Raw genomic sequence first — 230,686 nt, forward strand, 5'->3', positions numbered from 1 at the left:
CGGCGCACGGGCCTCAATGCGGGCCCACTCTACCGCCGGCGCTGATGCGTCCTGCATAGGGCTGCATCAGCGGGGCGATAGCGCTGGCGATCGTCAACCGATCGCGAGCATCTCTTCCTTCAGTTTGAGTTTCCGCTTTTTGAGCAGCGCGACCAGTCCGGTATCGGGGGCGGGACGGCGCTCTTCATTCGCAAGTTTCGCATCGATGTCCGCGTGGCGGGACTTCAAGGTGGAAAGGTGCGACGTGCTCATTGGCATTCTCCTTTTCGACTCGATGGGCAGCACGAATTAAATCACGAAATCGCTCCCATGTCGTGCCGATTCGGCCAAGCGGTCGCCGTTGCGGACCAGTGGTGAACGTGGCAGGGAGGCGATGTGAGCCCCGAAGAAATTACCCAACGCCTGGAACTGCTTCGTATCGAGCATCGCGACCTCGATGCGGCGATCATTGCGCTTGGCACCGCGGCGATCCCCGACCAGCTGCAGCTGGCACGGCTCAAGAAGCGCAAGCTGCGGCTGCGCGACGAGATCGCCTGGTGCGAGGACCAGCTGGTTCCCGATATCATCGCTTGAGCGCCCAGTTAACCGCCTGAATTAAAACGGGACGGGGCATCGCCGAAATTTCATGGTTACCACCATTGCGGACCTCGCCGAAGGCGTGGCATCTCGCATTCATGGTCGGTGGGCGAACGAACATGATGGCAATCGATGTGCCGGTGCAGCGCGCACAGGTCGAAAATCTCTATGTCGAGGCGATGCTGCTCGCCGATGAGGCGCATGCCGCCTTTTCCGCGCAGCGCGATCTGGGCAAATCGCATGGCGACGCGATGGCGCAGATCGGCCTGGCGTGCGAATCGCTGAAGACGACGACGCGCCTGATGCACATCATCGCCTGGCTGCTCCACCGGCGCGCGATGTTCGCGGGCGATCCGGGGGCGGGGCCACGCGACAGCGCAGCGCGGATCGGCGAGGCGGTAGCTGCCGACTGGGATGCGTGTGCAGGGTTCGACGCGTCGGTTCGCCGGATCATATCGGCGAGCGAGCGCCTGTTCGAACGGATCGCGGCGATCGAGGCGGGGTGGGACGCTCCGCCCGCAGTCACCCCGGTGCGGGCGCTGCTCGCGCAGCTGGAAGCGCGACTCTAGCTAGGCCAGCCACTCGATCCACGCGCCATGCGCATGGGCATGCGCCAGCTTGTGCGGTTCGCCGCCGTCCGGCCAATAGCGCACGACCAGTTCATGATGATGGACCGTCCGGTTCGCCTCCAGCGCGATCCATGCCAGCGGGCGGTCGGCGGTCGCCCGCTTACCGGCTTCCTCCATCGCCGCGGTGACGCGGGCCTGTTGGTCGGCGGGGACATATTGCCAGACGATCGAGTGCATCAGTGCGCGCGTCGTGCCTGCGGCTTGCGGTTTCGCCAGCTCGGCCTCGATGAAATCGGCGGCATTGGCGCGGACGAGGTTCGGCCCTGCCTCGTGCGCTTCGGCGATAGCCGCTTCCATTCGGGCAAAGCGGATCATGTGTTCGGGCCAGATATAGGCTTTGAGCCGCAGCGCCTGCGCCGGGTCGGTCAGATCGACCGGCGCGACGTCGCAGCCCTTCAGTCCGACGAATTCGATTCCATGTTGCGGCGGGTGCGCGCCGCGCCAGTCGGGGGTGAACGCCATCGCGCCGGGCTGCGGCCCGACATGCACGCCGCCAAGGTCGTAGTGATAGCGGTCGAGCATCAAATTGATCCCGGCGCTCGATCCGATCTCAAGGCAGTCGAAGCGGGGAGGAAGGCCCTGGTCGGCAAGCCACAGCATCGCCGCGATAAAATTCGACGAGCGGCCCGCCTCGTTGGTTTGCGGCGGGCCATCGAGCCACGGCAACAGCGTCGTCTCGTGCCGGGCAACGACCCCGGCGACAATCGCCGTATCGTTAATATCTTCGGCGTCGGCATAGATTGGTGCAAGTTCATGCGCGGTGCCGGACAGGTGCAGGGCGTGGACGCCTCCGGCGGCGCGGAGGGGCAAGGCATCGGACAGCGGGGCACCCTGCCAGTCGGCGATGCGGCGGGCGAATTCGCTCGCCGGCTTGTCGAGAAGCGCGTTCAGGGCCGCGACGACGCGCGCGGTGACGCGGGCATCATTGGCGCGGCAATAGGCGACCTGATTGGCAAAAGCGGTGCGCACGGCCTTGGGCCCGGTCTCGGCCATGTCGACCATTTGGTAGCGCTCGCTCATTGCCCTTTTTCCCTTCAATGCTTATGGGCGCGAGCTTATGCCCGAACCGATCATCTTTGCTATCCCGAAAGGGCGCATCCTCGACGAGGCGCTGCCGCTGCTGGCGCGCGTCGGGATCGAGCCGGCAGCGGATTTTTTCGACAAGAAGAGCCGCGCGCTGGTGTTCGGGACGAACCAGCCGCATATCTCGCTGATCCGGGTGCGCGCGTTCGACGTCGCGACCTTTGTCGCGCATGGCGCGGCGCAGCTCGGCATCGTCGGATCGGATGTCGTCGACGAGTTCGATTACAGCGAGCTCTACGCCCCCGTTGACCTTGGCATCGGCCATTGCCGCCTGTCGCTGGCCGGACCGGAGGGCAGTGCGCCGCCGGGACTGGGCGAAAGCCATATCCGCGTCGCGACCAAATATCCCGGGACGACGCGCCGCTGGTTCGAGGCGCAGGGCATCCAGGCCGAATGCATCAAGCTGAACGGCGCCATGGAAATCGCGCCGAAGCTGGGCCTCGCCTCGCACATCGTCGATCTGGTTTCGACCGGGCGTACGCTCGTCGAAAATGCACTCGCCGAACAGACGATCATCAGCGAAGTGTCGGCGCGGCTGATCGTCAATCGCGCGGCGTTCAAGCTGCGTTCGGCCGAAGTCCCCGCGCTGGTCGAGCGATTCCGTCAGGCTGTAGGGCAGGGCGATGCGGCGGCTTGATGCTTCCGAACCCGGCTTCGCGGCCGAGTTCGACGCGCTGGTCAATGATCGGCGCGAGAGCGATTCCGATGTTTCCACCGACGTTGCGGCTATCATCGCGCGGGTGAAGGCCGATGGCGACGCGGCGCTCGCCGATTATACCGCGAAGTTCGACCGCTTCGATCTCGACGCGAGCGGGTGGAGCATCTCGAAAGAAGAGTGCGCCGCGGCCTATGCAGCGCTGGAGCCCGATCTTCGCGATGCGCTCAATCTCGCCGCCGACCGCATCCGCGCCTATCACGCCGCGCAGTTGCCGGAGAACCGCGACTATCGCGACGCCACGGGCGCCCGGCTCGGCGCGCGCTGGAATGCCGTCGATGCCGCAGGGGTCTATGTTCCGGGTGGCCGTGCCGCTTATCCCTCGTCAGTCTTGATGAACATCCTGCCCGCGAAGGTCGCGGGGGTCGAACGCATCGTGATGATGACCCCGACGCCCGGCGGCGAGACGAACCCTGTCGTGATGGCCGCGGCGCATATCGGCGGGGTCGACGAAATCTGGCGCATCGGCGGCGCGCAGGCGGTGGCCGCGTTGGCTTATGGCACCGACCGCATCGCCCCGGTCGATGTCGTCACCGGCCCGGGCAACGCATGGGTCGCCGAGGCGAAGCGGCAGGTCTATGGCGTCGTCGGGATCGACATGGTCGCGGGGCCGAGCGAGATCGTCGTTGTCGCCGATGCGAAGAACGCGCCGCACGTCATCGCCGCCGACCTCCTCAGCCAGGCTGAGCATGACCCGACGAGCCAGTCGATCCTGTTCACCGACGATATCGCCTTTGCCGACGCCGTCGCACAAGCGGTCGACGCCATCATCCCGACGCTGACCACCGCCGCAACGATGCGCGAAAGCTGGGACGCCAATGGCGCCATCGTCATCGTTCCCACGCTCGCCGATGCGATCCCCCTTTGCGACCGGCTCGCGCCCGAACATCTCGAACTCGCGGTCGATGCCGCGGATGCCGATGCGCTCTTTGCCAAGGTGCGCCACGCCGGGTCGGTGTTCCTCGGCCGCCAGACTCCCGAGGCGATCGGTGATTATGTTGCCGGTCCCAACCATGTGCTGCCGACCGGCCGCCGCGCCCGTTTTTCGAGCGGGCTGTCGGTCAGCGACTTCATGAAACGCACCAGTTTCCTCGCGCTCGACGAAGCCAGCCTTGCCGCGATCGGTCCGGCCGCGGTCGCGCTGGCGGGGGCGGAAGGGCTTCCCGCCCACGCGCTTTCGGTCAGCCAGCGTCTCAGATAAGAAAAGAACCATGAACAAACGCTCCCAGTCCCGCTCCGCCGCCCGTCTCGCCGCCGTCCAGGCGCTCTATCAGCACGAGATGGAGGGAACGCCCGTGCCCAAGCTGATCCACGAATTCCATCAGCACCGCATCGGCGCGACGATCGAAGACGAGGAATATGCCGATGCCGACACCGAATTTTTCGACGATATCGTGAAGGGAACGCTCGCGCGTCTGCCCGAAATCGACGCGGCGATCATCGGGCGGCTCGCTAGCGGTTGGTCGATGGAACGGCTCGACCGCACGATGAAGGCGATCCTGCGTGCGGGCTCTTATGAATTGATGGCGCGCGGCGATGTGCCGGTGGGCGCGGTTGTCAGCGAATATGTAGACGTCGCAAAAGCGTTCTTCGACGCGCGCGAGGCTGGTTTCGCCAACGGCCTGCTCGACGCGATCGGCAAGGATGCGCGGGCGAAGTAACGAGAAATCCTCCCTGTGGCGCAGCCATGGGGAGGGGCGCTCGCTGAAAGCGAGTAGTGGAGGGGCGACGACGTCGCGCTATGGCCCCTACGTCAGCGCTTTGCGCTGCCACCTCCCCATCGCTTCGCGACAGGGAGGATCCTTGGGTATCTTTTATACCGGAACGGTATCCTCTAGGCTTCATCGATGTCCGAAGCCGATTTCATAACCCGCTTGCGCGCCATCGCGACCGATCCGGCCGCACGCGGGCTCGTCGACGATGCGGCCGAGTGGGAGGGTCTGATCCTGACCCACGACATGATCGTCGAGGGCATCCACTTCCTGCCCGACGACACGCCGCAGGACATCGCGTGGAAACTTGTCGCAGTGAATCTGTCGGATCTCGCCGCGAAAGGCGCGGCGCCGATCGGCGTGCTCGTCGGTTACAGCCTGGGCGACGAGGCGTGGGATGCCGCGTTCGTCGAAGGGCTCGATCTTGCGCTGCGCCGATTCGGCGCCATCCTGCTCGGCGGCGACACGGTGCGCGTGCCGGCGGGCGCACCGCGCAGTTTCGGGCTGACCGCGATCGGGCGCGCGCCGCCCGGCGGGGCGCCTTCGCGCAGCGGCGCCCGGCCGGGCGACCAGATCTGGGTCACCGGATCGATCGGCAACGCCGGGCTCGGCCTCGCGATGCGGCTGGGGCACGAGGATGCGAACGAGACCTGCCTTGCCGCCTATAAGCGGCCGCAACCACAACTGACCTTTGGCCAGGCGGTTGTGCCGCACGTTCATGCGATGATGGATGTGTCCGACGGATTGCTGATCGACGCACAGCGCATGGCGCAGGCGAGCGGATGCGAGTTTGGTATCATGCTCGAATCGATCCCGCTGTCGGCCGCGCTGCTCGCGGTGCGGCCGGATGTGCTCGACACCCGGCTCGCGGCGGCAACCGCGGGCGACGATTATCAACTGCTGTTTGCTGCCGATCCGGGCGCCGCTGCGGCAATTCGCGATATCGCCGCGGGACTGAACATCATGGTCACGCCGATCGGCCATGCCGGGGTGGGCGAGGGGCTTATGCTCACCCACCGGGCGCAGCGCATCGCGTTGCCCGCCAGCCTTGGCTTCATGCACTAGCCGATCCTGCACGTCCGCAGTTCGAGAATTTCTCTTTGAAATCTGATCGATGGCGGGGCACAAGGCCTCAATAGCGGCTTTCCGCTTGGCAATTCCGGCGAAGCAGAAGGACGCACACATGATCGACCGAACAGGCGCGAGCGGCGGCGTTGCTCGCGTGATATGGGCGATTTGTCTGGCGTCGCTTTGCTGCATGTCACCACCCGCTCAGGCGGCCAGCGAACCCGAGGCGCCCGCCGAAACGATCCCGGAGGTGACGATCGATCTCGACCAATCGCCCGAAGATCGCACCGCAGTCCTCGCTGCCGAATGCGAGGCGGACGACGCCGATGCGTGCACGCGGCTCGGGTCCATCTATAATGAAGGCGACGGCGTTCCCGTGGACGATACACGCGCGACCCCTCTTTTCGCGCGCGCCTGCCATTTGGGCGATATGTCGGGCTGCACGATGGCGGGATATGCTTATGGCGAGGGAAGGGGTGTCGCGCGTTCGGCCGAGCGGGCGGCGTCCTATTATGCGTTTGCATGTCAGGCGGCAGAGGCGACGGCCTGCTCGAACCTCGGCCTCTCCTATATTGGCGGCGACGGGGTTCCGAAGGACGCAAAGCGATCCGCGCGACTGTTCAAACAGGCCTGCGATCTGGGCAGCATGTCGGGATGCGCGAACCTTGGCGCCTCCTATTCGCTCGGGAAGGGCGTTGCCCCGAACCAGCGACAGGCGGCGCGACTTTTCAGGCGCGCCTGCGACGCCGACGATCAACATGCCTGCTATAATCTGGGCGTGCTCCACCGCGACGGCCTGGGCATGCCGCGGGATTATAAACGCGCTTTTGCGCTGTTCCAGCAAAGCTGCGGGGTCGACGAGCCGGCCGCGTGCGGAAATCTTGCGATGCTGGTGAACGACGGACGCGGTGTTCGCAAGGATCGCCAACGGGCACTCGAATTGTTCGACCGGGCGTGTCAATTTGGCGAGTCCGAAAGCTGCTTCACGCTCGGTCGGGCCTATCAGACAGGCAATGGCATCGACCCTGACAATGCGCGAGCGATCGAACTGCTTGAGCGGGCGCTCGCGCTCGATCCAGAGACCGAATCCGCGGACGAAGCGCGAAAGGCGCTGGACGCGGCGCGCGGCATGAACGCCGGGCCCCCATCTCCGGACGCAGGGCAGAAATCACAGGAAGCCGCCGAATAACCGGGCTTGCCCTTGGCTTTCTTTCTTCCCATAACTCGGCGTCCAAATTTGGGGCGGTCGCATCAGGGGAGAGAGCGAGCCGGCAACAATAAGTCGGACGTTCGACTGTTATCTCTGCGTTCGCCCTTCTCAATGGGGAAGGAATAGACACGCATGAATCCGGTTTTGATCGCGATAGCGTGCGGCCTGGTGGCCGTACTCTATGGGTTCATTACCTCGCGGCAGGTGCTCAGCGCATCGGCGGGTAATGAAAAAATGCAAGAAATCGCCGCCGCCATTCAGGAAGGCGCCAAGGCCTATCTCGGCCGTCAATATCGCACCATCGCCATCGTTGGCGTCGTCGTCGCCGTTCTGGTCGGGTTTTTCCTCGGCCCGATTTCGGCAACGGGCTTTGTCATCGGCGCCGTTCTGTCGGGGGTCGCCGGCTTTGTCGGCATGAACATCTCGGTGAAGGCGAACGTCCGCACCGCGGCGGCGGCCCAGACCAGCCTTCAGGCCGGCCTGACCATGGCATTCCGCGCCGGCGCAATCACCGGGCTGCTCGTGGCGGGGCTTGCGCTGCTCGCGATCTCGGTCTTCTTCTGGTATCTGATCGGCCCCGGTGGTTTCACCGTTGGCGGTGATGACCGTACCGTCGTCGACGCGCTCGTCGCGCTCGCTTTCGGCGCCTCGCTGATCTCGATCTTCGCGCGTCTCGGCGGCGGCATCTTCACCAAGGCCGCCGACGTCGGTGCCGACCTTGTCGGCAAGGTCGAGGCCGGAATTCCCGAAGATGACCCACGCAACCCCGCAGTGATCGCCGATAACGTCGGCGATAACGTGGGCGACTGCGCTGGCATGGCGGCCGATCTGTTCGAAACCTATGTCGTTACCGTCGGCGCCACGATGGTGCTGTTGGCGCTGCTGCTGAAAAGCTCGGGCGACCAGCTTCTTCCGCTGATGAGCCTGCCGCTGTTGATGGGCGGCGTCTGCATCATCACCTCGATCATCGGCACTTACTTTGTCCGTCTTGGTGGCGGCAAGAATGTCATGGGCGCGATGTACAAGGGCTTCCTTGTCACCGCGGTCCTGTCGGTTCCGGCGATCTGGTTCTCGACCAGCTATGTCCTGAAAGGCGACATGGCGACCGACATCACGGGTCAGACATTCAATGGCTGGGACCTCTTCTATTGCTCGCTGCTCGGCCTGATCATCACCGGGCTGATCATCTGGATCACCGAATATTACACCGGCACCAATTATCGCCCGGTGCGCTCGATCGCCAAGGCTTCGGAAACGGGCCACGGCACCAACGTCATCCAGGGTCTCGCTATCAGCCTTGAATCGACCGCGGCACCCACGCTGGTGATCTGCGCCGGTATCATCGCCGCGTTCCAGATCGCTGGCATCGTTGGCATCGCCTTTGCGGCGACCGCAATGCTCGCGCTCGCGGGCATGGTTGTCGCTCTCGACGCTTATGGTCCGGTCACCGACAACGCCGGCGGCATTGCCGAAATGGCGGGCCTCGATGACAGCGTTCGCGAGAAGACCGATCTGCTCGACGCCGTGGGCAACACGACCAAAGCGGTGACCAAGGGCTATGCGATCGGGTCTGCGGGTCTCGCGGCGCTGGTGCTGTTCGGTACCTATACCGCCGACATCACAGAATATTCGGCCAAGCTCGGGTTGACCGAGCCACTGACTTTCTCGTTGTCGTCGCCTTATGTCATCGTCGGGCTGCTGCTCGGCGCGCTCTTGCCGTACCTCTTCGGTGCGTTTGGCATGACCGCAGTCGGCCGCGCGGCGGGTGAGGTCGTCAAGGATGTTCGCGACCAGTTCAAGAACAACCCGGGAATCATGACCTATGAGTCGAAGCCTGACTATGCGCGTACGGTCGATCTGGTGACCAAGGCGGCGATCAAGGAAATGATCATCCCGTCGCTGCTCCCCGTGCTCGCACCGATCGTCGTGTTCTTCGTGATCCGCGGCGTGGCTGGCCCCGCGGCGGCGCTCGAAGCGCTCGGCGCACTCCTGCTCGGCGTCATCGTCAGTGGCCTGTTCGTCGCGATCTCGATGACCTCGGGCGGCGGCGCATGGGATAACGCCAAGAAATATATCGAAGACGGCAACCACGGCGGCAAAGGCAGCGAGGCCCACAAGGCCGCGGTGACCGGCGACACCGTCGGCGATCCGTACAAGGATACCGCGGGTCCGGCGGTGAACCCGATGATCAAGATCACCAACATCGTGGCGATCCTGCTCCTCGCGGCACTGGCGCACGGCGCGGTCTAAATCCGCACCGCCTGCGGGCAAAAGACAAGCCCCGCCGGAGCGATCCGGCGGGGCTTTTTCTATCCGCGTTGTAACAGCTTAGCGCTGCGCCTTCATCTGCGCCGCATAACCCGCCTGAACCATCGCGCTCATCCGGTCGAACAGCGCGTCGGGGTCGCTGCGGCGCAGGCCGGCAATCATCGCTTCGGCGCCCTCGGCGAGGATCAGTTCACGCGTTCCGGCATCGACTGCCGAGAGCATCTGCGCCGCGGCCTCATCGGGCGACAGGCCGTTTTCGATTGCGGCATCGCTTTCCCCGCGCGTGCTGCCGTCGGCGTTCAGCGCGTTGCGGCTGACATTGGTGCGAACCGATCCGGGCGCGACCACCAGCACCTTGAGCCCCAGATGCTCATTTTCGGCGCGGACGCTGTCATGGTACCCGATGATGCCATGCTTCGCCGCCGAATAGGCGCTGCGCAGCGGGACGCCCGCGATGCCCGCGACGCTCGATATCGCAATGATCTGTCCACCGCCGGCGCCGACGATGCGCGGCAGCAAGGCCTGCGTCAGCGCGATGGGGGCGAGCAGGTCGACGGCGATAATCCGTTGATAGACCGCAAAATCGGTCTCGATCGCGAGGCTGCGCTGCGAGATGCCCGCGTTGTTGACCAGCCCTTCGATGCGCCCCTGCCACGCCCAGGCTTGATCGGCGATGGCGGGAATCGCATCATAGTCGGTCGCCTCGAACGGCAGGATCAACGTCTCTGTGCCGCAGTCGGCGGCGACGGCTTCCAGAGCCGCGACATTCCGGGCCGACAGGATCAGCTTCGCCCCGCGCGCGCCGAGCGCACGCGCCAACGCTGCACCGATCCCCGAAGAGGCGCCCGTAATCCACCAGACTTGATCGCTCATATCTTCATTCCCATCCGCCTCTTTGTCCCAGCGTGAAACGGCTGTCAGACGGCGTCAAGGCGCCATCCCGCGGATTTCCGCGCAGGGGTGGCAATTTTGTTGCGAATCTGTTATAATAAATATCAACGCGCCGACACTCTGCCTCTTCCCGTCGCTGGGCTGGGGCGCTTTCCGGCGTTCCGATGGAGCCATATCCCTTGTCACTCTGAACTGGCTAGTGCCGCCCGAATGTAGATCCCCCTCCACGAGAGGGCGGGATGCACGGGTGTTGTCGCACTTTCAGATCGGGGTCAAGGCACAACAAAAGGAATTTGCATGTCCGTAAGCACGCTCTTGTTCGAAGTCGGTGATTATGTCGTTTATCCGAAACATGGCGTGGGGCGCGTCATCGAATTGCAGCGGTCGGAAATCGCCGGCATGCAGCTCGAACTCTATGTCCTGCGCTTCGAAAAGGAAAAAATGACGCTTCGCGTGCCGACGAACAAGGCCGAAGGCGTGGGCATGCGCAAGCTGTCGTCGGACAAGACGCTGAAGGAAGCACTTCAGGTCCTGACGACCAAGCCGAAGGTCAAGCGCACCATGTGGTCGCGCCGCGCGCAGGAATATGAAGCGAAGATCAATTCGGGCGACCTCGTGTCAATCGCCGAAGTGACCCGCGACCTGTTCCGGGCCGACGACCAGCCCGAGCAGAGCTATTCGGAACGCCAGATCTTCGAAGCGGCATCGAGCCGCCTCGCGCGCGAACTGGGCGCGATGGAAGAAAGCGACGAAAAGACCGCGCAGGCGAAGATCCTCCAGATTCTCAACGAGCATGCGCCGCTTTATTACGCCGAAAAGGTGTAAGCGCGTCGGTCAGCGATAAAGGGAAGGGCGGTCCGAAAGGGCCGCCCTTTTTCGTTCGTCCCTCTCCCTCTAGGGGAGAGGGAGTTCAGGGATAGGTCGCGCTCACGAAATACAGCCCGTCGGGTGGGGCATTCAGCCCCAGCGCGTTACGATCCGCCGCGTCCAGCGCGGCCTTCAGGTCGCGCGCCGACCATTTACCATAGCCGACCATCGCGAGGCATCCGACCATTGAGCGCACCTGATGATGCAGGAAGCTGCGCGCGGCCGCCTCGATAATCAGCTCGTCGCCGTGGCGGCTGACGGTCAGCTTGTCGAGCGTCTTGACCGGACTTTGCGACTGGCAATGCGCCGAGCGAAACGTCGTGAAGTCATGAAGTCCGATCAACTGCTGCGCTGCGGCATGCATTGCGTCGGCGTCCAGCGGGCGGGCGACCTGCCACGACAGCCCCTTGTCCCACGTCAGCGGCGCGCGGCGGTTGACGATGCGATATTCATAGGCGCGCCCGACGCAGGCAAAGCGCGCGTGCCAGTCGTCGGGGACGATCTCGCAGCCGACCACGGCAATCGGCGCGGGGCGAAGCTGGGCGTTCAGCGCCTCGGTCAGCTTGAACGGCGTCAGCGGCTTTTCGATATCGACATGCGCGCGCATCGCGATGGCGTGCACCCCGGCGTCGGTGCGCCCCGCGCTGAACACCGAAACGGTTTCGGCGGTAAAGCGATGGATCGCTTCCTCGATCGCCTGCTGGACGCTGGGGCCATGCACCTGCCGCTGCCAGCCCATATAGGGCCGGCCGTCATATTCGATGGTGAGCGCGAAACGCGTCATGCGAGGCGAGTGCCCGCTGCGATAGGACGTCCGCGAAGCAGTTCCGCCGCCTCCATCGCGGGCTTGCCGGCGCGCTGGACGCGCACCGCGCGGATCGCGCCGGGATTGCAGGCGATGGCAAAGCTGTCGTCGAGCGTTACGCCGGGGGTAGCGCCCGCAATGGTCTCGGCGGGATGAACGACCTCGGCTGCGAGGATCTTGTAACGCTCGCCTTCGAGTTCGAAGAAGGCGCCCGGCATCGGATTGAATGCGCGAATTTGCCGCTCGACCTGCACCGCACTGGTCAGGAAATCGAGCCGCGCTTCGCTCTTGTCGATCTTCGCGGCATAGGTGACGCCTTCGCCCGGCTGGGCTTCGGGCGCAAAGGCGGGAAGATCGCTCAGCACCTTCACCATCATCAACGCGCCCATTTCGGCGAGTTCTTCGGTAAGCTGTCCGGCGGTCTTGGTCGCAATCGGCGTTGTTTCAATCAGCCGCATCGCGCCGGTGTCGAGTCCGACGTCCATCTGCATGATCGTCACGCCGGTCTCGGCATCGCCCGACAGGATCGCGCGCTGCACCGGCGCCGCGCCGCGCCAGCGCGGCAGGATCGAGCCATGGACGTTGAGACAGCCTTCGCGCGGGGCATCGAGGATCGCGGAGGGAAGGATCAGGCCATAGGCCGCGACCACCGCGATATCGAGGTCGAGCGCGGCGAATTCGGCCTGTTCGTCGGCGCCTCTCAGGCTCTTTGGCGTACGCACGGGCAGGCCATGTTCTTCGGCCCAGACATGCACCGCGCTCTGCTGCACTTTCTTGCCGCGCTGCGCCGGGCGCGGCGGCTGCGTGTAAACGGCCACGATTTCATGCCCCGCCGCGTGGAGCGCGGCAAGCGTCGGTACCGCAAAGGGCGGTGTTCCCATAAAGGCGATGCGCATTGTCATTTCTTGCGCGCCGCTTAAGACCATCCGTCATGGCATCGCAAGAGATAGAGGCACTCGTCCAGCAACTCGCCCGCCTGCCGGGCCTCGGTCCGCGCTCGGCGCGGCGCGCCGTGTTGCACCTGATGAAGAAGCGCGAGAGTGCATTCGTGCCGTTGCTCGCGGCGCTGCAGACGGTGTCCGAGCGGCTCGTGACCTGCGGCATTTGCGGCAATGTCGACACGCACGATCCCTGCGCGATTTGCGCCGACCCCCGCCGCGATTCCCGCAGCCTGTGTGTCGTCGAGGAAGTGTCGGACCTGTGGGCGCTCGATAAATCGCGGCTCTTTCCCGGCAAATATCATGTCCTCGGCGGCCGGTTGTCGGCGCTGGAAGGCATTCGCCCGCAGGATCTTGCGATCGATGCGCTGGTCGCGCGCGTCGCCGCAGGCGGCATCGACGAGGTGGTCCTCGCGATGAACGCAACGCTGGAGGGCCAGACGACCGCGCATTATCTCGCCGAGCGGCTCGAGGGTTATCCGGTGCGGCTGACGCAGCTGGCGCATGGTTTGCCGGTCGGCGGCGAACTCGATTATCTCGACGAGGGAACGCTGGCGCAGGCTTTGAGGGCACGGCGGCCGGTGGGTTGACGGCGGGCGTTTGAATTCATACCTGAGCCCTCATGGCCATCCTACCTATCATAGAGACCCCGGATCCCCGGCTGCGCGTCATTTCGAAGCCCGTCGAAACCTTCGACGCCGAGCTCAAGACGCTGATCGCCGACATGTTCGAGACGATGTACGACGCCCCCGGTATCGGGCTGGCGGCGATTCAGGTCGGGGTGGCGAAGCGTATCCTCGTCATCGACCTGCAGGAACTCGATCCCGAGGATGAGGAGGGCAAAAGGTTGATCCGCGAGCCGCGGGTGTTCATCAACCCTGTCTTTTCGGACGAGAGCGAAGAACATAGTGTCTATTCCGAAGGCTGTTTGTCGGTCCCCGAGCAATATGCCGATGTGACACGCCCCGCCGAAGTCACCGTCGACTGGCAGGATGAAGACGGAAAGCCGCATCGGGAACGCATGACCGGGCTGATGGCGACGTGCATCCAGCACGAGCATGACCATCTGGAAGGCATTCTCTTCATCGACCATCTGTCGCGGATGAAGCGCGACATGGTGCTGAAAAAGCTGCTGAAGATGCGCAAGGCGGCGTAATCGGTAATCGCAGACAAAAAGAAACCCCGGCTTTCACCGGGGTTTCTTTTTGTCTGCGATTTGCGGTCGGATTACCCCGCCTTCGCCACCGCCACCATCGCGGGGCGCAGAAGGCGGTCCTTCAGCATATAGCCCGCCTGCATTTCCTGCACGATCGTGCCCGGTGTCTGATCGCTCGGGATTTCGAGCATCGCCTGGTGCTGGTTGGGGTCGAGCGGCAGGCCGATCGCGGCGATGCGGGTAATGCCGTTGCGTTCGAAGACGCTGAGCAACTCGCGCTCGGTAGCTTCGAGGCCGGTGATCAACGGTTTGATCGCATCGTCGGCGCGCTGTTCTTCACTGAGCGCGGCGAGCGCGCGGCCAAGATTGTCGGCGACCGACAGGATGTCGCGCGCAAATTTGGTCGCAGCATAGGCGTGCGCGTCGGCGATTTCCTTGTCCTTGCGGCGCGTGACATTCTGCGTCTCGGCGCGGGCATAGAGCAGATCCTGCTGGAGCGCCGCGACTTGGTCGGCGAGCTGTGCCAGCTCCTCATTCTCGCTGGTTGCGGGGGCTGCTGCCTCGGCAGCTTCGGGGTTCGCGCCGTCGTCGACCGGCGTGTCGTTTTCAATGTTCGTCATAAACCTATCGTATCAGTCTGGAGAGCGATTGTGCGGTGAAATCCACCATGGGAACGATCCGGGCATAGTTCAAGCGCGTCGGGCCGATGACCCCGACAACGCCGACCACGCGCCCGTCCGATCCGCGATAGGGTGCCGCTATCACGGACGAGCCCGAAAGCGAGAATAATTTATTCTCCGAGCCGATGAAAATCCGGGTGGCTGCGCCGTCGCGCGCGCTGTCGAGCAGCTGCGCGATATCCTGTTTCGTTTCGAGCTCGTCGAGCAGCTGGCGCACGCGGTCGAGGTCGCCGACCGCGCTCTCGTCGAGCAGATTCGCCTGTCCGCGCACGATCAGCACCGGGCGGTCGGTACCGTCGGACGACCATATGGCAAGCCCGCGGCTGACGAGGTCCTGCGCTGCGCGGTCGATCGCGATCCGCTCGGCCTCGATCTCGTGCCGTACCCGCGCCATCGCTTCGGCGAGCGTCAACCCGCTGAGGGTCGCCGAGATATAATTGCCCGCCTCGACCAGCGCCGAGGGATTGAGCCCCGGAGGAATATCTATAACGCGATTCTCGACCGCGCCATCGCCGGCGACAAGGATGACGAGCGACTGACTGGCGGACAGCGGCACGAAGGCGAGCTGTTTCAGCACGCGCTCATGCTTCGGAACAAGAACGAGACCGGCGCATGCCGATAGCCCCGACAGCGCCGATGTCGCCTGCGCCAGCGCGCTTTCGATCGGGCCGGCGTCGGACAGGCTCGCCTCGATCTGCGCGCGATCCTCGGCGCTGGGTTCGGCGACCTGCATCATCCCGTCGACGAAAAGGCGCAGGCCCTGTTCGGTGGGAAGCCGGCCAGCGCTGGTGTGCGGGCTGGCGAGCAGGCCATATTCCTCGAGATCCTGCATGACGTTGCGGATCGACGCGGGCGAGAGATTGAGCGCCGCGAGCTTTGACAGGGTGCGCGATCCGACCGGTTGGCCGGTTTCCAGATAAGCGTCGACCACCATGCGGAACACGTCGCGCGCGCGCGTGGTCAATTCGGTGATCGGGGGTGTCGTCATAATGGGGATTTAGGGACGGGGAGGGGTCTGGGCAAGCTTTGCTGGCCAGTGCGCGCAAGTCGCGTTAGCCTTTGGCGGGGGAGACCATCATGACGACACCGCCACTCGACCGCGACGATCCGCTCGACGATTTCGACCATCGCGAGATCGCACTGCTAGGCCGCAAGCATCTGGTCTACACGATGGGCAGCGGCCCCGCAGTGATCGTGATGACCGAAATGCCCGGTATCAGCCCGCATGTCGCGCGGTTCGCGCGTTGGGTCCGCGATGCCGGCTTCACCGTCTATATGCCGCATATTTTCGGCAAGGACGGCGCGGTGCCGCGGGCGCCTCGCATGTTGTTCACGATGATCGGTGGATGCATCAGCCGCCAGTTCCGCGCCTTTCAGGCGAACGAAAGCTCCCCCGCGACGCAGTGGCTCCGCGCACTCGCGGCGCTGGCGCACAAGGAATGCGGCGGCAAGGGCGTCGGGGCGATCGGCATGTGCTTCACCGGCAATTTTGCGCTGTCGATGATGCTCGAGCCTTCGGTGATCGCGCCGGTGCTGGCGCAGCCGTCACTGCCGCTGAACGATCCGGCGGGGATGCACATCGCGCCGGACGAACTCGCGACCGTCAAGGCGCGGATGGAGGCAGAGGATCTGACCGTGCTCGCCTACCGCTTCGAGGGCGACAAATATTGCAAGGCGGCACGCTTTGCCGCCTATGAAGATGCGCTCGGCGACCGTTTTATCGGCAAGGTGTTGCCCGACGTGGCGGCGAATCCCGACAGCCCGATGAAGAACCCGCACAGTGTCGTCACCATCCACCTGATCGACGAAGCCGGGCAACCGACCGTCCAGGCGCGCGACGAAATCCTCGAATTCTTCAAGATGCGGTTGAGCGAATGAGGGCAGCGGCCTAAGGGCCACCGCAATCACCAATCGAAAGGACATTCTATGCGCCCCTCAGGCCGCGCGCCCGATCAGATGCGCCCCATCGCGATCGAAACCGAATTCACCATCCATGCCGAGGGCAGCGTCCTCGTCAGCTTTGGCAACACCAAGGTGCTGGTCACGGCCAGTGTCGATGAAAAGGTGCCGCCATGGATGCGCGGCAAGGGCGCGGGTTGGGTCACGGCCGAATATGGCATGCTGCCCCGCGCAACGCATACGCGCGGCAGCCGCGAAGCGGCGAAAGGCAAGCAGTCGGGAAGGACGCAGGAAATTCAGCGGCTTATCGGGCGTAGCTTGCGCGCCGTCGTCGACATGAAGAAGCTCGGCGAGCGCCAGATCATCATCGATTGCGACGTCATCCAGGCCGACGGCGGTACCCGCACCGCATCGATTTCGGGCGCGTGGGTCGCGCTGCGCATCGCGATCGACAAGCTGCTCGCGGCGAAGACGATTGCCGAAGATCCGATCGTCGACAAGGTCGGCGCGATCTCGTGCGGCATCTATAATGGAACGCCGGTGCTCGACCTCGATTATGACGAGGATTCGGTCGCCGAAGCCGACGGCAATTTCGTGCTGACCGCGAAGGGCCAGATCGTCGAAGTGCAGGCGAGCGCCGAGGGCGCGACCTATGACGAAGAAGGCCTGCTGCGCCTGCTGCGCCTCGCGCGCATCGGCTGCGCCGAGATTTTCGCGGCGCAGGACAAGGCGACGGGTCGCTGAGATGACGCGGAGGCTCGCCCCCGGCCGGCTGGTGATCGCCAGCCATAATGCAGGCAAGGTGCGCGAGATTCGCGCGCTGCTCGAACCTTTCGGGATCGAGCCGGTGTCGGCGGGCGACCTCGGGCTACCCGAGCCCGAGGAGACGGGCACGACCTTTCGCGAGAATGCACTGCTGAAGGCGCATGCAAGCGCTTCGGCGGCGGGGCTTCCCGCGCTGGCCGACGACAGCGGCCTCGAGGTCGCGGCGCTCGGCGGACGTCCCGGCGTCTACACCGCCGACTGGGCCGAACGACAGGCGTTCGAGGGCGATCCCGGCCGCGACTGGTATATGGCGATGGGCAAGGTCGAAGGCCTGCTCGCCGAGCGGGGACCGGATGTCGACCGCAGCGCCTGCTTCGTCTGCACCCTCGCGCTCGCCTGGCCCGACGGCCATGCCGAAGTGTTCGAGGGTCGCGCGCAGGGCAGTCTGACCTGGCCGCCGCGCGGGCGGCTCGGTTTCGGTTATGACCCGGTATTTGTGCCGGTCGGTAACACACTGACTTATGCGGAAATCGATCCGGCGGAGAAGCATGCGATCAGCCACCGGGCCGATGCGTTTGCCAAGCTGGTCGCCGGGTCACTGGCGAACTGAAGTTCAGTGGGGCGTACGGTCCAACAGCCAGATCCGCTGCTTACCATAATCGACGGCAAAGCCTTCCGACTGCAGCCAGTCGATCCCCAGGATCATCAGATGATCGCCCGCTGCGGATAGGCGGCCAAAGACGGGCAGGGCGCCGACCCGGACGCGGCGGTCGTCCCAATGCCACGGGCCGATTGCCACTGACCGGATGTCGCCCTCCATCAGCGGCATTTCGCGGCCATCGATGCCCGTGATTGTTCCGCTCGGGCGCAGTCGCGTTCCGGTCAGTCCGATCGCATCGGCAAAAGCCGGATTGAGCACGCTATGTTGTGCGCCGGTGTCTAGCAGTCCCCAACCCGCCACGCCGCCGATCCGTACGGGAAGCATGATTTTCCAAGGTTGCAGCCAGTTCGCCTCAATGGGCCGCCATGCGCCGGCATCGGGCAACGTCCCGCTCGGCGCCACACGGACACAGGAACTTGTCGAATTCCACATTGTCAGTCGGTCGCCGAACAGATCGACGCCGGCAAGTCCGGCGATATCGTGGCTTTCGAATGCGGGGGCTGGCAGCGATGGTATGGTGAAGTCGCGAAGCGTCAGCGGACCCGCGGTGATCGACCGTACGCGATGGAAATGGACCGTAATTTCGCCCCCCATGCCGTGCGCCTGCTCCGTCGCCGGATCGATCGGCAGGGCCAGTTTCTCGGTCCGCTCGGGATCGAGCGTCGTCCCGCTGGCGGCGGTGTCGAGCACAAAGGCGAACGGGCCTTGACCGTTGACCTTCGCGCGGATGACGGGCGTGCCTCGGTCGCCGGCTTCGATCGGTAGGCAGTCAAATGGTGAAGAATCCTCAGCGGCCGCGGGCGCGATGATCGAAAAGGCCAGAAACAGGCCTGACAGTTTGATTGTCGTGGCTGGCATCTTACGCTAGTGAAGCGGCAACGGCGGGACGTCAACTGGCGGACGGCATGCCGGCGCTACTGACATCCTCGGCGCGGGCCTTATATGGCGTCATGGCCGAACCGCTCGCCCTTTATGTCCATTGGCCGTTTTGCGTGTCGAAATGCCCCTATTGCGACTTCAACAGCCATGTGCGTGAGAGCGTCGATCAGGCGATGTGGCGCGACGCGTTGCTTGCCGATCTGCGGCATGAGGCGGGTTTGCTGCCCGATCGCCGCGTCGGGTCGATTTTCTTCGGTGGCGGTACGCCCAGCCTGATGCCGCCCGAAACCGTTGCGGCGGTGATCGCGGCGACCGAAGCCCAATGGGGGCTGACCGACGACGTCGAGATCACGCTGGAGGCCAATCCCAATTCGGTCGAGGTCGCCAATTTCGCCGATCTTGCCGCAGCGGGCGTGAACCGCGTTTCGATAGGTGTTCAGAGCTTCGATTCCGAAGTGCTTGAATTTCTTGGCCGCGCACACAGCGAGGATGAGGCGCGGCGCGCCATCGCGATGGCGCAGGAGCATTTTGCGCGCGTCAGTTTCGACCTGATCTATGCGCGCCCCGGCCAGTCGATGACAGCGTGGGAAAGCGAACTGGCCGCCGCGCTTGCCTTTGGCACCGATCATCTTTCGCTCTACCAGCTTACGATCGAGCCGGGCACGCGCTTTGCGACGCTCGCCGCGAAGGGCGATCTCACTATTCCTGACGGGGATGCTGCCGCCGACCTGTTCGACACGACGCAAGCGATGACGCAGTCTGCGGGCCTGCCGCGCTATGAGGTGTCGAACCATGCGCGCATCGGGCAGGAAAGCCGCCACAATCTCGCTTACTGGCGCTATGCCGATTACGCCGGCGTCGGCCCCGGCGCGCACGGCCGGCGTCTGGGGCAAGCGACCGAGCGGCACAAAAAACCCGAGAATTTCATTTCGGCGGTGGAGCGCAATGGCCATGGGTTGAAGGTCGAAAGCGACCTTCCCGCGCACGAACGCGCGACCGAGGCAATGCTGATGGGATTGCGGCTGACCGAAGGGATCGACCTGGCGCGGATCGAGACGCGCAGCGGGCTGGCGCGCGCGGCGTTCGTCGATACGGGCGCAGTGGCGCGGCTCGCGGGGCAGGGGCTGATGCGGCAGGACGGCGACCGGCTCCTGGTGACCGATGACGGCATCCTCTTGCTCGACAGCATACTTTCCGAGGTGGTCAAAACCAACTAGGGTTGCGGTTCTTCGTTCGCTGCGCGAGCCAATTAAATAGGGACAGTCCCTATTTAATTCGACGGGCATTTGCCGGCGTGAGACAGGTGCCAATTAAATAGGGACAGTCCCTATTTAATGGCGGTGGGATCGACGTTTGGCACAGGATCTGATCCGCGACTGGGATGCCCATCTGGCGCATGAGAAGCGCCGGTCGGAGCATACGCGCCGCGCCTATATCGCGACCGCCGAGCGTTTCTGCGCCTTTCTGTCGCGGCATCGTGGCGGGGCGGTCGATGCAGGCATGTTGAAGGCGCTGACCCCCAACGATCTGCGCTCCTATCTCGCGACGCGCCGCGCCGAAGGCCTCGGCAATGCGTCGGCCGCACGCGAGCTTTCGGCGTTACGGGGTTTCCTGCGTTTCGTGGGCGGGTCAAACGCCAGCGTGCCGCAAATGCGCGGCCCTCGCGTCAAGAAGGGCCTGCCGCGGCCGGTCTCGCCCGCCGAAGCGATCGCACTGGCGCAGGATGTCGAGGACAATGCGCGGCAGGGATGGGTCGGTGCGCGTGATTTTGCGCTGCTGCTGCTGCTCTATGGCGCGGGGCTGCGTATTGGCGAAGCCCTGTCGCTGACTGGTGCGGCGCTGCCGCTCGGCGAGACGCTACGCGTGACCGGCAAGCGCAACAAGACGCGGATCGTGCCGATCCTGCCCGCGGTACAGAAGGCCGTAGCGCGATATGTCGATGCCTGCCCTTATCCGATCGCGAAGGATCGGGCGTTGTTTGTAGGCGCGCGCGGAGGACCGCTCGCGCCCGGGGTGATCCGCGCGAGCGTGAGGTCGGCGCGGCGCGCTTTGGGGCTTCCCGAACGGACGACGCCGCATGCGCTGCGACATAGTTTTGCGACGCATCTGCTCGCGGGTGGGGCGGATCTGCGCAGCCTGCAGGAATTGCTCGGTCACGCGAGCCTCGCCTCGACGCAGGTCTATACCGCGGTCGATGCTGCGCATTTGCTCGACATCTATCGCAGCGCGCATCCGCGGGCCTAGCCGGTCTGCCTCGGCTTCCAGGTAATCACGCGGTAGATATAAACGACCACGAGCGATCCGATCGCGACCAGCGCGACGGGGCCGACAAAGGCGTCCAGATTGGCGAACTTCCCGCCGAACCAGTTGCCCGCGCCCGCAAGCGCCGCAATCCAGATCGTCGAACCGGCGGCGGTCCAGAGCAGGAACTTCGCCTGGTTCATCTTCACCATGCCCGCGGGCAGCGACACCATCGTCCGCGCGACGGGCATGAAGCGTGCGACGAAAACGATCGCGGGGCCATATTTCAGGAAGAAGGCGTGCAGCCGCTCGACCTCGCCCCAATCGAGCGTCAGCCAGCGCCCATGGCGATCGATGAAGGGTTTCAGCCGTTCATAACCGATCCAGCGGCCGATGCCGTACCAGATCCAGTTGCCCGCGGTCGTCCCCGCGACCGCGACCGCGACGAGCGTCCAGAAATCGAAATGGCCCTTGGACACTGCGATGCCGCCGAGCCCCATGATCACCTCGGACGGAATCGGCGGGAACACATTTTCGAGGAACATGAGGATGAAAATCCCCATATAGCCCCAGCTCTGGATCAGGTTCAGGATGAAGTCGGTCATGGCAGAAGAACGCGCGGAGGCGTCAGCCGATCCGCCGTGTTATCGCATCCCAGATCATTCCCGCGGTATCGCTGTTGTTGAAGCGGTCGATCGCGACAATTCCAGTCGGGGACGTGACGTTGATTTCGGTCAGCCACTCGCCGCCGATCACGTCGATGCCGACGAACACGAGCCCGCGTTCGCGCAGCTGCGGCCCCAAGACGTCACAAATCTCCTGCTCGCGCGGCGTGAGCTCGGCCGCCTCGGCATAGCCGCCGACCGCGAGGTTCGAACGAAACTCGCCTTCGCCGGGCTTGCGGTTGATCGCGCCCGCGACCTCGCCGTCGACCAGCACGATGCGCTTGTCGCCCTTCGACACGCTCGGCAGGAACTGCTGGACCATGAAGGGTTCGGGCCACACCTGCCCGAACAGCTCGACCAGCGCGCCGAGATTGCCGCCATCGGCATCGATCTTGAACACGGCCTTGCCGCCATTGCCGTGGAGCGGCTTGATCACCAGCGCGCCGTGGCGCGCCTGAAAATCCTTCACCGCGTCGAGGCTGCGCGTCACCATCGTCGGCGGCATGAACTCGGGGAAATCGAGCACGAACACCTTTTCGGGCGCGTTGCGCACCGAAACCGGGTCGTTCACGACGAGCGTCTCGTTCGCGATGCGCTCGAGCAGCCAGGTACCGGTGAGATAGCCAAGGTCGAAGGGCGGATCCTGCCGCATCAGCACGACGTCGATGTCGCGGCCGAGATCGAGCAGTATTTCATCGCCAAATTTATAGTGGGCGCCCGGATCGCGTTGCGCCGCGAGAATGCGGTTCGCCTTCGTCGTCAGCCGCCCGGCCTCCCACGTCAGGCCCCGCACGTCGTAATGGTACAGTTCGTAGCCGCGCTCGAGTGCCTTCAGGATCAGGTGGAAACTGCTGTCGCCCCCGATGTTGATATCATCCATCGGGTCCATTTGTACCGCGGCGCGCAGGGTCATTCTATCTTCCTCAGGGTTGCCAGACGTGGACCAGATGGCGTGGCAGGCGCCTTGGCGCAAGGAGCATCACGTCGATCCTGATGTCATCGCGCGGCCCGGCGAAGCGTGGGCGCAGCATTTCGGCCGCGGCGGCGACGCGGCGCAGGCGATAATGGTCAATCGCGAGGTCGAGGTCGGCGGCGCGGTCGCGCCATTTGACCTCGATGAAGGCGACAGTGCGGCCGCGCCGCGCGACAAGATCGACCTCGCCGACGGGAACGCGCAGCCGTTCGCCGAGGATGCGCCAGCCGTGGAGGCGCAGCCACCAGGCGGCGCGGCGTTCGGCGCGGCGCCCGCGCGCTTCGGCGGCGGCGCGCTTCAAGCCTGCTCTTTCAGCGTGAGCGCGCGCGCGTAGACGTCATGGCGGTCGAGCCCGAAGCGCTTGGCGACGGCCTTGGCCGCCTGTGCGACGGGCTTGTCTGCCATCGCCTCGCGCAGCGCCGCATCGAGCGTATCGTCGTCGGCTTCCTCGGTAGCCGCTTCGCCGGGCGGGCCGACGATGACGACAATCTCGCCCTTCGGCGGCGCATCGGCGTAGCGCACAGAAAGGTCGGTGAGCGTGCCCGTCACGCATTCCTCGAACATCTTGCTGATCTCGCGCGCGACCGCTGCCTCGCGATTACCCAGCCCTTCAGCCATGGCCGCGAGCGACGCCGATAGCCGCGGCCCGCTTTCGTAGAATACCAATGTCGCGCGCAGCCCGGCGAATTCTGCCAGCGTGTCGGCGCGCGCCTTGGCCTTGTTCGGCAGAAACCCCGCGAACAGAAAGCGGTCGCTCGGCAATCCCGACAGCGTGATCGCGGCGATCGCGGCGCACGGGCCGGGCAGGGTGGTGACATGCCGGCCCGCCGCTCTTGCATCGCGAACGAGCTTATAGCCGGGGTCCGAAATCAGCGGGGTTCCCGCATCCGACACCAAAACGACAATTTCGCCCTCCATGCGCGCAACCAGCGCGGCGCGGGTGCGTTCGTCGCTATGATCATGATAGGGGGTCATCGGCACACGCAAACCCAGATGCGACAGCAATTTCGCGGTCACGCGCGTATCCTCTGCGGCAATCACGCCGGCGGAGGCGAGCGCCGTCGCGGCGCGCGCACTGATGTCGCCAAGGTTGCCGATGGGCGTTGCAACGATATAGAGACCGGGCAAGGGAGAATCTGAGATGTTCGAATCTGGCATGACGCCGAAAATGGCAGAAACTGCCGTCCAGCGCCAAGTTAATGCATCGCCGCGTCGGCAAATCTTGCGCGGTCTCGGTGCGGTGGCGATGGCAGGGGTGCTCGCGGCGTGTCAGGTGGTGCCAAAGTCGAACGGCCCCGCAACCCCGCCGCCGCCGACCAGGCCCGACGACAATGTCGGCCCCGGCCTTCCGACCGATACCGATCGTCACCGCGTCGCGCTGCTCGTCCCGCAGACGGGCCCCAACGCCGACGTCGGCATGGCGATCGCCAATGCGACGACGCTCGCATTGCTCGATTCGCGCACCGAGCGCGTCCGCATCACAACCTATGATACCGCGCTTGGCGCGGCAGCGGCGGCGCGGCAGGCGGTCGCCGACGGCAACAAGCTGATCCTCGGCCCGCTGCTGAGCGAAGACGTCACCGCCGTCGCGCCGATCGCGCGCGATGCGAAGGTGCCCGTGCTCAGCTTCTCGAACGACAGCGGCGTCGCCGGCAACGGCGTCTTCATCATGGGTTTTGTCCCCGGCCAGTCGGTCGAGCGCGTGGTCGCTTTCTCGCGCGCGAAGGGGCATCAGCGTTTCGGCGCTCTGGTGCCGAAGAATGTCTATGGCGACCGCTCGGCCGCTGCTTTTCGTGCCGCCGTGGCCGAGGCGGGCGGCACGCTCGTCGCGGTCGAAAGCTATGACCGCAGCGCGACAGCGCTGACCGGTGCGGCGCGGCGGATCGCCAACGCCGGTGCAATCGACGCGGTGCTAGTTGCCGACAGCGGTGGCAACGCCATCCGCGCGGTGCCCGTCATCAAGAGCGCGGGCGCGCGGCAAATCCTGGGCACCGAACTTTGGAACACCGACGCGGCGCTCGGCGGCAACGCGGTGATGCGCGGGTCGTGGTTCGCCAGCGTGTCCGACGGTCTCTATGGTCAGCTCGCGACCAAATATCGTACCCGTTTCGGCAAGGCGCCGTACCGGCTGGCTAGCCTGGGGTATGATTCGGTGTTGCTGACGGTGCGCATTGCGCGCGACTGGAAACCCGGGACCAATTTCCCTGCGGCGCGGCTGCTCGCGGCCGACGGTTTCGGCGGCATCGACGGCATCTTTCGCTTCAACAACCGCGGCATCGCGGTTCGCGCCCTCGAGGTCAGCGAGATTGGCGCGGGTGGTTTCCGCGTCGTCGATCCCGCACCGACCAAATGGTAGTGGCAGACTAGCCACAGTTGAGCCGAAAATCGGTGCCGAATGCGCGGGGCGGCCTTTACGACGGCGCCGCGATCACTATATGACCACCACGCGTGTTTTTGCGTCGATGCTGCACGTCCATTTTTGACGAACGCCTATGTGTAAATGATTCAGGAGATACAGCTATACCACCGCCCATGACCCGTCGCCCAATGGCACCGATGCCGCCTAAAAACGGCCCGCGTTACAATGAATTTATCGCCTCCCCCAAAGTCCGCGTGATCGACGAGGAAGGCGAAAATCTGGGCGTGATGCTGACGGCCGAAGCGATTGAGCAGGCGGCTTCCGTCGGCATGGATCTGGTGGAAGTATCTCCCAACGCCGATCCGCCGGTGTGCAAATTCCTCGACGTCGGCAAGTTCAAGTACGAGGCGCAGAAAAAGGCGAACCTCGCACGCAAGAGCCAGAAGACGCAGGAAATCAAAGAGATCAAGATGCGTCCGAATATCGACGATCATGATTTCGACACCAAGATGAAGAAGGTCTTCGATTTCCTCGGCGAAGGCGACAAGGTCAAGATGACCATGCGCTTCCGCGGCCGCGAAATGAGCCACACCCAGCTCGGCCTCAACGTGCTCCAGCGCGTCGCCGAACTGACCTCGGAAATCGCGAAGGTCGAGGCGCATCCGCGCACCGAAGGCCGTCAGATGCTGATGGTGATCGCGCCGAAATAAGGCGCGCCCGGCTCAGCCGATCCGAAATTCGAGGGCGGTCGTTCCGATGGAGCGGCCGCCCGCTTCGTATCGGCGTTCGGTCATCTGTACAATGCCGTCGGCGGACACCGTCACGAGTGTCGAAGCGCGGGTGCCATAGACATCGCCGCGCAGGAACAGCGCAGGGCCGTCCTCGGCCATCAGCATGTCGAGCAGGGCTTCGGGAGCCGCGTCGGCCGTCACAACAGCCGTAAGGGCTGCACGCAGCCGTTCGGCGCGCGGGCACGGCTCGCCCACGGGTTCATTGGCGAGCGCATGGACGCCGGGCGCGAGCGCGGCGATCAGCGGTTCGGGCCGGTTGGTCAGCAATCGCGCGCCATCGTCGCCTACAGCGAACAGGTTGAACGCGTTGAACCGATCAAGATCGGCGGCCGCCGGATTTGCAAAGCGGCCGTCGCCGCGCAGCATGTCGACGACGAGCGCACCGCGCGATTCCTTTGCGGGATCGGGCGCCGCGCCGCGGACGTTGGTCACCACCACGATCCGTCCGCTGGGCCGGTGACCCCCAAGCCAGGTGCCGCCCGCCTGCAGGTCGCGTCCGGCCACAATGCCGCTGTTGTCATCCCATTCCGCGAGGGGCGCTGCTGGGCGCGCGTGAAACTCGTCGCGATTTCCGATCAGGATGAGCGGCCAGCGGGGATGAACCTGCCAGGCAAGAGCGACGACACACATGGCCGTGCGTATCGCGATTTGGCGGCGGCTTGCCAAGCGTCTTCGCCGGTCCGCGGCGTCATCCGCGGTTCAGCCCGCGCAATCGGTGTGTTATATTTCTATGTCACCTGGCTTGCCGCAGCGGTAAAAACTGGTAATCTTGTGCGATCTTTCTGGAGGGGGAGACGAATATGACCGAAGCCGTGAAAACGCCGTGGCACCTTTGGGTCGTCGGCATCGCATCGTTTCTGTGGCATTGCATTCCGGTCTCCGACTATGTCGGTTTCAAAACCAAAGCGGCCTGGTATCTCGAAGGCGCAGCGCTGAAACCCGAGCAGATCGCCTGGGTCGATGCCTATCCGCTGTGGGCCGATACGGGCTGGGCGCTTGGCGTATGGGGGGCGATGGCGGGATCACTGTTGCTGCTGCTTCGCAGCCGGTATGCCGTTTCCGCTTTTGCCCTGTCGCTGGTCGGCCTCGCGATCATGAGCCTTTATCAGGTCGGCATGCAGGCGAAAGAATATCAGGCGCTGTTCGGTGAAGGCGTGCTGATGTTCCTCGGTGTCATCTGGATCGTGGCCATCGCGCTCTTCTTCTATGCGCGCGCAATGAAGGCGAGGGGCGTTCTGCGCTGAAAAACAAAAGGGGCGCCCCGTAGGCGCCCCTGACCCCGTTACCGCGAACGAATGAAGGCGCGGATGTCGGCGGACAATTTGTGGCGATCCTCGTCGCGGATATACATCATGTGGCCCGCGCCATAATAGGTATAGCTGATGCGATCCTGCGGAATACCGGTGCGTGACAGCGCATATTCGGCCGCGAAAAAGGGCGTCGCAAAATCATAATAGCCTTGCGCGACCAGCACTTTCAGCCCCGAATTCTCGCGCAGCGCCTGCCCGATATAGGGCGCGACGTTCAGATAAGAGTTGGTGTCGCGGTCGCCGATCCGCCAGTCCCACTGCCCGCCGATCCGGCCGATCGACTGATATTCGCGGTCGGTCTTGAACCCCAGCCCGTCGCGGCTCCAGCTGTTGATCGCGGCGGTATAGCTCGCGTCGATGCCATAGAAGCTGGGGTCGTTGTCGGGGCCTTCGCCCGCGCTGTCATAATCCTTGCCGGTATAACGGCTGTCGAGCCGCCCGACGGTCAACCCGCGGTCGCGGAGCAGTTCCTTGTAGAAACGGTTCGGCGTGACGCGCAGGTCGGCACTGTCGAGATAGGTTTCGCTGAGCCCGGTGAAGCGCGCGAGCTCGCGGCGGATGGCGGCGCGCTCTTCGCCCTGCAACTTCTGACCCTTGAGCAGCGCCGTCGCATAAGGCCCGATCGCCCATTGCCGCGCTTCCTCGACGAACGCCTCCACCGACGGCGCGCTTGCCTTGCCATGATAAAGTGCGGTCGCCGCCATCGACGGCAGGTTGGTGATCTGCGAGAGCTCGTTGCCGGGCGTGTCTGCGCCTGCGGCAAAATCGAGGACGGTCGAGATCAGGATGATGCCGTTCAAGGCAACGTCGTTGTACGTCTCGTTCATCAACTGGTTCGCGACTGCGGCGGAGCGCGTCGTGCCATAGCTTTCGCCGCCCAGATATTTGGGGCTGTTCCAGCGACCATTGTCGTTGAGCCAGCGGCGGATCACCTCGGCGACCAGCTTCGCGTCCTGCGTGACGCCGTAATAATCCTTGGGGTCGGCCTTGCCGATCAGGTGCGAGAAACCGGTGCCCGGCGGATCGATGAAGACGACATCGGTGACGTCCATCAACGCATCGGGATTGTCGACGATCGGATAGGGCGGGGCGCCATCGTCGACGCCGGTGCCGGGGATTGCGACGCGCTTCGGCCCGAACGCGCCCATCATCAGCCACACGGTGCCCGACCCCGGGCCGCCGTTGAACAGGAAAGTAATCGGCCGGCCGGGGTCGCGCGGTTCCTTGATGTAGGAAGTCGTGACGACAGCGACTTCGGGTACGCCATCCTTGTTCTTGATGATCGTCTCGCCGATCGTCGCGGCATAGTTGATCCGCTGGCCGCCAAAGGTTCCCGACAGCCTGGTGGTGCGGACTTGGGGTTCGTAATCGGCGGGCTTTTCGGCCTTCGCCTTGTCGTCAGGCTTGTCCTGCGCGTGCAGCGCAGCAGGCGCGGTAGCGGCAAGCGCCAAGGCGATGAGCGACAGACCCGATTTCATGCATATATCTCCCCGATTGCGGCGCAACCCTATGCAGCGCGCGGCGAGGCGGCAAGGCTACTTGTCGGTTACAAAGGGGCTTTTGTCGAAGGGCCGGCTAACGCCCCCACTTCGTCTTGCTCTGCTTGCCAAACCGCCCCTTGCGCGTCCCGGGCTTGCCCTCGTTCGATCTCCCAACCCGCGGCGCGACCTGTTCGCCCGCCGGCAGCCCAAGCTCGTCCGCCTCCAGCTTGCGGATTTCGTCGCGGAGCCGCCCCGCTTCCTCGAACTCCAGGTCGGCGGCGGCATCGCGCATCTTCTTTTCGAGGTCCTGAATGTACGCGCGCAGATTGTGCCCGACCATATGCGCGGGCTTGTCGTCGCCGATGTCGATCGTCACCTGATCCTTCGACGCAACATGCGCAATGATGTCGCCGATGTTGCGCTTGATCGTCGTCGGGGTGATGCCATGCTCGACATTATATTCGGTCTGCTTTTCGCGGCGGCGATCGGTTTCGCGCATCGCGCGTTCCATGCTGCCGGTAATGCGGTCGGCGTAGAGGATAACGCGGCCGTCGACGTTGCGTGCAGCGCGGCCGATCGTCTGGACGAGGCTGGTCTCGCTGCGCAGAAAGCCCTCCTTGTCGGCGTCGAGGATCGCGACGAGCCCGCATTCGGGAATGTCGAGCCCTTCGCGCAGCAGGTTGATCCCGATGAGCACGTCGAACACCCCGAGCCGGAGGTCGCGGATGATCTCGATGCGCTCCAGCGTCTCGACGTCCGAGTGCATGTAGCGGACCTTGAGTCCCGCCTCGTGGAGGAACTCGGTCAGATCCTCGGCCATCCGCTTGGTGAGCGTCGTGACGAGCGTGCGATATCCCGCCGCGGCGGTCTTTTTCGCCTCGACGATCAGGTCGTCGACCTGCTCTTCGACGGGCTTGATCTCGACCGGCGGATCGATCAGCCCGGTGGGACGGATCACCTGTTCGGCGAAGACGCCCTGCGTGCGGTCCATCTCCCACGTTCCGGGCGTCGCCGACACGCTGACCGTTTGCGGGCGCATCATGTCCCATTCGGCGAAACGCAGCGGCCGGTTGTCGATGCAGCTCGGCAGGCGGAAGCCATATTCGGCCAACGTGATCTTGCGGCGGTGATCGCCCTTCGACATCGCGCCGATCTGCGGGATCGTCTGGTGGCTTTCGTCGACGAACAGGAGCGCGTTGTCGGGCAGATATTCGAACAGGGTCGGCGGCGGTTCGCCGGGAAGGCGGCCGGTCAGGAAGCGGCTGTAATTCTCGATCCCGGCGCAGCTTCCCGTCGCCGCGATCATCTCGAGGTCGAAATTGGTGCGCTGTTCGAGCCGCTGCGCCTCGAGCAGGCGGCCTTCGGCTTCGAGTTCCTTTAGCCGCTCGGTCAACTCGTGCCGGATCGCTTCGCTCGCCTGCTTCAGCGTCGGACCGGGAGTCACATAGTGGCTGTTCGCATAGACGCGGACATAGTTGAGATTGGCGATCTTCTTGCCCGTCAGCGGGTCGAATTCGGTGATCTCCTCGATCTCGTCGCCAAAGAAGCTGATCCGCCACGCCATATCTTCATAGTGCGACGGGAAGATTTCCAGGCTGTCGCCGCGCACCCGGAAATTGCCGCGCGCAAACGCCTGATCGTTGCGCTTATATTGCAGCGCGACGAGCTTGCGGATGATTTCGCGATTGTCGGCGACCTGACCCTTTTTCAGATCAAAGATCATCGCCGAATAGGTCTCGACCGACCCGATGCCGTAAAGGCACGACACCGAAGCGACGATGATCACATCGTCGCGTTCCAGCAACGCGCGCGTCGCCGAGTGCCGCATGCGGTCGATCGCTTCGTTTACCGAGCTTTCCTTCTCGATATAGGTGTCCGACCGCGGCACATAGGCCTCGGGCTGGTAATAGTCGTAATAGCTGACGAAATATTCGACCGCATTGTTCGGGAAAAAGCTCTTGAACTCGCCATAGAGCTGCGCCGCGAGGATCTTGTTCGGGGCGAGGATCAGCGCAGGGCGCTGCAGCTCGTCGATCACCTTCGCCATCGTGAAGGTCTTGCCCGATCCGGTCACCCCCAACAGCACCTGATCGCGCTCGCCATCGAGCGCGGTCGAGACGAGTTCCTTGATCGCCGTCGGCTGATCGCCCGCGGGCTCATATTCGCTAACTAGTTCGAATCGCTTGCCGCCTTCGATCTTGTCGGGGCGGGCGGGACGGTGGGGGACATAGCCCTCCGCCGTGTCGATTTCATCGAGCGATGTACGAATCTGAATTGCCATTGCTGCCAATATGGTATCGATGGGGCGGGTCCACAATCGCAATGAATCAAAACAGAACCCCCAAATGAATAGTCACAGGAGACAGGGTATGAAGAAATTTCTGACGGTCGCCGCCATCGGCGCCCTCATCGCAGTATCGGGTTGCGGAAAGAGCGAAAACGCCAGCGGCCCGGTGAAGCGCGAAGCCGGCAACTGGAAAACCGACGTCAAGCTGGTGAAGTTCGAAGTTCCCGGCATGCCCGCCGAAATGAAGGACGGCATGGCCAAGATGATGGAAGGCGCCAGCGGCATGGAGCAGTGCTTCACGCAGGAGCAGGTCGACAAGGAAGACATCGCGGCCGAACTCGCCAAGGGTCCCGGCAATGGTGGCGAGTGCACCTGGTCGAAAAAGGACATCGCGGGCGGCAAGATCGATATCGCCGGAACCTGCAAAGCCAACGGCCAGACGGTCGATATGAAGATGGCAGGCACGATGGAAGCCAAGAAGAGCGACGTCACCATCACCACCAAGGGCAAGGTCCCGACCGGCGGTGACATGGAAATGGTCATGCAGATGACCAGCAGCCACACCGGTCCGTGCAAGGCACCGGCGGCGACCTGAGCCTTCGCGCTTTTCGAAAAATGGCGAGGGGCGTCAGTGAAAACTGGCGCCCCTTTTTATATGTGCGGCGCAGACGGATGCGATGCGCGGCTATGTCGCCGCACGGCAATGCCCCCTGAGCGGGAGCGTCGTTCTGCATGATGGGAAGGTCGACTTGCCGGGCGACAAAACAGGTGGGGCTGTCTGGCCGCCCGGCGAAGTCTAAAAATGAAGCCTGAGGGGGATCGAAGGGTGCCAGGGACCAGCTCGCACCTTTCGCCTTTTGGCTTCACGCCGCGCCATCGTAGGAATGCCGCGACGCTTGAAAGAATGACAGAGTTTCGTCGGCGGGGCAGTTACAAGGGGTCACATGGCCAAATGTTGCCGTTTGATAACCAATCCTTAACCGGATTTCGCCTTTTTCCTTGCGGATTGGCGAGGCGCTTTTCTTCTGATATGGTCTAAGGCTTCCTTGTTACCGTTACGTCAAAGTAACAATGGGTGGCCGTGCTGGCTGATTGGCGTATCTACCGCACCGCCCGTCAGGGGTATTTGAGGGTAGCATGGACCAGGCGAAAGCGAACGAGACACAGGACCCCGGCGAGATCGACCGGATCATTGCCGGGGAGCTTGGATCGCTGCTCGATTCGCCGATGTTCATCCGGTCGCCGGTGCTGTCGCGCCTGCTGCAATTCCTTGTGGAGCATCGCCTTCGCGGGGGCCGCAGCTCACCCAAGGCCTATGCGATCGCAACCGAGGCGCTGGGCCGCAGCGAAGATTTCGACCCCGCGGTGGACAGCTATCCGCGCGTCATGGTGGGGCGGCTGCGCAGCCTGCTCGATCGCTATTATGCCGATACGCCATGGGTGCATCGCCTCCGTGTCCCGCAGGGCAGCTATGAAGTCGTCGTCCAATATCGCTCCGCGCCGCCTGCGGCGCGATCGGTCGACGACGCGGCGGGCGATGGTGACGTCAAGGCCGCAACCGTGGCGGCGGGCGCCGGCCACCCGCCAGCGCCCGGCGGCGCGCGACGGCCGCGCGATCGCGGGCCCCGCTTTGGCCGATGGGTGGTCGTGCTCGTCCTCCTTGCGGTTGCGCTTTTTACCCTCTGGACGCTTCGTGGCGGTTCAGGCCAATTGTTCGGCGGTGATCCGGTGCCGGTCCCGCTGGTCGAGGTCAGTGCGCCCGTTGCCGGTAATTTGCCTGAGTCGCGTGCTCTTGCGCGCGCGCTCGACGGCAAGCTGCGCGACGGGCTGCGGCGCTTCGATCTCGTCGACCTGTTGAGTTCGAAGGCACCCGGCAGCGCGGCCATCGGCACCAGCGACTATCGGCTCGACACCTCGCTGGTCCGGACGGTCGAGGGCAATACAGACGTCACGCTTGTCCTCAACCGCGTCGCCGACCAGCGCGCCATCTGGTCGCAGCAGCTCCGCCTGACCAGCGAAGAAACACCGGAGTTTGCGGCGATCGAGCCGCTGATCGCCCAGCTGGCCGGGGATTATGGTGTGATCGTGCGCGATCAGGTCCAGCGCCAGCCGGACAATTTTTCACCGGGTTTCCCGTGCCTCGCGCAGTTCAACCGGATGCGGCAGATGCGCAGCACGGCGACGGCAAAACAGGTCGACACATGTCTTCGCGCGACGATCAAGGCCAATCCGCGCGATCCCGTCGCACTCACGGCGCTGTCGCTCGTCCGCTTTGGCGACTGGCAACCGCAGCGTATGACCCCGGCGGGCCGCGAGGCGCTGGGCGAAGCGCGCGCCTTGGCGCAGCGCTCCTATGAAAGCAGCCCGAATTCGGCGGCTGGCCTGTTCGCGATGGCGCGTTCCAATTTCTATGCGGGCAATTGTGCGGGCGGCAGCGCGATGGGCGACGCCGCGATTGCGCTCAATCCCTATGACCCCGACATGTCGGGCTTTCTCGGACTGTTCAAACTGACGTGCGGAAAGGGGCCCGAGGGAGAGGTTTTGCTCCGCCGGTCGCTGCAGCTCGATTCGTCCTACCCCGGCGTTCCCGCGGTTACGCTGGCGTTCACCCTGTCGCAGCGCGGCGAACAGGAAGAAGCGCTGGGGATTCTCGACCGCATGCCGTCGCCGAGCAATATGGAACCGCAATATATGATGGTGCGCGCGATCGTGCTGGCGCGGCAGGGGCAGGTCGCCGAAGGGCGCGCGCAGTGGCAGCGCTTGCTCGCTTATACGCGGCAGCCCGCCGATGCGACGCCCGAAAGGGTGCTCGGCCGTTTCATCATCACGCCGGTGGTGATCCAGCGCGCCTCGGCGGCGCTCCGCGATTCCGGGGTTATTCCGGTCAAACCTGCGCCCTGAGTGCCTCGACATGTCGCAATCCGGGCCGTTCGACCTTGAACCGGGCGATTGCATTGCCTATCTCCGCGATCAGGTGCCGGAGGGGCAGAAAGGGACGCATTCAGCCTATATCGCTGCGGAAGACGGACTGGCCGATGCCAGCCCTCTTGCCAGTCCCGCCCACGGGCACTAGGGCAATTTTCAACATTCACGACATAGTCAGAAAAAGGAACTGTGCATGAGCGATTCGGCCGAAAAGGTAAAAAAGATCGTCGTCGAACATCTGGGCGTCGAAGCCGACAAGGTGACCGAGGAAGCAAGCTTCATCGATGATCTGGGCGCCGACAGCCTCGACATCGTCGAACTGGTGATGGCGTTCGAAGAAGAGTTCGGCGTCGAAATCCCCGACGATGCGGCGGAAAAGATCGCCACCGTCAAGGATGCGATCGACTATATCGAAGCGAACAAGGGCTAATTGGGCCCGGTCCGGCATAGCCGGACGCGGCGGCGACGCCGCCCACGCGTTTCCGGCTTCCCGGTCCCGAGCGTTCGCGCGCAGTGGCCGGGAAGCTTTTTTTATGGCCCGGGCTTCTCTAGAAGCGCGCCGACTGATGTGATGCAGGTCCCCGGTGGGGGCCGACGAAAGGAACGACTATGCGCCGGGTTGTGGTGACGGGTTTGGGTTTGGTGACGCCGCTGGGCGCCGATGTGGAAACCGTTTGGGCCAACCTGCTCGCCAGTAAATCGGGCGCGGGTCCGATCACTCATTTCGATGCGTCCGACCAGAAATGCACGATCGCGTGCGAGGTCAAGGGCCCCGACCATGAATATGGTTTCGACCCCGGCAAGCGTGTCGACCACAAGGTGCAGCGCCAGGTCGATCCCTTCATCATCTATGGCATCGACGCGGCCGGTCAGGCGATCGAAGACGCGGGTCTCGAGGATATGTCCGACGAGATGAAGTTGCGCGCGGGCTGCTCGATCGGTTCGGGCATCGGCGGCCTGCCGGGCATCGAAAGCGAAAGCCTGCTGCTCGCCGAAAAGGGCCCGGGCCGCGTGTCGCCGCATTTCGTCCACGGCCGCCTGATCAACCTGATCTCGGGCCAGGTCAGCATCAAATATGGCTTGCAAGGCCCTAACCACGCCGTCGTGACCGCCTGCTCGACCGGTGCACATTCGATCGGAGACGCGGCGCGGATGATCCGCGACGACGATGCCGACATCATGCTCGCGGGCGGCGCCGAGGCGACGATCTGCCCGATCGGCATCGCCGGCTTCGCGCAGGCGCGCGCGCTGAACATGAGCTATAACGACCGTCCCGAGCAGGCCAGCCGCCCCTATGACAAGGATCGCGACGGCTTTGTGATGGGCGAGGGCGCCGGTGTCGTCGTGCTCGAGGAATACGAACATGCCAAGGCGCGCGGCGCCAAGATTTACGCCGAAGTCGTCGGCTATGGCCTGTCGGGCGACGCCTATCACGTCACCGCGCCGCATCCCGATGGTTCGGGCGCTTTCCGCTCGATGGAAATGGCGCTGAAAAAGGCAGGGATGACCCCCGCCGACATCGACTATATCAACGCCCACGGCACCTCGACGATGGCTGACACGATCGAACTCGGCGCTGTGAAGCGCCTGTTCGGCGATGCGATCAGCACTGTGTCGATGAGCTCGACGAAGTCCGCCATCGGCCATCTGCTCGGCGGCGCGGGCGCGGTCGAGACGATTTTCTGCATCCTCGCGATCCGCGACCAGATCGTCCCGCCGACGCTCAACCTCGACAATCCCGACGAGGGCACAGAGGGTGTCGACCTCGTCCCGCACACGGCAAAGAAGCGCAAGGTCAAGGCCGCGCTTAACAACAGCTTCGGCTTCGGCGGCACCAACGCCAGCGTCATCGTCAAGGCGATCGACTGATATCCAGATCCTCCCTGTGCCGATGGCATGGGGGGGACCGCCCGCAAAGCGGGTGGTGGAGGGGCTGCGACGCTGCGTCATAATGTCCTCCGTCAGCGCTTTGCGCTGCCACCTCCCTATGACTGTGCCACAGGGAGGATGAAAACCTCTTTCCTACATTTCAACGTCATGCTCTATCACCCTGTCGCCGGGCACCGGCCTAAAGCGACAAAAGAGACATTCCGGGCGCGTATATGCGTATCTTTTGTCTCCTTACGGGCGAGTTTGGGAGAAACTGGTGCATCCGTTCCGCTGGCTAACGATCACAATCATGGCTTTGCTGCTAGCCGCCTGTTCGGGCGGCTCGCCGAAGGAGGCCGAAATCGTCGTGCCGCCGGGCGCGAGCATCGCGAAGGCAGGGGACATCCTCGAAAAGGCTGGCCTCGTTTCGGCGTCGAGCTTCCGTAACGAAGCGCGCTTCTTCGGCTCGGATGATCCGATCAAGCCCGGCGAATACAAGATCGAAAAGGGGATGGACGCAGGCGACATTCTCGAGTTGTTCCAGTCGGGCAAGACGATCCAGCGCCTGGTCATGATCCCGGAGGGCATGCCCTCGATCATGGTGTGGGAAAGGCTGATGGCGGAAAAGCGGCTGAAGGGTGAAATTCCCGTGCCGGCCGAGGGCAGTATCCTTCCCGACAGCTACGCCTTCACCACAGGCGAAAACCGCGCTGCGGTGGTGAAACGCATGCAGTCCGCGATGGACAAGGCGTTCAACGAGCTTTGGGCCAAGCGTACGCCGCGGACCGCGGTAAAGGATCGCAATCAGGCGATGACGCTCGCCTCGATCGTCGAAAAGGAAACCGGCGTCGCCGCCGAGCGCCGCACCGTTGCGGGCGTGTACACCAACCGGCTGGGCGTCGGTATGCGGCTTCAGGCTGATCCGACGATCATCTATCCGATCACCAAGGGCAAGCCGCTCGGGCGCCGTATCTTGCGCAGCGAGATTCAGGCGGTGAACGGATACAATACCTACAGCATGATCGGGCTTCCCAAGGGGCCCATTGCCAACCCCGGCAAAGCGTCGATTGCCGCGGTGCTCGACCCGGAAGCCAATGATTATCTGTTTTTCGTTGCCAAGGGCGATGGCGGTCACATCTTCGCGCGCACCCTCGCCGAACATAATGCGAATGTGCAGAAATGGTATCAGCTGCGGCGCGATCGTGGGGAGATGGAATGACGACTGCCAAACTCTTCCTCCACGGCGTTCCCGACAGCCCAGCTATCTGGCGTCCGTTGCTCGCCGCGCTCGACCTCGGTGATACGCCCGTCGCCGTTCCCGCACTCCCCGGCTTTACCGCGCCATTACCGACCGGCTTTCCTGCAACAAAGGAGGCCTATGCCGACTGGGCGGTGGGGCAGGCGGAGGCGCTGTTTGCGCTGCATGGCCCCATCGATATTATCGGCCACGACTGGGGCGCGTTGATTGCGCAGCGCGTAGCGATGCTGCGCCCCGATCTGCTCCGCAGCTGGGCGATTTCGAACGCGGTGATCGATCCGCATTATCGCGGTCACCGGGTCGCGCGAATCTGGAACACCCCCGTGCTCGGCGAGATCTTCATGGCGCTGAGCAAACCGGCAAAGCTGGCCGAAGGTCTTGCCGCGCAAGGCATGCCCGCCGACATCGCGCGCGAAGAAGCGGCGCAGTGGGCGAATAAGGACAAGCGCCGCGCGATCCTGCGCCTGTACCGTTCGGCAAAGGGGCTGAGCTTCGAGCATGACTGGGCGCGCGATATTCCCAAATTGCCCGCGAATGGTGCGCTGATCTGGGGCGAGGGCGACCCCTATGTCGATCTCTCCGTCGCGCAGCGCTATGCCACCAGCACGGGCACGCCACTGACGGTGATCGAAGGGGCAGGGCATTGGGCGATTGCCCAGCGGCCCGTCGAAGTCGCCGCAGCGCTGAAGGCTTTCTGGAAACATTTGTAATCATGATGGTTTTGACCTGATCGCTATTGCCGATCATTCTAAGCCAATTAATCGATTGGATCGCATGGGCGATTTCGACCATTGCTCGCGCATCGAGAAAGGGCGTCCCATGGACGACGGCAAGACTCCCCCGAAACTGCCTCGCCCATCCCCTCTCGGATCAGCCGGGCCGGGCTTTCCCCCTCCCTACCGGGCCGCTGGCGCCGTACCCATTATCGTGACCGCGACGATGGGTGCGGCGGACCAGCATTATTTCAACAATCTACGCGCGGCGCACTTCCCGCCCGACCGCAATCATCTGACGGCGCATATCACCTTGTTCCACCAGTTGCCGCCGTCGTGTCTCGATGAACTCGATCGGCTGATTCGCCGCATCGTCGCCGACACCCCGCCGCCCGTCGCCAGCCTGCGCGAAATCTATTCGCTTGGCGGCGGCGTTGCCTTTCGTATCGACAGCCCTGACCTGATTGAGGTCCGCGAGCGCATCGCCGATCACTTTACCGGTATGCTGACCTCGCAGGACCAGGGGCAGCCGCGGCTCCATATCACCGTCCAGAACAAGGTGGCGCCATCCGAGGCGCGGGCGCTGCTCGCCGAACTGGTCGCCAACTTCCGGCCGCGTGCGCTCACCATCTCGGGTGTGGCGGCGCATCATTATCTCGGCGGGCCGTGGCAATCGGCATTTGCGCGCAATTTTCGCGGAGTGCGTGCATGATATTGACCAAGGGCGACGCCCTGCCTATAGGCGCTGCTCGCCCGTCGCGGCGACCCTTCGGGGCGGAGTAGCTCAGCTGGTTAGAGCAGCGGAATCATAATCCGCGTGTCGGGGGTTCGAGTCCCTCCTCCGCTACCAAATGTTCAATCGTATCAAAGATATGGTGGCGAGACTTAAAGTTTCGTCGAGCGTGAATTTGTCGGCAAAATCGGGCTTTTGGCAGCGTTTTTTCTGATCCTGATCCCATGGCCTTTTGAAAAAACTCAGTATCTTCATATGGTTATCTGAAATCAACATTTGACCCGACACGCGGAGTGTGAATCCGCGTGTCGGAAATGGCGATTTATGGCGCAATTTTGGCTGCAATCCGCGGTTTTTCGAGAGTCTCATAACGGCGGTGAACTGGGAGATTTGCGCGTAATTTGAGACGGCGTCTCGCGGTTATTGGTCAAACCTGGACACAATTGGACTCGTTTGGACGTGAAAAACGCGAGTATTTTCGCGAGTATTTTGGCCTCATATTTGCGGAAGAAAGGGCATCCTGTCGCGGCGTAAATCGCGATGATTCGAGTTCGGTGTGACGTATTCGGCTACGCTGATTTGCGCTCGGGTCATGGAGTTAATTTGCATGATCGAGCTTAAGCTCCCCAAGCTTCCCGACCGTACGTCGACCAATATGACGATTGAGATGCTTCCCGAACTCGCTAGCGCACTGCAGCAATATGCCAATGCCTATGAGGAGGTTTATGGTACCCGCGAGGCGGTTAGCGACCTCATCCCATATATGCTGTCCGCTTTTATCAAGAGCGATGGCGGCTTCGCGCAAATGGCGAAAGGTGCGACGCTGACGCGATCGGTCGATGCGGCGACGCCGAGTGATCGGGAGTTCCTTACCGTCGAGGAATTCGCGCGAATCGCGCGCGTGTCTCGACGCACAATCGACCGCTACCGTCGTGACCGAGCAGTCGGTTTTCCGAAAGAATATGATCTGAGCCGGGGCAGGGCGCCCAGGCCTCGTTTTAAGATTAACGATGTGCTCCGATGGATGGAAACGCGCGCGCTCTGGTGAACTCAATCATTTCAGTGAACGACCTTGGTGAGGCGCTCCTGCGATATCTTTGGCATCGCGCGTGCTGCTGGTTTTCAAGGATAGTGCTTTGGCCTGTTCGTGCCGCCCACGGTTTCATCATCTGCTCTTCATCCCCACTGACGTCCGCTTTGCGCCTCAGACCGGTCAAACGGCCTTGTCTCCGGGTGCTTCAAAGCAGACTCTCAATTCGCGCGGACTTTCCGGATACGCCTTGCTGCCTTTCGCAAGGGATCAGCGGTCCGAAGGTGCCCCTCATCCACACTAACGCATCGATCGACACCTATTTGTCACAATGAATTCCTAGGGCGCGACCGCAACCAGAACATAACTCTCCCCCGTCGAGATCCAAGGAGCATTCATGAAAAGCCTTACCGCCTGCGCGCTTGTCGCGCTGCAATTTGCTGCGCCCGCGGTGGCCGCGGCCCAAGAGATGACTCCGGCCGGCTCTGAAGGCGTCGAGGGCGACATGATCATCGTCACCGGCACGCGCGACGCACGGCGAACCCAGTTCGACACGCTGGCCCCGATCGACGTCCTGTCGGGCAGGGCGATCGACAACAGCGTGTCGAACGATCTGTCGGACACGCTCGCGCAGCTCCTGCCGTCGTTCAACGTCCAGCGCCTGCCGGCGGCTGACGGGCAGGCGTTCGTCCGCCCCGCGACGCTCCGCGGCCTCTCGCCCGACCAGACGCTCGTCCTCGTCAACGGCAAGCGTTATCATCGCTCGGCCTTACTCGGCACGCGCGGCGCGCAGGCCGCCGATCTCGCTACCATTCCAAACCTTGCGATCAAACGGATCGAAGTGCTGCGAGACGGCGCATCGGCGCAATATGGGTCGGACGCGATCGCGGGCGTGATCAATATCATCCTCGACGACCAGCCCGGCATGACCGCGTTCGGCCAATATTCGAGCTATTATGAAGGCGACGGCGAAAGCTACCAGACCGGTGGACAGGGCGGCGTCGCGCTCGGCGATCGCGGCACTTTGGTCTTCACCGGCGAATTTTCAAAGTCCGACGCGACCTCGCGCACGCGGCAGCGGCCCGATGCCGAAGCGTTCCAGGCGGCGAACCCCAACCTCGACGTCCCGAACCCGGTGCAGCGCTGGGGCCAGCCCGACCTGAGGTCGGTGCGCGGCGCGGTGAATGCCGATTACGAGATTGTCGATGGCGCGACTGTCTATGCCTTTGGCACCGTCGGCAACGGCGAGGGGGTGACCGATTTCAACTGGCGCAACCCCGTGGGTACCGGAAACGTCTACAATCCGAGTACGGCATTCCCCGGTTTCAGTTTCTCAACCCTCTATCCCGCCGGTTTCACACCGCGCTTTGGGACGAAATACGACGATTTCCAGACTGCCGGTGGCGTGCGCGGCGAGGCTGGGGATGCGTTCACCTATGACCTCAGCGCGGCGCTGGGGCGCAGCCGCATCAATTATAATATGAGCGAGTCGCTCAATGCCTCGCTGGGCCCCGACAGCCCGACCAGCTTCTATCTCGGGCGGTTGATGCAGCGCGAATTCAACCTGAACGCCGATTTCGTCTATCGCCTGTCGCTCGGCATGGCCGAACCCGCGAACATCGCGTTCGGTGCCGAACGGCGCAAGGAAACCTACGCCATCCGGCCCGGCGATCCCGCATCCTATGCCATTGGTCCCGGCGCGGCGACGGGGCTCGCCCCGAACAGCAACGGCTTTCCGGGCTTCAGCCCGCTCAGCGCGGGCGAATGGTCGCAGACCAGCTATGCCGGCTATGTCGATGTCGAAGTCCGGCCGGTCGAGATGCTGACGCTCGGCGCGGCGGGGCGTTATGAGGATTTCTCGGCCTTTGGCGACACGTTCAACTACAAGCTGTCTGCGCGCCTTGAGCCCGTGACGGGCGTGGCGCTGCGCGGGACCTATTCGACGGGTTTCCGTGCGCCGACCCCGGCGCAGCTCAACGCGCTCACCACCAGTCAGGGACTCGACACGACAACGTTGCAGATTTTCAACACCGGGCGGCTCTCGCCGAACGATCCGATCGCGATCGCGCTCGGTGCCAAGCCTCTGACCCCAGAAAAATCGCGCACGCTGACCGCGGGGCTGACCTTCCAGTCCGGTTTCGGGCTGACGGGCAGCATCGACGTCTATCAGATCAAGCTGCGCGACCGTTTCGGCCAGTCGAGGACGTTTGCGGTACCGGCCAATCTGCCCAATCCGCAGCGGTTCACGGCGGTCACCTATTTCACCAATGATTTCGACACGCGCACGCGCGGGATCGACGTCGTGCTCGCCTATGCGCGCGACGTCGGGCCGGGCAAGGCCGACATCAGCCTGGCCTACAACTATAACCAGACACGGGTAACGAGCGGCACGAGCGCGTCGATCGGGAATGAAACGCAGCGGGTGCTGTTCGAAGACCGCTTGCCCAAGCATAATGGCACCGCTTCGCTCGGCTATACGATCGGCCGTTTCGGATTGCAGGGCCGCGCGCGCTATTATGGCGCGTGGACCGACGTCAGTGGCAACGCGACGGGCGAGGTCTTCCAGCGTTTTGGATCGATGGTGATGTTCGATCTGTCGGCGAGCGTGCAACTGAACGATCATCTGTCGATCCGCGCCGGGGCCGAGAATATCTTCGACACCTATCCCGACGAAGCGACCAATCAGGCGGTGCGTGGACTCATCTATTCGCGCAATGCCCCCTATGACACCGACGGCGGTCAATATTATGTCCGCCTCGGGATCACCTTCTGACGCAAAGGGGATGGGCGTGGAGCTGAATCGGAGGCAGATGCTGATGGCCGCCGCGGCGGCGCCGGTGGCGGGGCGGCCCGAAGCCGCGCCGCTGCCGGTGGGCGCCCCGCCCGACGACGAGGCTCATTGGGCAAAGGTCGCGGCGCAGTACGACGTGATCGAGGACATCATCCAGCTTGAGAACGGCAATTGGGGGATGATGGCGCGGCCCGTGCTCGATCAATATGAAGCCGCCGTCCGGCGGGTGAACCGCGCGACGAGCTATTATGCGCGCCGCGGGCTTGTCCCCGACCTCATCGCGGTTCGCGCGCGCGTCGCGGCGAAGCTGGGTGTGGCGCCCGAGGAAATCGCCTTCACCCGCAACGCGACCGAGGCACTCAAGGCGCTGATCGGCGGCTATAACCGGCTGCGCCCCGGTGACGCCGTACTCTATGCGGATCTCGATTACGACAGCATGCAGGCGTGCTGCGACTCGCTCAAGAAGAGCCGCGGCGTCGATGTCGTGCGGATGGCGCTTCCCGAACCTGCAACGCATCAAGGGCTGATCGACAGTTACGAAGCGGCACTCAAGGCCAACCCCCGCGTCCGCCTGATCCTGCTCACCCACCTCAGCCACCGGACGGGCCTTGTCGTTCCAATTCGCGAAATCGTGGAGATGGCGCGCGCCCGCGGCGTCGATGCGATCGTCGACGCCGCGCACAGTTGGGGCCAGCTCGACTTTTCGCTTCCCGATCTCGACGCCGACTTCGTTGGGCTCAACCTGCACAAGTGGATGGGCGCGCCGCTGGGCGTCGGTGCGCTATATATCCGCAAGACGAAGGTCGACCTGATCGACCCCGATATCGCCAACGACCCGCCGTTCGCTGCGACAACCCAAGCGCGTGTGCATACGGGCACGGTCGATTTCGCGGCCCAGCTCACCGTACCCGCTGCGCTCGATTTCCAGGACGGCATCGGCGATGCGCCGCGCGCGGCGCGCCTGCGCTATTTGCGCGATCGCTGGGCGGAGCCGCTGCGCGGAACGCCGGGGATTGAGATATTGACCCCGGCCGATCCGCGCCTCCACGGCGGCATCACATCCTTCCGCCTCGCGGGCCGCACCAGCGAGGCCGACAATAAGGCTGTCGCGAAGCGCCTGCTCGATGAACACCGGATATTCTCAGTACACCGTACCGGTCCTGCGCGCGGCGCGTGTGTCCGGATCACGCCAGCCTTGTTCAACAAGGCGAGCGATATGGACATGCTCGCGAATGCGATAAGGACTTTGGTTCGATATCCGCGTTGACCCTTGGGCGTGTCGGCAATGCGCCTCATCTCAGCCGTTCCTGATGCGATCTCATGATGCCCGAAAGCGGTCATTCGACAAACGACGGCATATACAGGGTTGTGGTGCCTGAAATCCGCGCCGGGGTTGCACCCTCGCGACCGCGCGTCCACATGGATCTATGCCCGCCAAGCCGACTCGTCCGCGCTGGCTGCGCCTCTGGCAGCTGCGTCTTAACCGCCGTGCGAAAACCGAAGTGGTTGATATTCACCGCCGCGTCGCGATGATCAGCGGAGCGGTGTTGCTCGGTCTTGTCGCGCTGGCATTCGCCGCGGCTGGCGATCGCGCCCAACGGCTGATCTTCATGGCGACCGACCGGATATGGTGGATTCCGCTCCTGATCACGCCCGCCGGCTTCGCGCTGATCGTGTGGATCGCGAACCGCTATTTTCCGGCCTCGCGTGGGTCGGGCATCCCCCAGATTATTGCGGCGAGCCGTCGCCCCGAGCAGGAAGCAAAGGGACCGCTTGTCTCGCTTCGCACCGCCTTTGCCAAGCTGGGTCTCACGCTCGCGACGCTCGCGGTGGGCGGATCGGTCGGCCGCGAGGGACCGACGGTCCAGGTGAGCGCGGCGATCATGGTGGCCGTGCACCGCTTGCTGCGCGTGCGCATCACCGCCGGCGTCTTCATCGCAGGCGGCGCGGCCGGTGTCGCCGCCGCCTTCAACACGCCGCTGGGCGGCATCGCTTTTGCGATTGAAGAACTCGCCGCGGCCTATGAGCAGCGCGTTGCCGTCCTGACGATGGGCGCGGTGATGATCTCGGGTCTCGTCAGCCTCTCGATCGCTGGCGATTATATCTATTTCGGCGTGATGCGCGAGACGCTGCCCGTATCGGATGTCCTGCTGGTCGCGCCCGTCGTCGGCCTCGGTGGCGGTCTGCTCGGGGGTCTGTTTTCGCGCATCGTCCTCGCCGCGAGCGAACGGGCGTCGCCTTGGGCGCGCCGCGCCGCGTCCCGACCTGTCCTGTTCGCGGCCGGCTGCGGCTTGGTCGTCGCGATCGTCGGCATTGCGTCAGGCGGTGCAACCTGGGGCACGGGCTATGACATCACGAAATTCCTCGTTGAGGGCCATCGGGGCGACCTCTGGCTCTTCCCCGCCAAATTCACCGCGGCGCTGGCTTCGACCTTGAGCGGCGTGCCCGGCGGCATCTTCGCGCCGTCGCTCGCGGTGGGGGCGGGCTTCGGAAATCTCCTGACGCCGATTTTTCCCGGTAGCTCCGCGGGCGTTGTCGTGATGATGGGCATGGTCGCCTATTTCGTCGGCGTTGTTCGCGCGCCGTTGACGGCGGTCATCATCCTGATCGAGGCGACCGCCGCGCGCGGCGTCATCCTGCCTCTGTTCGCGACCGCGCTCATCGCCGACTGGGCGAGCGCGCAAATTTGTCCGACGCGCCTCTATCACGGATTATCGCGGGGGATGGTCTCCGCGGCGCGGTCCGGCGACGCTTAGCGGCGGGATGCAATCGGTGCAGAAATGAAAGGTTACTGGGTAACCGCTGGCCTCCGCGGCTGCGGTTCTTCTGGCGGGATGAAGGTCCAGACGATATCGCCGATATCGACCGACGGGCGGTGCTCTGCCGAGAAAATGGCGAGTTCGCCCGAGGGACGCGCCACGGCGAGGCTGTCGCCGCCATTCGCCCGCATGCGCGCGACAAAGGCCGAATAGGGAAATTTCTCGGTGATCCGCGTGCGGCCGAACGTCCAGCCCGATTGCAGGCGGTCGAGCAATTCCTCGATCGGCGTGCCCTCGAGGGTGAAGACGCGCCCACGCCGACGGCTGCCGGCGCCCGATTCCCCGATGATGCGGCTGATGCGATCCGATCCCACCTCGGGAGCGAGCTCGCTGCAGACGAGCGCGTTATAGCTGTCGTTGTCGGTCGCCGCGATCAATTGCTGATATTGCCCCATGTCGATCTCATCGTCATGCGCCTCGTCGACTATATCGCCTTGGTAAACAGGAATGCCGGCACGTCTTGCGCGGCGCAGGGCGAGCTTGCTGGCGTCGGCGATCAGCACCTCGCGGCCTTGCCCCTTGATGAAGTCGGCAAATCCGATCGTCCAGCTGTTGGCGCCGACGAGGAGCACCCCATTGCCCTTGCCGCGGTCGAGCCCGAGCCAGCGGGCGAAGCGCGCCGCGGTGAAGCCATGCGCAAAGATCGTGACGATCACGACGCCGAACCCCAGCGGCACCAGCGCCTCGGCGCCGGCGATGCCAAGGTCCGAGAGGCGCAGGGCAAAAAGGCCCGTCACCGCGACGGCGACAATGCCGCGCGGCGCGATCCACGCCACGAACAATCGCTCCTTGAACGGCACGCGAGTGAAAAGCAGCGCGGTCATGATCGTAAGCGGCCGCACGACGAAGAGCAGCAACAGCAGGAAAATGACGAAGCGAAGCTCGAAGTTGCGCACCACCTCCCAATTGAGCGTCGCGGACAGGATGATGAAGACACCCGAGACGAGCAGGATCGTCAGATCCTCCTTGAAGCGAAGCAGGTGGTGGCTCGAATAGGTCTCGCGGTTGGCCATCACGACGCCCATGATCGTGACCGTAATCAGCCCCGTTTCATGCATCACCAGATCGGAGAGGACGAAGACGGCGACGACCGTCGTGAGGAGGACGGGGGCCTTCAGATACTCGGGCACCCAGCCGCGCGGGAAAGCCCAGGTCAGCGCAAAGCCAGCCGCGCCGCCGATCACCATGGCCAGGATGCTGGCCGCACCGACGTCGATGAGAATGGAGGCGCTATTGGTGCCCGCCCCGCCATGCGTGATATAGCTGAAGACGCCGACGGCGAGCAGCGCGCCGATCGGGTCATTCACGATCGCTTCCCATTTGAGCATATTCTTGACGCGCGGCGCGATGTTGAGCGAGCGCAGCAGGGGGACGATCACCGTGGGGCCCGTCACCACCATGATGCCGCCAAACAGCGCCGCGAGCTCGAACGGCAGCCCGGCGCCATAATAAGCGGCCGCGGTGCCGAGCGCCCAGCCCACCGGAACGCCGACGAAGACGAGCATGAACACGGCCACGCCGGCGTTGCGCAACTCCCGAAACTTGAGGCTCAATCCGCCTTCGAACAGGATGATCGCGACGGCGAGCTTGATCACCGGCTCGCGCAGCGCGCCGAAATCGCGCTCGGGATCGATAAGGCCGAGTATCGGACCGGCGACAATCCCCGCGATCAGCATCAGCGCGATCGCGGGGCGGCCGGTCCGCCACGCGATCCACTGTGCGCCAATGCCGATAACCCCGATCAGGGCAATTTTGACGAGCAGGGATTCAATCGCGAACATATCGCCAGCCTATGCGGCACGGCAGCAATTGGTTCCAGCGCCGATAGCAAAGCTGTCCGAAGCCCCTTGCGCTTGCACACCGACCATTACGCCGCGGCGATTCTATTTATTTGCGAGCGATCGGGTAGCGAATGGGTTTTCCCGCAGCGAGCGCCCGGCCGTTTCGGGCATGAAGCGGAGGGCGACGAGCCCAACGAGGCAGGCGAGCATCATATAATAAGCCGGCATGAGCGGGTCGCCGGTCAGGCTGATCAGGCCGCTCGCGACGATCGGCGCCGTGCCGCCGAAGATCGACGTCGATATATTATAGGCCATCGCGAAGCCTGCAAAACGCACCGCGGTCGGGAACATCGCGGGAAAGGTCGCCGAAATCGTCGCGAGCTGCGGGACATAGAGCAGGCCGAGCGCCATAAAGCCGATGATCGCGCCCGCGAACCCCGTTCCGATCAGCATGTAGAGCGGCACGACGAAAACGAGCAGTCCGATCAGCGACCAGCGCCACATCGGCTTGCGGCCGACCCGGTCGGACAGCGCGCCGGCGAAGGGTAGGAAGAGCATCATGAAGACCATGCCGATGATCGGCACGAGCAGCGCTTCCTCGCTCGACAGGCCGATGCGGCGCTGGAGATAGGTCGGCATATAGCTCAGCAGCGAATAGTTGACGACGTTGAGCGCGACGACCAGACCGCCGACGACGAGCAACGGACGCCAGTGATTGCGCATCAGCGAGCCGAGGCCCGGCGGCTTGCGCTCTTCTGCCGCCGCCATTTCTTCGCGGAAGATCGGCGTGTCTTCCATCTTGGACCGCAGATACATGCCGACGAGACCGATCGGCCCCGCGATCAGAAACGGAACGCGCCAGCCCCATTCGTGCATCGCCTCGTCGCCGAGGTGAAGCGAATAACCGAGCATGAGCGCCGCGCCGAGCGAGAAGCCCGCCAGCGTCCCGAATTCGAGGAAGCTGCCATAAAAGCCGCGGCGGTCGTCGGGCGCATATTCGGCCATGAAGGTCGCGGCGCCGCCATATTCACCGCCGGTCGAGAAGCCCTGGAGCATCCGAAGGAGGACGAGCGCGGTCGGAGCCCAGAAACCCACCGTGTCATAGGATGGAATGAGGCCGACGGCGAAGGTCGCGCCTGCCATGAGGAGGATCGTCATCGCGAGCACCGACTTGCGCCCGATGCGATCGCCGAGCGGTCCCCAGAAGAGCCCGCCAAGCGGACGGATGAGGAAGGATATCGCAAAGGTCGCGAGCGCGAACAGCACCGCCTCTTCGGTATCGCCCGGGAAAAGGGCGGCCGAGATATAGGTCAGGCCATAGGCATAAATGCCATAGTCGAACCATTCGACCGCATTGCCGAGCGCCGAGGCGCCGACAGCGCGGTGGAGCGGCGAAGGGTCGGGGAAGGGCGGCGGATGCCCCGGAGCGTGGAGCGTCATCTCATTGTCCATTGGTCACCTATGGTGTTCGGTTCGGTTGATAAGGCTGGTTTATCGGGGCCAGCGGGGTCGAGCAGCGCGGCGACCGGGGTCGTGCGCGGCAGGATCTGGAAGTCCTGCTGCTGGTCCCCCGGGACCGGATCGCTGGTCGCGACGCGCCACATCCCGAAGCCAAGCATCGCCGCGGCGGCGAAGGCGATGAAGAGGAATAGCCCGCCGGCATTTGTAAGCGTCATCGACGTCGCCGCCCCGAGCGGGCCGAGCGCCGCGCCGGTCGAATAGAGAAGCACGAGTTGACCGCTTGCCGTCACGCGCTCGGAGGGGAGCAGGCGGTCGTTCGCATAGGCGACGCACAGCGGATAGAGCGCGAAGCTCAATCCGCCAAAGGCGGCACCGAGACCGAAGAGAAGGAGTCCCTGCGGCTGCGTCGCCAGCGCGATGCTCGTCACCCAGGTGGCGGCGAAGCAGATGAGGATGATGCGGCGGCGGTCATAGCGATCCGACAACCGGCCGAGCGGCCATTGCAGCGCGACGCCGCCGAGGATCACGGTCATCATGAAGGTCGCGGTCTCGCCGAGGTCGAGCCCAATCCGGCGCGCGTAAATGGCTGCGAGGCCATAGAAGGCGCCAAGCAAGAGCCCGGTGACGCCCGCTCCCACGACACCGAGAGGCGAGGCCTCGAACAGGCGCCGCAGCGGCAGCGAAGCGGCATCCTCGAGAACCGGCGCGCTACTCCGGGTCAGACAGACCGGGATGATCGCGAGCGAAATCAGGATCGCGGCGATTTGGAACGGGACCTGCGGGGCGGTGTTGCCCGAGCGCAGGATCAACTGGCCGAACGCCTGGCCCGAATAGAGCGCGACCATATACCATGCGAGTATGGTGCCGCGCGTGCCCGTTTCGGCGCGGTCGTTGAGCCAGCTTTCGACACAAACGAAGACGCCCGCAACGCAAAGTCCGTCGATCAGCCGCAGCGCGCCCCACAGCAGCGGCTGAGCGAACAGCGCATAAGCGAGCGTGCTCGCGGACAACAGCGCGACAAAGGCGGCGAAGGCGCGGATATGGCCGACGCGGCGGACGATATCGCCTGCCTTGAGCGCACCGATTATAAGCCCGGCAAAATAAGCGGTCGCGACGAGCCCGATGACCATCGTGCCGCTGCCGGCGCGTTCGAGCCGGAGCCCGATCAGGGTCGACAGAAAGCCGCTGCCCGCCATCATCACGAAGATGGCAATCAGCAGGCTGCGGACCGGCAGGATGGTTGCAAGCATCAGAGATTGTCGGCGGCCGCGTCAGGCGGCGCGCCGGCCCTCGGCCGCTTGCCCCTCATCTTCGACCAGCGCTCGATGCAGGGCTCGCACCGCCGCGTCGAAGTCGCGGCATTCGATGATGAACTGGATATCGACGTTGCGGATCTGGTGCTGCATCGCGATCATCAAAATCCCTGCGTCATCGAGCGCGCGCAGCGCATCGGGAACAAGCCCGGGACGCGAAATGTCGCTGCCGATCGCCGACACCATCGCCACCGGCTGCGCCGAAATGGCGGCGTCGGGATAATCTTTCTGCAGATCGGCGATCACCTTTTTCACGGCTTCGGGAGTGGCCGAGAGATAATGGGTGATCGTGTTGGCGTTCGACGATTTGCTGACGATCCACACGCCGTGACGGGCCAGCACCTCGAGGATCGCGCTGTCATAGCCTTTGATCCCGACCATATCCTGCTCGAAGAATTGCAGCGCCTGCATCTGGCGTATGCCGGTGACGATCTCGACCCGCGGGACGTCCGAGACATAGTCCCCGGTTACCAGCGTGCCCTCGTCCTCGCGATCGAAGGTGTTGCGGACGCGCAGCGGAATATCGGTCTGGCGCAGGCCGCGGCCGGCACCCGGATGGATCGCCTCCATGCCGAGATTGGCGAGCTGGTCGGCGACGTCATAATTGGTGCGGCCGATCTTGCGCGCCTTGTCCGCGCCGACCAGCTTCGGGTCGGCGCTCGACAGGTGAAACTCCTTGTGGATGATCGCCTCGCGCGCGCCGGTCAGGACCGCGAGCCGCGAAAAGGTCATCTCGGTGTAGCCGCGCGCATAGCGCCGTACCATGCCGCCTTCGCACCCGGCGTATCCGGTGACGATGGGCAGGGTGGTCGACAGGTTGATCCCCGCGAACGCTTCCTCGATCCTCTGGTCGAGGCTGCGCAGATCGTCCTGGTCCCACAAGGTGAGGTCGACGAACCGCGCATTCACACCGCGATCGCGCAGCAGCAGCGCCGTGCTATGCGCGCTATGCGCTTCGCCGATCCCCGCGAGAAGCTCGCGAAGCGTCAGCAACTGCTCCTTGACGCAGAAACGGCCGTGGCTGCGCAGCCGCGCGAGATCCTCGAGACAGGCTGACACCGCGCGGATCCGTTGCTCGATAAAGGCATCTGCCTCGGCGCGGCTCTTCGTCCGCGCGAACATCGCGGCGTTGCGATCGCGCACCGCCTCGCGAACGAGGCCGATCGCGTTGCGCCAGCCTTCGGCGCTATCGTCGGCCACAAAACGCCCATAGACGCCGGGCGTGCCGCTTTTCTTGTTCTCGAGGAGCAGGTCGGTCATTCCGGCAAAGGCCGATACGACGAAGATGCGCTGGTAGAGTTCGGCACCCGTGCGACCGGCGATGAGGACATTGTCGAGCAACGTCTCGGTCGCCGCCATCGAGGTGCCGCCGATCTTCTCGACGCTATGGGCGCCCGTCATGCCGGCACCAGCGCGTCGAGCCGCCCCTGTTCGCTCCGCAAGGGCGTCGGATCGCCGCGATGGGCGAGAAACCAGGGTCGGGGCTTCGGCGCGCCGAAGGGTTCTTCGAGCTGGTTGCTGACGGCATTATAGACAAGGAACGCATTGGCGCGCGGGAAGGGCGTGATGTTGCCGTTCGAGCCATGCATGAGATTGCAGTCGAACAGGATCACGGTCCCCGGCTTGCCGGTCGGTGCGACGATGCCGTGCCGGTGCGCCAGCTCGGCGAGGCTGTCTTCGTCAGGGACGCCATATTCCTGGCGTTTCAGCGAGCTCAGATAATGATCTTCGGGCGTTTCGCCGATGCAGGTGAGATAGGTGCGATGCGATCCCGGCAGGACCATCAGCGGTCCATTGTGCGGGGTGTTCTCGGCGAGCAGGATCGACATCGACAGCGCGCGCATCCGCGGCATGCCATCCTCGACATGCCAGGTTTCGAAATCGCTGTGCCAGTAGAATTCTTTGCCGGTGAAACCCGGTTTATAGTTGAGCCGCGACTGATGGATATAGACCTCGTCGCCGAGCAGGAACCGCGCAACGTCGGCGAGACGCGCATCGGCGGCGAGGCGCGCCATCACCGCATTCTGCCGGTGAATTTCGAAGATCGACCGGATTTCCTTTCCCTGCGGCTCGGTAACGATCGTATCGTCATCGAGCGCGGCGGGATCGGCGAGCAACGCGCCCGCGGCCTTTTGCAGGAAGGCCACTTCATCGGCCGAGAAGATATCCTCGAGCACGATATAGCCGTCGCGGTCGAACTGCGCGGCCTGCGCCGGGCTGATCGGCGCGTCGTTGCTCCATTCGTTATGGACGACGGGATCCTGTCGCGGACGCATCTCTGCTGTCGCGGCATGGCGCGAGGGGTAGAGGTCAATCATGGGTTATCCCTGTTTTTCTTCTATTACTCGGCAAGAACGGTCGCGCGCAGACCGTCCGGATCAGCCGGATAGGCGCCTGTCTCGTCATGCACTTCCTTGCCGGTGACCGGCGGGTTGAAGGCGCAGGCGGTCAGGATATCGGTCTCGGGGCGCACGATATGGCGGTCATTGTCGTTGAGCGCATACATCACGCCGGGCTCGAGCTTGTGAATCTCGCCGGTGGCGAGATCTTCGATGGTCCCCTTGCCCTTCAGCACGAAGACCGATTCCAGATGGTTCTGGTAATGCATCTTCAATTCGGTGCCCGCGAACATGGTGGTGATATGGAAGGAAAAGCCCATTCCATCATCCTTGAGCAGCATGCGGGCGCTGGCCCAGCCGTCCGAGCGGACATTGCGGTCGGTCTTGCGGATGTCGTTGAGGTTGCGAATGATCATATCTGTCTCCTGAGTTATTCGGCGGCGACGGCGTAATCTGCGGCCATCGCATCGCGGATCCGGGTTTCGAGAATGTCGAGGCCGACGCCGAGCGTCGCATCGTCGATGACAAGCGGCGCGAGCACCTTGATCACCTCGTCATGCGCGCCGCTGGTCTCGATGATCAGGCCGGCGTCGAAACAGGCGGCGGTGACCGTGCCGGCCAGCTCTCCCGATCCCGTGCTGATGCCGCGCATCATCCCGCGCCCGCGGGTCTCGAACCCATAGTCGGCAGCAATGCGCGCGAGGCGCGCCTCGAGCTGCGCGCCGCGGCGACGCACGTCCGCCTGAAAGGCGTCGTCGCTCCAGAAGTGGCGGAGCGCCGCGGTCGCAGTAACAAAGGCATGGTTGTTGCCGCGGAAGGTGCCATTATGCTCGCCGGGCGAGAATTGGTCGAACTCGGGGCGAAAGAGGGTGAGCGCAAAGGGCAGGCCCATGCCCGACAGCGATTTGGCCATCGTGATGATGTCAGGAGTGAACCCCATCTCCTCGAAGCTGAAAAAGCCACCGGTCCGGCCGCAGCCGGCCTGAATGTCGTCGACGATCAGCAGCGCGCCATGCGCCTTGGCGATATCGGCGATCCGGCGCAGCCACTCGGGCGACGCGGCATTGAGCCCGCCTTCGCCCTGGACGGTTTCAACAAGGATCGCCGCCGGCGCGTCGAGCCCGCTCGAGGGATCCGACAATCGCTGTTCGAGCAGGTCGGCGGTGTCGACCTCGGGTCCATAATAGCCGTCATAGGGCTCATGCGCGACATGGCTGAGCGGCACCCCGGCACCGCCGCGCTTGGCGGCGTTGCCGGTGCAGGCGAGCGCGCCAAGCGTCATGCCGTGAAAGCCGTTGGTGAAGGCGATGACCATTTCGCGGCCGGTGATCTTGCGCGCCAGCTTGATCGCGGCCTCAACCGCATTGGTCCCGGTTGGGCCAGTGAACATGATGCGATAATCGAGCCCGCGCGGGGTCAGGATGACATCCTCGAACGTCCGCAGGAACGCTTCCTTGGCGTCGGTGTGGAGGTCGAGGCCATGGGCGATGCCGTCGGCGGCGATATAATCGAGCAGCGCCTGCTTGAGCAGCGGATGGTTATGACCATAGTTAAGGGTCGAGCAGCCCGACAGGAAGTCGAGATAGCGCCCGCCTTCGCTGTCGTACATCCAGACGCCCTCGGCCTTGCCGAACTGGCGCGGCATCGAGCGGGCATAGCTTCGCACGCCGGACTCGCGGCGCTCATATATAGTCCTGTCCGGGATCGCACCGGACGGCTTCGGTTCCATAATCATCGATTTACCCCTGCGTTTTTTGAATCTTGTTGAGATCGAATGGCCCGATGCAGGCCTGATATTCGGTCGGATAAGCCCCGGCGAAATGCGCTTCGCGCTCGAACAGCGCGGTGCGTTCGAGCGGCGAATCCCAGTCGCGGGCGAGCGAGTGAAACAGCGCCCAGGACGCTTTATTGTGGTCGGTTACCGTGGTGGTCAGGCAGGTGACTCCCTGCTGCGCGCGACGGGCGAGCAGCGACTGGATCATCCGCTTCGCAAGACCCTTGCCGCGCCCCTCGGCCGCGACGGCGACCTGCCAGACGAAAAAACATGTCGGGTCGGACGGGGGACGATGTCCCGAGACCCAACCCACGATCCGGTCTCCCTGCTGCGCGACGACGCAATGGTCGGCGAAATGGGTCGACTGGATGAGATTGCAGTAGGCGGAATTGCGATCGAGCGGCGGACAACGTGAAATCAGCGCCGTGATGGCGGGACCGTCGGTCGCGACAGGCTGTCTGAACGCGATTCCGGTGGAGGAAGGTGGGGCGCCCGCTTCTTTTTCTGAAGGCAATGACTCTTCGTCCTGTTGCCGGTCAAATATTGTTCATCTCCTGAAGGATATTTTGGAGCGACCGCGTTACGACTCGCCGCTGGATGCCGTAAAATATAGCATCCGCGGCGATACATTCAACCCATGCGACGAATATACTTCGGATAATGAAATATAATTAAATGGATTGAAATGAAAAAACGGGTTTGTGCGGGCCCGCTGTGCGGCTAACAAATCCGGATGGAATCCGAGATTGCCAACGCCACTTTGAAAGCGCTTCGGCGCGTCCTGCGGGCGACCGAAGGCGGCAGCCGCAAGCTCGCCGTGGCAACCGGTCTCACGCCTTCGCAAATGCTCGTCCTTCGCGAAATCGACGCACAGTCCGAGGGCACGCCCGGCGCCATCGCGCGGCAGCTGCAGTTCAGCCAGGCGACGATCACCGCCATCGTCGATCGTCTCGTTGCCCTGAACCTCGCGGCGCGAACGCGCAGCGATCGCGACAAGCGTCAAATCCTCCTGAGCACGACCGCCGAGGGCAGCCGGCGGGTCGCCGAGGCGCCCGATATGCTGCAGGAAATCTTTACGGGTCGCTTTGGCGCCTTGCGGCCCTGGGAGCAGGCAATGATCCTCGCCAGCACCGAACGTCTGGCAGCCTTGTTGGGCGCCGGAGAGATGGACGCCGCTCCGTTACTCGACAGCGGGGCCATCGACCGGGCCGCCCATGATTGAATACCGCCCCGCGGCGGAACTGGGCGAGACCCATCTCGCTTGGCTGCAGGCGCGGCACCACTTCTGCTTTGCCGGCTATCAGGATGTCGAGCGCCTCGAATGGGGGCGGACGCGCTATATCAATCACGATCGTCTCGCCGCAGACGCCGAACTGCAGCCAAGCTCCCACTTCGCAACTGAAATGCTGGTGATTGTCGAAGATGGCGAGATTTGGATCACGAGGCATTCAGGCCGCGACTTTGCCATCGGACGGGATCGGTTTGCCTATATAGCCGCCGGCACCGGCGCTGAATTTGGGATCTCCAACCGGTCGATAAGGCCAGCGTCCTTTACCACGATCGCCTTATCGAGTGGGGCGGACGAGCGTGCTGTCTTTCGTGAGGCAGCCGCACTGTCCGCCGTGCCAGATTGGCTGGCCAGTGGCACCGGCGACGATGTCGCGCATGTCCGTCTTCGCGCCGCCGCGCGTGTCAAATGGTTGAAGTTGTCGGGCGGGCAGGCCACTGATCTGCACCTCGCCAGCGAGTTCGCCTATATCGTAGTGATGTCGGGAACGATCGACATCGCACATCATCGCATGTCGCGCCACGACGGGCTGGCGATCCGAAACGAGGCCTGTCTAACGATCACAGCGAAGACTTTGGCGAGGGTGGTGCTGATCGAAGGGTAGCACGCCGGTCTGTCCGCGATTTATCGCCTCCTCGGTTTAGAGATGATGCGATCTCTAGCAGAAGTTATTGATGTTTACGCTGAGAGAGCGCGCGCGAATCTAATGCCTCGCCGATGTCAGCTTTCCAAGTTTCTCTACCGAAAGGGGATCGTCAGCAAACGGCCAGAACCCACATCAATGATCGTGTGACGGCCCAGTCGCGGTTGTTTTCGTCAAGTCTGGGACGATGAAGGAAATGGATCTGCCGGTCAGAACCTTGTGCTCGGGGGTTGCCAGTTCGATCGTTATTTTATGGGGTCCGACCGGAAGGCCGTTCACGACGACAGCGCCATTGTCGCCGGCGTCTGCCCATCGCCAAGGCAAATCGTCAACGCTGACATGAAGATGACCTGCACGCGGCGAGACATCGACGGCGCTCGCTCCAAAAATCGGCAGGATCCGAAAATGCTTCGTGCGATAGGGGATGATGACCGCGCCCCGTGCAAGTGGACCAGCAAGCGGCGGGTCGACGAACAGCTCGGCAGGCGGTTCGTTGATTATTGGTACGAATTGCGAGGCTTCCCGCCCGGCATCCATCGATTGCGCGGCGGCGGTCGTGGCCAAGACCGAACCAAGTGCGGCAAGGAGCATGGTGCGGCTCATTGCGATTTCTCCTGCGTTCCCGTTTCGCTTGTTGATACCACCGCAGGAACGAGCAGCGGCTTGCCCTTCTCGACGATGTACGTCGCGAGTTCAGCGCCATTCGTGGCGGTGCGATTGCGCGCCATATGGCCGACACCCGCGGGAACGAAGAGAACCTGACCGGCGGTGACGGTGACCGGCGGTTGACCTTCGAGCTGATATTCGAGCGTCCCTTCGATGACGTAAATGACTTCCTCGCCGGGATGTCGATGCCATGGGGCCACCGCACCCGGGGCAATGTCGATGCGCGCCTGGACGGTTTCGCGGCCCGCGATCGACAGGTCGTGCCGCTGCAGGTCAGTACGCGTTACGCCTGAGGGTGTCGGGGTCGCAGCGGATGCCGCGCCAGCCGTGAACAGGATGGCGGCAAATAGATTTGAGATTGCGTGCTTCACCTTAAGCCTCCTTGCCGATGACCTGGTCGATTCTGGCCTGCAAACGCGGCCCGATCAGAAGGATCGCGGGAATGACGATGACATAAGCGATCGCCCAGGAACGCAGCCATGTCCCGACAAAGCCGGTCGCAAAACCGAGATTGAGCGCGAGGAGCGTGAAGGAAATAATCCCGGTTGTCACGACTCCCATCAGGAGGGCGAAGGCGATTTTCCGTTTCATTTGGATGTTCATGGTCCAGATCCTTATTCATCCGCAGCTTGGCGGCAAAAACCGCCGCGCCATGTCGTGGCGACAGGCGCGACGGTTTTGGGGTGGGTCAGACGATGTTGATGTCGACCGCGATATTGCCGCGCGTCGCCTTCGAATAGGGGCAGATCTCGTGCGCGCGGGCGGTCAGCGTTTCGGCGGTTTCGTGATCAATGCCGGGCAGGCTGACGTTGAGGCGCGCGATCAGCGAAAAGCCCCCATCGTCCAGCGCAAGATCGACTTCGGCGTCGATGGCGGCGTCAGCAGGCAGCCGCAATTTGTGTTCGGTGGCAGCCTTGCCAATCGCGCCGAGGAAGCAGGCCGACCAGCCGGCCGCGAACAGCTGTTCTGGGTTGGTGCCGGTGCGGTTCGATCCGGGCGGCGACAGCGCGATATCGAGTTCGCCGTCCGAGCTGCGCGACGCGCCGTCGCGGCCGCCGGTGGTGTGGGTTTTTCCGGTATATACGATATTCTGTGACATGATTTTACTCCTGCTAGGCTTCGGGGATCAAGCGGCCAGATATCGGGCCGCGGAGGTGCTGGTGGACAATTCGCCCGCCATGGCCTGCCGGGCCGCCTCGAAGGCGTCCCAGTGGGATTCGTCGTGAAGACTGGGGATCGTCGCAAATTCGCCGCGCGCGAGGCCGGTCAGCGCGGCATCGACGAGCTGGTCGGCCCGCATGACAATCTCGCCGGGAAGATGCTCGACGGGCGTGCCCGCGATGTCCCAGAAGTCGGTCGCCGTTGCGCCGGGCAGGACGACCTGTACATGGACCCCGGTGCCGTCGAGTTCGTGACGCAGGTTCTGGCTGAAGGCGAGGACGAAGGCCTTGGAGCCGCCATAAACGCCGTTCAGTACCTCGGGGGCGACCGCGACGATCGAGGCGATGTTGACGATCGTGCCGCGGCCGCGCGCAACAAAGGCAGGCACGACCGCATAGGTCAGGCGCATCAGCGCCTCGACATTGAGCGATACCATCGCGCTCATTGTATCGACGTCGGCGTCAAGGGCGCGAGCGGTCGAGCCGATCCCGGCATTGTTGACCAGCAAGGCGATGCTGCGGTCGTTCGCGAGCCGGGCTTCGACGAGACGAAGATCGGCGGTGTTCGTCAGGTCGGCGGGCAGCGTGTCGATCTGGCGGCCGGTGGCTTCGCGGATCGCTTGTGCCACGCGCTCGAGTTTGGTGGCGTTGCGCGCGACAAGGATCAGGTCATAGCCTTGGCGAGCCAGGCGATCGGCGTAAAGCGCGCCAATTCCACTCGACGCTCCGGTAATGAGGGCAGTGCCCTTTGCTTCGTTCATCGTTCTTCCTTTCCAACAAGGGATGGACGCCGACCGGCCGTGATGGACGGGGCGGACCAGAACGATTTAGTCGTGCGGGAAAATGCCGGTAGCGGGCGAAAGCGAGAGCGAGCCTCTCAATCGCGGCAAGGGTCGGGTCAGGGGCAGTCAAAACCCTTGCAGGCGGCGCGCAGCTGGGGCGTTGCCCAGTCGATAAAGGCGCGCACCTTAAGCGGCAGCAGCCCCTGGCGCGGATAGACGATATGCACCGGGCGCGGCTCGCTATCGCCGTCGGTAAGCACGTGGACGAGCGCTCCCGATTGGATCTGCCCCGATAGCTGATAATCGAAGAGACGCGCGACCCCGACGCCGCGAAGTGCCGCCGCGAGATTGCCCGCGGCGCTATTGACGGCAATCCGCGTCCGCGGCGCGCAGATCATGTCCTCGCCGTCGATGCGATAGGTCCAGAACATCTGCTGGGTCCCGAAGAGGATGCCATCGTGCGCGGACAATTCGCGCGGATCGGTCGGTGTGCCACGCCGCTCGAGATAGTCGGGACTGGCGCATGTGATCAGGCGAAAGTCGCCTGTCTTAACCGCATAGAGGGCACTGTCGGCCAGATGGCCGAGGCGGATGGCGACGTCGATATGTTCATCGACCATATCGGTGCGCCGGTCGGAGGCGATGAGGTTCAGGGTGACTTCGGGATATTCGGCCATAAACGACAGCGCGATCGGCATCACATGGCGCGCGCCGAATTCGACCGGCATGGTGACCGTCAGTTCGCCGCGCGGAGTGCTATATTCGCCCGATGCGCGCCGTTCCGCCGCGTCCAGGTCGGCAACGATCCGCCGCGCCGCCTCGACATAATCGCGCCCCGCATCAGTGAGCTGGATATTGCGGCTGGTGCGGACGAGGAGATTGGTCCCGAGGTGTCGTTCGAGTTCGGCGACCTTGCGGCTGACGCTGGGGAGCGGCGCATTCAGCTTACGGCTCCCCGCGGACAGGCTACCCGCGTCCACGACCGCCAGAATGACCCGCATGGCATCGAGCCTATCCATCTGCCTCCCTTTCTTGCCCGCACGCTGAATAGCGGAATTTGTCCGGCCGTCACAGCGGCAAGCGCTTGCCGCGTACGTCTCAAACAAACACCCGCCATCGGCGATCGATGACGGGTGTTTGGAGGTATCCTTGACGAAACTCAGCCCGGGGGACCAGCTAGCTTCTTGCGATATTCGGCGACGGGCATTCCGCCCCAGCCCCAATCTTCCATCTCGACTTCCTGGAAGATGACCCACGTCCATTCGGGCGGCTTTTTGAGCACGTCGAACAGAACCTGGCTCATTGCCTTATAGATAGCGGCTTTCTGCTCGGGCGTCACATGATCGACACCGGCTTCGGTGCCCTCCTTGGTGACTTGTACGGTTACGATCGGCATGATCTGTCTCCTCGCTCTCGCCGGATCAGTGGCCGGCTGACTGGCCGCCATCGACATGGAGGATTTCGCCCGTCACGAAACCGGCGCTTTCAAGATACAGCACGGCCTCGACGATGTCCGAAATATCGCCCATGCGCCCGACGGGGTGCAGCGCGGACAGGAAGTCATGGGTTTCGGGGGTGTGCATCGGCGTCTTGATCACACCCGGCGATACGGCATTCACGCGGATACCACGCGTCGCATATTCGATGGCGAGGCTTTTGCTCGCGGCGTTGATGCCACCCTTCGACAGCGAAGCGAGGACCGACGGCACCTGCGAAAGCGCATGATCGACGAGGCTCGTCGTAATGCTGACGATGTGACCGCGGCCGAGCTTTTCCATCGCCGCAATCGCAGCCTGGGTGATGTAATAGAACCCGTTGATGTTGGTCGAAACGACATCGGCATATTTCTGTGCGCTGTAATCGGTGAACGGACCGGCGAGGAAGATGCCGGCGTTATTGACCAGCGTGTCGACGCGACCGAATGTTTCGATCGCTGCGGCGATCACGCGCGGCCCGGTTTCGGGATCGCCGATGTCGCCGGCAATCGTCAGGACGTCGGGATTGTTCGAGGGCTGGATCGACCGCGACGTCGCGACGACGCGATAGTTGCGATCAAGATAGGCGCTGACGAGGGCCGCGCCGATCCCCTGTGATGCGCCGGTGATGACGACGACTTTCTTTCCATTGCTCATGATATTTGACCTTTCTTCGAATGAATGCGGGCCAAATTTCATTGGTCCGGCCGACGCATTCCGCGTCGACAGGGCCTATCTAGGGCAGGTCGTTTTCCGTGATAATCTAGATAGATTGACAGACATTATGCCGATTAACGGCATAATGACCTAGAGCTTGCTAGCGTCGAGAGCTAACCGGTTGAACGCGGCACGCAGCCGCGGCGCCGCGAAATCGATGAAGGCACGGACCTTCGGTACGGACCGGCGCCCGGCCGGAGTCAGCAGGTGCGCTGGCTGGACCGGTGGTTCGGCGTCGGCAAGCACGACCTGCAGCCGTCCCGCCTTCACTTCGTGCGCGACATGATAGGAATAGACGCGCGTCAATCCGCCACCCGCCACCGCCGACGCCACCGCTGCGCGCACGCTGTTGACGATGAGGCGGGGCGCGAAGTGAACGGTCCGTGCGGCGCCGGATTTTCCGGCGGTCGCGAAGGCCCAGGATTCCAGCCCGAAATGGGTCAGCGATATAATCTGGTGCCCGACGATATCGGCGGGCGCTTTGATCGGTGGGTGCTGCGCCAGATAATGCGGCGCCGCAACGATGACCCGGCGTACCCCGTCTCCGACCCGCGTTGCGAGCAGCGACGAGTCAGGGAGCTCCGCGACCCGCAGCGCGATATCGACCCCTTCGTCGATCAGGTTGACCGACCGGTCGACCAGAAGCAGGCGCGCCGTGACCAGCGGATAGGCATCGAGGAACTCATCGAGGATGGGGCGCAATATTTCCTCACCGCTGATTGGCGGCGCGGTGAGCGTCAGCAGCCCGCGCGGTGCCGCACGCTCGCCCCCGGCGAGCAGATCCGCCTCCTCCAGCTCGGCTAGAATGCGGCGGCACGATGCCGCATAGTGCTGGCCTGTGTCGCTAAGGCGGATGCTGCGCGTCGTGCGGTGGAGCAGTTCCGCGCCGACATGCGCCTCCAGCGACGCGATCGCGCGGCTGATCGCCGTCGGCGAACGGCGAAGGCGACGCGCTGCGCCCGCGAGGCTGCCCTCGTCGACCGCCGTCACAAATATCTTCATCGCGTCGATGCGATCCATCGCCCATCCGAATGCTGGTTTAATGTGGGGATGCTACAGGCGGCGAGTGGATCGGTCGAGCGTTGACCGTCACCCGTATAAGATCTGGCAGGCGACTGCTGTCCGACCTGTGAGTTTGAAGCGTTTCTTCCTCGGCTGTGTTGGCCGCAGGAGAACGATCATGGGAAGGTCAGAATTTGACTATTCGATACCACGTCCGGCGTGGAATGCCGGCAGGAAGGTTGGAACAAAGCGCCCACTGAAACCACGTCAGATTTGGGCCATTCGCTTTCATCTCGATCGCGAGCACCGACTTCGAGACCGGGCGCTGTTCGATCTTGCGATCGACAGCAAACTGCGGGGCTGTGATCTGGTGAAGATCAAGATCGGCGACTTGGTGACAGGTGGAGAGTTGCGAACGCGGGCAATCGTAGTTCAGCAGAAGAAGGGCCGACCAGTTCAATTCGAAATAATGTCCGACGCGCGCGGAAGCCTCTTGGCATGGCTCGAGCGGCGCGGCGGAGCGATCGAGGACTATGCGTTCCCCAGCCGTATCGACCACTCTGCCCATATGAGCACGCGGCAATATGCGCGGCTTGTTGATGAGTGGGTCACCGCGGTCGGCCTACGAAGCGAAGACTATGGAACACATTCGCTCCGGAGAACGAAGGCGTCGATTATCTACAAGGCGACTGGGAATTTGCGCGCCGTACAAATTCTTCTAGGCCACACCAAAATCGAAAACACGGTGCGATACCTCGGCGTTGATGTGGAAGATGCCCTGACGTTGGCGGAAGGCATCGAAGTCTAACGTGAAAATCTGAACATCCTGAGAGCGAGCGCTCTGAAATCCCGCGGAACGTCCGCTCTCTTTGTTTGGCCGCCAAAAGCCGCCAGTCCGCAAGCGGCCACAAGCATCCAGTCGAGCGGCCGAGGCTAAGAAGAGGCAGGTGCGCGTGGCTGCTCCACGATGAGGTTGGAACAGTCGATCATGCGGTCTGTCATTTCGTCAGTAGTGCAGCATTCTTCGCCACCGAGCCAGCTTCGAAGCATCGCGATCTGCGCCGCGGCGACGCCGGTGGCTATGATCAGTGGAGCGCCTCCTCGTGTCGACCTTTCGGCGTGCGGCAAGATCAGTTTTGCGAGCCGGCGCTGAACCACTGAGCCGGCGGTCGAACCCAATATGCCGCGCGCGGTCGCACGCCGGTCCCAGAGATGAGCGACCACCCCTTTGACATAAGATCGCGCCGCGCGGCCCGATGCGGCCGTGGAAAGAGCCAACAGGATCGGTTCCATTGCAGCAAGCAGCACATCGTGTTTGCCTCGATAATGCTCGTAGAAGGTTGCCTTGCCGACGCGGGCGGCGGCGACGAGATCGGCCACGGTGACCGCGTCGTACCGGCGTTCGGCGAGCAGCCGGACGAAAGCTTCGAGGATGGCCGCTTGTGTCCTTCTTGAGCGCGGATCTCGATGAAAGGCCAGCTGCATCATGGCAGCCTAGTGGAACACCGTTCGATGCGCCACCCTCGGGCGGATGCACATTCCGGACACTTGGCGGCATTAGTTCCGCAACCCGAATTTTTGTGTGTTTCGGACTGGCCAGCGGGGTTGGGATGCGCGAGGTTCGCCGAATAAACCCATGAACCGGAGCCATCATGTCTCAAGATCATCACGCGGTCGCGATCATTCCGACGAGCAATCTGGATCTCAGCGAAACCTTCTATCGCCGGCTCGGCTTCGAGGTGACAAGCGATTACGGATATTATCGCATTCTTGCCGATGATCGGGGATGGCGCCTGCATCTGACACATGCGCCGGGCTGGCCGCGGAACATCGAAGACAACCCGTTCGGTCTTTATCTGTACGTCGATGATGTCGATGCAGTTGCCGATCGGGTGCGCGACCTGATTATCGAGAAAGGAAGCCCAAATGCGAAGCCTTGGGGGACCTACGAGTTCGCCGTCAGCGATCCCAGCGGCCTCCTCGTAAGGATCGGACGGGTGATCGACGATCGTTGAGAATTACCGTGTTTCGATAGCCGCGATATGGAGAAAGTTTGATCAGTTGGAGGCCATGCTGATGGCGGCAGGACATCAGCTTGCATCAGTTCCCGCATCGCGGTGGCTGTTGCACAACGGATAACTGTTTCCAGATTGCGGCGCGCCATGGGTACCGGCCTTGCTCTCTGCGCGCAACTAGATCATGTCTCGCCGACACAACTGCAACCGTCGCGATTGCTAGTTCTCGTCGTCGCGCCCCTGTCGATATTAAGGTCTGCTTCTTTCGGTTTCCGTCCAAGAGCTGTCGGTCCGGAACCGGCCAGAAACAGATTGTCGCTCATCGGTTTGTTGGTTCACAAGGGTACGCCAGCGTAGTGGGGAGGGCGCAGGACTACGCTGCTAAACCCACAAATGCGCCTGAAAGCGCTGTAACTTATATTTCTACGCCTGGGTACGCGAAGGCGATTTTGCCATTGCGGTGTCGAGATCACCTACGGTATTTTACTCTGCGATAGGATTTTTGGCTCTTTTCATCGCTGCTCCGGAGTAGGGGCGCGAAGGCTGGCGAATACCGTACAAAGCTAGGGTGCTTTGGCGTAGGCTTTCGTGCGTCTGGAAAAGAATGGCTCCCCGGCGACGGTGGTGACGAGCACCTGTGGTCGGAAGACCTTGAAAAACCACAGAAACATAGGCGTACTCCAGCGAAAGTTGGTTTGGAGAGCTCCAAGCGCCCGGAACCGCAACCCCGATTATCATTGCGGGAGCGTGCAATCGATCTGGCCAAACGGAGTGGAACTGTCCGGACCAAAGATTTGGAGGCCGTCGGCGTTCCCCGGCAATATCCTCCCATGATGTGCAGGGAAGGGCTTCTTATTCGAGTTGGCTATGGTGTCTACAGAGCCGCTGCCGAGGGCAGCAGGGTGAAGGAATCACGCACCTCGCAAATGACAGGACACGACAAACCGTCCGATTTTTACTCCGAATGAGGGCTACCCGTTTTCGAAGACGTCGCTTCCCTACGCCCCCATGCTCTTCATCTCTCTCATTGGTCCGAAGCCCTCAGTCGACAATGCCGTTGCGTTTTCTATGCTGATGCCATGGAGCGGAAATTTCAGATCATTCATGGACGTGCTGTGCGGACCGACATCGCCGTGACGGAATATGACCTGCTCGACTATTATAGCCCTGCGCGGAGACGGCGGTAATGCCAATGAATGGACCATTGTTGACGACCTTCCGGACATCATGCCGATCGACGCTCAGCTTCTCGACATTCTCGAAGTATGCTTTGGTGACATATTGGACGACCTCTTGGCCGAAGGCTCGAGCCGTGAGCATGGTGACCATGCTCACGGGAAGTAGATGTTATCAGTCAGACCCGGGATCGGACGAGCAGGTGCGGATATCCTGATCCGCCCATTCTTGCAGATCCGGAATGGAGTACACCACGCGGCCTCCAAGCTTTCGATACCGCGGGCCGGTGCCGTAAAGGCGGTGCTTTTCCATGGTTCGCGGTGAGAGGCTAAGGAAACGCGCAGCCTCGGACGTCCGCAAATATCGGAATGGTGGGGTTTTCAAGGTCATCGTAAGCATCCTTCAAGCAAGCGCCGGATTGGCGCGCCTGACTCAACTCACGTGCGCTGGGAGCAAATTCCGATGGCTGATTTCACCCAAATGCAGACATTGTGAAATTATGGAGAGGCGCTTGAAAGCGGCCATTTGACGCCAGAACGATGCGACCGCTTCCGGCCTGATTTAGCGGGAACGGTGGCCGGCAAGTTTCCGGATGCGGGAACGGCTGGAATGGGGTGGAAAGTAGACCACTACTCTAGCATCAAGCAGACCCTTTACTCGTCTAGCGCGGCTATCAATGGTTTCAGCCAAGGCAGATAATCACGAGATCGGTCTTTATCGCGATGAATGGGAGCTCGAACTTGCTGGGCACTAGGCGTGTAAATGGCTCGCGAATTTTCTTCGGGTTTCAGGCAAGACGGCGAGAAGGGAACCTCTAAAAAGCCAAGCAGGGCTCGAATCTCCCGCTCTGTGTTCGAGATAAGCTGCGCATGATCGACGACGTGCAATCTGTCTGGCGCCAACTTTCGTACCGTTTCCAACATTCCAATATAAAGTCGATAATATCGACCGAGATCTTCGAGCGTGTTGGGAAAGTCGGTGTGGCGGTTGAAATAGGTCGTGTAGGCTGAAAAACAGCAGGCCAGCGGGTCGCGGCGTACATCGATGATCCGCGCGCCGGGCAGGATTCGGTGAATGAGCGCGACAAAGCGCCAGTTGGCTGGCAGTTTATCAGTGAAATAGGGCCGATCGGTTCGGCGGTAGCGCCCCGATTTTTCCATGTAGCGCGCGCCGAGTTGGGTCGCCTCGGTTGCCGTCAATGCCCGCAAACGGTGGACAAAGTTATCGGGCGCATCGAAAGCGCCGATAGACGCGGCAACGTCAGGAAGCGCGAACAATTCGCCTACGCCTTCGACGTCCGGATGGCTGGCGAGGATTTGTTCGACGAGCGTGGTTCCCGAGCGTGGCATTCCGACGATGAAGATCGCGCCATTCGTCGGCGCTGGGCCTTCTGGTGCCGCCGCGAAAAAGGTTGTGCGCAGCTTCCTGTGGGTCTCAACCAGGGCGGCGAGTCCTGCCCCCTGGTGAGGAACGACCGTTTCGCGGAGGGTGTTGGCTTCGCTAAATTTCTCGAATGACCCGTCGAACACCCCGAGGGCACCATACGCGCGGCCGAGCGCGAAGAGGAGCTGGATCTTTTGATAGGGATCGCGCGAACGAGCGACCCCTTTTTCCATCGCCACGAGATCGGCGTCGTTAAGCGACACGCCGGGTAAATTGGCAAGACCCAGCCATGCGGTCCCGTGATCGGGAGCGCGCTCGACCGCCGCGCGAAAGGCGGCGGCGGCCTCCTCCACGTCGCCGACGGCTACAAGGTCGCTCCCGAAATTCGCCCATAAGAGTGGCACGTCAGGGGCCATCGCAACAAGTAGCCGGTGGACGTCGAGCGCCTCGTTCGCGCGCCGTTCGCTGGAAAATATGCCGGCCTTGATCGACAGCGGCCAGACTTTCGACGGGTGGCGGTCTGTCTCGCGATCGATATGCGCCAATGCGTCGTCCGCACGACCGGCAGCGCAGAGATAGGATGTGAGCGCGGCATGCGCGCGGGCGTCGTCGGGATGGTTCGCGATGGCATGGCGCAGCGCTTGCTCGCTGTCGGTGGAAGGGGCGCGCAGGTTTGTCGATGGCATACGGAGGGTCTAGAGACGCAACTGCCATCGGGGCAAGCTTTGCGGAACCGCGACGGGTTGCGTTACGACCTGGCGAGAAATGTTACGCGGTATCAGCTCCCCGTGTCGATACCGTAACATACGTGATTATCCGTGATTTAGTAATAAGTTAATAACCAGTGTTTTGTAGCGGGCGAAGAATGTCATCTTTCGGACGCTCCGATGGATTGATCTGGTCTGCTCTCCATGACCAGCCGCTTCGGCGGAGGATGGGCACGACGATGGGGCAGATTGCGTGAGCCTTACAAGGCTCGCGAGGCAATCAGGGAAGGCGCTGCTCGTCCGATGGGAGACGGCGCTGAAGCCAGGGGGTCGTCGAATGCGCAGATATCACGGGTTCCGTTGCGGCATAACCGGTCGTTGCATCCCTATCGCTGTGCGCCGTTCGATATTGCCTCCGGACCTTGTTCAATAATCAAACCGCTCATTGCCTTGCTCGTCCGTCCGGACGGGCTTTTTTGCGTTCAAGGATGCGTCATGACCGAGAAGAAAATGCCTCGCCTTAACGACCGGACCGCAAAGGATCGATCGCGGCGCCTTCTCTGCGGGGCCTCGCTGGCGGCCGTGCTGGCGTGCGTGCCGATGTCCGCGCATGCCGAGGATCGGTATTGGGATGCCAACGGCACCGCGGTCGGCTCGGGCGGAACGGGCACGTGGAATCTCGCCAACCTCAACTGGAGCCCCAATGGCGACGGCGTGAGCGGTCCCTTTGCCGAGCCGTGGAACAATGGCGATCTCGATAATGCAATCTTCGGCAGCACTGCGGGGACGGTAACTGTTGGCGTGCCGGTGACGGTTGGCAACATCACCTTCAGTTCGGCAGGTTATGTTTTGAGCGGCAGCAGGATTACCCTGGGCGCTGCCAATTCGACGATCACGACGGCGACCGGGAACAGTACGATCAATTCGGTCGTTGCGGGGGCGAACGGATTGATCAAGTCCGGCGGCGGCGGGTTGATCCTCAATGGCGTGAACAGCTTTGCCGGCGATATCAACATCAATGCGGGCAGCCTCTATGCCGCTACCGACAGCGCACTGGGCGCCGCGGGCAACAATATCTTTACGGCGGGCGGGATTACCACCCGCCTGTCTATCGGGGGTGCAGGCACCGCGCGCACGGTTACCATCGGCAACGGCGGCAACCTGATCCTCGAAGGCGCGGCCGCCGGCTCGGCGCGGATCCGGGGCAACGGATCGGTGCAACTTGCCGCCGGCGGCATCACGATGAGCAACGACCTCAGCGATTATACCGGTCGCACCGTTTTTACCGCTTGCAATGGCGTCTGTTCGACCCGCTTCACCTCCATCGGCAATCTTGGAGAAGCAAGTTCGCTCGGCGCGCCCGTGACGGTGGCCGATGGTACGATCCTCTTCAACCAGCAGAGCCAGTACAGCGACAGCATCATCTATCTCGGCGACGGCGACACTTCGAACCGAAACTGGGACATCAACGGCAACGGCGCGCTGATCCGCAATCAGGGAAACGGAACGCTCGAGATCACGGGCAACGTCGATATTTCGGTCAATGGTGGCTTTTATGCCGACACGGCCGACGTTCGCCTGCTCGGCGTGCTTAGCGGCGGCAGCTTTGGTTTCAGCGCCTTGGCAGGCCGTCACGTCCTTCTTGGCGACGCGAATATCTTCACCGGCCAGGCAACGCTCGTGGGCGACGTCCGCGTTGGCAAGCTGGCCGATATCGGCAACGCCAGCTCGCTCGGCGCGGGCACGACGATCGGCCTTGCCAACGGGACGCTCAGCTACACAGGCGCTGGCGACGCGAGCAACCGCGAATGGCTGATCAATGGCGCAACCAACATCATCAGCAACGACGGCACGGGCGCGCTCAATCTGTCGGGGGCGCTTCTCTTCAACCCGGGCACCCCCAACCCGGACACGCTGACGCTCGGCGGCAACTTTGCCGGCACCAATATCTTTTCTGGCGTCATGTCTGGCAACGGCAACCTGGTCGCCGACAGCGCCGGGACCTGGGTGCTCGGCGGGGCGAATGTCCAGCGCGGCACGGTGACGGTGGCCAATGGTACGCTGCGCGCAGGTGTCGAAGGGGCTTTCGGCGTCACAACGGGTTTCATCGTCAACGGCGGTACGCTCGACCTTGGCGGCTTCGATCTCGTCGCGCCGTCGCTCACCGGCAGCGGCGGAACGGTTGCACTTGGCGCGCAAACGCTCACCGTCGATGCCAAGACCGCACAGGTCTTTGGCGGAAGCATCACCGGAAGCGGCGGCCTCAGGAAAACGAGCGCGGGCTCGCTGACCTTGACCGGTGCGAACAGCTACACTGGCGCGACGACGATTGGCGGCGGTACGCTCAAGCTCGATTTCGTCGGCGTCGGCGGTCCTGCCGACAACATCATTTCGGCATCGTCGGCGCTCGCCCTGTCGGGCGGCACGATGGAGGTCGTCGGCGCGGCGGGCGAGACCAACAATCAGTCGTTCAACGGCCTGACGATCAATGCCGGCAGCAGCACTGTGCGAGCGATCAATGGCGCCGGCGGCATCATCAACCTCAATCTCGGTGCGATTACCCGCGCTGGCGGGCTGGTCAACTTCGTGCTGCCGACCAGCGGCGCGATCACGACGAGCAACGCCGATGGGGTTCTCGGCGGCTGGGCAACGATTAACGGGTCGGACTATGCCAAAGTCGTCGGCGGGGGCATTATTGCTTTCGACGCCAGCGATTATACCATCAAGGATGATGCGGGCGCCTGGGCGAACGGCGATATCATCAGCGATACCGCGGGTGCCGCAAATACGCCTTTCTTTGGCACGGTGAATGGTAACGTCCAGCTGGGCGGTCTGCGCTACACGGCCGCGGCAAACTCGGTTGTCGCGGTCGGCGCCGGCAATACGCTCGGGATCGACGGCACGATCATCGTCGCGCCGAGTACGCTCGCCACCAACCAGGCCATCAACGGCGGCTTCCTGACTGGCAGCAGCGGCGGCGGGACGCTCGGGGTCCAGCATAATGGTACGGGGATTCTCACGGTCGGCTCGACGATCGTGGACAATGGCGGCTCGACGAGCTTTGCCAAGAGCGGCGGCGGCACGGTCCGCTTGAACGCGGCCAACAGCTATACCGGGGGCACGACGCTGAGCGGCGGCCGATTGGAAGTTATGCAGCTCGCCAACGGCGGTGTCGCAAGCAGCATTGGCGCGTCGAGCGCCGACGCAGCGAACATGGTCCTCGAAAGCGGCACGCTTGCCTATACGGGCGGCGTCGATGCCGTCACCGATCGCGGGATCACGCTCGTTAACGGTGGCGCCGAGCGCGCGATCCAGGTCGATTCCGGGCGCACGGTCGAGTTTTCGGGCCTGGTTACAAGCCCTGACGATGCGGGCCTGACCAAGACCGGCTGGGGCACGCTTGTCCTGTCGAACGCCGCGAACGATTATGTCGGCGTCACGACGATCACCCAAAATCCGGGCGCCGGATCCAGTACGCTCTCGGTGGGCACGCTGTCGGACGGCGGCGTGGCAAGCGGCATTGGCGCGGCGAGCAGCGATTCCGCCAATCTTGTGATCAGCAACAGCGCCCGGCTGCAATATACCGGTGGCACGGTCGCGATCGATCGCGGCTTTACCCTGGCGGGTGGTCAGGGTGGTATCGACGTGGCCAATGCGGGCACAACGCTGACGATCAGCGGCGTTGCAGCGGGTGCGGGATCGCTCTTCAAGGATGGCGCGGGCACGCTCATCCTTAGCGGTGCCAACACCTACACAGGCGATACGAGCGTCAATGGCGGCATTTTGCGTGCGGGTTCGGCGCAGGCATTCGGCCCGACCGGCCGCATGACCGTCAATAGCGGCGCAAAGCTGGAGCTCGGCGGTTTCAATGCCAGCTTCTTGTCCGTGATTGGTGACGGCCTGATCGACCTCGGCGGGCGTACCCTGACGACGGGCGGCGCGGGCGGCATCTTCACGGGCCGCATTACCGGCACTGGCGGCTACACGCGTACCGGCGGTTTCACGCAGACGTTGAGCGGTTGCAACAACGACTACACCGGCGTCACGACGATGGGCGGGACACTTTCGGTCGACTGCATCGCCAATGGCGGGCAAGCGAGCGGAATTGGCGCGTCGTCGTCGGCGGCGTCGAACCTTTCCTTCGCCGGCGGCACGCTCGTCTATACCGGCGCCAGCGTTTCAACCGATCGCGGCTTCGCGATGACGGGCAACGGCAACCTCAACGTCTTCAACGCAGGCACGACGCTCGAATTTTCGGGAATCCTCACCGGCGCCGGACAGCTCAACAAAGATGGCGCGGGAACGCTGCTGCTGTCGGGGGTGAACAACACAACCAACTTGTTGCGCGTGATAAACGGCACGGTGCGCGCCGGATCGACAACGGCTTTGGGCAGCGGCGGGGTATCGCTCGACAACACCGCCGGGGTCCTGCTCGATCTCGATGGCTACAATAACAACGCTCTCTATCTGATAGGGGGCGGCACGACCGGCGGCAATATCAACCTCGATACGGCGACGCTGACGATCACCAACGGCGGCAGCCTTGCCGCCAATTACGGCGGTGCAATTTCGGGAAGCGGCGGTCTGATCAAGAACGGCGGCAGCTTCCAACAGCTGTCTGGCTGTTCGAGCAGCTACGGTGGGACGACCGTCATCAACGGCGGTACGCTCGCGGTCGCCTGTCTCGGCAATGGCGGTGAGAACAGTTCGATCGGCTCCTCCTCCTCGGCGGCGAGCAATCTCGTCCTGAGCGGCGGCACGCTGCAATATGTCGGCACGGGCGGAAGCACGGATCGTCAGTTCACGCTCGGCGCCTCGGCGACGAGCAAGCTCGACGCGTCGGGTTCGGGCGCGATCGCCTTCACCCACGCCGGCCCGCTGACCTTCGCGGGCGCGAATACAGCGCAGACGCTGTCGCTGGGCGGCACCAACACCGGCAACAATATCCTCGCCGCGCAGATCACGAACAACGGAACCGGCGTCACGAGGTTGACCAAGACCGACGCGGGCACGTGGATTCTGACCAATGCGGGCAGCACCTACACCGGCATCACGACGATCAGCGGCGGCGTGCTGGGGGTCGACAAGCTGGCCGACGGCGGTCTTGCGAGCAGCATCGGTGCCTCGTCGGCGGCTGCGGCCAACCTCGTCATCGGTAATGGCTCGACGCTGCGTTATACGGGCGCCGGAGATACGACGAACCGCCTGTTCACCCTGTCGGCGGGCGTGACCTTCATCGAATCGTCGGGCACGGGCGCGATCGTCTTCACCGATACCGGCCCTGTCACGCTCGCGAGCAACAATCAGGCCCGCACCATTGCGCTCGGCGGGACCAACGGCGGCAACAACACGCTGGCGGGGTCGATCGGCAATGCCGGGACCGGCGTGACCACGCTCGCCAAGAACGACAGCGGCACATGGGTGCTGACGGGCAATCACAGCTATACCGGATCGACCAACGTCAACGGCGGCACGCTGTTCATCGGCGGCGGGGGCACCACGGGGTCAATCGCGAGCGCGACCGTCAATAATTTCGGCACCCTCGGTTTCAATCGCAGCGACCTCCTGTCCTATGGCGGGCAGATCGTCGGCACCGGTTCGCTGCGGCAGGCCGGAACCGGCACGACCGTGCTGACCGGCACCAATCTTTATACCGGCGGCACGACGATCGATGCAGGCACGCTGCAGCTCGGCAATGGCGGCACGACGGGCAGCATCGTCGGCGATGTGGTCGACAACGGCGTGCTGGTCTTCAACCGTTCGAATCTCTTCACCCTTGCCGGCCTTGTCTCGGGCAGCGGCGCCGTGCAGCAGATCGGCAGCGGCACGACGATCCTCTCGGGCGTCAACAGCTATACCGGCGGCACGTCGATTCTTGCCGGCACCCTTCAGGTTTCGGCCGACGCCAATCTGGGCGCGGCGGCAGGCGGTCTCGTCTTCTCGAACGGTACGCTGCGCACCACGGCGTCTTTTTCGAGCGCGCGGAGCAGCAGCATGACCGGGGCGGGCACGATCCTGACCGACGCCGGGACGACCCTTTCGCTGAGCGGCCTGATTTCGGGGGTGGGCGGGCTCACCAAATCGGGCGCGGGCATTTTGGCTTTGAGCGGAAACAACAGCTATGCGGGCGCGACCAATGTGAACGCGGGTACGCTGCGGATCAACGGCGACCAGTCGGCGGCGACGGGTCTCGTGACGGTTGCATCCGGCGCGACACTGGCAGGCAGCGGGACGATCGGCGGCAGCGTCAATGTGCTGAACGGCGGCATCCTTGCGCCGGGCAACAGCCCCGGCACGCTCAACATCAACGGCGACCTGGCGCTGTCCGGCGGTTCGATTCTGAATTTCGAGTTCGGCGAAGCGGGCGTTGCGGGCGGCGCGCTCAACGATCTGGTCAACGTCGACGGCAATCTGACGCTCGATGGCACGATCAACGTCACCACGTCGAGCGGAGGCTATTTCGGCGGCGGCATCTACCGCGTGTTCAACTATGACGGGACGCTCACCGACAACGGGCTGGCGCTGGGATCGATGCCGGCCGGGAGCAACGTCACCGTCCAGACGTCGGTGGAGGGTCAGGTCAACCTGATCAACAGCGAGGGCCTTGCGCTCAGCTTCTGGGATGGCGGCGCCGGACCCAAGTTCGACGATCTGGTCAACGGCGGCGACGGCAGCTGGCATCTCGGCGGCGTCGACAACAACTGGACTGGCGCCGACGGCGCGGTCAACGCGGCCTATGCCGACGCGACCTTCGCCATCTTCGCGGGCGCGCCGGGCACGGTTACGGTCGACAACAGCGGCGGCGCGGTCACCGTGACGGGAATGCAGTTCGCGACCGACGGCTATCTGATCGACGGCGCGCCGCTGACGCTGGTCGGCCCCGAATCGATCATCCGCATTGGCGACGGCACCGCAGCTGGCGCGGGCTTCACCGCGACGATCAGCGCCGACCTCACTGGCGCGTCGCAACTGGTCAAGACCGATGCCGGCACGCTCGTGCTGACGGGCGCCAACAGCTACACCGGCGGCACGCGGATCGAGGGCGGGGTGCTTTCGGTCGAGAATGACAGCTTCCTCGGCGATGCTGCGGGCGCGATCACGCTCGACGGCGGCACCTTACGGATGACGGGCACCAACTCGGTCAACGCGCACGCCTATATTCTGGGCGCGAACGGCGGCGCGATCGACATTGCCAATGCCGCGACGTCGAACGGCGTCCTCGATGCCATGACAGGAAGCGGCGGATTTACGAAACTCGGCGCCGGTTCGCTCGCGCTCGCTGGCGAGAACAGCTATACCGGCGGCACGACGATCGAGGCCGGGACGCTGCAGATCGGCGGCTTTGGCGGCGCGACCGGCTCGATCACTGGCGACGTGGTCAACAATGCCCGCCTCGTCTTCAACCGCTCGAATGCCTACGCCTATGCCGGTTCGATCACCGGCACTGGCAGCGTTCAGGTAGCCAGCACTGGCGTGACCACGCTGACCGGCAACAGCAATTATGGCGCCGGGACGATCATCAACGGTGTGGGGGGCGAGCTTCGTATCGTCGGCGGGGCCAATGTCATTTCCGGGGGCGGCACGGCGATGGGGCGCTCGACGCTGAGCGTCGATGGCGCGAATTCGGTTTTCAGCACGACCGCCATTGGCGGGAATATTACCGGCACCGGTTCGGCCACCGTGAACGTGACGGACGGTGGTACGCTCCGGATCAGGGCGGGCGACCTGGATATGCGGGGCACTCTCAACGTCGCGACCCGGATCAACATCACCGGCACGAACTCGCTGGCCGATGTGTCGGGCGGCATTCGCGGAAGCGCGACCTTCAACGCTCCCTTCAGCCTGACGGTCGGCGCGGGCGGGACGCTGCGCACCGCGGGCGCGAGCCAGATCGGCACCGCGACCAGCAACAGCAACGCCATCGCCGTCGCGGTCACCGGCGCGGGTTCCAACTGGACGAGCACCGATGCGCTATTGATGACCGCGGGCGATTTCATCGTCGATCAGGGCGGTGCAGCGAGCTTCGCGGCGGCAACCTTCGGCGCGGCGCCGCAGGCCGCAAACCTGACAGTATCGGGCGCGGGCTCCAGCTTCGCTACGACGGGCGACCTGATTATCGGAAACGGCACCGGAACCGCCGTCCTGACGGTCGCCGATGGCGGCCGGGCCATTGCCGGATCCGGGCTCCAGATTGCCGCGCAGGCCGGTGCGACCGGCACTGTCAATATCGGCGGCGTTGAAGGCGCCGCCGCTGCCACCGCCGGATTCATCGACGGCAACATCGTTTTTGGCCTCGGCGCGAGCGAGCTGAATTTCAATCACACCGATACTGATTATATCTTCGCCAACAGCATGGCGGGCCTTGGAACGGTCAACCAAATGGCGGGAACCACGCGCCTGACCGGAGACAGCTCGTCTCTCATCAGCACGACCTCGGTGGCGGGCGGCACGCTGCTCGTCGATGGCGTTCTTGGCGCCGGAGTGAGCCTCGTGAGCGTGGCGACAGGTGGCACGCTGGGCGGCACCGGAACGATCGGCGGCAATGTCGATATCTTTGACGGCAACCTCAATCCCGGCGATGTCGGTGGGGTTCCGGGCCGACTGACCATCGCCGGTCACCTCTTCCTCGCGCCGGCCGCGACGCTCAATGTCGATTTCGGTCAGGCGAATGTCGTCGGTGGCGCGCTCAACGATCTGATCGAGGTCGGCGGCGACCTGACGCTCGACGGCACGCTCAATGTCGCGGTGCCCCCGGGCGGCAGCTTCGATCCGGGCCTCTATCGCATCATCAACTATGGCGGGACGCTGACCGACAACGGGCTGACGGCCGATTCGGGTTATTTCGTCCAGACCTCGGTCGCGAACCAGGTCAATCTGGTCAACACGACCGGCCTCACCATGCGGTTCTGGGACGGCGTCAGCGGTGGGAAAAATGACGGGACGATCACCGGCGGCGACGGCCTGTGGCAGGCGAGCGGCGGCAACGACAACTGGACCGAATATGACGGTTCGGCCAACGCCCCCTTCACCGACGATGCCTTTGCGGTCTTCTCGGGCGTCGGCGGCACGGTGACCATCGACGACACGCTTGGCGCCGTCACGGCGTCGGGGATGCAGTTCGCCAGCGACGGCTATGCCATCTCGGGCGACGATCTCGCATTCGTCGATCCGGCGGCGATCATTCGCGTCGGCGATGGCTCGATTGGCGGTGCAGCCTATATCGCGACGATCACGTCGAACCTGACCGGCGTCGGTGGTGTCATCAAGTCCGACCTCGGCACGCTGGTACTGACCGGGACGAACAGTTTCGCGGGCGAAACCAACGTCCGCGACGGCGAACTGCGGCTTGCGAACGGCGGCACGCTGACCAATACGGAGGGCATGATCGGCCGCGAAAGCGGCGAGCAGGGCACGCTGACCGTGATCGGCACGGACGGCAGCGGCAATGCCTCGACATGGACCAATACGGGCATCCTCCGCGTCGGTCGCTTGGGCACCGGTACGCTGAACATTCTCGACGGCGGTCTCGTGACCGTCGCGGACATCGTCTATATCGGCGACGATGTGGGCGGCAGCGGGACGGTCACCGTTTCGGGACAGGACGCGAGCGGCAATGCCTCGACGTGGACCGGGGCGAGCGACATCGTCATCGGCGAGCTCGGCAACGGCACGCTGAACATCGCTGCGGGCGGTCAGGTCAGCAACCAGACGGGCTGGATCGGGTCGAACGCCGGTGCACAGGGCATTGTCAACGTCTCGGGTATCGGCACAAACGGCGTCGCGTCGACCTGGACGAACAATGGCGATGTGCAGGTCGGATATTCCGGCAATGGGACATTGAACATCACCGATGGCGGCAAGGTCGTCGGCGTCGGAGGCGATATCGGCGGGAACAGCGATGGCATTGGCGAGGTCCTCGTCAGCGGCGCAGGCTCGTCGTGGGAAAACAGCGGACGGATCAACGTCGGGCTGTTCGGGGCCGGAACGCTGCGCATCGGAAATGGCGCCACGGTCACCAGCAATGACGGGATCGTCGGCACCTCCTCCCAAGGCGACGCGATCATTTCGGGTGCGGGCACCTCATGGGTGAACACTCAGCAATTTACCGTCGGCAGTTTCGGCACCGGCTCGCTGCGCATCGAAAATGGCGCGAACGTCACGAGCAATCAGGGCTATATCGGTGCCAATGCCACCGGCAGCGTCGTGGTGACGGGTGCCGGGTCGAACTGGCTGGTCACCGATTTCTCGATGACCATCGGCAATGAAGGAACGGGCTCGCTGTTGATCGAAAACGGCGGGCTTGTCCGTGCCGGTGGGGGCTTCGTGCTCGCTAATACAGGCGGGGCGAGTGCAACAGTAGCGGTGCGAGGCACCACGGGAAATCGCGGCGTTCTGGAGACCCGACGGATCAGCGGCGGCCTCGGGACTGTCGACTTCTCGCTCGACGGCGGTGTGCTGCGCGCGACCGCCGACAATAACAGCTTCTTCGCGGGTTTCGGCACGCGCGACATCGCACTCGGCGCAAACGGCGGCTTTATCGACACTAATGACCACAACATCGGCATCGCGCCGCGCTTCACCGGCGCTGGCGGGCTGACCAAGGACGGCCTCGGCACGCTGACGCTGACCGGCCCCAACAGCTATGCGGGGGCGACGCTCGTCAACGCGGGCACCTTGATCGTCAACGGCGACCAGTCGGCGGCGACCGGGCTGACGACGGTCTTCTCCGGCGCGACGCTGGGCGGCACCGGGACGATTGGCGGCAACGTCGCCATGCTGGACGGCGCGATCCTGGCACCGGGCCAAAGTGCCGGTACGCTGACGATCAACGGCGATCTGTCGCTCGCCGGCGGTTCGATCCTTAACTATGAGTTTGGACAGGCCAATGTGGCGGGCGGCGCGCTCAACGATCTGGTCCATGTCGGCGGCGACCTGACGCTCGACGGCACGATCAATGTGACGGTCCCGGCGGGGGGCAGCTTTGGCCCCGGCATCTACCGCGTGTTCGACTATGACGGCGCGCTGATCGACAATGGGCTGACGCTGGGAACGATCCCCGGCGGCCCCGGCGGAGTTCTGGTCCAGACGGGGATCGCGGGCCAGGTGAACCTCGTCAATTCGCAGGGCCTCACGCTCAATTTCTGGGACGGCGCGGCCGGACCCAAAAATGATGATGCGCTGAATGGCGGCGACGGCGTGTGGCGCGCCGCGGGCGGCCAGAACAACTGGACCGATGCCAATGGATCGATCAACGCCGATTATGCGCAGGACAGCTTCGCGATCTTCGCGGGTGCGTCCGGCACGGTCACGATTGATAACAGCGACGGCAATGTCCTTGCCTCTGGCATGCAATTCGCCAGCGACGGCTATGTCCTGACGGGCGACACGCTGACGCTGACCGGCGCGCAGGCGATCGTGCAGGTCGGCGACAGCAGTGCCGCAGGCGCGGGCTATACCGCGGCGATCGGCAGCGACCTGACCGGAACGGCGATGCTGGTCAAGACCGACGGAGGGACGCTCGTCCTGTCGGGCGCCAACAGCTACACGGGCGGCACGGCGATCAATGGCGGCACGCTCCGCATTTCGTCCGACGCCCATCTTGGGGATGCGGCGGGCGGACTGGCGTTCGGCGGCGGCACGCTGCACACGACCGCCGATATCGTGTCGGGCCGTGCGGTCGACCTTGCCGGCAGCGCGACGTTCCTGACCGACGCAGGCCTCACCCTTTCGGGTGTGATTTCGGGCGCGGGCGACCTGACGAAGGACGGTGCGGGGACGCTCGTCCTGACGGCGGACAATGATTATGCCGGCGGCACGACGATCCTCGCCGGGCGGCTGGAGATCGGTGCCGGCGGAACAAGCGGCGCGATCGCGGGCGATGTCGTCAACGATGGCGTGCTTGCGTTCAACCGTTCTGACGACATGGTGTTTGCCGGCCTGATCACGGGCGGCGGTTCGCTTGAGCAGACGGGTTCGGGAAGGACGATCCTGACCGGCGATCATCTCTCCACCGGCGGCACGACGATTTCGGCGGGCACGCTGCAACTTGGCGATGGCGGCACCTCGGGCTCGATCATCGGTGACGTCGTCAACAATGGCCTGCTCGTCTTCAGCCGCGCGGACACACAGACCTTCGCGGGCGTGATTTCGGGCAGCGGTGCGGTCGATCAGAACGGCCCGGGTATCGCGACCCTTACCGGCAGCAACAGCTATGCCGGGACGACCAGCGTTAGTTCGGGCACTCTGCTCGTAAATGGGGACCAGTCGGCCGCGACGGGCGTGACCAATGTTGGTGCAGGCGCGACGTTAGGCGGGTCGGGCATCATCGGCGGCAATGTGTTCGTCGACACCGGCGCGACGCTTGCCCCCGGCGTGAATGCTCCCGGCACGCTCACGATCAACGGCAATCTCTCGCTTGCGGCGGGTGCGACGCTTGGCTTCGAATTCGGCCGCGCGAACGATGTCGGGGGCCCGCTCAACGATGTCATTAACATCGGTGGCGACCTTCTCCTCGACGGCACCCTCGACATATCGGTGCCGGTGGGGGGCAGCTTCGATATCGGCCTTTATCGCGTCGCCAACTATGCCGGTACGCTCACCGACAACGGTCTGGCCCTCGGCACGCTGCCGACGGGCGCCAATGCGCAGGTGCAGACGTCGATTGCGGGCGAAGTGAATCTGATCAACACCGGGGCTGCAACGCTCAACTTCTGGGACGGCGCCGCCGGGCCGAAGTTCGACAATGCGGTGAACGGCGGCGACGGCGTCTGGCAGAACAGCACCGGCAATGACAATTGGGCCGACATCAGCGGCGCGGTAAACGCGGGCTATGACGATGGCGCCTTTGCCATCTTCTCGGGCACCGCGGGAACCGTGACGATCGACAACAGCCTTGGCGCGGTGTCCTCGTCGGGGATGCAGTTCGCGGTCGGCGGCTACCGGATCACCGGCGACATGCTGACGCTGGACGGCGCACAGGCCGTGATCCGCGTTGGCGACGGCACCGCTGCGGGTGCGGCCTATGTCGCGACGATCGACGCCGAACTCACGGGTGCGGCTGCGCTGGTCAAGGCCGACGCGGGCACGCTCGTCCTGACAGGCAGCAACAGCTACACTGGCGGAACGTCGATCAACGGCGGTACATTGCAGATCGAAGCCGACGGCAATCTGGGCGACGCGGGCGGCGCGGTCCGCTTCGACGGCGGCACGCTGCAAACGACGGCGACCTTCACCTCGGCGCGCGATGTCGAGCTGATCGGCGCTGGCGGTTTCCGTACCGATGGCGGTACGACGCTGACGCTTACCGGCGCGCTGTCGGGTGCGGGCAGCTTCACCAAGAATGGCGCCGGCACGCTGGTTCTGGGCGGCGGCGGCACCTTTGGCGGCGCAACGGTTGCGGGCGGCACGATGTTCGTCAACGGCAATTATGCTGCGGCGAGCGGCTCCACCAGTGTCCTTTCCGGCGCGACGCTGGGCGGCACCGGCACGATCGGCGGCAATGTCGATTTCGCCAGCGGGGCCACGCTGGCGCCGGGCGCGGGCGGCACGGGTACGCTGACCGTCGGCGGCAATCTGTCGCTGGCTGCCGGGACGCAGCTCGATTTCGAATTCGGGCAGGCGGGCGTCGCGGGCGGCGCGCTCAACGACCTTGTCAACGTCGGCGGCGATCTGATCCTCGACGGTGTGCTGAATGTCAGCGTGCCGACGGGCGGCGCGTTCGACGCCGGCATCTATCGCATGTTCAACTATGGCGGTGCGCTGACGTACAATGGCGTCACCTTCGGCACCATGCCGACGGGCGCGAACACCGCCATCCAGACCTCGGTCGCGGGGCAGGTCAATCTGGTCAATTCGGGTGGCCTGACGCTGAACTTCTGGGACGGCGCGGCGGGGCCCAAGGTCGACGGCGTGATCAACGGCGGCGACGGCGTCTGGCAGAGCAGCGCGGGCAACAACAACTGGACCGACGCGACGGGCAATCTCAGCGCGCCCTATGCCGATGGAGCCTTTGCGATCTTCGGCGGCACTGCGGGTACGGTCACGGTCGATAATGCGCCGGGCGCGGTGTCGGTCACCGGCATGCAGTTCGCGGCGAACGGCTATGTCATCACCGGCGACGCCGTCACGCTCGACGGGGCGCAGGCGGTGATCCGCGTCGGCGACGGCAGCACGGCGGGCGCGAGCTTCACCGCGACGATCGCTTCGGCGCTCACCGGAACGGCGCAGCTGGTCAAGACCGACGCGGGGACGCTCGTCCTCGGCGGCACGAACAGCTACACCGGCGGCACGCAGATCGTCGGCGGCACGCTCCGCATTTCGAGCGATGCCAACCTCGGCGCGGCGAGCGGCGACGTGACGTTCGATGGCGGGACGCTGGAGGCGAGCGCGAACATCACCAGCGCGCGCGGCTTTGTCGTAGCCGGCGGCGGTACGATAGCGACCGCGGCCGACACGGTCTTTACCTACAACGGCCTCTTCTCTGGAACGGGCGGGCTGACCAAAAATGGCGCGGGCACGCTGCTCGTCACGGCCGAAAACGGCGGCTTCGGCGGCAGCACGACGGTCGCCGGCGGCACGCTGGCCGTGCAGGGAAGCCTGGGCGGCGCAGCCAGCGTCGGCGCGGCGGGCCGCGTCGAAGGCGTGGGCCGCGTCGGCAGCCTTGCCAATGCCGGCGTCGTCGCGCCGGGCAGCGGCATCGGTTCGCTGACCGTCGCGGGCGATTATGTCGGCAATAGCGGCGTGCTCGAGATCGAGGCCGCACTTGGCGGCGATGCCTCGGCAGCCGATCGCCTGATCGTGAACGGCGCCACATCGGGCAATACGCGGGTCGCGGTGATCAACCGCGGCGGCCTCGGCGCGCAGACGGTCGAGGGAATCAAGATCGTCGACGTCGCGGGCGCATCGAACGGCAATTTCGCGCTTGAGGGCGACTATCTGTTCGACGGCGAGCAGGCGGTGGTCGTGGGGGCTTATGGCTATCGCCTCTACAAGAATGGCATATCGACGCCGCAGGACGGCGACTGGTATCTCCGCTCTGCGCTTCTCGACGGCGAGAATCCGGAAGTCCCGCTCTATCAGCCGGGTGTTCCGGTCTATGAGGCCTATGTCGGCGCCTTGCAGTCGCTGAACCGTCTGCCGACCCTGCAACAGCGTGTCGGCAACCGTTCGTGGGCCGCTTCGCCGATCGCCGGTGCGGGCCTGTGGGGCCGTTTCGAATCCGAACGCCAGCGTCCCGACGCACTCGTCTCGACGACCGGTGCCGACCGCAAGGTCGACCATTGGCAGGCGCAGATCGGGCTCGACGCGGTTGTGGCGGAGCGTAGCGACGGCGCCGCGCTCGTCGGCGGGCTGACCGCGCATTATGGCAAGGCGGACAGCAATGTCGCGTCGATCTTCGGCAACGGCACAATCGACACGCAGGGCTATGGCGTGGGCGCGACGATGACCTGGTACGGGCCGAAGGGCTTTTACGTCGACGGACAGGTCAAGCTCAGCTGGTTCGACAGCGACCTTGAATCGAACATCCTTGGACCGCTGGCCCGCGGCAACAAGGGCGACGGCCAGGCCTTCAGCTTCGAAGTTGGCAAACAAACGTCGATCGGCCGTAACCTCAGCATCACGCCGCAGGTCCAGATGAGCTACGCCAAGGTTGATTTCGATCGCTTCGCCGATCCGTCGGCGACCGCGGTTTCGGTTGGGAAGGGCGAAAGACTGAAGACCCGCTGGGGTCTGGCGATCGATCATCAGACAAGCTGGAAGGGCCGTGCGGGCGACATCCGCCGCACGCGCCTCTATACGGTGATGAACCTCAGCTACGAATGGCTCGACGGTGCGGTTGCCGATGTGTCGGGAACGCCGATCGCAAATCGCGATCATCGCCTGTGGGGCGAACTGGGTCTGGGCGGCAGCTACAGCTGGGGCGACGATCGTTTCACCCTATACACCGAAATGTCGGGCGATACCGCCATCGCCGACTTCGGCGCCGGTTATAATCTCAAAGGAACGGCAGGGGTCCGAGTGCGGTTCTAGACCCCAGTTCTGGCTAATAGAGAGAGAGAGAGCGTTTCATCCCGGGAACGTCCGCTCTCTCACTTGATTTGATAAAAGCCGACAGACCGCAATCGGCCAAAGCTAGTATTCTGCATCGGCTATCTCGAGCCAGTCATATGCGTGGGCAGGGGTTGATAACCACGCGTTGGTCAGTCGCGGATCTCTTCGATGCATGCGTAAGCGGCATTTATCAGTGCCACGTCCCGCGGATCGTCGCGAAGCATCATTCCCATCCTGTTCATTGTGTAGCTCATCGCGAGCTTTGCATGGGGATCGGCGAAGGCAAAGGATCCGCCCCATCCCGAATGACCGAAGGCCGCCTTGTTCGGACCATAGATTCCATCCGAATTGACGAGGAAGCCGGCGGCCCATTGGGCCGGCATCCCGAGAACGAGGTCGACGCCTTCGATGCGCGGCTGGGTTGCGGCCGCGAGCGTCGCGGTACTCACCAGTCGGTCGGTGAAACGGGCGTAAAGCCGCGCGAGCGCGGCCGCATTCGCATGACCGTTTGCCGAGACGAGATCGGCGGCACGCCAAGCCGGTTCGTTTGGGAGCAGCGGGTCGAGGGGCGGATTGGCGAGCGCGGCGATTTGTGCCGGCGTGAGTTGTCCGATGTCGGCCGAACTCATCTCCGGCGGGGCGATGATTTCTGCGCGGCGCGTCTCGTGTTCGCTCGCAAGACCTATCGAAATATCGAGATCCAGCTCGCCCGCGAGTTCATCCTGCACGAAGGCCTTGAGCGATCGGTCGTCGATCCGGCGGAACAATTCGGTCGCAAGGATGCCGATGCTTATAGCATGATAGCCCGACCCGCTGCCCGGCTGCCAGAACGGGGCCTGCGCGGCGAGCCTGGCGGAGGCTTCTTCGCCGGCGAACAAGTCGGCGACGGTAGCGGGCGATGCAAAGCCGCTGAGTCCCGCCTGGTGCGAGAGCAGCATGCCGATCGTCACGCTCTCCTTGCCTTCGGCGCCGAACTCGGGCCAATGGCGCGCGACGGGATCGTCGTAGGATAGAAGACCCCGATCAGCGAGCAAGGCGAAGCAGATCGCGCCGACGCCCTTGGTCGTTGACCAAAGATTGACGAGCGTGTCGGCCGTCCATTCCTGCGTCCGCGCATTGTCGCGCCATCCGCCATGCAGGTCGACGACGGGATTGCCGTCCACGATGAGGCAAAGCGACGCGCCCACGTCTCCGCGCTCGGCGAAATTCTCTTCGAACGCGTCTTTCACCGCCTCGAAGCGAGGGTCACAATGGCCGGAAATCGTTACGTGCATGGTCATTTTCTGTTCCTCAGTAGCGGAAGCTGAGTTCGACGCCGTAGGTCCGCGGCGCGTTGTAGTTACGGTTGACGATGCCCAGCGAGGCGAGGTTGACGCCCGAGACGACATAGCGCTCCTTGGTGAGATTGCGGCCCCAGAGGGCAACTTCCCAGCCGTCCTTCTCGCCAGCCAGCGACAGGCGGGCGTTGAAGAGCCAGTAGGGCTTCGAGGAAATGAGCGGGTCGTTCGACGCTTCTTTGAATGCCGAGGACGCATAGCGCGTGTCGCCCTGGATCGCCGCGGTAAGGCCCGGACCGAGGTCGAACTCGTAACGGGCCTTGCCCGAGAAGGAGGTGGCGGGCGCGTTGGGCAGCCGATTGCCCGCCGGGATCACGCCCGCTGCGGTCGCGAACGACGACAGCCTGGTATCGAGCAGGCCGAAGCCGCCCGACACGGTCAGGCCGCGGGTCGGCCTCAGGATGAGGTCGATGTCGGCACCGAAATCGCGCGCGCTGTCGACATTGCCGACCTTCTGGACGGAAAGGCCGGTCGCGGGATCGATGAAGCGCACAAAGGTCTGGGGATCTTTGTAATCGTAATAGAAGCCCGAGACGTTCAGCGTCACGGCGCGCCCGAACTCGCTTTTGACCCCGATCTCATAAGCGGTAAGGGTTTCGGGGCGATAGGGCAGGAGCTGGCTGTCGTTGTTTGTAAAGCCGCTGAAAAAGCCACCGCTTTTGCGCCCGCGGGAAACCGAGGCGAACAGGAGCAGTCCATCGCGGGGGCGGACGTTGAGGCCGATGCGTCCGGTCACATTGCTGTCGCGGATCGTGTCGTCGATGAAGGTGTCGTTCACGCCGACAAGTGGGGAGGCCGTGATGAAGCTCGTACCTCCCGCATAGTGCCGCTTCTCGCGCGTGAAGCGGAGCCCGGTGATCAGGTCCACCCTGTCGGCGATATGCCAGGTTGCATCGGCATAGAGCGCCGCCGAACGGGTCACCTGGTCATAGTTGGTCTTTCCCGAACCACTCGCGGCGCCAAGAAATACCAGCGGCCAGTCGTCGCCATAGTTGGTGTTGTCGCCGAGCACGCGGTCTCATGAGTAGAAGGCGCCGCCCACAAGATCGACGAGGTCGTTGCGATAGCCGATGCGCAGTTCCTGTGTGAACTGCCGGACATCCTCATTCTCGTCATAATCGAACTGCCGGAGGGGCGTCGCGTCGACGTCGATATGATAAAGGCGCGAGAAGTCGATGTAGCCCGTGATCGAGGTGATATCGACGGCGCCGAGGCTGTAGTTGATCTTGCCCGTGAGGCTGACCTGATCGACATTATAGGGGAAGCGGCCCTGGGCGGTCGGCGCGCCTATCGAGACACGATTGCGGCGGTGGAAGCGGGATGACCATCGCTGCGGCAGCCACGGCCGCCGCGCCCATCATCGCTCTGCCACAGGCAATGCGCACCTCAACGAAGGATGACCCCCACATGAAATGCTCTCTCTCCGTCACGCTCACGCTTCGTGGTCTCAACGCGAAGTGCGCGGTAGCCCCCGCATGACCACTCGCGAAATACTCGAAAGCAGCTTTGCGACGCTCTCCGACTTGGTCCGGGGGCATCCGGCCGAGAGACCGGACGTTGTCGCAGCCGCCGATCCGGACCATCGTCTCTCTTGATCGGAGCTCGACAGGCTTCTCGACCGTATCGCCGCGCGCCTGCAACAGGATGGGCTGGCCAAGGGTGGACGAGCACGGGATTATTTTAGGGCATGTTCATGCTGTGATATGAACCTGCCCGCTCTTTCGCTGAGTGGCGTGACGGCTTATTGGTCAACAGCCGCCCTTTAATTCCGAGCCGCGAACGTCGTGAGTTGGTCGATTCACGTCATCACCGCGGGATCGTGCGGAATGTCGGCTACCTTGAATCCACGCCTAAAAGCGACCGGTCCGGTGTCGGCCAGGTCCAGCGGCGAACGCCGCTTGCGGATCGGCTCCGCCGCCCTCGCACTTCGTTACCGTCGGAGGCGAAGCGCTGGAAATTTGCGCCCACCGGTCCGTCGCGCCGCTACTCGTCAATCAAGATGGAAGACCAACGAGCTGCTACCCAGCTTCGGTTTCGCGCTCGATGACGACAGCCAACCGGACTCGCCAGGCCAGCTTCATCACCTTTGCAGAATAAGGATGAGGGTCGCGACCAGAACAAGCAACACACTGAATCGTTCGCCGTTCCTTAGACTGCGCTTTATATATATTCTCTCGATTGCGCCGACATGACGCAGCGCTTCGGCGGACGGATCGGCAGCGACATCATTTTCGGACCGGGGAGAAAGGCGGCGGCCGGGACCAGCGACCACCGCCTTGGCCGATGCCATTCGTGTGTGGGGGACACGAGGAGGGCAGCATCGGTTTCGCCAATGATTTGGAACCAGATGGCTAACGAGATGCTAATTTTCGGACCATTTGAGACGAGCCGTCTTGAACGCGCACCGCTTTTTCGGTCGCCTAATGATGTATTAAACATCAAATATCATACTCCACATTCTAAGAAGGATATTGTATATGGGCCTTATGCCCAATGACGGGTCATGGCTCCGCCATAACCTGAAGCAACCGACGGCGAGGCAACGGCAACGGACAAGAACCCATGGTGCGCATGACATGATCTCCCCCCTCAATCTCAAACCCACCTCGCGTAACAGCGAAATCTATCTGGCTCGCATGAAGGCGTGCGAGACGGAGGCCAGCACGGCCGCGCTTCCGAATGTCCGGGAGCGGGCGCTCCGCGCTGCGGCTGCATGGCAGGAGATGTACGAGAAGGCGCAGCTGTTCGAGAAACGGCAAGGCCGTTGATTTTGTCCGTCCCGAATGCTGGCCGGACCAGGATCCTCTGGCCGATTTGCAGCTGTCGGCGGGTTGCTGCTGGCGCAGATTCTGCTTCTAGACGAGAACGCATATGACGATATTCCTCATCGTCCTCATCTGCATTTTTCTGCTGGTCTTGTTCGTCGGCGTCACCCTTGCGGGAGGGCGGGCGCACGATCGGCAAAACGAGCGTCGCGACGATGACCGATAGGTGTGCAGAATACCCGGGCGCAGAGGACGATCTGGCGTGCGGATCGGAGCCGGACCCCGAACTCGATGATCCGGCGAGAGGCGAGCTCGATCACTTTCTGGACCATCTCGACGACATCGATCGCGACCAACGCCATTTCGAAAGATACGGGTCCGACGATGACCATTCGCTTGTGAGCGGATTGGAAGCCCCGCTTGTCTTCGAGCTCGGCAATATACGGAGCCTTCTGGCAAACTGGGCCTTTGTGCAAAGCGCGATGAGCATTGATGATCCGGATCGGCTGATGCTCGATTACACCCGGCAGATGATGGGGTTTCTGCTGTTCAATCCGTCCCCGGAATCAATCGAGATCATCGGGCTCGGTGGAGGGTCGCTCGCAAAATATTGTTACAGATATCTGCCCGACGCAGTGATTACGGCGATCGAGATCGATCCCGAGGTCATTGCCGTTGGCGAGCAATTCTTCTTGCCGCCCGAAGGCGATCGCTTCGAGATCGTCTGCGATGACGGCGCCGAATTCGTAAGACGGGACAAAAGGAGCTGCGACGTCCTGCTCGTCGATGGCTTCGACCGGGACGGGCAGCCCGCGCAGCTCTGTTCGTCGCAATTTTACCGCGATTGCCGTTCGCGGTTGAATCCGGGCGGCGTTCTCGTCGTCAATCTCTGCGACCATCACTGGAAGCACGCACCGATATTGTCCCGCATACGGGCGTGTTTTGGGGTGACTTTGGACCTTCCGGTAAGAATAGGGATGAACCGGGTCCTGTTCGCATTCAAGGATCAACGACTTTGTCTGGATCATGGCGAGATTCGGCAGATGGCCCGCGATCTCGATCGGGTCCACCCGATGTCCTTTTCGTCGCTGGCAGATGAAATTCTGACCCGGGTCAAATCCCTCGAGGAAGCGCCTGTCAGCGGGATGCGTTACGGGCATCATGAATCGCAGTCGCTATCGGTATCCTTGCTATGGTCGGCCGGCTGAGGCGCATCGACGGGCAGGGGCCATCCCGCGCGGCATCACGTTTCTCGTTCGCTTGCTTCGAGGGCAGGTCGTTCCTTCACGAACCCATGCATGCCGAACCACCATTGCAGGGCGATGATCGCTCCTTTCGCAGGCTGGATAAACACGATCATCAGCGCCAGCATCAGCGGCACGATGATCGCGGCAAGCGCTGCGAGCGACAACGCCGTCTCCTGGACGAGCGCGATGATGATCGGCGCCATGATATGCCCGGTCAGCAGAATCGAGACATAGGCAGGGAAATCGTCCGCCTGCTGATGCGCCCAGTCCTGCCGGCAACGGGGGCACGTCTTCATCGGTTTCAGGAAGCGGACGAACAGCTTCGCCTCGTTACATCGCGGGCATCGGCCCCGTGCGCCGCGGATCATCGCCTTCCGGCCCGATGCCGGGAGCGCGATGTCTTCGCGGGCCGACTCGACGTCGTTCGCCGGCTGCGGAATGGTCCTGGTGATGGGACGGTCGAAGGGCGACACCATGAAATCGGGCATCAGCCAGGCACCCTGCGGCAAACCCGCGAACTGCATTTGCGGCCCACGCCCGTCAGAGCGCGAGAAGTTGATCTATCGATTGGCATGATCGATATATACAGCATTAGTTGGCGATGTTAAGATTGATAAATGATGTATCACACATCAAGGAGCTGATATGATTACGTCGCAGCAGATGCGCGCCGCGCGTGCCCTCCTCGGGATCGACCAGCGTGAGCTCGCCGAACTGGCGGGGCTTTCGCTTCCGACGATCCAGCGCATGGAGGCATCCAATGGCCAGGTGCGCGGCGTCGTCGATACACTGGTGAAAGTGATCGGCGCGCTCGAAAGCAACGGAATCGAACTGCTTGGCGAATATTCATCGAGCGTCGGGACGGGCCGCGGTGTGCGACTGCGCGAGGCGGCCCTTGCCGATCCCAAGCGGCCCGGCCGCGGGCTTCTTTCAGCCAAATTTCCGAGCCGGCCCGAAATTCGGTGAACCCCGAGGCCTATACGCCGAAGCTCCTGACGGTCTTTCGCGAGGGTTATTCCGCCGCCACGTTCCGCGCCGACGCGATCGCCGGCCTGACCGTCGCGATCGTCGCCTTGCCGCTCGCGATGGCGCTCGGCATCGCCAGCGGCGCCTCGCCCGACAAGGGGCTGATCACCGCGGTCGTCGCGGGCTTCCTGATCTCGGCGCTCGGCGGGTCGCGCGTCCAGGTCGGCGGGCCGACCGGCGCGTTCGTGGTCGTGATCTTCCATGTGATCGCGAGCCATGGCTATGACGGACTGATCATCGCGACACTGCTCGCGGGGCTCATCCTGATCCTCGCCGGGTTGCTGCGGCTCGGGCAGATGATCAAATATATCCCGCATCCGGTTGTGATCGGCTTCACCGCCGGCATCGCGGTCATCATCGCGTCGAGCCAAGTGAAGGACATCCTCGGCCTTGCCATCGACAAGGTGCCCGCCGACTTCCTTCCCAAATGGCAGGCCTATTGGGCTGCCTTGCCGAGTGCGAGCCTGGCCGCCATCGGTGTTGGCGTCGGCGCGCTCGCGATCATCATTGGCCTTCGCAAGCTGGCGCCGCGGCTGCCGGGCTTCCTGGTCGCCGTGGTGGTCAGCGCATTCGTCGTGGCCTTGCTGAAGCTCCCGGTCGATACGGTCGGTTCGCGCTTTCCCGATATTCCAGCGGGTCTTCCAATGCCGTCGTTTCCGGAAATCTCGTTCACGAAGATCAATGCCGTCCTGCCGTCGGCGTTCACGATCGCCTTTCTCGCCGGGATCGAGGCGCTGCTGTCCGCGGTCGTCGCCGACGGAATGGCAGGGACGCGGCACCGCTCGAACCAGGAGCTGATCGGCCAAGGCGTCGCCAATCTCGGCTCGGCGTTGTTCGGTGGTCTCCCGGCAACGGGGGCGATCGCCCGCACCGCGACCAATATCCGGTCGGGGGCGAAGACGCCCGTCGCGGGCATCATGCATGCGGTCTTCTTGCTGCTGTTCATCCTCTTCGGCACCGATCTGATGGCCTATGTGCCGATGGCGGCGCTCGCCGCGATCCTGTTCATGGTGGCGTGGGGTATGAGCGAGTATCAGCGCTTCCTCGCCTTGCTCCGCATGCCAAACAGTGATCGGGCCGTGCTCTTGCTGACTTTCGGGCTGACGATACTCGTCGACCTGACGGTCGCGATCGGCGTTGGCGTGACGCTCGCGTCGCTTTTGTTCATGGCGCGCATGGCTGAGGCCGTCGAGGTCGGGTCCGGCAGGCCGCGCGATATCGATCTCGATTCCGAAGATAGGCATCAGCGCGACGATTTACCGCCGGGCGTCGAAGTGTTCCGGATCGCCGGTCCCTTCTTCTTCGGCGTCGCTGGCGAACTTCTCGATACGCTGCGCCGGTTGGGCCAGTCACCGCGCGTCATCATCCTGCGCCTGCGGCTTATGCCCCTACTCGACGCGAGCGGGGCGCAGGCGCTCGAGCAGTTCGTCGAACAGGCGCGGCTGGCCGGGGCTGAGGTCATATTGTCGGGTGTGCAGCCGCAGCCCCGTTCGATGTTGGGTCGCGTCGGGCTTGGCGAAACGTCGATGAAGCTCTCCTACGCGGCCGACTATGCGCGTGCGCAGGCGCTCGCCGTCGAGCTGCTCGGAAAGAAGTGAATGCAGTACCGCGCTTTGCGCGCTCTCAAAACTATATGCGTCCGTTCGACCGACCGAACGGCCGCCAACCTCAATGGAGCATGAAATGACCAGCGATAATGATTATGTCTATGACGAAGAGAGCGGCGAGTGGATGTCTGCATCCGAACTGGCCAGCCGAAACGCGGCCGCCGGGCAGGTCGAGGTACGCGATTCGGTGGGCAACATCCTCCACGACGGCGATCAGGTGGTTCTGGTCAAGGATCTCGACGTCAAGGGGGCCGGCAAGACACTCAAGGTGGGGACCGTGATCAAGTCGATCCGGCTGACCGGCGATCCGCAGGAAATCGATTGCCGCCACGAAGCCATCAAGGGTCTTGTGCTTCGCGCAGAGTTTGTCCGCAAGCGCTGAGCTTTTTCGTGGTCGTGCGGCTGCCCCGTTCGCAGATCAGCCCGAGTTCGCGCGTCACGACATTCGCCTGGCTTCGAACCGACAGGTTGAGCCGGTCTGTGATGCAGGCGCGGTCGCCTTGTAATGCCTGTGGAATGCCCGTCTTCATCAAATTCCTAGCCGAAAGCGGGCTGGCCGCTTCCGGCCAAATTCCGTCATCCGCCACGCGACTGGACTCGCGGCGAAAAGATATGCGTGCGCGGTTGTTACGAACACCAATAATCGGTCAGAATTCTGAGGCTAGCCGACGCGGCGTTGGTCCGATTTGACGAAGCTGCGGAACATCCGGGCAGTTGGTGCGTCCGTTTTTCATTCACCTGCGCGAACCGCGGCGGGCGAAAGAGGAGACATCATGGCCGCACAGAAGCTTGCGACGATCAGCGTCGAAAAGCCTTGGGGCATGACGAACCTACCCGAGCCTTTTACTGCGGAAACGCCGGCGCGCATCGGTGAAATATGGTTCCAGCCGCGAGCTGAAGAATCGTTGCTCGTAAAATATCTCTTCACCAGCGAGCGGCTTTCGATCCAGGTCCACCCCAGCGACCAAGACGCGCGCGCAAGAGGCCTGCCGGCCGGCAAGGAGGAGTGCTGGTACATTCTTCACGCCGAGCCCAAGGCATTCATTGGCATTGGAACCGTGCGACCGCTCGACGTTGAAGCTCTTAGGGCCGCGGCGAACTCGGGCGAGATAGAGAAATTGATCCAATGGCATGCCGTTGAAACAGGCATGTTCTTTCATATTCCGGCCGGTACGATACATGCAATCGGTGGCGGGATATCACTTGTCGAAATCCAGCAGAATTCAGATATCACCTATCGTCTTTATGACTATGGACGTCCGCGAGAGCTAAATATCGTCGATGGTGCAGCCGTCGCGTCTGCGCGACCGATGGCTGCGGAACTGCGTCGTCGCGTCGACCCGGCCATCAGTGTGCGGCTGCTGGAAAGTGGCCATCTCGGGATCGCCCATGTCGTCGCCAACGATCTGTCGCCGCTTGCAGCGGATCTCGGGCCGATGACGATCGTGCCGCTCGCCGGCACTGTCGCGGCTTCGGGCGTGAGCGCTGCACCCGGCGAATGCCTGTGGATCGATGATACCGCTGCGCTGGCGGTGAGCCCGGACGCCCGTTTTCTCGCGGGTTGGCATCGGTCCTGACGGAGGCCGGATGGAACCATCACGCCGTCGGACAGTTCCGTTTCTGACGCCGGATGGCAAGATTTGCGTCCAATGAAAGTCGAAATTTGGTTGGGTGAGGCCTTCTATCGCGTTCTTTCGGAAGGTGTGTGCCAATGTATGAAGCCCCCCATCGCTCGTCGTTCGACGAAGTCCTGGAAATTGGCGACGCGCTGCTGCCGAAAGTCGAGGCGCCACTCCGATTGGCGCTTATTGGCGGATTTCTGCCGCGCCGCTGTGGGATCGCCACCTTCACAACCGACGTCTACAATTCGCTGAAGGGCGCTTATCCCGACCTTGCGATAGATGTTTATGCCATGTCGCCAATGGCGGCACCGGAGCACGCCAATCCGCTGGTACGCGCATTTGTAAAAGAAGGCGACGCGAGCAGCTTTATCGATGCCGCGGCGCAGATCGAGGCCAGCTGCGCCGATGTGGTTTGGCTCCAGCATGAATTTGGACTGTTCGGCGGCGTTGCGGGGGACATGCTGTTCGAGCTGGTCGATCGCATCGCCGCACCGTTGATCGTCACACTGCACACCGTGCTAGCGGAGCCAACCATCGATCAGCGCCGCGTGATGGCCCGGCTCATCGCACGGGCAAGCAAACTGGTGGTGATGTCCGAACGCTCGCGCCATTTGCTGCACACCGTTTATCATGCGGATGCCGAACAGATTGCCCTGATCGCGCACGGTGTGCCCGACCGGCCGTTTGGCCGGTCGGCGCAGTTCAAGGCCCAATTCGGGTTCGACGGCAAAGAGGTCGTGCTGACTTTCGGTCTGCTGTCGTCGGGCAAGGGGATCGAGGCGGTGATCGACGCTCTGCCCGCGATGGTCGCGGCGCATCCCGACGTTCTTTATTGCATCGCCGGCGCGACCCATCCCAATCTTCTGGCGCATGAGGGCGAAGCGTATCGCGAGCGACTCCAGGCGCAGGCCGAGGTGTTGGGCGTGGCCGACCATGTCTGCTGGATCAACGCCTTCATGGAAACAGACGACCTGCTCGACCTGCTCGAAGCCGCCGACGTCTATGTCACACCCTATACCGGCGCGCAGCAATCGACGTCGGGGACGCTGTCCTATGCGATGGCGCTGGGCAAGGCGGTAGTGTCGACCCCCTATGTCCATGCGATCGAGTTGCTTGCCGACGATCATGGCGTGCTGGTGCCGTTTCATGACAGCGCGGCGCTGGGCGCCGCGGTCGTCGATCTGCTGGGCGATCCCGAACGGCTGACCACGTTGCAGCAGCGGGCCTATGCCCGCGGCCGCGACATGATCTGGCCGGCCTTTGCCGCGCGGAGCCATCGCCTGGTCGAGGACAGCTGTGTAAAGGCCGTTATTGCCCCCGTGCCGGCGACAATCGGCATCGAGGGATTGCTGCGCATCTGCGACGATACCGGCATATTGCAGCACAGTATTCACAGCGTTCCCGACCGCGCGCACGGCTATTGCATCGATGACAATGCCCGCGCGATGATGCTTATGAACCGGCTAGAGGGCCAAGCGCTGCGCCAGTGCGGCCGATTGCCCGGAATATTCGCGTCGTTCGTCCAGCATGCCTGGAACCCCGACACCGGCGCGTTCCGCAACTTCATGGGTTTCGGGCGGGGTTGGCTGGAAAATGTCGGATCCGAAGACAGCTGCGGCCGGACGTTATGGGCGATCGGCGCGACAGCGCGCGACGCACAGAGCGCGGGTTTGCGTGTATGGGCGCGCGAATTGTTCGAACGCACCGCGACGTCGGCGCTGGCTTTTCAGTCGCCGCGGGCGATCGCCTTTGCGATGCTGGGCGCCGAACATGTGCTGGGCGTGGACGCCGAGCACGAGCTTGCGCTGAAGATCGTCACGCAAGGCGCAGACCGGTTGCTCGATTGGCATGCCGCCATTGCGCGGTCTGACTGGTGCTGGTTCGAAGATGTTATGGCCTATGACAACGCCCGCTTGCCCGAGGCAATGTTGCGCGCCGGCGTCCGGTCTGGACGCGCGGATGTCATCGCTTGCGGCATCGACACCCTGCGCTGGATAAATGACGTCCAGACTGCGCCGCGCGGCCATTTTCGGCCGGTGGGATCGGACAGCTTTGGACGTGCCTATGCATCGCCGCGCCCGTTCGATCAGCAGCCGGTCGAAATCTGGGCGATGATCGACGCGGCGTCGGCGGCCTATGATGTGACCGGCGATTTGATCTGGCTGACCCATGCCCGGCGTGCTTATGACTGGTTCGCGGGCCGCAACGACCGCGGGGTGGCGGTCGCCGATCCGCTCAGCGGCACCAGCCGCGACGGGATCAATCCCCGCGGCGTCAATCTCAACGAAGGCGCCGAATCGGTGCTGGCGTATCAGCACGCGACCTATGCAATCCGGGATTTCGCGGCCAAGGTCGGGTAGGAACGTCAATGGCTCATATCGTCCAGCATGAACTGCGGCTCCATGCCGACCCGACCCGCGTCGTCGTGCGGCCGTTCCATCTCGCGTGGCAGGCATCGGGTCCGGACCTTGAACGGGTGCAGCGGCTAGCGCGCGAGATTGTCGCGCTCAATCCGCGCACGGTGCGCGCCGAACTCGGCGTCGTGTTGCGAGATTTCGCCGACCGTCACTGGCAGATCGAAAAAGTTTTCGAAGAGCGGTTCGAAGAGATCGAGCACAAGCTCGGGCTCAGTGGGATTCAGCTCAGGCGTGAAATGCGCCTGCTGATCGGCGCATATTTCTGCCACGAGTATAGCTATGCCGCCGCGGCGCTCATGAACCCCAGCGTCGTGCGCCATCCCGACCAGAGCGGGATGCAGGACGGCAGCATCCGTATCCTGCTGTCGCTACGCGCGGTGGGGGAGGGGCATATTTCGACGATTGCCTTTCGCGAAGGGATCATCACCACCGACCGCGAAATGACACTGTTGCCACAGCCCGCCTTTGCCACCGCAGCAATGCCGGGGCCGGGACCCGAGGACAAACCCGACGACGTTGTTTCGCTCTATCGTCAGAGCGACAGCAGCCTGTCGGGTACCGTCATCTTTCCGATTACCGAGGCGCAGCGCAACGGGCTGGAGGATCTGCGGCTCGTCGAATTCGAGCGCGACAGCGGCAAGACCGAATGGATCGGCACTTATACTGCCTACAGCGGCCGCGACATCCAGTCTGAATTGCTGCGGACGCGCGATTTCAAAGATTTCACGTTGACCCCGATTAAGGGCGGCGCGGGGCGCAACAAGGGTATGGCGCTGTTTCCGCGCAAGATCGATGGCCAGTTCCATATGATCGGGCGCCAGGATGGCAAGAATCTCTACCTGTTGCGCTCCGATACCATCGACCACTGGTCGGGCGGCGACTTGCTGCTGGAGCCGAAGTTCCCTTGGGAATTGATCCAGATCGGCAATTGTGGCGCGCCGATCGAGCTTGACGAGGGCTGGCTGGTGCTGACTCACGGGGTCGGCGCGATGCGCAAATATGCGATCGGTGCGGTTTTGCTCGACAAGGACGATCCGTCGAAGGTGATCGGTCGGACACCCAATCCGATCTTGTCGGCGGCCGACGAAGATCGCGAGGGCTATGTCCCCAACGTTGTGTACACTTGCGGCGCGGTCAAGGTCGGCGACGATATCTTCCTGCCTTATGGCGTCGCCGACAGTTCGGTGTGCTTTGCGTTCGTCGCGGTCTCGGAAATATTGGCTGCGATGGCGTAAGCTTCTCAGCTGTGAAGCACCATCGCTTAAAGAAGTCGCTCAGCTTCCCGCAGGCGTAATCGGAACTAGTAAGGAGCGAACGGCCCGCAACCTGATAGAATGTCTGCTCTCGCTGCCAATCTCACCAAAAGCTGCCTGTCTGCAAGCGGCCAGCTTTGGTCGGCACGAAGGGATGGAGGCGCCGCAGCGCTCCATCCCTTCGTTCCATTTGTTACTTTGAAATGCACAATTCGCGGAGGCGCTCTATGTCGCCGCTGCAGAGGGTCGGCATGGCATCGCGCAATTGCTCGTCAGGCCAGTCCCACCATTTTAATTCGAGCAGGCAATCGATCCTGTCAGCGTCAAATCGTTGCCGGATCACCTTGGCCGGGTTGCCGCCGATGATAGTGTAGGGGGCTACATTGCGCGTTACTACCGCTCGGGTTCCAACGACGGCGCCATCTCCGATGGTGATCCCCGGCATCACTATCGCTTCTGAACCGATCCAGACGTCGTTGCCGACTATAGTGTCGCCTGCGGATTGGTACCCGTTGAGGGCGCCTTCGAACGCGGACACCTCGGGCATCCAGTAAAAGGGGAAAGTGCTGATCCAGTCGTTACGGTGTCCCTGATTTCCCGCCATGATGAAGGCCGCGCCGGAGCCGATCGAACAGAAGCTTCCGATGATCAGCTTGTCCGCACCCTCGTCGGGTAGAAGGAAGCGGGCGCAGTCGTCGAAGCTGTGGCCGTGATAGTAGCCTGAATAATAGCTGAAACGACCCACTCGGATGTTGGGGTGCGTGACTTGCTTGTCGAGCGTGATGCCCTTGAAGGGGCTTTCGAAGTAGTTGGTCATGAAGTCCGTCCGAAGGAAAGGTCGGCGCAGTGCGCCGACGGCTATTTAAGCCATGAAACATCCACAGGCGCGGCCAGGGTCGGCGCGCCTTCTCTATTCCTCGCGCTCCTTGGCGCGGGAAGCGGTCAGATGATACAGGGAGCGGACTTCATCCCAACTTCCTAACGGCTTCCTTGGATCGCTGCAATGTACGACGGCGTTGAACGTCTGCAATCGCGGTCTGTGTCCAATAGCTGACAGTCCGCTCTCGGCCAGCTTGAGCCGGTTAGTGGCCGGACGGTCACGCGCCCTCTGCATGCGGCGATTGCGTCAGCGAACGGCAAGCCGCCGAGGCCTATCGTTCGGACTTCGGTCCGTTCATGATCGTGAACGCCCCGAGGTTGAACCTCGCATCTCCCGATGCGGATCATCTTGTCAGTTTCCTCGGAGTCCCTATCGTACGAGACTGATCCCGCCCAGGCAAATCGACGCCCGATTGGCCGAACGACCGAAACGGAAAGGCGTGTTGCGATGGACTCCCACCGATCGATGGCGGCGAGGGACAATGTGAGCTCCCCGGCAGGGGAAGCGCCGATGCACCGGCTCAACCTGAACCTGCTCTATCCGCTGCATGCGATCCTGCACGCCCCGACCTTGACCGAGGCGGGGCGCCGGGTGCGGCTCAGCCAGTCGGCGATGAGCCATGCACTGCGCCGGCTGCGTGACCATTTCGGCGACGACCTTGTCACCCATTCGGGTGGAGATCAGCATCTGACGCCACTCGGCATGGCGCTGCGCGCTGAAGTCCGGCGCGTGATGCTGGAGGTTGAGGGCACCTTCAACTACGCGCTCGATTTCGATCCCCTGACTGCTGCGCAGACAATCACGGTCGCCGTGCCCGAGGCCATCGAGCAAATGCTACTGGGGCCTGTTCTGCGTGGACTGTTCACCGATGCGCCCGCCTTGTCGGTCAAAATGATTCCGCTCGATTTGGAGGTCCCACAGCGTTCGCTGGATCAAGGCGCCGATCTGCTATTGCTCGCCGAAGAGTCGGCCGTCGATCGGTTGGAGGCGTTGCCGATCCTGACCGATCACGCATCGTGCATGGTCTGGAACGGACACAGCGAGTTCGGCGATCATTATGAGATCAGCGAGGAACAATTTTGCGCTGCGCGACATATCGTTCCGCTGGGCGAGGCGACGTCACTCTTGGCACTCGACGCCATGGGCGAGCACTTGCTGAAGAGCCGGCGTATCGGGGTGCGAACGACGTCGCAGGCGACGCTCCCCGCCATCGTGATCGGGAGCGACCTGGTGGCCACAGGCAGTTCATGGTTGTTCCAATATTATGCTTCGATCATGCCGCTTCGAGTGATCACAGCGCCTTTCCCCACCAGGGAAATCATATTTGTCGCGCAATGGGCGAGTCACCGTCGGCGCGATCCGATGCTGGCCTGGTTCGTCAAACGGATCAAAGAACACACGAGCCGCTTTCACAACCGGCAGGCGTAGTCATCGATATCGCTCATGCTCGCCATGAACAGTTCGAGTTTGCGTGTCATCGAAGTGAAGCATAATCTCAACCGCGACAGGAAAATCCGGTGGACGCTTCGGCGTTAAGATCCGGGTACCGGTCAGCAGGAGGTCGGGTGCGGTTGCAGGACCCGTTTGGATAGCAACCGCATTGTTGCGCCGAAAGGCGTATCTTTTGAGCACAGGGTTTCGTTCGATCGGGCGTGCAGCCGTCGCTGCGCGTTGGGTGACGCGCGGCCTTGGGAGGGGATTATATGTTTGGTATGACTTCACATGCACGTTGCTTGTTGGGTGCCGCGAGCCTTAGCGCTATCGCAATCATGGGCATGGCCGCTCCGTCGCCCGTTTTCGCACAGGCGGCGGCCACCGCCAATATCAACGTGCCCGCCATGCCCATGGCCAAGGCACTCCAGGAGATCGGCGCGCAATCGGGCACCTCTGTCACCTTTGACCCCAATGCGGTCGAGCAGCTTACGTCCCGGCCCGTCCGTGGGGCGGGGTCCGCGCGCGAGGCCCTTCGGCAAGCGATCGACGGAACCGGTCTCGCGATCAGTCAATCCCCGAACGGTGCGTACGATATCGTCAGCGATATCGTCGTGACCGCGCGGCGAGATGAAGCCGAAACCAGTGTGCTCGTCCGGCAGTCGTCGACATCCGATCGCAATGGTCTGGGCCTGAGGGATCAGCCGCGCAACACGCAGGTGATTTCCGCCAAGACGATCGAAGAACAGCAGGCGCTCGACATCACGGATGTCCTACGCAACGCTGGCGGTGTTTCGGTGCAGTCGAACAATCCCAACACCGGCGCTAGCTATACGGTGCGCGGCTTCAGTGCGGCCGGGCTGGTGAACGGCCTCGCGGGCGGCTCGCAATATGGCGTGCAATCGGGTGCCAACCAGCCGGTCGCGAACATCGAGCGTGTCGAGGTGCTCAAGGGCCCCGATGCGCTGCTGTCCGGCTTCGGCAATCTCGGCGGCAACGTCAACGTCGTGACGAAGAAGCCCAGCGCCGAGGAGCGGCTGGCCGTTTCGTTCGACACCGGCTCGTTCGGGCTGGTGCGCGGCGTGATTGATGCCAACAACGCGATCACCGCTGACAAGAAGCTGTCGGGCCGCATCATCGCCAGTGCACAGACGATGGACCGCAATTACGGAGGCTATAGGGGGACGAAGGATTATCTCTTCGCGCCTTCGCTTCGCTACAAGGATCGCCTGACCGACATTGTGATCGGCGCAAGTCTTTCGAAAGCGAACGCGGGCATTGGCGCTTACACGCTGTTCGATAACCGGACCTTCCAAATCATCGACCGCGATCCCTCGGTGCCGATCTATTCGCCCGATCAGGGAATTCGCATTAACACCGACCGCTTCTATTTTGATGCGACACGCAAGATCACGCCCGGCATCGATCTTGTCGTGCGGGGCATGCACGACGAAAGCCAGCTAACGCTGCAGGTCTACCAGGTCGGCTACAACCGGGCCGGTATGCGCACGCTGGGCGTCGGCGGATCGCAGCAGCAAGGCAAGTCCGATGCGCTCGACAGCTTTGTCCGCGTCAGGGCGAACCTGGGTGACGCCTTGAAGGCCACTTTCAATGTCGGCTACAATTACAGCAAGGGCTTCACCGATCAAAGTAGCGGAACGACCTTCACCGTCATCAACAACCCGCCGCTGGGAGCCAACACCAGCCTTCCCGTCATCCCGTTCTCGCCCCTCGGCCCCGTGCAAATCCGGGCGGAGGGCAAGCAGCAGGGAGTCTACGGGCAGGCCCTGATCGAATTCTGGAAGATCAAGCTGCTCGGTGGGCTGCGCAAGAACTGGTTCGAGACGAGTACGCAGTTCTTTTTCCCAGGCGCAACGCCGCAACCGGTGCAAAAGAAAAACGGCACTTCGCCGAGTGGCGGCATCATCGTCGACGTCACCGCCGATCTTTCGCTATTCGCCAACTATGCGCGAGGCGAACAGGCGATCTTCAATCTCGATATCAACCAGAATTTCCTGCCGAACATCATCACCACCAACAAGGAAGCGGGCGTCAAGCTTGACCTGTTCGGCAAGCGCGCCACGATCAACGCATCTTATTTCGACATCCTGCAGGACAACACGATCCTCTTCAACCCGGTGCTGGGTGGGTTTACGTCGGAACCGGGCCAGCGCGGGCGCGGCATCGACCTGAACATCGTCGGCCAGTTGCTGCCAGGGTGGACGGTGACCGGTTCCTACACCCGGACCAAGTATAAGCAGCTGACCCCGACGGCCACGCAAAACACCGTTGCACGTCAGCCGCGTGATACGTACAGCTTCTATTCCAACTACCGAACCCGGATCGCCGATGGCGTGACGGGCGGAGGTTCTGTCGGGGTATACGGGCGGTCCAGTTCGTACGCCGATGTGCTCGGGCTGTATGTCGTTCCGGCCGCGCGGCAGATCGACGTCAACGGCTTCCTCTCGATCGCCGGCTTCGACTTCAACCTCGGCATTCGTAACATCTTCGATCGGCGCAACTACAACACGACGAGCGTCTTTAGCTACGTCCCGGTCGACGAACCGCGCAATGTGCGCCTGTCTATCACCAAGCGCATCTTCTGATAGTCTGCGCCGACCATGATGCCGCCCCCAGCCAATGTCGAAGAGACCCGCCGTGAGGCGGGTCTCCAGCCGACCCAGCCCGCTCGCGAACGCTTCGCGCACGCCTGGCGGCTGACGACACGCTACTTCGTGTCCGAAGACTGGAAGGCGGCGTGGCTCCTGCTGATCGCATATGCCGCCCTTTCCCTTGGCGGGGTCTACACGTTCATACTGCTGAACCATTGGCAGCGTGATTTCTTCGACTCGATCGAACAGCGGCAATCCGGCCTGTTCGTGGGGCTCATCTTCACCTTCCTGATGATCTCTGCGTTGCAGGTCGGGGTTATTGTCGTGAACAACCTGGTCAGTTGGACGCTGTCGATCCGCTGGCGAAACTGGCTGACCAAATGGTATATGGACCGCTGGTTTGCCCGCGACCGGTTCTACGAGATCGAGCGCCTGCGCATGATCGACAATCCCGATCAGCGCATCGCGGAAGACATCAAGAACTTCACGCTGGTCACGCAAGGCAATTCCCTCGTCGGAATTGCGGTCGGGCTGGTCGGCAGCCTCGTCAGCGCGATCAGCTTCGGCTATATTCTTCTCCAGACGTCTGGATCTCTCGTGATACCGATCGCAGGCTATAGTATATCGCTGCCGGGCGGTGACCTGATCTGGTTTTCGATCCTCTATGTTCTGTTTGGGTCGGTCGTCATCACCTGGATCGGCCGGCCCTATATCCGGCGCCGGATGCGCGAACAGCATTATGAGGCCGATTTCCGGGCCAACTTGATCCATGTGCGGCGAAACAGCGAACAGATCGCCTTTTCGCGCACGCAGGACACTGAGCGGGGCGGGCTGTTTGCGTCGTTCGCCAACATACGGCGGAACTGGTATCGCCTGATGTGGGCGAACATCGGCCTGAGCGCGGGAAGCAGCATCTACGAACGAGTCATGTCCGTGATTCCGCTGTTCCTGACGGTGCCGAAATTTTTCGCCGGCCAAATCAGCTTTGGACAGGTCATGGCGTCGCGCGACGCCTTTACCCAATTCAGCTCGTCTCTATCCTATTTTGTCCAGGTCTATCCCGGCTTGGCGGAGCAGATCGCGAATATCAACCGCCTCAAGGCGCTGGACGATTCGATCGACAATGAACGGCCGCGCGGTATCGCTTTTCGTCCCGGCGAAGCCGGCGAAGGCATCTCCATCCAGGTCGAAAATCTGGAGCTGCGCCGCCCGAATGGAGAGCCGCTCCTCGCCCTCGATGCATGGAAGGTTCGCGACGGTGAGCGCTGGGTGATCGAAGGGTCATCGGGCGCGGGCAAGACCACTTTGCTCCGGGCAATTGCCGGCCTGTGGCCCGATGGAGCAGGGTCGGTCGCGATGACCCGGCACGGCACCGCCATGCTGGTGCCACAGCGTCTCTACTTGCCGCTTGGCTCGCTGAAGAATGCGATCTGCTTCCCTGATCGGGCCGAAGATCATGATGACGAAACGATTGCGGCCCTGTTGGAGCAGGTGCGACTGGGTACGCATGTGGACGAAATGCACCAGGTCCGGATGTGGCAAGATGAACTGTCGCCCGGCGAGCAGCAGCGCGTCGCGCTGGCGCGTATCCTTCTTCAGCGCCCGACGCTGCTCGTACTGGACGAGGCAACCAGCGCGCTCGACGCAGACAATGCTGCGCATTTCTACCAAACGGTGCGCGGGGAGATGCCTCGCGCCACCATTGTCAGTGTCGTGCACAACGAGAAATTGGCCGCCTATCACACGCATCGCCTGCAACTGCATGATGGTCATGCCACCCCGTCGACGATCGAGGCGGACATATGAGCGAGTTGCTGACTCAGCGCGAGGCCGACTTGCGCGATGCCGCCGCGCTCGCGGTGGACCTCGCGGTCCGTCGCGGCGCCAAGGCGCGCGCATCGGTTCATCACGAAGGGTTCGCCAAGATCGCGGTGCGCCATGGCGAGGTCGAGACGGCCGAGCGCAGTGGCAGCCAGGGACTGGGCATCACCATATTCCACGAGGGCAGGCAAGGATCGGCATCGACGGCAGGGTTCGACCGCGGGGCGATCGAACGGGTGGTCGAGGAGGCGATGATGATCGCGGGGCATGTCCAGCCCGATGCAGATGCCGACCTGCCACCGGCGGACTGGCTTGCCTTTTCCGGCCCCGCACCCGAACTTTATGCCGACGGCCCGCGCAGTCCCGATGTGCTGCTGGACGCGGCGCAGGCGATGGACCGGGTCGCGAGTGAGATTGCAGGATCCGATACCCGGCTGCGGGCGGGCGAGTCCGTCGCAGTCGCAACTGAGGGCCTCTGGGCGCTGGCGACCAGCGATGGCTTCTGCCGCAGCATTCAACGCTCCAGTGACGCGCGCTGGTCGGTGATGCTGGCGCAGGACGAAGGTGGTAGCACCTCGGCTTTCTGCCAGTCGAAGGAGCGGCGCGTCGATGCGCTGCTGCCTCCTGCCATTGTCGTCCAAGACGCCGCCGACCGGGCGCGGCAGGCGCTGGGCGCGCGCACGATCGGGAGCCGGCGATGCCCCGTCCTGTTCGACCCGCGCACGGCGTCGACGCTAGTGAGCGAATTGGCGGGCGCACTGACCGGCAACGCCCAGTATCGCCGGATGAGCTTTCTTCCCGATCCGATCGGCCGCCGCATCGCGGCGTCGCATCTCGACCTCAGCGAAGATCCGTTCGAACCGCTGGGATTGGCCAGCGGCGGGTTCGACAGCGAGGGGATTGCCGGATCGCGGCGCGCGATCCTGCGCCAGGGTGTCGTTGAAGGGCTGTTCCTTTCGACCTTCTCCGCGCGCAAGCTCGACATGACATCCACGGGCAATGCCGATGGCTTCTACAATCTGCGCCTGACCAGTTCGGCTGCAAGTGGAGATTGGCAGGCGATGCTGGAGATGCTTCGCACCGGCCTCGTCGTGACCGAATTCCAAGGCGGTAAGACCGATCCCGCCAGCGGTAACTGGACGCAGGCGGTCAAGGGCTTGTGGGTCGAGGATGGCCGCGTGGTCCATGCCGTCACCGATGTGACGCTGGCCAGCAACATGTCCGCGATGCTGAAGTGCATCCGCGCGGTGGGCCTTGATGTCGAGCGACAGGGGGCGATCCGCACCGGGTCCATCCTGATCGATGACATGCAGGTGGGAGGCAAGCCATGAACGGTGGCGACCTTGCGACCGAGAGCGCCCGTGCGCGCCTGTTAGGCCCGGCCGGGCTGGATGAGGCGGCGATCGGCCGGGCTTTGGGCCATCTGGCTGGCGGCGGCGCGGATCTGGCCGATCTGTTCTTTGAGACGACGAGCCTGCGCACCTGGCGGCTGGAGGGTGGCCGCGTCACCAATGGCGGCTTTTCCATGCGTCAAGGCGTCGGCGCGCGGGCGGCGCATGGCGGCCATGTCAGCTTTGCGCATTCCGCCGATATGCGCGAAGACGCGCTTCAGGACACCGTCCGTGCGGTTCGCGCTTTGGCGCGCGATGGAGACCGGGCGGCGCACCCGCAAGGCATCGCTCTCGACCGTCATGCGGGCCGCCATAATCTCTATCCCGTCATCGACGCAGTCGCAGTCGAGGATGCGACGGCGTGGATCGCCCTGCTGGAGCGGATCGACCATCTCGCCCGCGCCCATGATCCCCGGATCGTCCGCGTCGATGCCAATGTCCGGGCGCAGGATACCTCCGTCCTCATCGCCAATGCCGACGGCCTGCTGGCGGGCGACGTGCGTCCGATGACCATCCTGGCGGTCATGATCGTCGCCGAAGCGGACGGACGGCGCGCGCGCGGTCAGGCTGGACTGGGGCGGCGTGCGGGGCTGGACGGCTTCGACGCCGCATCGGTCGAAACGATGGTCACTGCCGCCGTGCGCATGGCACTCCAGAACTTGGACGCGATTCCAGCACCCGTCGGCGAAATGCCGGTGGTGCTGGGGCCGGGCTATCCCGGCGTGCTCTTCCACGAAGCGGTCGGGCACGGGCTGGAAGGCGACCATCATCGCAAGCACCTGTCCGCCTTTGACGGCAAAGTGGGGGAGCGGATCGCCGCGCCGGGCGTCACGGTGATCGACGACGGCGGGATCGCCGGGCGGTTGGGATCGCTGGGTGTCGACGATGAAGGCACGCCGCCCGACCGCACCATTCTGGTCGAGGACGGCGTGCTGACCGGCCTGATGCAGGACCGGCTCAACGCCGGGCTGATGAATGCGCGGTCGACCGGTAATGGTCGCCGCCAATCCTATGCCCATCTGCCGATGCCGCGCATGACCAACACCTTCCTGGCGAACGGCCAGGCCGATCCGGCTGACATCATCGCCTCGATCGATCGCGGCATCTACGCGACCGAATTCGACGGCGGGCAGGTCGATATCGTCACTGGGCGCTTCAACTTCACGACGATCGAGGCCTGGCTCGTCGAGAAGGGCAAGCTCGTCGCGCCGGTGCGCGGGGCGACGTTGATCGGCGTTGGCCATGAAGCACTGCGTCACATCTCGATGGTCGGCAACGACCTGGCTTTCGACACCGGTGTGGCGACCTGCGGCAAGCAGGGCCAGACGCTGAACGTCAGCGTCGGGCAGCCGACGGTCCGCATCGATCGCATGATGGTCGGCGGACAGGCCGGTTGATTTCTCCCGAACTCTTATTTTCTCCAAAAGGATAATAGCATGCGTAACGCGACCGAGCAGGATTTCGACGACATCGTCATGAAGAACGACAAGCCGGTACTCGTCGATTTCTGGGCGCCTTGGTGCGCGCCGTGCAAGGCACTGGCCCCGACACTTGACGAACTGGCGGAGGAATATGCCGAAGAGATGGAGGTCGTGAAGGTCGATATCGAGGCCAACCCGGCGCTGGCGACGCGGTTCGGGGTGCGCGGCATCCCGCTGCTGATGGTCGTCAAGGACGGTGCAGAGCAGGCGCGGACCGTCGGCACCATCTCGCGCAGCCGGCTGGACGCCTTCGTCGAAGCCAATGTCGGAGCGGCGGGATGACCGACATCGCTTTTCTGGGCGATCCCGCGGTCAAGGCGCAGGCCCTCGCTCGCCTGCGAAGTCATATCGCGGCCGGCACGTTCGTCATTTTTCCTGCATGGGAGGACGGCAAGGCCAATGTGATCGGCGCGCTCGTCGAAGCCGACGACAAACAGGCTTTTGCGGAGCAATTTGGCTACCCGATCGCGCTCGCGACCGCGCTGGAAGCGATCGTCAACGCATTCAGGTTCGGGCCGGAGGCCAAGGATTTTGCCGAAGCTTTGCTGGAGCGGACCCCGGTCGGAGCGGACCTTTCCCGGGTCGTGCCGCAGGTACTCGTCTGCCTTCTCGAGCGACCGGACGTTGTCGCGCTGACCGCTCGACACGCCGAAGCTGAGCGTTGTCGACGGGCGGTCGTTGCGCTCCACCAGCGTCTGATTGCAGGCGAGGAACCCGATCGCAAGGAGTGGAAGTCCGCGCGTATGGCCTCTGTCGCCGCGAGCGACACCATCGCCGATGACATGTTCCCGCACTTGGCCAGCCTGATCACAGAGGCGGCGGCATGGCCCGGGACGATGCGCAGCGTACTGCACGACACACTAGGCGCTTGTGGTCGATTGGAGATCCAGCAGATGATGAATGCCATCGGTTGGACGGACGCGGACGAGAGTCGCGTCTTCAAGATCCGGGAACAGGCGGAGGTGGATGGGCGCATGGCTGAACTGGAAGGTCTCGACCGGGTGCTCGCCCTGCTCGACCACGACGACCCGGAACTGGCGCGCGGTTTCCGTGAGCGGCTCGAACATTTCGGGAAGCTTGGAGAAACCTACCGGACCGTCGGGTGGAAGGTCATCGAACTTTTCGAACGGGCGCCGATACCCGCCTCGCCCCGCGAGAATGTGGTTTAGCGGGAAACATCGGACATGAGTAGCGACGCGATGCCGGAAACCCGGCACAGCAGGGTCCTGATCATCGGGTCGGGGCCAGCCGGATACACCGCCGCGGTCTATGCCGCCCGTGCCGCCTTGGCCCCGATCCTGGTCGAAGGGCCGCAGCCAGGCGGCCAGTTGACGATCACCACGGATGTCGAGAACTGGCCGGGCGACGAAAGCGTCCTCGGTCCCGACCTGATGGCCCGGATGGGCGATCAGGTGCGCAAGGCCGGCGTCGATGTGGTCTGCGATCTGATCGTCTCGGTCGACCTGTCCTGTTCCCCGTTCCTCGCCATCGGTGATCGCGGCACGCACTATACCGCCGGTACGGTCGTCGCGGCTACGGGCGCATCGGCGCGCTGGCTGGGACTCGACAGCGAGACCGCCTATCGCGGCAGGGGCGTGTCGGCGTGCGCGACGTGCGATGGCTTCTTCTATCGCGGCCGTGTCTGCGCCGTCGTCGGTGGCGGCAATACGGCGGTCGAGGAAGCGCTGTACCTGACCAACTTCGCCGAGAAAGTCTTCCTCATCCATCGGCGCGATGCGCTGCGCGCCGATCGCACCAATCAGGCGCGGCTCGCGGCCAATCCCAAGGTCGAGATGATCTGGAACGCCGAGGTGGCTGAGGTCGTGGGTGACGGAACGGTGGTGACGGGCATCTCGCTGCGCGACACACGCGATGGTACGGTATCGCGTCTGCCGGTCGAGGGTCTGTTCGTCGCGATCGGTCACGATCCTGCCACCGCGCTGTTCAAGGGGCAGCTCCAGATGGACGACGAAGGCTATATCCTGGTCACCCCCGGCTCGACGGCGACCAGCGTCCCGGGCGTGTTCGCTGCCGGCGACGTCCAGGACAAGCTGTTTCGGCAGGCCGTCACGTCCGCCGGCATGGGCTGCATGGCGGCGCTGGAAGCGGAACGCTTCCTGGCGGGGCAGAGCAGCCATGCGATCGCCGCCGATGGTGCCGATTACAGGCTTCTTGCCTGAGAAGGTAGACGGACATGCTGACTCGATCGGCCGGAGCAGTTCCCCCCAAATGAATGAGATGACGATGAACCCTTTGCTCAATACCCTGGACTTGCCGCGTTTCACCGATATCCGCCCCCATCAGATCGAGGCCGCGCTCGATAAGGTTCTTGCCGATCATCGGGCGGTGGTGCGTTCGCTGGTCGAGACCAAGCCGCGCAGCTTCGCCGAGGCCTGGATGCCGTTGGAGCGGGCGGAAACCGCGATCGCGGGCGTCTGGTCGGCGGTGTCGCATCTCCACGGCGTGGGCGACACGCCCCAACTGCGCGCTGCCTTCGTGGCCGGGCAGGCGCGGCTGGTCGAAAACCATCTGCAGGTCATGCAGAATGAGGCGGTGTACGACGTTCTGGTCGCGCTGACCACGACGAGCGAGTTCGCCGCGCTGCCCGACGCCGATCGCGCGGCGGTGGAGCATATGCTCCGCGACTTCAGGCTGTCCGGCGTGGCGTTGGATGATGCCGATCGCGCGCGTTTTGCTGAGATCTCGGTGGAATTGTCGAGCCTCACGACCGCGTTCGGAAACGCCGTTCTCGACGCGACCGATGCCTGGTTCGAACATGTCGAGGATGTGGCGCTGCTCGCCGGTATTTCCGACGCCGACAAGGCGATGTTCGCCGACGCGGCCAGCGCGAGCGGTCTCGAAGGGTGGGTCGTCACGCTGCAAATGCCGAGCGTGAACGCGATCCTGACCTTCGCGGAGGATCGTGGATTGCGTGAACGGGTGTATACGGCGTCGGGCACGCGAGCATCGGACCAGGGACCACATGCTGGCAGGTTCGACAATTCGGAGCGGATCGCGGCCATCCTGGGATTGCGGCGCGAGGCCGCCAAACTGCTGGGTTTCACCGATCCGGTCGCATGGTCGCTGACCACCAAGATGGCATCGAGTGGCGAGGACGTGCTGTCCTTCCTGCGCGATCTGGGACGCCGGGCCAAGCCGGCGGCCGAGCGGGAGTTCGCTTCGCTGGCGGCCTATGCCGCCGAGCATCTTGACATCGCCGATCTCCAGCCCTGGGACGTCGCATTTGTATCCGAGCGGCTGCGCAAGGCGCGCTACGCGGTCGACGAGCAGGAAGTGCGCGAATATTTTCCGGTCGAGCGGGTCATAGCAGGGTGGCAGCAGCTTCTCGACCGCCTGTTCGGCATTCGTCTGGTGGCGCGTGAGGATGTCGCCGTCTATCATCCCGACGCCTGCTATTATGATGTGACGGACGAGAAGGGCGAGGTGTTCGCTGGTGTCTATGTCGACCTGCATTCCCGACCGGGCAAGCGCAGCGGTGCGTGGATGGCACAGGCGCGGCCGCGCCTGAACGACGGCAATGTCCGGCGCGTCCCCGTCGCCTATCTCGTCTGCAATTTCTCGCCCAGGACCGACGGCAATCCGTCGCTGCTCAGCCACAAGGAAGTGGTTACCTTCCTTCATGAAACGGGGCATTGCCTGCATCACCTGTTCACGCGGGTCGATCGCCCGGGGATCGCGGGCACCAACGGCTTCGAGTGGGATGCCATCGAACTGCCGAGCCAGCTGATGGAGGATTTCGCCTGGGATCGGGAGGTGCTGCGCGGCATGTCCGGCCAATACCGGACGGGGGCTCTGCTCCCCGACGCGCTGTTCGACAAATTACTTGCCGCGCGCCAGTTTCTTTCGGGCATGTTCATCGTGCGCCAGGTCGAATTCGCGCTGTTCGACCTGCTGCTGCACCTGGGTACATTGGGCACCGATCCGATGGACGTGGCGGAGGCCGTGCGCGACGAGGTTGCGGTGGTTCGGCCGCCCGCCTGGCATCGCTTTCCGCACGCTTTCACCCATATTTTTGCGGGCGGCTATGCGGCCGGCTATTACAGCTATCTCTGGGCCGAGGTGCTGGCCGCGGACGGCTTCCAGCGCTTTGTCGAGGCCGGCTTGATCGATCGGTGGGCGGCGGTGAAGTTTCGCGACGAAGTCCTGTCGCGCGGTGCCAGCCGTCCAGCGGCGGAGAGCTACCGGGCGTTCCGCGGCCGGGATGCGGATCCTCGAGCAATGCTGATCCGGCACGGACTGTTGGACGATGCGGAGTGCGTGCCATCATGACCGGTAGCCGCGACGATGTCGACGAAGCCCTGATGGAGTTGACCTTCTATGACGGCCGATAGCAGCGATACCGCCGCGCGCGCCTGGCGCGCGGAAGCCGTTCGCCGGATCGAGGCGGATTACAACCGTTCGGCCGACACGCATCTCATCCGGCTCGATCTGCCGAGCCATCCCCGGATCAAGCTGTATCTGAAGGACGAGAGCAGCCATCCGACCGGCAGCCTGAAGCACAGGCTGGCTCGCTCGCTGTTCCTCTACGCCTTGTGCAATGCCTGGATCGGATCGGACACCTGCGTCATCGAGGCGTCGTCGGGATCGACTGCCGTCAGCGAAGCCTATTTCGCTCGCATGCTGGGGCTGCGTTTCATTGCCGTCGTGCCTGCCACCACCGCTGCGCCGAAGCTCGATGCGATCCGCTTCCACGGCGGCGAAATCCATGCCGTGGACGACCCGCGAACGGTGTACGACGTCGCGCATCGCCTCGCTCGCGAAACGGGCGGCCATTATCTCGACCAGTTCACCTACGCGGAGCGCGCGACCGACTGGCGCGGGAATAACAATATCGCTCAAAGCATCTTCGCACAGATGTCGGCGGAGGAATATCCCGTGCCGACATGGGTGGTGTGCGGCGCAGGCACCGGCGGGACCTCTGCCACCATCGGTCGCTACATCGCCTATCAGCGCCATGCGACGCGGCTTTGCGTCGCCGATCCGGTTCACTCGGTTTTTCACCGTCACTTTGCGGATCGCACCGCGCTTGCTCTTCCGGAGGGCTGCGCCAGTCGCATCGAGGGGATCGGTCGACCGCGCGTCGAGCCCAGCTTCATCCCGTCCGTCATCGACCGGATGATCGCGGTCGATGACGATGCCAGTATTGGCGCGATGCGTGCGCTGTCTGGCCGCCTCGGCCGCCGGGTGGGAGGATCAACCGGCACCAACCTCGTGGCATGCGCGCAGCTGATCGACGAAATGTCGGCCAGGAACGAGCATGGCTCGGTCGTGACACTCCTGTGCGATGGCGGCGAGCGCTATGGATGCACCTATTATGACGACGACTGGCTGGCAGAGCGCGGCGTGAACTGGAGGCCGCACGAACTTGCGATGGATAATCTGCTTTCTGGCGATTAGCGGCCCGCATCTTCTTAAAGACACCGAGCCGACGCTCGCCCTCACGATTGGGCCGGGGCGGCATCCGCCTATTGCCGATCTACTAAGAAGGGGGCGGGGGTCGTCGCTCTGAGGATCAGGAGACAATTTTCGTCAGCTGTGGTTGGCCGCCGCGTCCAGATATGGCGGAGTGGTCTCGTGTCCGCCGCTTTCGAAGATAGCTACCCGAAACGCAGGCGTCACAATCTCATTTTTAGTGGCCGAATTTTATCGCGCGGATTTCGCAGCTGTGACGTGACCCCCTGGTTTCCACCAGCCGGGATCAGAGCCCAGCCGCTTTTGCACTGCTACCCAACCTTGGACCATGCGGGTCTAGAGTTTTCCGCCTTACTCACATCCGGTGGGCTGGTTGCACCGGCTGAGTTTGCCAGCCGTATCGGGGGTATATTCCCGATCGCGCTGTGCGGTCGCTCTTCGTTGTAGTGTCTACGCCACGCCTCCAGCTTTTCGCAAGCGTCTTGCAGTGACAGGAACTAATGTGCGTTCAGGCAAGTGATTTTCGTCAAGGTTTGTTGCTGTTCGACCTTTGCCATTTCACCGGAATGCGCAGATCGGTGACACCGTTGGCCTCGGCTTTATCGAATTGACCGGCACGTATGGTGACCTGGATCGAGGGCAGCAGCAGCTCCGGCACCGCCAATTGCGCATCGCGGCTCTCCCGCATCGCCACAACCGAGAAGATCGGCTTTACCCCCAATATGATGACGAGCTTCGCGGCAAGTCCGATCGCCTTTAACGCATGGGCCGCCCTGCTCGGATCGTTGAGCAAGGCGCTCGGCGTAAAAGCGCGTGATAGCATCGGCCTAGCCGTCTCCGAAGTGAATGGCTGCGATTATTGCCTGACGGTGCACAACGTCGATGGTGACGCAACTCGCGCGCGAGCTTGGCGCCTATGTCATCGGCACGGGGCACGCGGCCGACCGACAGGCCGTCCTCGAATTCGGCGCCAACGAGTTCATCGACCTCGACAATGCGGTGCTGGAGGATGTCGGTAAAGTCGACCTGGTGTTCGAACCGATCGGCGGCGATATTGGCAAGCGGTCGGCGCGTCTGGTTCGATCCAGAGGAACGCTGGCGTCGATCGTCGGCCCGGCCGAAGAGCAACCGAGCGAGGCCGTGGCGTTCGATTTCGTCGTCGAATCCGATCGCGACCAGCTGACCGATATCATTCAGCGGGTGCGCGATGGAAGACTGCGGACGGACATCGGCACGATTGCGTTGCTTGACGACGCCGATGCTGCTTTCAATCCGACTGGGGATCGCCTCATTCCCGTGGTACCGCCTGCTTGTCTACAGTTGGGTTCACCCCGACATTCGATCAGATATTCTGATCCTGAGCTCGAGTCGCTGGCATATCGCCCGGACGAGCGCCTTGTTCGCATCCCGTTGCCAAGCCAGCACCAGTTCGGCCTCTTCTCGGAATTCCTCGATGGGCCGAAACACGATCTCGCCCACGCCAAGGTTCGCTATCACCCGCGGGGCGACAAGGACGCCGTACTCGGCGGCCACCAATGTCATGGCAGAGACGAAATCGCGCGTCTTCAGAACTCTTGAATTTGGAAATCCACCGCGCTCCGACAGGCGGTCGATCGTTGTGTCAAAATCTCCGCCGTCACCGAACTGCGGAAATATGAGCGTTTCCGACGCAAGCGACGCCAAGGATATCTTGGTTTGTCTGGCCAGCGGATGGCATGACGCCAACCCAATCAACAAGGGATCGCGATGGACGATCATCGTTTCGACGGAAGCGGGGTATGTCGCGCGCGGGCGGATGAACCCGATGTCCAGTGCGCCATCCTCGAGCGCGGCGAGTTGCTGCGGCGTGTCCATCTGGTCGATCGTAACGGTGAGTTCGGGCAGTTCGACCCTGATCGCGCGAAGCGCCGCTACCAGCGTTCCGCCAAGCGCAGCCGAGAACACATAGCCTATATGCGCCGGGCCCGCTTCTCCACGGCCCGCCATGCGCCCAATCTGCTCGGCGCGAGCAGCCTGTGCGACCACGAGGCGGGCCTCGGTGAGAAACGTCTGTCCGGCGCGGGTCAGTCGCACATTTGATCGCCTGCCGCGATCGAGCAATCGCGTTCCGAGACGATCTTCCAATCGCTGGATGTGCGCACTGAGCGCGGATTGCGCGAGGCCGAGCCGTTCGGCGGTCCTGCCGAAGTGAAGCTCCTCCGCCAGGGCGATAAAATAGCTAAGGGAACGCGTTTCGAGCATGATTTGATCTGATTATCAGATCAAAATGGCAAGTTAAAGTAATTGAAGAGATCATAGGGGTCGCCGATGGCAGCGCCAGAAAAGGAGAGACTGCGATGGCGGCGTTCGATTGGGAAGATGCGTTTCGGCTTGAAGACCAGCTGACCGAAGACGAGCGGATGATACGCGACACGGCGCGGCGATATGCCGAAGAAAAGCTTGCTCCGCGGATCGTCGAGGCCTTCGAGAAAGAAACGGTGGATCCATCGATCTTTCGCGAAATGGGAGCCCTCGGGCTGCTGGGACCCACCGTGTCTCCCGACTATGGCGGGGTCGGCGCATCCTATGTCGCCTATGGTCTGATCGCGCGTGAAATCGAGCGCATCGATTCAGGCTATCGCTCGATGATGAGCGTCCAGTCGAGCCTGGTGATGCACCCCATAAATGCCTTTGGCAGCGAAGAGCAGAAGAAGCGCTACCTTCCCGCGCTGGCCTCGGGCGAAGCTATCGGCTGTTTCGGGCTCACCGAGCCCGATGCCGGGTCCGACCCCGGCGCGATGCGCACGCACGCCGTAAGGGTCGATGGAGGATATAAGCTCTCGGGGACCAAGACCTGGATCAGCAATGCCCCGATCGCGGATATATTCGTGATCTGGGCCAAGTCCGATGCGCATGGCGGCGCCATTCGCGGTTTCGTCCTCGACCGCGACCTGCGCGGACTTTCGACATCCCGGATCGAAGGCAAGCTCAGCTTGCGTGCTTCGGTAACCGGGATGGTCATGATGGACGAGGTCTTCGTGCCCGAAACGTCTATCCTGCCCGGGGTCGAAGGGCTGAAAGGGCCATTTTCATGCCTGAACCGCGCACGCTACGGCATCGGATGGGGCGCAATGGGTGCGGCGGAGTTCTGCTTCTCGGCCGCGCGCAACTACGGCCTTGACCGCGTCCAGTTCGGACGGCCGCTCGCCGCAACGCAGCTGTTCCAGAAAAAGCTGGCCGACATGCAGGCCGATATCGCGCTTGGCCTTCAGGCAAGCCTGCGCGTTGGGCGCCTCATGGACGAGGATCGCTTCGCTCCGGAAATGGTGTCGATCGTCAAGCGCAACAATGTCGGCAAGGCGCTCGATATCGCGCGAGCAAGCCGCGATATGCACGGAGGTAACGGAATTTCGGGCGAATATCATGTGATGCGGCATGCGATGAATCTCGAAACCGTCAACACCTATGAGGGCGCGCACGACGTCCACGCTTTGATCCTCGGGCGCGCGATAACCGGTATCGCTGCCTTCTGAAGATGTCCGGTTTGCCTGAGAATCTTGGCCCGTGCCGAGAGACCGGCGACGGCCGATGTTATGACAGCAGCCGGTAGACGTCGGGGCGGATATCGTCGGCGAGCCGAAGCACGTCGGCCAATATGGTCTTGTCGAGCGCTGCCGCCGATGCGGCCATGGCGGCCTCGTCTCGCCACCGTTCCGCAAAGAGCATTTCGCATCGCGTTGCATGACGCTCGATATCGATCTGCTCGCAGCCCTCGATAGCCCGAACCGACAGAGCCAGCTTATCAAGCGCGCTCTGCATCGCGCCTTCGTCTTCAGGCCTGAACCCGAGCGTGTAACGCTTCACGATCATCATCCGAGGCGCTCCACCATCTGACCTGCCAGGATATCGAGGTTGATATCTTCGGGTGTCAGGCCGCCGACCTCGATGGTGACAGGGGGATGCGAGGAGTTGATTGTCACGCCGAGCGGCGTGGGCCAGCCGCGCAAGGCATGCGAGATCGTGCGCAGGGTGGCGAGGGTCGAACCCGCCGCCTGCCAGCCATAGGCGCAGGCGATGCAACCGACGGGCTTGCCGTCGAAATAGGGCCGGACGTCGGCGGCGAGATCTTCGGCATAGTCGAGCGCATTCTTGACGAGGCCCGAGATCGTGCCGTGATAACCGGGCGACGCAATCACGATCCCGGCACAGGTGCGCATCCCGTCGACGAGGATCGAGGCGCGGCTGTCACGGTCCGACTGCCCGGGTTCATAGAGTGGGACCATGAGATCGGGCCCGGCCAAGCACAGGGTTGCCACCCCGCGTGCCTCTATCCGGGCCAGCGCGGCGCGCAATATCCTTTCGGACGAGGAGCCTGGCCGCGTCGTTCCTCCGATACCCAGTATGAACGGCGTCTGCATCAGCCCGCGGCCTCTGGCCGCTTGGCAAGCTGGGCAACCGCGGCGGCAATGCCCGCCGCAAGCGCCTCGGGAATCTCATGGCCCATGCCCTCGATCAGTCTCAGCTGGGCGCCGGGAATGAGCGCGGCCAATTCCTCGCCACCCTGGTGCGGGATCAGCGGATCCGCTGTTCCATGGATAACCAGAGTTGGCGCCCTGATGCCCTTCACCATCGCGCTGCGGTCGCCATCGGCGAGGATTGCAGCGCGCTGGCGAACATAGCCGGACGGGAGATGGGCCCGCTCGATCTCGGCGGCGACCCGGGCCCTGAGGCGCGCCGGGTCGGGCGGATAGGCCGGGCTGCAGATCACCAGCGCGTTGGCGATCGCCTGCTCGACGAGGTCTCCAGCGCCGGCTTCATCGCCGCCCTTTTTGGCCATGAACGCCTGTGCTTCGGCAGACGGCGGGGGCAGCGCCGGGTTTCCGGTCGAGGTCATGACGAGTGTCAGCGTGTCCACGCGTTCGGGATGGCGGGCCGCAAGATGCTGGGCGATAAATCCGCCCATCGACACCCCGAGGATATGTGCGCGTTGAACGCCGAGATGGTCGAGCAGGAGAACCACGTCATCGGCAAGGTCGGTGAGCCGATAGGCGAGGTCGGGCTTGCCGCCCGATCGCAACAACCGGAACACGGCCTTGAGGTCTGGCGCAGGCCCATCGGCATAGTTGCGCGACAGTCCCGTATCTCGGTTGTCGAAGCGGATCACCTGGAAGCCGTGGCCCACGAGAGTCTGACGGAACTCGGGGGACCAGCGGATCATTTGCGATCCGAGGCCGCAGATCAGCACGAGCGGCAGGCCTTCTCCTTCGACAGCATATTCGATGGGTCCGTGCGGCGCGGAAATATTTGGCATGTCGTGATCCGTGGACTGAGAGGGGTGATCTGGACGATGGCGAAGGCAAAATTGCGCTATGCCGGGACCCAGTGGCTGAGGTGGGGCGGGACAGGTTCCGCATTGCCGGTAAGTGCAGGATCGATCTCTGTCCGGCGGAAGACGCCGGCCGTATGGAGAGACCGTATCAGCTCGGCGTCGAGACCAACCGCTTCGAGAATCGCTTCGCCATCGCTTCCGAGCGACGACACGCTGGGTGACGGAGGATGGCCCGCGGATATGGCAGGTCCGGGTACAGGCACCTTGGTCCCGTCCGGATAGCGAACGTGATGGACGGCGCCCGACCCCTTGGCCATTTCTTCTTCGAAGACGGCGCGCGCGGAGCGCATGATGCCGCAGGTGATACCCTTCGCCTGAAGGGCTGCCATCGCGTCATGCGCGGTCATGCTCGCCATGAAGCGTTCGCCGGCCTCGACCGCCGCATCGCGCAGGGCACCGTCGGCGTAAAGGTCGGGAACCTCGGTCATCCCGCGCGGAGCCCATTCGGGATGCCCCACCAGCTGCGAATAGCCGCGCCACATTCCAGGTGTAATCGCAGCCACGAAGAGCGTTCCGGTTTGCGTCGCGAAGCGATGAACGAAGCGTGTCCCGGCGCGAATTCGGGAGCGTGTCGGGTCGAGGTTCCACAAACCCATCATCGCGATCTGATGTCCGAGGTAGGTCGTCATCACGTCGAGCATGTTCATCTCGATAAGTCGCCCGCGACCGGTGCGCTCGCGCTCGGCGAGCGCCGTCGCGGCAGCGAAGGCGGCGTGTGCGCCGACGCTGTGATCGGCGAACAGGATCTGGCTGAGAACGGGCGGCCCGTCCTCGTGTCCGGTCATCTCGGCAAGGCCGCTCATCGCTATGATCGTGCCGTCGAACGCCGCATAATCGCGCCAGGGTCCGTCGACATTATAGCCCGTGACATGGACCATCACTGCGCGCGGATTGATAGCCTGGAGATGCGCATATCCAAAACCGAGCCGCTCGGGGACGCCGGCCGTATAGTTGGTCACGACGATGTCCGCCCAGTGAAGCAGCGGATCGAGAGCCAGAGCTGCGCGCGCGTCGCTGAGGTCAAGCGCGATGCTCTGCTTGCCGCGATTGTGGCAGGCGTAGAACATCGAGTCGCCGATCTGTCCGGCGCGGGTGTTGAGGCGCGACGGGTCGCCGCCGAGCGGCTCGACTTTGATGACCTCGGCCCCCTGATCGCCGAGCATCTGGGCGGCGTGGGGTCCCGCAATATAGTGCCCGATCTCGAGCACATGGATGCCGTCAAGGGGGCCGGTCATGGATGCACCGGGTTCGGGCGGGTTTCGCGCGGAAGCGCTTGTTCGTCGGTGGCCGGGGTTCCGATCTGCGCCGCGGCATATTTCTCGCCGAGCCTGCGCAGATTCTCCTCATGGAGCTCTTTGCTGATACGGTAGCGCGACACGAATATCATCGCGATCAGGATGAGACCGCCGTAGATCGGGATATAGAGAAGCGCGAGGGAATCGAGCTGGCGCTCCGTCACCGAGCCGACGGGCGTCTTCATCGAGAAGCCGACCGCGGACAGGACCATACCGGCGACGAACACCCCGATACCCGAAACAAATTTGCGAAACAGGTTGTCGGCCGAGAAGAGCAACCCCTCGGAGCGGCGACCGGTCTTCAGCTCGCTGTCCTCGACGATGTCCGAGATCATTGCCGGAACGAGGACTGCGCCAGCGATGAGGAGGATCTGCGTCACGACATTTTCCACCAGGAGAACCGGGAACACGATCCAGTGATCGTTCCCGGGAAGAATATCGACGACGCGAAGCGCGAGCGGTAACAGGGTGACGACCATAGCCGAGAACCAGACGAGGAGAGTTGCACGCTTCTTGCCGAGCCATGCCGCGAGCGGCGGTGCGATCAGGACGCCGACGAGGCTTCCGGGCACCTGCGCGATCGTCAGGATAGCGATCTGATCCTGGTCGAAGGCCCAGAAGTAGAGATAGAAATAGACTTCCATCGCGGCGCGTGCGCCGATCGCGGCCATGTAGATCATTCCCGCGATGGCCATGAAGACAAACGACGCGTTGTTCAGGGTCGCAAAGATTTCGCTGAACGTCGTGCGGAACGTAAGCTTGCGCTCCGGAGGCTGACGAAGATAGACGATGCGGTCGTGCGTCCCGGCGGCGGACGCGATGATGACGATGAAGATCATCGCGGCCGCGACCAGTGCATAGAGCGAATAGCCGCCGCGTTCCGTCACGCCTCCTGCGCTCTCTGCCATGAAGTAGCGATAGCCCGAGAGCACCATGAGCAGCCCGCCGCAGGTCTCGAAAGCCTTGCGCCAACTGATGAGCTTCGTGCGCTCGTTATAAGCCGGGGCCAGTTCGGGCCCGAGTGCCGCATTCGGGAGTTCGAAGAATGTGTCGAAGGTCCGCACGACGAGGAGGCAGGCGAGCATATAGACGAACAGCTGTCCGTGGTTGAATCCCAGGGGCGGGTTCCAAAGCAAGTAGAAGGCGACCGCCAGCGGCACGGCCGCTGCGTACATGAAGGGGTGGCGGCGTCCGATCCGCGAGCGGAAATTGTCGGAGACCTGTCCAATGATCGGATCGACGATCGAATCGTAGATCGTCGCGATCAATATCACGGTTGCAACCATCGCTGGGGGAAGGCCGACGGCCTGGTTGTAGAAGATGAGCAGGAACGCGGTGAAGCTGCGCGTCTTGATCCCGGTCGATACGGATCCGACGCCGTAGAGCAGTCGATGGCGCAGTGTCAGTGGCGGTGCGATAGCCGCGGCCGGGTCTTGGGCGGCGTTCATGCGAATTTCTCTAAAGCATTGGCGAGGCGCGGCCCGTGATTCTCATGTTTCGGCATCGATTTCATCTCTTCATTCGCCCGAGAAAACAGCTTGGCGACGCTCGGCGAACGCCGCTCGCCCCTCACGATAGTCGGCGCTGGCAAAGCAAGCTTCCACCGCCGCCGTCACGGCGTCGACATCGCGGTCCGCAGGTGGCTTGACCGCTTCGCCGACGGCGAGCTTGGCGGCCCGCACCGTGAGCGGCGCGTTCGCAGCGATCGTTGCTGCATAACCGGTGGCGGTCTCGACCAGGTCTGCCGTCGGTACGACCTGGCTGACAAGGCCGATCCGCAGCGCCTCTTCGGCGACGAGCTGGCGAGCGGAGAGGAGCATGTCCTTTGCGGCTCCAGGGCCGACGAGGCGAACCAGATCGATCACGCCGCCGAGACCGTAGCCGAGACCGAGGCGAGCCGCCGGTATCCCGAATAGCGATGTATCGGAGGCGATACGGACGTCGCATGCGAGTGCCACGACAAGGCCGCCGCCGATGCAATAGCCGTCGATCATGGCGATCATCGGCTTGGGGAAGTCGACCAGATCGCGGCGCGCCTGGCCGCTGACCTTGGTATAGGCTGCGTTTGCCTCGGGCGTGTCGCGCTTCGCGCCGAACTCGGAGAGGTCGGCGCCGGAAACGAACGCCTTGCCTCCCGCGCCGGTCACGATAACGGCGCGGATTTCCGGATCGGCCGCGAAGGCGGCGAGAACGGTGCTGATGCCCGCCCACATCTCCAGCGAAACGGCATTATGCTTGGCGGGATTGTTGAAAATCAGCCAGCCGACTCCTCCCTCGGCCCGGCCGAGCAGCTTCTCCGTGCCGCTGTGTATAAAATTGCCCTTGCCGATGATGCTGACGGTCATGCTGGCTGTCCCCTGTGTCGTTCCACCATCTTGCGTACGGCGGCGTAATCGAGCTTGCCGTTCGGAGCGCGCGCGAGATCGCTGACGACCACCAACTCTCGCGGTGCCTTGAAAGGCGCGATGCGTTCGCGGACGAAACGGGCGAGCGCGTCAAGGCCCGGGTCGGGTGTCGCCCTTTGATATTCGACCACGGCGCAGATCCGTTCCCCAAAACGCGGATCGGGAAGTCCGATCACGGCGGCGTCGCGCACTGCGGGATGGCGCTTGAGCGTTTCCTCGACTTCCTCGGGGAAGATCTTTTCTCCGCCGCTGTTGATACTCTGGCTTCCGCGGCCGAGCAGGACCAAGGTCCCATCCGCCTCGACGCGCGCCCAGTCTCCGGGAACCGACCAGCGTCGACCCTCGATGGTTCGGAAGGTCCGCGCAGTCTTCTCGGGATCCTTGTAATATCCCAGCGGTATCGGGCCGCTCACCGCTGCGAGGCCCGGTTCGTTGCTCCCGGGAGTGACGCGGCGCCCGTCCTCGGTGAAGACCGCTCCGTTGGGACCAAGCGTGAAGCTGGCGGTTTCTACGGTACCGCTCACCGAGGAGTGCGACGTTGCCATCTGAAAGCCCTCGGACGACGCAAAGGTGTCGGTGAGCGTTGCTTGGGGAAGATGCTTGAGCAGGCCGCGCTTGTTTTCGGTACTCCACATCGTACCCGACGAATTGATGTTGCGGAGCTTCGACAGATCCCAGCGGCCGGGTTCCGCATCGAGAGCCTCGAGCAGCGGTCCGGCAAAGGCCATCCCGACGATCGCGACACGGTCCACTTTGAGGCGCTCGGCTTCGTCGAGCAATTTGGCCGCATCGAAGGCAGCGGGCGGCAGCATCGCGGCAAATCCTCCCGAATTGAGCGAGGAGCATGCGCTCATCAGGCCGGTTCCATGCATGAAGGGGCAGGCCACAAGCGTCGATATCGTCCCGAAAGCATCCGCGCGCGTCGGCGCATCCTCGGGAGAGGCGAGAGGCGGCAGGCCAAGAACCGGAGATGCGCCAAAATTGCCGACGCTGAGCAGGTCCTCTTGCCGCCACATGACACCCTTGGGGTGGCCAGTCGTCCCCCCGGTATAGAGCAGGATCTGATCGTCGCCCGTCCGTTCGCCGCCACCGATCCCTCTCTCGACCGGCCCGCCAGCGATCGCCGCGAAATCCTCCGCCCAACCGGGCAGGGGCATGTTTTCGCGCGTCACGGCGATCCACCGGCGCACGCGCGGCAGATCGCGGCGAATCTGGTCGACAAGGCCACCAAATGCCATGTCGAAGACAATGGCTTCGGCATCGGCGTTGTCCGCCAAATAAGCGATTTCGTCGGGGCCATAGCGATAGTTGATATTGAAGGGCGCGACGGAAATCTTGAAGGCGGCGTTGACCGCCACAAGATACTCCGGGGCGTTCGGCATGTAGATGCCCAGCTTGGAACCGCGATCGAGGCCCGCGCTGCGTAAGTAGCCAGCGAGCGCGCAGGCTGAACGGTCGAACCCGTCCCAGTCGATGATCCGATCGCCCTGCACAAGCGCGGGCCGGCTCGGCTGCGCCAGGGCGATTTGCTCCCAGATGTCGGCATATGTCCAGGGCGCCATCGCGCTTCCAACTCCCTTGATCGCCCGGTGTCTTCCGGATTCGAAAGCCGTAGCTAACCGTCGCACCATGCCAGAGCAAGATAAATTTGAACAATGTTCCATTTAATGGAACGATGATGTTCAGAGCTCGCATTTTGCGCCTTCCGATAGTCCGGGCGGCGGGGAGCGGATCGCCAGTCTTGGCCAAGCTGTCGGCCGGATAAGCGAAGATCGGTCTGCTTAGCGGCCAAATGTCGCCGGCGCGCGCGGTGCCCAAAACGTTCATTTCCCAAGGATTCTATCCCAGGAAAGGTTCCTCCTTCCGCATCGGCGCGGCCGTCGCGGTGCGGAAATATTCGCACCGATCTGAAAATGGCTAATTGATTTCCATAATATGGAACACTATTCCAGTCATGATTGGGACATCGCAGGCTGCGGCATCGCGCCGACCAGAAGGGGAATTATAGTGATCGCCACTGACACATCGAGCCAGCACCATCCGGATGGTGCACCCCTGCCGCTTGCGGGGCTCCTGGTGCTCGATCTGACGCTGGCGCGCGCGGGGCCGACATGCGTTCGCCATCTCGCCGACTGGGGCGCCGACGTTATTCGCGTGCAGCCGCCCGACACGGGGGACGAGGAAGTGATCGGGCGCCGCGACGGTTCCGACTACCAGAATATGCATCGCGGCAAGCGGGTCGTCACCCTGGATCTGAAGACGGCCACTGGCCATGCCGCCTTCATCGAGTTGGTGAAGCGCGCCGACGTACTGGTCGAGAATATGCGCGCCCCCGTCAAGCATCGCCTCGGAATCGATTGGGAAGCGCTCCGCGAGGTCAATCCGCGGCTCGTTTACGGCAGCATAAGCGGCTTCGGTCAGACGGGTCCCTACACGCAGCGAGCAGGCGTCGATCAGATCGCGCAAGGCATGAGTGGCCTGATGTCCATCACGGGCGCGCCGGGAGGCGGGCCGATGCGCGTCGGCATCGCGGTCGCCGATCTCACGTCGGGCAATCTGTTGGCCCTTGCGATCATGATGGCGCTTTACCAGCGCGACCGGACCGGCCTGGGCCGCTGGGTGCATACGTCGCTACTCGAAAGCCAGATTTTCATGCTGGATTTCCAGGCCGCGCGTTACCTCCAGTCGGGCGTTGTTCCCGTGCAGGTGGGAAATGACCATCCGACCGCCGTGCCGACGGGCGTCTTCCCGACCAGCGATGGCCACATCAACATCGGTGCTTCATCTTCCAAGCAGTGGGCGAACCTCTGCAAGATCGTCGAGCCCTCGTGGCTCGATCGACCGGACTGGCAGAGCCAGGCCGACCGTAGCCGCGATCGCGCCGCGGTCCATGACGCGATCGCCGCGAAAACCGCGGAACATACGACCGAATATTGGGTCGGTGCCTTCGAGGAGGTCGGGATACCCTGTGGCCCCATTTACGGCATCGACGAGGTCTTCGACGATCCGCAGGTCCGTCATTTGGATATGACGCCGGAAATCGAGCATGAGCGCATCGGCCGCATGAAGCTGATCGGCTCGCCGCTCAACTTCGACGGCAGCCCGCGCCAAATTACCGAGGGAGCGAAGACGACCGGGGTCGACACTGTCGAGGTCCTGCGCTGGATCGGTTATGACGATGAACGCATCGAGGCGGTCACAGGCGCTCTCCCCGCCTGAACCGCTGGCGCGCCGTCGCGGCGGAATGCGCTGGCGGCGGGAGGCTCCCGGGAAAGGGGCGGGGGCCTCCGTGCCGCCTCCTAGAGCTGGCCGACCGTTTCGGCGATCCGGGCGCATGTATAGAGTAACGCCTCGACGATCTGGGCGTGCTTCGCCTCGTCGACGCGTTCGGTCGGAGCCGTCACCGAGATGGCCGCCGCTGCGCGGCCATTTCGGCCCATAATGGGCGCGCCATAGCTGCAAATGCCCACCGTCCAGCTTCCGTTGGCGCTGGTATAGCCCTTGGCCCGTACCTCCTCGAGGTCCGCGAGAACCTCGTTGATGTCGAGACCCTTCGCCCGCTCGCGGGTCGCGATCGATTGCCTGATGATTTCCTCGGCGTCGGGTTCATGGGCCAACATGGCTTTGCCAGGTGCCGTCATGATCGCAAGCGCCCGCGATCCGGGCTGTGTCGAAAACCGCAGGGGACGCGGCGCGAGAATCTTGTCGACGAACAGCACTTCGTCGCCGTCGAGGACGAGCAGGTTTATCGTTTCCTGCGTCAGCCGGTGCAACTCCTCCATGTAGGGAGCGGCCGCGCGCTTCGCGGGATGATCGGAAATGATGTTCTGGCCCCATTCCCAAAGCTTGAGTGTCGCACTGTACCGGCCCGAATCCTCGTCCTGCCGGACAAAGCCGAGCTCGATAAAGGTCCCGAGAAGGCGATGCACGCCGCTCTTCGGCATTTTGAGTTCGGACGCGATGGCAGAAAGCCGAACAGGCCCGCGGTTGCGGACCAGCAGTTCGAGCACGCTCACGCCCTTTACGATCGTTGATTCCATTCGCTCCCCCTAGGCGGCCAACCGGGCCGCGCCAACTGTTAGCGCATATTTGCTCGCCATATAGAGCATAAAATGCGGCAGTGTTCTATATAGTAGAACAAGATTATAAAATTATATACTTTGTTCTTGCAATCTGCGTTTTGATCGGTCAATTCGACTCCCGATACGCCCGCATAGGCGACGTGAGAGAAGGGATGAGAAATGAAGTTCGGGATTTTCTACGAGTTGCAGCTCCCGCGGCCCTGGCACGAGAAGAGCGAGTATGACCTCTATCATAACGCGCTCGCGCAGCTCGAACTCGCCGACGGCCTAGGCTACGACTATGCGTGGGAAGTCGAGCATCACTTCCTCGAGGAATATTCGCACAGCTCGGCGCCCGAGGTGTTTCTCGCGGCAGCGGCGCAGCGCACGAAGAATATCCGGCTTGGTCACGGCATCTTCCAGTTGACCACCAATCATCCCGCCAAGATCGCGGCGAAGGTTTCCGCGCTCGACCTGATCTCGAACGGCCGGGTCGAATTCGGCATGGGCGAGAGCGCGAGCGTCACCGAGCTCGAGCCCTTCGGGGTCAATTTCGAGGACAAGCGCGAGCTCTTCGAAGACGCCGTGCGCTGCATCACCCCGATGTTCGGCGACGCCCCGGTGGAATATCATGGTCCTTTTCATGACTTCCCGCTGCGCAATGTCGTGCCGAAGCCGCTTCAGAAGCCGCACCCCCCGATGTGGACCGCCTGCTCGCAGCTCGAGACCATCCGTTATGCCGGCGAAAAGGGCTTGGGCGCGCTCGGCTTCCAGTTCGTCAGCGCAGATGCTGCCCATGCCTGGGTGCATGCTTATTACAATGCGTTTACGAAGCGGCGGGATCCGCTCGCCGACTATCAGCCGAATCCCAATATCGCGCTCGTCTCGATGTTCATGTGTGCCGAAACCGACGAAGAGGCACAGCGCAAAGCCGATGGGGCGACCTTCTTCCAATTCTGCCTGCGCTATTACGGGCAGAGCCAGGACCGGCAGCGCCCGGCTGCAGGGTCGGTCAACATGTGGGATCTCTACAATGAGTGGAAGGCCGCCAATCCCGATGCCGCAAGCGCCGCGCTCAGGGGTGGTCTGATCGGCTCGCCCGAGACCCTCCGCCGCAAGCTGCGCAAATTCGAGGAATCGCATATCGACCAGGTCATCCTGCTCAATCAGGCGGGGATGAACACCCACAAGGACATCTGCGACAGCCTCGAACTCTTCGCCCGCGAGGTCATGCCCGAGTTTCATGCGAACATCCCCGCCCATGAGGCTTGGAAAACCGCAGTTCTTGCGGGTCAAATCGAGCTGGAAGAGATCGAGACCGAGGCGTTCGCGCAGCGCTATGGCCCGAAGGCCCTCAATATCCAGCCCGTCAAAGCTTGAGATCGAACGCGTCATCGTAAAAAGCCGAGCCCGATAACGGGCCGGCTTTCGGGCTCAAAGGAGCCCAAGGGGAGAGCCAATATGCAATATCGAAAGACGAATGGTCGCTTGACGGCGTGTGCCAGCTTGGTTGCGCTTGTCTGCCTTCAGGTCACCGCCGCCAGCGCCCAGGAAACGACGGCGGTTGCCGCTCCGCAGGAGGAAGCAGCCGACGACAGCTCCGACGCGGCAAGCAACTCCGGCAATGATATTATCGTCAGCGGCTCGCGGGCGATCGTCGACGGAACCAACGCGCCAACGCCAGTGACAGTCATGTCGAACGAGCAGCTCAAGACGGCGTCGCCAAGTTCGCTGATTGATGGCCTGAACCAGCTTCCGGTCTTCGCGTCGTCGATCCGGCCCAACAGCACCGGCTCGTCCGGATCGGGCCAAGGCGGCAATGGCGGCAACTATCTCAACCTGCGCGCGCTTCTTCCGACGCGGACGCTTGTCCTGCTCGATGGTCGTCGCACTGTCGCATCGAGCATCCAGACGAACGCGACCGACGTAACGCTCTTCCCGCAAATGCTGATCAGCCGTGTCGACGTCGTCACGGGCGGCGCGTCGGCGGCGTATGGTTCGGACGCCGTGGCTGGCGTCGTTAACTTCATCGTCGACACGAAATTCCGCGGCCTGCGCGCCGAGGCCCAGAGCGGCATTTCGACCTATGGCGACGGCTTCTCCTACAGAGTGGGCGTTGCAGGGGGCCACGCCTTTGCCGACGATCGCGCCCATATCATCGCGAGCTTCGAACATGCGGAAACCAAGGGGATCGACGATGCCAATGCGCGTTCCTGGGCGGCGACCGGTTACGGGATCATCCCCAGCACGATCGCACAGAGCGGCACGACGCAGATTTTCGCGCCCGACGTCCGTCTGAATGGGGCCACTTTCGGGGGGACGATTCAGAGCTGTCTGCCAGCGGGCGTGACCTGCCCGATCGCAAACATGTTCTTCAATCAAGACGGATCGCTCAGCCCCTTCGTTACGGGCCGCTTCGCCAGTTCGTCGGTCGCCTCGGGCGGCAGCGGCGCTGCGGTGCGGACCAACATCACGACCGGCAATTGGACCAACACCGCCTATTTGCGTGCGCAATATGAGTTCAGCGACGCCGTCAGGCTGTTCGCCGAGGGAATTTATGCGGACGTGAACACCGAATATCGGGGGGCTCCGTCGAACGTCACCTCGGGGTCGACGGCGCTCACCATCTTTGCCGACAATGCATTCCTTCCCGCTGCGGTGCGCGCCGTGATGGCCACGAACGGAATTGCGTCATTCCGGATGGGCCGCTCGAACAAGGAGATCGCGCCCAATCGCAATCGCACCAACACCAAAACCTGGCGCGGCGTCGCGGGTATCGAAGGAAGTCTCGGTGGGTCGTGGAACTACTCGCTCGCGCTCGAACGCAGCCGGGCGCACTATCAGCTCTTCGGCCGCAACAATCTGATCATCGAGAATTTCTACAACGGTACCGACGCGGTCATCGACCCCGCGACAAATCGCCCGGTGTGCCGGTCGACGCTTCTCGGCTTGCCGCAAGGGCAAGGATGCGTTCCGATCAACCTCTTCGGCGAAGACTCGGCGAGCGTCGAGGCAATCGCCTATGCCGCCGGAACCGCCAAAGCGGACTTGTACCTCAACCAGACCAACGTGATGCTCGACTTTCGCGGCTCGCCTTTCGACACATGGGCCGGGCCCGTATCGCTCGCTTTCGGCGCGGAATATCGCAAGGAAACCGCGCTGCAGAAAGTCGACCCGATCTCGGGCAAGGTGAAGAGCAACGCCGGGATTCGTGGTTTTCCGACGTCCGCCAACGGTCAGCCGGGCGGCTTCGCACTCAGCAATCCGCAGCCGATCCAGGGTGAATTCTCGGTCAAGGAAGCCTATGGCGAAATCGTCGTACCGCTCGCGCGCGACATTCCCTTTCTTTACTCGCTCGATTTGAACGGCGCGGTTCGCTATGCCGACTACAGCAATGTCGGCGGCGTATGGACGTGGAAAATCGGCGCGACATGGGAGCCCATTTCGGCGCTGCGCTTGCGCGCCACCCGATCGCGCGACATTCGCGCGGCGGGGATTGCCGAGCTCTTCACCGCGTCGCAGCAGACCGCGGGTCTCTCGGTGCGCGATACGACGCTGCCCGGCGCGCCCGCGGTGGCGCCGGTCACGCGGCAGACACGAGGCAATGGGGGTCTCCAGCCGGAGGTAGCCGATACGGTAACCGCCGGGATCGTTGTCACGCCCGGTTCGGGAGTGAACCTCTCGGTCGATTATTATTCGATCAAAATCGACGGAGCGATTACGCAGTCGACGTTGCAGCAGGTCGTCGATGGCTGTGCTGCCGGCAATACCGAGTTGTGCGGACTTATAACGCGCAACGGCCCAGGCGGATCTATCAGTTCGATCATCACGCCCTTCCTTAACCTCGCCCAGGTCAAGACCAGCGGACTCGACATCGAGGCCGGCTACCGAACGGACCTCGGGGGAGGCCAGCTGACGCTCCGTGCGCTCGCCAACCATACGTTCGAGCTTGAAACCACAAATGACGGCATCAGCGTTGACCGGGCCGGGGATATGGGGCTGCGCGATGCGGTGGCCAAATGGACGCTCACCGGGTCGGCCAGCTATGCCTCCGAAGGTGGCACAACGGTTTTTGTGCAGGGGCGCTATCTGTCCGGCGGCAAATATGACAGCACGCTCGGCCCCACGGCGCTTCCGGTCGAGCAGAACCATGTGCCCGCGGTCTTTTATGCCGATGTCACGCTCAAGCAGCGCATCGGTGAGCCGGCAAGCGGCGTCGAGTTCTTCCTCACGGTGAACAATCTCTTCAACCGCAAGCCGCCGCTGGCGCCGCAGGGCGCCGTGACGATCCCGCGTCAGACCAACCCCTATTTCTACGATATGGTCGGCCGTTATTTCACCGTCGGCGCGCGCGCGCGTTTCTGAATATTCCGATCCTCTCCACCTCGCCCGGTCCGCAAATGCGGACCGGGATTTCTTGTGATGACTGATGCAAACCACCGCAAATCTTCTCGCAGCGCCCTTCGGAACGCTTTCCGATCTCATTCGCTGCCACGCCGCGGAACGGCCGGCGCAAATCGCGCTGATCGCCGCGGAGGGCGTACTCACCTACCGAGAGCTCGACCTCAGCGTCGATGCCGCGGCCGCCGCCCTCCAGCGGGACGCTGTCTCGCCGGGCGACCGCGTCGCAATTCTCGGTGCTGCATCCTTGTCCTACATCATTCTGATGCTGGCGGCCTTGCGCGTTGGCGCTGCCGTGGTTCCGCTGGCGCCGTCCTCGGCCGCGGAGAATCTGGCGTCGATGGTGGCCGATGCGGACCCGAGCCTGATCTTTCTCGATGCCGAATGCGAGGCGCGCTTTGCGCCAGGTCTGCCCAGCGCGCTCCGCCGTTTCTCGCTGGAGAGCGATCCGTTTCGCAGCTGGCAGGGTGAAGCGGCGCGGCCTTCGGTCGCCGAAGTGGCACCCGACGCGCCGTTCAACATCATCTATTCTTCGGGAACGACCGGACAGCCCAAAGGCATCGTCCAGAGCCACGCGATGCGTTGGCAACACATCCGGCGCGGGCACGTCACCGGTTACGCGGCAGACGCCGTGACTCTCGTATCGACCCCGCTCTATTCGAACACCACGCTCGTCAGCCTGATCCCGGCGCTCGCCTATGGCGGGACCGTCGTCTTGATGGCGAAGTTCGATGCGCTGGAATTCCTGACGCTGTCGGAGAAGCATCGCGCCACCCATGCGATGCTTGTGCCCGTTCAGTATAAACGCCTGCTCGATCATCCCGACTTCGATCGCTTCGACCTGTCGGCCTATCGCATGAAAACCTGCACGTCGGCGCCCTTCGCACCGGCGCTGAAGGCCGATATTCTGCGCCGCTGGCCGGGGGGGCTCGTGGAGATTTACGGCATGACCGAGGGCGGCGGGACGATGACGCTGGCGGCGCATCTCTTTCCCGACAAGCTGCACACGGTGGGACGGCCGGCCGAGGGGCATCTCGTGCGGTTGATCGACGAGCAAGGCAAGGAAGTTGCCAAGGGCGCGGTCGGAGAGGTCGTCGGCCACTCGCCGTCTATGATGACCAGTTACCTCAACCAGCCGGGTAAGACCCGTGAGGCGGAGTGGCTCGACGAGGATGGCCGTCGATATATCCGGACCGGCGATATCGCCAGGTTCGACGAGGACGGGTTTCTTATCCTGCTCGATCGCAAGAAGGACATGATCATTTCGGGCGGCTTCAACATCTATCCGTCCGATCTTGAAGCCGTTCTGCTCCGGCATCCCGACGTCGCGGACGCCGCAGTGGTGGGCGTGCCGTCAGAGCAATGGGGGGAAACGCCGGTCGCATTCGTCACCGCGAACGCAGATGCGCCGCTTGATGTGGATGCCGTCCGGAAATGGTTTGCCGGCCAAGTGGGGAAAACGCAGCGGCTGGCGGATCTGAGGGTTGTCGAAGCATTGCCGCGAAGCCCGATCGGCAAGATCCTCAAACGCGAACTGCGCGACAACTATCTGACTTCCGGTAATTGAGGAGACGTTATGCGATACCGGCAACTTGGCTCGAGCGACCTTCGCGTATCGGAAATCTCGCTCGGCTCGTGGATGACCTTCGGCGTCGGCATCGAGCGCGTGACGGCAGCAGACGTGGTCGACCGAGCATTCGGCCTCGGTATCAATTTCATCGACACAGCAAATGTCTATGGTCGTGGCGCTGCCGAGAGCTTCCTCGGCGAAACACTCGCCGGGCGCCCGCGCGACAGCTATATTCTCGCCACGAAGCTCTTCGGGCCGATGAGCGACACCGACCGCGGCTTGGGCCGCGACCAGGTCGCCAAGCAACTCGACGCGTCGCTGGCTCGGCTGGGCACCGATTATATCGATCTCTATCAATGCCACCGCTTCGACCCGGACACGCCTATCGAGGAAACCATGGAGGCGCTCAGCGCGGCTGTCCGCGCGGGAAAGGTGCGATACCTTGGCTTCTCGGAATGGTCGCCAGCCAATATCCGCGAAGCCCTGGCAGTCTCTGGCGCCCAACCCTTCATATCGAGCCAGCCCCAATATTCCCTCCTCTGGCGGCGCCCCGAAAAGGAAGTGTTTCCGCTGTCAGCTGCAAACGGGATTTCGCAGATCGTCTGGTCTCCTCTGGCGCAGGGGGTTCTGACGGGCAAATATGTACCCGGGCACGTGGCTCCCGCCGGCAGCCGCGCAGCCGATGACGTGATGGGCCGGATGATGGGCCCCAAGATGACCGAGCCGACGCTTCGGGCCGCTCAGGATCTCAAATTGCTTGCCGCCGAGGCAGGCGTGACATTAGCCCAATTTGCCTTGGCTTGGGTCCTGCGCGAACCCAATGTGGCATCTGCGATCGTCGGTGCGAGCCGGCCAGGGCAGCTCGAGGAAAATGCGGCGGCGAGCGGAATTGTGATCGACGGTGACTTGTTCCGGCGCGCGGAGCATATCGTGGCGGCGATCCCGCGAGAGTCGGTCAAGGTTCCGGACGTTCCGGGATTCAACAAGAGGCGATGACGTGAGCAATCTCTACACCAGGCTCCTCGCCTCATCGCCCGGCAAGGACGAGCCGTTCGCCATTCTGCCGGATGGGCGGGTCATCAGTTATGGCGCGCTTGACGCCATGTCGGGCCGCTATGCCAATCTGCTCGGCGAGCTGGGCGTCGGACAGGGCGATCGCGTCGCGGTCCAATGCGAGAAGAGCATCGAGTTGGTCGCGCTCTATTTGGGCACTGTCCGGGCAGGGGCGGTGTTTCTCCCGCTCAATCCTGCCTACACCCCGAATGAGGTCGCTTATTTCCTCGGCGACAGCGAAGCGACCCTGTTCGTTTGCCGCCCCGACACGCTAGAGGCGCTGCGTCCCGTTGCAAACGCCGCGAAGGTTTCTCGGATCGAGACGCTTGGCGAAGATGGCAGCGGTTCGCTCGCGGACGCGGCCGGGCGCGCTGCCCCGGGCTTTTCCACGGTGGCGGTCGAACCTTCGACCTTGACAGCGATCCTCTATACCTCGGGAACGACCGGCCGTTCGAAGGGCGCGATGATCACCCACGAGAATCTCACCTCGAACGCGCTTATGCTGAAGGATTATTGGGCGTTCGAGCCAAGTGATGTGTTGCTGCACGCCTTGCCGATTTTTCACACGCATGGGCTTTTCGTTGCGATCAACACCATCATGTCGGCAGGCGCGTCGATGCGGTTCTTGCCGCGGTTCGACCTGGACGCGATCATTGCGGCGCTGCCGCATTGCACGACCATGATGGGCGTTCCCACCTTTTACAGCCGGCTGGTTGATGACCCCCGTTTCAATAATGAGCTGGTTCGTCACATGCGGCTCTTCATATCGGGATCGGCACCTCTCTCGGCGGACATGCACCGGGCCTTCGCGGCACGCTCCGGCCATGCGATCCTGGAGCGCTATGGCATGACCGAGACCAATATGAACACATCCAATCCTTATGAAGGCAAGCGGCGCGCGGGGACGGTCGGCTTCCCGCTGCCGGGCGTCGATATCCGGATTACGGATCCCGAGACGCACATGCCGGTGCCCGCCGGCGAGGTCGGCATGATCGAAATTCGGGGGCCAAACGTCTTCAGCGGCTACTGGCGACAGCCGGAAAAGACTGCCGAGGAATTTCGGGACGGGTGGTTTGTTTCAGGGGACCTCGGCCGGATCGACGACCAAGGCTATATCTCGATCGTCGGACGCGAGAAGGACCTGATCATCTCGGGGGGCTTGAACATATATCCCGCCGAGATCGAAGCGGTCATCGATGAAATCCCGGAGGTCAGGGAATCCGCAGTCATCGGTATTCCGCATCCCGATCTGGGTGAGGCCGTCGTCGCGATTGTTGCGGGCCAAGCCGAGACGTTGTCCGAAGAGAAAATCTTGTCGATCCTTGCGCCCTCACTCGCGCGGTTCAAGCAGCCGCGCGCGATACGCTTGGTGGATGAGCTTCCGCGTAATTCCATGGCAAAAATTCAGAAGGCCGCGCTGAGGGATTTGTATCGCGACCTGTTTGCTAAAGAATAGCGGGTCATTAATCCTGATCCCTAATGTTTTCAATGGGGCGAGTGCAGACTCAAAGTCAAACCAGCGATCCAATGTCTGCTTTTCGTGATTTCGCGCCATGGCGAACATCTGCCGGTCGAGCAGCGCATGGAGCAGCACCAGGTGCGGACGATCTCCAAACGGCCAAGCTCCGTCGAAGACCGATGTCTAACCAGGTTTCACTGGATGTTGAGTGATTCGCTGCTCCGTCGTTCGGTAGTGGCATTCACCTGACCTTTACCAATATTATAGCACCTTCTCCGATTAACCGGATCGAGGATCCGAATTTTCGTCATTGGCCGGGTGTATGAATTATTATAACGTCATAGGAATTTTGAACACGAGCATGGCAGCGATATTCTGCATCGCGCTGCTGGCGATCTGGCGAAACAACCGCGCTCTGAATTATATTGGGGTATTCGGCCTGTCGTACGCGATCAGGTCGCTGTGTTTTGGCATATTCTACTTTGCCTTCTCATTGGAAAATCCGGTTCTGCGCTATTCGGCGAACATCTTCCTACTGTTCGCGATCATGCTACTATCCATCGGTTTGTCCAATCGGCGCGGGCGACAGCCTCGCTACGGGGCTCTCCTTGCTATCGGAGCGCTCACGCTGGGGCCTCTCCACTATTATCAATTCATGGATCCGAACCTGCTGGCCCGGGTCATCATCCTCAATTCCGGGCTGGCTGTCCTCAGCCTCCTGATGCTGCTGGATGCTGCAAGGGCGCCGCGGCGTACGCCGGTCGAGCAGGTGCTTCTCGGTTTGCTGCTCGTCTCCTTCGCCGGCTATCTTCTTCGTCCGCTGTTCCTGATTGCATCAGGCGCCACTGGTCAGCGGTTCGAGGGTTCGTACTGGCTTGTGGTTTCGATTTCCGACGCGCTCATCTGCGCGATGACGGCGGTCGGGGTCCTTGCGGTTATCGCGAGCGACGTGATGGACGGCATCAAGTCCGATGCGCTGATCGACACTCTGTCGGGACTGTTCAACCGCCGCGGTTTTGAACCTCGCGCGCTCAGAGCAATGGCGAGGCAGACAGCGGGAAAGCCGGTGGCGATCATCCTCAGCGATCTCGACCATTTTAAATCGATCAACGATTTGTTCGGTCACAGCAGCGGCGATTTGATCATCCGGCACTTCTCGGACGTCCTAAAGGAGGAAGCGCCGGGAGGTGCAATTGTGGCGCGTCTGGGCGGCGAAGAATTCGCGATCATGCTACCTTCAGGCGCGGCCGTCGCCGCGCACGAACTGGCCGAAGAGATCAGAATGTCATTCAAGAAAACCGCTCCGGCTATTATGTCCGGCGAAGCAAATCCGACGGCAAGCTTTGGCGTCGCGATTGCGAGGGAAGGTGAAAGTTTACAGGCTCTAATGGAGCGCGCCGACCGTGCACTTTACAGAGCCAAGGGCGACGGTCGCGACCGCGTACAACCGTCCGAGTAGACCAAGCCTACGCGGTTCCGAGAGATTACAAATCGCGGGAAGAATGTCCGCTATCTCGCCTGGATTTTCTAAAGCAGACCGGCGGTAATCGGCCATCATCTGCATATAGGCCAGCGAGTTCGCGCCAATGCCAAATCGATCTTCTTCGCTTGGGCTCGCACTACACCAGTAGTGGCACAATTAGGCTGGCTAGCAGGCTCGCGATGAAAAGCCTTTGCAGCATACGCTTCGGTCTCGGCTGGGGCCGGATCGCAGCAAGGAGCAGGACCAGCGCGCAAAGGAGCCAGAAGATTGCGGTGAGCGGCGCAGCATTGCCCGCGATCACGCGCGCGAGAAAGGTCAATGTCAGTGCGAGCGGCACGCCCCACAGTACGCCATCCCAAAGGCTGCGAAGCCTCTGGTCACGGACGCCGCGCCGTTCGCGCTTGCCAAGCCAGATGGACGTGCCGGTGGCGACGACAATTGTGAGCGCAAGGCCAAGCAGGAAATAGATGATCTTGACCGGCAGTCCGCCGTAGTTGCCGAAATGCAGATTATAGGTCGAAGCTGCGAGTTGTTGCCCCAAATGTCCGTCGGCCATGCCGACCTTGCCATGATAGCGACCGTCGGCGCCGAATTCATAGGTTTCCCCGTAAATCAGGCGGCGCGGATGCTCTGCGATGAGCTGGATATGCTGGCCCCGCGTGCCGGGGTCGTGGAGGATGACATAGGTCGGGCGCACATCGGGATGGTTTTGCGCGATCCAGGCGAGCGGCGCGGCGACGTTGGCGAGCGGAGCGGCGCTTGCGTCGGGCTCGGCTTCGCCGCCAAAGATCGGCGCGTAGGCCGCCTCGACGTCATTCTTGTAGAAGGCGGCGGCGAGACCGTAGGTGCCGACGACGCCAAGCCCGATCATGGCACCGGTAAGGGCGATCGCGAGCGAGAATGGCAGCGTCCAGACGCTGAGCCGGTTGTGCCAGTCGGCGAGGCCGACGCCGTGATTGTCGCGCGCGCGAAGGCGAAAGGCGTCGCGGAAAATGCGTGGATGGGCAACCACGCCCGACAGCGCGAGGGCGACTATCATCACCCCGAAGATGCCGACGATCGTCATGCCGACAAGACCGGGAATATTAAGGGCATAATGTGCGCCGAGCAAAAATTCCGACCAGGCGTTTTCTTCCGGCCCGGCGATGCGACCTTCAGCGTCGACGTGGAACGCCTGATGGTCGGTGGTGATCGTTGTGCGCGGCAGGCCGTCGACCGGCATATGGACATAGAGGTGGGTGGTGGCGGGCTTGCCCTTTTCGGTCGCGAGAACCGCGGCGACGCCGCGCTGCACGGCGTCGGGGGCAATCGCCGCCATCTCGGGCGCGCCCGGTTGTTCGATGCGCTGCCATTCCTGATAGAAGACGACGACGGTGCCGGTAAGGCAGATGAGATAGAGCAGCGCCGAGGCGAGCAAGCCGATAGCGGCGTGCGCCGACAGTGCGCGCTGGACGGCATCCTTTGAAATCGCCAGCGTCATGCCGTGCCTCCCATGAAAATCAGGCCCAGTCCCGCGACCGCCGGTACCGCGAGCCACGCCCATTGCGACCGGCGATTCGGCAGCATGAGCAGCCAGAAAGCGAGGATGCCCCAGAGCAGCGGAAGGAGCAGCAGCGCCATCGCGTTGCCGTCGGCGTCGCTCCAGCCGGTGAGCCCGGCAAGCGCACGGGCGCCGAGCGCGGCGAGCAGCGACGCGGCAAATGCAAGCGGGACGGTGATAAGGAAGGTGAGGAGGCGGCGGCCGATGTGGCGGGGCTCGCCCTGTTCGGGGAGCATGTGTGCCTTGCGCTCCGACGCGCGCGCCTTGCTGGCGGGGGCGGTCCAGCCAGCGTGGGCGAGGACGAACGACGCGGCAGCCATGCCGGCGAGCGACGCGACCGCAAGTCCCCACGCACCATTGCCTGTGAGCGCGAGCGCCACGCCTGCCAGCATCAGCGCCCAACCGATGCCGTTCGCCATCGCCGAACGGCGCGGCAAGTTCCACGCACGGCGCAGTTGCAGGACCGCGGCGACGATCGCCACGGCGCCGATCCATACGAGGGGCGCGGTCTCGCTCACCGGAAGCGGTAGCCGACCGTCGCCATCACATTGCGCGGCGCGCCGACGAAGCAGTCGCCGCGCGCGAGGCACGACGCGAAGAACTTGTTGTTGAGCAGGTTCGTCGCATTGACCGCGAAACGCCAGTTGTTCCAGTTGACCTCGGCCAGCGCATCGACCGTTGTGTTGCTGGGGGTGACCAGCGACCAGGCCGGACCCGTCGAGCGGCGCTTGCCGGTATAGACAACCCCGGCGCCAAGCCGCAGCTGCGCTTCGTCGACCAGTCCAAAAGTCTTGGTCGACCAGACCGAGGCGATGTGGCGCGGCAGATAGTCGAGGTTGGTGTTCACCTCTGACTTCAGCTTGTTGTAGCCATAGTTGACAAGCAGGTCGAAGTTGCCGGGCAGGCTGTGGCTTGCCTCGAACTCGACGCCTTTGGTGGTGAGCTCGCCCGACTGGGCGGTGCCGCCACCCGCGAGATATAGAACGCGATTGCGTTCCTTGATCCGGAAGCCGGTGACGGTGACGAGGGTGCCGGGACGCGGGTTCCATTTGGCCCCGGCTTCCCATTGCTCGCCGGTCTGTGGTCTGAACGGATCGCCAACGCTGCCGTCGGGATTTTCGTTGCGCCCGGCGACCGGCAGGAAGCTCTCGGTATAGCTGACGAACGGCGAGAAGCCCGCGCCAATGTCGCCGATGATGCCGGCGCGGAAAGTCGTCGCATTGTCCTTGTTCCCCGCCGATGAGGTGACGCGGTCGCGCCGCGCGCCAAGGACGACCGAGACGCGGTCGAAGAAGCGGATCTGGTCTTGGACATAGACTCCAAGCTGTTTCTGCGAGTCATAGGCGAAAGGGCCGGTCGGGTCGTAGGTCAGCAGCGCGTCATAATCGATATCGTACAGGTCGATCGTTTCAAACCCGAACACGCCCCGCTTGCCGACCTTGTTCCAGCTGTAATCGACGCCGACGAGCAGTTTATGCTCGATGTTCGCGCCGGTGTTGAAGTTGAACTGGAGATTATTGTCGGTCGAAAAGACGTTCATCCGCGCATCGCTGGCGTCGGCATAAAGGCCGATGGTGCGGCGGTCAGTGCCATAAACCGAAAAGGGATCGGTGGGATTGGTGTAGCTGTCCACATAATGAGTGAAATATTCGAGGTCGCTGTCGATGTAGCGCGCCTTGAGGCTGAGCCGCACCGCGTCTGAGAAATCATGCGTGACGCTGGCCATGCCCTGTAGCGAGCGGCCCGCATAGCGGTCCCAGCCAGGCTTGCCGACGAAGGTATAGCGATCGAGCTGTCCCGGTGCGCCGGGGTTGGGGCGGAAGGTGCCGACGATAGGCAGGAACTGCGACGTGGAGCCGGTGTCGTCCTCCTGATAGAGACCAGTGAGGACGACGTCGGTGTCGGGGGTCGGCTTCCAGCGCAGCGAGGGGGCGAACATCACGCGGTCGTCGGGGACATGGTCGACATAAGTATCGGCGTCGCGGGCACGGCCGACGGCGCGAATCGCGAAGCTGTCGGACAGCGCGAGATTGACGTCGGCCAGCACTTCCTTGCGGTTATAGCTGCCATAGACGAGGCTCGCTTCGCCTTGCGTCTCAAAGCCGGGGCTTTTCGACACCAGGTTGACCAGGCCGCCGATCGACCCCTGACCGAACAGCACCGACGCCGGGCCGCGGACGATTTCGACGCGGTCGAAATTATAGGGGTCCGACGCGATGCTGGCATAGAAGGAGAAGATGTCGCGCATCCCGTCGCGAAACTGCAGCGCGTCGATGCCGCGGACGTTGAAACCATCGACGCGGGAGTCGCGACCATAAGGGTTGGCGAGTACGCCGGCGGCATATTTCACGGTGTCGCTGATGCTAATCGCGCCCTGCGCTTCATATTGGTCGGCGGTGATGATTTTGATCGGCTGAGGTAGTTCGACGAGCGCGGTATCGGTCTTGGTCCCCGCATATCCGGTGACGACGATCTGGTCCTGATCCTCGATATCGGCCGAGACTGCTTCGGCGGCGAAGGCGCCGCTGGCAGCCAGCATTGTGCCGAGAAGCAGGGCGATGCGCGCGGTTCTCACTTGATATTCCCCTGACGTTGTTAAACGAGTCTGTCGCCAACTAATGAGAAGCAGTCGCATTAGCAACGCTGAACTGCGATCATTCGTCAAGCATTGTTGAAGCTCGTCCGCAGCTTGCTGACTAGTAGGACCAAGAATGGTGGCAACCAGGCGTCGTCTCGCGTCAAATCAGTCAGCTCGACGAGGAAATATGTTCATCTGGCACGCGTTCGATTCTCAGCTGAAGGACGCTTTTTGCGCTCGCTTCGGCGCCACTCGCACGACGGTCATAGGCGCGGCCATCCCGGCAACGTCCCCAACTGGTCTCTTTACGTCGTCGCCGGTTGATCCAACGGAATGTCGGCTATCTCGGATCTTCGCTCTAAAGCTGCCTGACCGGAATCGGCCAAAGTCTCCATGTCTGATGAGCGTAGAATGGCGCATCGTTGGGAGGCAGGGCCGGAGCCGTTCCCAACGAATAATTTCGGTCACCGCTGAGTTTGGACCCATGCATATTTTACCCATAGCCTCAAACTATCAAGGTCGCATACAATTCTGCCATGAAAATCAAGACCATCATCCTCGATGCCGACGATACCCTTTGGCACAATGAGAAGCATTTCGGTATTGCCGAGGCTGCGTTCATGGACGCGCTGGCGCCATTTGCGGATCCGGCTCAAGTACGCGCAAAGATGGACGACATCGGCGTCGCAAACCTGGCAGTATATGGCTACGGGGCTCGGAGTTTCACGCTATCGATGATTGAGACAGCCATTGCATTGGGTGGTTCCGGTTTGCCCGCAACGGTCGTCGCGCGAATCCTTGCTGCCGGGCGCGAGTTGCTCAGTCATCCTGTAGAATTGTTTGACGGCGTCCGAGATGCGCTGGAAGATATTGCTACGCGTGGAGCGATGATCATGCTGACCAAAGGCGATCTGCTTCATCAGGAAGCCAAAATCGCGGCGTCCGGCATTGAGGGCCTGTTTTCCGGGATCGAGATCGTCAGCGACAAAACACCGGCAGCTTTCGCGCGGATATTGGCGAAACATGCCAAAGACCCGGCCACCGTCATGGTGGCAGGCGACTCCATGCGGTCCGATGTCTTGCCAGCGCTCGCCGCGGGTGCATGGGCTGCGCATATCCCCCACCCGCTTGCATGGTCACATGAGAAATCAGCTGGCCCAGATGAGGAGTTGCAATTCCGGGAACTGGCCCACCTGGGTGAATTGGCGTCATGGATTGACGAGATAAATTAGCCTTCCAAAGTTTCGACCAGCCTGAGCCCATTGCCGTCAGCGAGTGAAAACCGCGTCCAACGGCATCGTCCTTTTCTGATTGGTACGGCTTTGGAATGATTCATCCCCGGATCGAACTCAATCGGGGAGGGCGCGGGCAATTCGTGCCAACCGGACGCGCTGAGTTGCCGTTCCGTCTGCGCGATTTCGGGCGTTGCATAGCGCCACATTGAGCGCCCCTTCAGATGTTCGCATAGCAATCCGAATTCAGCGGCGCGGGGCGAAGAGCATGCCAGCAGGCGATGGGTAAGATCACAAATGAGGTGGATCGGTCTCGCGCTCTCCTCGACCAGTCGCGCCAGCGCTGCCTCGGCGGCACCGCTAAGCCCCGCGGCAAATAGCGTCGCCATTTTCTCACCTTCCCGAGCGGAAATGGATTGCTGCCCCGCTTCCCAGCGAGATACCGTACTCTGGCTCACACCGAATAACTCTGCGGCATGTTCCTGCTTGATACGGTTGAGAATCCGCCAGCGCCGGAACTGGCCTGCAAGGTAGGCTGAATCGACACGAGGCCAGGCAAGGACGTTTTGGTCTGACATCAATTGCCGCAATCCAGAAAAGCGATATTCATCATGCCCGCTACAAAAGCGTAGTTTTGATCGTCCGGTCAAGCAACCTTACCCTTTCAGCTATTTTCAGCGCCGGCGGCCGAAGCCATCAGATGGCCGTCTTGCTCATTGATTGATGCGATCACGGCGGCCTACGATGGCGACATCCAGACGATCGACAGCACTTTCATCCGGGCGTACCAGCAGGCCGCGACGGCAAAGGGGAGAGGGAGGTCATTGTCTCGGTTGCTCGCCGCGCGGCCTCACGGTCCAGCTCCTTGCGTCGTCGACCCGCAAGGCTTGCCAGTCCGGCTCGGCGTGAGGGCGGCAGGCCCACGACGCGCCTGCCGCACTTGCGCTGCTAGGCCGACTCGCACCCCGCAACATCGTGTTCGGCGACAAGCCTTACGGCGGCAGCATCATCCGTGATCTGATCGAGGCGCAACGAGCAGTTTTCAACATCCCGGCCAAATCCAACCGCAATTGGAAGGCCTGCTTAAGCAAAACGGTCTGTCGCCAGCGCAATCATGTCGAGCACTTCTTGAGCAAGTTCAAACACTTCCGATGCATCCCAACCCGATATGACAAGCTCGCCGACACCTTCCTCGCCACGGGCAAACCCGCCTCTATGCGGCTGTGGTCGCGCGCTTCCGTGGAGTCGAAAGTCATCTTGAGATCGCGTCAAGTCTCGCTACGACCGTTCGATATTTCTCTATGGTAGTGTCTGCCATCGCTGCAGCCCGGTTCGTCGGCGTATCGTCAAAAGCAATTGGTTCAGCAAACTGACTGATAGTCAAATCCCACCGCTGCCCTCCGACAAGATTGTAAAAATGGGTACCACCCGCTGTCTTTGTGGTCAAAATATCTCCACCGAAGTGATCTTGCACAATCAACGCCGTGACGCTGCAATGGTTCTTGGCCGGATTTTCGTTTGACCAGATCGAGGAGGGACTTGCTGTATCTGCCGACCAAACCCATCTCAACGACCGATAAAGTTCAATTGGATTTGAGTATGTCATGGTTTTAGCTACGCCCCGTCGAACTAATAGCCGAACTCGGCTTCGATTAACGTATAACTCCCGTCTGGAGACTATACCATATGTTCGCGGTCTATAGAGTTGATGTTCGGCATAGGGTTTTTAGTTCCCCATAAAAACCGATCCGGCTTTTCGCATGCGCCAGTTATCGTTCTCATCGACGTCGTCAGAGCCTGAATCTCCGCACAGCCGCTGCGACCACCTACAAATCGATAGGCAAGAGCCGTCAGTTTCTCTCAAGATCGACGGCCTGCCCGCCTTTCATGACAAATGTCACGCGCTCGAGTTCCTCCACATCGACAATGGGGTCGTTCCTGACGGCGATCAAGTCGGCTGCTCGACCAGCGGCGACTCGCCCGATCTCCTCGTTGAGGCCGAGATGCTCCGCAGCACCCACCGTTGCCGCTTGGATAGCCTGAAGCGGAGTGAAGCCGGTTGCCACCATCAAGGAGAATTCTTTCGCATTCTGGCCGTGGGGAGTTACGCCCGAATCGGACCCGAAGGCGATCTTCACGCCGGTCCCGGCAAGGCGGCGCCCAAGGTTGGCAACGCGCTCGCCGGCTTGCCGCGCCTTCGCTATCTGTGCTGGTGAGAGATAGGTACCTTCTCGCCGCGCTTCGGCAGCCATTGCTGAGCCAGGAAGCAAGGTTGGCACCAAAAACGCCTTCGTCGAACGAACAAGGGCAATCGCCTCGCTGTCAAGATATGTCCCATGCTCGATAGAGTCGCCCCCCGCCTGAAGAAATGCCTTGATCCCCTCGGCGGCGTGCGCGTGGGCGGTGACTCGTCGGCCCATGCTATGAGCAGCATCGACGATCGCCTCAAGTTCGGCGGACATAAACTGGCGGCCCAATCCTGCGGAGGTGTCCGAGAGAACTCCCCCCGTCGCGGTCACCTTGATGATGTCGGCCCCTTGCCGAACCTGTTCGCGGACGACACGCCGACAGTCGTCAGCCCCGGAGCATACTGAACCTGGCCTGATTGCATCCATAACGGCGGGCGCGAAACCGTTCGAATCCGCGTGACCGCCATGCGGGGTGACCGCCGATCCCGCGGCGACGATGCGCGGTCCCGCGACGAAACCCGCCTCAATTGCATTGCGTAGCCCGAAAATCGCCTCATTTCTGGCTCCCAGATCGGCGACCGTCGTGAACCCCGCTCTCAGGGTCTTCCCGGCGTTTGCCGCGCCGAATAATGCCTGCAACGACGTCGTTCGCGTTACCTCTTGGAGGCGCGACCCGGGACCGAACTCATCCGTAAGATGCACATGACTGTCGATGAGTCCGGGCAGCACGAATGCATTTTTAAGATCGATTAGTTTAGCATCGTTCGGCAGCGAATATCCCGATGTCACGGAAACGATGCGTCCGTCGCGAACGAGGACAGTCTGATCATGAAGCACAATCCCGGTCGCTGGATCCGCGAGAAGCCGGCCTGCATGTACCGCCACTGTTCCATCAGAGGCTTCGGCCGACGTTACCATCGCTAGCAGCGCTGCTGCAGCCATAAGCCCGCCCCTTTTGACGCAAATGCTCATGGCGAATTTGGTGGATTCAAAGGTCACGAACTTCTCCAATATCAGCTTTAGATTGAGACCACGAATAGGGCGCTGATCGCGATCACCCCACCTGCGACGCGGTTCAGCCGTCTTCGTGCCGCTGTATCAAGAAATAGGCGACGAGTTCGCGTAGCGGCCAACACATAAGCGCCCAACACGCTGCCGTAGATTGCTACGACGACGGCCGACAATGTGCCGACATCGGCCAAGGTAATGTGTTCGAGCGGGAGGAAAGTGGGCACGAGAGCCACATAAAAGATACCTGTTTTCGCGTTTCCAAGTGCCAGAAGCAGCCCTGCCAGTAACAAGTGGGGCGCTTGCTGATCGCGATCTCGCGGAACCTGCTCGCCGTCGGCTGGTGCCGACCAGAGCTGCCACGCGACATAAAAGAGGTACGCGGCGCCCAACCAGCGAATGGCTTCGAAGACGGGAGCTGCAGAAGCTGCCAGGGCGGAAGCTCCTGCCGTCGCGATCCCGAGCCACAGGATGTCGCCGATGACGAGCCCGACGCAGAAGAGACCGATGCCCTTTGTGCCCTGGGCGGTGACCCGCGCCACAAGCATCATCGTGGTAGGACCCGGAACAGCGCACGCTGTCGCAAGCGGAATGGCGAAGGCAGCTAGATCGACGATATCCATTATCAAGCTCCTTCGTTTTGTTTGGGCGGGCCACAATTGTTTCGATGAAACGAAATAGAGGGCACGTGCCCAATATTGACAACGCCATTATATCGCTCCAACCCAAAGCCAGTTTATGAAAAACTCTCGTGCACGTCTGCCATCGCTTACTGCGCTTAGGGCATTTGAAGCGGCTTCGCGCCACGGTAGCTTCACGAGGGCAGCCGAAGAATTGTCGATGACGCAGGCAGCGGTCAGCTATCAGGTGAAGCAGCTTGAAAACGAGCTAGGGCAGGCACTTTTTCGGCGCCACGGACGGCATATAGAACTCAGCATTTCGGGAGAGCGGCTTGCACTTGCTGTAACCGAAGCGTTCGACCTCATCCGCTCGACGGCTGTTGGAATGGCCGCAGAGACAGGAAAACGAATATCGATCAGTGCGCTTCCGACCGTCGCATCGCACTGGCTGGTTCCGCGTCTCGGTCTATTTCGAGCGCTACGACCCGATATAGCATTTCGGCTCGACACGTCGGTCGAGATTGGTGATGTAATCGGCGAATTCGATCTGGCCATACGGAGCGGAATGGGCACCTGGTCGGGATGCGATGCGAGGATGCTGTTTAAGAGCGATTTCACCGTGATGTGTTCGCCTTCGCTCGTCGCCTCCGGCAATTTATCCGAGATTGCCGATATACTAAACAAACCCAGATTCGGTCGCGAAACTTGGTGGGAGCAATGGCTGGCTGTTGCGGGGACGGAGCCGGGTGCCTCTACCTCTCCGATCTGCGATCTTGGCATGCAGGCCAACGAAGTAGCTGCTGCCATTCGGCAGAACGGTGTTGCGCTAGTGACGCCGCGATTTTTTTCCGCCGAGATAACCAGCGGGCAGCTGATGATGCCTTTTCCGATCCGGGTCGAGGAAGAGGGGGGCTACTGGCTGGTGCATCGTCGTGGGTCCCTCCCGGCGAAAACACGATTTTTTCGCGACTGGGTCGTTGACCAAGCAGCAGGCGATTCTGCTTAACCACTGCAATCGGTCGCAGATTCCGCCGCGCGTTCGTCGCGCCACGTATGCTTGTCCTGGCCGATGATAAACGCGCCGCGTTAAGATCCGCGGCAGGTAAGTGTTCCCGAGCCGCGTCGATCATTCAGCGCACCTGAGCACGCGACAATATGCGCGTCTTGTCGACGAATGGGTCACCTTGGTTGGACTCCGAAGCGATGACTACGGGACGCATTCTTTACGCAGAACAAAGGCGTCGATCATTTACGAGGCGACCGGAAATTTGCGTGCCGTGCAGATTCTGCTCGGACACACCAAGATTGAAAATACGGTGCGATACCTCGGCGTCGATGTTGAAGATGCATTGACCCTGGCGAAAGGTATCGAAGTCTAATCTGCAAATCGCGATATCCTAGAGAGCGAGCGCTCTAACTCGTGGCGGAACGTCCGCTCTCTCTGTTAGCCCCCTAAAAGCGGACCGTCTCAAACCGGCCAGAATCAGCGTCCGAGCGCCGTCCAGCGCACATCGATAATCCCAAATATTGCCTAGCGAGGATGTTCGGTGCGCGACCATCTGTTTGCTTTCGCCCGCCCATTCAGGCAGTCTTGCCCTAACACGGACAAGGGAGAGTTTCATGGTGGGTGACATCACGCGACGCCAACTCGTTGGCGGGGCGGTCGCCGGGTGCGCCTTGACCAACCTGCCGGTTCTTGCCGCCGTGCGGGCCGACCCGTCGATCTATTTTCGAGATGTCCTGTTGGTCGACGGTACCGGGGCCGAACCGCGCCGTGCCGACGTGACCGTCGTTGGCGATCGTGTGGTGGCTATCTTGCCGCCGGGGGGTACCGTCCCGCGCGGCGCGCGCGCTGTTCCCGGCGACGGGCGCGTGCTCGCGCCTGGATTTATCGACACCCACACGCATGGCGATCCGCTGGAGCAATCCTACGATGCCTTCCTCGCCATGGGCGTGACGACCATCCTGCTTGGCGTGGACGGCGCTGGCCCCCGCATTAGTGACGATCTGAATCTTGAAACTTGGCTGACGGCTGCCAATCGCGCGGCTCTATCGTTGAATGTTGCGGTCCTGGCGAGCCACGGCACGCTGCGCCGCGCCTCCGGTATCCCGGACTCGGTGCGCCAGCCTGACGATGCTGCGCTGGCTCGAATGGCCGCGGAGCTTGACCGCGAGCTGACCGCTGGCGCCTTCGGGATCTCCTACGGGCTGGAGTATGTTCCGGGCATTTATGCCACAAGCGCTGAACTTGCCGGCCTCGGCCAGACCGTTGCCCGTCACGACGGCGTGGTCATGAGCCATATGCGATCCGAAAATGACGACGAAATCGAAGCCTCGATCGAGGAGCTCATTGCGTCTGCGCGCCCCGGTCGGCCGCACATTTCGCACCTGAAAGTGGTGTTTGGCAAAGGCGAAGCCCGCGCTCGCCAATTGCTCGACTATATCGCCGCCAAACGCCGTGCCGGCATCGATCTGACCGCCGACGCCTATCCATACAGTGCCGGCTATACCGGCATTGCGCTGCTCTTCCCCAAATGGGCTTTGCCGCCCAGCGATTACGGCGCCATCGTGGCGGAGCGACGGCAGGGATTGCGCGATCACCTCGTCGCGCGAATGACCCGGCGCGGCGGGCCAGAAGCGCTCTTGATCGGCACCGCTCCTTATGCGGGAAAGACACTTGCTCAAGCATCGCAGGAGGCGAGGCTCCACTATGCCGATTTCCTGATTAAGATCGGCCCTGGCGGCGCCTCCGGCGCGCATTTCACCATGGACGACGCGCTACAAGATATTCTCGTTCTCGATCCTCATGTCGCGATCTCGACCGACGGCGGTCCTGGGATGCGCCACCCGCGGGCAACCGGCACGTATGCCAAGTTGATCGAGCAATATGTTGTGAACAGCGGCAGGCTCCCGATCGAGCAGGCGGTTCACAAAGCGACTGCGCTCCCTGCGCGGATCCTCCGGATCGCCGATCGCGGAACGGTGCGGCCGGGGGCAAAGGCGGATCTCGTCCTGTTTGCCCCCGAACGGGTGAAAGCGCGCTCGAGCTACCTCGACCCATTTGCGCCGGCGCAAGGTTTTGACATGGTGCTAGTAAATGGGCAGCCGGCATTCGAAGCCGGCCAGCGTGTTGGCGCTCCGGGTCGTCTGCTGCGCGCGACAAGGAGGCCCTAGGTCCCTTGGCGGAGCCGTCACTGGTCTCCAGCAGTCAGCCAGGGCAATATTGTCTCCACCGGTAGCCGCTGCACCCGGCCCCGATGGCCCTCGACTGTCTTTCCGGCGAAGAGAGAGTTGACGACAGCTTCCTCGGTCGATTCGGCCACGGCCTGAAACAGCGGCGAAAGTTCCTCGTTGCGAAGGTCGGCGATTTCCGCCGTCGCCGCGCTGCCCTCCTCGCGGCGCACCGCGGGGTTGGTCGAAAAGGCAATCGCATAGTCGCCCGACCCGTTTGAAAACGACGATCCTGTTCGGCCAATCCCGATGAACGCGCGCTCGGCGATGCGGCGCAGGTTGCGGTCGGAAAGCGGCGCGTCGGTGGCAATGACCACGATGACCGAACCGTCCGCGGTGTCGCGGTCGCTTCCGCCTGCGAAGGCGTGACGGCCCAGCTTGATGCCGACCGGTACACCTGCAATATTCAGGACGCCGCCATAATTACTTTGCACCAAGACCCCCAAGGTCCATCCGCCCATCGCGCTCGACAGTCGGCGCGATGCCGTGCCGATCCCGCCCTTGAACCCGAAGGCGACCGTGCCAGTGCCGGCACCGACCGACCCTTCCTCGACCGCGCCGCCTTTCGCTCCGTCGATCGCGCGCCGGGCGTCGGCGGCTGTGACGCGGCGTCGGCGGATGTCGTTCAGTACACCATCGTTCGTTTCACCAACCACGGCGTTGACCGACCGGACCGCCTCATTACCCGGCCGGGCCAGCGTCCATTCGATCGCGGCGGCCGCGGCTTCGGGGACGTTGAGCGTGTTGGTCAGCATTATGGGTGTTTCGATCTCGCCGAGTTCGGCGACCTGTGTGGAGCCGACAAACTTGCCGAACGCGTTGAACGCCACGAAACCGGCGGGAACCCGCGAACGAAAGACATTGCCGCCATGCGGCAGGATCGCCGTGACGCCGGTATGGATATCCTTGCCTTCCTCGATCGTGACGTGGCCAACTTCGACCCCGTCAACATCGGTGATGCTATTGAGCGGGCCGCTGGGAAGAACGCCGATAGTGACGCCGGCCTCGCGGGCGCGTTGGACCGGGGAGGCAACGGATGCCACGGCCAGCAGGCTCATTGCCACAATTGCCTTGCTCAATATCATCGGTTCCCCCGTGTCGCGCGTGTGCTCGCAACTATTACCGCCAAATCAAAATTCCCGTCCAATGCCTTGTCTCCGAAGTCTATGCCCTTTGGGCATAGGTGCGACAGTGTACTTTTGGCGCGGCAGAGACTGACTGCCGGGGACCCCCGGCGGCATACTCATTGATGCGGACGGCGATTGTACGATTGGTGACAACCATTCACTTTCGGGTTGGGCAACCCTGGAGCAGTAAGACGCGGCTGAGTTTCATCAAAGGTTCGACGAGGCGCTTCGACAGATCCATGGCCTGTGGGCTGATCTCGATTTTTATTTAACCCGCGCGCTGTGAATGATGGCCAGCCTGGTCAACATCGAGACCGCGCGCCGCCTAGGGTCAGGACTCATTGATCAGAGCCAGAAGATGACGGTAGCGGCGAGGGCGACGGCGGAGAAGAAGGCCTTCGGGCACCGATCGTAGCGTGTTGCGACCCGTCTCCAGTCCTTGAGGAGGCCGAACATGATCTCGATGCGGTTGCGGCGTTTGTAGCGGCGCTTGTCGTATTTGACGGTCTTGTTCCGTATTTTCCGGCCCGGGATGCAGGGCGTGATGCCCTTTTCCTGCAAGGCATCGCGGAACCAGTCGGCATCATAGCCCCGGTCGGCGAGCATCCATTGCGCTTTGGGCAGACTGCCCTGCAAAGCGGCTGCGCCAGTGTAATCGCTGACCTGCCCGGCGGTCATGAAGAAGCTGATCGGGCGGCCATTCCCATCGGTCACGGCATGAAGCTTGGTGTTCATACCGCCCTTCGTACGGCCGATCAGGCGTCCCGGACCCCCTTTTTTACCCCAAGGCTGGACGCCGTGCGGTGTGCCTTCAAATAGGTCGCATCGATCATGATCGTCTTGCGCTCGGGCGCTTGAGGTGTCGCCAAGGCCTCCATCATGCGGATGAAGATGCCTTTGTCGCTCCACCGCTTCCAGCGATTATAAAGCGTCTTCGCCGGGCCATACTCCCTCGGCGCATCGCGCCACCTCAGCCCATTGCGGTTGACGAAGATGATCCCGCTCAAAACCCGTCGATCGTCGACCCGCTCGCGGCCATGGCTCTTCGGAAAATACGGCTGAAGACGCGCCATCTGCTCGTCCGTCAGCCAATACAAATCACTCATCATTCAGGCTCCTCACCCAAGCCTGAATCACAGCCGTCACCGCAAATCAATGGGTCCTGACCCTAGCGCCGGATTGTGGCCTTGCCCAAGAAAGTTACTGCCGCCAATATAAGGAATATCGCGCCGCTGAAAATCAATGCTGCATCTACCGAATAGCTGCCAACGGCGATGCCCGCGAGCGAGGGGAGCAATGCAGCCCCCCCGAGTTGAAAAGCCGTGAGGTAAAGGACAGCACGGCGGCCCGGATCGATTTCGATCAGCCATCCGGCGAAGAAGGGAAGGGTGAAGAGCCAGACAAAGCCGAAAGCCATGCTCACAGCGAGGATCGCGGTCGAGTTGCCACGGCCTGCGAAGAAGAGCGCAATCAGCAGAGCACCGGTGAGGGCGCAAGCCGAAATGGTATGCCGGTTCGGCAATCGCTCGCCGAAGCGTGCCGCGGTCAGTGCGCCGATCACCTGCGCGACGAGGCATAAAGATATGGCGGTACCTTCGAAGGTCGGTGGATATCCATAGTGGATGAGCCAGAGGCCGAAATAGCTCCAGACCGAGACGATCGCACCGAGGAACAGGCCTGCGCCCAAAAGAGCGGAGAGGCTTGCCGGCGTCAGCGCGCCGCGTTCGCTGTCCGGGGCTGCCGGTTCAAGATGCTGCGGAAGCGACAAGGCGGCCGCCGCGGCGATTGCCCCGGCGATCGCGAGAGCCAGCAGCGCCGTGTCAGTCCGTGAACTGCCGGCGACGATAAACGGAAGCGTGGCCGCAACAACGGCCTGCAACAATGTCTGGGCAGCCAAGAAGATGGCGCTGGCGCGCTCGACCCGCGCCACGCGCGAAATGGCGACAAGCGCGGACGCCACGAGCACGCCTTCACTGAGTCCCGCCATTCCGCGCAATGATGAGAGGATTGCGATGCCCGACTGGCTCGTCATCGCGAGATTCATGGCGGCGAGGAGGAGCCCCGCAAGGCCGATCACGACGCGCGCGCCCATTTTGCGGAGCAGCCCGATCCCCGCAAGCGAGCCGAGAACCATCGCGAGCATTTCGATCGTGACCAGATTGCCGACCTGCGCTTCGGCAATGCGGCCTTCCTCGACCATCGCGCCGAGCAGAACGGGCTGAACGCCGAGCACGAGCAGCGCGCACGAGCCGATCAAAATCGAGGTAGTGAGCGTCCGGCCGGTGACCGGCGACAGCGGAGCGGTCAAGGCGCGGTCTTCCAGTCGGCGCGCAGCGGCAAATATTCGGGAAGAAATGTCCGTGAATAGGCGATGCGTGCACGGCGCGCCTGTTCCTCCATCTCGTCGGTAATCAGTCCGTGGCGGTGGATCGAGAGCGACCAGATCGCATCATTGATCACGATTACCTCGACGAGCCGGTCATGCAGGTTGGGAATTTCGGGCATCACGAACATTTGCGTCATCAACTCGATGCTGCGTCCCGCCGTCACGAAATTGCTGTCGAGATCCTGGAGGCGGATGTCGGAAGACCATGCCGGGCCTTCGAGCAGGACCTGGCGTGCAGCCGGGTGGTCGTTGAACCATTTTTGCCCGGCGCGATATTGCAGCGTCTGCAAATCCTGCCAGCTCTCAACGTTTTGTGGGACTTCGGTCAGCACCCCGGCTTCGAATCGCTTCAGATAGCGCTCGGCCAGCGCGCTGAACACCAAGTTCGGTTCGGGAAAGAAATGATAGATTGATGGCGGCGAGATGCCGACGTCGGCAGCGATCGCATGGATGCTGATCGCGGAGGGAGGCAAGGTCTCGAGCAGCCGTTCGGCCCCGTCGAGGATCGCTTCGAACCGTGCCCGGCTGCGCTTTTGCGCGGGGCGGCGGATCTCGGCGCGGGTTATTTCACCTATGGTCATGCGTGCTCCTCACGCCTTCATGCATCACCGATGGCAGAAAACAAATCAACCTTTTATCCGATTTGGAAGTCGGGAATGTGAAATTTCCTTGACTCATTTGCGGCCTCTTGCTCTCTAAACCGGATAAATATCCGAAAATGGAGAAGGGGAAGTCGATGAAACGCAGTTTTGCAATGATTTCGGTCTCGGTGCTGGCTTTGGCCCCCGCAGTCGCGGCGGCGCAGGAGTCGGATGAAGCTTCCCCCGTAGCTGCCGCCGCCCAACAGGAAGGGATTGGTGACATCGTCGTCACCGCCCAGCGGCGCTCGCAAAATATTCAGGATGTGCCGATCAGCATCACCGCGATCAGCGGCGAGGCGCTCGCCGAAGTGGGCATTCGCGATCCGCGTGATCTGTCTATCCTCGTTCCGGGCTTGTCGTCTCAGGCCGGCACATCCGCAACGACAACATCGCTGTTCCTGCGTGGTGTCGGCATCGGCGATTTCAATTCGAATACGACGGGTGCGGTCGGCGTCTATGTCGACGATGTCTTCCTTGGAGCAAATGCCGGCAAGCTGTTCAACGTCTTCGATAGTGACGGCATTGAAGTGCTGAAGGGGCCGCAGGGAACGTTGTACGGCCGCAACACCACCGCGGGGGCGATCCGTTTCTCGTCGCGCAAGCCGACCGACGAATTCACCGGTAATGCCGCGCTATCCTATGGTCGCTTCAATGAGGTTCAGGTCGAGGGCGGCGTTGGCGGTCCGATCGTCGGCGATGTGCTGAAGGCACGCGTCGCAGGCACATATTTGCGCCGCGACGGATGGCTCCTCAACCGGGTGACCGGAAACAAGCTCAACGACCTCGATATGTGGGCGGGGCGCGCGATCCTCGATTTTACGCCGAACTCGGACATATTGGTCCGGGCGATCGTGCACGGCGGTCAGAACCGCGGCGGCGCGCGGCAATTCCAGCATCGCGGGTCGGGTATCGATTTTGCGGGCAATCCGAATTTCGCCGACGGCGTGCCGCTTGACGGCCTTGGCTATGCCGACACCGATGGCGATCTCAATGCCGGCGACTATGACATCGAGGGGCAGGAGCGCGTCAATGTGTTCGGCGCCTCGCTGACTGCGAGCATCGACATGGGCGGCGTCACGCTCACATCGATCAGCGCTTATGAGCAGGTCCGCCGCAGCACGGTCGAGGATACCGATGCCAGCCCGAACAATGTGCTGACCGCGACTTATATCGACCGGCCGCAGCAATATAGCCAGGAACTGCGCCTTCAGTCGCGCGATGGCGAAACGGTCAACTGGATCGTCGGGGGCTATTATTTCCACGACAAGCTCGTCACCGAAAGCGCGTTTGACATTCTCCGTGTCTTCCGCGATCCCGCCGACCTGCTCGGTACGCTCGACCCGGTCAATTCGATCGGCAATTTCGCCTATCCCTATACGCAGAAAACCGAAAGCTGGGCCGCCTTTGCGCAGGCCGATGTCAAGGTGACCGACCGGCTGACGTTGACCGGTGGTCTGCGCTATTCGGTCGACAGCATCGATTTTGATTTCCGCAGCTTCTTCGACGATGTGATCGTCGTGCCGGTGCTTGATTTCAATGGTTCGAAGACGTTCAAGGATCTGTCGTGGCGCGCTGCGTTGTCGTTCCAGGCAACCGACGACCTGCTCCTCTACGCGTCGTCGTCGAAGGGTTATAACAGCGGCGGCTTCGCTGGCGGATCGTCTAGCGACCCTGCGCAGCTCCAGCCGTTCCGCTCGGAAAAGCTCTACGCGTACGAGGCAGGCTTCAAGAGCGACCTGCTTGGCCGCGCGCTGCGTTTCAATGCTGCAGCCTTTTATTATGACTATCGCGACCTGCAGGTGTTCGTTTTCGACACGTCGGGGGTATTGCCCGTCCAGCGCAAGCTGAACGCGGGCAATGCCGAGCTTTATGGCGCCGAAGTCGAGTTGCAGGCGCAGCCGTCGCGCAATTTCAACGCCTTCGTCAACGCAAGCTTTCTCCATGCACGATACAAGGATTTCACTGCGCTGGCGGCCGACGATTATTCGGGCAACAAGCTTGTCAACGCGCCTGAAATCGCGATCTCGGCCGGCGTCTCGCTCACTCAGCCATTGCCGGGCGATAGTGCGTTGCGGTTGCGCGTCGACGGCAGCCTCCAGTCGGAAACCTTCCTCACACCCGATAATGTTCATGCCAATCGGGTAAAACCCTATGGCACAGCGAATGTCCGGCTGTCGTGGCTGTCGGCCGACGAGAATCTGGAACTCGCGCTGTGGGGAAAGAATGTCACCGGCACGCGCTTCGTCACCTATGTGTCGCCTGTCGTGACCATGGACCAGATCAACTATAATGATCCGGCGACCTATGGCGTCCAGGCAATCCTGAAATTCTGACCAGCAAGCGAGATGGATATGAGCCGAGTAAAGGATGCCGCGCTGCGTGCGCGCGCGTTGAAAGTCATTCCGAACGGGATGTACGGACATGAATCGGTGCGAATGCTGCCCGACAGCTTCCCGCAATTTTTCAGCAAAGCCGAGGGCGCCTATATCTGGGACGCCGATGGCAATCGCTATCTCGATTATATGTGCGCCTATGGGCCGAGCCTACTCGGCTATCGCGACGAGCGCGTCGATGCCGCCGCAAAGGCACAGGCGGTGCTCGGCGACACGCTCACCGGGCCGTCGCCGCTGCTGGTCGAGCTTGCCGAAACGCTGGTTGCGATGGTCGATCATGCCGACTGGGCGATGTTCTGCAAAAATGGCACCGACGCGACGACGATGGCGATGAGCAGCGCGCGCGCGCAAACGGGCAAGCGGATCGTGCTCGTCGCCAAGGGCGCTTATCATGGCGCCGCGCCCTGGTGCACGCCGATCCCGGCGGGCACGGTCGCGGAAGATCGCGCGCATGTCCGCACCTATGCCTATAACGACGTTGCGAGCCTCGAAGCCGCTGTGCGTGACGCGGGCGACGATCTTGCCGCAATCTTCGCCTCACCCTTTCGCCACGACGCGTTCATCGACCAAGAAGCGCCGGAACCGGCTTACGCCCGCCGCGCACGCGAACTTTGCGACCAGACCGGGGCGATGCTGATCGTCGATGAGGTCCGCGCGGGCTTCCGCCTCGCGCGCGGCAGCAGCTGGAGCAAACTAGGCATCCGGCCCGATCTCAGCGCATGGGGCAAATGCTTCGCGAATGGCCATCCGATCTCGGCGTTGCTCGGCTCGGACAGCTGCCGCGAAGGCGCCGGTTCGATTTACGCCACCGGATCCTTCTGGTTGTCGGCCGTGCCGATGGCTGCGGCGATCGAGACGCTGCGGATCATCCGCGAGAGCGATTATCTTGAACATATGGTCCGCCTTGGCGAACGCCTGCGATCGGGGCTCGACGTCGCAGCGACAAAGCATGGCTTTACCCTGCGCCAGACAGGGCCGGTCCAGATGCCGCAAATCATGTTCGCCGATGATCCCGACTTCCGTGTCGGCTATGGTTGGGTGGAGGAGCTGCTCTCACGCGGCGTTTACATGCATCCCTGGCACAATATGTTCCTATGCGCCGCGATGACCGATGCCGACATCGATCTGACGCTCGCCGCAGCCGATGACGCCTTCTTGGCGCTCGCAGCCCGGCGCGGCGAACTCGCCCCGCATCCGGTCCTGGTCGCGCTGGCGGCGACGACGGCCGGCTGACGTGCAGCTCGACCTGCTCGCCATTGGCCTGACGACGATCGACATCACAGTTCATCCGGTGGTCTCGCTACCGGAAGACGAGGCAGGGCAAATCGTCGACAAGATCGTCCTGTCTCCCGCCGGCACCGCGGGCGGCACCGCGCTCGTCGCGCAGAAGCTCGGCCTGTGCACAGGCATCGCATCGGCAGTCGGCGACGACCCGCAAGGCCTGCTGATCCGTTCGATGTTCGACGCGGCCGGGGTTGATACGAGCCTGCTCGCCATCGATCCCGACTGGCCGACATCGACCACGGTCCTGCCGATCCGTCCCAACGGCGACCGTCCGAACTGGCACATGATGGGGGCTAGCATTTTTGCGCCTGTTACCGATGCGGTCTTTGCCGCGCTTGCCCATACTGCCGCCGTCCACTGGGGCGGTGTGGGCTTTCCGGGCGCGGCAGGGAAGGGGGCCGATTTGCTGCGCGACGCGCAGGCGCGCGGTGTATTCACATCGTGTGACCTGATCGCACCGTCGGAAGCGGCGCAGGCCGATCTCGATACACTCCTGCCGCACGTCGATCTGTTCATGCCGAGCCTTGCCGAGGTGCGTGAGCTTGCCGGGACTGACGATCCGCTTGAGGGCGCACGGCGTTTTATGGCGCGCGGCGCGGGCGGCTGCCTAATCAAGATGGGGGGTGAGGGGGCGCTGCTCATTCTCCCCGACGAGCAAATCCAGGTTCCCGCGCACCGGATCGATCCCGTCGACACGACCAGTTGCGGAGACAGTCTGTGCGCCGGATATATCGCGGGCCGCGCGCAGGGCCTCAGCCCCGCCGAGGCGCTGCGTTTCTGCGTCGCGACCGCAGCGCAGGTCGCGCTCGGCGTCGGCACGCTGGGCAAGCTTGAAAGCTATGATGCGACCTTGGCGTTTATGCGCGATACGCCGTTAAAGGAAGAGAGCCGATGACCGAAGACGAAGCCCGGCAGCAGCTTGTCGATGCGATGCGCACGCTTGATGCGCGGGGTCTGAATCGCGGGACGTCAGGCAATCTTTCGGTGCGTTTTGGATCGGGCATGTTCGTCACACCATCGGGTGTGACCCCCGATCGCCTGACCCCCGACCTCATGGTGTTCGTCGATGGCGATGGGCGCGTTGCGGAAGGATCGGCACGGCCATCGAGCGAATTCCGGATGCATATGGGCCTGTATCAGCGGCGCGCCGATGCGAACGCAATTGTGCACTGTCACGCTCGCCATTCGACGATCCTCGCCTGCGCACACCGCGAGATCCCGCCGCTTCATTACATGGTCGCGGTCAGTGGTGGGGCAAGCGTCCCGGTCGCGCCTTATGCGACATTCGGCAGCGAGCAACTTGCCGAGGGCGTGGCGAAGACGCTCGATGGGCGTTTCGCCTGCCTGATGGCCAATCACGGTCTGATCGCGTTGGGTCCCAAGCTTGCGGTTGCGATGGCGATTGCCGAGGAAATCGAGGAACAGGCGGCGGTCTATTGCGGCACGCTTGCGATCGGTGGTCCGAAGCTGCTTGATGCCACAGAGATGAACCTGATCCTCACGGCCTTCGGACAATATGGCCAGCGTGAGGCCAAGGGCTGATCGTCGTCTGAGATGACGTTCTTAATGTCCGCATTCTCTGGTCTCCTCCCGTAAGCGGTCGGTCGGGAAACGGCCAAGGCACGCCTATGACTGCGATCAGTCGTTAGCGGTCCGCTCGGAAATTTTGTAGATGCGATCAGAGCAGGGCGAGGCGCCACGTCGACATCGTAGCGCCGGCGCGGCAGAGAGGTGACGCGCGTTGCGTTGTCAGCAACTGGCCGCGGTCGCGCTGGCCGATCGATTTTGAATTTAACTGGCTTTCCCAATTGATTTCAATTTCCTATGACACGCGCGTAGGGGCGAACGGCAAATGATTCTTCGGTGACTCAGTCGCAATTGTTTCGGGAAGAAGTAGCCGAGCATCGCAAGACGCGGTTGCACGGTCAGGTTGTTCTATCGCAGCCGTTATCGACTCGTCTTATGGTCGGCGTACTGTTCACGATTATTTTCATCGCCGGAACATGGCTCTCGCTGGGAACCTATGCGCGGATCGAGACCGTTCCGGGAATATTGATCACCGACGTACCATCGGCAAAGGTTGTCGCCGTCCAGTCAGGCGTGGTCACTGAACTTCAGGCGACCGAGGGGCAGTTGGTGAAGGCAGGCGATCGGCTGGCCGTCATTAACCTAGACCGGCGGGCAGCGGCGGGCAAGACTGTCGCAAGCCGAGGCCTCGAAGCCTTGGAGGCACGGCGACGGCTGGCGCAGTCACAGGTGGGGCTCTCGTCTCGCCGTGCCGCTGCCGATACCGGTAGACTGCTAGCCGCCATGGCGTCGGCGGAAGATCAAGCCGCCAGCCTGCGCGAGCAGATCGCATTGCAAGAAGAAGTCGTCGCATCGAACCGGAATCTCTACGACCAGATCGCAAAAGTCGTCGAGCGCGGTTTCGTGAGCAAAGTGGAGTTCGAGCGCCGCCGTCAGACTCTTATTAGTTCGCAGCAGCAGCTAGCCGGGCTCCACCAGCAACTATTCGCGCGCACGGCCGACGCCAGGCAAGCGCGCGCTCAAATCGCCAGTTCGTCGGCAGAATCCGCGCAAGCAGTTTCGGAAATTCAATCGAATTTGGAGGCGATCGCGCAGCAACAGGCGCAGATCGAAGGCGAGCAAGGCTATATCGTAACCGCCCCGATCTCGGGGCGTGTGACGGCCCTGCAAACGGCCATCGGCCGCACGGCCAATCCGAGCCTGCCCTTGATGGTCATTGTGCCGGACAAAAGCCGCCTCAAGGCCGAGCTTTATGCACCGACACGCGCGATCGGTTTCGTCCGCCCCGGACAGGAAACCCGTATCCTTTACGACGCATTTCCCTATCAGCGGTTCGGCAGCTTCGGCGGCAAGGTGCAATCGGTTTCGCGCATCGTAATCGACCCGCGCGAAAGCGAGATACCAATAAAACTGGAAGAGGCCGTATACCGCGTGACAGTGGCGCTCGATGGTCAAAGGGTCGCGGCCTATGGCGACAAGGTTCCGCTTCAACCAGGGATGACCTTGAAAGCGAATATTGTGCTTGAGCGGCAGAGCTTCCTCCAGTGGCTGCTCCAGCCTCTCAATGCGGTACTGAAGCGAACGTCGTGAACGCCGCGACGGACCTTCTGGATTTCGGCGGCAAGCGGCGGACGCCGTACGTAGCGCAAAGCGAGGGCAGTGAATGTGCGCTGGCCTGCGTCGCGATGGTCGCGGGATATCATGGTTACAAGACCGATTTGGTCGCACTGCGCCAGCGCTATGGCATGTCCCTGAAGGGCGCCACCTTGAAACAGGTGATTCAGGTTGCTGAAGATATTGGCTTCAACGCGCACCCGCTTCGGGGCGAGATTGAGGATCTGCCGCATCTGTCGCTGCCCGCGATCCTCCACTGGAACCTCAATCATTTTGTCGTGTTGACGAAGATCAGCGCGGGCCTGCGCGGGACGCGCTACCATATTCACGATCCGGCTCGTGGAGCGCTGAGACTCTCCCGAGAGGACATGTCGCGTCATTTTACCGGCGTTGCGCTGGATCTCCTGAAATCGGAAAGCTTCAAGCCGAAGATGGAGCGAGCCCAGCTTGGCATAACCCAGCTTTGGTCCTCGATGTCGGGCTTCTGGATGACGATCCGGCAGGTCGTCCTGCTGTCGCTGGTGTTGCAGCTCGTCGTGCTAGCCTCGCCTTTCTTCCTCCAACTCTCGATCGATACGGTGTTCCCGAGCTTTGATCGCGATTTGCTATTGATGTTGGCGCTCGGCTTCGGCGGACTCACCGTGATCAATTTCATGGCAAGCTGGCTGCGGTCGCTCATCCTTTTGACATTGAGCAACTCGCTATCTTATCAGGTAGTCGTCAACCTGTTCCGCCACCTTGTGCGCTTGCCACTCGAGTGGTTTGAAAAGCGCCATGTCGGCGACATCATTTCCCGCTTCGGATCTACGCAGCCGATCAGCCAGCTTTTGAGCCAAGGAATGATTGCCGCCTTCATAGACGGCGTGATGGCATTGCTAACCTTGACCTTGATGTTAATCTATTCGGGCATATTGGGCGGAATAGCTGTCACGGCACTTGCCCTTTACATCGCGGTCCGCTTGGCATTCCTCCAAGCCCTTCGCCTCAAGAACCTTGATGCGATCACCACGGCCGCGCGCGAAAATAGTAGTTTCATCGAAACCGTGCGCGGGATAGCCGCGATCAAGGCGTTCGGCCAGGAAGGCAATCGCCAGCGCCTCTGGCAAAAGACGAAGGTCGACGCGATCAATGCTCAGGTCAAACTCGGTCGTTTGACGGCCGGGTTCGACGCGATGGGGCAGTTTGTGCTCGCCATCGAAAAGATCGCGTTTGTCTATGTCGCGATCCGGCTCGCGCTCGACGCCAAGCTCTCCATTGGCATGGTCTTCGCGTTTCAGGCGTATAAGGACCAGTTTCTTGGCGCTGGCATGCGGTTGGTCGAGCAAGCGATCAACTTCAAGATCATCCAGGTGCACTTGACCCGCATCTCGGACATTGCGCTCTCACGGACCGAGAATGACGGTAAACAGGCATCGAACGATGTGCCCGATTATAACCGGGGAATCGAACTCAGAAGCGTTCGCTACCGTTATGGCATCGGAGAGCCGGAGGTATTGCAAGGCCTAAACCTCAAGATCGAGCCGGGCGAGATGGTCGCGCTCGTCGGCCCCTCGGGCGGCGGCAAGACCACATTGATCAAGATCATGATGGGTCTGTTCATCCCCACCCATGGCGAAGTGCTAGTCGGTGGCCGCCAGTTGACTTCGTTTGACCAGCGCAGGGCGCGGAGTGTGATCGGCTCGGTCGCGCAGGATGATGATTTGTTCGCGGGATCGCTTGCAGACAATATCGCGTTCTTCGACCCGGATATCGACATGGCACGGGTCGAAGAAGTCGCGCGGCTCGCGTGCATCTTTGACGACATAAACAAGATGCCGATGCGGTTCGATACGATGATCGGCGATATGGGATCGGTTCTTTCGGGTGGACAAAAGCAGCGCGTTCTTTTGGCGCGAGCGCTCTACCACCGGCCACAAATCCTGTTTATTGACGAAGGCACCGCTCATCTCGATCCGCAAAACGAAGCGATGGTCCTGGAGTCCCTTGCCAGTATAAATTTGACGCGCATTGTAATCGCACATCGCTCGCAATCGATTACGGCCGCGAACAGGGTGATTTCCGTCGTGGAAGGACAAATTTATCCCCACACGATCCGGAATATGACAGCGCCCTTGGGTGCCCCGGTCCCCGATCAGTGAGCGGTGATTTCCGAAATCGAATAGCGGGGCGCAAAACAGCAGTACCGCATGTGCTGCTCGCGCCCACCCCTGAAACCTCGATCGCACTTAAAATTCTCAACGAGGAAATTCTGGTGGCCGGCCGAAACGCCTGTCGATCAAGTGACCTCTCGATCAAGGCTTTGATAGAACGCGGCAGCGGTAATGTTGCGCAAATTCGAAATGATTTTCCGAGGCTTTTTGATTCCCTCGAAGCATATACTCGCAACGAGAATGCTTGGGATGGAGAAGCGTTCGCGCGCAAAGCAGCGATTGAACTTCGGGCAACAACGCATATCGAACGGCGCGAAACGCCTGATATCTTTGCTGACGGGTCGCATTTCATCGATTTCCTCTTTCAGATCCACCGCGCAGTCGGGGGCGGCGGTACCGCGATCAGGCGGGGCCACATGGTCATTCGGCCTGATGAGGCCGGCAACGTGATCGTTTTCCCGCCAGCGCAATTGTGCGAGCCGCTGCTTCAAAGGCTGGCATTGATCGTCATGGCGAATTTTGAACGTCATCCAGGGTTGTGCGCCGTTATCGCCTATGCTGGCGTGATCCACGCCCATCCCTTCAGGGACGCAAATGGCCGCACCGCCCGCGTGCTGTTCAATCTGCTCATGAGAAATATATCCAGATCGGATCATTTTCTCCCGCTCTCGCCATTAGGCCAGCTCAGTAACGGCGGATTTCTTATCAAACTTCGGCGCGCGTTATACGGAGGCGAGTGGGAGCCCTTGACTGGATTCTTTGTTGACGCCTTAAAATTCTCAAGTCAAATTCAGGCCGTTAAATAATTCATTTTCATGACAAATTCCACATTCGAGTAGAGGGGGGCGGGAAATGAGACTTTTGTCGGAATATGAGCTTGATTTGGTTGCCGGCGGCACAAGTTCTTCCGATTTCTATCCCGACGGATCTGGGACTTTTGATAACGGCAACGGGTTTGGCGGCGGCGGCGGCGGCGGAGGCGGGGGCTCCGGCGGATACGGTATGTGGTACTGGGTGCCCGTTCCAGTCTCTGTGTCAGTCGGAGGCGGGCCCAATACGCCTTCGTGGAGCGGCTATTGGGCATTCTCGTCCCATGCGGGGGGCCCAACTGGTCCTACCGGCGGAAATAGCACCCAGCCGGGCGGTGCAAGCGGGTCGACAAGTGTAGATCTCGAGGGCCGCGATTGTCCTGCCGACGTAGAGGCGGCCAAAACTGCTTTAGCGTTGCTTGCTGCCGGCTCATCTACCGCAAAGTCGTATATTGATGCGGCCGCGAACAACGGGGTGGACATAAATTTGGTCAAGGCGAATCTGAACGGAACGGGTCCGCAGGCTAGCTTCGATAGCATCACAAATGACATCACATGGGACCCATTTGTATCTATTACGGGAACCAATTCCAACGGAACAACCTATACTCTCTCTCCGATCATGATTTTGGCTCATGAATTGGTGCATGCGGGGAGCCCCGGACTGGCAGGCCCATCCACAGAGGCCTCGGTTATCCTTATAGCAAATCAAATCGCGCGTGAGATGAACGCGGCTGCCGGCGACCAAAAATACGATACTAGCCGTGACAATCACAATCGTAACGGCATGTATAATTCCGTCTCCTCAACGTCGTCGACTTACACGCTTGTTCGTCCCGGCTGTCCCTAGTCCAACGTCGGAGTTTTCGAATGAAATTGTCTCTCTCAGCGATCCTTTTGGTGACGGCTTTTGGGGCGGAACCTGCTTTGGCGCAAACCTGCGCTAAGGAAATTCGAGCGACTTCGGTTGCCAGCAACCTTACGGATCTGCCTCAAGAGATTCGAGAGCATCTAGATGCTTTCGATCCGAAAGGGATGGGAGAGCGTGACGCGCCGCTCTTAAAAACCGACGCTCCCGTCGGCGTCGAGAGGGGGCATCGTCAAACGAGGTTCGTACAAGCTTTTTTGGTCAAGGATGAATGGTTTGTACAGTTTGAAGTGGCAATGTTCTCTGGTGTTCGCACCATTGGCTATGTTCGCGATAGTGAGGGACGTTTTCGTCCATGGCCCCCGCATTATTTCGGTGGACCGCCGTGCGAATCCATAAACGCAGCTCTTCAGGGCGTAACAACGCCGGGCGGCTTCAATTTTTGAGAACGCGATTGCAAATGCCCGCCCGCCAGTGCGCTCCCCAACTTTCCTCCAGCCAGGATTAGCGCCCATCGGCCTTGTCGCGCATGAGCGCAGGCTATCTAATTAATTTTAATAACAAATTCCAAATCCAAATAGAGGGGCCGAGAAAATGAGACATTTATCGGAATATGAGCTTGATTTGGTGGCGGGTGGAACATCGTCATCCGACTATTGGGACGAGTTCATGGGATTGCCCGGGTACAATCCCGGCGGCGGCGGCGGCGGCGGCGGCGGTAGCGGCGGGGGCATGTGGCTCTGGATTGCTGTTCCAACCGCTGTGTCGATGGATGGTTACACCGGCACGTCGGGCATGAGCGGGTATTGGTCATATTACGCACCCACGGGTAACTCCGGCTCTACCGGCGGTGGCGGTGGCGGCGGGAGTACCGGCGTAGGACACGTCGTAGCGCCGCACACTCAGGATTGTTCGACCGATGACGGCGCGGCGGTGCAAGTCGCCAAACATGTCATGGGCTCTTTGCCTGGTGGCGCGTCCGGCCCGACGACCCCGTTGGAGACAGCGACTGGCAATGATTGGACCAATGTTGAATTCGGCGCGATTATCGTGCGCAATGCCAACGGGACCTACGGGGCTTATCAAGACTCAATTTACTCCGATGACAAAGCTCGGGGAGTAAATATGTCATTCGCGGCGAGCGCCGATGTGGCAGGAACTTGGCATTCGCACGCTTCCGGGAGCGGCGGGATTGAACAGAATTACCCGTCCGGCGCTGCGGACGGCGTTGTTAATGACTGGCAACAGTTGCAGTCGTTGAAGGATACCTATGCGCCCAACAATCCCAGCTATGATCCCTCACTTTGGATAACCGGTCCCGACGGGATCACGCGCGAGTTCAAATTGTCACAGAAGGCCTATTATGAAGGTCTGACCGCTGCGCAGAAGAGCAGTGGCATTGGCCTCTCGGGGACTGAGAGGACAAGCTCTTGTAGTTAGACCGCTTATATTATTCGGAGGAAATTATGATCTTGCTCGCGCTTCTCCTGTCGCAAATTTCTATATCGCATACAGAAGCGATATCACCTGACAGGGTCCAGTCGGAAGTTTCTTTCGCATGCGGAGCGAATGACAAAGTCTCGTTTCTTTACGAGAACGATTGGAAGAGCGGCGACCGGGGAAACATTGCGAGCGTCAAGGTAAACGGTGCGGAAGTTCCTGGAATTGCTGCCTTTCTGAGCGAACAGGCGCAGCGTCGAAGCATTGACCAGATTATAATTACGAAATGCGGAGAGGCCGAAGGAGTCCTGAGAATTTCGGCTGAGATGAAGTTATCACAGTTGGAATCGGTCAGGGAGAAGCTTCCTCCGAGCATTCTGTTCAAATTTAACGAGCGGGGGTTGATCGATGATGCGCGCTGACGTTGTCGCGTAACAGCGCTGCGATCGAAGGATCGGATTTTCCCACAATTCCACATGACTCCTCCCTCCAAACCACGGCACCCGACGCCAGAATACCGAGGTGCGCGGCGGGAGGGAACAGGTGGTCTCGCTCTAGCGACGGAGGACTGCTGCCGCAGGGGCCAACACGGTGTTGTATCTGGGCCTGCCCAGGTTGCACTTGACGTGGCGTGACTAGAGGGCAGCGATACCCACCCCGCCGTTCAGGACCGGAAGGTCAACGCCATCGCGCTCACACCAGGTCTGCATCCCGGAGCGAAACTCTCGCGGCAGCGTCGGCTCCGGCGATGTCCGTTTTCGACATTTTCGCGCCGGTAGCGGACGGTCTCCAACCGGCCAATCGTCGCCGCGAAGCGGCTGCCTTGGCCGCTAAAATGTTCTGGTAGCCGATCTTTGATGTGAAGCGACTGGAGCGCCGCGCCTGATATGCTAAGGGCTTCCTATGCTTCACATGCACGGCCGCGGCGGCACCGTTCAAATCGATGGTGTCAAATATGACTGGGAACTCCTGAGCGAGCCCCAACTGTCCTCTTCCGAAGGCTGGAGGGGCATGAGGGTCGCCTTGCGCCAGAGAGATATGCCACGCGAAGCCGTGCTAGAATTTCCGACGCCAAAGCGCCTGTTGAAAGGTTTGCCGAAAGGGCGTTCACACATCAACGACGCGATAGCCTCGCGAGGGGTGCGAGCGGCATTGTCGGCAGGATGGGATCCGGCTTCTCGCGGCAAGCCGACGGTCTTCATGGTTGATGCCGACGGCGACTAAGCGCAATCGTCTGGAGCCTTGGCATCCAGCGCGAAAACCGTGTTTTAAATTCAGCGTGACCCAATTTGTTTACAAGCTGAAGCGCGGCAATTCCTGCTTTGGAAGAAGGGGAAGGTGAGGGTCTATTTTAATCGCCCAACCAATCGGTTGTGATCTCCCCCCTATGCCCCTCCGGCGCCAGCGCGGCGCGCAGGGCTTCCAGCAGAGGCGGCAGCGCCTGCGTGAAGGCGTAGGGCGGGTTGACGATGAAAAGGCCCGCGCCGTTATAAATGTCGGGCTGATCGCGATCGTACAACCAATGCTCGACCACCAGAAACTTCGGGATGCCGAGTTTCCGCAACTGCTGCTTCCAACGCACATGCGTCTCGCGGTCTTTCAGCGGATACCAGACCACGGTCACACCATGCGCCCATTTGCGGCGGGCGGCTGCGAGGGTGGCAGTGATACGTGCGCGTTCATCGGTCTGCTCGTACGGCGGGTCGACCACCACCACGCCGCGCGCGGTGCGGGGCGGCAGCATCGCCAGCCAAAGCTCGTAGGCGTCGCGCTCATGCACGGCGGCGGATGTGTCGCGCATCGCGCCGCGAAGGGCATAGGCGTCGTCGGGATGTTTCTCGTTCAGGATCAGAAAATCGTGCGGACGCAGAAGCTGCGCCAGAAATCGCGGCGATCCGGGGTAGAACCGAGGCTCGGCTCCGGCATTCACCGCCTGTACGGCGGCGCGGTAGTCGTCCAGCAAGGGGTTCTGGTCGGCGAAGGCCCGCAGCACGCCCTGTGTGGCCTCGCCGGTGCGCCTCGCTTCCTCGCCGCCAAGGTCGTACAGCCCGCAACCGGCATGGGTGTCGATCAGGGTCAGCGCGCCCGGTTTTTGCTGCAAGGCCCGCACGAGGGCGATCAGCAGGCTGTGCTTTACGACATCGGCGCTGTTGCCAGCGTGGAAGGAATGGCGATAATTCATTATAGTCAAAATCCCGGCGATCTGCCTTTATACGAACGGCTGGGTGCGGAAGCCGAGCGCGAGGCGATGGAAGCAACCAATCCGGTGCCCGTATAGAGTCGGGCCGAAACCTTCAAAACATTCTGCACAAGGCCTCAAGCCCGCGTTAGCGATCGTCACCAGAGGCAGAGGCACAGGCCTCCGGGGCGCATGGGAATGTTCGATTATCGAGGAGCCGGATGCGATTGGCATCGCCGCGAAGCGCCCGGTCGCCAGTTGGCGAACGCCGTCCCCATCCTTGTAAGGGTCGCGGTTCACATGGACGTCGGAAGCAAGGATGCCGATGTCGCCGGCGATGCGGCCATAGACGGTGCCGCTCAGTTTATAGCCATCGTTGCTGAAGCAGCCCGCCGTGGCGATCCCGCCGATGTCGCGGCCGTCCTTCAGCATGTCGACCGCGTTGCGGGTACGAAAGCGGATCGCGCCGCCGACCGCGCCGAAGCCCGCGGTCGCTTTGCCCGGGCCGGCCTGCACGTCGACGGTTTCGAGTATTTCGGGCTCGATCGTCAAGCGGCCGATATGGTGGAACAGCGTACCGCGTTGCGCCGCGCCGTCGATCGTGACGTTGAGCAGCGAATCCTCGAGACCGGTGCTATAAGGATGACGGCTCGTGTGTGGGATCGAAGGCTGGTCATCACTCGAGGGGCGCCGATGTCTGCTTTGATGCCGCCCTATCCGAAAGCCGACCGTCCGACTCCACCGTTCAACCCGCGGGCTTGTGCCCGTCCAGTGGGGGAAAGCGCGGGAAAAAGCGGCAGGATGGGAAAATCCAAGTAGATACGCCTTTTCGTTCACCGGGACTTACTTGCCGGTCAGGTCGTGTTTGGCGCGCGTTTGACGCAACTCGTCCAAAGTCTTTTCAAACGTGGTGCCTTCGGCCGAGAGCTTCCGATAGGGCGTCTGCTTGCTCGGTCCTACCCCCGTGCGCGCTTGTCGACAGGCTGGGCTTTGGTTTCACGGTCAGCAAAATTGAAGGCGAAAATGTGCGCCTTGCTCACCCTTGCTCCCGCCAAAAGTCAGGCCGATCCCCGCCGCATCGCAAAGACGCCGGGAAATGTCGAGGCCCAGGCCGCTCCCTTTGCTGGTCTCACCCTTCGCAAATGGTGTGAACGGGTCGATGCCCGCTTGGAAGCCGGGCCCATCGTCCGAGATCGACAGACAGTCGCCTTCGAAGTCGACCGCCAGCTGTCCGGTCCCAACATGCTGAAAACAATTTCCAATCAGATTGTTGAGCACCAGCTGTAACGAGGTCGGATGGACGGAGACTGCAGCGTCGTTGTCGACTTTGGTCGAGACCGCGATCAGGCAATTGGGATAACGCACTTTCGCCCACGATACGGCTTTGTCGATCATAGGCCGGAGCGCCACCGACTCTTTGAGCACGCCTTCGCTCTCACGGGCCAAGGCGAGCAACTGATCGAGAGCGAGTGCCATATCCGTGGTTGCCGTTTCGATACGACGCAGCGGTTCGGCCACGTGTGACGGAAGATCGCGGTTGAGCCCTATGACCTCTGCTGCACCGCGAACCACGGCGAGCGGCGTTCGCAATTCGTGACTGGCATCACGGGTGAATGTCCGTTCTCTGTCAACAAATCCGCGGATACGCGCAAAGGCTTGCTCCAAAGCTTCCGCCAGCATCCCGATTTCATTGGCCGGATAATCCGTCGCATAAAGGATGGGGATCGCGGACTCGGCGTTGGCAACGTCTTGTGCAAGGACGCTAAGCGGCTTCATTGCCCGGTTGACGAGCCACCAGCTTAATGCCGCCATAAAGATCGCGATGAAGAGGCCTATCGCGACGAGTAGCACGATAATCGAATCCCGGTAGGGGCGAACCAGCAAGTCTCGGCTGACTTCAATCACCGCGACCGCTCGTGTCGACCCAGCGTCTGACCGGCCATCGTCCAGTTCAAAGCGCCGGATATGATAATGGCGGCCTTCGCGACCGTAAAATTCGGTCTGCGCGTGATTCTCTGCGAATTCCTTCTGGATGTCCGGGGGCAGCGCCTCATTGCCCCGATAAATACTAACGTCAGAATTCTCTGGAGCCGCGAGCGCTCCGATGCGCTGCCAAGAGGATTTCTGATGCGCAACTTCGTCCTCCAGCGCGCGCTGGAACAAGCGGTCTTCCATTATATAGGCGATGCCAAAGGCCGCGAGACCAAAGACAAGGCTGGTTGCAATCACGCTGCCGATGATCGTGAGAACAATCCGCCCCCGCAGGCTATGACGCCTCGACGTCATTGCTCGACTTTCAAACGAAACCCAACGCTGTGCACGGTTTCGATCAAAGGAAGGTGAAACGGTTTGTCCACCACCTGGCGCAGCAGGTGCAAATGCGCGCGGAGGGAATCAGAAGCGGGCGGCTCATCGCCCCATAGCCGCAACGTCGCTTCGCCGCGGCTAACGGGATGCGGCCACGCTTCAGCCAGCATCAAGAGCAATTCCCAGAGAAGCGGCGTCAAACGAAGCTGCTGCCCCTCTCTCGTTGCCACGCGAGCCTGCCGGTCTATGGTCAAGGGGCCGACCGAAAAACGATATAGCTGCCCCAAATGGGGTCGCTGGGCGAGCGCCACGACCCGCGCGGCAAGCTCTGCCAGCGAAAAAGGTTTGACCAGATAATCGTCGGCGCCGCTGGCAAAGCCAGCCAGCTTGTCATCAAGGGTATCGCGCGCGGTTAACATCAATATTGGTACGCGACGGTCTGCGCGGCGGCGTATCTCGGCACAGACGCTCAATCCATCGCGGTTGGGCAAGGCAAGATCGAGAAGTATGATGTCGACCGGGTTGACCAGAGCTTCCCGCAATCCGGACTCTCCATCCGCAGCGTAGTGCAGCCGATGCCCAAGCGCCTCGAGATAATCGACAATATTGCCCGCAAGATCCGCATTGTCCTCCACCAGCAATATATCAAAGCTGTTGCTCAAAAGGCATTTCCTGGATGTCACCGCCGCAATCTGACGTGCTCATTGTCAAACAAACGTCAAATGGAACTTTACATTCGCATGACGCGCGCCGTGCGACAGGCTCCGGCATTGTCAAACATGCGAAAGGTTAGAAGATGCAGTTCCGGATAACAACGATGCTGACGAGCGTGCTGGGTTTGCTTATCTTGGCGCCCGTAAATGCTACGCCGAATGCCAACGATCGCGTGCTGCTCGTCATCAGCAGCAATGGCTTGGATGATGGCAAGACGCGCCCCGGTTTTGAAATGGACGAGCTGTCACAAGCTTATTTCGTCTTCACCGACAATGGCCTGCAGGTTGATATTGCAAGTCCGTCCGGCGGGACCGTCGTGGCCGACAAATTCAATCCCGCCAAGCCTTATAATAGTCGCTTTCTGGCCGACCCCAAGGCCGTTGAGAAACTGACCAGCAGCCGCGCCCTCGTGAGCGTCAGGGACGAAAAATATGCCGCGATCTTTATCATTGGCGGAAAAGGCGCGATGTTCGATTTGCCGATCAACGCCAATCTGAAAACGATGCTGGCCGCAACATATCAGGCTGGCGGGGTCATCGGCGCGGTTTGCCATGGTCCTGCCGTGTTCATGAATTTGCCGCTCAAAGGCGGCGCTTCATTCCTTGAAGGGCGTTCCGTAACCGGGTTTTCGAACGAGGAAGAGGCCCTGTTCGGCAAGGGCTGGGCTCCTTCGTTTCCCGTGCTTCTGGAAAGCGGATTGCGCGGCTCGGGCGCGAAATTCAGCGAGGCACCGATGATGCTAAGCCATGTCGTGACCGACGGCAGGCTGGTGACCGGACAAAACCCCTCGTCCACGGCGGCGGCGGCAGAGGCCGTGGTCAAGGCGATGGGGCGCCCGCTTGCGCCGCGCCAGCCATGGGGCGATGAACGGAGCATAGCGCTGCTTTCCCAGATGCTGAGCGGCGACAAGGCGGAAGCGCGAGCGTCGTTTAACGCGGACCCCAAATTATACGATGTCCCGCTCATTGCCATGTGGGGTTTCTTCCGGGCCCAATCGGCGGGGTCGGACCGCAACGCGCTGGCGAACGCGTTGGAAGTGATGGAATTGGCCTCGCCGCATTTCAAAAGGCCGGAATTGGCGTCCGCAATCGCCGAGGCCCGCAGCAAACTGGCAACGATGCAGTGATGTCATGATTTGCCGGTGTTGAGTGAGCGCCCGGCGGCTTGCCGTTTGACGAATGTTTGACGTTCGCCGCGGTACGAGCGCCCCTCGAAGCAAGCCGGGCTTCTTCCCATCCGTTTTCGGCCGCTCGCGTCGCAGCTTCAGCGACTGTTGGCGCGCCCACTTTCACCTTCGTTTGCCAATTGCCGTCGGTGACGGCGCGAGCATCGACAGGAGCAGATTATGCCGGATACCATCGAGTTAAACAGGATCAGCCATCATTTCGATACGACCAGCGAACGGATCGAGCTGTTCCAAAGCCTTTCCTGCACGATCCGGGCGGACGAAACGCTGGCCATCATCGGCCCTTCGGGAGCGGGAAAGTCCAGCCTGCTGTCGATCGCCGCGGGGCTGGAGATCCCTGCGGGCGGCGATGTGCGCTTTACTATCGATGGCGCCCAAGTGGACGCGCTGACGATGCGTGCCAGTTCCGGCTTCATTTTCCAGCAATTTCATCTGATGCCGGAGCTCGATGCCATCGGCAATCTGGCGTTACCGCTGCGCCTGAAGGGCAACCGGGATGCGTTCGACATTGCCGCCCTTTGGCTCGAAAGGGTGGGACTGAAAGATCGTGCCCGGCACCGGCCGCACCAGTTGAGCGGCGGTGAACAACAGCGGATTGCGGTGGCGCGGGCCTTTGTTACCGCGCCGCGCTTTATCTTCGCCGATGAGCCCACCGGCAATCTCGATAGGCACACATCCGAAAGCGTGGCCGGGCTGATGTTCGACTGCGCCCGCGAGACGGGGTGCGGCCTGGTGATCGTGACCCACAGCAGACAATTGGCCATGCGTGCCGACGCAAGCCTGCTTCTCGACGCCGGACAGCTGAAGGCCGCGGCATGAACCGATTCAAACTGATCCTTGAGAACAGCTTTCGCGACCTCAAAGGCGGCGATGGGCGCATCAGCATGGCGACGCAAACCGCGCTGCTGTTTTTCCTGATGACGCTGACGCTCACCAGCGCGTCGATCCAAAACTATCTGGCCGGCAATCTCGACCAGATGCTTGGCTCCGACCTCGTGATTGAGAGCCATTCGCCACTGACGGAAAGGGATGAAGCCACATTCAAATCCATGGCGGCGGGCCTGTCGGTCACACAATTGGCCGACATCACTCTCACGCACAAGAATGAGTGGGCCCGCGTGCAACTGAAGCTGGTCGATGAGGCCTATCCGTTGCAGGGCAATCTTCAGATCGGCGACACCCCGGTCGCCACGCAGCGCGCCGTCAGCCGAGGCCCGGGGGTCGGCGAGATCTGGATCGATTCGCGACTTGCCACGAAGCTGGGGACGCAGGTCGGCGACAATCTCACCATCGGCGGCACAGATTTACGGCTCAGCGCCATCCTGTTTCATGAACCCGACCGCATTATGGAAGGGCATAGCGTGGCCATGCGCGCCATGGTGTACGCCAAAAGCCTCGATATCGCATCGATCAAGAGCAGCAAGGGCCGCATGCGTTTTCTCGTCACGGCGGATGAGAACCAGCAACAGGCGATTGAAAAATGGTCGCGTCTGACCTTGCCCGGCGCCAGCGTGATCAAGAAATTCGGCGGCCAGCACCCGCTCGCCAGCTTCTGGCAACGCACCGAAAATTTCCTCGGGCTGGCATCGGTGATCCTGTTTTTCATGGGTGCCGTCGCGCTCGATATGACCAATCGCCGGTGGCTTGCCAAGATGCGCTATCGGCTGGCGATTTATGCGAGCTTTGGCATCCGCACGCGCACCGCCATGTTGATGGCGCTGGGCGAATGGCTGGCAGGTTTCATTCTGTCCATCGCCGTCGCCAGCGCCTTGGCCATATTCGCGTACGGCGTGATCGTCGCCGAACTGCAGGGATATTTCCCTGGCCTTCGCGCCGGTTGGCATGCGGCGCCTGCCTTGAAGACGATCGGCCTTTTCTTTCTGCTGCTGCTCTCGCTTCAGGTTCCCAGCTTCATCCAGCTGTCCCGCGCGTCATTGCTTTCGCTCATCCGCAATCCGGCCGAAAGCAGCTATGTGTGGCATCGGCTATTCTGGAGCATCACGTCGGTCACTCTGCTGGCCGCCGCCTATTCGGACAATTGGCTGCTGACCGGCATGACGCTCACGGCCATCGCTGCAGCGCTCATCCTGATGGTGGTGCTGACCTGGTCCGTCATCCGCGTGGGAGATGTTTGGGGCCGCCGACGCGCCGGCCTGCTGCCCTTCGCATTTTTTATGATGCGGCAGCGCCTGTTTGCCAAATCGGCGCAGGTGATGGGCCTCGGATTGTGCGGGCTTCTCCTGCTATTCTCGCTGATGCTGATGCGTGACCTGGGCACGACGATGGAAGGCTATGGCCGTAGCCATGACGGCAATCTCATGATTGCCGAAGCCCAGACCGACCAGGTTGACGCGATCCGTCGTTGGGCGGGGGAGACGGGCAGCAGCATACGCTCCCTGCGCCCGTTTATGTCTGCACAGCTTATTGCCGTGAACGGCAAAGCGCTTTCAGACATCCAGAAACCCAGCGACACACTCGCCACACTCAAAGATCCGATCCGGCTGAGCTGGACCGACGCCATGCCCAAAAACAACCGTCTCGTCGGCGGCAACTGGTGGCCGGCCGGCACGGACAACTGGCGCCAGATTTCCGCCGAACCCGAAGTCATGACAGACATGGGGTTCAGCTATGGCGACACGCTCACTTATCAGATCGGCGGCAATCCCTACGACTTCACGCTGGTGGCAAGCCACGCGTACAAACCGGGCGGCGAGTCGATCACCTTCTGGTTCCAGGTGCCGTTGGCGGCCAGAGCGCATATCGACGCCCCGACCCGCTACATGGGCAGCATGGAATTGCCCGAACCGGCGTGGGATGCGCTGGCTGGCCTGTGGCAACGACACCCCACCCTCTCGCTTGTCCCGCTTCAGGAACTGACCGAACGGTTTGACCGGACGCTCGGGATCGTGACGAAAGTAACGAGCGGCTATGCGGCCATGGTGCTGTTACTGGCGCTCTTTGTGCTCGCTGCGTCGGTGAGCGGCTTCAGCGCCGATGACCGCCAGAAAAATGGTCTGCTGATGAGCATGGGGCTTAGGGAGAGGGATTGCCTGAAGCTCAATTTCTATGATTGGAGCGTTACGGCCCTGATCGCCGCCACTGGCGCTATCGCGGGTACTTGGAGCGCGGGATTACTAATCTACCAGGCCCAGTTCAATCTGACCTACAATCCGGACATTCTTTGGGCGGCTGGGATGGTCTTTGCCATGGTGGCGACTGTGTGCCTTGTAGGCTACCTGGCCTGCCGTCAGAGCCTCAAAGTCTCGGTTCGGAACCTGATGGCGACTTAGACTTGAACTTCTTGTGCGCATGTGTGGGGCAAATCGGCTTCTATGCTCTGACTTGATCTGCCGCCCTTTTTGCGTGGTCCCCGCCACCGACTGGCGATGACAGATGGCGCTTCAAGATCGAAGCGGATACCCGAGCTCTGTGACAAGATATCTGCACCGGGGTCTCTGGCCGGGCTTCGCTCTTCCTGCGCGGTGCGGTCGCGACGCAGCCCGATGCCTGGGCCGATACTCCGTACGACCAGGCACAATCCGATTTCCCGGGAGATTGCATCATGAACATCATTCTTGCCTTGCTCCCGGCAGGCAATCAACTGATGCCGATGGTTGTCATCGATGAAGCGGACGCGGTGCTGGGAGGGCCCGCGCCCCACAGGACGGGCATGTAATGGTCGACCAGAAATGAGACGACTTGGGGCGCCAGGCGAAACTTAGCGGCGAGCGGCGGGTTGAGGACTCATACTTCCTCCGACCCAAGGAATCGATCATGGCCAAAAAGCCCACGCCGTCTCCCGCGACAGATCACGCCCTTCGCGACCATCAGCCGGGGCAGGGGCGTATCGCGTCGACCGAACGGCGGGGTAATGGCGATGAACTGCACCAGGAAGTCGGAGATGAGGTCGCGGATGCCGCGGGCTATCTCACCGACAATTTCGGCCATCGTATCTCCGACAATCAGAATTCGCTCCGCGCTGGCGAGCGCGGGCCGACGCTGCTTGAGGATTTTGTCCTCCGCGAGAAGATCTTTCACTTCGACCACGAACGCATCCCCGAGCGGATCGTCCACGCCCGCGGTTCGGGTGCGCATGGCGTGTTCGAATGCACCAAGGCGATACCTGCGCTGACCAAGGCGTCGATCTTGCAGAAGGCGGGCGCAACCTGTCCGGTGTTTGTCCGCTTCTCGACCGTCGCCGGCGGCGCCGGCTCGGTCGATACCCCGCGCGACGTGCGCGGGTTCGCGGTCAAGCTCTATACCGAAAGCGGCAACTGGGATCTTGTCGGCAACAATATCCCGGTCTTCTTCATCCAGGATGCGATGAAATTCCCCGACCTCGTCCACGCGGTGAAGATGGAGGCCGACCGTGGCTATCCGCAGGCCGCCAGCGCGCACGACACCTTCTGGGACTTCATCGGCCTGATGCCCGAGGCAATGCATATGATCATGTGGGCGATGTCCGACCGCACGATTCCACGCAGCCTGCGCATGATCGAGGGTTTCGGCGTTCACACCTTCCGGTTCGTCAATGAAAAGGGCGAGGACAAGTTCGTCAAATTCCACTGGAAGCCCGTGCTCGGCATCCAGTCGACGACATGGGACGAAGCAGTCAAGATCGCCGGCGCCGATCCCGACTTCCATCGCCGTGACCTGTTCGAGGCGATCGATGCCGGCGACTTCCCGGCCTGGGATCTCGGCGTCCAGGTGTTCGACGAGGGGTTCGCCAAAAAGCAGCCCTATGATGTGCTCGACGCGACGAAGTTGATCCCCGAAGAGGATATCCCCGTCGAGATCGTCGGGCGGATGACTCTCAACCGCAACGTCGACAATTTCTTCGCGGAGACCGAGCAAGTCGCTTTCCTGCCGTCGAACATCATACCCGGCATCGATTTCAGCAACGATCCGCTGCTGCAGGGTCGGCTCTTCTCTTATCTCGACACGCAAAAATCGCGGCTCGGCACGACCAATTTCCACCAGATTCCGATCAACGCTCCCAAATGCCCGTTCCACAATTTTCAGCGCGACGGGATGATGCAGACGCTCGTTCCTACAGGGCGCGCCAATTACGAGCCCAACAGTCTTGCCGAGGCGGGCGAGAATGGCGGACCGCGCGCGAGCGCCGCGACGGGCTTCACGACATTTGCGACCAACGACGAGCGCAACGATCCCGCGCAGAAGCTGCGCGTTCGCGCCGAGCTTTTCGCCGACCATTTCAGCCAGGCGCGACTCTTCTACTTGTCGCAAACCGGGAATGAGCAGGCGCATATCGCCTCGGCGCTGGTGTTCGAACTCTCGAAGGTGACGCTCGACCATGTCCGCGCGCGCGTGGTTGGCCAGCTTCGCAACATTGATGAGGATCTGGCGAAGCGCGTGGCCGCGGGCCTTGCGATCGACCTGCCTGCGAAGGAAAAGGCGGCTCGTGCGCCGGTCGATCTCAAACCCTCCGACGCATTGTCGATCCAGAAGAATGCCGACGACATGATGGAAGGCCGCAAGGTCGCGATCCTTTTCTCCGAAGGTTCGGACAAGGCCGCGATCGACAAGCTGAAAGGCGGTATCGAAAGTGCCGGTGGCACGGTCTTCCTCGTCGCGCCCAAGGTCGGGGGGATCAAGGTCAAGGGCGGCACCCTCAAGGCCGACGGCCAGCTGGCGGGCTCGCCGTCGGTGCTGTTCGATGCCGTCGCGTCGATCCTGACTGACGAACAGGCCATGGCGCTGTCGTCGCAAGGCGCCGCTGTCCAGTGGTTCATGGACGCCTATGGGCATTGCAAGACAATCGCCCATGACGAGGCGACGCAGCTGCTGCTCGACAAGGCAGGGATCGAAAAGGACGGCGGTATCGTTGCGATCGACAAGTTCGAAAGCGTGGGCACACGGCGTCATTGGGCGCGTGAAGCCAAGGTGCGCGATCTTGCCTGATCGCTTCCCGTGGTGCACCCGGCATCGGCTACCCATCATCGCGATCTCAGAACCGTGCAGTGGGCCAACGCGCTGCGCTAGCGAACCGCCGCCGACCCGACAGCAACGAATCGGCATATACGATTGACACTGTCTATCAGATAGTCGTAATTGACAGTGTCAATTGCGGAGTTGCCCCATGCGTCTACCCCTTCTTCTCACCGTGTGTCTCGTTCCGGCGGGCCTGCTTACGCCCATCCTGGAAATCGGACCCACGCATGTCTTCAATCCCGACTGGCCGGGCCACGCGCGTTTGCACGAGGTCTGGCAACTTGCTGCAAACAGTGGTTTGTCCCTTCTCTGCCTGTGGCTCGCCTGGGGAGCCGGCCGTGTTCGGCTCGCGTCGGTGATAGGGCTCGTCCTGACCGGGAGCTTTCTCTTCTCTTTTTTGCTGGCGCCACTCTACGGCGGCACGATGCGGCACAGCGACGGCAGCGAGCTGGTCGTCGCGGGCGTCAATTCGGCCGTCGCGATCATGGTGCTTGCCAGTGCGGGCCTGCTCTCCATTCTGTGGGCGACGCGGGGCCGGTCAGCGCAGGAGCGCGTCGACGATCGCCTGATGTCTTGACTTGCCGCTGATCTCGTCGGTGGCAGCCGAGAAATTTCCATCGATCCGCATCGACGCATAGCCGTGGATGACCGAGCCCAGCGCAATGACGATCATAGTCGAACGTCCCGACATCGTCGGGCCGAGCGCCTGCACATCCTCTTCGAGATCTGCATAGAGGCGGTCGACGAGTGCGGTCAGTCGCCCGTCCTCCTGGTCGAGCATGTCCATCCGCCACATGAGCCGATAGCGATGCGGATGCCGGAGGGCATAAGCGAGATAGGCGTCGATCGACGCGTCGATACGCGCGCGCGCCGAGCCGCTGGCGGATCTGGCACGGAGAAGTTCCGCCAGAAGCGTTTCGAAGCAGTCGATGGCAATGCCCGTCAATAGGGCGCGCCGGTCGACGAAATGATTGGCCGGCGCGGCGTGCGAGACCTGCGCCGACCGCGCGACCGCGCGGATCGTGACGGCTTCGCTTCCCTTCGCGTCGAGGAGCGCGAGCGCCGCTTCGATCAGCGCTTCGCGCAGTGCGCCATGATGTTCGCCCCGTTTCACGCTGGCTTCGTGGCATCAACCGCAGGCAAAATCAAATCCGCCGTCACCGTCGCCGAACCGATCGCCGGTGCTGATCCTGCCCGTCGTTCAGGCTGCTAGATTGCGATCCGGGAACTGCCCGCCAGATCAGGGGTGTCCGGACGGAACAGTGGGACAGGTGCGCTGCTCGTCCGTGGTTCGCTGCGCCGAAGGAACGAGTTTGCAAAGCAGATCGCGCGCCTGCCAGTCGCCGGGAAAGAGCCGGAGGGCTTCGCGTACATCGGCGAGCGCCTTCGTATGCGCGCCGATCCGCTCATAGGCGGCGGCGCGGCCCGAATGGTTGCGCGGAATTTTCGGGGCAAGGGCGATGGCAACCGTATAGTCGGCGATTGCCTTTTTCACGGCACCAAGCTCGATCAACGTGTCGCCACGCTTGCTGCGATAGCTGGATTCGGAGGGATCCAGCTCGACCGCCCGGCTGTAGTCGGAAAGCGCGCCCTTGTGGTCGCCTCGCCGCGTGAGGATATGCGCCCGATTGTTATAATAGGTCGCCCGAGGTGCAATCCGGATCGCTTCGCTGATGTCGGCGAGCGCCTTTTCTTCGTCAGGCTGGATCAGCGAACGGTTGTTGAAGGCGCGGTCATGACGGGGGTCGAGCCGGATCGCCGCGTCGAAATCGGCGAGTGCGGGTTCGCCGGGCACCGACATTCCCATATGGACGACGCCGCGGCCGAAATGGGCATCCGCCATGCCGGGCGCAATCGCGATTGCCGCATCATAGTCGGCCAGAGCGAGCGTGAGTCGGCGCTTGGTGAGATTGGCTTCGGCGCGCCGAAAGAAGGCTAGCGAGCGGTCGGCGTCGCGCAGGGTGCGAAAGGCGATTACCGACGTGCAGGCAAGGATGATCCGGTCGGGCTGCTCGGTCTCGTCGTGTTCGAGGCAGATGCTTTTTTCCTTGTCTATCGTCTGGGCGCCAGTCGGGACAGCCGCTGCGGCAAAACCGATCGCGGCCGCGCCCCCGAACAGTCGCGCCGACGGCCAGCGCCGGTGGCGAGCGTGGCGCGAGGTAGAAACATTCATGCTTTGCCGATCCTCGTTTCGTCCTCGCCGCCCATGGATAGCAGCAGCGCCTTGTGGCCGCTGTGGGGCTCGCGCGAGTATTAGTTTTTTGGGGTGCGCCGGCGCCTTTTGGGAAATGTGGTCATGCCTCCGCGATGTGGTTCGAAATCGCGGAGAATAACGCGCGCCGGCGCACCTTTGAATTCAGGAGATGACGCCGGGGGTGATTGGCGCCACGTCCTGGATTTGCGACGGAACCGGCGACCGTCGGTTCCGTCGCGTTAGATGCAGCACGCGCCGCGACCCGGAACGCTGCCTGCCTCGTCACCGTGCCGTCCGCGATCGGAGCGGACAAGCCGATGCGGTGTACTGGGACATCGGCGCCCGCGGCGACCCGCGGGACTGAAAGAGCGGAAGGTCGGGATGCCGGGCCGGTGCGCTTATGGCTGGAAGGCAGGTCGGCGGTCATGGTCGTCGGCGATGACGATCAGCAGAAGGACGATCAGAGCGACGCTGTATTCGCTCCCGCCCGTGCCGTGCTCGCCGACGAACCAGCCGAAATGCCGGTGGATGAGAAGGATGCCAACCGCCGCGATGGCAAGGAGGGCGCCCGCCGCGATACGCACCTGCCGTCCCGCGACGAGCAGGACGCCCGCGACAATCTCGGTGACGGTAATCGCCCAGACCCAGGCCTCGGGAGCGGGAAAGCCCTGCGAGTCCATAAACAGGGTGAATTGCGGGATGGTGCCCAGAACGATGCGGGTTACAGCATGGGCGGTGAAAAAGCCCGCCACGGCGATACGGGTCAGCCAGAGCATCGGCGGCAGAAGCGGGCGCCGGACGGCGCCGCGGGATGTCATGTCGGTCATCCCGAAGTTATGACCATGGCGAGACCCGCTGACGCAAGGGAGCGAGTGCACCGGTTCATCGCCGCCAATTGCTTTGGTCGGCGAAATACGATGGTTGTACGGTGCATCCGCAGGCTATTTGAGAGACATGAATATGGCGAGACATCGGCGGGGGCTGCAGGCATGGGCCGGGGCAGGCCTTGCGGTCGCCGCGGTTTCGCTCTCCGTTTGCGGCTATGCGCGCAGTCCTGTTGTCCGTCCTGCGGTCGAGGTCCGGAGTTATGCCGCTCCGCACTGGGACCTGTCCTCGGTGACGGCCGCGAAGCTCGGTTCCATGATCGACGGCGGCTTCGACCCGCTTTTTCGCGATGAGGCCGGCGATACGGCGCTTCACTGGGCGGCGGCGGCGTGCGATCCGGCTTATCTCGAATTGCTGCTTCGGCGCGGCTACGACCGCGAGTTGGTGAACGAGCTGACGGGGCGTACGCTTCTCGTCACCGCGATGTTTGCGGAACGCGATGCGCAGGTCCGGATGTTGATCGCGGCCGGGGCCGACCTGGCGCGCGGCGATGCGATGGACAATGGCCCCCTTCACGTTGCGGCGCAGATCCACGAGCCCCGTTATTTGCTCGCCCTTCTCGAAGCGGGGGCTCCGGCCGGGGCGCGGAACCGGCAGAGCCAGACTTTCCAGCCCTATCTCTTCATGGCTCCCGATCGGCTGCTCAATGCCGAAACGCGCCGGGAACTGAAACGAGTGGAGGACTGGCTGACGCGGCACGGAATCGCGATCGAACGGCGAACCCCATAGAGCCGGTGCGGGCCGTGGAATCGATGACGAAGGAGGTTACGGGGTGCGATATCTTGCGGTGTTTTTCCTTGCGCTGATGACGGCGGGGCCCGCATCGGGCCAGACGTCCGACCCGACCGGAAGGGCCGAAACGTCCGACGCGGCGGATATGATTGCCTATTCGGAGACCGGTCCGAACGGCGACGGGCTGGTGCATTGGTATCTCCGGCCGGGCGGTGAAGGCCGCTATCAGAGCAAGGCGCGGGCGCGCAAAGACGTCGATATCGTGCTGTCTGTCAGCCCGGCAGGCTTTCGCAAAATTGCGACCTTGCTTGCTCCGCTCGAGACCCGGCGCGAAACGCGCTGCCGCGAGAGCATCGACGATCGCGCGACGGGCAAGCTCAGCTGGACCCGCGGGGACCAGAGTGTGACGCTCCATCTCGATCAGGGATGCATCGCCGATCCCGGCGAGACGACCCTCATGGCGCTCGACGAGGCGAACAGTCTGATCCTTTTCTGGGCGAGGACGGGGCGATGGGACGCCGACACGCGGTTCGAACGGATCATCACCTGCGGGCCGCGACAGCGATGATTTGCGCTATGTGGATGGGAGCTCATCAAAAACGCTGGTCGCTGCGGTTGTCCCGCACGAGCTGCCAGCGTAGGCGCCTTCTTCTTCTGTACCGGTTCATGAATATACGCGCAGCCGGTTTCCCATGGCGCTATGGCGGGTTCGCGGCGCCAGCGCTCGGCGCGCTTGGCGACGCTATCGTTCGGCGAGCGCCTCGCGCATGTCGCGACGGCAATGAAAATCGAGAAGGCGCAATATGTTCGAGACATGGTTGCGCACGGTGAAGTGGGACAGGTGAAGCTGGCGACCGATTTCCTTGTTGGACAGACCCTGTACCAGAAGCGCAAGCACGTCCTGCTGGCGGTCGGTGAGGGCAGCGCGGCCGCTTGCGCCGACGTCGATTTTCCCGGTTCGATCCGGCAACGCCCCTTCGCGGATGGGAAAGATGCTGACGATCGATGCGCCGGGAAAGGCCGATCGGATCCGCGACGCTGCTTCGTCATTGCGAAATTGCGAGATTCGGACGACGAAGAGGCTTTCATTCGCTGCCGCGCGGTGGCCGCGGTGGGGAGGGACGATCATGCCGGGAAGCGATCGTTCGGAAAGTGGCGGGTTCATCTGATTCATGGCGCGTACGAGGCTATCCGCCAGAAATCGAAGCGTTAGAGGGTAAATGATGGCTGGCGTGTGAGCAGTCTCGAACGGGCGGGTTTTTCTGCGAATGGCTTGCGAACGATGACGAATGTCGATGATGAGAACAGATCGCACGCGACGGCCGCGCCGACCGCGGATTCGGCGCCGCCGGTATTGCGAGCATTTTCGGCAACGACCCTTAAACTCGCCGCCGTCTTCTGGCTGTGCGTCCTCGTCACCGACAGCTTTTTGTGGAGCCTTGCGGGTGTCGATCCGCTGGCCTCGGCGCTCGGCAAGGTCATTCTGAACCTCTTCGGTGCAATGCTTACCCTCGTCGTCACCATCCTGCTGTTCCGGCTCCGGGCGGCGTCGTTGCTGATAAAGGTCGCGATCGCGTTCGCCTTTTCGGTCGTGGCTGCCGCGATCTATTGCGGTGCCGACATCCTCATCTGCCTCTGGATGGCGCCGCCCGGCAGCTGTAAATTCGACAGCATCGTCTATGGCTATACGATGATTTCGAGCACCGCGATGTTCTTTGGCTGGTCGTGCTTATACATCGCCCTGATCTATAATGATGAAATACGCGATCGCGAGCGCCGGCTTGCGATCGCTCGCGAGGAGGCGGTGACCGCGCAGATGCGCGCCCTGCGTTACCAGATCCAGCCGCATTTTCTTTTCAACACGATCAATTCGGCTGTCGGGCTGATGGAGGAGGGGGCATCGGTGCGCGCGCAGCGAATGATGCTGTCGCTATCCGCCTTTCTTCGCCAGACCCTCGACCTCGATCCGTTGAAGGACGTCAGGCTGGCAGAAGAACTGCAACTCCAGGAAGATTATCTCGAAATCGAACGCGAACGCTTTCCCGATCGCATGCAATTCACGATCGATGTCGAAGAAGAAGCGCTCGTCGCGTTTGTTCCCAACCTGATCCTGCAGCCGCTGATCGAGAATGCGGTCAAGCATGGACTGGAGCCGAGCACCGGGAAAGTCGCCATCCGCATCTCGGCGTGGCGCGGCAATGGACAACTGGCCCTCCTCGTGGAAAATGATCTTGGCGCCGCGGCCAGGTCCCGGCCGCCCGACGAAAACCCGATCGGTCTCCGTAATGTCGCGCAGCGACTTTCGGCACGTTTCGGAAACGATGCGTCCTTCGACGCCCGGCGGACCGACCGTCACTTCCGGGCCGAGATCCGCTTGCCCTGGTCGGTTTGATGGACCGGCTGAACATTCTTGTCGTCGACGACGAACCACTCGCGCGTCGACGGGCGGTGCGGCTGGCCCAGCAGCTTCCTTGGGTCGGCAAGGTGGAGGAGGCAGGAAATGTCGCCGAGGCGGCTCGTCGTATCGCGAGCTTCGTCTGTCATATCGTCCTGCTCGATATCCGGATGCCGGGTGGCAGCGGGTTCGAACTGCTCGACCACTTCGCCGACCCCGCTCCGGCTGTAATCTTCGTGACCGCCTTCAACGACCAGGCGCTGAGGGCCTTCGACGCCAATGCGGTCGACTATGTCACCAAGCCGATCGAGCCAGGGCGCTTCCAGATGGCGATGGAACGGGCCCGCGCCGCCGCCGAACGGCTTGCGAGTTCGGATCGTGTCCGCGAACTCGAAGAAGTCATTGCCAATCTGCGTGCGGCCGAGGGCTCGGGGGCGGGCCATCCGGAAATCTGGGTCCGTTCGGGCGGGGACTATGTGCGGATCCGTCCCGATGCGATTTCGCATGTCAGCGCCGATCGCGACTATGTCCGCATTCATGCCGACGGTCAGGGCTTTCTCTATCACGAGAATCTCGCTGCGCTCGAACGATTGCTGCCACGCGATGCATTCGTACGGATTCATCGAAGCACGATGGTGCGCATCGATGCGGTCGAGCGGGTAAAGGCCGGGCCGTTCCACGCGCTGATCGCCGTCCTCGCCGATGGCACTGAACTCCGGATCGGGCGAACCTACACCGCTGCCATTCGGGCGCGCCTCCTCGGCCGCATCTGATCCGAACCCGGCCGAGAGGTGGCGTCAGGTCGCTTTCGCCCAATCGTGCGGCGAGGGGCGTGTCGAACATCGTGCTACGATCGGGAGAACTCTTGGTCGGGGCATCGTCGGGAAGTCGAACCCGGAAGGCCCTCACGGATTTCCGCGCGGCCCTCGCCCGTAAGTGTGCCGCTGCTGTTGTCAGCTCGGGACAATTGTCAGTTCGAGGCGATCGGTATCAAATCCGTTTTCGCCAGGAACCGCTGCTATCATCCGTTCCATTATCCGGGGACCCGTGGAACGACTGAGAACCGCGCGCCCCGAGCCGTTCAGCACAATTTCATCGTTTCCGGCGATCACGCGGGCCCCCTCCATCGATCCGGGGGCATAGTTGATGACGAGGTCATAGCCCGTCGGGGCATTGCAATATTCGCGGAACGTACCGAGCGACACCGCATTGCCACTGATCGCGCCGAATCCGGTCGGCTGATGCTGGACCGTGCAGTGCACGGGAACCATCAGGCTGAGGTTAAAGCCATAGGTAGCCGCCATCGCAGCCGTCGGCGCAACCGCCAGTACAACAGCTGCCATCCCGAGCGAGAATTTCCTGATCATCCGCAACCTTTCTGCCCTTTGGCAAAGCTTCGGATGATTATTTATCCCCCCACATCTAATATGGAGTTAAGCACTGGTTTGCTCTCCGCTAACCATAAAGCGGACGCAAGCGATGCGGGGAATTCAGCGCGCCGTGACCGAAATTGAGATGACGTCGCTGTAAACCCCTGCACGACGATCGGCGGTGTTGCCGATCACGAATTGAATGGGCAGCGTGTCGCGGCGATAGCCATTGCCATTCGGTCCCGACAAACGGTCAGCGCCCGACAAATTAACGGCAGAACCCCCGATCGCGAGTGCATAGGGAACCGTCCAATCACTGGCGCCAAGGCGCAGTTTCCCCGCATTCGCCGACGTTACCTGCAAGTCATATCGACCAGTGCTGTTGACGAGCAGGTGCAGCAGCACCGGCACGACACCGGGGGTCAACTCGCCCAAATCGACAACCGCGTGGCCGGCATTCATCGTATAAGCACCGGCCAGTCCCATGCGCGCCGATGGCTGCACCTCAAGGCCCAGCACAATCTGCGTGCCGCCGAGCGAGCGGAAGCTTCGATCCTGCGCCTCGATCCGGATGTCCTGCGTAAAGATACCCGAATCGAAGACATCGTCAGGGTTGGCAACGAGCTTGTACAGCAAGGTCTTGGACTCATTGGGCGCCAATACCAGTTCGCGCTGCGACGCTGTGCGGAGCGACCGCCCTGCGCGGGGGGTCACATCCTGCGAGTCAGTAAGGTTGAGGAGCGCATAGCCGATCGGCCTGCCCGTTCCCTTCGACAATCCGAAAGGCTGTTGCGTCAGCTCAAACGAAGGCGCGAAACGGCACTCCGATCCGCCATCGTTGATGAACGTGATGTTGAACGTCGCCTGCGGCGTTTCGCCGCCAAACGGATCGTACCCGCGAAGCATCCACGCCGCCGGTGCTGCGGTCATACGCACAAGGCAATCGGTTTGCATCTGCGGTGGCGCGGGGTTGGCCTGCGCGACGGCCGATGAGGCCGTCAGAGCCGCTGCAAAAGTCAAGAAATGGCGAAGCATCATGGCCTCCTAATTTTTCGAACCGCGAAGAACGGTGCCGAGTTTTACCAGACCGTCGGTGTCGGCTGGCACGGTAAATTCGAACGCCTTGTCGATCGTCCCGTTGGGGCCGTAGGTCTCCACCAGATAACGGCGTCCCGGCCTAAGGCTCGGCACGGCGAAACGTCCCACAGAGTTGGTGAAGAACGGAATTGGTTTCGGTGCGTCCTTCTCCTGGACGTCGAGCATCGTGACCCGGCCACCGACCAGCGATACCGGTTTGCCGTCGGCCAGTTCGAGCGTGCCCATGGCCGTGGCAAAGTCGTCGGTCCCGATGCGCGCGACATAGCCGCTCTTGTACGGCGGATAGACGCGCATAACCCCGGCGCCGATGTCGTAACCCGGCGGTGCGTCCTCCACATCATATTGCACCGATTGCGGAACATAGGAACCGAGGAAGTTGAACAAGGCTGGTCCCATCGTGCCGCTGCGGGCAACATAGTCATTCTTTGCCAGCGACTGCCCGACCACGACACTGCGCTTGCCGAGATTGTCATAAGGTTTGAACAGCATGAAACTGTCGTTGACCCGCCGACCGATGCCGAACACGCCGTCGGCGTAAGCAATGGTGGTTCCGACGCGGACGGTCGTCGCGTTGACGTCGGCGAAGCGCGAGACGCTGGGGCCGAACGTCGCGTGACTGATGGCGGCGTCGAAACGATTGGCCGAATAGGTGGCATATCCTTGCGCGCGCACCTGTCCGTCTTCATGAGTCGCCACGCCGCCGAAGCCGAGGCTGTTCATCAGATTTTCGCTGCTCTGATTATAGGAAACTTCGGCCAGATTATCGCGGCTCTCATACCGGGCCTCGGCACGGCGCAGGTAGCTGGGCTGGAACACCACCCCGATCGAGAAGCTGAAGCCGTTTCGGCTCCCCAGCCCGCTGGGAAAGCGCGTGTAATCAGCGCCGCCACGCACCGTCCATTGGCGGTCGAGGCGATAAAAGGCGGTCGTGCCGACGCGGTACGTCTTGCCATAATCATTGCGCCCCTGAATGAACGACGCATTGGATGACACCATCAGCTTTTGGCTGAACATGCGCGTATATTGCGCCGACAGCGTGAGCGCCGACGTATTGATCGCATCGACATTGCCTAGGGTGGCGTAGCGGGGCGAAAAATAGTCACCGCGAAGGGTCAGTGTGTCCGACGTGGCGCCATTGTCGAAATAATGTTCATAACCAACCCCGCCGGCAAAGCCTGCACCGGCCGATTTTGAATTGCTGGCCCCGGCGTCCAGCAGCACGCGGCCACCGTTGCGCAGGACAAACTGCGTCTGCCCGGTCAACGACTGGACTTGTTTGCTTGCCTGAAGCCCCACGCCGATGGCCGGCGCATCGAAAAATGCCTTACGGAAAAAGCCTGTGAAAGCCACTGGGCCGCGATAATCGGGTGCACCGTCAAAGGTTCGACTGGTGGGGCCCAGATAGGCACCATATTCGAAATCGCCGGGTTCGAGATCGATCGGGTCGAGATATTGCTGATATGCCAGATTCTGTACCGCCCCGCTGTTGTCGGTGACCTGAATCTGAATATCGTTGCTACCCGCAATCAGCGGCAGCGAACTGAAGTCATAGCGGCCCGGCTGAAGGCGCATTTCGCGGTACAGGGTACCGTTGCGCAGGAAGCGCACGGTCGAATCGCGTTGGATAACGAGCTGGCGATCGGCCTGCAGCACGGCGGAGCGGAACGCATTGAAGCGGCGGCGCTGACGCAAGACGCCGACACCGCCCATCTGGACAAAGGATTGCAGTCCGCGTGTTTCGGTATCGAGATCGCCCAGATACCAGCGGCGATAATCCTCTGGCTGGTCAAAAACGATCCGCGCATAGTTGCGGGTGAACCGATATTTGCTGTCGGTCAGGCCAACGCGTTCCCCAATCTGGGCGTCGCCTTCGAACACGAAGCGGCCAAAGCGGATCGCCCCGTCGAAATTGACTGTCGGCGGCGTCTGCTCGGTCGCTTCCCAGACATGGGTGCCGATGACGTTCAGATTCAGGAACGCCGAAAAATTCTCCGGCTGCAGCGTGACGTCTTTCAGGTCGCCCCTCGGCGGCGCGAACAAATCCTCGACCGCGCGCTGGTCGGGATCGACCTGCACCACCACCACGGCAAGCGTGCTGGGGTCGTAGGTCAACTGGACGCCGGTGCGATCAAGGTCGTCCGGGCCGAACTGTTCCAGCCCTTGCAGGCGGCTCGCCAGCGACACTTGCGCCGCGTCGTTGAGAACCGGCTTCATCAGGCTGACGAACACGGCCGCGTCGAGCAGGAACCGATCGTCGGCGGTCAGCCGCATCGGTATATCGCCCAGCGTCTTGTTCAAGAACGTCAGCGGCGCCGTCATGTCGATGTCGCGGTTGTAGGGGTTGATATCGGGCCGCCCGTGCGGACCGACCGGCAATTGCGGGACCAGCGGCGACGTCGTGGGCGCGGGCGTCGGCTGCGGCGGCGGTCCACCCGGAAGTGGAATGGGCGTCTGCGAGCCCGTCGTCGGCGGCTTCGGCGGCAACGGAATCGACACCTGCGCCGTGGCACCCGCCGTCCACACCGCAGACAGCGCGACCGAACAAAGGAGTCTGGCAATCCTCACTGGATAAAGGTCATCTTGATCGGTTCAGGTCCGAAACCCGGCACCGGGATGCGGAAGCTGCGCTCGCCAAGCGCGGGAACATAACCGGTGCCAAGGACGCGCAGCAGTTCCTCTGACGAAACATCGACGCGAAGATATTTGCCGTCGCGATCTTTGCCCTCAAGCTGCCAGCCGAAATTCGACATCATCGCATGACGGCGCCCCTCGTTACGAAGCGTGACCTCGATACCATCCTGCAGCGGCGGCAGGTCGGTCGCGCCGGGTAGCGCCGGCGGCTGGTAGGTCAGTTGGCGAACCAAAGTTGGACTGACATCGGGCTTTGCGCCGGGCGGTGCGACGACCAGCAAAGCGCGCATGTTGTAAAGCACCTGGACCTGCGCCTCGAGCCCTTCTTGCGAGCCGGGCTCAAGCGTCACGGGCAGCTGTTCGACGGCGACATAATAGGCTTCAGAAGTCGGTATTTCAGCGTCACCGACCCATTGCAGGCGGATGACCTGGCGTCCGCCCGGCGGCAAGGCGCCCTGCGGCGGAAAGACAAGGAACTTTTCGTCGGCCGGGGTTTCGGTGATGCTGCCGTCCTTGTTGAACGCAATTTGCAGGATCCGAACCTGAAAGGGCATGTTGCCCTTGTTGACGTTCTGGACCTCTAGCCGCGCCGAAGAATTTGTGCCGCGCGATTCGATTTCGAACACCATGGGCGTGACGCGCATCGCGAGGACCGAAGGGACCAGCACAAACATTGCTACCAAGATCGTGAGCATTGCCCGCCATTGGCGCTTCAGCGCGAACATTCTCGCCATGATTCCCGATTCCCCCGCAAAAGCCCGGTATTTGCATTGATGTATGAAGAAGGGGGAAAGATCGCTCTTTCCCCCTTCTCCCGATTTACCGACTGGCCTTAGAGCGCAGCGGTCAGCGTCAAGTTGGTAACGCCGGTGTACTGACCAGCGACCAGTGCCTTGGTGGCGACCGGAGCGGTGAAGGTCAGAATCATGCCCGAGCGCCATGCACCCTGCGCGATGCTGTTGTTCAGCTGGACTTCCGAAACGGCCAGCGACTGCGGGCCTCCGACAACAGCGCCGGCACCATCGGCAACACCGGTCCAAGCCGCAGCGACGCGGTAGGGGATGTTGGCCTGGAACTGGTTGCTGTCATACGACAGCGCGGGGTTCGTGTTGACCATGCCCGCGGCGTTGTTCTTTTCGATCTTGACGACGTTGCTGAAGTTGCAACCGGCGGTCGCCGAAGTCACGACGGCCACAGCCGGACCGACCATTTCGAACGCGTCGCTGACATTGACGTTGTTGCCGGCCTGAATGCCGATCGTGCCAAAGTTCAGGTTCTGCGCGTTGCCGCCGTTACCGGCATAGAACGAGCAATCCTTGCTCACCGAACCCGACAGGTTGAACGCGACGTTGACGTTGCCGACGGTACCGACGTTGCCGAGTGCACCGGCGTTGGCAGTGTAGCGCGTGCCGAGGCCGCCAGCGACTGACAGGCCAGCGATCAAGTTTGCGGCGGCGCCGGGGTTAGTCTGGTTGCCAATGATGGTACCCGCATAGTGATTTTCGCTGGTCTGCGCAGCAGCCGGCGTAGCAACGGCGGCGAGTGCGATGGCGGCAACGGCGCCGCTAAGGATCTTCTTCATAATCTTCTTCCCTCTATTATCGCCGCCGCCCGGAACGCCGGGCGAAGGCATCTATTGCACCGGCTGGTCGGAGAAACCGGGAGGGCATCGGTGCCTGCCCTTCCGGTCTAATTCCGCCCGCGACGAAGGCCGCAGGCGAATTCTTCAAATTCTCAAATAGTGGCCACGGTGATCGTAATCGTCTCCGAATACTCGCCCGCGAGCAGCCCGGCCTCTCCCGAGGGCTGGCCGAGTTCGACCGACAGCCGCATGCCGTCGGTTGCGATGCCGCCATTGCTGGAAATAACGCCGCCGGAGAGCAGCTGACGGCTGTTGAACGAGCGGCTGATGATCTGCTGCGCCGGATATCGAACCGGCATTTCGACGGCGAGGCTGTACGGCAGCACACCGCTATACGGGCCCTGTCCGCTAGGCATCGTGGTATGCGTCAGGCCACCGCGCGCGCCCTTGATTGTCATTGTGAAGGGCACGTTGCAATCGAGCGAAACCTGCGTTTCGACGCCCAAGCCGCGGCGCTCCAGATTGCCGAAGTCCATGTTGCCGATGCTGCCTATCGCGCAATGCTGCCGGACGGACCCGCTCACCGCGATGTCGAGCGATTTGACGTTCCGGATTTCTTCTGCGTTCGCGGGCACAGCAAAAGCCGCCGCGGCGAGCGCAAAAAGCATGAACCTCATGACACGAACCCCCAAAAAACCGAACGGTTCAAGGTCCCGCTTTTGCGGATAACCTTTGGCACTCCCCATGCCCGACAAGCCGCGACCCGACTCGTCCCCGTCTGTTAAGAAAAACTTAGTACCTAAATTAAGACAACTTAGCACCCCAATTTCGGTGCGGGGAAAATTGGACGCATGGGATGTCGTTCAAGTTCAACAGAAACTGTCGCTTTTCTGCGTCTATCGAGGGTTAATCATGCCACAGTCACAAGGGCGGCCGAGCGACTGACGTTCAGAATCGGGACAGCGCCGCCTCGAAAATTAACAAAAAAATTAGCTATAAGTTGATCTGGGCTATGGAAATCACAGAAAATCCGCAGCGCATCACCGATTCACCCGCCGCAAGCCGCACACAGTTCGACCCGGGGAAGGCGAACATGCCTTGTTGCCGAGCAGCGGGCGAAGCATGTGCCGCGCGATGCGGCTCGCCCCCTTAACCACTCGACAACCGATCGCCGCGCATAGGGCTGGACCATGCCCATTCATGCGATGATCGAAAAGCAAGGCACCGCCGGAAGCGCGCGCGGTGCGCCACGCATGCACCTGCGGTTTGAAGCGCCGGGATCGGTCGACGGCAGCCAGGGCACGGTGGTGGTGATCCACAACTTGTCTGCGACCGGCATGCTGATTGAAACCGCGTCCGATCTGGCCATCGGTCAGCGGATCATGGTGGCCTTGCCCGAAGCGCCCGATTGCGCCGCGACTATCGTGTGGCGCAGCGAGATGCTCGCCGGTTGCCGTTTCGATCGGCCGTTGTCACGCGCGATGCTTAGCGCGGCGCAATTGCGCAATTCGCTGCCAACGGACTTCGACCCCGCCGCGGCCACGGGAGACGCGGCAGAAAACACCGGATCTGCCCTGTTCCTGTCGGATCGGTTGCATCGACTGCGTCGGGAACGCGGTCTGAGTCGGGCGGCGCTTTCGGCGCGCACGGGGTTGAGCAGGCCGAGCATCTGGGCCTGGGAGACTGGCAAGACGATCCCGCGGAAGAGCAGTATAGTCGCCCTTGCTCAGGCGTTCGGGATTTCGGCGCGCGAGATTGTGACTGGCGGCCTCGAACCCGTGGTAAACGAGAGCCCTGAAATTCGGGGCACGGCCGAACAGATCCAATCCCTGATCGATGACAGCAAGCAACGGATTGCGGCATTGGCCGGGGTCGAGGCCGCCAGCGTTAAGATTATCATCGAGTTTTGAACGACCGTTTCGCCCGATTGCCTAGGTTCGCAGGCGATCGGGAAGCAGATGATGCGGATGAACACCGCGGCTCGCGAGTTCCTCGGGCCAACCGAGACCGAACATCAGTGCCTCGACCGCCATCGCCATAGCCGGTGCCGTCTGCAGGCCATAGCCGCCTTGACCGGCCAGCCAGAAGAAATCCGGACAGTCGGTCGCAAAGCCGGCCGTGGGGACCTTGTCCGCCGTAAATGTCCTCAGTCCCGCCCAGCGCGCGCTGATCCGATCGACCGTCAGCGTGGTGGCTTCCTCGACCCGCCATGCGGCGAGCGCCATTTCATATTCTTCCGGCTGGACATCGCAGGGCATCGACGGCGTCGTATCCATGGGCGAGGCAAGCAGGCGCCCGGCATCGGGCAGCATGTAGAAGCCGTCATCCTGGACGGTCTTGGTGAAGGGCCAGGCCGACACGTCCAGTCCCGGGGGTGGTGCGAAGCCGATGATCGTGCGGCGAAGCGGCTGGAGCCCGAGGGGTTTGACGCCCGCGAGAAGCGCGATCTCGTCGGCCCATGCGCCGCCCGCGTTGACGACCGTCTTTGCGAGGAAGCGCTCGCCCCCGGCGTCGCAGTTCCAGCCGCCATCGGCGCGGCTGATCGCGGTCACGGCGGCGTCGAAGACGATCGTTCCCCCGGCATGACGGAATGCGCGGGCATTTGCCTGAAGCAGCGCGTCGGCATCGAGCTTGCGCCCGCCCGTATCGATCAGGCCGGCGACGATGCCGGCCGCGCCGGTCTTGAGCACCGGGACGAGATCGAGCATATCGCGCTCGCTGGCGCGGAAGACGGTGCTGGTAAAGCGGTCCATTTCCGCGTGCAGCGCTTCGAGTTGCGGAACCGTCTGCTGGTCGGCGATAAACAGCGCCGGCTTGCTGGCCCAGAGGGCGGCATCTCCATATTCCGCGGGCGGGGAGGCGAAGAAGTCGCTGCTGGCGGCGGTCATACCGCGCACCGCGTCTTCGCCGATGCCGAAATGATAGAAGGTTGCGCTCCGCCCGGACGAGTGATAGCCGAGCGCCGATTCCCGCTCCAGCACGACCGTCTCGGCATGACGGGCGATACGCGCCGCGGCCGACATGCCCGCGATACCGCCACCGATCACGATCACATCAACCTGCCTGCGCATTTTGAAAATCTTCTCCCCCGGCTTTGTGCCTATCCAGCCTGTCGGGCTGGGGTGCGCAAGCGATTTTGCTTTCATTCCAATAGACGCAAGCCGCTCGATCGAGCGAACCGCGCGTCGGTTCAATATTCGGTTATGCCTTTGACAATGGCGCACCGACCAGACCAGAGAGTTCGATCGCACAATCAGCAAAGATTGCCCAACTCGCATGGATCTTAAGCATCTCGAAGACTTTGTCAGCCTGTGCGAGACGCGCAGCTTTTCGCGGTCGGCCGATATTCGCAACGTCACGCAGTCGGCTTTTAGCCGCAGGATTCAGGCGCTGGAACTTTGGCTGGGGACGCCGCTGGTCGATCGCAGCACCTTTCCCACCTCGCTGACCGCGGAAGGGCGGCTGTTTCGCGAAACGGCCGACGAGGTGCTAAATATGCTTGAAGAAGCGCGGACGGATGTCCAGGCGCGGCAGCGTCAGTCGCGCAAGACGATCAGCTTTGCTGCACTTCACACCCTCGCGCTCAGTGTCTTCCCCGACTGGCTCAAAAATGTCGAACGCCTTACCGGGCCGCTCAAGACCGATGTGCTCGCCGACAATGCCCATAATTGCTTTCAGTCGCTCGTCGAGGGGAAGAGCGATTTCCTTTTGACCTTCCACCATGAAGCGGTTCCGATGTCGCTCGATCCGGAGCGGTTTCCTTATGTGGTGCTCGGAACCGACCGGCTGTTGGCGACAACGCGCATCGAGAGCGGGCAGCCGTTGTTCCAGCTCGATACCAGCGCACCGTTGCTCGCTTATGGTCAGGATTCCTTCCTCGGTCGGCTCAGTTCCTATGCCGCGCGCGTATCGGGGATCGATCAGCCGCCGAGCCATGTGAACGACAATGCCGTCGCGGAGATATTGAAGGCGATGGTGCTTGCGGGCCACGGGATCGCCTGGCTGCCCGAAAGCCTGATCCGGCGCGATCTGGAGAGTGGCCAGTTGCATGATCTGGGCGCTGGCGTGCCGATGGAAATCCGCATGTACCGGTCCGCCGAGCGGACGCGCAAATCGGTCGTCAAGGTCTGGGAAGCCGCCAATGCCCTGCCGACGATGGGCGGGGCGTAAGGGCTATTTCTTCGCGGCGGCGACCCTGATCAGGCCAACCCCGTCCTTGATGTCGATTGTCGTCCCCAACGGCTTGGAAAGCCGGCGAAGGCGATCGAGGATCTTCGTGCCATGCTCGCGGCTCGCCATGCGCGGGACACCGCGATCGGCGCCCTTGACGTCGACGCCCAGATCGATCGGGTAGAGACGGATTTCTGCCAGTTCGCCTTTATTGTATCGCGACACGGCAATCACCGATTCATAGAAGTCGGGGTTCGAAAAAGTGCGCGTGTTGCGCGCTTGGAGCAACTCGGGAACCGTCGCGCTGTCGGGGTCGACGCCGAACTGGCCGTACATGTCGGCTGGCACGGCATCGAGCGAGTTGTTCATCATCGCGAAGTTGCCCAGCGAATAGAAAATGGGCTTGCCCTTATATATCTCGATCCCGCGCAGCTGGTGCGGGCCATGGCCCATATAGGCGTCCGCACCCGCGTCGATCACGGCGTGCGCCAGCTCGATCGCAAAATCGGCCGGTTCCTGGAACGCGTTGCCGGGCTCGTGATTATGGACCGAATAGATCACGAAATTGCCATTCTGCCGCGCTTGCCGGATCGCCCGCATATTGTCGGCGAGATCACCCGCATGGATGCGATAGCGAAAATCCAGATGCTTGCCGCCGGTGTCGCCGGGGGCGAAGCGGTTTCCAAACAGCGTCGCCGCCTCGTCCGTCCGGCTATCGGTGGCCAGCGGCGATTTTGCGGCGAGATCGCCGATTGTTGCGAACTGCTCGGGCGTCACCAGCGTCGTGCGCACGGTGCGGATCGTGTTGGCGCCGGGACGGCCCGCTACCTCGCCGACGGGATCGCTGGCGCGCGACATCGGGGTGAATGTCGAGGTCGCGGAGACGATGGCCACGCGCCCTTTGGCAACGTCGAGATAGCGCGGCGCACGGGCGCCGCTCATCGTCGTGCCGGTCCCCGACCAGACGATATTCGCGTCGGTCAGGCGCCGCCCGGTTTCGATCATCCCCTCGACGCCCCAGTCGGTCGAATGATTGTTGGCGTGGCTGACCATGTCGAAGCCAAGCTTCGCTATGTCGTCGGGCACGCGGGGATCGGCGAGCATCCAGGTGCCGCCCGATTCCGCCTGCGCGACAGCCTTTGTGTCGGCAAGATCGAGCACGGTGGTTTCGAAATTGCCAAAGGTCACGTCGGCCTCACGCAGCAACCGGACCATGTCGGGGCTTCGCGCTTCCAGCGTCGCAAGCATCGGCCGCAGATAGATCAGGTCCCCGGCGGCGGCGAGCGTGAAGTCGTCACCGATCGGGGTGGTCGGCACAGGCGTGGTGACGAGCGGCTGTTGGGCCGTTGCGGCCGCCAGCGGCATGACGGCCGCGGCAATCGCGAGAATGCTATGTCGTACAGTCATTTCGTGCCCGCGGCTGCGAGAAGGATCGCAAGGCCGATCGACATGCCGCGGACGCTTTCACCGCGTTCGACGTCGATCCATTCGTCGAGTGAATGCGCCCGCCCGCCCGTGCCGCCTGACCCGATGGTGATCGCGGGGATGCCGAGACTCATCGGCAAGTTGGAATCGGTCGACGAAGAGGCGAGGTTCGGCTTGAGACCCTTCTTTTCGATCACGCCCGACGCGATGCGGACGATAGCGGCGGTGGCGGGCGTGCTGCCGGCCGGGCGGTCACCGATCGGTTTTATATCCGCCTCGACCTTGCCCTCGCGCGTGCTGCGTGCCTTGTTTTCGCCTTCGACACTCGCGTGGACGATGGCGAGAAATGCCTTCTCCACCTTGGCCAGCTCGCCGGGGTCTTCGGATCGCATGTCGAACTCCATGAAGACCTCGTTGGGGATGGAGTTGACCGACGTCCCGCCGCTGACAACGCTCGCGGAATAGGTCGTCTTGGGCGTGGATGGCACCTGCAGCTTGTAAAAATCAACCACGGTCTGGCTCATCGCCGCCATCGGATTGACGAGACCGAAAGCCGAATAGCTGTGCCCGCCGGGGCCCTTGAACGTGATGCGGTAGCGTTTGGACCCGACGCCGCCGTTGACCACACGCTGAGGTTCGAGACCGTCCATCGAGATGAACGTTCCGATCCGCTGGCGATATTTGCCCTGCGTGAACATGTAACGGACCCCGCGCAGATCGCCCGGCCCCTCTTCGCCGACATTGCCCACGAACAGGATGTCCTGCTTTGTCCGGACTTTGTTGGCTTTCAGCGCGCGCGCATAGGCCAGCAGCACCGCAAGGCTGCGGCTGTTGTCGCCGATGCCGGGTGCGTGGAGGCGATTGCCGTCGCGGCGCACCTTGACGTCGGTCTCGGCGGCGAAGACCGTGTCGAGATGCGCGGCAAGCATGACGAGCTTGCCGCCCGGTGCGCCGGTGCCCCGATACAGGCCCATCACATTGCCCTCGGCGTCGATCTCCACATTCTCCAGACCGGCCTGTTTCAGCCTTTCGAGATAGGCCGCAGCCCTCTTGGTCTCGGCGAAGGGAGGGGCGGGGATTTCGGTGAGCGTGACAATGTCGTCGACAATCCGGTCATGCTCGCGGTCCAGCTGAGATACGGCGGCGTTATAGGACGGGCTCGCGAGAACATCTTTCACGGCGCGGTCGTCGGCCGGCGCGGCGGCCAAAGCGAGCATGGAGAGCAGGGGGACAGCGAACATCGGCAGGCCTCTTTATCTAGGGGTGACGCACGTCGAGCATGCACGCCCGTCTGTAGACGCGAAGTCGCGTCTCACGCGAATGGAGAAAGGGAAGAGATCGCTATAATTATCACGCATCCAACCTGCGCCAGCTTGGCCGCTGCCACGAACCGCCGCCGCTCGGGCGCCGCACAGGCGCATGCGATCCACAATCGGACATCTGGGAGAGGCTGTCGTCGTCGAGAAAGGGGCGCAAGCGATCCTGAAGATGCTCCATTGCGGCCATCATATGCTTTTGGACCATGCGCGGTGTAATCGACAGCGTCTCGGCAACCTCCGGGGTGAGCATGCATTCCTGGCGGCGAAGCCGGAAAACTTCCCGGCGACGGGGTGGAAGCTCGGCGAGTGCCGCTTCATAGGCCGTCTGAAGATCCGACAGCAGGCGTCCATCTTCTTGCTGCGGTTCCGCTTGCAAAAGATCTTCGGATACCGAACTTATTTCGATGGAGTTTGAAAGAAGAGACTTCTTTCTTCCGCGATCATGAATCAGGTTGCTGGCAATCCTGAGCAAATATCCTATCGGAGATTCAATCATCATGTCCGAATTGTACGAGTGATACCTGATAAAAGTATCCTGTATTATATCATCTACGTCGCTCTTGTTGTTCAGTCGAGGTACGATATATTTGCGCAGGCTATCACGATATCCGTCAACAAGGTGATGTTCCAATTGCATGACGGAATGGTGACTATGGCTGGGCGTGCTGTCCAATGCCAATGCCGAACGCGTCATTCCAAATTTGCATAACCTTGTTTCAAGCGCGAACCTGCCGGGCTTGCAACGCGAAGATCTGGCTTTAGCCGCTAATTCGGCATCCGCGAGAAGGCTACTTTACGCGCGCGCTCCACGCCGACGGTGAGCCCCGTAATATGGCCCGTTGTGTCGCGCGTGAACCTTATGATCGCATTGCCCCCCTGAAATGCGTCGTGGTAGATCGGTTTCAGGATCTTCATGAAATCCGGGCGATCCTGAATGCGCCAGATCAGGCCATCGGTCCCGGCGCTGAGGGCATAGACCGCGCCGACCTCGTCGCTTTCATAGCGGCCCGGAAATTCCGCCAGCCTGACCGACGCCGGCGTGACCGCTGGCGTGCGCAAATAGACTGCGATATTTCCGTCCCGGCCGACAAGTTCGATCCGGTCTTTCGAAACCACGCGGCTTTCGGTTGACTGATATTCTTCCAACTCCAGCGGCGCGCCCGTGGCCTGGCTCACGAACAGACCGTCCAGTTCCTTCTTCACCGGCTTTGGCGGCTTGAACATGGGCAGGAATTTCGCGGCCACCTGACGCCCGAGGGTCGTCGGCGCGTTGCTGGCGTTGCAAAGCATCGCAACCGAAAGCTTCTGCGTGGAATAACGGCCCAGCCAGGCGCGATAACCGGCGGTCGATCCCGAATGCGCAATCTCCGGCACGCCGTGAAAGCTGTAATTGAACAGGCCGCGACCATAGGTCAGCGTCCGCCCGTCGCGAAGCGTGCTGCGCTCGGACAGTTTCCGGGTAACCAGCGCGCCGACTGCGCCGCTGTCGAGCGCCCGGTTCCAGATCAGAAGATCGCCGACCGTGGTGAGGAGGCCGCCATTGCCATAGGTGTTCTCGAACGGCATTTCCTGTTGGTAGACTTTGCCCGTCCATTCATAGGCCTGCGCGCGGTTGGGCACGATCCGGCGGAAATCATCGCGCCACTGGGTATGAACCATGCCAAGCGGCCGGAAAAAGACCTCCTGACTGAAATCCGCCAGCGACTGTCCGCTCACGCGCTGCACGATCTCGGTCAGCAGATTATAGCCGGTGTTCGAATAGCTCGATTCGGCACCCGGCTCGAAATTGAGCGCCTTCTGCTTCGCCACGACGCCGAGGAAATCCTTTTGCGTGAAGACCCGCGTCGTGCGCGGCCAGCCCGCCAGCCCCACGACGGCGCCCCAGTCGCGCAGGCCGCTGGTGTGGTTCATCAGCTGATCGACGGTGATAACCTGTCCGTAATCGGGCAATTCGGGAATGATCGTGCGGACGTCGGTATCGAGTTTGAGCTTACCGGTCTCGACCAGCTTGAGTATCGCGGCGGCGGTGAACTGCTTGGAAACCGATCCGGCTTCGAAGACGGTATCGGGTGTGATCCGGATATCGTGCTCGAGGTCGGCCATGCCATAGCCAAGCGCCAGCACGGGCTGGCCCGGACGATCGACCGCGATCGCACAGCCCGGCGATTTGGCACTATTCCACTGGGCAAAGATCGGGTCGATATCCGGTGCGGCCGGACCGGTCCGGGCTTGGGCCAGCCCGGGAGAGGACAGGATGGCGGCTGCAGCCAATATATATCGACGGCGCGACCTGGCGGGGAGGGGAGAAACACGGTCCGGCTTCATGTCATTACTCCCATATCACCCCGCGAAGGATCAGAATTTCAGCTTTGCCGAGGTCGAAAAATAGCGGCCGATCTGGTCATAGTGGATCTGGCCCGTCGTGGTAAGCGGCGGACCGCGGTCGAACACATTGTTGACGCTCACCGCCAGCGTCAGCTTGTCGATCCTCACCCGAGCGCCGATGTCGAGATACGCCCGCGCAGAGATGTCGTTGTTCTCGATATCCAGAAGATGGTTCCACTTGCCGCCGCCGACGTAGCGGACGCGGGCATCGGCGCTTAGCGGACCCTGATCATAGGTCATGCTGAACGTGCCGCGCCACTTCGGCGTGCCGAACGGAACCGCCTCGCCAACATCGCCGACATATTCGATCTTGCTGATGCCATCGTCGGTGGTCAGGCTGTCGACATAGGTCGCAAGCGCGCGAAAGCGTAACGTGCCGGGGACCGATGCCGCGACATTGTTCAGCGGCAACGTATAGGACGCCTCGAAATCGATGCCGTTCGTCTTGTATTCCGCCAGGTTGACGAAGGTTGCAAAGACGGTCGTGATCAGCCCGTTCTGACGCACGATCTGATCGCACAGCGCCGTATTGCCGTTGGCGCAGCGGGTCACGATGTCCTGACCGCTCAGCGTGGCGATCGCGCCTTTGATCCTGATGTCGAAATAGTCGATCGACAGATTCAGGCCGGGGATGAACGGCGGCGCATAGGTGCCGCCGATCGTCGTCGTCGTCCCGATTTCGGGGTCGAGCGCGGGATTGCCGCCGCCGAAGGTCACGATCTGATAGGTCGTCTGGGTGATCGGATCGGCGATGTTCGACTGCGTCGTCGAGCGGGTGTTGTAGAGTTCGGACAGGCTGCCCGAGCGAATGTCGCGCGACCGCGAAACGCGGAGCAGCAAATTGTCATAGATGCGGTTGGTCGCGCCGAGCTTCCACGACCAGACGCTGCCCGTGTTGCTGTAATGGCTGTAACGGGCGGCGCCGCTGAACTCCAGCTCGCTGAAATCCTGCTTCAGCAGCGGGATCGCGACTTCGGCGAAACCCTCTTTGACATTGAAGCCGCCGTTGATCTCGGAAAAGTTGAAGGTCGAGAAGGCCTGGGCGCGCGACAGGGGGTCCAGACCGCTCGATCCGATCGACTCCCAGCGCGCTTCCGCGCCCACTGCGATCGAAACGGGGCCGGCCCAAAGCGCGAAGGGGTCGCCGCGGAGGCTGACGCTGGCGGTATCCAATTTGGTCGTGTTGCGCACATGCGCCGCGTTCGAGAAGGCATAGGCGACTGCGGCCGGGTCGGCATTGCCCTCGCCAAACAGGTTGAGCGGGCGGCAGGCCGTCGAGGGGTTGGTGAGGGCCACCCGGCAGACGGGCTGGCCGGTAACCGGGCTGGTGACCACATCGATCGCCTGATTGAAGGGCACGGTGACCTTCTGGTTCAGATAACCACGATCGTCCGACAGCTCGCCATGGCCGTAATAGGCGCTGTAGCGCCATTTGCCGTCGGCGAACGATCCGTCGACACCAATCGCCGCATCGATCGTCTCGCGCACATAACCGAAGGTGCGATAGCCATAATCTTCGAACACGCGGCCCATGCGGAAACTGGTCTGGTTGGCCGCGATGAGCCGGTCGCGTACGGCGGTCGGCAGGAACGGATTGTCGCGCGAGACCGTGATATTGTCGCGATTGCTCTCGGCGTAGAAGCGATATTCCGCCGACATCCGCGAATAGCTGCCGTCCACCCAGAATTTGGCATCGCCAAGTTCATAGCTGGCGCGCGCATAAGCCGTGATGCGCTCATAGGGGGCGGCGAGCGCCGTCTCGTCGCGCAGGCTGGTGCCTTCGCCGCCGACCATCACCTGCGTCCCGCGCGGACTGCCGTATTGGAAGGCACGCAGGGTGCCGTCGGTGTTGAACGTCTGCCCGGCGAGCACACCCGTGGTGATCAGGCCGCCGATGCTGGCATTGGAATAATTGACGTCGCGCGCGATGACGAAGGCATGCGCCGAGCCGGCCGGGTTGGTGTAAAGCGTCGTGCTGCCAAGGTTCTTGCGCGAATCGCGGTCGAGGACGCCTTCGTCGTTCAGATATTGGCCGCCAATCATGAAATGCCCGGCGCCGTCGGCGAACTTCACGCCGAAGGTCCCGTCGAAACCATAACGGAAGGCGTCGCGGCGCGACGAGATGCCGCCCTGTGCGCCGAGTTCGAGTCCCTCCAGCGAATCGTTGAGCAGGATATTGACCACGCCGCCGACCGCGCCCGAGCCCCAGGCCGCGGAGGCGCCGCCGGTGACGACCTCGACGCGCTGGATCAGACCCTGCGGGACCGTGTTGAGATCGCCCGAGCCGGTAAAGCGCCGCCCGTTCAGCAAGGTCAGCGTGCGCGAGGTGCCGAGGCCGCGAAGATCCGCCGGCGACGAACCCGATGCGGTCCCGGAGAAGTTGGTGACCGGGGACGTCGTCGCGCGGAACTGTGGCAGGTCGTTGAGGACCTGAGCAATGCTGGGCCGGGCACCCTGAAGCAGGTCGCCTCCGCTGATGACCGTCGTGGGCGTCGGCGCCCGGAAGCCCGCCTTGTCGATGCGCGATCCCGTCACCACGATTGCATCGCCCTCCGCGGGGGTGTCGCTCGCGTCCGCGGCTTCGACGGCATCATCCTGCCCGGCCGCGGCTGCTGCGACAGGCGTGAGTGTCATCGCCATGGCGCCTGCCGCCGCCGTGAGCATCAACCGGTACTGAAGATCCGAGCGCGTCATGTCTTTCCCCCTTTTGGCCGCGTAAATATACGCTGCGTCCACAGGGAAGACGTCGGACCTTGACGGAGCCGAACGGTCAGATGGATTTTTTGCAACGGGGGCGGGCTGGTCCCGTTAATCGATGCCAGCGTTGTCAGTGGGCGACCGACGAAGAGAAGCCGTTCATGATCACCACGCCGGTGACGATGAACGCCATCCCGACCATTGCGGGCGTATCAAGCTTCTGACCCTGAAACAGCCACGCGATCGTCGCGATCAGTACGACGCCGACAGCGGACCAGATGGCGTAAGCGATGCCGGTAGGGATGGTGCGAAGAGTTAGCGAAAGAAAATAGAATGCGACGATATAGCCGGCACCCGTGACAAGCGACGGGACCAGCTTTGTGAAACCGTCAGACTGTTTCATGAAGGAAGTGGCAATCACCTCTGCGATGATAGCGATCATCAAATACACATAAGACATAGAGCGCTCCTCCATTGGTCGGCGGTGCGGCATCCAGTCGTTGACCAGCGCCACCCCACCATTTTCGGGTGGTTGACGCCGCGGCTTTGAAGAACCCACTGGGACGGGCGCAGGGACTACCAACCTGCAATTCTATTCTCGGCATGCGCGACATAGTCAGGCAGCCGCCGATTTGCACGTATTTTCATTGCCTGGTGACCGGGTGTCTGCACGGTCTGCCGAAGAGAAACGCTCAGCTTGTCCTTGCAATGCTCGTCGGGTGTAGCGCAAATCCACACAACGGTTATAGCGGCGCTCTGGTCCGGGGTTGTCCCGGCCGTACCTATGGAGATAGATATGAACCACGCCGAACTGTCGGACAGCGTCGCAGCATCGCTCGGGCTGAACAAGGCCGACGCGAAAAAGGCGGTCGATGCCGTCTTCGCCGCAATTACCGATGCCGCCGCCAAGGGCGACGAAGTTTCGGTCAACGGCTTCGGCAAGTTCAAGGTCAAGGCGACGCCGGCCCGCGAAGGCCGCAATCCCTCGACCGGCGAAACGATCCAGATCAAGGCAGCAAAGAAGCTGACCTTTGGTCCGGCCAAGGCCGTCAAGGATCGCCTGAACGGCTGATCGCAAAAGCTCGTGTCCCGTCGGCATCGGCCGGCGGGACCTTGCGACCAAACTAATCTTTACCGGCGTTCCGGCTGTCGCCGCGCCGAACGGGCGGCCGCACTGTCCGCCATGCGAAACTCGCGGGCTTTCCCGGCGCCAGGCTGCACGCGGCCCGGCGTGTGTCGGTGATGCGCGCGACCACGGCGAAGCCTTTGCCCCTTCAATTGAGCGCCGGGTGCGCTATTCGCTCCCTCTCTCCTTCCGGCTGGCGTAGGGGGATCTTATATATACTGGCGCCGGCATGCCGCCCAATTGAGCGGTGCATCCAAAGCCGTTGGTCAATCAAGGAAAGCTGCGTTTCGCGTTATGACATCGCCTGATGAAACCCTCGAGGAGCTCGGCTGGCGAACCTGGTTCGGCGAGCAGGTCGATGAGGAGGAAGCGCTTCATTGCCTTCCGGTCAGGGTGATGGCCGTCCACCGCGGCAAGATCGCGGTGGCTGGCGCGGGTCTCCAGCGCCTTGTCTCGCCCTATATCGCCGGCGCCGCACCCTCCGACGACCATCCGACTGTCGGGGACTGGCTGATCATCGATGCCGTCACCTTTGAGCCCGTGCGTGTTCTGCGCCGGATGAATCTGTTCAAGCGGCGCTCGCCCGCCGATCCGCGCAAGGAGCAGATGATCGCCGCGAATGTCGACACGCTGTTCATCGTCGCATCGTGCAATCAGGATTTCAGTGTCGGCCGGATCGAGCGCTATCTGGTGTTGGCGCGAGAGGTCGGGGTGCATCCCGTCGTGGTTCTCACCAAGACCGACCTCACCGACGCGAAGGAGACTTTCGCGGCCGCGGTGCGCGCGATCGAGCCCGGCTTGCGCGTCGAAACCGTCAACGGCCGCGATCCCGCGAGCGTCGCCAGCCTCGCATCATGGTGCGGCAGGGGGCAGACCGTCGCGCTGCTTGGATCCTCGGGCGTTGGCAAATCGACGCTGGTCAACACATTGCGCGGGTCCGACAGCATCGCCACGCAGGCGATCCGTGCCGGCGATGACACCGGACGGCACACAACCACGGTTCGCGAAATGCATCGGCTCGATCGCGGCGGCTGGCTTCTCGATACGCCCGGCATGCGCGAACTTCAGCTGGCCGACGCGTCCGAGGGATTATCGGAGGTTTTCGATGATTTTATCGCGGCGGCACGCGATTGCCGCTTCTCGAACTGCGCGCATGCCGGCGAACCGGACTGCGCGGTTCAACGTGCGATTGCCGAAGGTGCGTTGACGGTCGAACGCTTCGAACGCTGGCGCAAATTGGCCGCCGAAGAGGGCAGTAACGCTGAACGCTATCCGAAGCGGCGCCGATAGCGGACGAGGTCAGGAATTAATTCGCGCGGGTTCAGGCGGTGGCTTCGCGGCCGCGCATCTTGGTCGGGGCCATGCCAAAGCGGCGAGCGAAAGCACGGGTAAAGCTGGCATTGCTCATATAGCCGCAATTATAGCCGATGCTCGATATCGGGAGGTCGCTCTGCGCCAGCAGCTGACGCGCGCGCTGCAATCGCCGTTCGCTCACCGCCTCGGCGACGCTGCATTGATAAAGTTCGCGAAAGCCCCGCGTCAGCTTGGCCTTGCTGAGGCCGCAGCGGCGCGCGACATTTCCTACCGTCAGCTTCTCTTGCCAGCGCTCGTTGACCAGCTGGTGCGCCGCCGCGACCCGTGTGATATCGAGCTCGCTCAAAGATGTTCTGCCGCCCACCTCGACCATGCGCTCGGCGGCGAGTTCGGCGAAAAGCTGGCAAAGCAGTTCCTGGCTGCGCGCGCTGCGCAACATATCGTCGACTTCACTGTCGCCTTCGACCGCGACGACCGCGCGGCCGAGGCCGCGAAGATTGGCGGGGAGATACCATCGTCCGTCCGCCTTGGGACGGAGTGCGAACAGCCGGTCGCACGCGGCGCGGCTGATCGCGAGCACTACCAGATGATCGTCGGCGGGGCCCACGACATCTCCGGGCAAAAGCATCGAGACGGCAGGCTCGCCAATGTCGCCAAAGCCGAAGATGAGGGCGTCGGGCGGCAAAATCGCGGGGTCGCAGGGGCCGCGACCGACGAAGCTCGTAAACTCCGGAGAAATGCGAATGGATAGCTTGTTTGTCATCCTGTCATCCCAGCGAATCGGGGAACCAGTGGCGGCGGAAACTGCGGTGTGCAACAATCTTGGTAGCACCCAATGCGCAAATTTCTTTGCCGATTGTGTTGACGCATGTTGCTGTCCGGCTTGATCGGCGCGATAAATGAGCAAATATGTGCCAGATAAGAAAATCGAGTGAAAGGACGCAGATGCCGGCAACGCGCCATCCCAGCCCAACCGGTAGCGATCGGCGGACCCCCATCGACGGTAATCCGGGGATATTCCTGCGAGAGCTCCGCACCGAAAAGGGCTGGACCCTTGCCGAAGTCAGCGAGCGGACGCGGATCCCTGTTTCAACTTTGTCAAAGATTGAAACAGGGAAGATGTCGCTTAGCTATGAAAAGCTGCTGCGGCTGAGCCAAGGGCTTGAAATCGACATCACGCAGCTGTTCGCCGCCGCCGCCTCGCTCCCCGCCGCCGCGCATACGGCCACCGGGCGACGCAGTATTACGCCGGCAGGTGAGGGGCCGTCGATCCAGACGGCGACCTATAACTACACTTATCCTTCGGCGGATCTGCTCAACAAGACGCTCAATCCCATGATTATCGATATCAAGGTGCGCTCGATCGATGAGTTCGGCGATCTGATGCGCCATTCGGGCGAGGAATATGTGCTCGTGCTCGAAGGCGAGTGCGAATTTCACAGCGACATCTATGCGCCCTCCCTTCTGAAAACCGGCGATTCTGTCTATTTCGACGCGTCTATGGGCCATGGCTATGTCGCCGTTGGCGAAGGACCATGCCGTATCCTGTCGGTCTGCTCGGCCGCCGACGCCGATCTGAAATCGGCGCTTCATCCCGTCCACACCTGACGTCTGCGCATAGCTGCCGGACGGATCCGCCGGAGCGCAAGCATCAGTCGAGCCTGTGACGGGCTATCTGGAAAGTTCGGATCTTTAGATCATGCTCGCGTCCGGCATAGCGGCGGTCGGGAGATTGCGTGCCCCCGTTGACAAATTTCCAATCAGGATGTCTATATCCAGAATTGAAAATATTTCAAAAAGAGAAATTTTTGAAATTCGGCCGCCACAGCGGTCTGGTTGGAGGGGGAGGGCGAATGCGGTTCTTACGTTCATGCGCAATGCTGGCTGCGGCATTTGCCGGAGTTATAGTTCCTGCGACCACGTCCGTGGCGCAACCGGCCGCAAAACCGTTGGCGGAGAATAGCGGTGGCCCTGGCTCGCGGCCCGCCCCGGCGATGGTGAAGAGCGACGTCGATGCGTGGCTCGACGGCTATATGCCTTATGCGCTCAAGCGTGGCGATGCCGCGGGAGCGGTTGTGGTCGTGGTCAAGGACGGAAAAGTGCTGACGCAGCGCGGGTTCGGCTATGCCGATGTCGAAGCACGCCGCCCGGTCGATCCCGAAACCACGCTTTTTCGCCAGGCATCGGTGTCCAAGCTGATGACCTGGACGGCTGTGATGCAGCAGGTCGAGGCGGGGAAGATCGATCTCGACCGCGATGTGAACGCCTATCTCGATTTCGAGATACCCGCCTATGGTGGCAAGCCGGTGACGATGCGCAATCTGATGACGCACACTGCGGGCTTCGAAGAGGTCCAGCGCGGGCTCAACAGCTATGACCCCAATGGGGTCCCGCCACTCGGCGTCGTCATCAAGCGCCAGGTGCCGCACCGGATTTTCGCGCCGGGTACGACGCCCGCCTATTCCAACTATGGCACCTCGCTCGCGGCCTATATCGTCGAACGCGTCTCGGGCATTCCCTATAATATATATGTCGAGCAGCGCATCTTTGCGCCCGCGGGAATGACCCGATCGAGTTTCCGGCAACCCTTGCCGACTGCGCTGCGGCCGCTGGTGGCGAGCGGCTATATGCTGGGTTCGGGCAAGCCGGGGAAGTTCGAGATGAACAGCCTGGCGCCCTCCGGCGGCCTGACCGCGTCGGGGGCCGACATGGGGCGTTTCATGCTCGCGCATCTCGGCGATGGCGGGTCGCTGATGAAGCCCGCGACCGCGGCGCAGATGCACACGACCATCTTGCGGCTGGTCCCCCCGCTCAACGGGATGGCGCTCGGTTTCTATGAGCAGAATATCAACGGTCGCAAGGCGCTGTCGCACGCTGGCGACAGCCTCAATTTCCATAGCCAGCTCTGGCTTTTCCCGGAAGAAAAGGTCGGCATCTATATGTCGATGAATGCCGCGGGCACCCAGAATGTTTCGGGACCGATCCGCAGCTATTTGTTCGAGGCCTTCGCCGATCGCTATTTCCCGTTCGAGCAGCGCGACGGCCGGGTCGATGCCGCAACCGCGCGCGAGCATGCGCGCATGATGGTCGGCACCTACAACAAGACTCGCCGGCTGGAATCGAGCTTTTTGAAAGCGATGGAATTGACCGGGGGACAGGTGAAGGTGGCGCTCGACAGCGACGGGGGCATCCGGCTGAGCATCGCGTCGGGATTGGGCGGTCAGGTTCGCAAATGGATCGAGATCGAACCGTTTGTGTGGCGCGAGCAGGGGGGCAAGATGCGCCTCGCCGCCAAGGTGGAAAATGGCCGCGTCGTGCGCTTCAGTCTCGATTCGGCGTCGCCCTATCTCGCATTCGAACCGGTGCCTTGGTATCAATCGAGCGCGTGGATCACGCCAGCCCTGCTGGCCAGCCTTGGCGCGCTCCTGCTGACCGCGATCGCCTGGCCCGCCTCGGCGCTTGCGCGCCGCCGCTATGGCGTGAAATCCGACCTCGCCCCCGCCGCGCTGAAAAGCTACCGGCTCACGCGCGGCTTTGCGGCGCTGGCCGTGGCGGTCATGGCGGGATGGCTGTTGTTCGCCAGCAAGCTGTTGTCCGATTTTTCGTCACTCAGCGGCGAACTCGACGGGGCGCTGATTGCGCTGCAGATCGCGACCCCCCTCATTTTCCTGGGGCTGCTGGCCAGCGCGATGTGGAATATCCGGCATGTCTGGACATCCAGACGCGGGCGGTTTGCGAAATTCTGGAGCATCATATTGCTGACGAGCGCCGTCATCCTTCTGTGGGTGGGGCTGGGTTTCCACCTGATCGGCTTCGGCACGCGCTTCTAGTGATTGGCCGGCGCGCCGCAGAGCGCGGCCGCCAATCAAAGAAACTTCTCTATCTGTATTGCTTTTATCCAAATTTGAAAATAGTGTCCTATACAGGTCAACAGGGACGGATGAGGAGCGCGGCGTCATAGGCGATGCCGTGTTCGGGCTTCCCTTCCGATTTTGGTGAGAGACGTGAACATTCAAACCTCCCTCGATGCCGCCGCCGGCGCATTGCAATTGCCCCAGCCCTATCTGCTGTTCCTTGGGGACACGACGGTGCGCGGCTATGCGAAGACCGCCTTCGGTCTTCGCGACTGGGCACCCGAAAAATGCGTCGGCGAATATGCCTTGCCTGGCGCAACGGTCAGTGCGGGGCTGGAGCAGCTTACGCCGGCCGAGGCGCAGGCGCGGGGTGCGCGTTCGCTGCTCATTGGTGTCGCGAACAGCGGCGGTGTAATACCCGATAACTGGATGCCTGCGCTTTTTGAAGCGCTCGATGCGGGGCTCGATATCATCAGCGGTATGCACATGCGGCTGGCCGATATGCCCGAACTCGCGGCGCATGCGCAGCGCCTCGGTCGCCAGTTGATCGATGTTCGCCATCCGCCCAAGGGGCTGCCGGTCGGCACGGGGCGCAAGCGGACCGGCAAGCGGCTGCTCACCGTGGGAACCGACTGCGCGCTGGGCAAGAAATATACGGCGCTTGCTCTCGCGCGCGCTTTTACCGACCGCGGCGTCGACGCCGATTTCCGCGCGACGGGACAGACCGGCATCATGATTGCCGGCGGCGGTGTGCCGATGGACGCAGTGGTCTCGGATTTCGAGGCCGGCGCGGCAGAGACGGTAAGTCCCGACGCGGCGGATGATCATTGGGATCTCGTCGAAGGGCAGGGGTCGTTGTTTCATCCCGCCTACGCCGCGGTATCGCTGGGCCTGCTCCACGGAAGCCAGCCCGACGTGATCGTCGTGTGTCACGAGCCCGGGCGCGAAGAGATATTGGGTTCCCCGGGCTATCGCTTGCCGAGCATTGAAGAGACGATCGATCTCAACCTGCGGCTCGGCGCGCGGACCAACCCCGCAATCCGCTGCGCGGGCATCTCCTATAATACTGCGCATATGGCGGAGGATGAGGCTATCGCGCTGATGGCGGCCGATAGCGAACGGCTCGGACTGCCCGTCGCCGATCCCATCCGCGGCGGCGCCGCTTTCGACCGTCTGGTGGATAGCTGCCTCGCATGAGCGCAGCGGCCGCCCCGGCAACTGCTGCTGGATCCTCGTGGTTCCAGCGTTTCCTGCTGCCGGGTTTTGCCTTCAAGGCTGTCGTGATCGGGGGCGGTTATGCCACCGGGCGCGAGCTCGCGGAATTTTTCCTGCCGAGCGGGCCGTGGGGCGGATTGGCGGCGATGGTGCTTGCGATGCTGCTGTGGAGCATAATCTGCGCCACGACCTTTGCATTCGCCCGCGCGATTGGCGCCTTCGACTATCGCAGCTTTTTCGAAGGGCTGCTTGGTCGCGGCTGGATCCTGTTCGAGGTCGGCTATGTCCTCCTCGTGACGCTCGTGCTTGCGGTGTTCGGCGCAGCGGCGGGCGAGATCGGTGCATCGATATTCGGCTGGCCGCCGCTCGCGGGCACCGCATTCCTCGCCGCATCGATCGCGCTGTTCGTGACGTTCGGCAACGCCTCGGTCGAGGGACTGTTCAAATATGTCTCCTTCCTCCTCTATGGCGTCTACGCGCTGTTCATGATCTTCGCGCTCGGCAGTTTCGGTGACGAGATTGCAGCGCGTTTTGCCATTCCGGCGCCTTCGGAAGGCTGGGTCCTCGGCGGGCTGACCTATACCGGATACAATGTCATCGGCGCGGTCGTGATCCTGCCGGTGATTCGGCATCTGACCAGCCAGCGCGACGCGGTCGTCTCGGGCCTGATCGCCGGGCCGCTGGCGATGGCGCCCGCCATTCTGTTCTTTGTGGCAATGATCGCCTTTTATCCCGGCATCATGGGCGAGACGCTGCCGTCCGATTTCATGCTGCGGCAACTTGAAATGCCGCTGTTCCACTTGCTGTTCCAGTTCATGATCTTTGCCGCGCTGCTCGAAAGCGGGGCAGGGTCGGTGCATGCGATCAATGAGCGGGTCGACGCGGCGCGTCAGTCGCGCGGCCATGCGCCGCTCGGCAAACGCGCCCGCGCCGCCATCGCCGGGGCACTCCTCGTCGGCTGCATGTTTCTCGCCGATCGCTTCGGCCTCGTGACGTTGATCGCCAGCGGGTACCGCGCGCTCTCTTATGTGTTTCTCGCAGTCTATGTCCTGCCGCTGCTGACGGTCGGATTGTTCAGGCTGGTTCGCGGCCGCGCCGCCAGCAAGGAACAGGAATTTCAATCCGCCGTTCAGGGGAATGTGACATGACGAAACTGACTGGTTGGCGGCGGGTTCGGCGCTGGATCAAGCGCATATTACTGGGTCTGCTCGCGCTGCTGATTCTGGTCACCGCCGTGGGCGCGATCTATGAGGCGCTGGGGCGCAAGAATGCGCGGGAAAAATATCCGCCGCCCGGAAAGCTGGTCGATGTCGGCGGTCGCAAGATGCACATCGACTGCCGCGGTACCGGATCGCCGACCGTCATCCTGGAATCGGGCCTCGGCACCGGCGGGACGCTCGACTGGACGCTGGTCCACGACGAGATCGCGAGCTTTACCCGCACCTGCGCCTATGACCGCGCCGGCATCATGTGGAGCGATCCCAAGGACACACCGCAGGACGCCGCAGCTGTCACCGAGGATCTGCATGCGCTGCTGAAAGGCGCAGGAATCAAGGATTCGCTCGTCCTCGTCGGCCACTCGATCGGCGGTCCGTACACGCGGACCTATACCGGGAAATATGGCGATCAGGTCGCCGGTCTGGTGATGGTCGATCCGTCGCAGCCCGACCAGGTTATGCGGCTCGGGAAAGCGACAGGGCTGGACGTTCACCCCAGGCAGGCGTCGACTCTGATGCACACGGCAAAGGCGCTGGCGTGGACGGGCCTTGTCCGCTTCGTGATCGCGCAAAGTGACAAACCGAAGCTTCGGAATGCGGCCGAGACCAAAAGGCTTGGCGATTCGCTGGCCATATCGGGCGCCTACACCAGCAGCTCGATCCGCGGCTCGACGTCCGAACTCGATGGCTATGATCGCACCCAGAAGCAGGCGCGCGCGGTTCAGACTTTCGGCAACCGGCCGCTGATCGTGCTGACCGCTATGGCACCGTTCAAACCCGAGCAGCTGAAAGGGTTGAAGATGAAGGCGGAACAAGGCGCGCGCTTCAAACAGGAATGGAAGGCGCTCCATGCCGAACAGGCGGCCTTTTCGACCCGCGGGCGCCAGCAGCTCGTTCCCGACGCGACCCATTATATCCAGGTCGATCGCCCCGAAGTCGTGATCGCCGCGGTTCGCGAGGTCGTCGACACGGTGCGCGCCGATGCGCAGGTCGCGGCAAAGAAATGACAGCGAAAGCCGTCGGTCCCGAGGGCCGGCGACAGGGAGAATGAAGATGAAGCGTAAGATCCTTTTTGGTGCGATGACGATGCTGCCGATGCTGCTCGCCGCGAATACCCCGGCCCCCGAATATGACATCGTGATCCGCGGCGGGCGCGTGCTTGACGGCGCGGGCAGTCCGTGGGTCAGCGCCGATGTTGCGGTCAAGGACGGTCGGGTCGTGCGCATCGGCCGCGTTTCGGGACGCGGTGCCAAGGAAATCGACGCCAAGGGCCGCTATGTCTCGCCGGGCTTTATCGACATGATGGACCAGTCGGGGCGCGTCCTGCTCAAAAATGGCGCGGCTGAGAACAAGCTCCTGATGGGCGTGACCACGGTCATTGCCGGCGAAGGCGGGCCGCCAGCCGCGGCAGCCGAGATCCCGGCGCATTTCAAAACGCTCGAACAGCAGGGCATCTCGGTCAATTACGGCACCTATTATTCGGCGACGCAGGCGCGCGTGAAAGTCATGGGCGACGGTGCGGGGCAGCCTACCGCGGCGCAGCTCGAGGAAATGGGCCGCGAGGTCAAGATCGCGATGGAGAATGGCGCGTTCGGCATCACCAGCGCGCTGATCTACGCGCCGAGCAGCTTCCAGACCACGTCCGACCTCGTCACGCTGGCGAAGGTCGCGGCGCAGTGCGACGGCTTCTACGCCACCCACATGCGCGACGAGAGCGAAGGCCTCGTCAAGGCGATCGAGGAAGCGATCGAGATCGGCGAAAAGGGCGGGGTGAAGGTCGAAATCTTCCACTTGAAAGCTGCCTATGCGCCCGGCTGGGGCAAGCTGATGCCGCAGGCGGTGGCGACGATCAACGCGGCGCGCGCGCGCGGTGTCGATGTTGCGGCGGACCTTTATCCCTATACTGCGGGCGGCACCGGGCTTGAAATCATCGCGCCGAGCTGGGTGTGGGCCGACGGCCTGCAGAAGGGTATCGAACGGCTTCGCGATCCCAAAGTGCGCGAGCGGATGAAAAAGGAAGTCGCTGCGGGCTCGATGCCCGGCTGGTCGAACCTCGTCCACGCATCGGGCGGCTTTGCGAATGTGCGGCTCGCCAATGGCTTCAGCAAGAAATACGAGCGTTTTCACGGAAAAAGCCTGGCCGAAATTGGCGCTGCGCTGAATATCGACCCGGCGGACGCCGCTTGGGATATCGCGCTCGAAGGGCTGCCAAACCGTTCGGTCGCGCTCTATTTTATGATGAGCGAGCAGGACATCGAGACGGCGCTCAAGCAGCCGTGGGTCAGCATTGGCAGCGATGCGGCGGCCTCCGAAAAGCCGGGTGCAATGGATGCACTGGGGCTTCCGCATCCGCGCGCCTACGGGACCTTCCCGCGCATCATCGCCGAATATGTGAAGCGCCGTCCGGTGCTGTCGCTCGAGGATGCGGTGCGCAAGATGACCGGCTGGCCCGCGCAGCGCATGGGGCTGACCGACCGCGGGCTGATCCGCGACGGGATGCGCGCCGATATCGTCGTCTTCGACCTCGACAAGCTCGACGATGTCGCGAGCTGGGAAAAGCCGACGGCCTCGCCGACGGGCATTGAAACGGTGATCGTCAACGGCGTCGTCACGATTGCCGGCGGCAAGCACACCGGCGCCAGGGCCGGCGCCGTGCTGCGCCATAGCTGCGGGGTCTGAGGATATGACCCGGCACATTTCCAGCCTTTGCCTCACCGGCCTTGCGCTCGTCGTCGCGGCGCCGGCTTTGGCCGCCGCTCCGGCGATTTCGACCACAGAAGATCTCGGCACCGCCGTGTCCGCGCAGATCGCGTGCGCCAGCATCTTCGTGGCCGAGCGCGCGGAGGCCGATGTCCTGCGCGATGATATTCATGCGTTCGCGCCGTTCACGAAGGCGATAACCCTGACGGTGGACCGCAACGCGCGCACCGTCACCGCATCGGCGCCCGGCGCGGCGACGCGTACCGCGCTGTATCGCCCGGTCGCGGGGTGCACGCTGCTGACCGGCGATGTTTCGACCGCGGCGCTCGACGCGCAGGCGGCGCGGCTCAAGCCGACGCGGGGGAGTGCCGCGAAGCCGTGGCCGATCGGCGATGCCCCGGTGCGCAAGCTTCAGGCGGCGGCCGAGGCGAAGCTCGACCGTCCCGCGCTCGACAAGGCCGTAACCGCCGCGTTCGAGGAACAGAATAAGGGCGGCTATCCAGACACGCGCGCGATCGTCGTTGTGCAGGGCGGCGCGATCGTCGCCGAACATTATGCACCCGGCTTCGACCGGAACACCGAACTGCTCGGCTGGTCGGCGTCGAAGAGCATCATGGGGACGCTCGTCGGCCTGCTGGTCGATGATGGCGTGCTCAAATTAGACGAACCTGCGCCTGTTCCCGAGTGGAAGGGCGAGGGCGATCCACGCGCGAAAATCACGCTGCGCCAGTTGCTGACGATGTCGAGCGGCCTGACGTTCAGCGAAAGCTATGTGCCCGGCAATGACTCGATCAAGATGCTGTTCGAGGCGGGCGACATGGGCGCCCTTGCAGCGGCCAAGCCGCTGAGTCACGAGCCCGGTACGAACTGGAGCTATTCGTCGGGCACGACCAATATCCTTTCGCGCATCGTGTTTCAGGCGACGGGCGGGACGCTCGAGGGCATGACGCGCTTCGCGCAAAAGCGTCTGTTCGAGCCGACGGGCATGACCAGCGCGCTGATCGAACCCGATGAAGCGGGCGTGCAGGTCGGCAGCTCCTATGCCTATGCCACCGCGCGCGACTGGGCACGCTACGGGCTGTTGTACCTCAACAAGGGCAAGGCGGGGGGCAAGCAATTGCTTTCGCAGCAATGGCTCGATTTTGCGGTGGCGCCGACCAAGGCCGCGCCGCGGCCCGTCTATGGTGCGCAGCTCTGGCTGAACCATGCCGAGGCCGAGGGCGAACGCCGGAAGCTCTATCCGGACTTGCCCGAAGATACCGTGATGGCGCGCGGTCATAGTTTCCAGATCGTCGCGGCGATCCCGTCGCAGGATGCGGTGATCGTCCGCCTCGGTTGGACCCCCGAGGGTCAGGCCTTCGACTGGAACAAATATCTGTCGCAGATCGCAGCGGCGCTCGCGCCCGCGGCCAAAGCGCCCTGAACCGACTGAAGGACAAATTTCGATGACGACCAACACCCCCCTCTCGCTCGACCTCGCGATCGAAGCGCTCCCGCTTTCCAAGCCGTTCCGTATCTCGGGGCATGTCTTCACCGACACCCCGGTCGTCCTCGTCACGCTTTCGGACGGCGAGCATGAAGGGCGCGGCGAGGCATCTGGCGTCTATTATCTCGGCGACGATGTTCCCGTGATGGCTGCTGCCATCGAAGGCGTACGCGGCGCGGTCGAGGCGGGGGTGACGCGCGAGCAATTGCAGTCGCTGTTGCCGGCAGGCGGTGCGCGCAACGCGATCGATTGTGCGCTGTGGGAACTCGAAGCCCGGCGCAGCGGCGTGCCGGTCTGGGACCTCGCTGGCCTCGCCGAACCGCGTCCGCTCCGCACGACCTTCACACTCGGCGCCGACGATCCCGACGTGATGGCCGAGGGCGCACGCCGCTATGCACAGGCGCGCGCGCTCAAACTCAAGCTCACCGGCGACCTCGACGTCGATATCGCCCGGGTACAGGCGGTGCGCGCAGCGCGGCCCGAATGCTGGATCGGCGTCGATGCCAATCAGGGTTTCGCAATCGGCGATCTCGATGCGCTCGTCGCCGCGCTGGTCGCCGCCGACGTCAAGCTGCTCGAACAGCCTCTGGCGCGCGGCCGCGAAGCCGACCTGACCGGATATCAATGCCCGATACCGATTGCGGCGGACGAAAGCATCCTCACGCTGGCTGACGTCGACGGGCTGGTCGGCCGGTTCGACGTCGTCAACATCAAGCTCGATAAATGCGGCGGGCTTACCGAAGGGCTGGCGATCGCAGAGCGCGCCCGCGAACTCGGGCTGGGCGTGATGGTCGGCAATATGGTCGGATCGAGCCTCGCGATGGCGCCGGCGTTCATCCTTGGACAGCTCTGCGACATCGTCGATCTCGACGGCCCGATCTTCCTTGCGAACGATCGCACGCCGTCGATTGAATATGCCGACGGCGATGCATGGTGCGGCGAAGCGATATGGGGCCGCGAAGGGCGTTGATCGTCAAGGCAGGGTTTGGGAGAAGCAGGATGAAAAAGACGATATTCGCAGGTCTCGCGCTGGTGGCGCTGATCCAGCCGGCTGCGGCGCAAGAGAAGTCGGCACCAACGACGACCTATATCCACGCAGGACGGTTGCTGGCCGACCCCGCGAACGGCCGTGTCGAAACGAACAAGACGATCGTCGTCGAAGGCGGAAAGATCGCCGCCATCCGCGACGGTTTCGTCGGCGAGGGCAGGATCGTCGACCTGCGCGACCAGTTCGTCATGCCGGGCTTCATCGACAGCCATGTCCACCTGACCTTTGAATCGAGCCCGACGAGCCGCCTCGATGCGGTGACCAAATCGACCGTCGATCAGGCGTTCGACGGCGTTGTCTTTGCGAAACGTACGGTGCGCGCCGGGTTCACGACCGTCGTCGATCTCGGGTCCGATCCGCAAGCGATCAATGCGCTGCGCGACGCGACCGCGACGGGCAAGATCGTCGGCCCGCGCATCATCGCCGCAGGCGGCGTCGCGGCACATGGCGGCCATGGCGACGTCCATGGTTATCGTCAGGAAATCATCGACCTGTTTCGTTCGCCGACATTATGTTCGGGCGCCGATGACTGCGCGCGCGCGGTCCGTCTGGCGGTGCAGCAGGGCGCCGACGTCATCAAGACCGCCTCGACCGGCGGCGTGATGTCGAACACCGCGGCAGGGCTGGGTCAGCAGATGAGCGACGCCGAACTGATCGCGATCGTCGACACCGCGCACCGGCTCGGGCGCAAGGTTGCGGCGCACGCGCACGGCACCGACGGCGTCAACGCCGCGCTGCGCGCCGGCGTCGATTCGGTCGAGCATGGTACCTATCTGGACGCGGAATCGATCCGGCTGTTCAAGGCGAAGGGCAGCTATCTGGTTCCCACCCTGCTCGCCGGCGATACCGTCGCGCGTCAGGCCGAAACCGCCGACTGGATGCCCGCGCCGGTTCGCGCCAAGGCGCGCACGGTCGGCCCGCTGATGGTCGACGCCCTCCGCCGTGCGCATGACGGCGGGGTCCGCATCGCGTTCGGGACCGACAGTGCCGTGTCGGCGCATGGCGAAAATGCCCGCGAATTTGCGCTGATGGTGAAGGCGGGGCTCACCCCGCTGGAGACGATCAAGTCCGCGACCGTCTGGGGCGCCGTACATACGGGGCTCGAAGCCGAAATCGGGACGATCGCCGCCGGCAAGTCGGCCGATATCGTGGCGGTGAAAGGCGACCCGCTGACCGATGTGCGTAGCCTCGAGACCATGGGCTTCGTCATGGCGCGCGGCGTCGTGGCGCGGGAGGCCGGAGAATGACGATGCGATCGATCAAGCTGTTCGCACTGCTGCCGCTCGTCATGATGCTCGGCACCGCGGCGTCGACGCCGGCCACACCGTTGGCGCCGATCGTCGCACCCGCCTCCGCTTCGCAGGCGCAAAATCCCGTGTCGTCCGCGCCCGCCGTGTTCCCGACATCGGCAACGCTGACCAAGCAGGACGTCGACAGCTGGCTCGATGGCATGATGCCCTTCGCACTGCGGCGCGGCGATCTCGCTGGCGCGGTGATCGTTGTGGTCAAGGACGGGCAGGTGCTGACACAGCGCGGCTTTGGCTATGCCGATGCGGCGAAGCGCACGCCGGTCGATCCCGCGCGCACCTTGTTCCGCCCCGGATCGGTGTCGAAACTGTTCACCTGGACTGCGGTGATGCAACAGGTCGAGGCCGGAAAGATCGACCTCGACGCCGACGTCAACACCTACCTCGATTTCAAAATCCCGCTCAAAGACGGCAAGCCGGTCACGATGCGCCAGTTGATGACGCACACGGCCGGGTTCGAGGAGCATGGCAAGCTGACCATGTTCGACGATCCGAAATTCCAGATTTCGCTGGGCGATCTGGTAAAAGGCGGGATTCCGAACCGCATCTACGCCGCAGGAACGACGCCCTCCTATTCGAATTATGGCACCGCGCTGGCGGGCTATATCGTCGAGCGCGTGTCGAAAATGTCGTTCGAGGATTATGTCGAGCAGCGGATTTTCCAGCCGCTGGGCATGACGCAATCGACCTTCCGCCAGCCGCTTCCCAAGGCGTTCGCGCCGTTCATGGCGACGGGCTATCGCCAGCTTTCGACGGGGCCGTACAAGTTTGAAATCGTCGGTCCGTCGCCCGCGGGCGGGCTTTCATCGACAGGCGCCGACATGGCGAAATTCATGATTTCGCACCTCAACCAAGGGGCGGGGCTGATGAAGCCCGAAACCGCGCGGCTGATGCACGACACGCCGCTGACGATCCTGCCGCCGCTCAACCGGATGGAGCTGGGTTTCTTTGAAACCAACATCAATGGCCGGCAGGTAATCGGCCATCTGGGTGATACGCAGGCCTTTCACACCGCGCTCCATCTGTTCACGAAAGAAAATATCGGCATTTATATGTCGTTCAACGCCACGGGGGAGCAGGGCTCGGTTGGTCCGGTGCGCCGCGCGCTGTTCGAGGATTTCGCCGATCGCTATTTGCCCGGCAACGAAATGCCGAGCGCCCGCGTCGACGCCAAGACCTCGGCTGAGCATGCGAAAATGCTGGCCGGCAATTGGCTCAACAGCCGCCGCGCGGAGACCAATTTCTATGCGATCGCCTCGCTCTTCGGTCAGGTGAAGATCAGTGTCGGTCCGAAGGGCGAGCTCATCGTTCCGGCAGGACGCGATCTCAGCGGAAAGCCCGCGAAATGGGTCGAGACGTCACCGTTCGTCTGGCACAACGCCGATGGTCACGGCCGGCTCGCCGCGCAGGTCGTCGATGGCAAGGTCGTGCGCTGGAGCATCGACGGGATCTCGCCCTTCATGGTGTTCGACCGCGCACCGGCGTCGAAGTCGGCGGCGTGGATCATGCCCGCGATGTACATCAGCCTGGGCGTCTTGTTGATAACGCTGCTCCAGTGGCCCGCTTCGGCCTTGATCCGCCGTCATTACAAGGCGCCGCTGACGCTTCAGCGTCGTTCGCTGCGCGTCTATCGCGGTGTCCGCGTCGGGGCGGGCCTTGTGCTCGCACTGGTTGCCGCGTGGGTCATCAGCATGTCGAAACTGAAGGCTTTGCCGTCCTACGATCCGTGGCTGTGGTTCCTCCAGATCGCAGGGCTGATTATCCTCGTCGGCGGCATCCTGCTCGCGGCGTGGAACCTCCGTATTGTCCGCCAGGAAAAGCGCGGCTGGTTCCGCACGCTCTGGGCCTTGCTTGTGCTGTTCGCCGTCCTCATGCCCTTCTATGTCGCATGGACCTTCGGCCTGATCGCGATGACGGTGAACTACTGATGTCACGCCTGAAAATGGGGGTCTCGGTCGAGCCGCTCCGGCTCGCCGAACCCTTCCGCATCTCGGGCCATGTGTTCGACAGCCGCAATGCCGTCATCGTCACGCTCGACGACGGCACGCATGTCGGGCGGGGCGAGGCGTCGGGGGTCTATTATATCGGCGACGACCTCGAACAGATGCTCGCCGCGCTTGGCGGCGCGCGCGATGCGATCGAGGCGCATCCGTCGCGGGATGAATTGCGGTCGATCCTGCCGGCCGGCGGGGCGCGCAATGCGGTTGACGCGGCTTTGTGGGAGCTGGAATCGAAACAGACGGGCAGGCCGGTCTGGGCACTCGCCGGGCTCGACGCGCCGCGGCCGCTGCGCACGACCTTCACGCTCGGCGCGGACGAACCCGCGACGATGGCGGACAAGGCCATCGCCTGGCGCGAGGCGCGCTCGATCAAGGTCAAGCTGACCGGCGAACTCGATCTCGACATCGCGCGCGTCAACGCGATCCGCGCGGCGCGTCCCGATGTGTGGTTGGGGGTCGACGCCAATCAGGGCTTTGCAATCGGCGATCTCGACAGGCTGGTCGCCGCGATGCTTGCGGCCGATGTCTCGCTGATCGAGCAGCCGCTGGCGCGCGGGCGCGAGGCCGATCTCGACGGCTATGATGCGCCGATTCCGCTCGCGGCAGACGAGAGCGCGCTCACGCTCGCCGATGTTGCCGGGCTGAAGGGGCGCTTCGACGTCTTCAATATCAAGCTCGACAAGTGCGGCGGGCTGACCGAAGCTTTGATGATCGCCGCGGCGTCGCGCGAGGCCGGGCTGGGTATCATGGTCGGCTGCATGGTGTGCAGCAGCCTCGGCGCGGCGCCGGGCTTTGTCGTCGGCCAGCTTTGCGATCTCGTCGATCTCGACGGGCCAACCTTCCTCAAACAGGATCGGACGCCCGCCGTCGCCTATCGCGACGGCACGATCTGGTGCGACGAAGCGGTTTGGGGTGCGCGGGCGGTCGTCGACGCATGACACAGACAAGCGCGCCGACATGGTTCGGTCAGCCGCGCGGGCTGACCGTCCTGTTCCTGACCAATATGTGGGAGCAATTCTCCTACTATGGGATGCGTGCGCTGCTGGTCTATTATATGACCAAGGAGCTGTTGATGACGCAGGGGCACAGCTCCTTCGTCTATGGCGCCTATACCGCCTGCGCCTATTTTACCCCGATCGTCGGCGGCGTGATCGCCGACCGGCTGCTGGGCAAACGGCGCGCTGTCGTGCTGGGCGCCAGCATCATGGCGATCGGCCATTTCATGATGGCGTTCGAGCCGCTGTTCTATTTCGCGCTCGCGACGATCGCGCTCGGCAACGGGCTGTTCCTTCCCAGCCTGCCTAGCCAGATCAACGACCTGTACCAGGCGGGCGATCCGCGGCGGGGGTGGGCGTATAATGTCTATTATGTCGGCATCAACATCGGCGGTTTCCTGGCGCCGCTGATTTGCGGCACGCTGGGCGAGCTGTACGGCTGGCACTATGGATTTGGTGCCGCGGGCATCGGCATGTTCGTCGGCCTCGTCATCTATCTGTGGGGACAGCGCTACCTGCCGCCCGAACCGCCGCGCATGCCGACCGGCGACATGCCGCCGATGCGCTGGGCCGATCACAAGGGCACTTTCATGGTGCTGCTCGCCGTCGCTCTTTCGGTCACCGTCTTCCGCGGCGCCTATGAACAGGTCGGCAATACGGTCGCGCTGTGGGCCGACACGGGCCTCGATCGCGCGGCCGGCGCCTTCACGATCCCGATGACCTGGTTTCAGTCGCTCAACCCGCTGCTCGTCATGCTGATGACGCCGCCGCTGCTCGCCTATTGGCACCGCCGCGCCGACGCGGGGAAGGACACGTCGCCGGCGCGGCGCATGGCGCTCGGCGCCGTCGTCGTCGCCTGCGCCTATCTCCTGCTCGCGGCGGTCGAGTGGGGCAGCGGCGATGCCAAGGCATCATGGCTGTGGTTCGCGATGTTCTTTGCCATCTTCACCTTTGGCGAGCTGCTGGTCCTGCCGACCGGCCTCGGCTTGTTCGCCCGCCTCGCGCCGCCGCGGCTCGGCGCGACGACGGTCGCGGCCTGGTATCTGGCGATCTTCACCGGCAGCCTGTCGGCTGGCCTCGTCGGGATGCTGTGGAGCTATGTCGACCACGCAGGCTTCTTTGCCATGCTCGCGCTGATCGCGCTGGCCGCGGCGGGGCTGTTGCGGTCGCTAGACGGCGCGGTGCGGCGTGTCGATCCGACGTGGGCACCAAAGGGCGACTGACCGACCGCAAGCGCGCGGGGAGGGTGATACAAGCGCAATCGACCGGATAGGTTCATGTAGGCCTTCCTCGCGTGACCGCTAACGACCGATTGCGGACAAGCGATCCTCCCTGTGGCGAAGCCATGGGGGAGGTGGCAGCGCGAAGCGCTGACGGAGGGGCGATGAAGCCGACGTTGCCGCCCCTCCACCATCCGCTTCGCGGACGGTCCCCCTCCCCATCGCTGCGCGACAGGGAGCGTCCGCTTCCCAACCCAAAGCCGCCTTAAACCGATCTCCCGAAAATCGCTGTCCTACTTTATCGCGCCGCCAGCCTTCGTCCAAAGTCGAAGCATCCTCTCCCGACAAAACAGCCGTCCCGTCGCCTAACGGAAAAGGGCGGCGGTATCGTCGATACCGCCGCCCTCCGGGACTACCTGTAATGAAAAGGTTTAGAAGTTCAGCTTCACGCCGGCCGACATATAGCGACCCATCACGTCATAATTGGGGTTGGTATAGGGCGTGATCGGCGGGTCGCGGTCGAACAGATTGTTGACCTGGCCGAACAGAGTGAACGGCCCGGTTTTGAACTGAGCGCCGAGATCGATGTAAGTGCGGCTGCCGATCTTGTTGTTGATGATCGGCAGGGTGCTGCTGTAAACCCCGCCATCGACATAGCGGAAACGGATGTTCGCGCCGAAACTGTCGTTGTCGAAAGCGATCGTGCCCGTTCCGCGCCATTTCGGTGTCGAGAAGGCGGTGTCGCCGCCGACGACGCCCGAAACTTCCGCGCCGTTGATTTTCAGGTTGAACACATGGTTTGCCAGTGCGCGGAAACTCAGCTTTCCGTCGCCCAATGCGATCCGGTACGACGCCTCGATGTCGAGGCCCTGCGTCTGGTAATTGGCCAGATTGCGAAACCCGTTCGTGATCGAGCCGATGGTGCCATTGGCTTCGCGAACAATGGTGCCCTTGCAGGTCGGATCGTTCGGTGCGGCAACGAAACATTGTCTCAGAATGTCATTCGCGGTCACCGTCGTGATCACATTGTCGATATCGATGTCGTAATAATCGACCGACAGGCGCAGCCCCGGGACATAATTGGGGGAGTATGACCCGCCAAGCGTCAGGGTATGCGAAATTTCGGGCGTCAGGTTGGCGTTGCCGCCGCCATAGACCACCACGTTATTTTGCGTCGTGCCGTTGGTGCCTTGGAACGGATCGAAGACATTGCCGATGTTCGTCGAGCGGTTGAGGAAATATTCGGTGATGCTCGGCGAGCGAATGTCGCGCGAATAAACGGCACGCAGCAGCAGGTCATTCATGACGCGCAGGGTGCCACCGGTCTTCCACGACCAGATCCCGCCGCTGGTGCTATAGTCCGAATAGCGCGCTGCGCCGTTGATTTCGAGCTTCAGCGCGTCGGTGATGTCGAGCAGCGGCACGTTGACTTCGGCGAAGACTTCCTTGACGTCGAAGCCCCCGTTCGTTGCCGACGAGTTCAGCGTGCCGAGCGCGTTCGCGAGCGACAGCGGATCGACATATTGCGTCGACTGTTCTTCCCAACGGAAGTCGGTGCCGACGGCGATGTCGACCGGACCAGCCCAGGTCGAGAAGGGCTGACCCGAGAGGCTGGCGCCCGCGGCGTCGAGCTTGATCGTGTAAATGATCTGCGATCCGCCAAAGGCATAAGCGGCCGCTTTGTCGGAAATGCTGCCATTGCCGAACAGGTTGATCGGTACGCAATTGGGATCGTCATTCGCCGTCGATGCGTCGGTGTTGACGCGGCACGTCGGGGTGCCGTTCACGAGGATGGAATCCACACCATTGTTGAAGCGCGATTTGATCCGCTGGTTGTTGAGTCCCTGATTCAGACGGATTTCGCCATGGTTATAATAGGCGTTATAGCTCCAGCCGTCGCCGAACGTGCCGTCGAGCCCGATCGAGCCCTCCAGATTGCGGCGGTTGTACTTGAACGTCATGATCTTGTCGGCGCCGACATCGTCCATAACGCGGCCAAGAAGGAACGGACCGACGACGCCGGCGGCGGCCAGCTGGTTGCGGTTCGCCTGGGTCAGAAACGCATTGTCGGGCATGATCACCGCGGCTGGCGTTTCCGGGAAGAAGCCATAGTTCGCCGACATGCGGTGATAGCTGAAATTGGCCCAGACCTTCAGCGAGTCGGTGAGGTCATAGTCGGCGCGGGTAAAGACGTTGATGCGTTCATAGGGCGTGCTGACCGCGACATAGTCGAAGATGTTCTGGCCGCCGCCGCCGACGGTCGTCGTGCCCTGTGTCACGCTGCCGAGCGGGAACGCGCCGATGTTGCCATCGGGATTGAACACGAGATTATAGGGTGCGCCGGTGGCGCGGAGGATCGAACCGCCATTGTAAAGCTGCGTCGAATTGGGGTCGCGCACCAGTCCCAGCTTGCCGTCGGGGCGCTGAAACACGCCCGCTTCGAGGTTGGGCCGGTCGTCGCGGCTCAGCGCACCGCGCTCTTTCATATATTCGCCAGCAACCATGAAATGGCCGCGGCCGCCCGCGAAATCGGTGCCCCACGCGATGTCGGCGCCATAGCGCGCCGCATCGCCGCGCGACGAGATGCCGGTCTGCAGGCCCATGCGCCAGCCGGTAAAGTCGTCGTCAAGAATGATGTTGACCACACCCGCGACGGCGCCCGAACCCCAGGCTGCCGATGCGCCGCCGGTGACGATGTCGATCCGCTTGACCAGGCTTTGCGGGACGATGTTGAGGTCATTGGCGCCGGCAAAGCGGTGACCGTTGAGCAGCGTGAGCGTGCGGACCGCGCCCAGGCCGCGCATGTCGGCAGTTGAAACGCCGCTGCTCGTGTTCCCGGGCGTGGTTGATGGCGTCTGGGTGGCCCGGAATTGCGGGGTGTCGTTCAGGACCTGCGCGATGCTGGGGCGGTTGCCGAGCGAGAGTTCGGCCTCGCCGATCACGGTGGTCGGGGTGGGCGCGTCGAAACCTTCGCGTTGGATACGCGATCCGCTGACCACGATCTCTTCGTCGGAAGCGGCCTCGGCCGCGGCAACGCTTGATTGCGCATAAGCCGGATTCAGGCTGACCAGCATCGATAATGCGGTGCCTGCGTACCAGCAGGATTGAACGACCTTCATAGAAATCCCCTTGCCAATGGACGGCAAAATGCTGCTGCCCGGTGTCCGCCTGTGTTCTACGTTGAGGCTCTTGCGGCCTTCTCGTATGCGAATTTCTATAAAGTCGGAATTTTCGGAAAAATCAACCCCAATCAAGACATAATTTTCAATAATAGAAAATACGATGCCGCGGGGGCGGGCGATTCAATCAGATTGCGCTGAGAATCAAGGCATTTTACCCATGTTTCACAATTCAGATTTTGCCAACCAAAGATGCTATCGAAAAATCTGCGAGCGCTGATTTCCGTCTGCCGCGCCATTTTGCCCGGCTTTCGCCGTCAACACGCCATGGACCGGCGCGAGTCGATGGGCCGGCGCATCGGGCCGGGCGCGGACGCGCATTTTTTTGGGATACACCGCTAGCGAGTTGTCCGCGTCAAAACGAAGCCGCGCCTTGCCCGTCTTGCAAGCAGGGCGCGTCCGACACAGCGCATATCGTCCAACCGCCACCCATTGCCTGATACAATTGGATGCGCGCAGAGAGCGCGTCGGCGCGGAGCTGGATCAGCGATAGCTCGGCTCCGAGCAGGCCGCGCTGGGCGTCGAGTTGCTCCAGATAGGGCGAATAGCCTTCGCGGTAGCGATTGGTCGCGAGGCGCAGTCCCTCCGCCAGCGCATCGCGCTGCGATTGCGCGAACAGGATTTGCCGGTCGATCAGCCTGACCGCGGCGAGGGCGTCCTCGACCTCGCGGAAGGCGGTCAATGCGGTACGGCGATAGGCGAAGGCCGCCTGGTCGCGCTGCGCCGCCGCGGCATCGGCCTGCGCCGTCAGCCGACCGCCCTGGAAGATAGGCGCGAGGATACTGCCACCGACCGACCAGATCGTGATCGGATCGCCGAGCAACGTCGAGAAGGCCGCGCCCGCGGCCGAGGTGAGCCGCACCTGCGGGAGGAAACGCTTGCGCGCCGCCGACAGATTTTTGTCGGTTGCCGCGAGTTGATATTCGGCCTGCGCGATGTCAGGCCGACGGCGCAGCAGATCCGACGGCAGGCCGTCCGGAACCAAGGGCACGGTCAGCCGATCGAGTGCTTCGCCTCGGCCGATCGCTTGCGGAGTCTCGCCGACGAGCAGGCTCAGCACGTCTTCGGTGCGGGCAATGCCCAGTTCGATCTGCGGGACGATCTGGGCTGTGGCGTCATATTCGGCTTGCGCCTGCTCGAGCTCGAGCTTTGGCGAGTAACCCGACCCGACGCGCGATTTCGCGATCCGCAGCGATTCCGCTCGTGCACCGACGGTTTCACGCGCCACCGCCAGCCGCGAGTCGAGGCTGCGCAGCGTGACATAGTTGGCGGCGACTGCGGCGGCGACCGAGAGCTGAACCGCATCGCGTGCGGCTTCGCTCGCGAAATATGAATCGCGGGCGGCGGATTTCTGGTCGGCAAGGCGGCCGAACAGGTCGATCTCATAGGCGATCTGGACTTGCGGCTGCGCGAAATTCTGTTCGGACGGCTGGCCGAACGCGCTCACCGACCGCGAGCGGCCGCCACCCAGCGTCGCGTCGATCGCCGGCAGTGTTTGCGCCCGCGCGAGCGCGACATTGGCGCGGGCCTCACGCACGCGCGCTGCGGCAATCCCGATGTCGCTGTTATTGGCGAGCGCCTTGTCGACAAGAGTTTCCAAAACCGGGTCGCCGAACGATCGCCACCAGTCGCGTTGTATCTCCGCCGTGGGGCCGGCATCGGTCCGCCATGCGGCCGGCGGCGCGACAGGCGTTACTGCCGTCGCCGCAACCTCGGGGCCGGCGCAAGCGGCGAGGACGACCGCCAGCACGGGCATCAGTGCAAGGTGCGAAATTTTCACCGCCGCGATCCGCCGCTGGTGTCGATATGGACCTCGACTGACATGCCGGGACGAAGCCGCTTCGCGGCCGCCTGATTGCGATCGATCGCGATCCGCACAGCGATCCGCTGCGCTACCTTGACGAAATTGCCCGTCGCATTGTCTGCCTTCAGCACCGCGAATTCAGACCCTGCGGCGGGCGACAGATTTTCGATCCGACCGGTCAGTTCGGTGCCGCCCAAGGCGTCGACGCTGAACCGCGCTCGCTGGCCGATCGCCATGTCGCCGGTCTGCGCTTCCTTGAAGTTCGCGATGACCCAGACATGGTGCGGGACGATCGACAGCAATTGGGTTCCCGCGGTGACATAGGCGCCCTGACGCACGCCGACCTCGGACAATTGGCCGTCGGTGGGCGCGCGGATGATCGTATTGTCGAGGTCGATCTGCGCGAGGCGGAGTTGCGCCTTTGCCGAAGCGACTGCGGCCTCGAGACCGGCGCGCCCGACGACGACGGTGCGGACATCCTGTGTCCCGATCGCCCGGCTGGCGCGCGCCTGTTGCAGCGTGGCCTGCGCCGCGAGCAGCGCCGCGCGGGTCTGGTCGAACTCGCGGGTCGAGATCGAGCCGTCGGCGACGAGCGTGCGGGCGCGGCGCATGTCGGCCTCGGCCCGGGTCAGCTGAGCCTGGGCATTGGCGATGCCGGCGTTCTGGCTGTCGGTCGCGACTTCGCGCGAACGCTGCGCCTGCGCCGAATTGGCGAGCGATGCCTCTTGCGCCGCGACGTTCGCCTCGGCCTGCGCGACGCGCGCGCGATAGATGCGGTCGTCGATCGTCGCGAGGATCTGGCCGGCCTTCACCTCGGCGAAATCCTGAACGGGGACGCGGGTGACATAGCCGCTGACCTGCGGGCTGATGATCGTCACGCGTCCGCGCACATAGGCGTTGTCGGTCTTCTCGGCTCCGCCAGCAAAGGGCGGCAGCCCCCATGCGTAGAGGATCGCGAGGATCGCAAACAGGGCGGCGGCGATGATGATGATCACGGTCGTCCGCGTCTTGTCCGGCGGGCGCCACGCCGACGGCGGCGCGTCGACCTGCGGATCGGGCGGGGCCACGGTTTCGGGCACGGCGGCTGAGGGGGGCGCCGTTTCGGTTTGGGGTGTCGGCGCGTTCGCCTTTGGCTGGTCGCTCATTCTATTGCCCTTGCCCTGCCTGCGCCTGCAGGCGCTGTACCAATAATATAACGGGTGACGGCTCGCCGCGCCGCCGGATTCCCCGGCTGATCATGAAGCCCCAGAATGTTGTCAGGATCGCAAGCACCCCGACCAGCAGGAACACGTCGTTATAGGCGAGGATATGCGCCTCGCGCGTGACTTGCTGGCTGAGCAGCGCGGCGCCCTCTGCACTGCGCAGTACCGGATCGCCGACCGTCCCTGCAACGACCCGGCTTCCCGCGCCCAATCGCGCGGCGACCAGCGGATCGGTCGCCACGATGTTCTGGACCAGTTCGTGCGAATGATATTTCTCGCGGACGGTCTGAAAGGTTCCGAGCAAAGTGCCGCCGGCGAGGCCACCGATGCTCTGGCTCATGCTGAACAGCACGACAAAACTGACGAAGTTCTTCCCGCCGGCGAGCAAGGTCCGCGCGATGCCGATCACCATCGCCTGTGCGAGGAAGAGCAATGACGCAAAGCCGATCAGCGCCTGGCTGAGATAGAATTGGCTCGGCCGCGTCAGGTTGGTCGCATTGGCGTCCATGAACGATCCGATGACGATCAGCACGACCGCGATGATGATCGGCCGCGACAGATTGTCGGGACGGAAAGTCAGCACCGCGGTGGCGAGGCCGGCGATCGACGCGAACACGACAATCAGGTTCAACGTCACCATCTGGTCGTTGATCAGGCCGATGGTGCTGAGGAAGCCGACCGACCCGAACGCCTGTTCAGACAGGAGTATGCGGATCGAGGCCGCGACCGCGATCAGCCGGATCATCTCGCGCGTGCCCAGCCAGCGGGTGTTGATCAGCGGGTTCTTGCGATGATGCTCGACCAATATGGCGGCGGCGATCAGCGCGACGCTCGCGGCGAGCGACCAGCCGATCCATGGACGCTCGGTCCACCACTGGATACGCCCCTGCGAAAGGACCGCGATCAACAGCCACAGCCCCGGCGCGAAGAGGCTGAAGGTCAGGAAATCGAGCGGCTCGAATACTTTTTCGCGCTCGCTGGGCGGCAACGGCTGCGCCATCACGGCGGCCAGCGTCGCCAGCGCGAGCCCCAATTCGAACCAATAGAGATTATGCCAGTCGCCCCATATGAGCAGGCCTGGCGACAGGACGCGCGCGAGCGGCGTCGCAATCTGCGGGATACAGATGCCGATCATTACCGCGGCAAGTCGCTTGGGGGCGGGCAACGCCTGAAAGAAATAGAGAATGGTGAGTGTCGACAGGCCGCTGGCCGCGACGCCGCTCATCGCGCGGACAGCGACCGAGGTCCAGAAATCGTGGATGAACAGATGCATCAACGTCGTCACCGCATAGGCAACGAGCGTGTAGCGGATGAACGGTTGCAGCCCGAATTGCTGGCGATATTTGACCAGCAGCAGGTTCGCCGTGACGTTGGTCATGAAATAGGCAGCGGTCAGCCACGCCGCCTCGTCGCTGTTGAGGCCCAGCGTCCCCTGCGCGAAGTTGAGATTCACCGTGACCAGAGCGTTGCCAAGCCCGCCGGTGATCCCGATCAGGCAGCCGATCAGGAAATGGCGGACCATGCGCGATTTCGGATGCTCCGGATTCGCCGGCGACCCCGGAAGCGTTGGCCGCTCGTGGGGCTTGAAGACATAATCCGCCATGGCGGGTCAGGCCGCTTTGGCGGTCATGGACGCGCCACGAGCGGAACTGGGGCTTCCATCCCCGGCAAGCTGCGGCGAGTCGGTTCGATAATCATGACTTTCCTTACCGCATCGCCGGGACGCATGCAGCCTGTTCGGTGGGACAGGAGTCACGCGGTGCGGGTGTAGGGGGCGTTGGCCCATCCTCGGATTCTCAAGCGTGGTGCGCCTTCCAAAGCCAGGTGGCAGAGGCGAGGTCCTGTACGATCGAGCCCAGCGATTTATAGATGGTGACATCCGATGGCGCGAGACGACCCGGCGTGGACCCCGAAAAGACATGCCCGATTTCGGGCAGGACATGCTCTTGGGTGACGAGCCCCGCATCGCGTGCGCGCAGATATTCCGCGCCCTGTGCCAGTACGCCTTCGCGATGATCGGGCACGAACCGTGCGCGTGCGACAAGCGCCTCGTCTATCTCGGACGGACCGGCACGGCTCGAGCCGACGGCATTGATATGCGCCCCGTCCGCGACGTCTGCGTCGAACAGGATGGGCTCGGCCGTGCCTGTGAGCGTGCATATGATATCCGCCGCGTTCGCCGCCTCGGCGGCGGTGGTCGTCGTGTGCGCGGTCAGGCCAAGCTCATGGCTGACACGTTGGGCAAGGCGGGACGCTTTTTCCGCTGAGCGTCCCCATACCCGGACCTCGTCCAGCGCACGGATGTGGCGGATGGCCGCAACATGGTGCCATGCCTGCTCGCCGGTCCCCAATATCGCGAGACGGCGGGCGTCGGGACGCACGAGCGCGTCGGTCGCGGCCGCGGAGGCCGCAGCGGTCCGGATCGCGGTGACTTCGCCGGCGTCGATAACACACACCGGAGCGCCGCTGGCGCGATCGAAGAGGATGATCACACCCTGATGCGAGGCGCCATGTTCGGCGGCGGCGGGAAAGATGCTGATGATCTTCGCGCCAAAGCCCGCGCCGTCGAGCGCGCCGGGCATGACGCCGAACAGGTCGCCCTTGCCAAGGTCGATGATGCCGCGCAGCAACTGCTGGCTGCGCCCTTCGGCGAGTGCGATCATCGCGTGGCGCATCAGGTCGATGCACGTTCGGTGGTCGAGCCGCTCGCGGACTTCGGCCGCATCGATGAAGCGGATCGGATCAGCCACCCCAGACGCCTTCGGCGTGGCGCAGGAAGTTGAGCCCCATGATCTTCTCGATCCGGCGGCTCGAATAGCCGCGCGCGGAGAGCAGGGCGACAAGCTTTCGAAACTGGTCGGGTCCGCGGAGGTCGACGACGAAGGGATAGGTGTCCGGCCGCTCGCCCGCCGCGCTGATCCCCGCCGCGCGCCGGTCGGCAATCTCCTTGGCGAGAACGGCTTCATAGGCCTTCAGATCGTCGATCTGGCCGACATGGCCGTCGGTGCCGATCCCGACATGATCCTCGCCGCAGATATTCACCGCATGGTCGATATGCGCCACGACGTCCTCGGCGCGGGCGTGGCCGGAGATGTTGAGGAAGGGCATGAAATAGATGCCGATAAAGCCGCCCTTTTCAGCGACCAGCCGCAGCTCGGCGTCGGTCTTGTTGCGCGGCAGGTCCGTGACGGCACGGCAACCGGTGTGGTTGATCGAGATCGGTGCCTTCGACATGCGCGCGGCTTCGAGGCAGGTCTTTTCGCCGCTGTGCGACAGGTCGACGATCATCTTCTGCGCATTGAGCCGCTCGATCACTTCGCGCCCGAAGGGGGTAAGGCCGCGATTGTCGGGCGCCATCGATCCGTCGCCGAGCTGGTTTGCGGGATTGTAGGTGATCTGGAAGATGCGCACGCCCATGTTGGCGAAGATGTCGACGCGGCCGGCGTCCTTGCCCATCATCGCGCCGTTCTGGAAGCCGTAGATGATGCCGATCTTCTTTTCGGCCTTGGCACGGCGGATGTCGGCGACGCTCAATATCTTGATCAGGTCGCGCGGATAGCGGCGCAGCAGCATGTCCATCTCGGCGACGTCGGCGACGCTCTTTTCGAACGGCTCGGCCGGGCCCGCGACATAGCCGAGGGTGCAGTTGATCGCGGTGATGCCCGACGCATGGGCTTCGGCGAGCACGCGCGACGAAAAGGGGTCGGGGGCATCGCGGATATTCGGGTCGGCGAGGCCGCCGAGCGCGTTCACGATCACCCATTTTCGGCTGTCGGGGGCGGCAGCGGCGGATGCGGCGGAGGGCAGCAGCGACGTGGCGGCCAGCCCCGCGGCGCCCGCGATCATCGCGCGTCGGTCAATCGTCATTCCCAAGCTCCTTTGCCGTCGGCGCGATATAATCGGCGCGGCGATATTCGCGGCCGCGTTTCACGGTCATTTCGATCTTTTCGATATTCTCGATGTCGGCGAGCGGGTCCGCCGCAAGGATGACGAAATTCGCCAGCTTGCCGGGCTCGATCGATCCCATATCCTGGTCCTGCCCCGCGGCGCGCGCGCCGACGAGCGTCGCCGAATGGATGACCGAGAGCGGCGGCATGCCGACGTCGTGCGCCAGATAGCGAAGCTCGGCATGAACCTCGGGCCAGGGGTTGCTGGCCGGATCGACGAAATCGGTCCCGGTTGAAATCGGGATACCCGCGCGCCACGCCTGCTGTGTCAGGCGGATCGTGCGGGCACCACTGCAACGCAGCGGCTTGGCTCTCGGATCGGCTTTGCGCGCGGCCTCGAACTTAACGAACAGGCTGCCGGTCGCGTCGAGGATCGTGCCCTTCTTTCGCATCGCCCCATAAAGGCCGGCAACGACGGGATCGTCGCCATTCGGCGCCAGCAAGGCATCGTCGATCGGCATCCGGTCTTCATAGGCAGCGAGCATTTTCGGCTGCGCCTCATACCCCAGATAACAGACATGGCTGACCGAATCGACGCCGGCGGCGATCACTTCGGCCGGACGTGCGGGAAAGACCGCGCTATGCGCCCAGACCATCAGCTTCTGGCGGTGCGCCTCGGCGGTGATCGCCGCGACGCGCTCGCCGGGCAGATTGGCGTAAATCTTGATCGCGCTTGCCGAGGTTCCGCGCGCTAGCGTGACCGCGGTGCGCAGGTCGGTCTTCTTGTCGATCGCCTGCATCCATGGCGCGGTCCCCGGCGTGAAGCCGCGGCTGACCGACACAACCCGCGGATCGGCAAAGAAGGACGGTCCCGCCATCAGTGCGGCATAATAGATATCGGGCGCGGGAATCTCGCCGACCAGCGACGCGCGCGCCAGATCGCCCACCGCGCGCAGGTCGTCCGCCATGTCGCGCACGGCGGTGACGCCGCCATAGAGCTGGCGGCGCAAGATCGCCTCGGCGCGTACCCGGTTCGGGGGGGTAGCAAGATGGACGTGGCTGTCGATCAACCCGGGA

General features: G+C 62.7%; 192 protein-coding genes, 1 tRNA gene and 4 pseudogenes (2 of these 197 running past the window's edge). 107 read left to right on the forward strand and 90 right to left on the reverse strand.

The features are described from left to right. Positions 1-45, forward strand: partial view of a PilZ domain-containing protein gene (locus AC3A43_RS16180; protein ID WP_487793573.1) — the 3' portion only. It extends 345 nt beyond the left edge of the window; only the last 45 of its 390 coding nucleotides appear in the window; its start codon lies beyond the left edge, outside the window; its stop codon occupies positions 43-45. 48 nt (positions 46-93) lie between these two features. Here the strand turns inward: AC3A43_RS16180 and AC3A43_RS16185 are convergent, their stop codons facing one another. Then, the gene (locus tag AC3A43_RS16185) at positions 94-252 is read right to left on the reverse strand and encodes a DUF465 domain-containing protein (RefSeq protein ID WP_487793574.1); all 159 of its coding nucleotides are present in this window, start codon (positions 250-252) and stop codon (positions 94-96) included. A 123-nt stretch (positions 253-375) separates the two neighbouring features. Here AC3A43_RS16185 and AC3A43_RS16190 point away from each other — a divergent pair, with 123 nt between their 5' ends. Beyond that, positions 376-573: a YdcH family protein gene (locus AC3A43_RS16190; protein ID WP_487793575.1), complete on the forward strand. Its 198-nt coding sequence runs from the start codon at positions 376-378 to the stop codon at positions 571-573. Positions 574-695: 122 nt separating this feature from the next. Further along, a complete protein-coding gene (locus tag AC3A43_RS16195; RefSeq protein ID WP_487793576.1) occupies positions 696-1,145 on the forward strand; it encodes a DUF1465 family protein in 450 nt (149 codons plus the stop codon). Here AC3A43_RS16195 and AC3A43_RS16200 read toward each other — a convergent pair whose 3' ends face one another. Then, a complete protein-coding gene (locus tag AC3A43_RS16200) occupies positions 1,146-2,225 on the reverse strand; it encodes a DUF2332 domain-containing protein (protein ID WP_487793577.1) in 1,080 nt (359 codons plus the stop codon). A 37-nt stretch (positions 2,226-2,262) separates the two neighbouring features. On the opposite strand from AC3A43_RS16200, the gene hisG reads away from it, so the two are divergent. The 6 genes from hisG (at position 2,263) to AC3A43_RS16230 (ending at position 9,243) form a co-directional block, all read left to right on the forward strand. Next, positions 2,263-2,925: an ATP phosphoribosyltransferase gene (gene hisG, locus AC3A43_RS16205; protein WP_487793578.1), complete on the forward strand. Its 663-nt coding sequence runs from the start codon at positions 2,263-2,265 to the stop codon at positions 2,923-2,925. Further along, positions 2,912-4,204 carry a histidinol dehydrogenase gene (gene hisD, locus AC3A43_RS16210; protein ID WP_487793579.1) on the forward strand — a complete coding sequence of 431 codons (1,293 nt, stop codon included), beginning with the start codon at positions 2,912-2,914 and terminating at the stop codon, positions 4,202-4,204. Before hisG ends, hisD begins: the two co-directional genes overlap by 14 nt. Positions 4,205-4,214: 10 nt before the next feature. After that, complete coding sequence (nusB, locus tag AC3A43_RS16215; protein WP_487793580.1) at positions 4,215-4,664, forward strand: transcription antitermination factor NusB; 450 nt, start codon at positions 4,215-4,217, stop codon at positions 4,662-4,664. A 186-nt stretch (positions 4,665-4,850) separates the two neighbouring features. Next, positions 4,851-5,780, forward strand: coding sequence for a thiamine-phosphate kinase (thiL, locus tag AC3A43_RS16220; protein ID WP_487793581.1), 930 nt, complete (start codon positions 4,851-4,853; stop codon positions 5,778-5,780). Positions 5,781-5,898: 118 nt separating this feature from the next. After that, positions 5,899-6,972 carry a tetratricopeptide repeat protein gene (locus AC3A43_RS16225; RefSeq protein WP_487793582.1) on the forward strand — a complete coding sequence of 358 codons (1,074 nt, stop codon included), beginning with the start codon at positions 5,899-5,901 and terminating at the stop codon, positions 6,970-6,972. Positions 6,973-7,125: 153 nt separating this feature from the next. Then, positions 7,126-9,243 (forward strand): sodium-translocating pyrophosphatase, encoded by a 2,118-nt coding sequence (locus tag AC3A43_RS16230; protein ID WP_487793583.1) that lies wholly within the window; start codon positions 7,126-7,128, stop codon positions 9,241-9,243. Between the two features lie 78 nt (positions 9,244-9,321). On the opposite strand, the gene AC3A43_RS16235 is transcribed toward AC3A43_RS16230, so the two are convergent. Beyond that, entirely contained in the window at positions 9,322-10,134 is an 813-nt protein-coding gene (locus AC3A43_RS16235) for an SDR family NAD(P)-dependent oxidoreductase (protein WP_487793584.1), read from the reverse strand. 315 nt (positions 10,135-10,449) lie between these two features. Here AC3A43_RS16235 and AC3A43_RS16240 point away from each other — a divergent pair, with 315 nt between their 5' ends. Next, positions 10,450-10,977, forward strand: a complete 528-nt coding sequence (locus AC3A43_RS16240) for a CarD family transcriptional regulator (protein WP_120215896.1) — start codon at positions 10,450-10,452, stop codon at positions 10,975-10,977. Between the two features lie 85 nt (positions 10,978-11,062). Here the strand turns inward: AC3A43_RS16240 and truA are convergent, their stop codons facing one another. After that, positions 11,063-11,803, reverse strand: coding sequence for a tRNA pseudouridine(38-40) synthase TruA (truA, locus tag AC3A43_RS16245; protein ID WP_487793585.1), 741 nt, complete (start codon positions 11,801-11,803; stop codon positions 11,063-11,065). Beyond that, the gene (gene fmt / locus AC3A43_RS16250) at positions 11,800-12,720 is read right to left on the reverse strand and encodes a methionyl-tRNA formyltransferase (RefSeq protein WP_487793586.1); all 921 of its coding nucleotides are present in this window, start codon (positions 12,718-12,720) and stop codon (positions 11,800-11,802) included. The genes truA and fmt overlap by 4 nt, the downstream gene beginning before the upstream one ends. A gap of 35 nt (positions 12,721-12,755) precedes the next feature. Between fmt and recR the strand changes: the two genes are divergently transcribed. Further along, the gene (recR, locus tag AC3A43_RS16255; RefSeq protein WP_487793587.1) at positions 12,756-13,352 is read left to right on the forward strand and encodes a recombination mediator RecR; all 597 of its coding nucleotides are present in this window, start codon (positions 12,756-12,758) and stop codon (positions 13,350-13,352) included. Between the two features lie 32 nt (positions 13,353-13,384). Then, positions 13,385-13,918: a peptide deformylase gene (gene def, locus AC3A43_RS16260; protein WP_487793588.1), complete on the forward strand. Its 534-nt coding sequence runs from the start codon at positions 13,385-13,387 to the stop codon at positions 13,916-13,918. 71 nt (positions 13,919-13,989) lie between these two features. On the opposite strand, the gene grpE is transcribed toward def, so the two are convergent. After that, on the reverse strand, positions 13,990-14,538 hold the full coding sequence (gene grpE / locus AC3A43_RS16265; RefSeq protein WP_487793589.1) for a nucleotide exchange factor GrpE: 549 nt from the start codon (positions 14,536-14,538) through the stop codon (positions 13,990-13,992). 4 nt (positions 14,539-14,542) lie between these two features. Then, entirely contained in the window at positions 14,543-15,586 is a 1,044-nt protein-coding gene (hrcA, locus tag AC3A43_RS16270; RefSeq protein ID WP_487793590.1) for a heat-inducible transcriptional repressor HrcA, read from the reverse strand. Positions 15,587-15,675: 89 nt separating this feature from the next. On the opposite strand from hrcA, the gene AC3A43_RS16275 reads away from it, so the two are divergent. Genes AC3A43_RS16275 through rdgB form a run of 3 tightly spaced genes read left to right on the forward strand, consistent with a single transcriptional unit; the run spans position 15,676 to position 17,872 of the window. Beyond that, positions 15,676-16,476, forward strand: coding sequence for a dienelactone hydrolase family protein (locus AC3A43_RS16275; RefSeq protein ID WP_487793591.1), 801 nt, complete (start codon positions 15,676-15,678; stop codon positions 16,474-16,476). A 48-nt stretch (positions 16,477-16,524) separates the two neighbouring features. Continuing rightward, a complete protein-coding gene (gene rph, locus AC3A43_RS16280; protein WP_487793592.1) occupies positions 16,525-17,241 on the forward strand; it encodes a ribonuclease PH in 717 nt (238 codons plus the stop codon). A 1-nt stretch (position 17,242) separates the two neighbouring features. Further along, a complete protein-coding gene (rdgB, locus tag AC3A43_RS16285) occupies positions 17,243-17,872 on the forward strand; it encodes an RdgB/HAM1 family non-canonical purine NTP pyrophosphatase (RefSeq protein ID WP_487793593.1) in 630 nt (209 codons plus the stop codon). 3 nt (positions 17,873-17,875) lie between these two features. Here rdgB and AC3A43_RS16290 read toward each other — a convergent pair whose 3' ends face one another. Further along, on the reverse strand, positions 17,876-18,781 hold the full coding sequence (locus AC3A43_RS16290) for a retroviral-like aspartic protease family protein (protein ID WP_487793594.1): 906 nt from the start codon (positions 18,779-18,781) through the stop codon (positions 17,876-17,878). Positions 18,782-18,873: 92 nt separating this feature from the next. Between AC3A43_RS16290 and hemW the strand changes: the two genes are divergently transcribed. Together hemW and AC3A43_RS16300 are read left to right on the forward strand one after the other, a co-directional pair. Beyond that, positions 18,874-20,019: a radical SAM family heme chaperone HemW gene (gene hemW / locus AC3A43_RS16295; RefSeq protein WP_487793786.1), complete on the forward strand. Its 1,146-nt coding sequence runs from the start codon at positions 18,874-18,876 to the stop codon at positions 20,017-20,019. A 136-nt stretch (positions 20,020-20,155) separates the two neighbouring features. Further along, complete coding sequence (locus tag AC3A43_RS16300) at positions 20,156-21,046, forward strand: tyrosine recombinase XerC (RefSeq protein ID WP_487793595.1); 891 nt, start codon at positions 20,156-20,158, stop codon at positions 21,044-21,046. Here the strand turns inward: AC3A43_RS16300 and AC3A43_RS16305 are convergent. The 4 genes from AC3A43_RS16305 to rsmI are packed head-to-tail and all read right to left on the reverse strand — an operon-like array spanning position 21,043 to position 23,839. Continuing rightward, positions 21,043-21,648 carry a DedA family protein gene (locus AC3A43_RS16305; RefSeq protein WP_487793596.1) on the reverse strand — a complete coding sequence of 202 codons (606 nt, stop codon included), beginning with the start codon at positions 21,646-21,648 and terminating at the stop codon, positions 21,043-21,045. The two genes, AC3A43_RS16300 and AC3A43_RS16305, sit on opposite strands and share 4 nt — an antisense overlap. A 22-nt stretch (positions 21,649-21,670) precedes the next feature. After that, positions 21,671-22,621, reverse strand: coding sequence for a glutathione synthase (gshB, locus tag AC3A43_RS16310; protein WP_487793597.1), 951 nt, complete (start codon positions 22,619-22,621; stop codon positions 21,671-21,673). 10 nt (positions 22,622-22,631) lie between these two features. Continuing rightward, on the reverse strand, positions 22,632-22,982 hold the full coding sequence (locus tag AC3A43_RS16315) for a YraN family protein (RefSeq protein ID WP_487793598.1): 351 nt from the start codon (positions 22,980-22,982) through the stop codon (positions 22,632-22,634). Continuing rightward, positions 22,979-23,839, reverse strand: a complete 861-nt coding sequence (gene rsmI / locus AC3A43_RS16320) for a 16S rRNA (cytidine(1402)-2'-O)-methyltransferase (RefSeq protein ID WP_487793599.1) — start codon at positions 23,837-23,839, stop codon at positions 22,979-22,981. The genes AC3A43_RS16315 and rsmI overlap by 4 nt, the downstream gene beginning before the upstream one ends. A 10-nt stretch (positions 23,840-23,849) precedes the next feature. Here rsmI and AC3A43_RS16325 point away from each other — a divergent pair, with 10 nt between their 5' ends. Together AC3A43_RS16325 and infC are read left to right on the forward strand one after the other, a co-directional pair. Next, positions 23,850-25,037: a penicillin-binding protein activator gene (locus tag AC3A43_RS16325; protein ID WP_487793787.1), complete on the forward strand. Its 1,188-nt coding sequence runs from the start codon at positions 23,850-23,852 to the stop codon at positions 25,035-25,037. Positions 25,038-25,213: 176 nt separating this feature from the next. Further along, positions 25,214-25,750, forward strand: a complete 537-nt coding sequence (infC, locus tag AC3A43_RS16330) for a translation initiation factor IF-3 (RefSeq protein ID WP_487793600.1) — start codon at positions 25,214-25,216, stop codon at positions 25,748-25,750. A 12-nt stretch (positions 25,751-25,762) separates the two neighbouring features. Here infC and AC3A43_RS16335 read toward each other — a convergent pair whose 3' ends face one another. After that, positions 25,763-26,461, reverse strand: a complete 699-nt coding sequence (locus tag AC3A43_RS16335) for an NRDE family protein (protein WP_487793601.1) — start codon at positions 26,459-26,461, stop codon at positions 25,763-25,765. 170 nt (positions 26,462-26,631) lie between these two features. On the opposite strand from AC3A43_RS16335, the gene AC3A43_RS16340 reads away from it, so the two are divergent. Then, positions 26,632-27,075 carry a hypothetical protein gene (locus AC3A43_RS16340; protein WP_487793602.1) on the forward strand — a complete coding sequence of 148 codons (444 nt, stop codon included), beginning with the start codon at positions 26,632-26,634 and terminating at the stop codon, positions 27,073-27,075. Positions 27,076-27,113: 38 nt separating this feature from the next. Here AC3A43_RS16340 and AC3A43_RS16345 read toward each other — a convergent pair whose 3' ends face one another. Both AC3A43_RS16345 and uvrB read right to left on the reverse strand, forming a co-directional pair. Continuing rightward, positions 27,114-28,619 (reverse strand): S10 family peptidase, encoded by a 1,506-nt coding sequence (locus AC3A43_RS16345; RefSeq protein WP_487793603.1) that lies wholly within the window; start codon positions 28,617-28,619, stop codon positions 27,114-27,116. 97 nt (positions 28,620-28,716) lie between these two features. Next, a complete protein-coding gene (gene uvrB, locus AC3A43_RS16350) occupies positions 28,717-30,903 on the reverse strand; it encodes an excinuclease ABC subunit UvrB (protein ID WP_487793604.1) in 2,187 nt (728 codons plus the stop codon). Between the two features lie 88 nt (positions 30,904-30,991). Between uvrB and AC3A43_RS16355 the strand changes: the two genes are divergently transcribed. The 12 genes from AC3A43_RS16355 to AC3A43_RS16410 all read left to right on the forward strand — a co-directional run bounded on the left by AC3A43_RS16355 (position 30,992) and on the right by AC3A43_RS16410 (position 44,984). Next, positions 30,992-31,504, forward strand: coding sequence for a DUF3617 domain-containing protein (locus AC3A43_RS16355; RefSeq protein WP_487793605.1), 513 nt, complete (start codon positions 30,992-30,994; stop codon positions 31,502-31,504). 542 nt (positions 31,505-32,046) lie between these two features. Then, the gene (locus AC3A43_RS16360; RefSeq protein ID WP_487793606.1) at positions 32,047-33,810 is read left to right on the forward strand and encodes a tetratricopeptide repeat protein; all 1,764 of its coding nucleotides are present in this window, start codon (positions 32,047-32,049) and stop codon (positions 33,808-33,810) included. 217 nt (positions 33,811-34,027) lie between these two features. After that, the gene (locus AC3A43_RS16365) at positions 34,028-34,264 is read left to right on the forward strand and encodes an acyl carrier protein (protein WP_003039428.1); all 237 of its coding nucleotides are present in this window, start codon (positions 34,028-34,030) and stop codon (positions 34,262-34,264) included. A gap of 179 nt (positions 34,265-34,443) precedes the next feature. Then, on the forward strand, positions 34,444-35,703 hold the full coding sequence (gene fabF, locus AC3A43_RS16370) for a beta-ketoacyl-ACP synthase II (protein ID WP_487793607.1): 1,260 nt from the start codon (positions 34,444-34,446) through the stop codon (positions 35,701-35,703). 310 nt (positions 35,704-36,013) lie between these two features. Beyond that, complete coding sequence (gene mltG / locus AC3A43_RS16375; protein ID WP_487793608.1) at positions 36,014-36,922, forward strand: endolytic transglycosylase MltG; 909 nt, start codon at positions 36,014-36,016, stop codon at positions 36,920-36,922. Next, positions 36,919-37,671, forward strand: a complete 753-nt coding sequence (locus AC3A43_RS16380) for an alpha/beta fold hydrolase (RefSeq protein WP_487793609.1) — start codon at positions 36,919-36,921, stop codon at positions 37,669-37,671. Before mltG ends, AC3A43_RS16380 begins: the two co-directional genes overlap by 4 nt. A gap of 229 nt (positions 37,672-37,900) precedes the next feature. Beyond that, entirely contained in the window at positions 37,901-38,386 is a 486-nt protein-coding gene (locus AC3A43_RS16385) for a 2'-5' RNA ligase family protein (RefSeq protein WP_487793788.1), read from the forward strand. 61 nt (positions 38,387-38,447) lie between these two features. After that, positions 38,448-38,524 (forward strand) — tRNA-Met (locus AC3A43_RS16390). A 490-nt stretch (positions 38,525-39,014) separates the two neighbouring features. Then, a complete protein-coding gene (locus AC3A43_RS16395) occupies positions 39,015-39,455 on the forward strand; it encodes a DUF2274 domain-containing protein (RefSeq protein WP_487793610.1) in 441 nt (146 codons plus the stop codon). 379 nt (positions 39,456-39,834) lie between these two features. After that, positions 39,835-42,210 carry a TonB-dependent receptor plug domain-containing protein gene (locus tag AC3A43_RS16400; protein ID WP_487793611.1) on the forward strand — a complete coding sequence of 792 codons (2,376 nt, stop codon included), beginning with the start codon at positions 39,835-39,837 and terminating at the stop codon, positions 42,208-42,210. Positions 42,211-42,226: 16 nt separating this feature from the next. Next, complete coding sequence (locus tag AC3A43_RS16405) at positions 42,227-43,495, forward strand: aminotransferase class V-fold PLP-dependent enzyme (protein ID WP_487793612.1); 1,269 nt, start codon at positions 42,227-42,229, stop codon at positions 43,493-43,495. Positions 43,496-43,655: 160 nt separating this feature from the next. Continuing rightward, positions 43,656-44,984, forward strand: coding sequence for a chloride channel protein (locus AC3A43_RS16410; protein ID WP_487793613.1), 1,329 nt, complete (start codon positions 43,656-43,658; stop codon positions 44,982-44,984). A 32-nt stretch (positions 44,985-45,016) separates the two neighbouring features. Here AC3A43_RS16410 and AC3A43_RS16415 read toward each other — a convergent pair whose 3' ends face one another. From AC3A43_RS16415 to ectA, 8 genes are all read right to left on the reverse strand, one after another. Continuing rightward, positions 45,017-46,828, reverse strand: a complete 1,812-nt coding sequence (locus AC3A43_RS16415; protein ID WP_487793614.1) for a cation:proton antiporter — start codon at positions 46,826-46,828, stop codon at positions 45,017-45,019. A gap of 102 nt (positions 46,829-46,930) precedes the next feature. Continuing rightward, complete coding sequence (locus tag AC3A43_RS16420; protein WP_487793615.1) at positions 46,931-48,268, reverse strand: MFS transporter; 1,338 nt, start codon at positions 48,266-48,268, stop codon at positions 46,931-46,933. Beyond that, positions 48,265-49,539, reverse strand: a complete 1,275-nt coding sequence (locus tag AC3A43_RS16425; RefSeq protein WP_487793616.1) for an MFS transporter — start codon at positions 49,537-49,539, stop codon at positions 48,265-48,267. Before AC3A43_RS16425 ends, AC3A43_RS16420 begins: the two co-directional genes overlap by 4 nt. A 21-nt stretch (positions 49,540-49,560) precedes the next feature. After that, the gene (locus tag AC3A43_RS16430) at positions 49,561-51,003 is read right to left on the reverse strand and encodes an aspartate kinase (RefSeq protein ID WP_487793617.1); all 1,443 of its coding nucleotides are present in this window, start codon (positions 51,001-51,003) and stop codon (positions 49,561-49,563) included. Continuing rightward, complete coding sequence (thpD, locus tag AC3A43_RS16435) at positions 51,000-51,920, reverse strand: ectoine hydroxylase (RefSeq protein ID WP_487793618.1); 921 nt, start codon at positions 51,918-51,920, stop codon at positions 51,000-51,002. The genes AC3A43_RS16430 and thpD overlap by 4 nt, the downstream gene beginning before the upstream one ends. A gap of 23 nt (positions 51,921-51,943) precedes the next feature. After that, a complete protein-coding gene (locus AC3A43_RS16440) occupies positions 51,944-52,357 on the reverse strand; it encodes an ectoine synthase (RefSeq protein ID WP_422062301.1) in 414 nt (137 codons plus the stop codon). Positions 52,358-52,371: 14 nt separating this feature from the next. Further along, positions 52,372-53,676, reverse strand: coding sequence for a diaminobutyrate--2-oxoglutarate transaminase (gene ectB / locus AC3A43_RS16445; protein ID WP_487793619.1), 1,305 nt, complete (start codon positions 53,674-53,676; stop codon positions 52,372-52,374). A 4-nt stretch (positions 53,677-53,680) separates the two neighbouring features. Beyond that, the gene (gene ectA, locus AC3A43_RS16450; RefSeq protein WP_487793620.1) at positions 53,681-54,229 is read right to left on the reverse strand and encodes a diaminobutyrate acetyltransferase; all 549 of its coding nucleotides are present in this window, start codon (positions 54,227-54,229) and stop codon (positions 53,681-53,683) included. Between the two features lie 219 nt (positions 54,230-54,448). Here ectA and AC3A43_RS16455 point away from each other — a divergent pair, with 219 nt between their 5' ends. Together AC3A43_RS16455 and AC3A43_RS16460 are read left to right on the forward strand one after the other, a co-directional pair. Next, positions 54,449-54,937 (forward strand): MarR family winged helix-turn-helix transcriptional regulator, encoded by a 489-nt coding sequence (locus AC3A43_RS16455; protein WP_487793621.1) that lies wholly within the window; start codon positions 54,449-54,451, stop codon positions 54,935-54,937. Beyond that, on the forward strand, positions 54,930-55,607 hold the full coding sequence (locus AC3A43_RS16460) for a pirin family protein (RefSeq protein WP_487793622.1): 678 nt from the start codon (positions 54,930-54,932) through the stop codon (positions 55,605-55,607). Before AC3A43_RS16455 ends, AC3A43_RS16460 begins: the two co-directional genes overlap by 8 nt. Before the next feature lie 174 nt (positions 55,608-55,781). Here AC3A43_RS16460 and AC3A43_RS16465 read toward each other — a convergent pair whose 3' ends face one another. The 9 genes from AC3A43_RS16465 to AC3A43_RS16505 form a co-directional block, all read right to left on the reverse strand. Further along, positions 55,782-56,249, reverse strand: coding sequence for a DUF6130 family protein (locus tag AC3A43_RS16465; RefSeq protein ID WP_487793623.1), 468 nt, complete (start codon positions 56,247-56,249; stop codon positions 55,782-55,784). Next, entirely contained in the window at positions 56,246-56,683 is a 438-nt protein-coding gene (locus tag AC3A43_RS16470; protein WP_487793624.1) for a cupin domain-containing protein, read from the reverse strand. Before AC3A43_RS16470 ends, AC3A43_RS16465 begins: the two co-directional genes overlap by 4 nt. 1 nt (position 56,684) lies before the next feature. Further along, positions 56,685-56,915, reverse strand: coding sequence for a DUF2798 domain-containing protein (locus tag AC3A43_RS16475; protein WP_487793625.1), 231 nt, complete (start codon positions 56,913-56,915; stop codon positions 56,685-56,687). Between the two features lie 85 nt (positions 56,916-57,000). Beyond that, a complete protein-coding gene (locus tag AC3A43_RS16480; RefSeq protein WP_487793626.1) occupies positions 57,001-57,411 on the reverse strand; it encodes an organic hydroperoxide resistance protein in 411 nt (136 codons plus the stop codon). 27 nt (positions 57,412-57,438) lie between these two features. Next, positions 57,439-58,233, reverse strand: a complete 795-nt coding sequence (locus tag AC3A43_RS16485) for an SDR family NAD(P)-dependent oxidoreductase (RefSeq protein ID WP_487793627.1) — start codon at positions 58,231-58,233, stop codon at positions 57,439-57,441. A 137-nt stretch (positions 58,234-58,370) separates the two neighbouring features. Further along, positions 58,371-59,273, reverse strand: a complete 903-nt coding sequence (locus tag AC3A43_RS16490) for a LysR family transcriptional regulator (RefSeq protein WP_487793628.1) — start codon at positions 59,271-59,273, stop codon at positions 58,371-58,373. A 140-nt stretch (positions 59,274-59,413) separates the two neighbouring features. Next, positions 59,414-59,650 (reverse strand): tautomerase family protein, encoded by a 237-nt coding sequence (locus AC3A43_RS16495; protein WP_487793629.1) that lies wholly within the window; start codon positions 59,648-59,650, stop codon positions 59,414-59,416. Between the two features lie 25 nt (positions 59,651-59,675). Continuing rightward, positions 59,676-60,386, reverse strand: a complete 711-nt coding sequence (locus AC3A43_RS16500; RefSeq protein WP_487793630.1) for an SDR family NAD(P)-dependent oxidoreductase — start codon at positions 60,384-60,386, stop codon at positions 59,676-59,678. 150 nt (positions 60,387-60,536) lie between these two features. Continuing rightward, positions 60,537-61,466: a LysR family transcriptional regulator gene (locus AC3A43_RS16505; protein WP_487793631.1), complete on the reverse strand. Its 930-nt coding sequence runs from the start codon at positions 61,464-61,466 to the stop codon at positions 60,537-60,539. A gap of 160 nt (positions 61,467-61,626) precedes the next feature. Here AC3A43_RS16505 and AC3A43_RS16510 point away from each other — a divergent pair, with 160 nt between their 5' ends. Further along, a complete protein-coding gene (locus tag AC3A43_RS16510; RefSeq protein WP_487793632.1) occupies positions 61,627-62,256 on the forward strand; it encodes a tyrosine-type recombinase/integrase in 630 nt (209 codons plus the stop codon). A 125-nt stretch (positions 62,257-62,381) separates the two neighbouring features. On the opposite strand, the gene AC3A43_RS16515 is transcribed toward AC3A43_RS16510, so the two are convergent. Then, a complete protein-coding gene (locus tag AC3A43_RS16515) occupies positions 62,382-62,936 on the reverse strand; it encodes a TetR/AcrR family transcriptional regulator (RefSeq protein ID WP_487793633.1) in 555 nt (184 codons plus the stop codon). Between the two features lie 164 nt (positions 62,937-63,100). Between AC3A43_RS16515 and AC3A43_RS16520 the strand changes: the two genes are divergently transcribed. Together AC3A43_RS16520 and AC3A43_RS16525 are read left to right on the forward strand one after the other, a co-directional pair. After that, positions 63,101-63,463, forward strand: a complete 363-nt coding sequence (locus AC3A43_RS16520; RefSeq protein ID WP_487793634.1) for a VOC family protein — start codon at positions 63,101-63,103, stop codon at positions 63,461-63,463. A 737-nt stretch (positions 63,464-64,200) separates the two neighbouring features. After that, positions 64,201-64,431: a type IV toxin-antitoxin system AbiEi family antitoxin domain-containing protein gene (locus AC3A43_RS16525; RefSeq protein ID WP_487793789.1), complete on the forward strand. Its 231-nt coding sequence runs from the start codon at positions 64,201-64,203 to the stop codon at positions 64,429-64,431. A 382-nt stretch (positions 64,432-64,813) separates the two neighbouring features. Here the strand turns inward: AC3A43_RS16525 and AC3A43_RS16530 are convergent, their stop codons facing one another. Beyond that, entirely contained in the window at positions 64,814-65,038 is a 225-nt protein-coding gene (locus AC3A43_RS16530) for a helix-turn-helix transcriptional regulator (protein WP_487793635.1), read from the reverse strand. A gap of 254 nt (positions 65,039-65,292) precedes the next feature. Then, entirely contained in the window at positions 65,293-66,708 is a 1,416-nt protein-coding gene (locus AC3A43_RS16535; protein ID WP_487793636.1) for a sulfotransferase family protein, read from the reverse strand. Positions 66,709-67,224: 516 nt separating this feature from the next. On the opposite strand from AC3A43_RS16535, the gene AC3A43_RS16540 reads away from it, so the two are divergent. Beyond that, positions 67,225-82,758, forward strand: coding sequence for an autotransporter-associated beta strand repeat-containing protein (locus AC3A43_RS16540; RefSeq protein WP_487793637.1), 15,534 nt, complete (start codon positions 67,225-67,227; stop codon positions 82,756-82,758). A 170-nt stretch (positions 82,759-82,928) separates the two neighbouring features. Here the strand turns inward: AC3A43_RS16540 and AC3A43_RS16545 are convergent, their stop codons facing one another. Both AC3A43_RS16545 and AC3A43_RS16550 read right to left on the reverse strand, forming a co-directional pair. Further along, positions 82,929-84,059, reverse strand: coding sequence for a serine hydrolase domain-containing protein (locus AC3A43_RS16545; RefSeq protein ID WP_487793638.1), 1,131 nt, complete (start codon positions 84,057-84,059; stop codon positions 82,929-82,931). Between the two features lie 10 nt (positions 84,060-84,069). Then, a complete protein-coding gene (locus AC3A43_RS16550) occupies positions 84,070-85,128 on the reverse strand; it encodes a TonB-dependent receptor (RefSeq protein ID WP_487793639.1) in 1,059 nt (352 codons plus the stop codon). A 1,564-nt stretch (positions 85,129-86,692) separates the two neighbouring features. Between AC3A43_RS16550 and AC3A43_RS16555 the strand changes: the two genes are divergently transcribed. Together AC3A43_RS16555 and AC3A43_RS16560 are read left to right on the forward strand one after the other, a co-directional pair. Continuing rightward, positions 86,693-86,884 carry a hypothetical protein gene (locus tag AC3A43_RS16555; protein ID WP_487793640.1) on the forward strand — a complete coding sequence of 64 codons (192 nt, stop codon included), beginning with the start codon at positions 86,693-86,695 and terminating at the stop codon, positions 86,882-86,884. Between the two features lie 212 nt (positions 86,885-87,096). Then, on the forward strand, positions 87,097-88,089 hold the full coding sequence (locus AC3A43_RS16560; protein ID WP_487793641.1) for a fused MFS/spermidine synthase: 993 nt from the start codon (positions 87,097-87,099) through the stop codon (positions 88,087-88,089). Between the two features lie 35 nt (positions 88,090-88,124). Here the strand turns inward: AC3A43_RS16560 and AC3A43_RS16565 are convergent, their stop codons facing one another. After that, positions 88,125-88,652, reverse strand: a complete 528-nt coding sequence (locus AC3A43_RS16565) for a DUF983 domain-containing protein (protein ID WP_487793642.1) — start codon at positions 88,650-88,652, stop codon at positions 88,125-88,127. Between the two features lie 121 nt (positions 88,653-88,773). Between AC3A43_RS16565 and AC3A43_RS16570 the strand changes: the two genes are divergently transcribed. The 6 genes from AC3A43_RS16570 (at position 88,774) to AC3A43_RS16595 (ending at position 96,035) form a co-directional block, all read left to right on the forward strand. Next, on the forward strand, positions 88,774-89,094 hold the full coding sequence (locus tag AC3A43_RS16570) for a helix-turn-helix domain-containing protein (protein WP_487793643.1): 321 nt from the start codon (positions 88,774-88,776) through the stop codon (positions 89,092-89,094). Beyond that, positions 89,091-90,752: a SulP family inorganic anion transporter gene (locus AC3A43_RS16575; RefSeq protein WP_487793644.1), complete on the forward strand. Its 1,662-nt coding sequence runs from the start codon at positions 89,091-89,093 to the stop codon at positions 90,750-90,752. Before AC3A43_RS16570 ends, AC3A43_RS16575 begins: the two co-directional genes overlap by 4 nt. Positions 90,753-90,837: 85 nt before the next feature. Next, entirely contained in the window at positions 90,838-91,143 is a 306-nt protein-coding gene (locus AC3A43_RS16580) for an alkylphosphonate utilization protein (protein ID WP_487793645.1), read from the forward strand. A 391-nt stretch (positions 91,144-91,534) separates the two neighbouring features. Beyond that, positions 91,535-92,338: a class I mannose-6-phosphate isomerase gene (locus AC3A43_RS16585; RefSeq protein ID WP_487793646.1), complete on the forward strand. Its 804-nt coding sequence runs from the start codon at positions 91,535-91,537 to the stop codon at positions 92,336-92,338. Between the two features lie 134 nt (positions 92,339-92,472). Continuing rightward, complete coding sequence (locus tag AC3A43_RS16590) at positions 92,473-94,743, forward strand: glycosyltransferase family 4 protein (RefSeq protein ID WP_487793647.1); 2,271 nt, start codon at positions 92,473-92,475, stop codon at positions 94,741-94,743. An 8-nt stretch (positions 94,744-94,751) separates the two neighbouring features. Continuing rightward, positions 94,752-96,035: a glycoside hydrolase family 130 protein gene (locus tag AC3A43_RS16595; protein ID WP_487793648.1), complete on the forward strand. Its 1,284-nt coding sequence runs from the start codon at positions 94,752-94,754 to the stop codon at positions 96,033-96,035. 211 nt (positions 96,036-96,246) lie between these two features. Here AC3A43_RS16595 and catB read toward each other — a convergent pair whose 3' ends face one another. Next, positions 96,247-96,870, reverse strand: a complete 624-nt coding sequence (gene catB / locus AC3A43_RS16600; protein ID WP_487793649.1) for a type B chloramphenicol O-acetyltransferase — start codon at positions 96,868-96,870, stop codon at positions 96,247-96,249. A 573-nt stretch (positions 96,871-97,443) separates the two neighbouring features. On the opposite strand from catB, the gene AC3A43_RS16605 reads away from it, so the two are divergent. From AC3A43_RS16605 to AC3A43_RS16650, 10 genes are all read left to right on the forward strand, one after another. Next, positions 97,444-98,361, forward strand: coding sequence for a LysR family transcriptional regulator (locus AC3A43_RS16605; RefSeq protein WP_487793650.1), 918 nt, complete (start codon positions 97,444-97,446; stop codon positions 98,359-98,361). A gap of 347 nt (positions 98,362-98,708) precedes the next feature. Continuing rightward, entirely contained in the window at positions 98,709-100,970 is a 2,262-nt protein-coding gene (locus tag AC3A43_RS16610) for a TonB-dependent siderophore receptor (RefSeq protein WP_487793651.1), read from the forward strand. A gap of 15 nt (positions 100,971-100,985) precedes the next feature. Then, entirely contained in the window at positions 100,986-102,782 is a 1,797-nt protein-coding gene (locus AC3A43_RS16615) for an ABC transporter ATP-binding protein/permease (RefSeq protein ID WP_487793652.1), read from the forward strand. After that, entirely contained in the window at positions 102,779-104,128 is a 1,350-nt protein-coding gene (locus tag AC3A43_RS16620; RefSeq protein WP_487793653.1) for a TldD/PmbA family protein, read from the forward strand. Before AC3A43_RS16615 ends, AC3A43_RS16620 begins: the two co-directional genes overlap by 4 nt. Further along, complete coding sequence (locus tag AC3A43_RS16625; RefSeq protein ID WP_487793654.1) at positions 104,125-105,585, forward strand: TldD/PmbA family protein; 1,461 nt, start codon at positions 104,125-104,127, stop codon at positions 105,583-105,585. The genes AC3A43_RS16620 and AC3A43_RS16625 overlap by 4 nt, the downstream gene beginning before the upstream one ends. A gap of 39 nt (positions 105,586-105,624) precedes the next feature. Continuing rightward, a complete protein-coding gene (gene trxA, locus AC3A43_RS16630; protein ID WP_487793655.1) occupies positions 105,625-105,951 on the forward strand; it encodes a thioredoxin in 327 nt (108 codons plus the stop codon). Beyond that, complete coding sequence (locus AC3A43_RS16635) at positions 105,948-106,838, forward strand: hypothetical protein (protein ID WP_487793656.1); 891 nt, start codon at positions 105,948-105,950, stop codon at positions 106,836-106,838. The genes trxA and AC3A43_RS16635 overlap by 4 nt, the downstream gene beginning before the upstream one ends. Positions 106,839-106,868: 30 nt before the next feature. Then, a complete protein-coding gene (gene trxB, locus AC3A43_RS16640; protein WP_487793790.1) occupies positions 106,869-107,849 on the forward strand; it encodes a thioredoxin-disulfide reductase in 981 nt (326 codons plus the stop codon). Further along, positions 107,821-109,959, forward strand: coding sequence for a M3 family metallopeptidase (locus tag AC3A43_RS16645; protein ID WP_487793657.1), 2,139 nt, complete (start codon positions 107,821-107,823; stop codon positions 109,957-109,959). Before trxB ends, AC3A43_RS16645 begins: the two co-directional genes overlap by 29 nt. 48 nt (positions 109,960-110,007) lie before the next feature. After that, positions 110,008-111,087: a PLP-dependent cysteine synthase family protein gene (locus AC3A43_RS16650; protein WP_487793658.1), complete on the forward strand. Its 1,080-nt coding sequence runs from the start codon at positions 110,008-110,010 to the stop codon at positions 111,085-111,087. Positions 111,088-111,413: 326 nt separating this feature from the next. On the opposite strand, the pseudogene AC3A43_RS16655 reads toward AC3A43_RS16650, so the two are convergent. Both AC3A43_RS16655 and AC3A43_RS16660 read right to left on the reverse strand, forming a co-directional pair. After that, positions 111,414-111,617: pseudogene (locus AC3A43_RS16655) on the reverse strand (integrase core domain-containing protein); the annotation flags it as partial. An 11-nt stretch (positions 111,618-111,628) separates the two neighbouring features. After that, positions 111,629-111,796, reverse strand: a pseudogene (locus AC3A43_RS16660) (MBL fold metallo-hydrolase); the annotation flags it as partial. 188 nt (positions 111,797-111,984) lie between these two features. On the opposite strand from AC3A43_RS16660, the pseudogene AC3A43_RS16665 reads away from it, so the two are divergent. Beyond that, positions 111,985-112,359 (forward strand): annotated as a pseudogene (locus tag AC3A43_RS16665) (zinc-binding dehydrogenase); the annotation flags it as partial. A gap of 69 nt (positions 112,360-112,428) precedes the next feature. On the opposite strand, the gene AC3A43_RS16670 reads toward AC3A43_RS16665, so the two are convergent. Next, complete coding sequence (locus AC3A43_RS16670; RefSeq protein ID WP_487793659.1) at positions 112,429-113,343, reverse strand: LysR substrate-binding domain-containing protein; 915 nt, start codon at positions 113,341-113,343, stop codon at positions 112,429-112,431. Between the two features lie 95 nt (positions 113,344-113,438). On the opposite strand from AC3A43_RS16670, the gene AC3A43_RS16675 reads away from it, so the two are divergent. Beyond that, on the forward strand, positions 113,439-114,614 hold the full coding sequence (locus AC3A43_RS16675; RefSeq protein WP_487793660.1) for an acyl-CoA dehydrogenase: 1,176 nt from the start codon (positions 113,439-113,441) through the stop codon (positions 114,612-114,614). 58 nt (positions 114,615-114,672) lie between these two features. Here AC3A43_RS16675 and AC3A43_RS16680 read toward each other — a convergent pair whose 3' ends face one another. The 7 genes from AC3A43_RS16680 to AC3A43_RS16710 all read right to left on the reverse strand — a co-directional run bounded on the left by AC3A43_RS16680 (position 114,673) and on the right by AC3A43_RS16710 (position 121,732). Beyond that, entirely contained in the window at positions 114,673-114,954 is a 282-nt protein-coding gene (locus AC3A43_RS16680) for an antibiotic biosynthesis monooxygenase (RefSeq protein ID WP_487793661.1), read from the reverse strand. Beyond that, a complete protein-coding gene (locus AC3A43_RS16685; protein WP_487793662.1) occupies positions 114,951-115,499 on the reverse strand; it encodes an NADPH-dependent FMN reductase in 549 nt (182 codons plus the stop codon). The genes AC3A43_RS16680 and AC3A43_RS16685 overlap by 4 nt, the downstream gene beginning before the upstream one ends. Beyond that, the gene (locus tag AC3A43_RS16690; protein WP_487793663.1) at positions 115,499-116,392 is read right to left on the reverse strand and encodes an alpha/beta fold hydrolase; all 894 of its coding nucleotides are present in this window, start codon (positions 116,390-116,392) and stop codon (positions 115,499-115,501) included. The genes AC3A43_RS16685 and AC3A43_RS16690 overlap by 1 nt, the downstream gene beginning before the upstream one ends. A 56-nt stretch (positions 116,393-116,448) precedes the next feature. Beyond that, positions 116,449-117,705, reverse strand: coding sequence for a CaiB/BaiF CoA transferase family protein (locus AC3A43_RS16695; RefSeq protein WP_487793664.1), 1,257 nt, complete (start codon positions 117,703-117,705; stop codon positions 116,449-116,451). After that, positions 117,702-119,213, reverse strand: a complete 1,512-nt coding sequence (locus AC3A43_RS16700; RefSeq protein ID WP_487793665.1) for an MFS transporter — start codon at positions 119,211-119,213, stop codon at positions 117,702-117,704. The genes AC3A43_RS16695 and AC3A43_RS16700 overlap by 4 nt, the downstream gene beginning before the upstream one ends. Positions 119,214-119,282: 69 nt before the next feature. Further along, a complete protein-coding gene (locus tag AC3A43_RS16705; RefSeq protein ID WP_487793666.1) occupies positions 119,283-120,110 on the reverse strand; it encodes an enoyl-CoA hydratase in 828 nt (275 codons plus the stop codon). After that, on the reverse strand, positions 120,107-121,732 hold the full coding sequence (locus AC3A43_RS16710) for an AMP-binding protein (protein WP_487793667.1): 1,626 nt from the start codon (positions 121,730-121,732) through the stop codon (positions 120,107-120,109). Before AC3A43_RS16710 ends, AC3A43_RS16705 begins: the two co-directional genes overlap by 4 nt. Before the next feature lie 445 nt (positions 121,733-122,177). On the opposite strand from AC3A43_RS16710, the gene AC3A43_RS16715 reads away from it, so the two are divergent. Then, entirely contained in the window at positions 122,178-123,389 is a 1,212-nt protein-coding gene (locus tag AC3A43_RS16715; protein ID WP_487793668.1) for a CaiB/BaiF CoA transferase family protein, read from the forward strand. 80 nt (positions 123,390-123,469) lie between these two features. On the opposite strand, the gene AC3A43_RS16720 is transcribed toward AC3A43_RS16715, so the two are convergent. Beyond that, on the reverse strand, positions 123,470-124,210 hold the full coding sequence (locus AC3A43_RS16720) for an IclR family transcriptional regulator (RefSeq protein ID WP_447761367.1): 741 nt from the start codon (positions 124,208-124,210) through the stop codon (positions 123,470-123,472). A gap of 201 nt (positions 124,211-124,411) precedes the next feature. Between AC3A43_RS16720 and AC3A43_RS16725 the strand changes: the two genes are divergently transcribed. The 6 genes from AC3A43_RS16725 (at position 124,412) to AC3A43_RS16750 (ending at position 134,173) form a co-directional block, all read left to right on the forward strand. Continuing rightward, complete coding sequence (locus tag AC3A43_RS16725) at positions 124,412-125,611, forward strand: LLM class flavin-dependent oxidoreductase (RefSeq protein ID WP_487793669.1); 1,200 nt, start codon at positions 124,412-124,414, stop codon at positions 125,609-125,611. Between the two features lie 81 nt (positions 125,612-125,692). Further along, positions 125,693-128,596 carry a TonB-dependent receptor domain-containing protein gene (locus AC3A43_RS16730; protein WP_487793670.1) on the forward strand — a complete coding sequence of 968 codons (2,904 nt, stop codon included), beginning with the start codon at positions 125,693-125,695 and terminating at the stop codon, positions 128,594-128,596. Between the two features lie 64 nt (positions 128,597-128,660). Next, the gene (locus tag AC3A43_RS16735; protein ID WP_487793671.1) at positions 128,661-130,199 is read left to right on the forward strand and encodes a class I adenylate-forming enzyme family protein; all 1,539 of its coding nucleotides are present in this window, start codon (positions 128,661-128,663) and stop codon (positions 130,197-130,199) included. Positions 130,200-130,208: 9 nt separating this feature from the next. Next, positions 130,209-131,198: an aldo/keto reductase family protein gene (locus AC3A43_RS16740; protein ID WP_487793672.1), complete on the forward strand. Its 990-nt coding sequence runs from the start codon at positions 130,209-130,211 to the stop codon at positions 131,196-131,198. A gap of 1 nt (position 131,199) precedes the next feature. Beyond that, the gene (locus tag AC3A43_RS16745) at positions 131,200-132,711 is read left to right on the forward strand and encodes a malonate--CoA ligase (RefSeq protein WP_487793673.1); all 1,512 of its coding nucleotides are present in this window, start codon (positions 131,200-131,202) and stop codon (positions 132,709-132,711) included. 325 nt (positions 132,712-133,036) lie between these two features. Next, positions 133,037-134,173, forward strand: coding sequence for a GGDEF domain-containing protein (locus tag AC3A43_RS16750; RefSeq protein ID WP_487793674.1), 1,137 nt, complete (start codon positions 133,037-133,039; stop codon positions 134,171-134,173). 160 nt (positions 134,174-134,333) lie between these two features. On the opposite strand, the gene AC3A43_RS16755 is transcribed toward AC3A43_RS16750, so the two are convergent. The 3 genes from AC3A43_RS16755 to AC3A43_RS16765 are packed head-to-tail and all read right to left on the reverse strand — an operon-like array spanning position 134,334 to position 138,276. Then, positions 134,334-135,677, reverse strand: a complete 1,344-nt coding sequence (locus AC3A43_RS16755) for a PepSY-associated TM helix domain-containing protein (RefSeq protein ID WP_487793675.1) — start codon at positions 135,675-135,677, stop codon at positions 134,334-134,336. After that, positions 135,674-136,219 (reverse strand): hypothetical protein, encoded by a 546-nt coding sequence (locus tag AC3A43_RS16760; RefSeq protein ID WP_487793676.1) that lies wholly within the window; start codon positions 136,217-136,219, stop codon positions 135,674-135,676. The genes AC3A43_RS16755 and AC3A43_RS16760 overlap by 4 nt, the downstream gene beginning before the upstream one ends. 32 nt (positions 136,220-136,251) lie before the next feature. Further along, complete coding sequence (locus AC3A43_RS16765) at positions 136,252-138,276, reverse strand: TonB-dependent siderophore receptor (RefSeq protein WP_487793791.1); 2,025 nt, start codon at positions 138,274-138,276, stop codon at positions 136,252-136,254. A gap of 575 nt (positions 138,277-138,851) precedes the next feature. Here AC3A43_RS16765 and AC3A43_RS16770 point away from each other — a divergent pair. After that, entirely contained in the window at positions 138,852-139,547 is a 696-nt protein-coding gene (locus tag AC3A43_RS16770; RefSeq protein WP_487793677.1) for an HAD family hydrolase, read from the forward strand. On the opposite strand, the gene AC3A43_RS16775 is transcribed toward AC3A43_RS16770, so the two are convergent. Further along, positions 139,544-140,197 carry a helix-turn-helix domain-containing protein gene (locus AC3A43_RS16775; protein ID WP_487793678.1) on the reverse strand — a complete coding sequence of 218 codons (654 nt, stop codon included), beginning with the start codon at positions 140,195-140,197 and terminating at the stop codon, positions 139,544-139,546. The two genes, AC3A43_RS16770 and AC3A43_RS16775, sit on opposite strands and share 4 nt — an antisense overlap. A 325-nt stretch (positions 140,198-140,522) precedes the next feature. On the opposite strand from AC3A43_RS16775, the gene AC3A43_RS16780 reads away from it, so the two are divergent. Next, positions 140,523-140,855: a hypothetical protein gene (locus tag AC3A43_RS16780; protein WP_487793796.1), complete on the forward strand. Its 333-nt coding sequence runs from the start codon at positions 140,523-140,525 to the stop codon at positions 140,853-140,855. Here the strand turns inward: AC3A43_RS16780 and AC3A43_RS16785 are convergent. The 3 genes from AC3A43_RS16785 to AC3A43_RS16795 all read right to left on the reverse strand — a co-directional run bounded on the left by AC3A43_RS16785 (position 140,800) and on the right by AC3A43_RS16795 (position 143,367). After that, positions 140,800-141,153, reverse strand: a complete 354-nt coding sequence (locus AC3A43_RS16785; RefSeq protein ID WP_487793679.1) for a YunG family protein — start codon at positions 141,151-141,153, stop codon at positions 140,800-140,802. The two genes, AC3A43_RS16780 and AC3A43_RS16785, sit on opposite strands and share 56 nt — an antisense overlap. A 244-nt stretch (positions 141,154-141,397) precedes the next feature. Beyond that, positions 141,398-142,735, reverse strand: a complete 1,338-nt coding sequence (locus tag AC3A43_RS16790; protein ID WP_487793680.1) for a metal-dependent hydrolase family protein — start codon at positions 142,733-142,735, stop codon at positions 141,398-141,400. 20 nt (positions 142,736-142,755) lie between these two features. Next, positions 142,756-143,367: a LysE family translocator gene (locus tag AC3A43_RS16795; protein WP_487793681.1), complete on the reverse strand. Its 612-nt coding sequence runs from the start codon at positions 143,365-143,367 to the stop codon at positions 142,756-142,758. Positions 143,368-143,482: 115 nt separating this feature from the next. Here AC3A43_RS16795 and AC3A43_RS16800 point away from each other — a divergent pair, with 115 nt between their 5' ends. From AC3A43_RS16800 to AC3A43_RS16810, 3 genes and pseudogenes are all read left to right on the forward strand, one after another. Further along, positions 143,483-144,370: a LysR substrate-binding domain-containing protein gene (locus tag AC3A43_RS16800; RefSeq protein WP_487793682.1), complete on the forward strand. Its 888-nt coding sequence runs from the start codon at positions 143,483-143,485 to the stop codon at positions 144,368-144,370. Between the two features lie 100 nt (positions 144,371-144,470). After that, a pseudogene (locus tag AC3A43_RS16805) lies at positions 144,471-144,743 on the forward strand (tyrosine-type recombinase/integrase); the annotation flags it as partial. A 241-nt stretch (positions 144,744-144,984) separates the two neighbouring features. After that, positions 144,985-146,538: an N-acyl-D-amino-acid deacylase family protein gene (locus AC3A43_RS16810; RefSeq protein WP_487793683.1), complete on the forward strand. Its 1,554-nt coding sequence runs from the start codon at positions 144,985-144,987 to the stop codon at positions 146,536-146,538. A gap of 17 nt (positions 146,539-146,555) precedes the next feature. Here AC3A43_RS16810 and AC3A43_RS16815 read toward each other — a convergent pair whose 3' ends face one another. From AC3A43_RS16815 to AC3A43_RS16830, 4 genes are all read right to left on the reverse strand, one after another. Next, positions 146,556-147,653 carry a DmpA family aminopeptidase gene (locus AC3A43_RS16815; protein ID WP_487793684.1) on the reverse strand — a complete coding sequence of 366 codons (1,098 nt, stop codon included), beginning with the start codon at positions 147,651-147,653 and terminating at the stop codon, positions 146,556-146,558. Positions 147,654-148,067: 414 nt separating this feature from the next. Then, a protein-coding gene (locus AC3A43_RS16820; protein WP_487793792.1) for an IS5 family transposase occupies positions 148,068-148,828 on the reverse strand; the annotation gives its coding sequence in 2 pieces (ribosomal slippage) (positions 148,068-148,504 and positions 148,504-148,828; 762 coding nt in all). 62 nt (positions 148,829-148,890) lie between these two features. Next, on the reverse strand, positions 148,891-150,030 hold the full coding sequence (locus tag AC3A43_RS16825) for an MFS transporter (protein WP_487793685.1): 1,140 nt from the start codon (positions 150,028-150,030) through the stop codon (positions 148,891-148,893). Further along, complete coding sequence (locus AC3A43_RS16830) at positions 150,027-150,689, reverse strand: TetR/AcrR family transcriptional regulator (RefSeq protein ID WP_487793686.1); 663 nt, start codon at positions 150,687-150,689, stop codon at positions 150,027-150,029. The genes AC3A43_RS16825 and AC3A43_RS16830 overlap by 4 nt, the downstream gene beginning before the upstream one ends. Positions 150,690-150,844: 155 nt before the next feature. On the opposite strand from AC3A43_RS16830, the gene AC3A43_RS16835 reads away from it, so the two are divergent. The 12 genes from AC3A43_RS16835 to AC3A43_RS16890 all read left to right on the forward strand — a co-directional run bounded on the left by AC3A43_RS16835 (position 150,845) and on the right by AC3A43_RS16890 (position 164,058). Continuing rightward, positions 150,845-153,082 carry a TonB-dependent receptor gene (locus tag AC3A43_RS16835; RefSeq protein WP_487793687.1) on the forward strand — a complete coding sequence of 746 codons (2,238 nt, stop codon included), beginning with the start codon at positions 150,845-150,847 and terminating at the stop codon, positions 153,080-153,082. Positions 153,083-153,100: 18 nt separating this feature from the next. Continuing rightward, positions 153,101-154,375 (forward strand): aminotransferase class III-fold pyridoxal phosphate-dependent enzyme, encoded by a 1,275-nt coding sequence (locus tag AC3A43_RS16840; protein ID WP_487793688.1) that lies wholly within the window; start codon positions 153,101-153,103, stop codon positions 154,373-154,375. Position 154,376: 1 nt separating this feature from the next. Beyond that, the gene (locus AC3A43_RS16845; protein WP_487793689.1) at positions 154,377-155,321 is read left to right on the forward strand and encodes a carbohydrate kinase family protein; all 945 of its coding nucleotides are present in this window, start codon (positions 154,377-154,379) and stop codon (positions 155,319-155,321) included. Then, positions 155,318-155,968 carry a class II aldolase/adducin family protein gene (locus tag AC3A43_RS16850; RefSeq protein WP_487793690.1) on the forward strand — a complete coding sequence of 217 codons (651 nt, stop codon included), beginning with the start codon at positions 155,318-155,320 and terminating at the stop codon, positions 155,966-155,968. The genes AC3A43_RS16845 and AC3A43_RS16850 overlap by 4 nt, the downstream gene beginning before the upstream one ends. A gap of 321 nt (positions 155,969-156,289) precedes the next feature. Further along, positions 156,290-157,543, forward strand: a complete 1,254-nt coding sequence (locus AC3A43_RS16855; protein ID WP_487793691.1) for an HlyD family secretion protein — start codon at positions 156,290-156,292, stop codon at positions 157,541-157,543. Then, positions 157,540-159,705, forward strand: a complete 2,166-nt coding sequence (locus AC3A43_RS16860) for a peptidase domain-containing ABC transporter (RefSeq protein WP_487793692.1) — start codon at positions 157,540-157,542, stop codon at positions 159,703-159,705. Before AC3A43_RS16855 ends, AC3A43_RS16860 begins: the two co-directional genes overlap by 4 nt. Positions 159,706-159,755: 50 nt before the next feature. Then, entirely contained in the window at positions 159,756-160,523 is a 768-nt protein-coding gene (locus AC3A43_RS16865; protein WP_487793693.1) for a Fic family protein, read from the forward strand. A gap of 46 nt (positions 160,524-160,569) precedes the next feature. Continuing rightward, the gene (locus AC3A43_RS16870; RefSeq protein WP_487793694.1) at positions 160,570-161,376 is read left to right on the forward strand and encodes a hypothetical protein; all 807 of its coding nucleotides are present in this window, start codon (positions 160,570-160,572) and stop codon (positions 161,374-161,376) included. A gap of 20 nt (positions 161,377-161,396) precedes the next feature. Continuing rightward, a complete protein-coding gene (locus tag AC3A43_RS16875) occupies positions 161,397-161,840 on the forward strand; it encodes a hypothetical protein (RefSeq protein ID WP_487793695.1) in 444 nt (147 codons plus the stop codon). Between the two features lie 148 nt (positions 161,841-161,988). Next, positions 161,989-162,834 carry a hypothetical protein gene (locus tag AC3A43_RS16880; protein WP_487793696.1) on the forward strand — a complete coding sequence of 282 codons (846 nt, stop codon included), beginning with the start codon at positions 161,989-161,991 and terminating at the stop codon, positions 162,832-162,834. A gap of 26 nt (positions 162,835-162,860) precedes the next feature. After that, the gene (locus tag AC3A43_RS16885) at positions 162,861-163,256 is read left to right on the forward strand and encodes a hypothetical protein (RefSeq protein ID WP_487793697.1); all 396 of its coding nucleotides are present in this window, start codon (positions 162,861-162,863) and stop codon (positions 163,254-163,256) included. A gap of 481 nt (positions 163,257-163,737) precedes the next feature. Next, the gene (locus AC3A43_RS16890; RefSeq protein WP_487793698.1) at positions 163,738-164,058 is read left to right on the forward strand and encodes a hypothetical protein; all 321 of its coding nucleotides are present in this window, start codon (positions 163,738-163,740) and stop codon (positions 164,056-164,058) included. 127 nt (positions 164,059-164,185) lie between these two features. On the opposite strand, the gene AC3A43_RS16895 is transcribed toward AC3A43_RS16890, so the two are convergent. The 4 genes from AC3A43_RS16895 to AC3A43_RS16910 form a co-directional block, all read right to left on the reverse strand. Beyond that, entirely contained in the window at positions 164,186-165,016 is an 831-nt protein-coding gene (locus AC3A43_RS16895; protein ID WP_487793699.1) for a 23S rRNA (adenine(2030)-N(6))-methyltransferase RlmJ, read from the reverse strand. Positions 165,017-165,043: 27 nt separating this feature from the next. After that, positions 165,044-165,850 carry a TonB-dependent receptor plug domain-containing protein gene (locus tag AC3A43_RS16900; protein WP_487793700.1) on the reverse strand — a complete coding sequence of 269 codons (807 nt, stop codon included), beginning with the start codon at positions 165,848-165,850 and terminating at the stop codon, positions 165,044-165,046. A 165-nt stretch (positions 165,851-166,015) separates the two neighbouring features. Continuing rightward, on the reverse strand, positions 166,016-167,299 hold the full coding sequence (locus AC3A43_RS16905; protein ID WP_487793701.1) for a sensor histidine kinase: 1,284 nt from the start codon (positions 167,297-167,299) through the stop codon (positions 166,016-166,018). Then, positions 167,296-167,982: a response regulator transcription factor gene (locus AC3A43_RS16910; RefSeq protein WP_487793702.1), complete on the reverse strand. Its 687-nt coding sequence runs from the start codon at positions 167,980-167,982 to the stop codon at positions 167,296-167,298. Before AC3A43_RS16910 ends, AC3A43_RS16905 begins: the two co-directional genes overlap by 4 nt. A gap of 155 nt (positions 167,983-168,137) precedes the next feature. Here AC3A43_RS16910 and AC3A43_RS16915 point away from each other — a divergent pair, with 155 nt between their 5' ends. The 5 genes from AC3A43_RS16915 (at position 168,138) to AC3A43_RS16935 (ending at position 175,749) form a co-directional block, all read left to right on the forward strand. Beyond that, positions 168,138-169,160, forward strand: a complete 1,023-nt coding sequence (locus AC3A43_RS16915; RefSeq protein ID WP_487793703.1) for a type 1 glutamine amidotransferase domain-containing protein — start codon at positions 168,138-168,140, stop codon at positions 169,158-169,160. Positions 169,161-169,379: 219 nt separating this feature from the next. After that, complete coding sequence (locus AC3A43_RS16920; RefSeq protein WP_487793704.1) at positions 169,380-170,039, forward strand: ABC transporter ATP-binding protein; 660 nt, start codon at positions 169,380-169,382, stop codon at positions 170,037-170,039. Further along, positions 170,036-172,510 (forward strand): ABC transporter permease, encoded by a 2,475-nt coding sequence (locus AC3A43_RS16925; RefSeq protein WP_487793705.1) that lies wholly within the window; start codon positions 170,036-170,038, stop codon positions 172,508-172,510. Before AC3A43_RS16920 ends, AC3A43_RS16925 begins: the two co-directional genes overlap by 4 nt. 484 nt (positions 172,511-172,994) lie before the next feature. Continuing rightward, on the forward strand, positions 172,995-175,142 hold the full coding sequence (locus AC3A43_RS16930) for a catalase (protein WP_487793706.1): 2,148 nt from the start codon (positions 172,995-172,997) through the stop codon (positions 175,140-175,142). Positions 175,143-175,320: 178 nt separating this feature from the next. After that, the gene (locus tag AC3A43_RS16935; protein ID WP_487793707.1) at positions 175,321-175,749 is read left to right on the forward strand and encodes a hypothetical protein; all 429 of its coding nucleotides are present in this window, start codon (positions 175,321-175,323) and stop codon (positions 175,747-175,749) included. Here the strand turns inward: AC3A43_RS16935 and AC3A43_RS16940 are convergent. The 3 genes from AC3A43_RS16940 to AC3A43_RS16950 all read right to left on the reverse strand — a co-directional run bounded on the left by AC3A43_RS16940 (position 175,711) and on the right by AC3A43_RS16950 (position 178,184). Then, a complete protein-coding gene (locus AC3A43_RS16940) occupies positions 175,711-176,286 on the reverse strand; it encodes a TetR/AcrR family transcriptional regulator (RefSeq protein WP_487793708.1) in 576 nt (191 codons plus the stop codon). The two genes, AC3A43_RS16935 and AC3A43_RS16940, sit on opposite strands and share 39 nt — an antisense overlap. Positions 176,287-176,412: 126 nt before the next feature. Further along, on the reverse strand, positions 176,413-177,345 hold the full coding sequence (locus AC3A43_RS16945) for a tetratricopeptide repeat protein (protein ID WP_487793709.1): 933 nt from the start codon (positions 177,343-177,345) through the stop codon (positions 176,413-176,415). Positions 177,346-177,764: 419 nt separating this feature from the next. Continuing rightward, the gene (locus tag AC3A43_RS16950) at positions 177,765-178,184 is read right to left on the reverse strand and encodes a DoxX family protein (protein ID WP_487793710.1); all 420 of its coding nucleotides are present in this window, start codon (positions 178,182-178,184) and stop codon (positions 177,765-177,767) included. 142 nt (positions 178,185-178,326) lie between these two features. On the opposite strand from AC3A43_RS16950, the gene AC3A43_RS16955 reads away from it, so the two are divergent. Both AC3A43_RS16955 and AC3A43_RS16960 read left to right on the forward strand, forming a co-directional pair. Beyond that, positions 178,327-178,980 (forward strand): ankyrin repeat domain-containing protein, encoded by a 654-nt coding sequence (locus AC3A43_RS16955; RefSeq protein WP_487793711.1) that lies wholly within the window; start codon positions 178,327-178,329, stop codon positions 178,978-178,980. 43 nt (positions 178,981-179,023) lie between these two features. Continuing rightward, on the forward strand, positions 179,024-179,551 hold the full coding sequence (locus tag AC3A43_RS16960) for a hypothetical protein (RefSeq protein ID WP_487793712.1): 528 nt from the start codon (positions 179,024-179,026) through the stop codon (positions 179,549-179,551). A 174-nt stretch (positions 179,552-179,725) separates the two neighbouring features. On the opposite strand, the gene AC3A43_RS16965 is transcribed toward AC3A43_RS16960, so the two are convergent. Then, positions 179,726-180,157 (reverse strand): response regulator transcription factor, encoded by a 432-nt coding sequence (locus AC3A43_RS16965; protein ID WP_487793713.1) that lies wholly within the window; start codon positions 180,155-180,157, stop codon positions 179,726-179,728. A 108-nt stretch (positions 180,158-180,265) separates the two neighbouring features. On the opposite strand from AC3A43_RS16965, the gene AC3A43_RS16970 reads away from it, so the two are divergent. Both AC3A43_RS16970 and AC3A43_RS16975 read left to right on the forward strand, forming a co-directional pair. Further along, complete coding sequence (locus AC3A43_RS16970) at positions 180,266-181,375, forward strand: sensor histidine kinase (protein ID WP_487793714.1); 1,110 nt, start codon at positions 180,266-180,268, stop codon at positions 181,373-181,375. After that, a complete protein-coding gene (locus AC3A43_RS16975) occupies positions 181,375-182,151 on the forward strand; it encodes a LytR/AlgR family response regulator transcription factor (RefSeq protein ID WP_487793715.1) in 777 nt (258 codons plus the stop codon). Before AC3A43_RS16970 ends, AC3A43_RS16975 begins: the two co-directional genes overlap by 1 nt. 180 nt (positions 182,152-182,331) lie before the next feature. On the opposite strand, the gene AC3A43_RS16980 is transcribed toward AC3A43_RS16975, so the two are convergent. The 6 genes from AC3A43_RS16980 to AC3A43_RS17005 form a co-directional block, all read right to left on the reverse strand. Further along, positions 182,332-182,745 (reverse strand): hypothetical protein, encoded by a 414-nt coding sequence (locus AC3A43_RS16980; protein ID WP_487793716.1) that lies wholly within the window; start codon positions 182,743-182,745, stop codon positions 182,332-182,334. A gap of 123 nt (positions 182,746-182,868) precedes the next feature. Further along, the gene (locus tag AC3A43_RS16985) at positions 182,869-183,783 is read right to left on the reverse strand and encodes a hypothetical protein (RefSeq protein WP_487793717.1); all 915 of its coding nucleotides are present in this window, start codon (positions 183,781-183,783) and stop codon (positions 182,869-182,871) included. 9 nt (positions 183,784-183,792) lie between these two features. After that, a complete protein-coding gene (locus AC3A43_RS16990) occupies positions 183,793-186,411 on the reverse strand; it encodes a fimbria/pilus outer membrane usher protein (RefSeq protein ID WP_487793718.1) in 2,619 nt (872 codons plus the stop codon). Next, the gene (locus AC3A43_RS16995) at positions 186,408-187,211 is read right to left on the reverse strand and encodes a fimbrial biogenesis chaperone (RefSeq protein WP_487793719.1); all 804 of its coding nucleotides are present in this window, start codon (positions 187,209-187,211) and stop codon (positions 186,408-186,410) included. The genes AC3A43_RS16990 and AC3A43_RS16995 overlap by 4 nt, the downstream gene beginning before the upstream one ends. A 98-nt stretch (positions 187,212-187,309) precedes the next feature. Further along, positions 187,310-188,059: a hypothetical protein gene (locus tag AC3A43_RS17000; RefSeq protein WP_487793720.1), complete on the reverse strand. Its 750-nt coding sequence runs from the start codon at positions 188,057-188,059 to the stop codon at positions 187,310-187,312. Positions 188,060-188,211: 152 nt separating this feature from the next. Continuing rightward, positions 188,212-188,736, reverse strand: coding sequence for a hypothetical protein (locus tag AC3A43_RS17005; protein WP_487793721.1), 525 nt, complete (start codon positions 188,734-188,736; stop codon positions 188,212-188,214). A 513-nt stretch (positions 188,737-189,249) separates the two neighbouring features. Between AC3A43_RS17005 and AC3A43_RS17010 the strand changes: the two genes are divergently transcribed. After that, on the forward strand, positions 189,250-189,969 hold the full coding sequence (locus AC3A43_RS17010) for a helix-turn-helix domain-containing protein (RefSeq protein ID WP_487793722.1): 720 nt from the start codon (positions 189,250-189,252) through the stop codon (positions 189,967-189,969). Positions 189,970-189,990: 21 nt separating this feature from the next. Here AC3A43_RS17010 and AC3A43_RS17015 read toward each other — a convergent pair whose 3' ends face one another. Next, entirely contained in the window at positions 189,991-191,130 is a 1,140-nt protein-coding gene (locus AC3A43_RS17015; protein ID WP_487793723.1) for an NAD(P)/FAD-dependent oxidoreductase, read from the reverse strand. Between the two features lie 205 nt (positions 191,131-191,335). On the opposite strand from AC3A43_RS17015, the gene AC3A43_RS17020 reads away from it, so the two are divergent. Continuing rightward, positions 191,336-192,229 (forward strand): LysR family transcriptional regulator, encoded by an 894-nt coding sequence (locus tag AC3A43_RS17020; protein WP_487793724.1) that lies wholly within the window; start codon positions 191,336-191,338, stop codon positions 192,227-192,229. 3 nt (positions 192,230-192,232) lie between these two features. Here AC3A43_RS17020 and AC3A43_RS17025 read toward each other — a convergent pair whose 3' ends face one another. The 6 genes from AC3A43_RS17025 to AC3A43_RS17050 form a co-directional block, all read right to left on the reverse strand. Next, positions 192,233-193,636 carry a CapA family protein gene (locus tag AC3A43_RS17025; protein WP_487793725.1) on the reverse strand — a complete coding sequence of 468 codons (1,404 nt, stop codon included), beginning with the start codon at positions 193,634-193,636 and terminating at the stop codon, positions 192,233-192,235. Continuing rightward, on the reverse strand, positions 193,633-194,895 hold the full coding sequence (locus AC3A43_RS17030; RefSeq protein WP_487793726.1) for a M20/M25/M40 family metallo-hydrolase: 1,263 nt from the start codon (positions 194,893-194,895) through the stop codon (positions 193,633-193,635). The genes AC3A43_RS17025 and AC3A43_RS17030 overlap by 4 nt, the downstream gene beginning before the upstream one ends. A 109-nt stretch (positions 194,896-195,004) precedes the next feature. Beyond that, complete coding sequence (locus AC3A43_RS17035; protein WP_487793727.1) at positions 195,005-195,667, reverse strand: RNA polymerase sigma factor; 663 nt, start codon at positions 195,665-195,667, stop codon at positions 195,005-195,007. A gap of 71 nt (positions 195,668-195,738) precedes the next feature. After that, on the reverse strand, positions 195,739-197,244 hold the full coding sequence (locus AC3A43_RS17040) for a serine hydrolase domain-containing protein (protein ID WP_487793728.1): 1,506 nt from the start codon (positions 197,242-197,244) through the stop codon (positions 195,739-195,741). A gap of 84 nt (positions 197,245-197,328) precedes the next feature. After that, complete coding sequence (locus tag AC3A43_RS17045) at positions 197,329-200,052, reverse strand: TonB-dependent receptor domain-containing protein (RefSeq protein ID WP_487793729.1); 2,724 nt, start codon at positions 200,050-200,052, stop codon at positions 197,329-197,331. 133 nt (positions 200,053-200,185) lie between these two features. Further along, on the reverse strand, positions 200,186-200,515 hold the full coding sequence (locus tag AC3A43_RS17050) for a DMT family transporter (protein WP_487793793.1): 330 nt from the start codon (positions 200,513-200,515) through the stop codon (positions 200,186-200,188). A gap of 336 nt (positions 200,516-200,851) precedes the next feature. Here AC3A43_RS17050 and AC3A43_RS17055 point away from each other — a divergent pair, with 336 nt between their 5' ends. Next, on the forward strand, positions 200,852-201,127 hold the full coding sequence (locus tag AC3A43_RS17055) for an HU family DNA-binding protein (RefSeq protein WP_487793730.1): 276 nt from the start codon (positions 200,852-200,854) through the stop codon (positions 201,125-201,127). A 348-nt stretch (positions 201,128-201,475) separates the two neighbouring features. Continuing rightward, positions 201,476-202,471, forward strand: a complete 996-nt coding sequence (rsgA, locus tag AC3A43_RS17060) for a ribosome small subunit-dependent GTPase A (RefSeq protein WP_487793731.1) — start codon at positions 201,476-201,478, stop codon at positions 202,469-202,471. 31 nt (positions 202,472-202,502) lie between these two features. Here rsgA and AC3A43_RS17065 read toward each other — a convergent pair whose 3' ends face one another. Continuing rightward, positions 202,503-203,258 (reverse strand): helix-turn-helix transcriptional regulator, encoded by a 756-nt coding sequence (locus AC3A43_RS17065; RefSeq protein ID WP_487793732.1) that lies wholly within the window; start codon positions 203,256-203,258, stop codon positions 202,503-202,505. Between the two features lie 182 nt (positions 203,259-203,440). Here AC3A43_RS17065 and AC3A43_RS17070 point away from each other — a divergent pair, with 182 nt between their 5' ends. From AC3A43_RS17070 to AC3A43_RS17125, 12 genes are all read left to right on the forward strand, one after another. Continuing rightward, positions 203,441-204,103: a helix-turn-helix domain-containing protein gene (locus AC3A43_RS17070; RefSeq protein ID WP_487793733.1), complete on the forward strand. Its 663-nt coding sequence runs from the start codon at positions 203,441-203,443 to the stop codon at positions 204,101-204,103. A gap of 386 nt (positions 204,104-204,489) precedes the next feature. Beyond that, positions 204,490-206,325 carry a serine hydrolase domain-containing protein gene (locus AC3A43_RS17075; protein ID WP_487793734.1) on the forward strand — a complete coding sequence of 612 codons (1,836 nt, stop codon included), beginning with the start codon at positions 204,490-204,492 and terminating at the stop codon, positions 206,323-206,325. A 174-nt stretch (positions 206,326-206,499) separates the two neighbouring features. Then, complete coding sequence (locus tag AC3A43_RS17080; RefSeq protein WP_487793735.1) at positions 206,500-207,546, forward strand: N-acetyltransferase DgcN family protein; 1,047 nt, start codon at positions 206,500-206,502, stop codon at positions 207,544-207,546. Beyond that, entirely contained in the window at positions 207,543-208,712 is a 1,170-nt protein-coding gene (locus tag AC3A43_RS17085) for a YkvI family membrane protein (protein ID WP_487793736.1), read from the forward strand. Before AC3A43_RS17080 ends, AC3A43_RS17085 begins: the two co-directional genes overlap by 4 nt. Then, positions 208,709-209,788: an alpha/beta hydrolase gene (locus tag AC3A43_RS17090; protein WP_487793737.1), complete on the forward strand. Its 1,080-nt coding sequence runs from the start codon at positions 208,709-208,711 to the stop codon at positions 209,786-209,788. Before AC3A43_RS17085 ends, AC3A43_RS17090 begins: the two co-directional genes overlap by 4 nt. A 46-nt stretch (positions 209,789-209,834) precedes the next feature. Next, the gene (locus AC3A43_RS17095; RefSeq protein WP_487793738.1) at positions 209,835-211,460 is read left to right on the forward strand and encodes an N-acyl-D-amino-acid deacylase family protein; all 1,626 of its coding nucleotides are present in this window, start codon (positions 209,835-209,837) and stop codon (positions 211,458-211,460) included. Between the two features lie 4 nt (positions 211,461-211,464). After that, positions 211,465-212,904, forward strand: a complete 1,440-nt coding sequence (locus AC3A43_RS17100) for a serine hydrolase domain-containing protein (RefSeq protein ID WP_487793739.1) — start codon at positions 211,465-211,467, stop codon at positions 212,902-212,904. A gap of 22 nt (positions 212,905-212,926) precedes the next feature. Continuing rightward, positions 212,927-213,937: a dipeptide epimerase gene (locus AC3A43_RS17105; RefSeq protein WP_487793740.1), complete on the forward strand. Its 1,011-nt coding sequence runs from the start codon at positions 212,927-212,929 to the stop codon at positions 213,935-213,937. Between the two features lie 29 nt (positions 213,938-213,966). After that, positions 213,967-215,262 carry a metal-dependent hydrolase family protein gene (locus tag AC3A43_RS17110; RefSeq protein WP_487793741.1) on the forward strand — a complete coding sequence of 432 codons (1,296 nt, stop codon included), beginning with the start codon at positions 213,967-213,969 and terminating at the stop codon, positions 215,260-215,262. After that, positions 215,259-217,250: a serine hydrolase domain-containing protein gene (locus tag AC3A43_RS17115; protein WP_487793742.1), complete on the forward strand. Its 1,992-nt coding sequence runs from the start codon at positions 215,259-215,261 to the stop codon at positions 217,248-217,250. Before AC3A43_RS17110 ends, AC3A43_RS17115 begins: the two co-directional genes overlap by 4 nt. After that, positions 217,250-218,260 (forward strand): dipeptide epimerase, encoded by a 1,011-nt coding sequence (locus AC3A43_RS17120; protein WP_487793743.1) that lies wholly within the window; start codon positions 217,250-217,252, stop codon positions 218,258-218,260. The genes AC3A43_RS17115 and AC3A43_RS17120 overlap by 1 nt, the downstream gene beginning before the upstream one ends. Further along, entirely contained in the window at positions 218,257-219,540 is a 1,284-nt protein-coding gene (locus AC3A43_RS17125; protein WP_487793744.1) for a peptide MFS transporter, read from the forward strand. The genes AC3A43_RS17120 and AC3A43_RS17125 overlap by 4 nt, the downstream gene beginning before the upstream one ends. Positions 219,541-219,968: 428 nt before the next feature. On the opposite strand, the gene AC3A43_RS17130 is transcribed toward AC3A43_RS17125, so the two are convergent. From AC3A43_RS17130 to AC3A43_RS17160, 7 genes are all read right to left on the reverse strand, one after another. Further along, positions 219,969-222,656, reverse strand: a complete 2,688-nt coding sequence (locus AC3A43_RS17130) for a TonB-dependent receptor plug domain-containing protein (RefSeq protein ID WP_487793745.1) — start codon at positions 222,654-222,656, stop codon at positions 219,969-219,971. 415 nt (positions 222,657-223,071) lie between these two features. Next, positions 223,072-224,472: an efflux transporter outer membrane subunit gene (locus tag AC3A43_RS17135; RefSeq protein ID WP_487793794.1), complete on the reverse strand. Its 1,401-nt coding sequence runs from the start codon at positions 224,470-224,472 to the stop codon at positions 223,072-223,074. Between the two features lie 20 nt (positions 224,473-224,492). After that, entirely contained in the window at positions 224,493-225,665 is a 1,173-nt protein-coding gene (locus tag AC3A43_RS17140; RefSeq protein WP_487793746.1) for an HlyD family secretion protein, read from the reverse strand. A gap of 1 nt (position 225,666) precedes the next feature. Further along, positions 225,667-227,325 carry an MFS transporter gene (locus tag AC3A43_RS17145; RefSeq protein WP_487793747.1) on the reverse strand — a complete coding sequence of 553 codons (1,659 nt, stop codon included), beginning with the start codon at positions 227,323-227,325 and terminating at the stop codon, positions 225,667-225,669. A 193-nt stretch (positions 227,326-227,518) separates the two neighbouring features. Next, positions 227,519-228,472: an ornithine cyclodeaminase family protein gene (locus AC3A43_RS17150; RefSeq protein WP_487793748.1), complete on the reverse strand. Its 954-nt coding sequence runs from the start codon at positions 228,470-228,472 to the stop codon at positions 227,519-227,521. Continuing rightward, entirely contained in the window at positions 228,465-229,589 is a 1,125-nt protein-coding gene (locus tag AC3A43_RS17155; RefSeq protein WP_487793749.1) for a dipeptidase, read from the reverse strand. Before AC3A43_RS17155 ends, AC3A43_RS17150 begins: the two co-directional genes overlap by 8 nt. Continuing rightward, positions 229,579-230,686, reverse strand: partial view of an amidohydrolase family protein gene (locus AC3A43_RS17160; RefSeq protein ID WP_487793750.1) — the 3' portion only. It continues 200 nt past the right edge of the window; 1,108 of the gene's 1,308 nt are visible here — the last part of the coding sequence; its start codon lies off the right edge, out of view; it ends in the stop codon at positions 229,579-229,581. Before AC3A43_RS17160 ends, AC3A43_RS17155 begins: the two co-directional genes overlap by 11 nt.

This window comes from Sphingopyxis sp. Soil_C_28, assembly GCF_057657055.1.

Bases quoted from the DNA above. Each gene is read 5' to 3' on its own strand.
- AC3A43_RS16565 (WP_487793642.1), bottom strand. From the start codon at position 88,652: ATGCAGTTCGCGGGTTTGCCGCAGGGTGCCTGGCTGATGCCCGATTTC.
- AC3A43_RS16560 (WP_487793641.1), top strand. From the start codon at position 87,097: ATGACCGATAGGTGTGCAGAATACCCGGGCGCAGAGGACGATCTGGCG.
- mltG (WP_487793608.1), top strand. From the start codon at position 36,014: ATGGCTTTGCTGCTAGCCGCCTGTTCGGGCGGCTCGCCGAAGGAGGCC.
- AC3A43_RS16675 (WP_487793660.1), top strand. From the start codon at position 113,439: ATGGCGGCGTTCGATTGGGAAGATGCGTTTCGGCTTGAAGACCAGCTG.
- AC3A43_RS17010 (WP_487793722.1), top strand. From the start codon at position 189,250: ATGCCCATTCATGCGATGATCGAAAAGCAAGGCACCGCCGGAAGCGCG.
- AC3A43_RS16935 (WP_487793707.1), top strand. From the start codon at position 175,321: ATGCGTCTACCCCTTCTTCTCACCGTGTGTCTCGTTCCGGCGGGCCTG.
- AC3A43_RS16490 (WP_487793628.1), bottom strand. From the start codon at position 59,273: ATGGATAGGCTCGATGCCATGCGGGTCATTCTGGCGGTCGTGGACGCG.
- AC3A43_RS17020 (WP_487793724.1), top strand. From the start codon at position 191,336: ATGGATCTTAAGCATCTCGAAGACTTTGTCAGCCTGTGCGAGACGCGC.
- AC3A43_RS16595 (WP_487793648.1), top strand. From the start codon at position 94,752: ATGGCTCATATCGTCCAGCATGAACTGCGGCTCCATGCCGACCCGACC.
- fmt (WP_487793586.1), bottom strand. From the start codon at position 12,720: ATGCGCATCGCCTTTATGGGAACACCGCCCTTTGCGGTACCGACGCTT.
- AC3A43_RS16870 (WP_487793694.1), top strand. From the start codon at position 160,570: ATGAGACTTTTGTCGGAATATGAGCTTGATTTGGTTGCCGGCGGCACA.
- AC3A43_RS16485 (WP_487793627.1), bottom strand. From the start codon at position 58,233: ATGAACGAAGCAAAGGGCACTGCCCTCATTACCGGAGCGTCGAGTGGA.
- AC3A43_RS16345 (WP_487793603.1), bottom strand. From the start codon at position 28,619: ATGAAATCGGGTCTGTCGCTCATCGCCTTGGCGCTTGCCGCTACCGCG.
- def (WP_487793588.1), top strand. From the start codon at position 13,385: ATGGCCATCCTACCTATCATAGAGACCCCGGATCCCCGGCTGCGCGTC.
- AC3A43_RS16440 (WP_422062301.1), bottom strand. From the start codon at position 52,357: ATGATCATTCGCAACCTCAACGACATCCGCAAGACCGACCGCAATGTC.
- AC3A43_RS16965 (WP_487793713.1), bottom strand. From the start codon at position 180,157: ATGAATCAGATGAACCCGCCACTTTCCGAACGATCGCTTCCCGGCATG.
- AC3A43_RS16765 (WP_487793791.1), bottom strand. From the start codon at position 138,276: ATGCTGGCTGCCAGCGGCGCCTTCGCCGCCGAAGCAGTCTCGGCCGAT.
- AC3A43_RS16690 (WP_487793663.1), bottom strand. From the start codon at position 116,392: ATGCCAAATATTTCCGCGCCGCACGGACCCATCGAATATGCTGTCGAA.
- AC3A43_RS16545 (WP_487793638.1), bottom strand. From the start codon at position 84,059: ATGACCATGCACGTAACGATTTCCGGCCATTGTGACCCTCGCTTCGAG.
- AC3A43_RS17085 (WP_487793736.1), top strand. From the start codon at position 207,543: ATGAGCGCAGCGGCCGCCCCGGCAACTGCTGCTGGATCCTCGTGGTTC.
- hisG (WP_487793578.1), top strand. From the start codon at position 2,263: ATGCCCGAACCGATCATCTTTGCTATCCCGAAAGGGCGCATCCTCGAC.
- AC3A43_RS16830 (WP_487793686.1), bottom strand. From the start codon at position 150,689: ATGACCATAGGTGAAATAACCCGCGCCGAGATCCGCCGCCCCGCGCAA.
- AC3A43_RS16305 (WP_487793596.1), bottom strand. From the start codon at position 21,648: ATGACCGACTTCATCCTGAACCTGATCCAGAGCTGGGGCTATATGGGG.
- AC3A43_RS17045 (WP_487793729.1), bottom strand. From the start codon at position 200,052: ATGACGCGCTCGGATCTTCAGTACCGGTTGATGCTCACGGCGGCGGCA.
- AC3A43_RS16325 (WP_487793787.1), top strand. From the start codon at position 23,850: ATGGCAGAAACTGCCGTCCAGCGCCAAGTTAATGCATCGCCGCGTCGG.
- AC3A43_RS16650 (WP_487793658.1), top strand. From the start codon at position 110,008: ATGACGGCCGATAGCAGCGATACCGCCGCGCGCGCCTGGCGCGCGGAA.
- AC3A43_RS16625 (WP_487793654.1), top strand. From the start codon at position 104,125: ATGAACGGTGGCGACCTTGCGACCGAGAGCGCCCGTGCGCGCCTGTTA.
- AC3A43_RS17070 (WP_487793733.1), top strand. From the start codon at position 203,441: ATGCCGGCAACGCGCCATCCCAGCCCAACCGGTAGCGATCGGCGGACC.
- AC3A43_RS16460 (WP_487793622.1), top strand. From the start codon at position 54,930: ATGATTGAATACCGCCCCGCGGCGGAACTGGGCGAGACCCATCTCGCT.
- AC3A43_RS17155 (WP_487793749.1), bottom strand. From the start codon at position 229,589: ATGACGATTGACCGACGCGCGATGATCGCGGGCGCCGCGGGGCTGGCC.
- thiL (WP_487793581.1), top strand. From the start codon at position 4,851: ATGTCCGAAGCCGATTTCATAACCCGCTTGCGCGCCATCGCGACCGAT.
- hrcA (WP_487793590.1), bottom strand. From the start codon at position 15,586: ATGACGACACCCCCGATCACCGAATTGACCACGCGCGCGCGCGACGTG.
- AC3A43_RS16385 (WP_487793788.1), top strand. From the start codon at position 37,901: ATGGGTGCGGCGGACCAGCATTATTTCAACAATCTACGCGCGGCGCAC.
- ectB (WP_487793619.1), bottom strand. From the start codon at position 53,676: ATGATTATGGAACCGAAGCCGTCCGGTGCGATCCCGGACAGGACTATA.
- AC3A43_RS16985 (WP_487793717.1), bottom strand. From the start codon at position 183,783: ATGCTTCGCCATTTCTTGACTTTTGCAGCGGCTCTGACGGCCTCATCG.
- AC3A43_RS16510 (WP_487793632.1), top strand. From the start codon at position 61,627: ATGGGAAGGTCAGAATTTGACTATTCGATACCACGTCCGGCGTGGAAT.
- hemW (WP_487793786.1), top strand. From the start codon at position 18,874: ATGGCCGAACCGCTCGCCCTTTATGTCCATTGGCCGTTTTGCGTGTCG.
- rdgB (WP_487793593.1), top strand. From the start codon at position 17,243: ATGACGCGGAGGCTCGCCCCCGGCCGGCTGGTGATCGCCAGCCATAAT.
- AC3A43_RS17130 (WP_487793745.1), bottom strand. From the start codon at position 222,656: ATGAAGGTCGTTCAATCCTGCTGGTACGCAGGCACCGCATTATCGATG.
- AC3A43_RS16240 (WP_120215896.1), top strand. From the start codon at position 10,450: ATGTCCGTAAGCACGCTCTTGTTCGAAGTCGGTGATTATGTCGTTTAT.
- AC3A43_RS16810 (WP_487793683.1), top strand. From the start codon at position 144,985: ATGGTGGGTGACATCACGCGACGCCAACTCGTTGGCGGGGCGGTCGCC.
- AC3A43_RS16645 (WP_487793657.1), top strand. From the start codon at position 107,821: ATGGTGCCGATTACAGGCTTCTTGCCTGAGAAGGTAGACGGACATGCT.
- AC3A43_RS17120 (WP_487793743.1), top strand. From the start codon at position 217,250: ATGTCACGCCTGAAAATGGGGGTCTCGGTCGAGCCGCTCCGGCTCGCC.
- AC3A43_RS16890 (WP_487793698.1), top strand. From the start codon at position 163,738: ATGCTTCACATGCACGGCCGCGGCGGCACCGTTCAAATCGATGGTGTC.
- AC3A43_RS16335 (WP_487793601.1), bottom strand. From the start codon at position 26,461: ATGTGTGTCGTCGCTCTTGCCTGGCAGGTTCATCCCCGCTGGCCGCTC.
- rsmI (WP_487793599.1), bottom strand. From the start codon at position 23,839: ATGCCAGATTCGAACATCTCAGATTCTCCCTTGCCCGGTCTCTATATC.
- AC3A43_RS16955 (WP_487793711.1), top strand. From the start codon at position 178,327: ATGGCGAGACATCGGCGGGGGCTGCAGGCATGGGCCGGGGCAGGCCTT.
- AC3A43_RS16680 (WP_487793661.1), bottom strand. From the start codon at position 114,954: ATGATGATCGTGAAGCGTTACACGCTCGGGTTCAGGCCTGAAGACGAA.
- AC3A43_RS16430 (WP_487793617.1), bottom strand. From the start codon at position 51,003: ATGACGGGCGCCCATAGCGTCGAGAAGATCGGCGGCACCTCGATGGCG.
- AC3A43_RS16710 (WP_487793667.1), bottom strand. From the start codon at position 121,732: ATGGCGCCCTGGACATATGCCGACATCTGGGAGCAAATCGCCCTGGCG.
- AC3A43_RS17115 (WP_487793742.1), top strand. From the start codon at position 215,259: ATGACGATGCGATCGATCAAGCTGTTCGCACTGCTGCCGCTCGTCATG.
- AC3A43_RS16380 (WP_487793609.1), top strand. From the start codon at position 36,919: ATGACGACTGCCAAACTCTTCCTCCACGGCGTTCCCGACAGCCCAGCT.
- AC3A43_RS16360 (WP_487793606.1), top strand. From the start codon at position 32,047: ATGGACCAGGCGAAAGCGAACGAGACACAGGACCCCGGCGAGATCGAC.
- AC3A43_RS16570 (WP_487793643.1), top strand. From the start codon at position 88,774: ATGATTACGTCGCAGCAGATGCGCGCCGCGCGTGCCCTCCTCGGGATC.
- truA (WP_487793585.1), bottom strand. From the start codon at position 11,803: ATGACGCGTTTCGCGCTCACCATCGAATATGACGGCCGGCCCTATATG.
- AC3A43_RS16400 (WP_487793611.1), top strand. From the start codon at position 39,835: ATGAAAAGCCTTACCGCCTGCGCGCTTGTCGCGCTGCAATTTGCTGCG.
- AC3A43_RS16730 (WP_487793670.1), top strand. From the start codon at position 125,693: ATGCAATATCGAAAGACGAATGGTCGCTTGACGGCGTGTGCCAGCTTG.
- AC3A43_RS16620 (WP_487793653.1), top strand. From the start codon at position 102,779: ATGAGCGAGTTGCTGACTCAGCGCGAGGCCGACTTGCGCGATGCCGCC.
- AC3A43_RS16835 (WP_487793687.1), top strand. From the start codon at position 150,845: ATGAAACGCAGTTTTGCAATGATTTCGGTCTCGGTGCTGGCTTTGGCC.
- nusB (WP_487793580.1), top strand. From the start codon at position 4,215: ATGAACAAACGCTCCCAGTCCCGCTCCGCCGCCCGTCTCGCCGCCGTC.
- AC3A43_RS16475 (WP_487793625.1), bottom strand. From the start codon at position 56,915: ATGAACATCCAAATGAAACGGAAAATCGCCTTCGCCCTCCTGATGGGA.
- AC3A43_RS16755 (WP_487793675.1), bottom strand. From the start codon at position 135,677: ATGACGCTGGCGATTTCAAAGGATGCCGTCCAGCGCGCACTGTCGGCG.
- AC3A43_RS16770 (WP_487793677.1), top strand. From the start codon at position 138,852: ATGAAAATCAAGACCATCATCCTCGATGCCGACGATACCCTTTGGCAC.
- AC3A43_RS16605 (WP_487793650.1), top strand. From the start codon at position 97,444: ATGCACCGGCTCAACCTGAACCTGCTCTATCCGCTGCATGCGATCCTG.
- AC3A43_RS16610 (WP_487793651.1), top strand. From the start codon at position 98,709: ATGGCCGCTCCGTCGCCCGTTTTCGCACAGGCGGCGGCCACCGCCAAT.
- AC3A43_RS17035 (WP_487793727.1), bottom strand. From the start codon at position 195,667: ATGACGCGTTCGGCATTGGCATTGGACAGCACGCCCAGCCATAGTCAC.
- AC3A43_RS16685 (WP_487793662.1), bottom strand. From the start codon at position 115,499: ATGCAGACGCCGTTCATACTGGGTATCGGAGGAACGACGCGGCCAGGC.
- AC3A43_RS16950 (WP_487793710.1), bottom strand. From the start codon at position 178,184: ATGACATCCCGCGGCGCCGTCCGGCGCCCGCTTCTGCCGCCGATGCTC.
- AC3A43_RS16420 (WP_487793615.1), bottom strand. From the start codon at position 48,268: ATGACGCTCCACGCTCCGGGGCATCCGCCGCCCTTCCCCGACCCTTCG.
- AC3A43_RS16500 (WP_487793630.1), bottom strand. From the start codon at position 60,386: ATGAGCAATGGAAAGAAAGTCGTCGTCATCACCGGCGCATCACAGGGG.
- AC3A43_RS16995 (WP_487793719.1), bottom strand. From the start codon at position 187,211: ATGGCGAGAATGTTCGCGCTGAAGCGCCAATGGCGGGCAATGCTCACG.
- AC3A43_RS16395 (WP_487793610.1), top strand. From the start codon at position 39,015: ATGATCGAGCTTAAGCTCCCCAAGCTTCCCGACCGTACGTCGACCAAT.
- AC3A43_RS16840 (WP_487793688.1), top strand. From the start codon at position 153,101: ATGAGCCGAGTAAAGGATGCCGCGCTGCGTGCGCGCGCGTTGAAAGTC.
- AC3A43_RS16785 (WP_487793679.1), bottom strand. From the start codon at position 141,153: ATGACATACTCAAATCCAATTGAACTTTATCGGTCGTTGAGATGGGTT.
- AC3A43_RS16800 (WP_487793682.1), top strand. From the start codon at position 143,483: ATGAAAAACTCTCGTGCACGTCTGCCATCGCTTACTGCGCTTAGGGCA.
- AC3A43_RS16930 (WP_487793706.1), top strand. From the start codon at position 172,995: ATGGCCAAAAAGCCCACGCCGTCTCCCGCGACAGATCACGCCCTTCGC.
- rph (WP_487793592.1), top strand. From the start codon at position 16,525: ATGCGCCCCTCAGGCCGCGCGCCCGATCAGATGCGCCCCATCGCGATC.
- AC3A43_RS16920 (WP_487793704.1), top strand. From the start codon at position 169,380: ATGCCGGATACCATCGAGTTAAACAGGATCAGCCATCATTTCGATACG.
- AC3A43_RS16555 (WP_487793640.1), top strand. From the start codon at position 86,693: ATGATCTCCCCCCTCAATCTCAAACCCACCTCGCGTAACAGCGAAATC.
- gshB (WP_487793597.1), bottom strand. From the start codon at position 22,621: ATGACCCTGCGCGCCGCGGTACAAATGGACCCGATGGATGATATCAAC.
- AC3A43_RS16705 (WP_487793666.1), bottom strand. From the start codon at position 120,110: ATGACCGTCAGCATCATCGGCAAGGGCAATTTTATACACAGCGGCACG.
- AC3A43_RS17125 (WP_487793744.1), top strand. From the start codon at position 218,257: ATGACACAGACAAGCGCGCCGACATGGTTCGGTCAGCCGCGCGGGCTG.
- AC3A43_RS16590 (WP_487793647.1), top strand. From the start codon at position 92,473: ATGTATGAAGCCCCCCATCGCTCGTCGTTCGACGAAGTCCTGGAAATT.
- AC3A43_RS16455 (WP_487793621.1), top strand. From the start codon at position 54,449: ATGGAATCCGAGATTGCCAACGCCACTTTGAAAGCGCTTCGGCGCGTC.
- AC3A43_RS16515 (WP_487793633.1), bottom strand. From the start codon at position 62,936: ATGATGCAGCTGGCCTTTCATCGAGATCCGCGCTCAAGAAGGACACAA.
- AC3A43_RS16225 (WP_487793582.1), top strand. From the start codon at position 5,899: ATGATCGACCGAACAGGCGCGAGCGGCGGCGTTGCTCGCGTGATATGG.
- AC3A43_RS16585 (WP_487793646.1), top strand. From the start codon at position 91,535: ATGGCCGCACAGAAGCTTGCGACGATCAGCGTCGAAAAGCCTTGGGGC.
- AC3A43_RS16520 (WP_487793634.1), top strand. From the start codon at position 63,101: ATGTCTCAAGATCATCACGCGGTCGCGATCATTCCGACGAGCAATCTG.
- AC3A43_RS17075 (WP_487793734.1), top strand. From the start codon at position 204,490: ATGGTGAAGAGCGACGTCGATGCGTGGCTCGACGGCTATATGCCTTAT.
- AC3A43_RS17030 (WP_487793726.1), bottom strand. From the start codon at position 194,895: ATGTTCGCTGTCCCCCTGCTCTCCATGCTCGCTTTGGCCGCCGCGCCG.
- catB (WP_487793649.1), bottom strand. From the start codon at position 96,870: ATGACCAACTACTTCGAAAGCCCCTTCAAGGGCATCACGCTCGACAAG.
- AC3A43_RS16875 (WP_487793695.1), top strand. From the start codon at position 161,397: ATGAAATTGTCTCTCTCAGCGATCCTTTTGGTGACGGCTTTTGGGGCG.
- infC (WP_487793600.1), top strand. From the start codon at position 25,214: ATGACCCGTCGCCCAATGGCACCGATGCCGCCTAAAAACGGCCCGCGT.
- AC3A43_RS16540 (WP_487793637.1), top strand. From the start codon at position 67,225: ATGACCGAGAAGAAAATGCCTCGCCTTAACGACCGGACCGCAAAGGAT.
- AC3A43_RS16970 (WP_487793714.1), top strand. From the start codon at position 180,266: ATGACGAATGTCGATGATGAGAACAGATCGCACGCGACGGCCGCGCCG.
- AC3A43_RS16700 (WP_487793665.1), bottom strand. From the start codon at position 119,213: ATGAACGCCGCCCAAGACCCGGCCGCGGCTATCGCACCGCCACTGACA.
- AC3A43_RS16795 (WP_487793681.1), bottom strand. From the start codon at position 143,367: ATGGATATCGTCGATCTAGCTGCCTTCGCCATTCCGCTTGCGACAGCG.
- AC3A43_RS16465 (WP_487793623.1), bottom strand. From the start codon at position 56,249: ATGAGCCGCACCATGCTCCTTGCCGCACTTGGTTCGGTCTTGGCCACG.
- AC3A43_RS16355 (WP_487793605.1), top strand. From the start codon at position 30,992: ATGAAGAAATTTCTGACGGTCGCCGCCATCGGCGCCCTCATCGCAGTA.
- recR (WP_487793587.1), top strand. From the start codon at position 12,756: ATGGCATCGCAAGAGATAGAGGCACTCGTCCAGCAACTCGCCCGCCTG.
- hisD (WP_487793579.1), top strand. From the start codon at position 2,912: ATGCGGCGGCTTGATGCTTCCGAACCCGGCTTCGCGGCCGAGTTCGAC.
- AC3A43_RS16735 (WP_487793671.1), top strand. From the start codon at position 128,661: ATGCAAACCACCGCAAATCTTCTCGCAGCGCCCTTCGGAACGCTTTCC.
- AC3A43_RS16880 (WP_487793696.1), top strand. From the start codon at position 161,989: ATGAGACATTTATCGGAATATGAGCTTGATTTGGTGGCGGGTGGAACA.
- AC3A43_RS16290 (WP_487793594.1), bottom strand. From the start codon at position 18,781: ATGCCAGCCACGACAATCAAACTGTCAGGCCTGTTTCTGGCCTTTTCG.
- thpD (WP_487793618.1), bottom strand. From the start codon at position 51,920: ATGATTGACCTCTACCCCTCGCGCCATGCCGCGACAGCAGAGATGCGT.
- AC3A43_RS16185 (WP_487793574.1), bottom strand. From the start codon at position 252: ATGAGCACGTCGCACCTTTCCACCTTGAAGTCCCGCCACGCGGACATC.
- AC3A43_RS16885 (WP_487793697.1), top strand. From the start codon at position 162,861: ATGATCTTGCTCGCGCTTCTCCTGTCGCAAATTTCTATATCGCATACA.
- AC3A43_RS16535 (WP_487793636.1), bottom strand. From the start codon at position 66,708: ATGCCATCGACAAACCTGCGCGCCCCTTCCACCGACAGCGAGCAAGCG.
- AC3A43_RS16895 (WP_487793699.1), bottom strand. From the start codon at position 165,016: ATGAATTATCGCCATTCCTTCCACGCTGGCAACAGCGCCGATGTCGTA.
- AC3A43_RS16740 (WP_487793672.1), top strand. From the start codon at position 130,209: ATGCGATACCGGCAACTTGGCTCGAGCGACCTTCGCGTATCGGAAATC.
- AC3A43_RS16915 (WP_487793703.1), top strand. From the start codon at position 168,138: ATGCTGACGAGCGTGCTGGGTTTGCTTATCTTGGCGCCCGTAAATGCT.
- AC3A43_RS16725 (WP_487793669.1), top strand. From the start codon at position 124,412: ATGAAGTTCGGGATTTTCTACGAGTTGCAGCTCCCGCGGCCCTGGCAC.
- AC3A43_RS16720 (WP_447761367.1), bottom strand. From the start codon at position 124,210: ATGGAATCAACGATCGTAAAGGGCGTGAGCGTGCTCGAACTGCTGGTC.
- AC3A43_RS17050 (WP_487793793.1), bottom strand. From the start codon at position 200,515: ATGTCTTATGTGTATTTGATGATCGCTATCATCGCAGAGGTGATTGCC.
- AC3A43_RS16530 (WP_487793635.1), bottom strand. From the start codon at position 65,038: ATGCTTACGATGACCTTGAAAACCCCACCATTCCGATATTTGCGGACG.
- AC3A43_RS17135 (WP_487793794.1), bottom strand. From the start codon at position 224,472: ATGCCCGTGCTGGCGGTCGTCCTCGCCGCTTGCGCCGGCCCCGAGGTT.
- AC3A43_RS17145 (WP_487793747.1), bottom strand. From the start codon at position 227,325: ATGGCGGATTATGTCTTCAAGCCCCACGAGCGGCCAACGCTTCCGGGG.
- AC3A43_RS16235 (WP_487793584.1), bottom strand. From the start codon at position 10,134: ATGAGCGATCAAGTCTGGTGGATTACGGGCGCCTCTTCGGGGATCGGT.
- AC3A43_RS17100 (WP_487793739.1), top strand. From the start codon at position 211,465: ATGACCCGGCACATTTCCAGCCTTTGCCTCACCGGCCTTGCGCTCGTC.
- AC3A43_RS16750 (WP_487793674.1), top strand. From the start codon at position 133,037: ATGAATTATTATAACGTCATAGGAATTTTGAACACGAGCATGGCAGCG.
- AC3A43_RS17015 (WP_487793723.1), bottom strand. From the start codon at position 191,130: ATGCGCAGGCAGGTTGATGTGATCGTGATCGGTGGCGGTATCGCGGGC.
- AC3A43_RS16815 (WP_487793684.1), bottom strand. From the start codon at position 147,653: ATGAGCCTGCTGGCCGTGGCATCCGTTGCCTCCCCGGTCCAACGCGCC.
- AC3A43_RS16495 (WP_487793629.1), bottom strand. From the start codon at position 59,650: ATGCCGATCGTAACCGTACAAGTCACCAAGGAGGGCACCGAAGCCGGT.
- AC3A43_RS17055 (WP_487793730.1), top strand. From the start codon at position 200,852: ATGAACCACGCCGAACTGTCGGACAGCGTCGCAGCATCGCTCGGGCTG.
- AC3A43_RS16850 (WP_487793690.1), top strand. From the start codon at position 155,318: ATGACCGAAGACGAAGCCCGGCAGCAGCTTGTCGATGCGATGCGCACG.
- AC3A43_RS16200 (WP_487793577.1), bottom strand. From the start codon at position 2,225: ATGAGCGAGCGCTACCAAATGGTCGACATGGCCGAGACCGGGCCCAAG.
- AC3A43_RS17090 (WP_487793737.1), top strand. From the start codon at position 208,709: ATGACGAAACTGACTGGTTGGCGGCGGGTTCGGCGCTGGATCAAGCGC.
- AC3A43_RS16925 (WP_487793705.1), top strand. From the start codon at position 170,036: ATGAACCGATTCAAACTGATCCTTGAGAACAGCTTTCGCGACCTCAAA.
- AC3A43_RS16230 (WP_487793583.1), top strand. From the start codon at position 7,126: ATGAATCCGGTTTTGATCGCGATAGCGTGCGGCCTGGTGGCCGTACTC.
- AC3A43_RS16410 (WP_487793613.1), top strand. From the start codon at position 43,656: ATGCCCGCCAAGCCGACTCGTCCGCGCTGGCTGCGCCTCTGGCAGCTG.
- fabF (WP_487793607.1), top strand. From the start codon at position 34,444: ATGCGCCGGGTTGTGGTGACGGGTTTGGGTTTGGTGACGCCGCTGGGC.
- AC3A43_RS16635 (WP_487793656.1), top strand. From the start codon at position 105,948: ATGACCGACATCGCTTTTCTGGGCGATCCCGCGGTCAAGGCGCAGGCC.
- AC3A43_RS17005 (WP_487793721.1), bottom strand. From the start codon at position 188,736: ATGAGGTTCATGCTTTTTGCGCTCGCCGCGGCGGCTTTTGCTGTGCCC.
- AC3A43_RS16905 (WP_487793701.1), bottom strand. From the start codon at position 167,299: ATGACGTCGAGGCGTCATAGCCTGCGGGGGCGGATTGTTCTCACGATC.
- AC3A43_RS16425 (WP_487793616.1), bottom strand. From the start codon at position 49,539: ATGCTTGCAACCATCCTGCCGGTCCGCAGCCTGCTGATTGCCATCTTC.
- AC3A43_RS17025 (WP_487793725.1), bottom strand. From the start codon at position 193,636: ATGACTGTACGACATAGCATTCTCGCGATTGCCGCGGCCGTCATGCCG.
- AC3A43_RS16980 (WP_487793716.1), bottom strand. From the start codon at position 182,745: ATGATCAGGAAATTCTCGCTCGGGATGGCAGCTGTTGTACTGGCGGTT.
- AC3A43_RS17065 (WP_487793732.1), bottom strand. From the start codon at position 203,258: ATGACAAACAAGCTATCCATTCGCATTTCTCCGGAGTTTACGAGCTTC.
- grpE (WP_487793589.1), bottom strand. From the start codon at position 14,538: ATGACGAACATTGAAAACGACACGCCGGTCGACGACGGCGCGAACCCC.
- AC3A43_RS16975 (WP_487793715.1), top strand. From the start codon at position 181,375: ATGGACCGGCTGAACATTCTTGTCGTCGACGACGAACCACTCGCGCGT.
- rsgA (WP_487793731.1), top strand. From the start codon at position 201,476: ATGACATCGCCTGATGAAACCCTCGAGGAGCTCGGCTGGCGAACCTGG.
- AC3A43_RS16195 (WP_487793576.1), top strand. From the start codon at position 696: ATGATGGCAATCGATGTGCCGGTGCAGCGCGCACAGGTCGAAAATCTC.
- AC3A43_RS16670 (WP_487793659.1), bottom strand. From the start codon at position 113,343: ATGCTCGAAACGCGTTCCCTTAGCTATTTTATCGCCCTGGCGGAGGAG.
- AC3A43_RS16480 (WP_487793626.1), bottom strand. From the start codon at position 57,411: ATGTCACAGAATATCGTATATACCGGAAAAACCCACACCACCGGCGGC.
- AC3A43_RS16695 (WP_487793664.1), bottom strand. From the start codon at position 117,705: ATGACCGGCCCCCTTGACGGCATCCATGTGCTCGAGATCGGGCACTAT.
- AC3A43_RS16365 (WP_003039428.1), top strand. From the start codon at position 34,028: ATGAGCGATTCGGCCGAAAAGGTAAAAAAGATCGTCGTCGAACATCTG.
- AC3A43_RS16945 (WP_487793709.1), bottom strand. From the start codon at position 177,345: ATGAATGTTTCTACCTCGCGCCACGCTCGCCACCGGCGCTGGCCGTCG.
- AC3A43_RS16340 (WP_487793602.1), top strand. From the start codon at position 26,632: ATGACCGAAGCCGTGAAAACGCCGTGGCACCTTTGGGTCGTCGGCATC.
- AC3A43_RS16505 (WP_487793631.1), bottom strand. From the start codon at position 61,466: ATGGATCGCATCGACGCGATGAAGATATTTGTGACGGCGGTCGACGAG.
- AC3A43_RS17000 (WP_487793720.1), bottom strand. From the start codon at position 188,059: ATGAAGAAGATCCTTAGCGGCGCCGTTGCCGCCATCGCACTCGCCGCC.
- AC3A43_RS16415 (WP_487793614.1), bottom strand. From the start codon at position 46,828: ATGTTCGCGATTGAATCCCTGCTCGTCAAAATTGCCCTGATCGGGGTT.
- AC3A43_RS16275 (WP_487793591.1), top strand. From the start codon at position 15,676: ATGACGACACCGCCACTCGACCGCGACGATCCGCTCGACGATTTCGAC.
- AC3A43_RS17105 (WP_487793740.1), top strand. From the start codon at position 212,927: ATGACGACCAACACCCCCCTCTCGCTCGACCTCGCGATCGAAGCGCTC.
- AC3A43_RS16580 (WP_487793645.1), top strand. From the start codon at position 90,838: ATGACCAGCGATAATGATTATGTCTATGACGAAGAGAGCGGCGAGTGG.
- uvrB (WP_487793604.1), bottom strand. From the start codon at position 30,903: ATGGCAATTCAGATTCGTACATCGCTCGATGAAATCGACACGGCGGAG.
- trxB (WP_487793790.1), top strand. From the start codon at position 106,869: ATGCCGGAAACCCGGCACAGCAGGGTCCTGATCATCGGGTCGGGGCCA.
- AC3A43_RS17110 (WP_487793741.1), top strand. From the start codon at position 213,967: ATGAAAAAGACGATATTCGCAGGTCTCGCGCTGGTGGCGCTGATCCAG.
- AC3A43_RS17095 (WP_487793738.1), top strand. From the start codon at position 209,835: ATGAAGCGTAAGATCCTTTTTGGTGCGATGACGATGCTGCCGATGCTG.
- AC3A43_RS16615 (WP_487793652.1), top strand. From the start codon at position 100,986: ATGATGCCGCCCCCAGCCAATGTCGAAGAGACCCGCCGTGAGGCGGGT.
- trxA (WP_487793655.1), top strand. From the start codon at position 105,625: ATGCGTAACGCGACCGAGCAGGATTTCGACGACATCGTCATGAAGAAC.
- AC3A43_RS17140 (WP_487793746.1), bottom strand. From the start codon at position 225,665: ATGAGCGACCAGCCAAAGGCGAACGCGCCGACACCCCAAACCGAAACG.